The sequence below is a fragment of the Natrononativus sp. DTA114 genome, assembly GCF_059736515.1.
On sequence record NZ_JCASSN010000003.1, the window covers coordinates 757,243 to 976,215 of the forward strand.

The 218,973-nt window shown below is 64.3% G+C and carries 247 protein-coding genes, 2 tRNA genes and 1 pseudogene (2 of these 250 cut by a window edge); 129 read left to right on the plus strand and 121 right to left on the minus strand.

Translation table 11 applies throughout. The features are described from left to right. From pdhA to AC6I6S_RS14030, 4 genes are all read left to right on the plus strand, one after another. Positions 1-909, plus strand: the 3' portion of a protein-coding gene (gene pdhA / locus AC6I6S_RS14015) for a pyruvate dehydrogenase (acetyl-transferring) E1 component subunit alpha (RefSeq protein ID WP_497950951.1). It extends 156 nt beyond the left edge of the window; the window shows 909 of its 1,065 coding nt (coding positions 157-1,065); the start codon falls outside the window, past its left edge; it ends in the stop codon at positions 907-909. An 83-nt stretch (positions 910-992) separates the two neighbouring features. Then, positions 993-2,057 (plus strand): polyprenyl synthetase family protein, encoded by a 1,065-nt coding sequence (locus AC6I6S_RS14020; RefSeq protein WP_497950952.1) that lies wholly within the window; start codon positions 993-995, stop codon positions 2,055-2,057. A gap of 213 nt (positions 2,058-2,270) precedes the next feature. Next, the gene (locus AC6I6S_RS14025; protein ID WP_497950954.1) at positions 2,271-2,660 is read left to right on the plus strand and encodes a DUF7541 family protein; all 390 of its coding nucleotides are present in this window, start codon (positions 2,271-2,273) and stop codon (positions 2,658-2,660) included. Between the two features lie 92 nt (positions 2,661-2,752). Next, positions 2,753-3,001 carry a DUF6684 family protein gene (locus AC6I6S_RS14030; protein WP_497950955.1) on the plus strand — a complete coding sequence of 83 codons (249 nt, stop codon included), beginning with the start codon at positions 2,753-2,755 and terminating at the stop codon, positions 2,999-3,001. Here the strand turns inward: AC6I6S_RS14030 and AC6I6S_RS14035 are convergent. Both AC6I6S_RS14035 and AC6I6S_RS14040 read right to left on the minus strand, forming a co-directional pair. Next, entirely contained in the window at positions 2,998-3,132 is a 135-nt protein-coding gene (locus AC6I6S_RS14035) for a hypothetical protein (RefSeq protein WP_497950957.1), read from the minus strand. The genes AC6I6S_RS14030 and AC6I6S_RS14035 overlap by 4 nt on opposite strands. Before the next feature lie 64 nt (positions 3,133-3,196). Further along, a complete protein-coding gene (locus tag AC6I6S_RS14040) occupies positions 3,197-3,349 on the minus strand; it encodes a hypothetical protein (RefSeq protein ID WP_497950958.1) in 153 nt (50 codons plus the stop codon). Positions 3,350-3,465: 116 nt separating this feature from the next. Between AC6I6S_RS14040 and AC6I6S_RS14045 the strand changes: the two genes are divergently transcribed. Continuing rightward, the gene (locus AC6I6S_RS14045; RefSeq protein WP_497950959.1) at positions 3,466-3,948 is read left to right on the plus strand and encodes a DUF309 domain-containing protein; all 483 of its coding nucleotides are present in this window, start codon (positions 3,466-3,468) and stop codon (positions 3,946-3,948) included. 57 nt (positions 3,949-4,005) lie between these two features. Here the strand turns inward: AC6I6S_RS14045 and AC6I6S_RS14050 are convergent, their stop codons facing one another. Beyond that, the gene (locus tag AC6I6S_RS14050; RefSeq protein WP_497950961.1) at positions 4,006-5,097 is read right to left on the minus strand and encodes a CHRD domain-containing protein; all 1,092 of its coding nucleotides are present in this window, start codon (positions 5,095-5,097) and stop codon (positions 4,006-4,008) included. 237 nt (positions 5,098-5,334) lie between these two features. Here AC6I6S_RS14050 and AC6I6S_RS14055 point away from each other — a divergent pair, with 237 nt between their 5' ends. The 9 genes from AC6I6S_RS14055 (at position 5,335) to AC6I6S_RS14095 (ending at position 10,765) form a co-directional block, all read left to right on the plus strand. Further along, the gene (locus AC6I6S_RS14055) at positions 5,335-6,132 is read left to right on the plus strand and encodes a M14 family metallopeptidase (protein WP_497950962.1); all 798 of its coding nucleotides are present in this window, start codon (positions 5,335-5,337) and stop codon (positions 6,130-6,132) included. 94 nt (positions 6,133-6,226) lie between these two features. Then, entirely contained in the window at positions 6,227-6,718 is a 492-nt protein-coding gene (locus AC6I6S_RS14060; protein ID WP_497950963.1) for a YeeE/YedE family protein, read from the plus strand. Then, the gene (locus AC6I6S_RS14065) at positions 6,715-7,185 is read left to right on the plus strand and encodes a DUF6691 family protein (protein WP_497950965.1); all 471 of its coding nucleotides are present in this window, start codon (positions 6,715-6,717) and stop codon (positions 7,183-7,185) included. Before AC6I6S_RS14060 ends, AC6I6S_RS14065 begins: the two co-directional genes overlap by 4 nt. Positions 7,186-7,258: 73 nt before the next feature. After that, positions 7,259-7,849: an HAD family hydrolase gene (locus AC6I6S_RS14070; protein WP_497950966.1), complete on the plus strand. Its 591-nt coding sequence runs from the start codon at positions 7,259-7,261 to the stop codon at positions 7,847-7,849. Between the two features lie 58 nt (positions 7,850-7,907). Continuing rightward, entirely contained in the window at positions 7,908-8,105 is a 198-nt protein-coding gene (locus AC6I6S_RS14075) for a hypothetical protein (RefSeq protein ID WP_497950967.1), read from the plus strand. 91 nt (positions 8,106-8,196) lie between these two features. Continuing rightward, complete coding sequence (locus tag AC6I6S_RS14080; RefSeq protein WP_497950969.1) at positions 8,197-9,177, plus strand: tyrosine--tRNA ligase; 981 nt, start codon at positions 8,197-8,199, stop codon at positions 9,175-9,177. Positions 9,178-9,238: 61 nt separating this feature from the next. Further along, positions 9,239-9,802, plus strand: a complete 564-nt coding sequence (locus tag AC6I6S_RS14085; protein WP_497950970.1) for a DUF6663 family protein — start codon at positions 9,239-9,241, stop codon at positions 9,800-9,802. Between the two features lie 307 nt (positions 9,803-10,109). Continuing rightward, positions 10,110-10,460, plus strand: coding sequence for a helix-turn-helix domain-containing protein (locus AC6I6S_RS14090; protein WP_497950972.1), 351 nt, complete (start codon positions 10,110-10,112; stop codon positions 10,458-10,460). Further along, a complete protein-coding gene (locus AC6I6S_RS14095) occupies positions 10,457-10,765 on the plus strand; it encodes a DUF7521 family protein (RefSeq protein WP_497950974.1) in 309 nt (102 codons plus the stop codon). Before AC6I6S_RS14090 ends, AC6I6S_RS14095 begins: the two co-directional genes overlap by 4 nt. 215 nt (positions 10,766-10,980) lie before the next feature. On the opposite strand, the gene AC6I6S_RS14100 is transcribed toward AC6I6S_RS14095, so the two are convergent. The 5 genes from AC6I6S_RS14100 to AC6I6S_RS14120 all read right to left on the minus strand — a co-directional run bounded on the left by AC6I6S_RS14100 (position 10,981) and on the right by AC6I6S_RS14120 (position 16,568). Next, positions 10,981-11,976 carry an aldo/keto reductase gene (locus AC6I6S_RS14100; protein WP_497950976.1) on the minus strand — a complete coding sequence of 332 codons (996 nt, stop codon included), beginning with the start codon at positions 11,974-11,976 and terminating at the stop codon, positions 10,981-10,983. Between the two features lie 136 nt (positions 11,977-12,112). Further along, the gene (locus tag AC6I6S_RS14105) at positions 12,113-13,069 is read right to left on the minus strand and encodes a TIGR03557 family F420-dependent LLM class oxidoreductase (RefSeq protein ID WP_497950978.1); all 957 of its coding nucleotides are present in this window, start codon (positions 13,067-13,069) and stop codon (positions 12,113-12,115) included. An 87-nt stretch (positions 13,070-13,156) separates the two neighbouring features. Next, a complete protein-coding gene (locus tag AC6I6S_RS14110; protein WP_497950980.1) occupies positions 13,157-14,236 on the minus strand; it encodes a sugar ABC transporter permease in 1,080 nt (359 codons plus the stop codon). After that, positions 14,236-15,234: a carbohydrate ABC transporter permease gene (locus tag AC6I6S_RS14115; protein WP_497950981.1), complete on the minus strand. Its 999-nt coding sequence runs from the start codon at positions 15,232-15,234 to the stop codon at positions 14,236-14,238. Before AC6I6S_RS14115 ends, AC6I6S_RS14110 begins: the two co-directional genes overlap by 1 nt. 11 nt (positions 15,235-15,245) lie before the next feature. Next, positions 15,246-16,568 (minus strand): extracellular solute-binding protein, encoded by a 1,323-nt coding sequence (locus tag AC6I6S_RS14120; protein WP_497950982.1) that lies wholly within the window; start codon positions 16,566-16,568, stop codon positions 15,246-15,248. A gap of 214 nt (positions 16,569-16,782) precedes the next feature. Here AC6I6S_RS14120 and AC6I6S_RS14125 point away from each other — a divergent pair, with 214 nt between their 5' ends. Beyond that, on the plus strand, positions 16,783-17,913 hold the full coding sequence (locus AC6I6S_RS14125; RefSeq protein ID WP_497950984.1) for an ABC transporter ATP-binding protein: 1,131 nt from the start codon (positions 16,783-16,785) through the stop codon (positions 17,911-17,913). Between the two features lie 2 nt (positions 17,914-17,915). Here AC6I6S_RS14125 and AC6I6S_RS14130 read toward each other — a convergent pair whose 3' ends face one another. Further along, positions 17,916-18,554 (minus strand): helix-turn-helix domain-containing protein, encoded by a 639-nt coding sequence (locus tag AC6I6S_RS14130; protein WP_497950986.1) that lies wholly within the window; start codon positions 18,552-18,554, stop codon positions 17,916-17,918. A gap of 82 nt (positions 18,555-18,636) precedes the next feature. On the opposite strand from AC6I6S_RS14130, the gene paaA reads away from it, so the two are divergent. Genes paaA through AC6I6S_RS14160 form a run of 6 tightly spaced genes read left to right on the plus strand, consistent with a single transcriptional unit; the run spans position 18,637 to position 21,959 of the window. After that, positions 18,637-19,581, plus strand: a complete 945-nt coding sequence (gene paaA, locus AC6I6S_RS14135; protein WP_497950988.1) for a 1,2-phenylacetyl-CoA epoxidase subunit PaaA — start codon at positions 18,637-18,639, stop codon at positions 19,579-19,581. A 2-nt stretch (positions 19,582-19,583) separates the two neighbouring features. After that, positions 19,584-19,922: a 1,2-phenylacetyl-CoA epoxidase subunit PaaB gene (paaB, locus tag AC6I6S_RS14140; protein ID WP_497950989.1), complete on the plus strand. Its 339-nt coding sequence runs from the start codon at positions 19,584-19,586 to the stop codon at positions 19,920-19,922. Then, on the plus strand, positions 19,922-20,785 hold the full coding sequence (gene paaC, locus AC6I6S_RS14145; protein ID WP_497950990.1) for a 1,2-phenylacetyl-CoA epoxidase subunit PaaC: 864 nt from the start codon (positions 19,922-19,924) through the stop codon (positions 20,783-20,785). Before paaB ends, paaC begins: the two co-directional genes overlap by 1 nt. Next, positions 20,775-21,227: a 1,2-phenylacetyl-CoA epoxidase subunit PaaD gene (paaD, locus tag AC6I6S_RS14150; protein ID WP_497950991.1), complete on the plus strand. Its 453-nt coding sequence runs from the start codon at positions 20,775-20,777 to the stop codon at positions 21,225-21,227. The genes paaC and paaD overlap by 11 nt, the downstream gene beginning before the upstream one ends. A gap of 28 nt (positions 21,228-21,255) precedes the next feature. Further along, on the plus strand, positions 21,256-21,426 hold the full coding sequence (gene paaE / locus AC6I6S_RS14155; RefSeq protein ID WP_497950993.1) for a 1,2-phenylacetyl-CoA epoxidase subunit PaaE: 171 nt from the start codon (positions 21,256-21,258) through the stop codon (positions 21,424-21,426). Between the two features lie 41 nt (positions 21,427-21,467). Then, on the plus strand, positions 21,468-21,959 hold the full coding sequence (locus AC6I6S_RS14160; RefSeq protein WP_497950994.1) for a hypothetical protein: 492 nt from the start codon (positions 21,468-21,470) through the stop codon (positions 21,957-21,959). A gap of 9 nt (positions 21,960-21,968) precedes the next feature. Here the strand turns inward: AC6I6S_RS14160 and AC6I6S_RS14165 are convergent, their stop codons facing one another. Next, positions 21,969-22,355, minus strand: coding sequence for a PaaI family thioesterase (locus AC6I6S_RS14165; RefSeq protein WP_497950995.1), 387 nt, complete (start codon positions 22,353-22,355; stop codon positions 21,969-21,971). 69 nt (positions 22,356-22,424) lie between these two features. Continuing rightward, complete coding sequence (gene guaB / locus AC6I6S_RS14170) at positions 22,425-23,927, minus strand: IMP dehydrogenase (RefSeq protein WP_497950997.1); 1,503 nt, start codon at positions 23,925-23,927, stop codon at positions 22,425-22,427. Positions 23,928-24,399: 472 nt separating this feature from the next. Here guaB and AC6I6S_RS14175 point away from each other — a divergent pair, with 472 nt between their 5' ends. The 3 genes from AC6I6S_RS14175 (at position 24,400) to AC6I6S_RS14185 (ending at position 26,400) form a co-directional block, all read left to right on the plus strand. Next, positions 24,400-25,296: a DUF5794 domain-containing protein gene (locus AC6I6S_RS14175; protein ID WP_497950998.1), complete on the plus strand. Its 897-nt coding sequence runs from the start codon at positions 24,400-24,402 to the stop codon at positions 25,294-25,296. A 45-nt stretch (positions 25,297-25,341) separates the two neighbouring features. Beyond that, positions 25,342-25,516: transfer RNA gene (locus tag AC6I6S_RS14180), tRNA-Trp, on the plus strand. Positions 25,517-26,001: 485 nt separating this feature from the next. After that, on the plus strand, positions 26,002-26,400 hold the full coding sequence (locus AC6I6S_RS14185; protein ID WP_497951000.1) for a hypothetical protein: 399 nt from the start codon (positions 26,002-26,004) through the stop codon (positions 26,398-26,400). A gap of 97 nt (positions 26,401-26,497) precedes the next feature. Here AC6I6S_RS14185 and AC6I6S_RS14190 read toward each other — a convergent pair whose 3' ends face one another. The 3 genes from AC6I6S_RS14190 to AC6I6S_RS14200 form a co-directional block, all read right to left on the minus strand. Then, entirely contained in the window at positions 26,498-26,701 is a 204-nt protein-coding gene (locus AC6I6S_RS14190; protein WP_497951002.1) for a hypothetical protein, read from the minus strand. Between the two features lie 116 nt (positions 26,702-26,817). After that, positions 26,818-27,114 carry a DdfA family disk-determining factor gene (gene ddfA, locus AC6I6S_RS14195; protein WP_497951004.1) on the minus strand — a complete coding sequence of 99 codons (297 nt, stop codon included), beginning with the start codon at positions 27,112-27,114 and terminating at the stop codon, positions 26,818-26,820. A gap of 106 nt (positions 27,115-27,220) precedes the next feature. Continuing rightward, entirely contained in the window at positions 27,221-30,382 is a 3,162-nt protein-coding gene (locus AC6I6S_RS14200) for a PAS domain S-box protein (RefSeq protein WP_497951005.1), read from the minus strand. Positions 30,383-30,490: 108 nt separating this feature from the next. Between AC6I6S_RS14200 and AC6I6S_RS14205 the strand changes: the two genes are divergently transcribed. Then, positions 30,491-31,315 carry an aldo/keto reductase gene (locus AC6I6S_RS14205; RefSeq protein WP_497951006.1) on the plus strand — a complete coding sequence of 275 codons (825 nt, stop codon included), beginning with the start codon at positions 30,491-30,493 and terminating at the stop codon, positions 31,313-31,315. 7 nt (positions 31,316-31,322) lie between these two features. On the opposite strand, the gene AC6I6S_RS14210 is transcribed toward AC6I6S_RS14205, so the two are convergent. Continuing rightward, a complete protein-coding gene (locus AC6I6S_RS14210) occupies positions 31,323-32,984 on the minus strand; it encodes a gamma-glutamyltransferase family protein (RefSeq protein WP_497951008.1) in 1,662 nt (553 codons plus the stop codon). A gap of 57 nt (positions 32,985-33,041) precedes the next feature. Beyond that, on the minus strand, positions 33,042-34,301 hold the full coding sequence (locus AC6I6S_RS14215; RefSeq protein WP_497951009.1) for a DUF8130 domain-containing protein: 1,260 nt from the start codon (positions 34,299-34,301) through the stop codon (positions 33,042-33,044). A gap of 147 nt (positions 34,302-34,448) precedes the next feature. Here AC6I6S_RS14215 and dinB point away from each other — a divergent pair, with 147 nt between their 5' ends. After that, positions 34,449-35,720: a DNA polymerase IV gene (gene dinB / locus AC6I6S_RS14220; protein WP_497951010.1), complete on the plus strand. Its 1,272-nt coding sequence runs from the start codon at positions 34,449-34,451 to the stop codon at positions 35,718-35,720. 109 nt (positions 35,721-35,829) lie between these two features. Further along, on the plus strand, positions 35,830-37,116 hold the full coding sequence (paaK, locus tag AC6I6S_RS14225; protein ID WP_497951012.1) for a phenylacetate--CoA ligase PaaK: 1,287 nt from the start codon (positions 35,830-35,832) through the stop codon (positions 37,114-37,116). A 28-nt stretch (positions 37,117-37,144) separates the two neighbouring features. Here paaK and AC6I6S_RS14230 read toward each other — a convergent pair whose 3' ends face one another. From AC6I6S_RS14230 to AC6I6S_RS14240, 3 genes are all read right to left on the minus strand, one after another. Then, positions 37,145-37,603 (minus strand): hypothetical protein, encoded by a 459-nt coding sequence (locus tag AC6I6S_RS14230; protein ID WP_497951013.1) that lies wholly within the window; start codon positions 37,601-37,603, stop codon positions 37,145-37,147. Positions 37,604-37,665: 62 nt separating this feature from the next. After that, on the minus strand, positions 37,666-38,043 hold the full coding sequence (locus tag AC6I6S_RS14235; RefSeq protein ID WP_497951014.1) for a cupin domain-containing protein: 378 nt from the start codon (positions 38,041-38,043) through the stop codon (positions 37,666-37,668). Between the two features lie 87 nt (positions 38,044-38,130). After that, positions 38,131-38,559 carry a CopG family ribbon-helix-helix protein gene (locus AC6I6S_RS14240; RefSeq protein WP_497951015.1) on the minus strand — a complete coding sequence of 143 codons (429 nt, stop codon included), beginning with the start codon at positions 38,557-38,559 and terminating at the stop codon, positions 38,131-38,133. Between the two features lie 119 nt (positions 38,560-38,678). Here AC6I6S_RS14240 and AC6I6S_RS14245 point away from each other — a divergent pair, with 119 nt between their 5' ends. Beyond that, the gene (locus AC6I6S_RS14245) at positions 38,679-39,473 is read left to right on the plus strand and encodes a creatininase family protein (protein WP_497951017.1); all 795 of its coding nucleotides are present in this window, start codon (positions 38,679-38,681) and stop codon (positions 39,471-39,473) included. A gap of 572 nt (positions 39,474-40,045) precedes the next feature. Beyond that, a complete protein-coding gene (locus AC6I6S_RS14250; RefSeq protein WP_497951018.1) occupies positions 40,046-40,852 on the plus strand; it encodes a mechanosensitive ion channel family protein in 807 nt (268 codons plus the stop codon). Between the two features lie 13 nt (positions 40,853-40,865). On the opposite strand, the gene AC6I6S_RS14255 is transcribed toward AC6I6S_RS14250, so the two are convergent. Then, positions 40,866-41,348: a hypothetical protein gene (locus AC6I6S_RS14255; protein WP_497951019.1), complete on the minus strand. Its 483-nt coding sequence runs from the start codon at positions 41,346-41,348 to the stop codon at positions 40,866-40,868. 171 nt (positions 41,349-41,519) lie between these two features. Here AC6I6S_RS14255 and AC6I6S_RS14260 point away from each other — a divergent pair, with 171 nt between their 5' ends. Beyond that, on the plus strand, positions 41,520-41,975 hold the full coding sequence (locus tag AC6I6S_RS14260; RefSeq protein WP_497951020.1) for a DUF1467 domain-containing protein: 456 nt from the start codon (positions 41,520-41,522) through the stop codon (positions 41,973-41,975). An 83-nt stretch (positions 41,976-42,058) separates the two neighbouring features. Next, positions 42,059-42,505, plus strand: a complete 447-nt coding sequence (locus tag AC6I6S_RS14265) for a hypothetical protein (protein WP_497951022.1) — start codon at positions 42,059-42,061, stop codon at positions 42,503-42,505. Between the two features lie 36 nt (positions 42,506-42,541). Here the strand turns inward: AC6I6S_RS14265 and AC6I6S_RS14270 are convergent, their stop codons facing one another. The 3 genes from AC6I6S_RS14270 to AC6I6S_RS14280 form a co-directional block, all read right to left on the minus strand. Further along, entirely contained in the window at positions 42,542-43,207 is a 666-nt protein-coding gene (locus AC6I6S_RS14270; protein ID WP_497951024.1) for an O-methyltransferase, read from the minus strand. Positions 43,208-43,258: 51 nt separating this feature from the next. Continuing rightward, the gene (locus AC6I6S_RS14275) at positions 43,259-44,029 is read right to left on the minus strand and encodes a class I SAM-dependent methyltransferase (RefSeq protein WP_497951026.1); all 771 of its coding nucleotides are present in this window, start codon (positions 44,027-44,029) and stop codon (positions 43,259-43,261) included. A gap of 189 nt (positions 44,030-44,218) precedes the next feature. Then, the gene (locus AC6I6S_RS14280; RefSeq protein ID WP_497951028.1) at positions 44,219-45,487 is read right to left on the minus strand and encodes a M20 family metallo-hydrolase; all 1,269 of its coding nucleotides are present in this window, start codon (positions 45,485-45,487) and stop codon (positions 44,219-44,221) included. A gap of 110 nt (positions 45,488-45,597) precedes the next feature. Between AC6I6S_RS14280 and AC6I6S_RS14285 the strand changes: the two genes are divergently transcribed. Continuing rightward, complete coding sequence (locus AC6I6S_RS14285; RefSeq protein ID WP_497951029.1) at positions 45,598-46,065, plus strand: dCTP deaminase/dUTPase family protein; 468 nt, start codon at positions 45,598-45,600, stop codon at positions 46,063-46,065. Between the two features lie 28 nt (positions 46,066-46,093). Here AC6I6S_RS14285 and AC6I6S_RS14290 read toward each other — a convergent pair whose 3' ends face one another. Both AC6I6S_RS14290 and AC6I6S_RS14295 read right to left on the minus strand, forming a co-directional pair. Next, entirely contained in the window at positions 46,094-46,540 is a 447-nt protein-coding gene (locus AC6I6S_RS14290) for a methylated-DNA--[protein]-cysteine S-methyltransferase (RefSeq protein WP_497951031.1), read from the minus strand. A 67-nt stretch (positions 46,541-46,607) separates the two neighbouring features. Beyond that, a complete protein-coding gene (locus AC6I6S_RS14295; RefSeq protein ID WP_497951033.1) occupies positions 46,608-47,414 on the minus strand; it encodes a BtpA/SgcQ family protein in 807 nt (268 codons plus the stop codon). A gap of 143 nt (positions 47,415-47,557) precedes the next feature. Between AC6I6S_RS14295 and AC6I6S_RS14300 the strand changes: the two genes are divergently transcribed. Continuing rightward, positions 47,558-48,658, plus strand: a complete 1,101-nt coding sequence (locus AC6I6S_RS14300) for an NADH:flavin oxidoreductase/NADH oxidase (protein WP_497951034.1) — start codon at positions 47,558-47,560, stop codon at positions 48,656-48,658. Between the two features lie 19 nt (positions 48,659-48,677). Here AC6I6S_RS14300 and AC6I6S_RS14305 read toward each other — a convergent pair whose 3' ends face one another. The 3 genes from AC6I6S_RS14305 to AC6I6S_RS14315 form a co-directional block, all read right to left on the minus strand. Then, entirely contained in the window at positions 48,678-49,115 is a 438-nt protein-coding gene (locus AC6I6S_RS14305) for a GNAT family N-acetyltransferase (protein ID WP_497951035.1), read from the minus strand. A gap of 84 nt (positions 49,116-49,199) precedes the next feature. Then, positions 49,200-50,372: a mechanosensitive ion channel family protein gene (locus AC6I6S_RS14310; RefSeq protein WP_497951037.1), complete on the minus strand. Its 1,173-nt coding sequence runs from the start codon at positions 50,370-50,372 to the stop codon at positions 49,200-49,202. 84 nt (positions 50,373-50,456) lie between these two features. Continuing rightward, positions 50,457-51,020: a thioredoxin family protein gene (locus AC6I6S_RS14315; RefSeq protein WP_497951039.1), complete on the minus strand. Its 564-nt coding sequence runs from the start codon at positions 51,018-51,020 to the stop codon at positions 50,457-50,459. Positions 51,021-51,134: 114 nt separating this feature from the next. Here AC6I6S_RS14315 and AC6I6S_RS14320 point away from each other — a divergent pair, with 114 nt between their 5' ends. The 4 genes from AC6I6S_RS14320 (at position 51,135) to AC6I6S_RS14335 (ending at position 54,755) form a co-directional block, all read left to right on the plus strand. Beyond that, entirely contained in the window at positions 51,135-51,728 is a 594-nt protein-coding gene (locus AC6I6S_RS14320; protein WP_497951040.1) for a hypothetical protein, read from the plus strand. 111 nt (positions 51,729-51,839) lie between these two features. Then, entirely contained in the window at positions 51,840-52,325 is a 486-nt protein-coding gene (locus AC6I6S_RS14325; protein ID WP_497951041.1) for an Lrp/AsnC family transcriptional regulator, read from the plus strand. After that, the gene (locus tag AC6I6S_RS14330) at positions 52,322-53,479 is read left to right on the plus strand and encodes a pyridoxal phosphate-dependent aminotransferase (RefSeq protein WP_497951042.1); all 1,158 of its coding nucleotides are present in this window, start codon (positions 52,322-52,324) and stop codon (positions 53,477-53,479) included. Before AC6I6S_RS14325 ends, AC6I6S_RS14330 begins: the two co-directional genes overlap by 4 nt. 61 nt (positions 53,480-53,540) lie before the next feature. Beyond that, on the plus strand, positions 53,541-54,755 hold the full coding sequence (locus AC6I6S_RS14335; RefSeq protein WP_497951044.1) for a GNAT family N-acetyltransferase: 1,215 nt from the start codon (positions 53,541-53,543) through the stop codon (positions 54,753-54,755). Positions 54,756-54,857: 102 nt separating this feature from the next. Here AC6I6S_RS14335 and AC6I6S_RS14340 read toward each other — a convergent pair whose 3' ends face one another. After that, positions 54,858-55,283, minus strand: coding sequence for a hypothetical protein (locus AC6I6S_RS14340; protein WP_497951045.1), 426 nt, complete (start codon positions 55,281-55,283; stop codon positions 54,858-54,860). A gap of 381 nt (positions 55,284-55,664) precedes the next feature. On the opposite strand from AC6I6S_RS14340, the gene AC6I6S_RS14345 reads away from it, so the two are divergent. Beyond that, positions 55,665-57,059 (plus strand): PQQ-binding-like beta-propeller repeat protein, encoded by a 1,395-nt coding sequence (locus AC6I6S_RS14345; protein ID WP_497951046.1) that lies wholly within the window; start codon positions 55,665-55,667, stop codon positions 57,057-57,059. A gap of 85 nt (positions 57,060-57,144) precedes the next feature. On the opposite strand, the gene AC6I6S_RS14350 is transcribed toward AC6I6S_RS14345, so the two are convergent. Further along, positions 57,145-58,293 carry an NAD(P)/FAD-dependent oxidoreductase gene (locus tag AC6I6S_RS14350; RefSeq protein ID WP_497951047.1) on the minus strand — a complete coding sequence of 383 codons (1,149 nt, stop codon included), beginning with the start codon at positions 58,291-58,293 and terminating at the stop codon, positions 57,145-57,147. A 73-nt stretch (positions 58,294-58,366) separates the two neighbouring features. After that, positions 58,367-59,455 (minus strand): NAD(P)/FAD-dependent oxidoreductase, encoded by a 1,089-nt coding sequence (locus tag AC6I6S_RS14355; RefSeq protein ID WP_497951048.1) that lies wholly within the window; start codon positions 59,453-59,455, stop codon positions 58,367-58,369. 118 nt (positions 59,456-59,573) lie between these two features. On the opposite strand from AC6I6S_RS14355, the gene AC6I6S_RS14360 reads away from it, so the two are divergent. Both AC6I6S_RS14360 and AC6I6S_RS14365 read left to right on the plus strand, forming a co-directional pair. Next, a complete protein-coding gene (locus tag AC6I6S_RS14360) occupies positions 59,574-60,551 on the plus strand; it encodes an ornithine cyclodeaminase family protein (RefSeq protein ID WP_497951050.1) in 978 nt (325 codons plus the stop codon). 148 nt (positions 60,552-60,699) lie between these two features. Then, entirely contained in the window at positions 60,700-62,574 is a 1,875-nt protein-coding gene (locus AC6I6S_RS14365) for a sensor histidine kinase (RefSeq protein ID WP_497951052.1), read from the plus strand. 1 nt (position 62,575) lies between these two features. On the opposite strand, the gene purL is transcribed toward AC6I6S_RS14365, so the two are convergent. After that, the gene (purL, locus tag AC6I6S_RS14370; protein ID WP_497951053.1) at positions 62,576-64,735 is read right to left on the minus strand and encodes a phosphoribosylformylglycinamidine synthase subunit PurL; all 2,160 of its coding nucleotides are present in this window, start codon (positions 64,733-64,735) and stop codon (positions 62,576-62,578) included. A gap of 123 nt (positions 64,736-64,858) precedes the next feature. Between purL and AC6I6S_RS14375 the strand changes: the two genes are divergently transcribed. The 4 genes from AC6I6S_RS14375 (at position 64,859) to AC6I6S_RS14390 (ending at position 68,019) form a co-directional block, all read left to right on the plus strand. Continuing rightward, positions 64,859-65,089, plus strand: a complete 231-nt coding sequence (locus AC6I6S_RS14375; protein WP_497951054.1) for a hypothetical protein — start codon at positions 64,859-64,861, stop codon at positions 65,087-65,089. Between the two features lie 49 nt (positions 65,090-65,138). After that, the gene (locus AC6I6S_RS14380) at positions 65,139-66,365 is read left to right on the plus strand and encodes an HD domain-containing protein (protein WP_497951056.1); all 1,227 of its coding nucleotides are present in this window, start codon (positions 65,139-65,141) and stop codon (positions 66,363-66,365) included. Positions 66,366-66,436: 71 nt separating this feature from the next. Beyond that, positions 66,437-67,459 carry an amidohydrolase family protein gene (locus tag AC6I6S_RS14385; protein ID WP_497951058.1) on the plus strand — a complete coding sequence of 341 codons (1,023 nt, stop codon included), beginning with the start codon at positions 66,437-66,439 and terminating at the stop codon, positions 67,457-67,459. Positions 67,460-67,539: 80 nt separating this feature from the next. Further along, positions 67,540-68,019, plus strand: a complete 480-nt coding sequence (locus AC6I6S_RS14390; protein ID WP_497951486.1) for a universal stress protein — start codon at positions 67,540-67,542, stop codon at positions 68,017-68,019. Here AC6I6S_RS14390 and AC6I6S_RS14395 read toward each other — a convergent pair whose 3' ends face one another. The 3 genes from AC6I6S_RS14395 to AC6I6S_RS14405 all read right to left on the minus strand — a co-directional run bounded on the left by AC6I6S_RS14395 (position 68,020) and on the right by AC6I6S_RS14405 (position 70,899). Continuing rightward, entirely contained in the window at positions 68,020-68,955 is a 936-nt protein-coding gene (locus tag AC6I6S_RS14395) for a biotin--[acetyl-CoA-carboxylase] ligase (protein ID WP_497951059.1), read from the minus strand. It lies immediately after the preceding gene. Positions 68,956-69,411: 456 nt separating this feature from the next. Further along, positions 69,412-70,203, minus strand: coding sequence for an Lrp/AsnC family transcriptional regulator (locus AC6I6S_RS14400; protein ID WP_497951060.1), 792 nt, complete (start codon positions 70,201-70,203; stop codon positions 69,412-69,414). Between the two features lie 165 nt (positions 70,204-70,368). Further along, complete coding sequence (locus tag AC6I6S_RS14405) at positions 70,369-70,899, minus strand: universal stress protein (RefSeq protein WP_497951061.1); 531 nt, start codon at positions 70,897-70,899, stop codon at positions 70,369-70,371. 196 nt (positions 70,900-71,095) lie between these two features. Here AC6I6S_RS14405 and AC6I6S_RS14410 point away from each other — a divergent pair, with 196 nt between their 5' ends. The 3 genes from AC6I6S_RS14410 (at position 71,096) to AC6I6S_RS14420 (ending at position 76,300) form a co-directional block, all read left to right on the plus strand. Continuing rightward, on the plus strand, positions 71,096-73,366 hold the full coding sequence (locus tag AC6I6S_RS14410) for an amino acid permease (protein ID WP_497951063.1): 2,271 nt from the start codon (positions 71,096-71,098) through the stop codon (positions 73,364-73,366). Between the two features lie 63 nt (positions 73,367-73,429). Next, on the plus strand, positions 73,430-74,764 hold the full coding sequence (gene trkA / locus AC6I6S_RS14415) for a Trk system potassium transporter TrkA (protein ID WP_497951065.1): 1,335 nt from the start codon (positions 73,430-73,432) through the stop codon (positions 74,762-74,764). After that, positions 74,765-76,300, plus strand: coding sequence for a TrkH family potassium uptake protein (locus AC6I6S_RS14420; protein WP_497951067.1), 1,536 nt, complete (start codon positions 74,765-74,767; stop codon positions 76,298-76,300). 48 nt (positions 76,301-76,348) lie between these two features. On the opposite strand, the gene AC6I6S_RS14425 is transcribed toward AC6I6S_RS14420, so the two are convergent. Together AC6I6S_RS14425 and AC6I6S_RS14430 are read right to left on the minus strand one after the other, a co-directional pair. Next, a complete protein-coding gene (locus tag AC6I6S_RS14425) occupies positions 76,349-77,884 on the minus strand; it encodes an aldehyde dehydrogenase family protein (RefSeq protein WP_497951068.1) in 1,536 nt (511 codons plus the stop codon). Between the two features lie 157 nt (positions 77,885-78,041). Further along, positions 78,042-78,848, minus strand: a complete 807-nt coding sequence (locus AC6I6S_RS14430) for an RIO1 family regulatory kinase/ATPase domain-containing protein (protein ID WP_497951070.1) — start codon at positions 78,846-78,848, stop codon at positions 78,042-78,044. A gap of 109 nt (positions 78,849-78,957) precedes the next feature. On the opposite strand from AC6I6S_RS14430, the gene AC6I6S_RS14435 reads away from it, so the two are divergent. From AC6I6S_RS14435 to AC6I6S_RS14445, 3 genes are all read left to right on the plus strand, one after another. Next, entirely contained in the window at positions 78,958-80,145 is a 1,188-nt protein-coding gene (locus AC6I6S_RS14435; RefSeq protein ID WP_497951071.1) for a DUF7544 domain-containing protein, read from the plus strand. Positions 80,146-80,224: 79 nt separating this feature from the next. Further along, positions 80,225-81,367: an acyl-CoA dehydrogenase family protein gene (locus tag AC6I6S_RS14440; protein ID WP_497951072.1), complete on the plus strand. Its 1,143-nt coding sequence runs from the start codon at positions 80,225-80,227 to the stop codon at positions 81,365-81,367. Between the two features lies 1 nt (position 81,368). Further along, entirely contained in the window at positions 81,369-81,587 is a 219-nt protein-coding gene (locus AC6I6S_RS14445; protein ID WP_497951073.1) for a hypothetical protein, read from the plus strand. Between the two features lie 30 nt (positions 81,588-81,617). On the opposite strand, the gene AC6I6S_RS14450 is transcribed toward AC6I6S_RS14445, so the two are convergent. The 4 genes from AC6I6S_RS14450 to gdhB form a co-directional block, all read right to left on the minus strand. Further along, positions 81,618-82,127, minus strand: a complete 510-nt coding sequence (locus AC6I6S_RS14450; protein WP_497951075.1) for a DUF2062 domain-containing protein — start codon at positions 82,125-82,127, stop codon at positions 81,618-81,620. Between the two features lie 86 nt (positions 82,128-82,213). Next, positions 82,214-83,470 carry a Glu/Leu/Phe/Val family dehydrogenase gene (locus AC6I6S_RS14455; RefSeq protein WP_497951076.1) on the minus strand — a complete coding sequence of 419 codons (1,257 nt, stop codon included), beginning with the start codon at positions 83,468-83,470 and terminating at the stop codon, positions 82,214-82,216. A gap of 135 nt (positions 83,471-83,605) precedes the next feature. Next, a complete protein-coding gene (locus tag AC6I6S_RS14460) occupies positions 83,606-84,466 on the minus strand; it encodes an HpcH/HpaI aldolase/citrate lyase family protein (protein ID WP_497951078.1) in 861 nt (286 codons plus the stop codon). A 70-nt stretch (positions 84,467-84,536) separates the two neighbouring features. Next, positions 84,537-85,817 carry a glutamate dehydrogenase GdhB gene (gene gdhB / locus AC6I6S_RS14465; RefSeq protein WP_497951079.1) on the minus strand — a complete coding sequence of 427 codons (1,281 nt, stop codon included), beginning with the start codon at positions 85,815-85,817 and terminating at the stop codon, positions 84,537-84,539. Between the two features lie 207 nt (positions 85,818-86,024). Here gdhB and AC6I6S_RS14470 point away from each other — a divergent pair, with 207 nt between their 5' ends. Then, positions 86,025-86,507: a MaoC family dehydratase gene (locus AC6I6S_RS14470; protein ID WP_497951487.1), complete on the plus strand. Its 483-nt coding sequence runs from the start codon at positions 86,025-86,027 to the stop codon at positions 86,505-86,507. Between the two features lie 42 nt (positions 86,508-86,549). Here the strand turns inward: AC6I6S_RS14470 and AC6I6S_RS14475 are convergent, their stop codons facing one another. Further along, positions 86,550-87,080 carry a DUF4870 domain-containing protein gene (locus tag AC6I6S_RS14475; RefSeq protein WP_497951081.1) on the minus strand — a complete coding sequence of 177 codons (531 nt, stop codon included), beginning with the start codon at positions 87,078-87,080 and terminating at the stop codon, positions 86,550-86,552. 113 nt (positions 87,081-87,193) lie between these two features. Between AC6I6S_RS14475 and AC6I6S_RS14480 the strand changes: the two genes are divergently transcribed. Then, positions 87,194-87,814, plus strand: a complete 621-nt coding sequence (locus tag AC6I6S_RS14480) for a GNAT family N-acetyltransferase (RefSeq protein WP_497951083.1) — start codon at positions 87,194-87,196, stop codon at positions 87,812-87,814. Here the strand turns inward: AC6I6S_RS14480 and AC6I6S_RS14485 are convergent. Then, positions 87,790-88,143 (minus strand): DUF5658 family protein, encoded by a 354-nt coding sequence (locus AC6I6S_RS14485; RefSeq protein ID WP_497951085.1) that lies wholly within the window; start codon positions 88,141-88,143, stop codon positions 87,790-87,792. The genes AC6I6S_RS14480 and AC6I6S_RS14485 overlap by 25 nt on opposite strands. Before the next feature lie 233 nt (positions 88,144-88,376). Further along, a complete protein-coding gene (locus tag AC6I6S_RS14490) occupies positions 88,377-90,107 on the minus strand; it encodes an acyl-CoA carboxylase subunit beta (RefSeq protein WP_497951087.1) in 1,731 nt (576 codons plus the stop codon). 506 nt (positions 90,108-90,613) lie between these two features. On the opposite strand from AC6I6S_RS14490, the gene AC6I6S_RS14495 reads away from it, so the two are divergent. Both AC6I6S_RS14495 and AC6I6S_RS14500 read left to right on the plus strand, forming a co-directional pair. After that, positions 90,614-91,777, plus strand: a complete 1,164-nt coding sequence (locus AC6I6S_RS14495; RefSeq protein WP_497951089.1) for a hypothetical protein — start codon at positions 90,614-90,616, stop codon at positions 91,775-91,777. 12 nt (positions 91,778-91,789) lie between these two features. Further along, positions 91,790-92,044, plus strand: coding sequence for a DUF8119 family protein (locus tag AC6I6S_RS14500; protein ID WP_497951090.1), 255 nt, complete (start codon positions 91,790-91,792; stop codon positions 92,042-92,044). Between the two features lie 129 nt (positions 92,045-92,173). On the opposite strand, the gene AC6I6S_RS14505 is transcribed toward AC6I6S_RS14500, so the two are convergent. The 3 genes from AC6I6S_RS14505 to AC6I6S_RS14515 form a co-directional block, all read right to left on the minus strand. After that, positions 92,174-93,040 carry a class 1 fructose-bisphosphatase gene (locus tag AC6I6S_RS14505; RefSeq protein WP_497951092.1) on the minus strand — a complete coding sequence of 289 codons (867 nt, stop codon included), beginning with the start codon at positions 93,038-93,040 and terminating at the stop codon, positions 92,174-92,176. Next, a complete protein-coding gene (locus AC6I6S_RS14510; protein ID WP_497951094.1) occupies positions 93,040-93,825 on the minus strand; it encodes a class I fructose-bisphosphate aldolase in 786 nt (261 codons plus the stop codon). The genes AC6I6S_RS14505 and AC6I6S_RS14510 overlap by 1 nt, the downstream gene beginning before the upstream one ends. A gap of 103 nt (positions 93,826-93,928) precedes the next feature. Beyond that, a complete protein-coding gene (locus AC6I6S_RS14515) occupies positions 93,929-94,498 on the minus strand; it encodes a DUF7409 domain-containing protein (RefSeq protein WP_497951095.1) in 570 nt (189 codons plus the stop codon). A 168-nt stretch (positions 94,499-94,666) separates the two neighbouring features. On the opposite strand from AC6I6S_RS14515, the gene AC6I6S_RS14520 reads away from it, so the two are divergent. From AC6I6S_RS14520 to AC6I6S_RS14530, 3 genes are all read left to right on the plus strand, one after another. After that, complete coding sequence (locus tag AC6I6S_RS14520; RefSeq protein WP_497951096.1) at positions 94,667-95,521, plus strand: 3-hydroxyacyl-CoA dehydrogenase family protein; 855 nt, start codon at positions 94,667-94,669, stop codon at positions 95,519-95,521. Positions 95,522-95,685: 164 nt separating this feature from the next. Then, complete coding sequence (locus AC6I6S_RS14525) at positions 95,686-96,213, plus strand: hypothetical protein (RefSeq protein ID WP_497951098.1); 528 nt, start codon at positions 95,686-95,688, stop codon at positions 96,211-96,213. A gap of 204 nt (positions 96,214-96,417) precedes the next feature. Next, entirely contained in the window at positions 96,418-97,761 is a 1,344-nt protein-coding gene (locus AC6I6S_RS14530; protein WP_497951099.1) for a hypothetical protein, read from the plus strand. A gap of 14 nt (positions 97,762-97,775) precedes the next feature. Here AC6I6S_RS14530 and AC6I6S_RS14535 read toward each other — a convergent pair whose 3' ends face one another. Beyond that, on the minus strand, positions 97,776-98,825 hold the full coding sequence (locus AC6I6S_RS14535; protein WP_497951100.1) for a phytoene/squalene synthase family protein: 1,050 nt from the start codon (positions 98,823-98,825) through the stop codon (positions 97,776-97,778). 229 nt (positions 98,826-99,054) lie between these two features. Between AC6I6S_RS14535 and AC6I6S_RS14540 the strand changes: the two genes are divergently transcribed. From AC6I6S_RS14540 to AC6I6S_RS14555, 4 genes are all read left to right on the plus strand, one after another. After that, on the plus strand, positions 99,055-99,207 hold the full coding sequence (locus AC6I6S_RS14540) for a glycine zipper domain-containing protein (RefSeq protein ID WP_497951101.1): 153 nt from the start codon (positions 99,055-99,057) through the stop codon (positions 99,205-99,207). 147 nt (positions 99,208-99,354) lie between these two features. After that, the gene (locus AC6I6S_RS14545; protein WP_497951103.1) at positions 99,355-99,957 is read left to right on the plus strand and encodes a hypothetical protein; all 603 of its coding nucleotides are present in this window, start codon (positions 99,355-99,357) and stop codon (positions 99,955-99,957) included. 51 nt (positions 99,958-100,008) lie between these two features. Further along, positions 100,009-100,878, plus strand: a complete 870-nt coding sequence (locus AC6I6S_RS14550; protein ID WP_497951104.1) for a magnetosome magnetite crystal formation protein family — start codon at positions 100,009-100,011, stop codon at positions 100,876-100,878. 240 nt (positions 100,879-101,118) lie between these two features. Next, a complete protein-coding gene (locus tag AC6I6S_RS14555; protein WP_497951106.1) occupies positions 101,119-102,264 on the plus strand; it encodes an acyl-CoA dehydrogenase in 1,146 nt (381 codons plus the stop codon). 10 nt (positions 102,265-102,274) lie between these two features. Here the strand turns inward: AC6I6S_RS14555 and AC6I6S_RS14560 are convergent, their stop codons facing one another. Further along, positions 102,275-102,571 carry a PadR family transcriptional regulator gene (locus AC6I6S_RS14560; RefSeq protein ID WP_497951108.1) on the minus strand — a complete coding sequence of 99 codons (297 nt, stop codon included), beginning with the start codon at positions 102,569-102,571 and terminating at the stop codon, positions 102,275-102,277. A gap of 41 nt (positions 102,572-102,612) precedes the next feature. Then, positions 102,613-103,515 (minus strand): DUF3267 domain-containing protein, encoded by a 903-nt coding sequence (locus tag AC6I6S_RS14565; RefSeq protein ID WP_497951110.1) that lies wholly within the window; start codon positions 103,513-103,515, stop codon positions 102,613-102,615. 199 nt (positions 103,516-103,714) lie between these two features. Here AC6I6S_RS14565 and AC6I6S_RS14570 point away from each other — a divergent pair, with 199 nt between their 5' ends. Further along, the gene (locus AC6I6S_RS14570; RefSeq protein ID WP_497951112.1) at positions 103,715-104,920 is read left to right on the plus strand and encodes a polysaccharide deacetylase family protein; all 1,206 of its coding nucleotides are present in this window, start codon (positions 103,715-103,717) and stop codon (positions 104,918-104,920) included. Positions 104,921-105,049: 129 nt separating this feature from the next. Further along, positions 105,050-105,331, plus strand: a complete 282-nt coding sequence (locus AC6I6S_RS14575) for a DUF7111 family protein (protein ID WP_497951114.1) — start codon at positions 105,050-105,052, stop codon at positions 105,329-105,331. Positions 105,332-105,365: 34 nt separating this feature from the next. On the opposite strand, the gene AC6I6S_RS14580 is transcribed toward AC6I6S_RS14575, so the two are convergent. After that, positions 105,366-105,656 carry a DUF7410 domain-containing protein gene (locus AC6I6S_RS14580; protein ID WP_497951116.1) on the minus strand — a complete coding sequence of 97 codons (291 nt, stop codon included), beginning with the start codon at positions 105,654-105,656 and terminating at the stop codon, positions 105,366-105,368. Between the two features lie 121 nt (positions 105,657-105,777). Here AC6I6S_RS14580 and AC6I6S_RS14585 point away from each other — a divergent pair, with 121 nt between their 5' ends. Together AC6I6S_RS14585 and AC6I6S_RS14590 are read left to right on the plus strand one after the other, a co-directional pair. Beyond that, positions 105,778-107,211, plus strand: a complete 1,434-nt coding sequence (locus AC6I6S_RS14585) for a heme o synthase (RefSeq protein ID WP_497951117.1) — start codon at positions 105,778-105,780, stop codon at positions 107,209-107,211. A gap of 84 nt (positions 107,212-107,295) precedes the next feature. After that, positions 107,296-107,748, plus strand: coding sequence for a hypothetical protein (locus AC6I6S_RS14590; RefSeq protein ID WP_497951118.1), 453 nt, complete (start codon positions 107,296-107,298; stop codon positions 107,746-107,748). Positions 107,749-107,990: 242 nt separating this feature from the next. Here the strand turns inward: AC6I6S_RS14590 and AC6I6S_RS14595 are convergent, their stop codons facing one another. From AC6I6S_RS14595 to AC6I6S_RS14610, 4 genes are all read right to left on the minus strand, one after another. Continuing rightward, on the minus strand, positions 107,991-108,809 hold the full coding sequence (locus AC6I6S_RS14595; RefSeq protein WP_497951120.1) for a carbon-nitrogen family hydrolase: 819 nt from the start codon (positions 108,807-108,809) through the stop codon (positions 107,991-107,993). An 85-nt stretch (positions 108,810-108,894) separates the two neighbouring features. Beyond that, the gene (locus tag AC6I6S_RS14600; RefSeq protein WP_497951122.1) at positions 108,895-109,329 is read right to left on the minus strand and encodes an SRPBCC family protein; all 435 of its coding nucleotides are present in this window, start codon (positions 109,327-109,329) and stop codon (positions 108,895-108,897) included. A gap of 57 nt (positions 109,330-109,386) precedes the next feature. After that, positions 109,387-109,611, minus strand: a complete 225-nt coding sequence (locus AC6I6S_RS14605) for a DUF7123 family protein (RefSeq protein ID WP_497951123.1) — start codon at positions 109,609-109,611, stop codon at positions 109,387-109,389. Between the two features lie 72 nt (positions 109,612-109,683). Then, positions 109,684-109,872: a DUF7525 family protein gene (locus AC6I6S_RS14610; RefSeq protein WP_497951124.1), complete on the minus strand. Its 189-nt coding sequence runs from the start codon at positions 109,870-109,872 to the stop codon at positions 109,684-109,686. A gap of 100 nt (positions 109,873-109,972) precedes the next feature. On the opposite strand from AC6I6S_RS14610, the gene ddfA (AC6I6S_RS14615) reads away from it, so the two are divergent. Together ddfA (AC6I6S_RS14615) and AC6I6S_RS14620 are read left to right on the plus strand one after the other, a co-directional pair. Then, complete coding sequence (gene ddfA / locus AC6I6S_RS14615) at positions 109,973-110,263, plus strand: DdfA family disk-determining factor (RefSeq protein WP_497951126.1); 291 nt, start codon at positions 109,973-109,975, stop codon at positions 110,261-110,263. A gap of 69 nt (positions 110,264-110,332) precedes the next feature. Beyond that, positions 110,333-110,938, plus strand: coding sequence for a DUF420 domain-containing protein (locus AC6I6S_RS14620; protein ID WP_497951128.1), 606 nt, complete (start codon positions 110,333-110,335; stop codon positions 110,936-110,938). A 41-nt stretch (positions 110,939-110,979) separates the two neighbouring features. Here the strand turns inward: AC6I6S_RS14620 and AC6I6S_RS14625 are convergent, their stop codons facing one another. Then, on the minus strand, positions 110,980-111,150 hold the full coding sequence (locus tag AC6I6S_RS14625; RefSeq protein WP_497951129.1) for a hypothetical protein: 171 nt from the start codon (positions 111,148-111,150) through the stop codon (positions 110,980-110,982). Between the two features lie 147 nt (positions 111,151-111,297). Between AC6I6S_RS14625 and AC6I6S_RS14630 the strand changes: the two genes are divergently transcribed. After that, on the plus strand, positions 111,298-112,320 hold the full coding sequence (locus AC6I6S_RS14630; RefSeq protein WP_497951130.1) for a Gfo/Idh/MocA family protein: 1,023 nt from the start codon (positions 111,298-111,300) through the stop codon (positions 112,318-112,320). Between the two features lie 18 nt (positions 112,321-112,338). Here AC6I6S_RS14630 and AC6I6S_RS14635 read toward each other — a convergent pair whose 3' ends face one another. The 4 genes from AC6I6S_RS14635 to AC6I6S_RS14650 form a co-directional block, all read right to left on the minus strand. Next, positions 112,339-112,734 (minus strand): DUF7522 family protein, encoded by a 396-nt coding sequence (locus AC6I6S_RS14635; protein ID WP_497951132.1) that lies wholly within the window; start codon positions 112,732-112,734, stop codon positions 112,339-112,341. Between the two features lie 98 nt (positions 112,735-112,832). Continuing rightward, positions 112,833-113,606, minus strand: coding sequence for an ABC transporter permease (locus tag AC6I6S_RS14640; protein WP_497951133.1), 774 nt, complete (start codon positions 113,604-113,606; stop codon positions 112,833-112,835). Continuing rightward, positions 113,603-114,559, minus strand: coding sequence for an ABC transporter ATP-binding protein (locus AC6I6S_RS14645; protein ID WP_497951134.1), 957 nt, complete (start codon positions 114,557-114,559; stop codon positions 113,603-113,605). The genes AC6I6S_RS14640 and AC6I6S_RS14645 overlap by 4 nt, the downstream gene beginning before the upstream one ends. 142 nt (positions 114,560-114,701) lie before the next feature. After that, entirely contained in the window at positions 114,702-115,769 is a 1,068-nt protein-coding gene (locus AC6I6S_RS14650) for a TrmB family transcriptional regulator (RefSeq protein WP_497951136.1), read from the minus strand. A 129-nt stretch (positions 115,770-115,898) separates the two neighbouring features. Between AC6I6S_RS14650 and AC6I6S_RS14655 the strand changes: the two genes are divergently transcribed. After that, positions 115,899-116,714 carry a hypothetical protein gene (locus AC6I6S_RS14655; RefSeq protein WP_497951138.1) on the plus strand — a complete coding sequence of 272 codons (816 nt, stop codon included), beginning with the start codon at positions 115,899-115,901 and terminating at the stop codon, positions 116,712-116,714. An 18-nt stretch (positions 116,715-116,732) separates the two neighbouring features. Here AC6I6S_RS14655 and AC6I6S_RS14660 read toward each other — a convergent pair whose 3' ends face one another. Then, a complete protein-coding gene (locus AC6I6S_RS14660; RefSeq protein ID WP_497951140.1) occupies positions 116,733-118,880 on the minus strand; it encodes an alpha-amylase family glycosyl hydrolase in 2,148 nt (715 codons plus the stop codon). A 104-nt stretch (positions 118,881-118,984) separates the two neighbouring features. Here AC6I6S_RS14660 and AC6I6S_RS14665 point away from each other — a divergent pair, with 104 nt between their 5' ends. After that, the gene (locus AC6I6S_RS14665) at positions 118,985-120,997 is read left to right on the plus strand and encodes a DUF7997 domain-containing protein (RefSeq protein ID WP_497951142.1); all 2,013 of its coding nucleotides are present in this window, start codon (positions 118,985-118,987) and stop codon (positions 120,995-120,997) included. 40 nt (positions 120,998-121,037) lie between these two features. On the opposite strand, the gene AC6I6S_RS14670 is transcribed toward AC6I6S_RS14665, so the two are convergent. The 6 genes from AC6I6S_RS14670 to AC6I6S_RS14695 form a co-directional block, all read right to left on the minus strand. After that, on the minus strand, positions 121,038-122,762 hold the full coding sequence (locus tag AC6I6S_RS14670) for a YcaO-like family protein (RefSeq protein ID WP_497951143.1): 1,725 nt from the start codon (positions 122,760-122,762) through the stop codon (positions 121,038-121,040). A 32-nt stretch (positions 122,763-122,794) separates the two neighbouring features. Continuing rightward, positions 122,795-123,235, minus strand: a complete 441-nt coding sequence (locus tag AC6I6S_RS14675; RefSeq protein WP_497951145.1) for an RNA-binding protein — start codon at positions 123,233-123,235, stop codon at positions 122,795-122,797. Between the two features lie 68 nt (positions 123,236-123,303). Further along, the gene (locus AC6I6S_RS14680) at positions 123,304-123,504 is read right to left on the minus strand and encodes a DUF1918 domain-containing protein (protein WP_497951147.1); all 201 of its coding nucleotides are present in this window, start codon (positions 123,502-123,504) and stop codon (positions 123,304-123,306) included. Between the two features lie 45 nt (positions 123,505-123,549). Further along, a complete protein-coding gene (locus tag AC6I6S_RS14685; protein ID WP_497951148.1) occupies positions 123,550-124,164 on the minus strand; it encodes a hypothetical protein in 615 nt (204 codons plus the stop codon). A gap of 91 nt (positions 124,165-124,255) precedes the next feature. Continuing rightward, complete coding sequence (locus tag AC6I6S_RS14690) at positions 124,256-124,930, minus strand: type 1 glutamine amidotransferase domain-containing protein (protein WP_497951149.1); 675 nt, start codon at positions 124,928-124,930, stop codon at positions 124,256-124,258. A gap of 56 nt (positions 124,931-124,986) precedes the next feature. Further along, positions 124,987-126,126, minus strand: a complete 1,140-nt coding sequence (locus AC6I6S_RS14695; RefSeq protein WP_497951151.1) for a PAS domain-containing protein — start codon at positions 126,124-126,126, stop codon at positions 124,987-124,989. A gap of 213 nt (positions 126,127-126,339) precedes the next feature. Here AC6I6S_RS14695 and AC6I6S_RS14700 point away from each other — a divergent pair, with 213 nt between their 5' ends. Beyond that, positions 126,340-126,798: an Hsp20/alpha crystallin family protein gene (locus AC6I6S_RS14700; protein WP_497951152.1), complete on the plus strand. Its 459-nt coding sequence runs from the start codon at positions 126,340-126,342 to the stop codon at positions 126,796-126,798. Between the two features lie 107 nt (positions 126,799-126,905). Here AC6I6S_RS14700 and AC6I6S_RS14705 read toward each other — a convergent pair whose 3' ends face one another. Continuing rightward, a complete protein-coding gene (locus tag AC6I6S_RS14705) occupies positions 126,906-127,922 on the minus strand; it encodes a DHH family phosphoesterase (protein WP_497951153.1) in 1,017 nt (338 codons plus the stop codon). A 139-nt stretch (positions 127,923-128,061) separates the two neighbouring features. Continuing rightward, positions 128,062-128,526, minus strand: coding sequence for a MaoC/PaaZ C-terminal domain-containing protein (locus AC6I6S_RS14710; protein WP_497951155.1), 465 nt, complete (start codon positions 128,524-128,526; stop codon positions 128,062-128,064). A gap of 127 nt (positions 128,527-128,653) precedes the next feature. Between AC6I6S_RS14710 and AC6I6S_RS14715 the strand changes: the two genes are divergently transcribed. Both AC6I6S_RS14715 and AC6I6S_RS14720 read left to right on the plus strand, forming a co-directional pair. Then, a complete protein-coding gene (locus AC6I6S_RS14715) occupies positions 128,654-129,847 on the plus strand; it encodes a thiolase domain-containing protein (protein ID WP_497951156.1) in 1,194 nt (397 codons plus the stop codon). Beyond that, positions 129,844-131,277: a zinc ribbon domain-containing protein gene (locus AC6I6S_RS14720; RefSeq protein WP_497951158.1), complete on the plus strand. Its 1,434-nt coding sequence runs from the start codon at positions 129,844-129,846 to the stop codon at positions 131,275-131,277. Before AC6I6S_RS14715 ends, AC6I6S_RS14720 begins: the two co-directional genes overlap by 4 nt. 21 nt (positions 131,278-131,298) lie before the next feature. Here the strand turns inward: AC6I6S_RS14720 and AC6I6S_RS14725 are convergent, their stop codons facing one another. From AC6I6S_RS14725 to AC6I6S_RS14735, 3 genes are all read right to left on the minus strand, one after another. Continuing rightward, positions 131,299-132,303 carry an ornithine cyclodeaminase family protein gene (locus AC6I6S_RS14725; RefSeq protein ID WP_497951160.1) on the minus strand — a complete coding sequence of 335 codons (1,005 nt, stop codon included), beginning with the start codon at positions 132,301-132,303 and terminating at the stop codon, positions 131,299-131,301. Positions 132,304-132,343: 40 nt separating this feature from the next. Beyond that, positions 132,344-132,559, minus strand: a complete 216-nt coding sequence (locus AC6I6S_RS14730) for a DUF8015 family protein (protein ID WP_497951162.1) — start codon at positions 132,557-132,559, stop codon at positions 132,344-132,346. Positions 132,560-132,953: 394 nt separating this feature from the next. Next, positions 132,954-133,376, minus strand: coding sequence for a DUF3054 domain-containing protein (locus AC6I6S_RS14735; protein ID WP_497951163.1), 423 nt, complete (start codon positions 133,374-133,376; stop codon positions 132,954-132,956). Positions 133,377-133,485: 109 nt separating this feature from the next. Here AC6I6S_RS14735 and AC6I6S_RS14740 point away from each other — a divergent pair, with 109 nt between their 5' ends. After that, a complete protein-coding gene (locus AC6I6S_RS14740; protein WP_497951164.1) occupies positions 133,486-134,160 on the plus strand; it encodes a J domain-containing protein in 675 nt (224 codons plus the stop codon). Between the two features lie 9 nt (positions 134,161-134,169). Here the strand turns inward: AC6I6S_RS14740 and AC6I6S_RS14745 are convergent, their stop codons facing one another. From AC6I6S_RS14745 to ligA, 8 genes are all read right to left on the minus strand, one after another. Next, positions 134,170-134,781 carry a toll/interleukin-1 receptor domain-containing protein gene (locus AC6I6S_RS14745; protein ID WP_497951489.1) on the minus strand — a complete coding sequence of 204 codons (612 nt, stop codon included), beginning with the start codon at positions 134,779-134,781 and terminating at the stop codon, positions 134,170-134,172. Positions 134,782-134,820: 39 nt separating this feature from the next. After that, a complete protein-coding gene (locus AC6I6S_RS14750) occupies positions 134,821-135,186 on the minus strand; it encodes a DUF8159 domain-containing protein (RefSeq protein ID WP_497951165.1) in 366 nt (121 codons plus the stop codon). A gap of 63 nt (positions 135,187-135,249) precedes the next feature. Next, on the minus strand, positions 135,250-135,894 hold the full coding sequence (tpiA, locus tag AC6I6S_RS14755) for a triose-phosphate isomerase (RefSeq protein ID WP_497951166.1): 645 nt from the start codon (positions 135,892-135,894) through the stop codon (positions 135,250-135,252). Between the two features lie 46 nt (positions 135,895-135,940). Continuing rightward, positions 135,941-136,489 carry a multiprotein bridging factor aMBF1 gene (locus AC6I6S_RS14760; protein ID WP_497951168.1) on the minus strand — a complete coding sequence of 183 codons (549 nt, stop codon included), beginning with the start codon at positions 136,487-136,489 and terminating at the stop codon, positions 135,941-135,943. A gap of 56 nt (positions 136,490-136,545) precedes the next feature. Next, complete coding sequence (locus AC6I6S_RS14765) at positions 136,546-137,157, minus strand: CDP-alcohol phosphatidyltransferase family protein (protein WP_497951169.1); 612 nt, start codon at positions 137,155-137,157, stop codon at positions 136,546-136,548. After that, entirely contained in the window at positions 137,154-137,675 is a 522-nt protein-coding gene (locus tag AC6I6S_RS14770) for an adenylate kinase family protein (protein ID WP_497951170.1), read from the minus strand. The genes AC6I6S_RS14765 and AC6I6S_RS14770 overlap by 4 nt, the downstream gene beginning before the upstream one ends. Then, positions 137,672-138,817, minus strand: a complete 1,146-nt coding sequence (gene hisC, locus AC6I6S_RS14775; protein ID WP_497951171.1) for a histidinol-phosphate transaminase — start codon at positions 138,815-138,817, stop codon at positions 137,672-137,674. The genes AC6I6S_RS14770 and hisC overlap by 4 nt, the downstream gene beginning before the upstream one ends. A gap of 80 nt (positions 138,818-138,897) precedes the next feature. Next, positions 138,898-140,613, minus strand: a complete 1,716-nt coding sequence (gene ligA / locus AC6I6S_RS14780) for an ATP-dependent DNA ligase LigA (protein ID WP_497951173.1) — start codon at positions 140,611-140,613, stop codon at positions 138,898-138,900. A 116-nt stretch (positions 140,614-140,729) separates the two neighbouring features. Here ligA and AC6I6S_RS14785 point away from each other — a divergent pair, with 116 nt between their 5' ends. The 10 genes and pseudogenes from AC6I6S_RS14785 (at position 140,730) to asd (ending at position 150,184) form a co-directional block, all read left to right on the plus strand. Continuing rightward, positions 140,730-142,289, plus strand: a complete 1,560-nt coding sequence (locus tag AC6I6S_RS14785) for a glutamate-cysteine ligase family protein (protein WP_497951174.1) — start codon at positions 140,730-140,732, stop codon at positions 142,287-142,289. A 547-nt stretch (positions 142,290-142,836) separates the two neighbouring features. After that, positions 142,837-143,829, plus strand: coding sequence for a 2-phospho-L-lactate transferase (gene cofD, locus AC6I6S_RS14790; protein ID WP_497951175.1), 993 nt, complete (start codon positions 142,837-142,839; stop codon positions 143,827-143,829). A gap of 2 nt (positions 143,830-143,831) precedes the next feature. Beyond that, entirely contained in the window at positions 143,832-144,584 is a 753-nt protein-coding gene (locus AC6I6S_RS14795; RefSeq protein ID WP_497951177.1) for a tRNA-dihydrouridine synthase, read from the plus strand. A 164-nt stretch (positions 144,585-144,748) separates the two neighbouring features. Next, a complete protein-coding gene (gene cysE / locus AC6I6S_RS14800) occupies positions 144,749-145,258 on the plus strand; it encodes a serine O-acetyltransferase (RefSeq protein WP_497951490.1) in 510 nt (169 codons plus the stop codon). A gap of 141 nt (positions 145,259-145,399) precedes the next feature. Beyond that, on the plus strand, positions 145,400-145,666 hold the full coding sequence (locus AC6I6S_RS14805; RefSeq protein ID WP_497951178.1) for a DUF7967 family protein: 267 nt from the start codon (positions 145,400-145,402) through the stop codon (positions 145,664-145,666). Positions 145,667-145,758: 92 nt separating this feature from the next. Then, the gene (locus AC6I6S_RS14810) at positions 145,759-146,610 is read left to right on the plus strand and encodes a triphosphoribosyl-dephospho-CoA synthase (protein WP_497951179.1); all 852 of its coding nucleotides are present in this window, start codon (positions 145,759-145,761) and stop codon (positions 146,608-146,610) included. Next, entirely contained in the window at positions 146,607-147,251 is a 645-nt protein-coding gene (locus AC6I6S_RS14815; RefSeq protein WP_497951180.1) for a DUF447 domain-containing protein, read from the plus strand. Before AC6I6S_RS14810 ends, AC6I6S_RS14815 begins: the two co-directional genes overlap by 4 nt. Positions 147,252-147,393: 142 nt before the next feature. Continuing rightward, positions 147,394-148,605: pseudogene (locus tag AC6I6S_RS14820) on the plus strand (cation:proton antiporter); the annotation flags it as partial. A gap of 180 nt (positions 148,606-148,785) precedes the next feature. Beyond that, positions 148,786-148,977, plus strand: coding sequence for a 30S ribosomal protein S17e (locus AC6I6S_RS14825; protein WP_497951182.1), 192 nt, complete (start codon positions 148,786-148,788; stop codon positions 148,975-148,977). A gap of 166 nt (positions 148,978-149,143) precedes the next feature. Next, positions 149,144-150,184 carry an aspartate-semialdehyde dehydrogenase gene (asd, locus tag AC6I6S_RS14830; RefSeq protein ID WP_497951184.1) on the plus strand — a complete coding sequence of 347 codons (1,041 nt, stop codon included), beginning with the start codon at positions 149,144-149,146 and terminating at the stop codon, positions 150,182-150,184. Between the two features lie 29 nt (positions 150,185-150,213). On the opposite strand, the gene AC6I6S_RS14835 is transcribed toward asd, so the two are convergent. The 3 genes from AC6I6S_RS14835 to AC6I6S_RS14845 all read right to left on the minus strand — a co-directional run bounded on the left by AC6I6S_RS14835 (position 150,214) and on the right by AC6I6S_RS14845 (position 154,058). Further along, on the minus strand, positions 150,214-150,909 hold the full coding sequence (locus AC6I6S_RS14835) for a hypothetical protein (RefSeq protein WP_497951186.1): 696 nt from the start codon (positions 150,907-150,909) through the stop codon (positions 150,214-150,216). 230 nt (positions 150,910-151,139) lie between these two features. Next, a complete protein-coding gene (locus AC6I6S_RS14840; protein ID WP_497951188.1) occupies positions 151,140-152,717 on the minus strand; it encodes a N,N-dimethylformamidase beta subunit family domain-containing protein in 1,578 nt (525 codons plus the stop codon). Positions 152,718-152,768: 51 nt separating this feature from the next. Further along, a complete protein-coding gene (locus AC6I6S_RS14845; protein WP_497951189.1) occupies positions 152,769-154,058 on the minus strand; it encodes an MFS transporter in 1,290 nt (429 codons plus the stop codon). 159 nt (positions 154,059-154,217) lie between these two features. Between AC6I6S_RS14845 and AC6I6S_RS14850 the strand changes: the two genes are divergently transcribed. The 3 genes from AC6I6S_RS14850 to AC6I6S_RS14860 all read left to right on the plus strand — a co-directional run bounded on the left by AC6I6S_RS14850 (position 154,218) and on the right by AC6I6S_RS14860 (position 157,468). Further along, positions 154,218-155,084: a helix-turn-helix transcriptional regulator gene (locus AC6I6S_RS14850; protein ID WP_497951190.1), complete on the plus strand. Its 867-nt coding sequence runs from the start codon at positions 154,218-154,220 to the stop codon at positions 155,082-155,084. A 158-nt stretch (positions 155,085-155,242) separates the two neighbouring features. Then, on the plus strand, positions 155,243-156,244 hold the full coding sequence (locus AC6I6S_RS14855) for a DMT family transporter (protein ID WP_497951191.1): 1,002 nt from the start codon (positions 155,243-155,245) through the stop codon (positions 156,242-156,244). A gap of 243 nt (positions 156,245-156,487) precedes the next feature. After that, entirely contained in the window at positions 156,488-157,468 is a 981-nt protein-coding gene (locus AC6I6S_RS14860) for a tyrosine-type recombinase/integrase (RefSeq protein ID WP_497951193.1), read from the plus strand. Positions 157,469-157,574: 106 nt separating this feature from the next. Here the strand turns inward: AC6I6S_RS14860 and AC6I6S_RS14865 are convergent, their stop codons facing one another. The 5 genes from AC6I6S_RS14865 to AC6I6S_RS14885 form a co-directional block, all read right to left on the minus strand. After that, on the minus strand, positions 157,575-158,522 hold the full coding sequence (locus tag AC6I6S_RS14865) for a hypothetical protein (protein WP_497951194.1): 948 nt from the start codon (positions 158,520-158,522) through the stop codon (positions 157,575-157,577). After that, entirely contained in the window at positions 158,522-158,902 is a 381-nt protein-coding gene (locus AC6I6S_RS14870; protein WP_497951195.1) for a hypothetical protein, read from the minus strand. Before AC6I6S_RS14870 ends, AC6I6S_RS14865 begins: the two co-directional genes overlap by 1 nt. Beyond that, a complete protein-coding gene (locus AC6I6S_RS14875; RefSeq protein WP_497951197.1) occupies positions 158,899-159,273 on the minus strand; it encodes an ArsR family transcriptional regulator in 375 nt (124 codons plus the stop codon). The genes AC6I6S_RS14870 and AC6I6S_RS14875 overlap by 4 nt, the downstream gene beginning before the upstream one ends. Before the next feature lie 114 nt (positions 159,274-159,387). Further along, positions 159,388-161,253, minus strand: a complete 1,866-nt coding sequence (locus AC6I6S_RS14880; RefSeq protein ID WP_497951199.1) for a hypothetical protein — start codon at positions 161,251-161,253, stop codon at positions 159,388-159,390. Between the two features lie 246 nt (positions 161,254-161,499). Continuing rightward, positions 161,500-161,688, minus strand: coding sequence for a hypothetical protein (locus tag AC6I6S_RS14885; protein WP_497951200.1), 189 nt, complete (start codon positions 161,686-161,688; stop codon positions 161,500-161,502). A gap of 339 nt (positions 161,689-162,027) precedes the next feature. On the opposite strand from AC6I6S_RS14885, the gene AC6I6S_RS14890 reads away from it, so the two are divergent. From AC6I6S_RS14890 to AC6I6S_RS14905, 4 genes are all read left to right on the plus strand, one after another. Next, entirely contained in the window at positions 162,028-162,606 is a 579-nt protein-coding gene (locus AC6I6S_RS14890; protein ID WP_497951202.1) for a hypothetical protein, read from the plus strand. Continuing rightward, positions 162,599-162,796 (plus strand): hypothetical protein, encoded by a 198-nt coding sequence (locus AC6I6S_RS14895; RefSeq protein ID WP_497951204.1) that lies wholly within the window; start codon positions 162,599-162,601, stop codon positions 162,794-162,796. The genes AC6I6S_RS14890 and AC6I6S_RS14895 overlap by 8 nt, the downstream gene beginning before the upstream one ends. A gap of 261 nt (positions 162,797-163,057) precedes the next feature. Beyond that, positions 163,058-163,684 (plus strand): hypothetical protein, encoded by a 627-nt coding sequence (locus AC6I6S_RS14900; RefSeq protein ID WP_497951205.1) that lies wholly within the window; start codon positions 163,058-163,060, stop codon positions 163,682-163,684. A gap of 219 nt (positions 163,685-163,903) precedes the next feature. After that, positions 163,904-164,683 (plus strand): hypothetical protein, encoded by a 780-nt coding sequence (locus tag AC6I6S_RS14905; RefSeq protein WP_497951206.1) that lies wholly within the window; start codon positions 163,904-163,906, stop codon positions 164,681-164,683. A 183-nt stretch (positions 164,684-164,866) separates the two neighbouring features. On the opposite strand, the gene AC6I6S_RS14910 is transcribed toward AC6I6S_RS14905, so the two are convergent. Continuing rightward, on the minus strand, positions 164,867-165,634 hold the full coding sequence (locus AC6I6S_RS14910; RefSeq protein WP_497951208.1) for a hypothetical protein: 768 nt from the start codon (positions 165,632-165,634) through the stop codon (positions 164,867-164,869). A gap of 485 nt (positions 165,635-166,119) precedes the next feature. Between AC6I6S_RS14910 and AC6I6S_RS14915 the strand changes: the two genes are divergently transcribed. The 3 genes from AC6I6S_RS14915 (at position 166,120) to AC6I6S_RS14925 (ending at position 167,979) form a co-directional block, all read left to right on the plus strand. Further along, positions 166,120-166,542 (plus strand): SWIM zinc finger family protein, encoded by a 423-nt coding sequence (locus tag AC6I6S_RS14915; protein WP_497951209.1) that lies wholly within the window; start codon positions 166,120-166,122, stop codon positions 166,540-166,542. 127 nt (positions 166,543-166,669) lie between these two features. Beyond that, positions 166,670-167,122 (plus strand): ribbon-helix-helix domain-containing protein, encoded by a 453-nt coding sequence (locus tag AC6I6S_RS14920; RefSeq protein WP_497951210.1) that lies wholly within the window; start codon positions 166,670-166,672, stop codon positions 167,120-167,122. Positions 167,123-167,328: 206 nt separating this feature from the next. Then, positions 167,329-167,979, plus strand: coding sequence for a hypothetical protein (locus AC6I6S_RS14925; protein WP_497951212.1), 651 nt, complete (start codon positions 167,329-167,331; stop codon positions 167,977-167,979). A gap of 55 nt (positions 167,980-168,034) precedes the next feature. Here the strand turns inward: AC6I6S_RS14925 and AC6I6S_RS14930 are convergent, their stop codons facing one another. The 13 genes from AC6I6S_RS14930 to AC6I6S_RS14990 all read right to left on the minus strand — a co-directional run bounded on the left by AC6I6S_RS14930 (position 168,035) and on the right by AC6I6S_RS14990 (position 177,155). Next, positions 168,035-168,280 carry a hypothetical protein gene (locus AC6I6S_RS14930; protein WP_497951214.1) on the minus strand — a complete coding sequence of 82 codons (246 nt, stop codon included), beginning with the start codon at positions 168,278-168,280 and terminating at the stop codon, positions 168,035-168,037. 35 nt (positions 168,281-168,315) lie between these two features. Beyond that, positions 168,316-169,059, minus strand: coding sequence for a RodZ family helix-turn-helix domain-containing protein (locus tag AC6I6S_RS14935; protein WP_497951216.1), 744 nt, complete (start codon positions 169,057-169,059; stop codon positions 168,316-168,318). Between the two features lie 2 nt (positions 169,060-169,061). Continuing rightward, complete coding sequence (locus AC6I6S_RS14940; protein WP_497951218.1) at positions 169,062-170,690, minus strand: hypothetical protein; 1,629 nt, start codon at positions 170,688-170,690, stop codon at positions 169,062-169,064. A gap of 3 nt (positions 170,691-170,693) precedes the next feature. Then, positions 170,694-171,518 carry a hypothetical protein gene (locus AC6I6S_RS14945; protein ID WP_497951219.1) on the minus strand — a complete coding sequence of 275 codons (825 nt, stop codon included), beginning with the start codon at positions 171,516-171,518 and terminating at the stop codon, positions 170,694-170,696. Between the two features lie 208 nt (positions 171,519-171,726). Further along, positions 171,727-172,254, minus strand: coding sequence for a hypothetical protein (locus AC6I6S_RS14950; protein ID WP_497951221.1), 528 nt, complete (start codon positions 172,252-172,254; stop codon positions 171,727-171,729). Continuing rightward, positions 172,251-172,751, minus strand: a complete 501-nt coding sequence (locus AC6I6S_RS14955; protein ID WP_497951222.1) for a hypothetical protein — start codon at positions 172,749-172,751, stop codon at positions 172,251-172,253. Before AC6I6S_RS14955 ends, AC6I6S_RS14950 begins: the two co-directional genes overlap by 4 nt. Next, a complete protein-coding gene (locus AC6I6S_RS14960; protein WP_497951223.1) occupies positions 172,748-173,533 on the minus strand; it encodes a hypothetical protein in 786 nt (261 codons plus the stop codon). Before AC6I6S_RS14960 ends, AC6I6S_RS14955 begins: the two co-directional genes overlap by 4 nt. Then, a complete protein-coding gene (locus tag AC6I6S_RS14965; RefSeq protein WP_497951224.1) occupies positions 173,530-175,218 on the minus strand; it encodes a hypothetical protein in 1,689 nt (562 codons plus the stop codon). Before AC6I6S_RS14965 ends, AC6I6S_RS14960 begins: the two co-directional genes overlap by 4 nt. Then, positions 175,218-175,436 carry a hypothetical protein gene (locus tag AC6I6S_RS14970; RefSeq protein WP_497951225.1) on the minus strand — a complete coding sequence of 73 codons (219 nt, stop codon included), beginning with the start codon at positions 175,434-175,436 and terminating at the stop codon, positions 175,218-175,220. Before AC6I6S_RS14970 ends, AC6I6S_RS14965 begins: the two co-directional genes overlap by 1 nt. A gap of 8 nt (positions 175,437-175,444) precedes the next feature. Beyond that, entirely contained in the window at positions 175,445-175,627 is a 183-nt protein-coding gene (locus AC6I6S_RS14975; RefSeq protein WP_497951227.1) for a hypothetical protein, read from the minus strand. Between the two features lie 6 nt (positions 175,628-175,633). Further along, the gene (locus tag AC6I6S_RS14980) at positions 175,634-176,317 is read right to left on the minus strand and encodes a hypothetical protein (protein WP_497951228.1); all 684 of its coding nucleotides are present in this window, start codon (positions 176,315-176,317) and stop codon (positions 175,634-175,636) included. Between the two features lie 7 nt (positions 176,318-176,324). After that, positions 176,325-176,858 carry a hypothetical protein gene (locus AC6I6S_RS14985; protein WP_497951230.1) on the minus strand — a complete coding sequence of 178 codons (534 nt, stop codon included), beginning with the start codon at positions 176,856-176,858 and terminating at the stop codon, positions 176,325-176,327. 12 nt (positions 176,859-176,870) lie between these two features. Beyond that, positions 176,871-177,155, minus strand: coding sequence for a hypothetical protein (locus tag AC6I6S_RS14990; RefSeq protein ID WP_497951232.1), 285 nt, complete (start codon positions 177,153-177,155; stop codon positions 176,871-176,873). 343 nt (positions 177,156-177,498) lie between these two features. Between AC6I6S_RS14990 and AC6I6S_RS14995 the strand changes: the two genes are divergently transcribed. From AC6I6S_RS14995 to AC6I6S_RS15020, 6 genes are read left to right on the plus strand one after another with little or no spacing between them, the layout of a single operon-like run. Beyond that, the gene (locus AC6I6S_RS14995; RefSeq protein WP_497951233.1) at positions 177,499-177,879 is read left to right on the plus strand and encodes a hypothetical protein; all 381 of its coding nucleotides are present in this window, start codon (positions 177,499-177,501) and stop codon (positions 177,877-177,879) included. Beyond that, on the plus strand, positions 177,869-178,294 hold the full coding sequence (locus AC6I6S_RS15000) for a hypothetical protein (protein ID WP_497951234.1): 426 nt from the start codon (positions 177,869-177,871) through the stop codon (positions 178,292-178,294). Before AC6I6S_RS14995 ends, AC6I6S_RS15000 begins: the two co-directional genes overlap by 11 nt. Continuing rightward, positions 178,294-178,917: an acyl-CoA dehydrogenase gene (locus tag AC6I6S_RS15005; RefSeq protein WP_497951235.1), complete on the plus strand. Its 624-nt coding sequence runs from the start codon at positions 178,294-178,296 to the stop codon at positions 178,915-178,917. Before AC6I6S_RS15000 ends, AC6I6S_RS15005 begins: the two co-directional genes overlap by 1 nt. Then, a complete protein-coding gene (locus AC6I6S_RS15010) occupies positions 178,914-179,339 on the plus strand; it encodes a hypothetical protein (RefSeq protein WP_497951237.1) in 426 nt (141 codons plus the stop codon). The genes AC6I6S_RS15005 and AC6I6S_RS15010 overlap by 4 nt, the downstream gene beginning before the upstream one ends. Beyond that, positions 179,332-179,640, plus strand: a complete 309-nt coding sequence (locus AC6I6S_RS15015; protein WP_497951238.1) for a hypothetical protein — start codon at positions 179,332-179,334, stop codon at positions 179,638-179,640. The genes AC6I6S_RS15010 and AC6I6S_RS15015 overlap by 8 nt, the downstream gene beginning before the upstream one ends. A 4-nt stretch (positions 179,641-179,644) precedes the next feature. After that, positions 179,645-180,373 (plus strand): ATP-binding protein, encoded by a 729-nt coding sequence (locus AC6I6S_RS15020; RefSeq protein WP_497951239.1) that lies wholly within the window; start codon positions 179,645-179,647, stop codon positions 180,371-180,373. Between the two features lie 716 nt (positions 180,374-181,089). Here AC6I6S_RS15020 and AC6I6S_RS15025 read toward each other — a convergent pair. From AC6I6S_RS15025 to AC6I6S_RS15050, 6 genes are all read right to left on the minus strand, one after another. After that, complete coding sequence (locus AC6I6S_RS15025; protein ID WP_497951240.1) at positions 181,090-181,377, minus strand: hypothetical protein; 288 nt, start codon at positions 181,375-181,377, stop codon at positions 181,090-181,092. After that, positions 181,374-181,724, minus strand: coding sequence for a hypothetical protein (locus AC6I6S_RS15030; RefSeq protein ID WP_497951242.1), 351 nt, complete (start codon positions 181,722-181,724; stop codon positions 181,374-181,376). The genes AC6I6S_RS15025 and AC6I6S_RS15030 overlap by 4 nt, the downstream gene beginning before the upstream one ends. Position 181,725: 1 nt before the next feature. Continuing rightward, a complete protein-coding gene (locus AC6I6S_RS15035) occupies positions 181,726-183,963 on the minus strand; it encodes a hypothetical protein (protein ID WP_497951243.1) in 2,238 nt (745 codons plus the stop codon). Between the two features lie 154 nt (positions 183,964-184,117). Next, on the minus strand, positions 184,118-184,453 hold the full coding sequence (locus AC6I6S_RS15040) for a WDGH domain-containing protein (RefSeq protein ID WP_497951244.1): 336 nt from the start codon (positions 184,451-184,453) through the stop codon (positions 184,118-184,120). After that, a complete protein-coding gene (locus AC6I6S_RS15045; RefSeq protein ID WP_497951246.1) occupies positions 184,450-184,680 on the minus strand; it encodes a hypothetical protein in 231 nt (76 codons plus the stop codon). The genes AC6I6S_RS15040 and AC6I6S_RS15045 overlap by 4 nt, the downstream gene beginning before the upstream one ends. 106 nt (positions 184,681-184,786) lie before the next feature. Continuing rightward, positions 184,787-185,185: a hypothetical protein gene (locus AC6I6S_RS15050; protein WP_497951247.1), complete on the minus strand. Its 399-nt coding sequence runs from the start codon at positions 185,183-185,185 to the stop codon at positions 184,787-184,789. Positions 185,186-185,632: 447 nt separating this feature from the next. On the opposite strand from AC6I6S_RS15050, the gene AC6I6S_RS15055 reads away from it, so the two are divergent. The 5 genes from AC6I6S_RS15055 (at position 185,633) to AC6I6S_RS15075 (ending at position 188,536) form a co-directional block, all read left to right on the plus strand. After that, positions 185,633-185,830 (plus strand): DUF8053 family protein, encoded by a 198-nt coding sequence (locus AC6I6S_RS15055; protein ID WP_497951248.1) that lies wholly within the window; start codon positions 185,633-185,635, stop codon positions 185,828-185,830. Positions 185,831-185,897: 67 nt separating this feature from the next. Next, positions 185,898-186,167 (plus strand): AbrB/MazE/SpoVT family DNA-binding domain-containing protein, encoded by a 270-nt coding sequence (locus AC6I6S_RS15060; RefSeq protein ID WP_497951249.1) that lies wholly within the window; start codon positions 185,898-185,900, stop codon positions 186,165-186,167. Further along, entirely contained in the window at positions 186,167-186,574 is a 408-nt protein-coding gene (locus AC6I6S_RS15065; RefSeq protein WP_497951251.1) for a type II toxin-antitoxin system VapC family toxin, read from the plus strand. Before AC6I6S_RS15060 ends, AC6I6S_RS15065 begins: the two co-directional genes overlap by 1 nt. A gap of 406 nt (positions 186,575-186,980) precedes the next feature. After that, on the plus strand, positions 186,981-187,595 hold the full coding sequence (locus AC6I6S_RS15070; protein ID WP_497951252.1) for a C39 family peptidase: 615 nt from the start codon (positions 186,981-186,983) through the stop codon (positions 187,593-187,595). Beyond that, positions 187,592-188,536 (plus strand): hypothetical protein, encoded by a 945-nt coding sequence (locus AC6I6S_RS15075; RefSeq protein ID WP_497951254.1) that lies wholly within the window; start codon positions 187,592-187,594, stop codon positions 188,534-188,536. Before AC6I6S_RS15070 ends, AC6I6S_RS15075 begins: the two co-directional genes overlap by 4 nt. Positions 188,537-188,726: 190 nt before the next feature. Here the strand turns inward: AC6I6S_RS15075 and AC6I6S_RS15080 are convergent, their stop codons facing one another. Continuing rightward, the gene (locus tag AC6I6S_RS15080; protein WP_497951255.1) at positions 188,727-188,987 is read right to left on the minus strand and encodes a hypothetical protein; all 261 of its coding nucleotides are present in this window, start codon (positions 188,985-188,987) and stop codon (positions 188,727-188,729) included. A 98-nt stretch (positions 188,988-189,085) separates the two neighbouring features. Between AC6I6S_RS15080 and AC6I6S_RS15085 the strand changes: the two genes are divergently transcribed. After that, positions 189,086-189,823 carry a hypothetical protein gene (locus AC6I6S_RS15085; RefSeq protein ID WP_497951257.1) on the plus strand — a complete coding sequence of 246 codons (738 nt, stop codon included), beginning with the start codon at positions 189,086-189,088 and terminating at the stop codon, positions 189,821-189,823. A 151-nt stretch (positions 189,824-189,974) separates the two neighbouring features. Then, positions 189,975-190,562 carry a tyrosine-type recombinase/integrase gene (locus AC6I6S_RS15090; RefSeq protein WP_497951258.1) on the plus strand — a complete coding sequence of 196 codons (588 nt, stop codon included), beginning with the start codon at positions 189,975-189,977 and terminating at the stop codon, positions 190,560-190,562. 4 nt (positions 190,563-190,566) lie between these two features. On the opposite strand, the gene AC6I6S_RS15095 is transcribed toward AC6I6S_RS15090, so the two are convergent. The 3 genes from AC6I6S_RS15095 to AC6I6S_RS15105 all read right to left on the minus strand — a co-directional run bounded on the left by AC6I6S_RS15095 (position 190,567) and on the right by AC6I6S_RS15105 (position 192,305). Beyond that, complete coding sequence (locus tag AC6I6S_RS15095) at positions 190,567-191,409, minus strand: hypothetical protein (protein WP_497951259.1); 843 nt, start codon at positions 191,407-191,409, stop codon at positions 190,567-190,569. 212 nt (positions 191,410-191,621) lie between these two features. After that, positions 191,622-191,909, minus strand: coding sequence for a winged helix-turn-helix domain-containing protein (locus AC6I6S_RS15100; RefSeq protein WP_497951261.1), 288 nt, complete (start codon positions 191,907-191,909; stop codon positions 191,622-191,624). Between the two features lie 9 nt (positions 191,910-191,918). Further along, positions 191,919-192,305 carry a winged helix-turn-helix domain-containing protein gene (locus tag AC6I6S_RS15105; protein WP_497951262.1) on the minus strand — a complete coding sequence of 129 codons (387 nt, stop codon included), beginning with the start codon at positions 192,303-192,305 and terminating at the stop codon, positions 191,919-191,921. Between the two features lie 308 nt (positions 192,306-192,613). On the opposite strand from AC6I6S_RS15105, the gene AC6I6S_RS15110 reads away from it, so the two are divergent. Genes AC6I6S_RS15110 through AC6I6S_RS15130 form a run of 5 tightly spaced genes read left to right on the plus strand, consistent with a single transcriptional unit; the run spans position 192,614 to position 195,158 of the window. After that, the gene (locus AC6I6S_RS15110; protein ID WP_497951263.1) at positions 192,614-193,138 is read left to right on the plus strand and encodes a hypothetical protein; all 525 of its coding nucleotides are present in this window, start codon (positions 192,614-192,616) and stop codon (positions 193,136-193,138) included. Beyond that, positions 193,135-193,605: a helix-turn-helix transcriptional regulator gene (locus AC6I6S_RS15115; RefSeq protein ID WP_497951264.1), complete on the plus strand. Its 471-nt coding sequence runs from the start codon at positions 193,135-193,137 to the stop codon at positions 193,603-193,605. The genes AC6I6S_RS15110 and AC6I6S_RS15115 overlap by 4 nt, the downstream gene beginning before the upstream one ends. Then, complete coding sequence (locus AC6I6S_RS15120) at positions 193,602-193,922, plus strand: hypothetical protein (protein ID WP_497951265.1); 321 nt, start codon at positions 193,602-193,604, stop codon at positions 193,920-193,922. Before AC6I6S_RS15115 ends, AC6I6S_RS15120 begins: the two co-directional genes overlap by 4 nt. Further along, positions 193,915-194,157, plus strand: coding sequence for a DUF7389 domain-containing protein (locus tag AC6I6S_RS15125; RefSeq protein WP_497951267.1), 243 nt, complete (start codon positions 193,915-193,917; stop codon positions 194,155-194,157). Before AC6I6S_RS15120 ends, AC6I6S_RS15125 begins: the two co-directional genes overlap by 8 nt. Next, a complete protein-coding gene (locus AC6I6S_RS15130; RefSeq protein WP_497951268.1) occupies positions 194,154-195,158 on the plus strand; it encodes a tyrosine-type recombinase/integrase in 1,005 nt (334 codons plus the stop codon). Before AC6I6S_RS15125 ends, AC6I6S_RS15130 begins: the two co-directional genes overlap by 4 nt. 114 nt (positions 195,159-195,272) lie before the next feature. Here AC6I6S_RS15130 and AC6I6S_RS15135 read toward each other — a convergent pair. Next, positions 195,273-195,344: transfer RNA gene (locus AC6I6S_RS15135), tRNA-Ala, on the minus strand. Positions 195,345-195,587: 243 nt separating this feature from the next. On the opposite strand from AC6I6S_RS15135, the gene AC6I6S_RS15140 reads away from it, so the two are divergent. The 4 genes from AC6I6S_RS15140 to AC6I6S_RS15155 are packed head-to-tail and all read left to right on the plus strand — an operon-like array spanning position 195,588 to position 198,205. After that, positions 195,588-196,055 carry a 30S ribosomal protein S15 gene (locus AC6I6S_RS15140; RefSeq protein WP_497951269.1) on the plus strand — a complete coding sequence of 156 codons (468 nt, stop codon included), beginning with the start codon at positions 195,588-195,590 and terminating at the stop codon, positions 196,053-196,055. Between the two features lie 14 nt (positions 196,056-196,069). Continuing rightward, a complete protein-coding gene (locus tag AC6I6S_RS15145; RefSeq protein WP_497951271.1) occupies positions 196,070-197,248 on the plus strand; it encodes an exonuclease in 1,179 nt (392 codons plus the stop codon). Next, a complete protein-coding gene (locus AC6I6S_RS15150) occupies positions 197,245-197,571 on the plus strand; it encodes a KEOPS complex subunit Pcc1 (protein ID WP_497951272.1) in 327 nt (108 codons plus the stop codon). Before AC6I6S_RS15145 ends, AC6I6S_RS15150 begins: the two co-directional genes overlap by 4 nt. Continuing rightward, positions 197,564-198,205 (plus strand): 30S ribosomal protein S3ae, encoded by a 642-nt coding sequence (locus tag AC6I6S_RS15155; protein ID WP_497951273.1) that lies wholly within the window; start codon positions 197,564-197,566, stop codon positions 198,203-198,205. The genes AC6I6S_RS15150 and AC6I6S_RS15155 overlap by 8 nt, the downstream gene beginning before the upstream one ends. Before the next feature lie 83 nt (positions 198,206-198,288). Here AC6I6S_RS15155 and AC6I6S_RS15160 read toward each other — a convergent pair whose 3' ends face one another. Next, a complete protein-coding gene (locus tag AC6I6S_RS15160; RefSeq protein WP_497951274.1) occupies positions 198,289-198,723 on the minus strand; it encodes a cupredoxin domain-containing protein in 435 nt (144 codons plus the stop codon). A 149-nt stretch (positions 198,724-198,872) separates the two neighbouring features. On the opposite strand from AC6I6S_RS15160, the gene AC6I6S_RS15165 reads away from it, so the two are divergent. The 3 genes from AC6I6S_RS15165 to AC6I6S_RS15175 all read left to right on the plus strand — a co-directional run bounded on the left by AC6I6S_RS15165 (position 198,873) and on the right by AC6I6S_RS15175 (position 202,889). Beyond that, complete coding sequence (locus AC6I6S_RS15165) at positions 198,873-199,604, plus strand: protein sorting system archaetidylserine synthase (RefSeq protein ID WP_497951276.1); 732 nt, start codon at positions 198,873-198,875, stop codon at positions 199,602-199,604. Between the two features lie 99 nt (positions 199,605-199,703). Then, positions 199,704-200,987, plus strand: coding sequence for a HEAT repeat domain-containing protein (locus tag AC6I6S_RS15170; protein ID WP_497951277.1), 1,284 nt, complete (start codon positions 199,704-199,706; stop codon positions 200,985-200,987). A 57-nt stretch (positions 200,988-201,044) separates the two neighbouring features. Beyond that, positions 201,045-202,889 carry a phospholipase D-like domain-containing protein gene (locus AC6I6S_RS15175; protein ID WP_497951279.1) on the plus strand — a complete coding sequence of 615 codons (1,845 nt, stop codon included), beginning with the start codon at positions 201,045-201,047 and terminating at the stop codon, positions 202,887-202,889. Here AC6I6S_RS15175 and han read toward each other — a convergent pair. Further along, a complete protein-coding gene (gene han, locus AC6I6S_RS15180; protein WP_497951280.1) occupies positions 202,789-204,693 on the minus strand; it encodes a Hef-associated nuclease in 1,905 nt (634 codons plus the stop codon). The two genes, AC6I6S_RS15175 and han, sit on opposite strands and share 101 nt — an antisense overlap. Positions 204,694-204,793: 100 nt before the next feature. Between han and AC6I6S_RS15185 the strand changes: the two genes are divergently transcribed. Next, positions 204,794-205,300 (plus strand): Mov34/MPN/PAD-1 family protein, encoded by a 507-nt coding sequence (locus tag AC6I6S_RS15185; RefSeq protein ID WP_497951281.1) that lies wholly within the window; start codon positions 204,794-204,796, stop codon positions 205,298-205,300. Between the two features lie 88 nt (positions 205,301-205,388). After that, positions 205,389-205,817: an FAD synthase family protein gene (locus AC6I6S_RS15190; RefSeq protein ID WP_497951283.1), complete on the plus strand. Its 429-nt coding sequence runs from the start codon at positions 205,389-205,391 to the stop codon at positions 205,815-205,817. 5 nt (positions 205,818-205,822) lie between these two features. On the opposite strand, the gene AC6I6S_RS15195 is transcribed toward AC6I6S_RS15190, so the two are convergent. From AC6I6S_RS15195 to ribH, 4 genes are all read right to left on the minus strand, one after another. After that, the gene (locus AC6I6S_RS15195) at positions 205,823-206,038 is read right to left on the minus strand and encodes a hypothetical protein (RefSeq protein ID WP_497951284.1); all 216 of its coding nucleotides are present in this window, start codon (positions 206,036-206,038) and stop codon (positions 205,823-205,825) included. Between the two features lie 49 nt (positions 206,039-206,087). Beyond that, a complete protein-coding gene (locus tag AC6I6S_RS15200; RefSeq protein WP_497951285.1) occupies positions 206,088-207,323 on the minus strand; it encodes an MFS transporter in 1,236 nt (411 codons plus the stop codon). A 92-nt stretch (positions 207,324-207,415) separates the two neighbouring features. Further along, entirely contained in the window at positions 207,416-208,606 is a 1,191-nt protein-coding gene (locus tag AC6I6S_RS15205; RefSeq protein ID WP_497951286.1) for a pyridoxal phosphate-dependent aminotransferase, read from the minus strand. Between the two features lie 17 nt (positions 208,607-208,623). Then, entirely contained in the window at positions 208,624-209,034 is a 411-nt protein-coding gene (gene ribH / locus AC6I6S_RS15210) for a 6,7-dimethyl-8-ribityllumazine synthase (RefSeq protein ID WP_497951288.1), read from the minus strand. Between the two features lie 429 nt (positions 209,035-209,463). On the opposite strand from ribH, the gene AC6I6S_RS15215 reads away from it, so the two are divergent. After that, positions 209,464-210,282 (plus strand): helix-turn-helix transcriptional regulator, encoded by an 819-nt coding sequence (locus tag AC6I6S_RS15215; protein ID WP_497951289.1) that lies wholly within the window; start codon positions 209,464-209,466, stop codon positions 210,280-210,282. A 111-nt stretch (positions 210,283-210,393) separates the two neighbouring features. Continuing rightward, a complete protein-coding gene (locus tag AC6I6S_RS15220; RefSeq protein ID WP_497951290.1) occupies positions 210,394-211,221 on the plus strand; it encodes a methyltransferase domain-containing protein in 828 nt (275 codons plus the stop codon). 92 nt (positions 211,222-211,313) lie between these two features. Here AC6I6S_RS15220 and AC6I6S_RS15225 read toward each other — a convergent pair whose 3' ends face one another. Together AC6I6S_RS15225 and AC6I6S_RS15230 are read right to left on the minus strand one after the other, a co-directional pair. Further along, on the minus strand, positions 211,314-211,676 hold the full coding sequence (locus AC6I6S_RS15225) for a 2Fe-2S iron-sulfur cluster-binding protein (protein ID WP_497951292.1): 363 nt from the start codon (positions 211,674-211,676) through the stop codon (positions 211,314-211,316). Between the two features lie 4 nt (positions 211,677-211,680). Continuing rightward, positions 211,681-213,102 carry a selenium-binding protein SBP56-related protein gene (locus tag AC6I6S_RS15230; RefSeq protein ID WP_497951294.1) on the minus strand — a complete coding sequence of 474 codons (1,422 nt, stop codon included), beginning with the start codon at positions 213,100-213,102 and terminating at the stop codon, positions 211,681-211,683. Between the two features lie 200 nt (positions 213,103-213,302). Here AC6I6S_RS15230 and AC6I6S_RS15235 point away from each other — a divergent pair, with 200 nt between their 5' ends. From AC6I6S_RS15235 to AC6I6S_RS15260, 6 genes are all read left to right on the plus strand, one after another. After that, complete coding sequence (locus tag AC6I6S_RS15235; protein WP_497951296.1) at positions 213,303-214,511, plus strand: 5-(carboxyamino)imidazole ribonucleotide synthase; 1,209 nt, start codon at positions 213,303-213,305, stop codon at positions 214,509-214,511. A gap of 58 nt (positions 214,512-214,569) precedes the next feature. Next, on the plus strand, positions 214,570-216,159 hold the full coding sequence (locus tag AC6I6S_RS15240; protein ID WP_497951298.1) for an ATP-binding protein: 1,590 nt from the start codon (positions 214,570-214,572) through the stop codon (positions 216,157-216,159). Between the two features lie 50 nt (positions 216,160-216,209). After that, a complete protein-coding gene (locus AC6I6S_RS15245) occupies positions 216,210-216,845 on the plus strand; it encodes an AIR carboxylase family protein (RefSeq protein WP_497951300.1) in 636 nt (211 codons plus the stop codon). Positions 216,846-217,162: 317 nt separating this feature from the next. Further along, positions 217,163-217,582, plus strand: a complete 420-nt coding sequence (locus tag AC6I6S_RS15250; protein ID WP_497951301.1) for an NADH-quinone oxidoreductase subunit A — start codon at positions 217,163-217,165, stop codon at positions 217,580-217,582. Further along, entirely contained in the window at positions 217,579-218,286 is a 708-nt protein-coding gene (locus AC6I6S_RS15255) for an NADH-quinone oxidoreductase subunit B (RefSeq protein ID WP_497951303.1), read from the plus strand. The genes AC6I6S_RS15250 and AC6I6S_RS15255 overlap by 4 nt, the downstream gene beginning before the upstream one ends. After that, positions 218,283-218,973, plus strand: the beginning of a protein-coding gene (locus AC6I6S_RS15260; RefSeq protein ID WP_497951305.1) for an NADH-quinone oxidoreductase subunit D. Its footprint extends 962 nt past the window's final position; only the first 691 of its 1,653 coding nucleotides appear in the window; its start codon is at positions 218,283-218,285; its stop codon lies off the right edge, out of view. The genes AC6I6S_RS15255 and AC6I6S_RS15260 overlap by 4 nt, the downstream gene beginning before the upstream one ends.

The following is a 218,973-nucleotide window of genomic DNA, read 5'->3' on the forward strand; positions in this document are numbered from 1 at the left end:
CGACAGGGCCGTATCGGGACCTACGCCCCGATGCAGGGCCAGGAGGCCGCACAGGTGGGTTCGGCGATGGCGCTTCGGGAGTCGGACTACCTGTTCCCGACCTACCGAGATCACGCGATGTACCTCTCGCGCGATATCCCGCTGTCCGAGGTTCTCCGGCACCTGATGGGCCGTGGAAACTACGTCGACCGGCAGGATCCCGAGGGACTGCGGACGTTCCCGATCACGATTCCGATCGCAACACAGCTTCCACACGCCGTCGGCGTCGGCATGGCCGCCGACTACAAGGGCGAGGAGGTCGCGGCGATGGCCAGCCTCGGCGACGGCGCGACCAGCGAGGGCGACTTCCACGAGGCGCTGAACTTCGCCGGCGTCTTCGAGGCGCCCGCGGTCTTCTTCTGTCAGAACAACGGTTACGCCATCTCCGTTCCCCGGGAGCGCCAGACCGCGAGCGCGACGATCGCCCAGAAGGCCGACGCCTACGGCATCGAGGGGGTCCGGGTCGACGGCAACGACGTGCTCGCGGTGTACGACGTCGTCGAGGACGCCCTGGAGCGCGCACGGCGGGGCGACGGCCCGACGCTAATCGAGGCCGTCACCTTCCGCCAGGGGCCACACACCACGACCGACGATCCGAACGTCTACCGCGACGAGTCGGAGTGCGAGGAGTGGGGCTGTCCGCTCGAGCGAACCCGCGACTACCTCGAGACGACCGTCGGCTGGACCGAGGAGGACGACGAGGCGGTGTACGAGGCCGCCCGCGAGACGGTTCAGGACGCCGTCGATACCGCCGAAGCGGAGGAGGACCCCGATCCCGAAACCATGTTCGACCACGTCACGGCCGCCGACCACCCCCGCTACGCCCGCCAGCGCCAACAGCTTCCAAACGAGCCACAGGTCGAGCGCTAGCGCGACGCCCATCGAGAGCCCCGCGCCAGTCCAGCGCGGTCGGAACTGAATCTTTTTCACGCCGCTCTGTGAGGGTGAGATATATGCGGGAGACGCTTGCCGAGTGGCGGCCGGTGATCGACGAGACGATCGCTGACCTCCTCCCACGAGAAGTCGACGACGAGTACCTCGAGTCGTTCTTCGGCGAGGCCACCTACAGCTACGACTCGGAGGGTGTCCAGTGTGCACTTTCCGACCCGGTCTGGGACCTCCTCGACCGGGGCGGGAAGCGGTGGCGGGCCGTCCTCTTTCTGGTCTTTCTCGAGGCGTTCGGGGAGGAGCCCGAGCCGTACCTCCCCTACGCCTGCATCCCGGAGATCCTTCACAACGGGACGATCATCGTCGACGACGTCGAAGACGGGGCGGCGATCCGTCGGGGTGAACCCGCGCTCCACCACATTTACGGCGAGGACGTCGCGCTCAACGCGGGCAACGCGATGTACTTCCTGCCGCTGAAGATCCTGACGAACGACCCCGCGGGGCTTCCCGCGGAGCGCAGGCTCGCCGCCTACGAGATGCTGATGCACGAACTCAACCGGACCCACCTCGGCCAGGGGATGGACATCTGCTGGCACAACGAGCGCGATGTCCGCATCAGTCGCGAGCAGTACCTCGAGATGTGCGCCTGTAAGACCGGCTGTCTGGGCCGGATCGTCGCCCAACTCGCGGCGATCGTCGCCGACCAGTCACCCGAGGTGACGGCCGCCGTCGCCGACTACACCGAACTCACCTCGATCGCGTTCCAGATCGGCGACGACATCCTGGACGTCGAGAACTCGCTGGGACGAGCCGGCGAGTTCGGCAAGGAGTTCGGCAACGACGTCCGGGAGGGTAAGAAGACGCTGCTCGTTATCCACGCCATCGAGGAAAGCGACCCCGCCGAGGCCGAGCGCCTCCAGGAGATCCTCGGGGCCGAAACGAACACCGACGAGGAGGTGCTCGATGCGCTGTCGATCATCGAGGACGCCGGCAGCATCGACTACGCCCGCGAGCGCGCGCTCGAACTCGCCGCCGAAGCCAGGGCGAACGTTCGCGGACTCGATCTCGAGCCCGAGCCGACCGAGAAGCTGCTCTCGTTCACCGAGTTCGTCGTCGAGCGCGACGTCTGAGCGGTTTGGTTCCGGACACCCACCCGCACCGATACTCACGGAACCTGAATCGTTCCGGCTATAGTAACAACTGAAACGGGTTACACACTGCTCACGATCCAGCGGCCAATACTGACGAAATTTCGCCAGTCTTGGCCGCCTCGCTGTGAGCAGGTGTGCAATGGCTTTCAGTGGCTACTATAGTTCTAACTGGGTTGCGACCGTATCCGGCCCATGGCCGACCACTCGACGCGGACCGACTCCCCGCCCGCGACGAGCCCCTGGCCGATCCTCGTCGCCGTGGGGCTCGTCGCCGCGGAGATCGGGATTATTCTCGACCTGTTTCCCGTCGCCGTCGGCGGACTGCTGCTTCTCGCCCGCAGCCTCGTCAGCATCCTCGCCGAATCGGGCCACCTCTCGCGACCCCGGCTCGCCGCCGCCTGCCTCGGCGTCGCCTTCGTCATCGTCGGGCTGGCGCTGTATGCCCTCGGCACGGGTCTCCTCGCGGCCGGCTCCGGATTCGAAACCGTAACCGGCCTGGCGAGTCGCGGGGTCGCCATCGTCGTCGCCGGCGTGCTCACGGGTTTCGGGGCGGCCGTCGCGCCTCGAGTCCGGCGGCTCTGAACCCGGTCTCTCGAGCCGGATCCGACGGGGGACGCGGGCGACTCGAGCCGTTTCCCCCACAGGAACTTGTGTCTCCGAGCCGTACACCGCACATGAGCCGGAGCGCGTTCGATACGGAGATGGCACTCGACCTCGCGGTTAACCTGATTCCGCTCGGGATCCTGCTCTTTTTCATCGGCCTGTACGCGCTCGTCAACCCGTGGGGAGTCGATCCGCTCAGAACCACCCTCCAGTTCGCGATCATCGGACTCACGGCCGTCGGTCTCGCGATCGTGACCTACGTCGCGGCGCGGGCGATCGAGGGCGATCCCCGTACGCAGGCCGAGTCGAATCGGCGCTAGGGGCCGCCGAGAACGAGAACGAAACCGGTGAGCGCCATAAGAACGACGATCCCCACCAGCACGAGGCCGAACAGTTCCTTCTCGGAGAGGCGATCGTCGGTCGCCGACTCGTCGGATGGACTCGAGGACACGAAACCCGCTTCGACGCCGACAGACAAAGTCTTTCGTCGCTCGCCCCGCACGGAGTTTCGTTCGTTACCTGACGACGAGCAGTTTCGACTGGTTGCCGCCGTCGTCGAACTCGTCGTCAGCAACCCGGATTCCGCAGTTCACACACTGGTACCCGCCATCGATGTGCCCATACAGACGCTCGCCACAGTCGCCACATCGCCCATGTGGATAGTACATCTATCTGTACCTGAGCCACCATCCCCGATAAACCCACTGCCCCCACAGTACACGTATTAAGAACGTCTCGGTACGTGACCGACGGAGTTACCCGACGACCGGACGAACGAACGCGTATGGACGACCACACCCGCGACCCGTCCGTCGGCGCTCCCGAGGGGAACCCGGCGGGGTGGCTCGAGTCGGCGGGTCGCTGGGAACACGGGACACTCCGCCGGGCGACGATCCACGGCGTTCGACTGTTCAACAGCGGGGCCTACCACGAGAGCCACGACTGTTTCGAGGACGAGTGGTACAACTACGGCCGCGGAACCCGCGAGAGCATGTTTCTTCACGGAATGGTTCAGGTCGCCGCGGGGGCGTACAAGTGCGTCGACTTCGAGAACAACGACGGGATGCGGTCGCTGTTTCGGACCGCTCTCCAGTACTTCCAGGGCGTCCCACGGGACTTCTACGGCGTCGACGTCCTCGAGGTACGGACGACGCTCACAAACGCCCTCGAGGAGCCGACGCGGATCGACGGCTGGCAGATCCCCCTCGACGGGCGGCTCCCGACCGCTCGGGAGATCGATTTCGAGTACGCTGCCGGCCTCGAGTGAGCGGCCAAAGAAGTGGAACGGCGCGGCGACCGTGCGCGAACGGGTGAACGGCTTCCGTTACCCGAAAAGCGAACCGATTCTCGAGAGCAAAAAGCTGAGTGAAGACGGCGGATCGCCGTACTCGTGCTCGAGAACGGTTTCGCCGTCCCCGTCGAGAACGATGATCACGTCGCCGTCCTCGTTCCAGACGTGCTGGTTATAGCCCCAGTGCACCCGCTCGTCGGTGTTCTCACCGGGTGCGGTTACGAGCCGAACGCTCTGGCCCGGCGCGAGGGTGAATCCCTGCGGGAACGCCGCCGGGCTGAACCCGCGCCCGTCGACGACGCCGTGGTCGTATCGGTCGCGAACGGACCAGTTCCCCATCTCGAGTGTCACGTCGCCGGTGTTCGTGAACTCGATCCACTCCTCTTCGGCGTCGCTGCCCTCGACCTGCATGGCAGTGACCTCGAGCAGCCCCTGTGCGTCGGCCGCCGAGCTGACGGCGTCGTCTTCGTCCTCCTCCGGCTCGTCGGTTTCTTCGTCCTCCTCTTCAGAGTCCTCTTCCGGTTCGTCTTCTTCGTCGGTCTCGTCGTCATCTTCAGGCTCGTCGTCCGGTTCCTCTTCGGCCGGCGCCTCGCCGGGCAGTCGCTCCGGAACGATCTGTCCCCGGATCTCTCCCTCCGGGTTCTCCTCGGTGTGGACGTTGACGTACGCGCCCTCTTCCGCGAGGATCTCCACGACTGCGTCGAGGTCCTCCCCCTCGAGCGGGCCGACGAGGTCGTCGACCGTCAGCGTCCCCTCCGCGAGAACGCCGTCGAACCGTCCCTCGATTAGCGCCGACCCCGTCCCGCCCTCCGGGTAGAGCCAGGCGACGACCGGTCCGTCCTCGTCCGGGCCACCCAGGTGGACGTGAGCCTCGGTGACGTCACAGATGTGATCGACGTGAACCTGGTAGTCGACCGTCTCCGCGCCCTGATCGGCCTCGAAGAGAGCCTGGCCGCTGGCGTTCGTCTCCACCTCGTGGGTCGCCTCCTCCGCCGTAAGCGCCGCGGAAAACGTCGCTTCGCCGTGGTCGCCGTCCGCGCTCACCGTTCCGATCGCGATACTACTTCCAACTGCGACGCCGACGGTCTGTAAGAGCCGCCGGCGCGTGCGAGTGTTGCTACTCATGGTGACTGTCCAGTCACGTGACGTGTGCTGAACACAGACACGTCCACGCTGACCGTGTTAAGGTTAATTACGGAATATTCGTATCGAACGCATGTACTCGTGTCGTGGACGGTTCGATCGTTCGTGACGGCGACGGCGTCCGCTACGGTCGGTAGGTTCGGGTGCGGAGTGATCGCCCGGTGACGCGTTTCGATCGAGACCGAATCGCCTTTGAGGCGGACGTACCTATAACGAGCAATGAAAGTTGCCCAGCTAGGGTCGGGGACGCCCGAAATCGCGGTCGTCGCCGGCGTCCACGGCGACGAACCCTGCGGGGTTCGCGCCGTCGAGCGACTGCTCGAGGAGCGTCCGACGGTCGAGCGCCCCGTCAAACTCGTCATCGCGAACGAGGAGGCGCTCGAGCGGCAGGTCCGATTCCTCGACGAAGATCTGAATCGGGCGTTTCCCGGATCGCCCGACGCCGACACGCACGAGGGCCGCCTGGCCTACGAACTCGCGGCTGAGCTCGGGGACTGCCTCTCTTTCTCGATGCACTCCACGCAGAGCCACGCGGAGCCGTTCGCCATCGTCAACGGCGTGACCGAGACTGCAAAGGAGCTGTGTCCCCAGCTTCCCGTCAACGCGGTCGTCGAAACCGGCCCCTTCGCGGAGGGGCGACTGTTCACCCAGATCGAGACGATCGAGGTCGAGTGTGGTCTCCAGGGAACCGACACCGCGGCGGAGAACGCGGACCGACTGACGCGGGCGTTTCTCACCGCCGTCGGGGCGCTCCCCGGCGATACCGTCGCTCGAGATCTCCCGGTGTTTCGACTCACCGACAGCATCCGGAAGCAGCGGGCCGAGAGCTACGAGGTGTTCGTCGAGAACTTCCAGCGCGTCGAGGCCGGCGAGGCGTTCGCCGCCGCCGACGGCGAGTCACAGGTGGCCGACGAGTCGTTCTATCCCATCCTGATGTCGCCGTACGGCTACAGCGATGTCTTCGGCTACACTGCGGAGAAACTCGAGGTGCTCACCTCGGGGACGATCGCGGACTGAGTAGGGTTTAGCCGGTTACGACGGGTGCTCCGAGATACGGGCACATTTCACCGCGTCGCAGGATTGATACGCGGCGACTGCTTTTACCGGAGCAATGATTCCACCGGAACTCGTCGTTGCACTCCTCGCAGAGCCGTTCCCCAACGGGATCACACACTACGCGCTGGGGGGGCTACTGGTCGGCCTCGGCGTCGCCGTGATCTACCTCGGCACGGGCATCCCCGCCGGGGCGAGTACGTTCCTCGAGTCGACGCTCTCCTACGGCTCGAAGCTCCCGCGATTCCAGCGGTACGTCCCCTCGAGGGACTGGCGGGTCGTCTTCACGTTGGGGATCGTGGCGGGCGCCGCCGTCTACGCCCTCGCGCTCGGCGAGGGCGTCTGGACCACGGAGGTCCAGTGGTGGCGGCTGCTCCTCGGCGGCGTCCTCATCGGGATCGGGACCCGCGTCGGGAAGGGCTGTACCTCTGGCCACGGGGTCTGCGGCGTCGGCTCGATCTCGAGCGCGTCGTTCGTCGGCGTCATCAGTTTTCTGCTGATCGCAATCGTCACGGCCCACCTCGTCGGCGCCGCGGGGGTGGCGCCATGAGCGCCGACCACGACCAGCATCCGCTGTTTCTCCCGCTCGTCTTCGCCGGCGGGCTGATCTTCGGGTTCGGCCTCGCACTGAGCGAGATGGCGAAACCGGAGGTCGTCCTTTCGTTCCTCCAGTTCGAGGACTTCGGACTCCTGTTCGTGATGTTCGGCGCCGCCGCGGTCACGGGGGTCGTCTTCTTCACCGCACCCCGATTCCTGGGCCGGGCGCCGATGACCGGGGCAGTCTACGGCCGGCGGCTCAAGACCCTCGACAAAAACGTCGTCCTCGGCGGCGGCATCTTCGGCGTCGGCTGGGGGCTCTCGGGGATCTGCCCCGGTGCGGCCTACGCCAGCCTCGGCATCGGCAACTACGCGATCCTCTGGGGGATCGCCGGCATGTTCGTCGGCGCCTACGTCCAGGGCTTCTGGCGCTCACAGAGCGCGGAAACGGGCGCCTCGAGTCCGACCGGCGCCGACTGATCGGCCCGCCTCCTCGAGACGCACTCACAGACCGCCACAACGGCTATCGGTCTCGAGCGCCGTCGATTGCGATATGCGCGCAATCGTGTTCGACCTCGACGGCACGCTCGTCCAGTTCGACCGGCCGTACGAGGCGCTTCTGACCGACGCGATCTCGACGGTTGCCGACGAACCGAGCGACGAGCAGCTCCGGGCCTACAGCGAGTCGTTCCGGACGCACTTCGGTTCCTGCGAGCCGAATCCGATCCGGAACGCGTTCGCCGACACCCTCCCCGATTCGGATCCGGAGGCTCTCGCCGACGCCCTCCACCGGGCGGAAATCGAGGCCTCCCGCTCGCCCCCGAACGCGGAGGCCGACCTCGAGCGACTCGCGAAAACGCACCGGATCGGTGTGCTCACGAACGGCATGCCGTCGTGGCAGTGGGCCAAACTCGAGGCGGTGGGGCTCGAGAAGCATATCGATGCGTTCGTCGCCTCGTACGACGCCGGTGCGCACAAACCGGATCCCGAGCCGTTCGACCTGCTCGAGCGCCGGCTTCCGGCCGAGGCGTACGCGATGGTCGGGGACAGCGATGCCGATATCGACGGCGCAAATGCCGCCGGCTGGCGGGCACACCGGTACGACGGCGGTGGCTTCGGCGATCTTCCTGCTGGACTGGGCTGAACGTGAGGACCTGTCTCGAGGTCAACTATTATGCCGACCGCGTTCGATAGTTCGCCCAATGGTACGACTCGAACCTCCCTGTCTGCGATCGAAACACGCCTCCCGCGGGGCGGCCCGCGGTGCGAAAGTCGGCGGTAAGGTCGGCGGCCTGGGCGGCCCCGCGACCGGTGCGGTGGGCGCCGGCGTCGGCGCAGCGACCGGCTACCTCGCGGGGACGGCCCGCGATCAGGTCGAGTCGGTGCTCAAGCCCTGGTAGCTCGCGTGTCGACCGATTAGATCCTCTGCAGCATGAGGGTACACAACGCCGTTCACAAAGTGATAAATCCCTCCTCCGGTACCCTCTTCGTATGGACGTCTACGAGCTGATCACGCGAAACGCCGACGAGGTGGTGACCGACGAGGAAGTGCGCGAACTCGCCACAGATCCCGACGGGAAACGCGCCTACGTCGGCTACGAGCCCTCCGGGGTGCTTCATCTCGGGCACCTGCTGACTGCGAACAAACTCATCGATCTTCAAGAGGCGGGGATGGAGGTCGTCGTCCTGCTGGCCGACGTCCACGCCTACCTCAACGGGAAGGGCACCTTCGAGGAGATCCGCGAGACCGCAGAGCAAATGCGCGCCCAGTTCCTCGCCTACGGTCTCGAGGAAGAGAAGACGGAGTTCGTCTACGGTTCTACCTACCAGCTCGACGAGGAGTACGTCCTCGATCTGCACGCACTGGAACTCGAGACCACCCTGAAGCGCGCCCAGCGCGCGATGGCCGAGATCCAGGGTGGGGACACCGCGAAGGTGAGCCACGTCGTCTACCCGTTGATGCAGGCGCTGGACATCGAGTACCTCGACCTCGATCTGGCCGTCGGCGGGATGGACCAGCGCAAGGTCCACATGCTCGCCCGCGAGGAGCTACCCAGCGTGGGATACGAGGTCCGGCCGTGTCTCCACACCCCGATCGTCGCCGACCTCACGAGCGGCGAGGGGAAGATGTCCTCGAGTCAGGGCGTCACCATCTCGATGGAGGATTCCACCGAGGAGCTCGAGGAGAAGGTCAACTCGGCGTTCTGTCCGCCGACCCGCGATCCCGAGGGCGACCTCGAGAACCCGGTCCTCGAACTGTTCGAGTACCACGTCTTCCCTCGCTTCGAGGCCGTTACCGTCGCACGCCCCGAGAAGTACGGCGGCGATCTCACCTACGAGGCCTACGAGGACCTCGCGGCGGACCTCGAGTCCGGCGAACTCCATCCCGCCGACGCGAAGGGCACGCTCGCGAGCTACCTCGACGAACTGATCGCGCCCGGCCGGGCGAAACTGCGCCAACTGCGGGCCTGAGCGGCGGCCGGAACGCGACGCTGTCGCGGGCGTTATCAGGGACGGGGACCAACCGACGGACATGAATCCCAGCACGGCGGGAACCTTTCGGGTCTATCCGGGACGGCGGGACGACGAACTGCTCCTTCTCGACGTCGACTCCGCGGATCCAACCTACGTGCCGGCGACGCTGGCGCCCGACCTCGAGGCGGGGAACCGGATCGAGGCGACCCTCGAGTGGGACGACGGCGAGCCGGTGACCGCCGAGTACGAACTGCTCGAATCGACCCGATTCCGCTTTCTGCGCACCGACGAACCGGTGTTCCAGGCGGCCCAGGGCTGTTTCGAGGAGGCCAGACGGGCGGGCGAGGCGATGAACGCCCGCGTCACCTACAGCACCGACAGCGAGCCCAACGGGGTCGTCTACACCTTCGCCGACCAGGCGGGCCAGCGGGACCTCTTCGCGGAGTTTCGTGACGGCGGGAAACCCCTCGAGCCGTTGCTCGCCCGTGCGGCCGACTCCGAGACGGCCGACCCCCCGTTTTCGGTGTGGGTGCTCGATCCACAGGAGCCGTTCGTACTCGTCTACATCGTGCTCGATCCGGCGGGGGTACTCGAGGAGACGATGGCGGAGACGTACGAGTAAGCGTTCCGGGAGGAACGTTCGGGGTAAACAGGCTGATAACAATGCTCAGATCGCGCGAAGGACGGAGCACGACGGGTAGTGACCCCAATCTCTCTGTCAGAATCTGCCTGCTGAATAGAGAGGATTAGTGTAACACGACGGCTCCGTCTGTTTCACGCCGAAATAGGTAAACCAGCTGCTCACTGCACGTGCGAACTGATCCACTCCACTTCTACAGGAGATAGGAAGTCCCGGAGAGTTTTGGGTATTTCGTGAGTCACGAACTCCTCATCAGGTTATATAGTCGTGCCAAAACAAATCAGTGACTGTGAGTGAGGAACCGCTGCCCCACGAGGTGTTCAAGCTGCTCGCCGACGAGTACGTGCGGGCGATTCTCACCGCGACTACGGAAGACAGAAAATCAGCACCCATGCTCGCCGAAACCCTCGATGCCGCCCCTTCAACCGTGTACGACCGTCTCGACCGATTGATCGAGGCAGGCTTCCTCGACGAACGAACCGAGATCGACGAAAACGGTAATCACTACGCAACCTACCATGCCCAGATAGAACGGTTCGACGTCGAGGTGACCCCCGCCGGATTTACCGTCGCAACAGAATTGACTGATCGTGACGCCGCAGCGGACCAGCTGACCGATCTCTGGAGTGAAATGGAATGATCGACTTCAGTAACCCTGTCTGGTGGCGAACCGTTCTCCCAGCACTGTCTCTAATTGGATTGCTGTTGGCGCTGGTGATCGTTGGGAAGGCGATTCGAGGTTACCGTCAGAACAATGATCGCGGAATGTTCTTGCTCGCGGTCGGACTGTGTCTGCTTCTCTTAGGGCCGATCCCTGTTGAACTGTTGGCGGTCATGTTCTTCGACGAGACGATCGAAGGCGGAGTTGCGGTGAGCATCATCCAGCAGTTGTTCAGAGTCGCTGGGATGCTGGTGATCCTCGCCTCAATGTATGTGCGTCGATGACGACACTTCACTTTTGTATGGTAAGTCGTTTACCTGTACCGAGCATTTGACTCTTCGCTCAGACCGCGCCCTACCAAGTGCCATATTCGCGCCCTGTATTCAGCACGACGTTACTAACCCCATCGTGTTTGAGATAACTCGCGGAGTCGATAAGCGGATGGTGATTGTTCAACTACCACACCGTTTGCATCTGGTTCCGGAGCGATCGGCCGCTGTTAGCTCCCGTTTCGCGCCGCGTCGATCCGCTCGAACTGCTCGTCGCTTAACTCGAGGTCGACGGCGACGACGTTCTCCTCGAGTTGCGCGGGCGATCGAGCCCCGACAATGGGGATACACGAGAAGCGGTCCTGGTCCATCAGCCAGCGCAGCGATACCTGGGCAGGGGAGGCGTCGACTTCCTCGCTCACTTCCTCGATCGACTCGAGGACGTCCCACGCCTGCTCAGTCGCGTAGCGGTCGCCGAAGGCGTCCTGGAGGCTGCCCCGCGAGTCGTCGGGCGCTTCGACGCCGCCGTCGTCGGTGCGCTCGTACTTGCCGGTGAGGAAGCCGCCGGCGAGCGGGGAGTACGGACAGACTGCGAGATCCTGGTCGGCGCAGACGTCGAGGTAGTCGCCGACCGCGTCGTAGTGGGCAGCGTTGACCATCGGCTGGGTAACGTCGAAGCGCTCGATACCTTCGGTATCGCTGGTCCACAGTGCCTTCGTCAGTTTCCAGGCAGCCATCGAGGACGCTCCGAGGTAGTGGACCTTGCCCTCGCGGACGAGTTCCGTCAGCACTTGCATCGTCTCCCGGATGGGCGTCTCGTCGTCCCAGCGGTGGATGTAGTAGAGATCGATGTAGTCGGTACCCAGCCGCTCTAAGGTGCCCTCGATCTGTGCGCGGATGTGCTTGCGACCGAGGCCGGAGTCGTTCGGTCCCGGCTCGCCCCAGCCGTCGAAGGGGAAGTACACTTTCGAGGCGATGACGAACTCCTCGCGGTCGTGATTCTCCAGCCAGTCGCCGATGTACTCCTCAGCGGTGCCATCGGGGTCGCCGTAGACGTTCGCGGTGTCGATGAAGTTGATCCCGTGCTCGTGGCAGGCGTCGAGCAGTTCGTGGGCCTCCTCGCGGTCGGTTTCGACGGTGCCGCCGGACTGCTTGGCGAAGCGCCAGGTGCCGTAGCACAGCTTCGAGACTTTCGTCCCGGTGTTTCCGAGAGTGGTATACTCCATACGAGCGGCTTCACCGGCGGCGGTGAAAACGGATTGGGATGCGGCGAAGGTGGTGCCGACACCGGGAGCGTGACGAACGTCCTCGAGGACGGGTCATCGGAGTTACCCCCCGAATCGTCCAACTACTTCGGAGTCGCTACTCGAGTCGCGGCTGTAACTCCTCCTCGAAGAACTCGAGGAACGCCTCCTGGTCGGGGCCGATCTGGTGGAAGTAGACGTGGTCGTAACCCGCGTCGACGGCCTCCTCGTAGCTGTCGACGTATTCGTCGGGGTCGGGCGTGGTGATCGTGCTCCCCTCTTCGATATCCTCGCGTTCGACCAGCTGGGCGGCCTGTTCGAAGTGGGCGGGGCTCTCGAGTTGCTGGGATAACTCGCCAGGCATCGAGCCGTTGGGCCAGTACTCGTGGACGGTGTCGACCGCCTCCTCCTCGGTCTCGGCGTAGCAGACGTCGAGCTGGGTGTACCGTGGCCCCTCGCCGCCTGCGTCTTCGTACTCGCTCGCGACCTCCTCGTCGGTCCCCGTCGACCAGAGGCCATCGCCGTGTTCGGCCGCCCACCGGGCCGTTTTGGGACCGAACGCCGAGGCGATCACCGACGGCCGCTCTTCGGGGAGGGTGAACAGTTTCGCGTTCTGGACGGTGTAGTGCTCGCCGCGGTGGTTGACGTTACCGCCCTCCCAGAGTTTGTCCATGACGTCCATCGCCTCCTCGAGTTTCTCGAGGCGGACGTCGTGTTCGGGCCACCCCTCGCCGGTGACGTGTTCGTTCAGGTTCTCGCCGGTGCCGACGCCGAAGGTGAACCGTCCGTCGAACATCGAGGCCACCGTCGCGACGGCGTGGGCGACGTTCGCCGGGTGGATTCGGTAGGTCGGGCAGGTGACGCCGACGCCGACCTCGATCTCGTCGGTCGCGGTCGCGATCCCGCCGAGGGTGCTCCAGACGAATCCGGATTCGCCCTGGGCGGACACCCAGGGGTGGAAGTGGTCCGAGATCGAGACGAAGTCGAAGCCGATCTCCTCGGCGCGCCGGGCGTTTTCGACGAGTTCCGTGGGGGTGTGCTCCTCGCTCGAGAGCGTGTAACCGATCTGGGTCATCGTGGGCGTTCTATACCGAACCCCGGCGTAGCCGTTGGCCTTGCAATCGCTACGTGGCTGTGGACTCGAGAGGAAGGCGAGGATGAGTTATCCTTTCGCGCCGCCGAAGGACATCCCCTCTTCGATGTACCGCTGGACGAACATGTAGACGAAGACGATGGGGGAGGCGTAAACGAGCGCGAACGCCGAGAAGTACCCCCACGGGACGGAGTAGGTGTCGATCAGCATGAACAGCCCGATCGGCAGGGTGTAGTTCTCGGGTCTCAGCACGAGCTGGGCGATAACGAACTCCATCCAGCCGACGAGGAAGATGAAGATGAAGATGGTCGCCAGCCCCGGCTTCGCGAGCGGCAGGACGACTTCCCAGGCGACACGGAACGGGGAGGCCCCGTCCATGATCGCCGCCTCCTCGTAGGAGACGGGAATCGAATCCATGTAGGTCTTGAGCAGCCAGGTGTTGAACGGGACGGCCATCGCCGCGTAGTACACTGACAGCACCAGCCGGTTGTTCGTCACGCCGAAGTTCGAGAAGATCGCGTACAGCGCGATGACGGTGGCGATACCGAGGCCGGCGCCGACCTGCGTGAACAGCACGTAGCCGTACAGCAGCTTCATCCGGCCGACGAACTGCCGCCGAGAGAGCGCGTACGACGCCGGGACGACGAGCGCCATCGCGATGATCACGGTGGTTACGCCGATCACCAGGCTGTTCCAGAAGTACCGCGGGAAGTCCGAGGTCGTCTCGACGTAGTTGCTGGCGTCGAGAAAGACGATCCGCGGCCAGGAGACGTAGAACTCGATGTCGGTAAACGGGATCGAAATCCCCACGATCGCACCGGGGATCGCGATGTCACCGATAACCCAGACGAAGGCGGCGGGGTCGATCTCCGTCGGGATCAGTCCGGCGCTGTCCGTCGAGTACAGCGTGGCTCCCTCGCCCTGCAGGGCGATGATGAGGATCCAGTAGACCGGTAGCAGGAGGACGAACACGAATACGATCGCCGCCAGCGTCGAGAACACCGTCTTCGCGACGTCCATCGGATCGACGGTCCCCTCTCTGATCCCCTCGAGCGTGTACGCGACGTCCGCCCGAAGCTCAGCCGGTTTCTCGAGGGCCGCTTTGACATCGTTTCGGGCTTTCCGGGCGATGTTTCTGAGTATCTGCATTACTCGTTCACCCCCTCAGCGAGACGCCCCTTCCAGACCGCAAACAGCATGAACAGCCCGATGAAGACGATGGCGGTGATCATGATCGCTGCCCCCGCGCCGTAGTCGTTGTGACTGAACGCTTCGTAGTAGCCATAGAGGACGATGAGTTCGTTCGAGCGGCCGGGACCGCCCTCGTTGAACACGAACGGGATGAGAAACTGGGTGAACGAGGCCGCGGCAGTCAGAATTGCGGCGAACATCACGGGGCGTTTGATCGCGGGCACCGTCACGTTCCAGAATCGGTGAAAGTAGCCCGCGCCGTCGACTTTCGCCGCGTCCATCAGTTCGTCCGGCACCGCCTGCAACGCGCTCACGGTGATGATGACCATGAACGGGTAAGCGAGCCACATCTCGGTCAACAGGTAGGTGCCGAACGCGAGCCACCGGCTCGAGCGAAGCCAGATCACGGGTTCGAAGCCCAGTGCGAGCATCGCCTGGTTGGCGAGGCCGAACCGAGCGGAACTGAAGACGCCGCTCCAGATCGTGATGGTGAAAATCGGCGGCAGCGCCCACGGGATGATCGCGATCGAGCGGAGGTATCGTCTTCCGCGCACCCGATCGCTCGTCAGTATCATCGCCACGAAGACGCCGAAGGCGACCTTCAGCGCGACGCTGCAGGCGACGAACAGCCAGGTCGTTCCCAGCGAGTTCCAGAAGGTGACGTCAGTGAGGACGGCGACGTAGTTCTCGAGGCCGACGAACGCCTCCTCCCCCCGGAGACCGAAAAAACCGGTGATGCCGCCGGGACCGTCCTGGAACACGGTTGCCGGCTCCGCGTCGGTAAACGAGAGGTAAATCGTGTACAGCAGGGGGAAAAACATGAACAGCGAGAACAGAAACAGACCCGGCAACACGAGAAGGGCTGCGCTGTTCTCGCTGATACGCTCCCGAACGTGCTCCGGAACGATCGCTCGGTACTGCTCGCGCGAACGGTCACCGACTGACGAAAGACTCATAGATCAGCTCCCTAGTCCCAGGCGTCGCGGATACGGCTTTCGGCGGTTTCCATCGCCTCCTCGACCGACTGGCCCCCCTCGAGCGCTGCCCACCACTCCTCCTCGAGCGGCTCCCAGACGTCGCCGAAGTCGGGGTCGGTCGCCATCGGCTGGCCCTGATCGACGGCGGCCGAGAATCCCTGGAGGTCCTCCGTGAGCTCGCCTTCTTCCTCGCCGTCGTCGGCGAAGGCGGCGTGCACCGGGATGAAGCCGTGCTCTTCGGCGTTCTGTGAGATGATCGCGGTGTTCGTCGTATACCACTCTGCGAAGGCGACGGCGGCGTCGGCGCGCTCGTCGTCCTCGTCCATCTCGGAGGTGAAGTAAAAGAGTTGCACCCCCGTGAACGGGCTCGGCTCGTTGCCGTCGGCCTCCGGCCACGGCGCGACGCCCCACTCGAAGTTGTCCTCGTCCAGGTCGCCGAGCAGCCACGGGCCGCTGATGATGAACGGGGAGTTCCCTTCGAGGAACACCGACTGCTGGACCTCGCCGTCGGGGTCCTGTGCCATGTACTCCCAGACGTTGTCCTGGATGTACTCGAGGCCGGCGATCGTCCCGTCCTCGGTCAGGCCGAGTTCGCCCGACTCGTCATCGTAGTAGTAGCCGCCGAACCCGTACGGCATCCCGCTGATGTGGTAGGCGTCCATCGGCCACGAAAAGCCGTACGTGCTCTCTTCCGGATTGTGGTGCTCTTCGGCGATCTCGAGTACTTCCTCGAACGTTTCGGGCGCCTCGTCGACGTACTCTTTGTTGTAGATCAACCCGACCGTTTCGGCGGCGAACGGCAGACCGAGCGTTTCGCCGTCGAATCGAGCGGAGTCGGCGTTGTCGCCGAAGTACTCGTCGGGGTCGATCGAGAGCCTGTCGCTCTGGTCGCTCAGGAACCCGTTCTGGTGGTAGTCGCCGATCCAGTCGTGAGCCCACATGAACATCTCAGCGCCGTCGCCGGCCGGAATCGATGCCGTCGTCTGATCCTGGATGTCACCCTGCTCGTTGCCGGCGATCGTGGCCTCGTACTGGTCGTTGAAGTCCTCGATATGACCCTCGAGTGCGGCCTGCTCACCCTCCGACAGCTCGTACCAGAGTTCGGCCTCCCCGGTGACGTCGTCGTCCGGTTCGACCGTCGGCCAGTCCTCGTCTTCCTCGTAGTCGGAACCGGTGTCGTCGCCCCCGTTTCCGTTCCCGTCGTCGCTGTCGTCACCCTCCCCCGGGTCTTCCGTGCTTACACAGCCTGCGAGTGCTCCCGTCGCCGTCGCACCCGCCATGACCTTCACCAGCGTTCGCCGATCCATAGGCATGAATAGGTGATGAATTATGACTTCAGATATTTAGTTCTTCGGATGTGGGTGTCTGTCACCCGCCCCGCAGTAGCGGTGGGCGAGGGCTTTCGGCTCACTCGAGCAGCACGTCCCTCCCGCTAGCGTTCCGGCCATGGAAATTATACGAAATAATGCATCACACGTTCGCAGATCAGGAAAAGAGTTATATGGATAATCACCCCACACAGAACAAATGGCACGTCTGCAAGTCGAGAACCTCCGAAAGGAGTTCGACAGGGGGACCATCGTGGCCGTCGACGATCTCACGCTCGACATTCCGGACGGGGATTTCGTCACAGTCGTCGGCCCGTCGGGCTGTGGCAAGACGACAACGCTGCGGATGATCGCGGGCCTCGAGTCGCCGACGTCAGGCTCGATCTATCTCGGCGACGAGGACGTCACCGCCCAGAGCGCACGGGACCGGGACATCGCGATGGTGTTCCAGAACTACGCGCTGTACCCACACAAGACGGTGTACCAGAACATGGCCTTCGGCCTCCGGATGAGCACCGATCTCTCGAAGGCCGAACGGACGGAGAAGGTTCAGTGGGCCGCCGAGATGATGGACATCGAGGACCTTCTCGAAAAGAAACCCGACGAACTCTCCGGGGGCCAGCAACAGCGGGTCGCGCTGGGACGGGCGATCGTCCGCGAGCCCAAACTGTTCCTGTTCGACGAGCCGCTGAGCAACCTCGACGCGAAGCTTCGGACGACGATGCGCGCGGAGATCCAGCGACTGCAGGACGAACTCGGGATCACCTCCGTCTACGTCACCCACGATCAGGAGGAGGCGATGACGATGGGCGATACGATCGTGATCTTAGAGGACGGCGAACTCCAGCAGACGGGTGCGCCGAAGGACGTCTACGACCGACCGACCAACCGGTTCGTCGGCGGCTTCATCGGCTCGCCCAGCATGAATTTCGTCGACGTCACGGCCCGCGCCTCCGGGAACGATCTGGTGCTCACCGGCGAGGACGACCGGTTCCGGTATCCGCTGAGCCCGGAGTACAGCAGCGATCTCACAGTCGAGGATGGACACGAGATCACCCTCGGCATCCGGCCCGAGGACGTCTACCCCGCTGGACCGTCCGAGGACGGCATCGGAGCGACCGTCGAGGTCGTCGAACCGATCGGGAGCGACAACTACCTCTATCTGGACGTCGACGACGACTTCATCGCCCGCGTCGCCGCCGATGTCGAACCCTCGATGGACGAGCGAATCGAGATCAGCTTCGAGGAGTCGAAGCTCCGCCTGTTCGATCGCCAGACCGGAGAGTCACTGCTCCACGACGTCGAAACGCCGCCGACGCCGGAACCCTGATCTCAGTCGAAAATCTGGCGAAAGACGGCCGCCTGTCCCCGGCGCAGCCGCTCGAGAAACGCCGACTTGCTGACACCGAGTTCGTCCGCCACTTCCGTAGCGGTCGCTTCTTTCGGCACCGAAAAGTAACCCAGCTCGTAGGCGGTGCGGGTCGCGGCTTCCTGTGCGGGAGTGATGTCCCAGCGCTGAGCGACCGCCTCCTCGTCTTCGCCACCGAGCGGGTACACTCGCTCGAGGGTGACGCCCACGGTTTCCCCCGCGGCCTCGAGCACCCCCTCGAGGACGTCGTAACCGACGACGGCACCCGTATAGCGCTCCTCGCCCTGCCGATACTGGATCGCGTCGACGAGAAATCCGGCGTCGACGAGTTCGTGGACGACACAGGGGTGACGTGAGAGACAGCGGTAGTTCGTCCGCCCGTCCGTGCGCGATGCATGGAGATACCGAATGCGGTCGTCCGCGTCGAGCGCGGCCGTCAGATCGGTCCCGGCGGGCGCGCTGAACCGCAGGAGGGCGTTACCGTCGCTACGGCGCTGTGGCGGCTGTGCGTCGACCGTCGAGGCCGTCTGGCGCGTCGCGGCCGCCAGGGGGCAGTCGTCGCCGGTGACGGCGAACTCGACGACGAGACACTCCTCGATCATGGGATGAGTACCGACCAATAGCATATAAATGCAGTCCATGGACGGGCCAACAGGTACACAGGTCGAACCCCAATAAACGATCATGGACCTCGAGACAGTCAAACAGCGGGCGGAGCCGCGGGCGTTCAGTCCGAAGGACGACATGCCCGAGGAGTACCGCAAGGCGGCGACGCGAATGATCCAGTTCCACGCGAACAGCGAGATCATGGGCGCGTACTTAGAGCGCCCCTTTATCCGCCAGGCGCCGTCGCTCGACCGCAAGCTCGCGTTCTCGGCGAAGGTGCAAGACGAGATCGGCCACGGACAGCTGCTCTACCGCGCGGCGGAGTCGCTCGGAATCAAGACGCGTGACGAGATGTTAGACGAGCTTGCAAACGGTGAGGGCAAGTTCCTCAACTGCTTCCACTATCCCATGAAAAAGTGGACGGAGACGCCGATGATCGGCTTCTTCGTCGACGGCGCGGCGATGCGCCGGCAGGCGACACTGAAGCGCTCGAGCTGGGAGCCCTACGCCCACGCGATGGACAAGGTCTGCTTCGAGGAGGGATTCCACGTCAAACACGGCGAGGACATCCTCCGGGAGCTGGCGACGGGCTCGAGGAAAGAACAGGAGATGGTCCAGGAGGCCTTCGACGAGTGGTGGCCCCGCATCATCCAGTTCTTCGGTCCCACCGACGACAAGTCGACCCACCACGACTTCGCCGCCGAAGTCGGCCTGAAGCTCAACACCAACGACGAGCTTCGCAACGCCTTCCTCACCGCCTACATCCCGAAGGCGAAGAAGTACGGCCTCAAGATCCCCGACGAGCCACGGATCGAGAAGTTAGACGACGGCACCTACAAGGTTCGCGAGGACGACCTCGACTGGGACGAGTTCTTCACCGTCGCGAAAAACAGCTACGAGGGGAGCCACGAACAGATCGGCAAGCGCCACGACACCCAGGAAGCGGTCGAGTGGGTGCGCGACGTCATGGCCGAGAACGAACGAACTGCGATGGGCGCGAACGCCCCGCAGGCGGCCGACTGATCATGATCTGGGAAGTCTTCAGGCAAGAGAAACCGGGCGGCTACCACACCCACTGCGGCAACGTCCACGCGCCGGACGCCGAGATGGCGAAACTGTTCGCGGAGATCCAGCACGGCCGGCGCAAGCCGACCAACAGCCTCTGGGTCGTCCCCCAGCCGGAGGTGTCGGAAGTCGACGCCGAGGACACCAACTTCGGCGGCACCACTGACAAGTCCTACCGCTGGGCGATGACGTACAACCGCGTCGACGAGAGCTTCGCGAAGGAGGTCGCCGACTCCCAGCGCGAACAGGAGTCAGCCGACCGCGAACGCGACGACGCCCCTGCGCGAGGTGACGACTGATGGCGGCCGTCGACTCGCTTGCCGGTCCCGCCGACCTCTCAGACGAGGAGCGAGAGGCCGTCGAGACGCTGCTCTACCGGCTGGCCGACGACGAGTTCGTCGTCGCCGACCGCTACACGGAGTGGCAGGTTCGTTCGCCCACCCTCGAGTCGGACCTCGCGCTCGCGAACATCGCCCAGGACGAACTGGGCCACGCCCGGCTCTGGTACGACCTGCTCGAGGACTTCGGTTACGAGGAGTCGGAACTGCTCTGGGAGCGCGACCCCGCCGACTTCCGCCACGCCTCGCTGGTCGAACTCCCCTTCGAGGGCGGCGACTGGGCCGATCCGATCGTCCGCTCGTACCTCTACGACGAGGCCGAACACCTCCGCCTCGAGGCCATCGCGGACTCGAGTTATCCCCGCCTCGCCGACCGCGTCGGCAAGGTCCAGGGCGAGGAGGACTACCACCGCGAGCACGCCAAAAGCTGGCTCGAGCGGCTGACCCAGACCGACGACGGCCGCGAGCACGTGCAGGACGCCGTCGACCGGCTGTTCCCCCACGCGCTAACGCTGTTCGAACCCGTCGACGCTGACGTCGAGACCACCATCGACGAACTCGGTATCCGCACCCGGTCGCTCGACGAGATGGGCGAGGAGTGGCTCGAGACGGTCGTCCCGTTCCTCGAGTCGCTGGGCCTCGAGACGCCGGTGTCGGAGAGCCACGAGGTAACGGAGGACGACCTCCCCGAGGTGCGCGGGCGCGACGGCAGCCACACCGACGACTGGTTCGACCTCTACGACGACTTCACGCACACCTATCGCGAACTCGGGCGCAACCGCGCGGACCGTATCATGGAGGACCCCGACGACTATGAGCAGTAACCACGCCGACCGTCACGACGTCGAAATCGACTTCGACGCCGAGAAAACGCCCTGTGCGTACACCCAGTACGTCGAGGGCGAGGACCTCGAGGCGCTGCCCGCCACCGGCGAGGGGGCGACGGGTCTCGAGGCCGAGATCTGGGACGCCCTGTACGCGGTCGAGGACCCCGAGATGCCGATCTCGGTCGTCGACCTCGGGCTGATCTACGGCGTTGAACTCGCTCGAGAGGGCGACGAGACCCAGGCCACGGTGATCATGACCCTGACCTACACCGGCTGTCCGGCCCGGAAGATGCTCACCGACGACATCCGCGAGGCCGCCGCCTCACCCGAGGGCGTCGATGCCGCCGCGGTCGATCTCGTCTGGAGTCCCGAGTGGTCCCTCGAGATGGTCACCGAACAGGGGAAAGACGACCTGCGGGAGTTCGGACTCAGCGTCTAAGACGCCAACGTACCACGATTCAACACGCATGCGACGAAACATCGATCCCAGCGTCGACACCTCCGGCGAGGACAGCGGCGCCGAATGCCCGTACTGTGGCTCGACCGAAACCGAGCGCGAACACCCGAAGGGGCCGTCGCTCTGCCGGTCGATGCACTTCTGTAACGGGTGTCAACAGCCCTTCGAGAAGTTCGAGTGAAAACGATAACGCCTACGGTCGTCCGGCCCCGACCGTCGACCGTGAACCGTCGTACACTGCTCGGCTCCGTCGCCACGCTGGGAGTCGCTGGACTCGCGGGCTGTCTGGGGGACGACGATTCTGACAGTCTCTTCCAGAACCCGTTCAGCGGCCGGAGCCTCAGTACACCGGTCCAGGTCGAGATTTCGAGCGAGGCCGACACCCACTACAACGTCCAACTCGAGGCGTACGACCCCGATGCCGACCGCGAGACCTACGACGGGGCGTTCGCCGTTACTCCGGGCCAGCAGGTCGGTGCTCCGCCGCTCGAGGGCATCGACCAGCAGCTTCGGGTCACCAGATTCGGCGGTGACGAGGGCGAGGACCTCGTCGAACGGGTGTCGATCACCCCCGATACGCAGTTCGTGAGCGTCCGCATCCTCGACGACGACCTCGAGGTCGAGGTGTACGAGGGCGAGCGCGCCGCTCCCGAGGACGACCTCCCGGACGCCGAGCAGGCCGACGAGGCAAACGAGTCACAGGCAACCGACTGAGCTGTTCGGTTATCCCGTTTTGTAGACGCCGCGAGCGTCGGCGATCAGCGTGTCGTCGTCGCTCGCGTAGACCTCGACGTCGACGACGCCCACGTCGCCGCCGACGCGTACGACGTCGGCTTCGGCGTAGAGGTCGCCGGTGCCCGCCGAGAGGTAGTCGATGCGCATATCGATCGTCGGCACCGGCTGATCGACGACCGAGACGAGCGCCGCTCCGCCGACCGTATCCGCGAGCGTGAACGTGACGCCGCCGTGGGCCATCACCCGGTCGGCGTTCCAGGAGAGTTCCTCGCGCATCTCGAGGCGGCCCTCGGCGTGGCCGTCGGCCGCGTCGGTGATCTCGACGCCCAGCAGGTCGGCGAACGGCATCTCCTCGAAGAATGACTCGATGTCCATGCGGTCGTCTGCACCGCACACGACCTTAATCGGTGCGGAACCCGTTTCGTCCGGCTTCGAGACCGAAGCTCACTCGTCCGCGGGCGAGTAGTTCGGGGCCTCGTCGGTGATGACGACGTCGTGGGCGTGTCCCTCGGCCTGGCCGGCAGAGGAAACCCGGACGAACTCGCTGCGCTCCTTGAACTCGGGAACCGTCTCCGCGCCGACGTATCCCATCCCCGACTGCATACCGCCGGCGAGCTGGTGGAGTTCGGACTCGAGCGTCCCCTTGTACGGCGTTGCGGCTTCGACACCCTCGGGAACGTACTCCTCGTCGTCCTCGGGGTCGTCCTTCAGATAGCGGTCGGCGTCGCCCGATTTCATCGCGCCGACGGAGCCCATACCCCGGTACTGCTTGTAGCGCTTGCCGTTCATCGTGACGACGCGACCGGGCGCCTCGTCGGTGCCGGCGAAGTACGAGCCGAGCATCACCGCGTCCGCACCCGCGGCGACCGCCTTGATCGCGTCGCCGGAGTAGCGGATGCCGCCGTCTGCGATCACGGGAACGTCGTGTTCGCGGGCGACGTCCGCGACCTGGGCGACGGCCGTGATCTGGGGCATTCCCGCGCCCGAGACGACGCGAGTCGTACAGATCGAACCGGGGCCGATCCCGACCTTGATCCCGTCAGCGAAGTCGACCAGATCCTCGGCAGCCTCCTGGGTGCCGACGTTGCCGACGACGACGTCCGCCTCGACGCTCTCTTTGATCTCTCGAGCGCCGTCGATGACGTTCAGGTTGTGCGCGTGGGCGCAGTCGATGAAGAGCACGTCCGCGCCGGCCTCGTCGGCGGCGACCGCGCGGTCGGTCTCGAAGGGGCCGACGGCGACGCCACAGCGGAGTTGGTCGCGCTCGTCGCGCGCGGCGTGTTTGTACTCGCGGCGCTGGAGGATCCCCTGCATCGTCACGAGTCCGACGAGCAGGTTCTCGTCGTCGACCACGGGAACGCGCTCGATCTTGTGCTCGTACATTAGCTCGAACGCCTCGCGAGCGTCGACGTCCTCGGGAGCCGTGATGACCTCGTCGGTCATCGCCTCGGTAACCGGATCGTTCTCGCCGACCTCGAGGTGCGGGCGGATGTCCGTACTCGAGATGATTCCCAGCACCTCGCCGCCCGTGTTGACGACGGGCGCGCCGCCGACACCCTCGCGGATCATCATCTCGTCGACTTCCGTGACGGTCATTTCGGGATCGGCCGTGACGACGTCGTCAAAGGGGATGATGAGTTCGTCGGCGCGTTTCACCCGCGAGACTTCCTCGACCATCTGGTCGATGTTCAGATTCCGGTGGATAACGCCCATCCCGCCGTGGCGGGCCATCGCGATCGCCATCTCGCTCTCAGTGACGGTGTCCATCGCCGCCGAGAGGATCGGGATCGAAACCTCGACGGATCGGGAGACCCTCGAGGTGAGGTCCGCCTGATCGGGTTCGACTCGGCTCTCCTTCGGTCGAAGGAGCACGTCGTCGAACGTCAGTGCCTCCGGTACCTGTAGCTTCGTAGAATAGTGCCCGTGCCCGGGAGCGTCGTTCGCCATGTAAACTGTCCGGAATCGTCGGCAAAAAACGTTGCGAGTGAGCGTTCTCGAGCGTGGCATTCACTCTCAGTCGGCGGCGAACCGGTCGTCGATCGTCCGACACTCTCCCCTCCCCGCCCATGGGAAACCAAGACATGATGGTACATGCCTGGATTCGGCACGGTTCTCTAACCGAACGAGTGGATCTACCGATAATCCATCGGAACGTGCGCCCGTTTCCCACACAACGTTTATTGCCAGCGCCGTGTTCAATCGAAGTATGTACGCTGTGAGTACTGCCGAGACCCGTACCGCTGGCCGGACGAGTTCCGACTCCGTCGCCGCGTTTTTCCTCGGGAAACTCGGATTTACAGTACCACTCACAGCACGAGGGATTCGACGGCCGATGGACTGGCTCGCTACCCGCCAGACCGTCCGTGACCGTGCTTCTCATCACCCCTCGGCCTCGGGTCATGGCCATCGATCGTAATCGATGAGCACGTCACAACACCCGGTTGCCCTCCGCCTCGAGCGGCTGGTCGGCGGCGACGCGAGGCTGCTGGCCCTCGTGATGGGGCTGCCGCTCATCGACGGCATCTTCGTTGCGTTGATCCTCGCCGGCGGACTCGCCGACCCGATGAGTGCAATTCAGGTCGGCATCCTGATCTTCGGCGGGAGCGCGACCCTCGCGGTCATCCTCGCGGAGATGCAGGGGACGCCCCGCCAGCAGGCCGGCGTCGTGTTGCTCGTCGGGATACCGCTGATCGCGCTCGCGGCCCTGCAGGCGGCGCTCGCACCCGCGATCGGGAGCGTTATCGACACCGTCATCTTCGAGCGCTTCGCCGCACTCGTAATCCTCGCGATCGCCGCGAAAACAGCGAGCGCCACCGTCGGCGAGTACCTCCCGAGTTCGGGCGTGATCATCGGGCTGGGCTTGATCGCCAGCCTGGACCCCTCGGGCGCCGAGTTCGTCCTGATGGACGACCCCGCGCTGGTCGCCAACGCGACCCTCGCCGCGGTGGTCGGCGTCGGGTTCGCCCTGGGGGTCGCCCTCGGCGGGCCGTACCTGCGCGAGTACATGGACCTGGATCGGTTCCGGTTCGGGAGCGCCGTCGCCCTCGGTATCCTCCCGCTGTCGATCATGGGGATGGCGTTCGGCCAGGCCCCCCTCGCCGTGCTCGTCGTCGCCGCGTTGTTCGCGTTCGACCCGGGCACTGACGGAACGGTCGCGGCCGAGAGCACCACCGCGGACGGAACGCTCACCGACGGCGGTCAGGAATCCGTCGATGGCCCGCTCGAGTCGCCGGTGGACGTCGACTCCGATAGCTCGAGCGAGGCGTACCCCGGCGACGATACGACGACGACCGAGGGGCGGGCGCCGTGGCTGTGAGCGAATCGAAACCACTTTAGGGCGGATCGACCAACGAACTGTCGAGGGGTCGTGGCCAAGCCAGGCATGGCGACTGACTCCAGAGGCACCGCGCCCGGGACGACACTCCAGACTGATATACTGATCGGACACCTGATCAGTGTCCGTGTGATGACCCTCTGGAGTTCCGAGGCGCACCGGAGATATCAGTCGATCGGGGGTTCAAATCCCTCCGACCCCATTTCCTCACCGCGAACATTTTCGTGAGCGGTGAGTAATGAACGAGGAGGGATTTGAATCAGGGAGCAGCTTCGCTGCGACCGTGGTTCAAATCCCCTCAATTTCTCACTTCTGTCCTCGAAACAGCCGTAGCTCTGTTTGGACCTCGCAGAACTCCACTCTGCTTAGCCGCGAGCACATTCGCGAGCGGCAGGTATGTGATTCGGTGGATTTGTACGATGCCCGAGAACTTGCTCACCGCGTTCGCAGAACCTCGACCTCGTTCAACTCCTACCGACTCATTCTGACCTTAATCATTCCGTAATGCTGTATCGGGAACTCTCTCTGCAGGCAATGCTCGAGGTGGGGTCTGCGAACCGCAACTTCGAGACGACGTCGCCGAGAAACGTGACGGAAAAGCGGCGTTTCGGTACGGATGGACGGTGTTTCCACGAAGACATACCTTAACAGCCGGGTAGCAAAGCACCTCGAGCGAGACGAGTGACCGTGAACCGGGTCAACCAGTATCTGGTCGGAGCGGGCCTGGCGCTGTTAGCGATCGGTGTGCTGGTGGCTCTCGCTGGGTCGCTGCTCGGCGTCGGCTCCGATCCTGGTCCGTCCGGTCCCGGCGTGCAGACCGATCAGTCGGACGACGACGGAGCCACCACCGGTGACGGAACGGGGTCTGCGGAGACGGACAGCGACGACGCGGAACCGTCGGAAACAGACGATAGCGAGGCTACTGACGGAGACTCGGGGTCCGGAGATGATCCTGGGTCAGGTGACGATCCCGGTTCAGACGACGATACTGGCCCACCAGACGACGATACAGGGCCCCCCGACGACGCCGGACCGCCCGACGACGCCGGACCGCCCGACGACGCCGGACCGCCCGACGACGCCTGAGCGCGATGGTTCGGGCGGTGACTGGCAGTTCTGCCCCTCTTTGTACGCGAACGCCGATCACGTTCTCCAGGCGGCGGATCATCTCCAGGCGACGGACTCAGACCGACTCCGTTCGCCGAATCTCGAGCAGAAAGCCGACGAACGTCCCCAGAAAGACCAGGAGGAGGACGAGAAACACCGCGGCCTCAGCCCGCGTGACGCGGGTCGCATCGACGAGTCCGATGGTCCAGCCGATGAGGAACCCCGCGAACACGACGGTGCTTCCGCCACGGAGCAGCAGGCGACGTGTCGACTGGCTCATACGAACGGCTTGTCCCCTCCCGGGGATAAGCAACTGGCCTGAACTGGCCGACAGCCGGTGTCCACGAGCGGGCGTCCGACTGCCGCGGCGTCGCTCGTGGAGCCGATCGACGGGCGTTATGCGTCTCGAACGGTGATCTCGCCGGAAGCGGTGACGGTAATGAGACAGTCGGTGTACTCGAACGTGACGGAGCCGTCGGATCGGAGTCCCTCCGCTCGCGGTTCGAACAGTCGCTCGAGCGCGTCGGCGTTGATCGTATAGTGGAGCGGTTCGAGGTCGGTGATGTTGGTGCCGGTGAACGCAGCAACGGCGTCCACGATCGCGACGCTGAGCGGTTCGTCGTCGAGTCGATCGTACTGGACGGCGTATCGGTCGCTGGTCACCTGTGATGGGTGTGGTGCGGTGTCGGTCATTGGTGGACGGAACCCCCCTCTATCGGGAAGACGAGGATAGCTTCTCGAGGGTGGATAAAGAGCCTGATCGTTAACTGTGTAAGGGGTACTACCGAGGGGGGGTTAATCAGTTAACCCGCTTCGTGGTATCGAACAGCGCCTGGAAGAGTTTTCGCTCGACGGTCCGGACGTGATTGTGGAACGCGGGCGGGGAGATGTCGAGTGACGCGGCGATCTCCTCGCCCGTCGTCGGTCGCGGCCACTCGAAGAACCCACCGTGGTACGCCGTCTGGACGACCTCGCGCTGTCGGTCCGTGAGTTCGTCCAGCAGCGACGGCTCGAACGGCCGTCCGATCGCGTCGTCACCGGTGCCGTCCCGTGAGTACTCGCGTTTGGCGAGCAGCGATACCGATAGCCCCCGACGGGTAATTCCTGAGAGCAGTTCGCGGATCTCGACGGCACGTGGAACGTCGATTACGGCTCGCGCCTTGGCGTCCGTGACGACGAACTCCCGGAGGATCCCACCGTGGCTGTCGACGACCGCTCCGAGGAACGGTCGTTCCTCCTGCAGTTGTACGATCGTTCGATCCTCGCCTACGGCGATCACCGTTGCCTGCACGTTACCGTCGATGCCGGTGATATCGTCGTCTTCGAGCGTGCCGTCGACGCTCGCGAAGACGACCGTCGCCTCGTCGGTTCGGGGAATTACTCCTTCGAGCGTCACCGTCGCTTCGAGATGAGTCGCGAGCGCGGCGAGTCCGGAGTCGTCGTCGACCGCGAGTTCGATTTCCGTTCGTTCGTCGCTGCGGAGCGTGTTCTTTCGTTGCACCGCCTGAATCGTGTAGGCGATCGTTTCGCCCAGTTCTGCGAGCATCGATCGGAACTCCTCGTCGAACCCGTGACGGCGATTCAAGTAGACGGTGAGAACGCCGTAGAGGAATCCGCCGTGGACGAGCGGCACCGCGTACACCGACTGGAAGTCACGCGAGAGCGCCTCACCGCGCCAGCTTCCCTTTCGAAGCGAACTGGCGACGTTCCGCTCGCTCGTCGGCTGGCCCGTTCGAGCACTCCGTCCGGCGGGTTCGGCCTCCGGGTCGTCGACGATCGTCGCCGTCACGGTCTCGAGATAGCCGTGGCCGGCACCCGCGGTCGCCCGCGGGAGCACCTGATTGCCACCGGGGTCGGGTTCGCCTACCCAGGCGAAGGCACACTCCTCGAGTTCGGACAGCTGATCGCAGATACCCTGTTCGATCTCACTGCGGGAGTCCGCGCGCAACAGGAGCGCCTCGATCTCCTCCCTGAAGCGACTCGCCCGGTTGAGTGACTCGAGGCGTTCGTTCTGTCGTCTGAGTTCGCGCTCGCGGTCGGAGAGCCGCTGGCTCCGCCCGATCCGGTCGAGGGCGGCCTCGGCCGTCGTTGCGAACAGCTGTGCGAGTTCGAACGTCGTCTCGTCGTATCGTCCGACCTCCGTCGAGATGGCGGCGAGAACTCCATGTTCTCCGAACGGGACGTATAGCCCTCCCCTGATATCGGTGTCCCGATTGTACACGTGCTCCGCCTCTCTGACGTCCGCGAACAGCGCAGGCTCCTCGTCGACGAAGACCTGCCACGTGATGCTCTCGTTCGGTTGGAACCGGGGCGGCGGACCCACGGTCTCGGGGAGGTCCGCTGAGTACGCCGCCGGCACGAGTTCGTTTTCCTGCTCGTCGAACCGATACACCACGGCGCCGGTGAGATCGAGCACGTCGGCGCAGACGTCGACGATGTACTCACAGGCGGCCTGTTTCGAGTCGACCGACAGCAGGTGGCGAGTCGCTTCGTGAAGGGCGTTCAGCGTCTGTTCGTACTGGACTCTGTCGGTGACGTCGACCGAGACGCCGATCACCCGCTCGAGGGCCCCTTCCCGGGTGATCGGCCGGAACCAGGTTTCGAAAACGCGGCCACCGACGTGGCGCGTCGAGTGAACCGGGTCACCGTCGAGCGCCTGTCTGGCATCGGCAGCGATGGCCGACTGGTCGTCGAACACGTCGAACACCGACTGGCCGACCACCTCTCCACCGTCCTGGCCGATGGCCTCGAGGCCGCGCCCCTCCGAGAGCGTAAACGTTCCGTCGCGATCCAGCGCGAACAGTATCATCGGGACGTTCTCGACCAGCGTCTGGAGGCGCTCGGTGCGTTCGGCGAACCGCTGTTCGCGCTCGACGCGTTCGGAGACGTCCCTGAAGTACACCGACATCCCCGACTCCGACGGAAAGATTCGTGCCCCGATCCACGTATCGTACGGTTCGTAGTAGGCCTCCATCGTCCGGGGCTCCTGACTCTTCATCGCGGCGATCGACTCCGCCTCGAACGGGGTGTCGGCAGCCTCGGGGAACACCTCGAGGAACGTGCGTCCGAGCAGGGCCGACTCGTCGTGGCCGAGGATCTCCTCCGCACGGTCGTTGACGTACGAAAAGCGCCACTCGCTGTCGAGAGAGACGAACGCGTCGGTGACGCGCTCGAACGCCTCGTTCAGTTCCCGCTCGACCCGGTGGTAGTCGGTCACGTCCCGGATCGAGGCCACGATCCCGTCGACGGTCGGGTCCGAGCGCCGATCGGTAACGACCGCCTCGTGAACGCGCCAGGAGTCGTCCGCGTGTCGAAACCGGTACTCGCAGGTTGCCGTTGCACCGCCCCCTTCCGCTCGGACGCGCTCGAGGACCGTTCGAACTGACCCGCGATCGTCCGGATGAACACCGCTCGTGGCCGCTTCGCCGACCAGGTCGGCAGGATCGTAGCCGACGACCCCTTCGGCGGCCGGACTCACGTACCGCCGCCGGTCGCGCTCGTCGAGGACGACGAGTACGGTCGAGGAGTGCCCGAGGAGCGACCGGTACCACGCATCGCTGTCTGCGGCCGACCGACGCTCCTCAGCACAGCGGACCGCTCGATCGAGACGGTTTCGAAGGAGAGAGGTTCGGCCACAGTCCGAACGAGTGACCACCTCCGCGGCTCCCGATTCGAGGGCGTCCTCGAGGGCCGTCTCGGAGAGCTGTTCGACCGCGAAGACGACCGGGTAGTCGTCACTCAGGTCGGTGACCACCTCGAGGTCGTCGGTGAGCACGCAGTCGATCGCGTCACCCCGCCTCCCGTTCGCCTCCGAGGAGTCGTCCGCCGACGCCGGTCTGACGGCGAGTCGTCGCTCGACGATCGTCCCGTCGCTCTCGAGTCCCGTCGTCGACGCGTGCACCCACGCAGATCCCGCCGTCAACACCCGTAACGGCGCCGTTCCGGAGGAATCCCCAGTCATAGGAGTGTTCGGGCCGCGAACGGCAAAAAACCGCCGCCCGGTCGGACGGCTGTGTCGGATGAATAATCGGGCGGGCGGTACTTGGCGGTGACCGACGAAACAACACCCATGACCGTCCCGTCCGTTTCGATCGGTGACACGGCGGTTCCAGCCGTCGGTCTTGGCACGTGGCGCCTCACCGGTGGACCCTGCCGACGAGCCGTCGAGACCGCACTCGAGGTGGGGTATCGACACGTCGATACGGCCGAACAGTACGGCAACGAACGCGATATCGGAATCGCCCTGAGCGCGTCGGACGTTCCGCGGGAAGAGGTGTTCCTGACGACGAAGGTGTACGGCCGGAACGCCCGGTACGACGACGTTATCCGGTCCGCGACCGACAGCCTCGACAGACTGGGCGTCGAGTACGTCGATCTCCTCCTGCTTCACTGGCCGAACCCGCTGGTCGACATCGAGGAGACGATGGCCGCGTTGAACCGCCTGCGAGATGCGGGGGTGACTCGCCACATCGGCGTGAGCAACTTCTCCGTCCCGCGGCTCGAGGCCGCTCGAGCGGCCGCCGAGGGACCGATCCTCACGAACCAGGTGCAGTTTCACCCCTTCGAACCACAGCGCGAACTGCTCCGGTACTGCCAGACCGAAGACGTCCTCCTCACCGGCTACAGCCCGCTGGCCCACGGCGGCATCGTTCGTGACCAGACGGCCACCGAGATCGGCGACCGGTACGGGAAGACGCCCGCACAGGTCGCCCTCAGGTGGGCGATCCAGCACAAGAACGTCGTTACGATCCCCAAGGCGACGGGCCGGGACCACCTCGTCGAAAACATCGACATCTTCGACTTCGAGCTGACTCGAGGCGAGATCGACGAACTCACCCGTAAATCGGCGCTGAAAAGCGGCGTGGCCTGGGTGCGAGGGCAGCTGGGCCGCTGACTCGCGATCAGTAGCCGACGACGTCGCCGTCCTTTCGCGGTTCGGTCGCGCCCGACAGCGTCTCCCCCCGCCGGCGAACGAGCTGTGCGCCGCCGAACAGCGGCGCCGGCAGGATCCGCACGTCGTGGCCCGTTCGGACGAGGCCCGTCTGGTTCGGCAAGCGCTCCTCGACCGCCAGGGTTCCCTCCTCGCGGTAGCGCCAGCGGGGCGCGTCGAGGGCTTCCTGTTCGCCCATTCCGTAGTCGACCAGGTTCGAGATCACTTGCAGGTGACCCTGGGGTTGCATGTAGCCGCCCATCACGCCAAAGGCGGCCCAGTCGTCCTCGTCGAACTTCGCGATGGCGGGGACGAGCGTGTGGAACGGGCGCTTGCCCGCCTCGAGGCTGTTCGGATGCTCGGGGTCGAGCGAGAACGACGCCCCGCGGTTCTGTAGCGCGATTCCCGTGTCGCCCGCCACGAGGCCGCTGCCGAAGCCGGCGAACCGGGAGTTGATGTACGACACCAGATTCCCCTCTTCGTCGCCCACCGTCAGGAGCACGGTGTCGGCGTCCTCGGCTGCCTTCGTCGGCACGCCCACTTCGGGGTTCTGGATCGGCGAGTCGCCGATCGCTTCGGCGCGTTCTTTCGCATAGTCTTTCGAGGCCAGCGGCGGCACCTCCTCGTACTCGGGGTCGGTGATGTAGTGGTGGCCGTCGACGAACGCGAGTTTCATCGCTTCGGCGAACGCGTGGACCCGCTCGGGCGAGTCGTAGTCGTGCTCGCCCGCGCCGATCTCCTCGGCGATGTTGAGCGCCTCGAGGGCGATCAGTCCCTGGTTGTTCGGCGGTAGTTCGAAGATCTCCGCGCCGTTGTACGTCGTGCTCACCGGGTCGAGGAACTCCGGCTCGAACGCCGACAGATCGTCGACCGTCATGAAGCCGCCCTTCGACTGGATCTCGTCTGCGATCTGTTCGGCGATCTCCCCCTCGTAGACGACGTCCGCGCCCTCCTCGGCGATCTTCCGCATCGACTCGCCCAGCCGCGGCAGCGTCGCGATCTCGCCGGGGTCGGGACTCTCGCCGTCGAACAGGTACGCCTCGCGGGCGTTCTCGTCCGTGAAGAGCTGCTTTGCACCCTGCCAGTAGTACGAAATCACTTCCGAGACGGGGTAGCCCTCGGTCGCGTAGTGGATCGCCGGCTCGAGCACCTCCCCCAGCTCTTTGCGCCCGAGTTCCTCGACGGTGGCCTCCCAGCCGCGGGCGGTGCCGGGCACCGTGACGGCGTGCGGTCCCAAGAAGGGCATCTCGAGTTCCGCGTCGTCCTCGCCGTCGTCGACGGCGTACCCGCGGGATTCGGGGTACCACGCCGAGAGATCGTCCTGCTCGCGGATGGACGCTTTCACCTTCTCGATCGTCGCATCCGCGGGCGCGCCGCCACAGGAGCGCATCGCGCCGACCTCGCCGTCCGCCGTTCTGTAGAGCGCGAACACGTCGCCGCCGAGCCCCGTCGAGGTGGGCTCGACGACGTTCAGCGCCGCGGCGGTCGCCACGGCGGCGTCGAAGGCGTTCCCTCCGTCCTGCAGGATCGATAGCCCCGCCTGGGCGGCGAGTGGCTGGCTGGTCGCGACCATCCCGCGACTCGCGTGGACGGTCGAGCGTCTCGAGGTGAACCGATCGATGTCGTACTCCATACGCGCCGTTTCGAAGACGACCGTCTAAAACGCGGCCCTCCCGGCAGGAAAGGTGTGTTAGTCGTCTGCAGTGTCCGTCGACACCGCCCCTTCCGTCGAATTGAAATGGACTCGAGTCTCCGTGCCGACGGTGAGGCTCGCGCGGGCTACCTCGAGGGTGCCGTCGTTGGGTCGGTCGACCGCCAGCGTCGAGACGCGGGAGGTGTAGTCGGCGGTCCGTTCGACCGGCTGCGTGTAGTAGCCGTGGCAGTGGAGTCCGTCCTCCGCCCCTTCGATGCGGTTCCACCGGTGGCCCACAGAGCCGGAACCGAACCCGGATTCGACGACAACGAGCACCTGTTCGTCGAAGTCGATGCTCTCGAGCGGCTCCCGGTCAGCCGCGTCCATTGCGTCGAGATCGATTCGCTCGTCGCGCTCGGCCTCGTTCTCGAGCAGGTGGATCGCGTACCGATCGCCGTCGTCGTCCCTCACAGACAACGCGAGCGTCTCGAGTCGAACCCGCTCGAGCACCTCGAACTCGAGCGACGGCTCCGTAGGCATGTGTTCGCCCAGATAGTGGTCGTTCCAGTCGTCCTCGTCTTCGGAGTCGCCCGGGATCTCCGGCTCTTCGATCTCGTACGGCGGCTCGTCGATCCGGGGCTCTTCTGGAACGACGGCCTCGTCTTCATCCCCGTTCTCGCCGCCCGGTTCGACGTCACCTTCCCCGGCGGTAAGCACGAGGTCGACAGCGAGCCCCTCGCTCTCGCCTTCGCCTTCGGGTTCAATCCTACAAGTGATCGACGCCTCGTAGGTTCCCGCCGCGAGATTGCGCGTCTCCTCGTGGATCTCGTAGGTTTCGGTTACCGACCCGCCGCCCTCGAGTTCCTCGACCAGCCCGATGTCCTGGACGCCCCGGACGTGCTTGCCGTCGGTGCCGACGTGGCCGCTCTCCTCGTAGGCGTCGGTCCAGAGCGTAATCGGCTCGCCGCCGTCGGCCGGCTCCGCCCAGAGAACGCCGAACGGCCACGGCGCGCCCGAGGAGGCCGAAACCGCTGCGTCGGTGGTGTTCGTAAGCGTCGCCTCGAGCACCGCCGGCGAGTCGGGTTCGACGTGCGGGTCGACGAGCTCGACTTCGAGGGTTGCGAACTCGCCGATATCTTCGAGAGAGTCGTCCTCGAGCGAAATGGCGTACACGAGGTCGTCGGACTCGTCGGAACTGTCGTTCTCGTCGTCATCGGACGGATCGGAGCCGCTGCTCGGGTTGGCGTCGCTCACGCATCCGGCCACCGTCGCGGTCATGCCGACCCCGGCCGCCGCGACGAACGTTCGTCGGTTCATACTCGTGAGAGTTCGTCTGCGGATAAGTGCCTTCAGCAAGCTCAAAGAACGATTTCACCGACGCCGATCCGAGGGCGCGGCGGACCCGAGACCGGGACACAACGTTCACGTCCCCTACGCGCGTACGTTCCACCCAAACACGAACCCATGCAGGACGAACCGCGACTTCCGGGTGTCGACGAACGCGAGGGCGAGGATCGGATCGTCCTCCACGTCGACGCTGACTGCTTCTACGCCTCCTGCGAGCGGCTGCGGGAGCCCGGCCTGGAGGGCGAACCGGTCGTCGTCGGCATGGGCTACGAACCCGGTGAAACCGTCGGCGCGGTCGCCACCGCGAGCTACGAGGCCCGGGCGTTCGGCGTCGAGAGCGCACAGGCGATTTCGACGGCGCTCGAGCGCCTGCCCAGACGTGTCGACGCGGAAGACGACCCCGAGATCGACCTCGAGGAGAGCGGCCATTACCGCCCCGTCGACATGGAGTACTACCAGTCCGTCGCCGGGGAGGTCCGGGAGATCCTGCACGACTGCGCCGACGTCGTCCGGGAGGTGAGCATCGACGAGGCCTACCTCGACGTCACGGATCGAACCGGCTGGGAGGTCGCCGACGGCTTCGCCCGCCACGTGAAAAATCGCATCGGGCGGGAGGTGGGCGTCACCGTCAGCATCGGCGTCGCGCCGACGATGAGCGCCGCCAAAATCGCGAGCGACTTCGAGAAGCCCGACGGGCTCACAGTGGTCGAACCCGGCTCAGTCCGGGCGTTTCTGGCCCCGCTTTCGGTCGACCTCCTCCACGGCGTCGGCCCCGTGACGGCTCGCGAACTGCGGTCGATGGGCCTCGAGACCGCCGCCGACGTCGCCAGCGCCGACGCGAGAGCCCTCGAGGATCGCTTCGGCGAGCGGGGCCGAGAGCTGTACGACCGCGCCCGCGGCGACGACGACCGGCGGGTCGAGCCGAAGGGGCTGCCCAAGAGCTTCTCGCGGGAGTCGGCGTTCGCCGAGGCCGTCGAGACGCCGGAGCCGAAGTACGACCGGGTCGAAACCCTCGCGGCGGCCGTCGCCGAGCGGGCCACCCGCGAGGGTGCGCTGTACCGAACCGTCGGCGTGAAGGCGGTGACGCCGCCGTTCGACGTGAACACCCGCGAGCGGTCGCTGCCGGGACCCGTCGACGACCCCGACCTCGTCGACGAAATCGCCCGCGACCTGTTCGCCGAGTTCGAAGACGTCCCGGTTCGCAAACTCGGCGTTCGGGTGGCGAACCTCGAGTTCGCCGAGAGCGATCAGGCGAGTCTCGAAGGGTGGGGGTCGGCAGGAGACCTCGAGGAGGCCGGCGCCGACTCGGCTCCGTCGACCCGCGAGCGGACCGGGTCCGAGCGAGACGAGGGATCCGCCGGACAGTCGGCACTCGGTGATTTCTCGTAGCCCGCCCGTGGAACCTCGTAACCCGCCCGTGGAACCGGTGTAACTCGAGGCGCCGTCGACCGAACGCCCGCATGACTTTTTACGATGGGTGGTACTCACTCACGTGAGAATGGTCTACACCGACATCGAACGCGCGGACCGGGAATCACTTCGGGCGCTGCAAGGGGACCGGCTCCGCGAAACGGTCGAGCGGGCCTACGAGAACGTCGACTTCTACCGCGAGGCGATGGACGAGGCAGGGGTGTCGCCGGCCAACATCGACTCCCCGGACGACGTCTCGAGGCTTCCCTTCACCACGAAAGAGGACTTTCGCGACCAGTACCCGAACGGTCTGTTCGCGATCCCCGACGAAGAGGTGTTGCGAATCCACGCCTCATCCGGAACCACTGGGAAACCGAAAATCGTCGCCTACACGGAGGCCGACCTCGAGGTCTGGTCTACGGTGATGGCCCGGTCGCTGTACGCCGCCGGCGTCCGGCCGGGGCAGACGTTCCAGAACGCCTACGGCTACGGGCTCTTCACGGGTGGTCTCGGCTTTCACGACGGGGTCGAGGAACTGGGCGCGACCGTGATCCCGACCGGCGGCGGCAACACCGCCCGCCAGATCGAGCTGCTCGAGGACCTGGGAAGCGACGCGATGGGCTGTACACCCTCCTACTGTCTGTATCTCGCCGAACGGGCCGACGAGGCGGGGGTCGACGTCCGCGATCTCCCCCTCTCGACGGTGGTGATCGGCGCCGAGCCGTTCACCGATCCGATGCGCGAGGAGATCGAGAACGCGCTCGGGGTGACGGCGGTCGACATCTACGGGCTCTCCGAACTCATCGGACCGGGCGTCTCCGTCGAGTGCGCCGAGGCCCAGGACGGGCTGCACGTCTGGGAGGATCACTTCCTCCCCGAGGTCGTCGACCCCGAAACCGGCGAACCGCTCGAGGAGGGCGAGCGCGGCGAACTCGTCCTGACCTCGCTCACGAAGGAAGCCCTCCCCGTACTCAGGTACCGCACCGGCGACGTGACCAGCCTGACGTACGAGACGTGTGATTGCGGGCGCACCATGGTTCGCATGGACAACGTTCGCGGCCGCGTCGACGACCTGCTGATCGTCCGCGGGGTGAACGTCTACGCGAGCAGCATCGAGGCGGTGATGCTCGACCTCGAGGACGTCGCCCCCCACTACCGGATCGACCTCTACCGCGAGGGGAGCCTCGACACGATGGAGATCACCGTCGAGCACCACGAGTCGTTCGACGGCGACCCCGACGAGTTGCGCGAGCGCATCGAGCGCCGACTCGACGAGGTGTTAGACGTCACCGTCGACGAACTCGAGGTCGTGCCGTTCGGCGGCCTCGAGCGGACGGAAGTCGGGAAGGTCACGCGCGTGTTCGATCACCGGTGAGGCGTCGGTCGGGTGATGCACCTGGCCGTTACTCGAGGGCGTCGTGGACGAGGACCACCTCCTCCCCCCGTCGATGGCGACGGATGTCCCACCAGACGTCGCTGACGATGTGGGCGTAGAGAACCGCGCCGGTGAGAACCGCGAGGGGAACACTGAGGAGGGCCAGGAGCGGAAGTGCCACCCCGGTGAGCACCAGGTGGCTCAGCAGCCTCGAGAGCGCGCCGACGTCTCCCCGGTCGAAAATACGATCCTGATCGGTGAACGCGCGAATCGGATGGCGAAGACAGAACCGAAGCGAGTCCCAGTTACCGGTTCGAAACCGGGCGATGAGGAAGTGGTCGAGATCGATGAACACGCCGACTGCAACGGCATATCCCGCAAGCAGTACCGGATGGACCGCGTAGCCAGTGGCGGTGATCGGCGCCAGCGCGATTGCGCCCGCGCCGCCGATCGCGAGCGAGAGGATGGCGTGGTGTTTCGAGTACATGTGACAGTCGGTTCGGGCGGCGGCCCGATGCGCTCGAGTCGGGTGCCTCGAGGATCGGGCTGTCAGCCAGCGAAGCCGTTGAGCAGCCACTCGCCGTCGTCGCCGTTGCTATCTGCGATACTCGGCGCGCTCACGAGGACGAACGCGCTCTCCTCGTCGCCGTTTCTGATCTGGCGTGTCGACTCCGGCGAGATCCACACCGCGTCGCCAGCTTCCATCTCCACCGGTTCGTCGTCGATGACGACGGTCGCGCCGCCCTCGATGAGCACGTAGATCTCCTCGTGTTCGTTGTCGGTGTGATCGTGGGGCTGGCTGTTCCAGTGGGGATCACAGCGGGCGAACGTCACTCCGACCTGCTCGGTTTCGAGCGGGTCCGACAGAAAGTGCATCGCGCTCGAGACCTGCTCGACCTCCTCGTAGTTGACCTTCCTGTAAGACATCGTCTCTCGTGTAGGGCCTTCGAGCCCAAAATAGTAAAGCTAGGCGCTCTGGTAACGATTGGTCGAGCCGAGATCGACGACGGGTCGTTACTCGTGCTGGGAGAGCGGGTCGAAGCTATCGACCGGCGTCACCGAGTAGTCGACGGTGAGCGCGTCCTTCGTCGCACGCACTTTCCCGACGAACGTCGAGATCTCCTCGAGGCTTCCCTCGAGGACGAACAGCTCCATGCAGTAGTGGTCGCCGACGTGACTGTGGAAGTTCGAGGCGACCAGCGACTCGTGCTCGTGGCGCAGGTGCATCATCCGCTCTTCGACGCTGGTGGTCTCGTAGTCGAACAGAACCGTGACGATGCCCATGAGTTCGCGGTCCTCGAGGCGGGTGTCCTCGAACTCGCCGAGGAGGTTGCGCGAGGCCTCCCGAACGACCTCGCTACGTCCGGTGTAACCGTGCTCGTTCGCGAACTGGTCGAGACGCTCGAGGAGTTCGTCCGGCATGGAGACGCTGACGACTGCCATGTAATAACTCGGTGCCAGTAGAATATTAAGCCTTATCATCGAGCCGACTTCGGCGCCGGATCGATCCCTCGAGCGGTGAGATCCACAGGGTTTTGCCGCCGTGGGCGAAGGAGTTCCGTATGTACCTCCCCCACCAGACGTGGCCCGATCTCTCGGAGTACGTCGGCTCCGAGTCGGTCGCCGTCGTTCCGCTCGGCTCGACCGAACAGCACGGTCCGCACCTCCCGGAGGGAACCGATTACATGATCGCCCGGGCGCTCGCCCGCGCGGCGACCGACCGAACCGGTCACCTCTGTACGCCGCCGATCACGATCGGCGTGAGCCCCCACCACCGGCAGTTCCACGGCACGATGTGGGTCGATCCGCCGGTGTTTCGCGACTTCGTCGAGAACCTCTCGCGCAACCTCACCTACCACGGTATCGACCGGATCGTCTACGTCAACGCCCACGGCGGGAACATCGTCCACCTCCGAGAGGTGGGGCGGCGACTGCGCGACGACGGCGTCGCCTTCGCGTGTGAGTGGATGTGGGACGAGTCGATCCCCGAACTCATCGCCGAGAGCTTCGAGACCCCCGGTCCCCACGGCGGCCCGAAGGAGACGGCAATGATCATGCACATCGCCCGTGAACTGGTCCGGGAGGACCGACTCGAGGACGCTCGCGACGGAGGGCTCACGGAGTTCCACGCGGACGTGATGAGCGTCCACGGCGCGCGAGTACGCTACGACGCGATCGAGAACACCGACAACGGCGTGCTCGGCGACCAGACCCAGGCTACCCCCGAGATCGGCGAGCGGCTGTTCGACGCCGCGACCGATCAGCTCGTCGCGCTGCTCGAGTGGCTCGACGACCAGCCCTTCGAGGCGCTGTTGCCGACCCCGCACGTCGATCCGCAGCCGCGAAGCGGCCGGTAGGCCGACGAAACAGCGCGACCGGAACGGCGGCGCCCGTTCGAGCAATCGCCCATTACCCGCGAGCGCGAGTTCGGGCCGAAACGAACCCGCCGGGAGCGTCCGAACGGCGGGAACGGGAGGCGTGATCCGGCGCCAACGATTCGCCGGCGAGTCGACGCGCACAACCGCGACGACCGCTCATTCGGCCACTTTGTGTCCGCTTCGGGAGCGGTCGCGCCGCAGCGGAGGTGAAACGGGTCGTCGCGACGGACAGTCGGGCGGACAGAGAGGTGAGCCGACCTTCCGGCGACCTCGAGAGTTCGAGCCGTCGGCGCGTACGACAGTCACATGATATATTGGCGGGAAATATTTTTTAACGGCCACCGGAACCGCGGTCTCGGCGGAACCGAGCCACCGCTCGAGTTAGTATGTCGGCGAACACGTAGACCGATCAGCTAGAGTTCGCCGATCCTGCAATTCCTCGTAATAGAGAGTTCAACGACGGGCCGACTTCGGAAAAGCCGTTGATATATTTCTGATATTTGGATAGCCACAGCATTACGAAGGCCGGCGACAGCCCACGAGTGAGCCGTATGGTACGACAGTATCCTCTCCAGCAAGTACAGGTTCCAGAATGGTTGCAAGACCCCGTCGCGGATATGGTCGTCTTCCTCCCGCGGTTGGTCGGCGCGCTGGTTATCCTCCTCATCGGCTGGATAATCGGCCGGCTCGCCGGCCGCGTCGTTCGGCGGATCGCCGACGGCGTCGAACTCGACCGGATGGTCCTCGAGACCCCGATCGGGCGGATTCTGGGCGGGACGGAACGAGCCGTCTCGAGCGCGTTCGGCAAACTCGCGAAGTGGTTCGTCTACGCGCTCGCCATTCTCGCGGCGGCGAACGCGTTGGCGATACCAACCCTCTCGGAGTGGATCGCGACGGCGGTTTCCTACCTGCCGGCGTTCATCGCGGGCCTGCTCGTCATCGTGCTTGGGTTCGTCGTCGCCGACTTCATCGGTGACATCATCGAGCGAACGCGAGCGGCGACCCAGACCGCGTACACGGGCTGGTTCGCAAACGGTGCCAGGATCTTCCTCTACTTCACTGCGCTCGTCATCGGTCTCGACACGATGGGGATCGACGTCGGCATCCTGTACGTCTTCGCGCAGGCGCTCGCGTGGGGACTGGCCGCCGCCGTGGCGATCGGCGTCGGCGTCGCCTTCGGCTGGGGCGGCAAGGACTACGTCGCGGACAACATCGACCGCTGGATGGGACGAACGGCGGCGGTCACGCCGAACGAGGAGGGGCGACGCGGGAGCCGCGGAAGCAGGGACACGGGCACCGACCGCCGGAGCGGAAGCGAACCCGGCTCCGAACCCGGACCGGGGGCGGAGGACGACTGAGCGAGATTGCCGCTCAGTCGGCCGGTGACTCGAGCGGCTTCGACCGGTCCGTCTCGGCGCGTGGAAACAGCGGCTTGACCGGGACGACGACGTAGGATTTGACGAGGCGACCGTCGATCGTGCGCCACTTTTCGAGACGTGCGAGCGAGTGGGTGTCGGCGTAACAGCTTTCGATTCGGTCGAGTGCGCTTTCGAACGCCGTCACGTCGAACTGCTCCGACGGGACGCGGTCGGTGACGACCGCCAGGCTCGAGACGCGCGCGTACACGTCGAGTTTACCCTCGAAGACGCGCTCCAGTTCGTCGATACGGTCGTGAACGCTGCCGGCGGACGGTCCCTTTCGATCTGCCGGAAAGGCGACGTACGCCTGGTACCGGTCCGGACGCTTCGCGACGTAGCGCTTCCAGAGGGTCGCTAGCATGGGTCCCTCCGGGGCCGTCCGTAACGCGGCGTTCTGGCCGCGGCTCCGGTCGTCCGGCGGACGGTCGGTCGGCACCAGGTCGAAACTCGCTCGGTCGCGTTCCGCATCCTTCTCAGGTTCGTCTTGTCGTAGCCGGTAATACGTTCTTTGTTGTTCGGCGGCGCCGGCCAACCAACGCATTCCTTCCCGACGGCCGAGCGCAAGTCGCGAGAGCTTTGTAGGGTTGCGGCCTATCCCGTTTCATCGATGAATCGAACGCTCGCTCGCGTATCACCGCCGACGCTCGTCGTTTCCGTCGCGACCGTCGCCGCCGGCGTCGCAGTTAATGACGGATTTGTGTTCTCCCCTCGAACGGCACCTGCAATCCTCCTGATGGCTGCGGGACTCGCTGGAATAGCGAGCCACCTCAGTGAGCGAAGTCTCGAGTCCCTCCAACTGGCCACGAAGCGATGGTGGCTGCTCGCGGTCGCGGCGTTCATCCCGTACGCAGTGGTGACGGCGCCCGCGACCGAGTCCGCAACGGCGGTCAGCGAGGCCATCGACGGGCCGGTGCTCACTACGACGGTCGAGGCGGTCGCCGGTGCGCTGGTTCTCTGTGCGGTCACGATTACGGTGCTGTGCGGGCTCGCCAGCTACGGTATCCACCCCGGCGGACCGTCGCCGGAGGAGCGCATTTTAAAAGATGACGAACGGCGCGTGTGACCAAATGGCACGGAAACCGCCCGATAGAACGCCGACTACCCAGTAAGTATTTGTGCACTCGTGTGAACGTGCCACCAATAGTAGTGCACGACGTGATTTCGACCATCACGCGGTCAGAACGGTTCCTGCTCGCAGCCTCGCTCGCGCTCTTTGCCGTCGCTGGCGTAGCAAACACCTCCATCGGTACCGATTTCGAAGGCGTTGCGGCCGCCACGTTTGCCGTCGCTGGCGTCTACGGCCTGGCCCGGTACGCACGGAACGTCTCGCGCAAGCGGCTAGCAATACTCTCGCTGGGGCTCTGGCTCCCGTTTCTCGTGATCGCGGCTGCCCACATCGTCGGGCTCGGGACGGTTTCGTCCGCCGCCCCCGTGGCCAGCGGCGCCGTTCACACCGGTCTCACGGGACTGACGTGGACGTTCCTCCTGGGCGCGTGTGCGGCGACGACCTTTCTCGGCTTTCGCGAGTACGCCGCCAGTTCGACCGCCGAGGCGCCCGAAGAGCAGGTTCTCGAGCAAGATCTCGAACTCTGATCGGCACCGACGGCGATTCAGGGCGGCGCGCCTCTCTCAGCCGATCCGGTAGCTCACCGCGATTCCCTCCCCGAGCGGCAGTACCACCGTCTCGAAGTCGGGATCGGCGCGAACGGCTTCGAGGTAGTCCGCGACCCCCCGCGTGTGTTCGTTGACGTCGGCGGGCACCCCGCCTTCGGCGATCTCGAGTAACTTCTCGAACTGAATGATCCCCGCCTTCATGGCATTGTCCGCGACGATGACGCCACCGACCGGAACCTTCGGCTTTACCGCCTCGAGTGCGTCCCGATAACGGTGTTTCTGGTGGTCGATCAGAACGACGTCGAACGGGCCGTCGTAGCGTTCGATCGTCTCCATCGCGTCGCCGAGTTCGTACCGAGCGCGGTCGTCGTAGCCGCCCCCGGTCATGTACTCGCGGGCCATCTCGAGTTCGTCCTCGTCGACCTCTGTCAGGACGACCTCGCCGCCCTCGGGCAGCGCCTCGGCGAACCAGTAGGCGGAGTAGCCGTAGCCGGAGCCGAACTCGAAGATCCGCTCGGCGTCGGTCATCCGGGCCAGTAGCCGGAGGAATCCCCCGACCTCCGGACCGACGTGGGGAAACCCCTGTTCCTCGGCGTAGGCGTCCATCTCCCGCAGGATTTCGTCGGGTTCCGGTCCCGCCGCACGAACGAATCGACCGATATCGTCTGTCAGTACCGACATGGCCGACTGTACGCGCCTCGGAGCATAGTAGTCGGGGTCGCGGCGACAGCGTCAGCGGTCGAGGCGCGCCGCCCTGATCAGCACCTTTCGCGGGGCGAACGACCGGACCGAATCGTCGTCGACCCGAATGCGGAACGTCGACGTCGCCTCGGGGGACGCCTCGAGTAGCAGCCGCTCGACGCGCTCTCGGTCGGCGCCCTCGAGCGACTGCGCGTCGGCCCAGTTATCGAACTCGAGCGGTTTGTGGAGATGGTCGACTGCCTCGACGGCGAAGCCGTAGCGCTCGAGCCACTCCCGCCACCGACTCGTCGGGTGGGCCTCGGCGTGGGTCGGATCGCGAAGCCCCTCGACGCGGTTGATAAACGCCGCCAGCGCCTCGTCTTCGGGGGCGACGTTGTCCTCGAGCGCGAGCGTCCCGCCCGGTCGGAGCACGCGGGCGACCTCGGCGACGAACGCCTCGGGGTCGGGAAAGTGGTGGGCGGCGATCCGGCAGCTCACGGCGTCGAACGTGCTCTCGGCGAAGGGGAGCCGCTCCGCGTCCGCGACCGCGCCGCGGAGGCCGTCGAACGCCTCCACCGCGGTGGCGACCATCTCGGGTGCGGCGTCGGCCGCTACGACGGTCGGAACCCCAGCAGCGGCGACCGCACCGGCCGTGTGACCCGCACCCGTCGCGACGTCCAGCGCGACGTCGGCCTCCCGACACCACGCCGCCAAGCGCTCGAGGTCGGCGCCCTCGCGGTGGACGTCGCTCTCCAGGTAGGCATCGGTCGCCGCCCCGAAGGCGTCGGCGCTCTCGCGTTTCCGGTCGGCGTCGTCGGTCATCACCGGCGGTTCGGTCCGGAACTCGTAAACGGTACCGCTTCAGGGCGTGATGACAACCCGGTCCTCGATCTCACCGTGCTCGAGAGTGCGGCAATTTCGTCGATCCCCTCGATCTCGAGCGCGTCGCCCGTCTCGTCGGTCACTCGTGGAGTCGTGTGGTTTCAATGGACCCGACGACCACGACCCGCCTCAGCTGGTTTCGGCGCCGCCGTCGGTCGCGAGTCGCGCCAGCGCGTTCGCGAGGGTTTCGACGGCGGTTGAACAGTCCTCCCAGTCGGTCCACTCTCTGGGCGTATGCGACAGCCCGTCTCGCGACGGGGCGAACAGCATCCCGGCGTCGGTGACCCGCGAGACGTTCAACGCGTCGTGGGCGGCCCCCGAGTGCATCGAGAGCGCGTCGGCACCCGCCGTCTTCGCGCCGGCGTGCAGGGCGTCCTGGCAGCGGTCGCTCATCGGTGCCGGTTCGACGTCGAGTTCGCGCGAAACGGACGTCACGACGCCGCGCTCCTCGCGGATCCGCTCGAGGCTTCGGGAGGCGCACTCGAGAATGCGGTTCATCGTCTCGTAGTCGACGTCCCGGACGTCGACGCCGAGTTCGACCTCGCCGGGGACGACGTTCGTCGCGTTCGGCGTGACCACACATTTTCCGACGGTGGCGACGGCGGTCCCGGAGTCGGACCGTGCGTACTCCCGACCGCTCCGCTCGAGATCCAGGACAAACTCGCTGGCCGCCGCGAGCGCGTCGGTGCGGTCGTCCATCGCCGTCGTCCCCGCGTGGTCTGCCTCGCCGACGAATCGGGCGGTCGCGTGTGCGATTCCGGTGATCGTCGTCACGACGCCCACCGGGACCTCGGTTTCTTCGAGGCGGCTGTCCTGTTCGATGTGGAGCTCGACGAACGCGTCCCACTGACTGGCGTCGAGGCGGCCCGTTCCGCGGTAGCCGATATCGGTGAGCACCCGCTCGAGGGCCATCCCCTCGTCGTCGGTCAGCGCGAGCGCGTCGTCGACGTCGCGGCGGCCCGTCGCCACTGACGATCCCAGGAGGCCGCCGCCGAAGCGGGCCCCTTCCTCCTCGGTGAAACAGACGACCGCGATCGGGCGGTCGGGTTCGACGTCCGACTCCTGGATCATCCGAACCGCCTCGAGCGCGCCGTAAACGCCCAGTGGACCGTCGAAGATGCCGCCCTCCGGGACCGAATCCAGGTGGCTCCCCGAGGCGACGGGCGCGGCGTCGGGGCCGGCGCTCTCGGGAGTCCAGGTGCCGGTGATGTTGCCGACCGCATCGACTGCGACCGCGAGGCCGGCGTCCTCGAGTCGGTCGACGAGGGCGTCCCGCGCTTGCCGGTTGGCCTCCGTCCCCGCGAGGACGGTCCGGCCACGACCGTTCCGCGCATCGATATCTCCGAAGGTGGCGTTCGCCTCCAGGTCGGCTCGGAGGCGGTCCGTGGTGACGTTCATAGGCGCCGTTTCTCGCCGAGGACAATCACCGTTGTGCAACGCGAATCCTCGCGGAAATCCGCCACTCGAGTGAGACGTTTTTTGTCGTTCGCTCACGTTCCCCCATCCAGATGTCCGCAGATACCCCTCTCTCCGAGCACGTCGACAACTTGGTGTACGAGCCCACGCAGGTCCACGAGGGCGGCGTCGATCTTACGGTGAGTGCGATCTACCGCGTCGTCGGCCCCGGGAGTATCGACTTCGGCGGCGACGAACTCGCGGACGCCGATCTCGAACCGGTGGCGACCGACCCGCGCGACCCCGACGACGAGTACGAGTGGTGGGAACTCGAGGGCGGCCGGTACGTCTGTCAGTACAACGAGTTTCTCACCGCAGACGAGCCGCTGTACGTCCAGCCCCGAAACGAACTGCTCGCTCGCGGCTGTTCGCACCCGTCGCTGCGAGTGCGCTCGCACCTCCCGCTGATGCCGCTCTCGGTCGCCGACGGCGGGATTCACATCAAGGAGAACGCCCGAATTTCGACGCTGTCGACGCTCGAGGCCGGTGAGAGCGCCGGCGACGACCCCGACCCGCGATAACGGTAACGGCGTTTTCGCCGGAGTACGCTCACGGCTCGATAACCCTAATCGTCGCTCCGCGCTCGTCGGTTCGCCCCTCCTGGAGGACTCGAGTCTCGTGCTCGAGCAACCGCCGTTTGAATCCCAATGCGTCGTCGCCGCCCGCCGAAAAGCCGCCGAGGGAATCCGCACCGACGACCCGGTGACACGGGACGACGATCGGAACCGGGTTGCGCCCGCAGGCCGATCCCACGGCAACGGGCGCGGTCTCGAGGCCCGCCGCCAGGTCGCCGTAGGTCCGAGTTTCGCCGTACGGAATTTCGGCCATCGCCGCCATCACGCGGCCGGTAAACGAGTCCGGATAGGAGACGGCGAGATCGAACGTGCACCGCTCCCCACGCTCGTACTCGCGTAGCTGTTCGCGGATCGCATCGGGGTCGGCCTCGAGTCGCGAGCCCTCGAGTTCGATCGCCGTGCCGAGAATCTCGACCTTCATCGATCGTCTCGACGCGCCCAGCGCCGATAGCCGGCCGGTATGGGGTGAAAGTGAACTCGCCGAACGATTACCGATCGGCGGCCGCCTCGACGACCGCGCGCACTGCCTCGAGCGAAACCGGATTCGTCGTCTCCTCGCCCTCCTTGAGCGCCGTGCCGACGATGGCGCCGTCGGCCCCCGCCTCGAGCCAGTCCCCGATCGTCCCTGCCGTGACGCCACTGCCGACGAACGTCGGTGTCCCGAGTCCCTCGAGCGAGTTCGAAACCCGTTCGACGTCCTCGAGCGCGGCCTCCGCGCCGGTTCCGGTGCCCGAAACGATGACGCCGTCGGCACGACCGCGTTCTGCGGTTTCGACGGCGGTCCCCTCGAGGCTCGTCTCGCCGACCGGCGTGGCGTGTTTGACGTGGACGTCCGCCAGAATCGCGACCTCGGGGGCGATCCGTTCGCGCAGACGGACCGTCTCGTGGGCGCGGCCCTCGAGTACGCCCTGGTCGGTCGCCGCGGCGCCGGCGTGGACGTTGACCCGGACGAAGTCGGCGTCGGCAGCCCCGGCGACGGAGAGCGCGGCTTCGGCGTCGTTTCGCAGGACGTTGATCCCGACCGGGACATCGACCGCCGACCGGACCGCGGTCGCCAGCGCCGCCATATCGGCGACGACGTGTTTCGGGACGTCCTCGGGATAGAACGGCGAATCGCCGAAGTTCTCGAGGATCAGGCCATCGACGCCGCCGGTTTCGAGGGTGGCGGCGTCCTCGAGCGCACGGGTGCGGATCGCGCCCCGGTCTCCCTCGGAGCCCGGAGAGCCGGGCAGCGCCGGCAGGTGGACCATTCCGATCACGACGGGCGTCTCGTCGAACGGATCGATGGGTGTCATACTCGGCGTTCGCCGGCAAGGGCTAAAGCGGCGGCGACCGGCGTCCGTCGTGGATTACCGGGTCGGTGGCAGTCGACTCACATCCCCGGCAAGGGCGTCGCCGTTCGAGGCGGTTTTTGATCGGCGGGCACGATACTCGTGCGATGACCCATCTGTTCTCGCCGTACACCATTCGGGACCTGGAGATTCCGAACCGGATCGCCGTCTCGCCGATGTGCCAGTACTCCTGTGAGCCCGACGGGTTGCCGACGGAGTGGCACCGCGTCCACCTCGGCAGCCGCGCCGTCGGGGGCGCGGGTATCGTGATGACCGAAGCGACCGCCGTGGAGGCACGCGGGCGGATCACGCCCCACGACCTGGGAATCTGGACCGACGAACAGGCCGCGGCGCTCGAGCCGATCACCGAGTTCATCCGCGAGCAGGGGTCGGTGCCGGCGATCCAGCTCGCCCACGCGGGCCACAAGGCGAGCAAGACGAAACCGTGGGAGGGCAACGAGCCGATCGCCCCCGACGCGGGCGGCTGGGAGGTGCTCTCGCCCTCGCCCGAGGCCTACCCCTACGACGCCGAGCCGCCGGCGATCCGCGAGATGGATCCGGAGGATATCGAGGCCGTGATCGACGCCTTCCGGGCGGCAGCCGAGCGAAGCCTCGAGGCGGGCTTCGAAATCGCCGAGGTCCACGCGGCCCACGGCTACCTGCTCCACGAGTTCCTCTCGCCGGTGACCAATCGTCGGGAGGACGACTACGGCGGGAGCTTCGAGAACCGCACCCGACTCGTTCGCGAGGTGACGGCGGCGGTCCGAGCGGTCTGGCCCGACGACCTCCCCGTGTTTGTCCGCATCTCGGGCACCGACTGGCTCGAGGGCGTCGACGGGTTCGACGACTCGTGGACGCTCGAGGAGTCGGTGGCGCTCTCTCAGAAACTCGCTGACCTGGGCGCGGACCTCATCGACGTCAGCTCCGGCGGTATCCACCCGGCCCAGCAGGCCAAACCGGGTCCGAACAACCAGGTTCCCCTTGCCGAAGAGATCCGCGAGCGGACCGACGTCGCCGTCGGTGCCGTCGGCGGCATCACCCAGCCCGAACAGGCCGACGCCCTGGTGCGAAACGGTCGGGCGGACCTGGTTCTCGTCGGTCGCGAGTTCCTCCGGGATCCGTACTTCGGACTCCACGCGGCCGAGGCGCTGGGCCGCGAGGACGCGAACCGGGAGTGGCCGATTCAGTACCGCCGCGGGGTACAGTGAGCGCCGTCCTCGAGGAATTTCACTGCCCCTGGCTGTACGTCATTCGAACGAGCTCCTCTGTGCCACCTTCCGGGATTTCCATCTCGGGATCGAACAGGTCGAAGCCGACCGATTCGTAGTACGGAACCAGCCCGCGTCGACACAGTAGCGAGAGGCCGGTCACTGTCTCGAGGTCCGAATGGTCGATCACCGCGTTCATCAGCGTCGCACCGACCCCCTCGCCGCGGCGGTCGGCCGCGACGATCACGTCGAAGACGGTTGCGTAGTACGTGTAGTCGGTCAGGACTCGAGCCGACGCCACCAGCGAACCCGCCTCGAAGAGGCCGACGACGACCTCGGTGTCGGCGAGCGCCCGTCGAACGTCTTCGACCTCCCGATCCTCCCACCACTCGTACTCCTCGTAGAGGGTGGTCAGTGCCGGTGCGTCCTCTGGCGTGAGATCGCGGACTCGAGCCATCGTCTGTCTCGACTCGTCGACGCCCATAAACGCTGGCGACGGTGTGAAAACGGGTGACACTGCCGGGAAACGTCGCGGGTGTCGTCAGTCGTCGGTCGAGACGGATCGCTCCTCGAGCGAGCGGGCGCCCCGAACCGCGAACCCGTCGTCTCCTCGCGGCGAGTGAACCCGCTGCGGGAAGGGGATCTCGATCCCCTTGCGCTCGAGCGCCCGTTTGACCGCCCCCACCGCCGCCGTCTGGGCGTCGAGTTTCCGGCGCATCGTGGGGTCGGCGATCCAGACGTGCAACTCGAGGAGGATCGCGGAGTCGCCGAAGCCGGTAGCGACGACTTCGGGCGATGGCGTCGTTTTGATTTCCTCGAGGTCGGAAACGGCGTCGACGATCACGGTCCGTGCTCGCTCGAGGTCGGTGTCGTAGTCGACGCCGATCTCGAGTTCGACGCGAAGCTGGTCGTTCTTCGAGTAGTTGGTCAGGTGGCTGCTGGTCACCTCGTCGTTGGGGATCAGGATGTGTTCGTCGCGGAACGTCTGGATTTTGGTGTTGAAGATCGTCACGTCCGTAACGATACCGGACTGATCCTGCTCGCCCGAACTCACGCTGATGGCGACCCAGTCGCCGACGCGGAACGGTCGGGAGAACAACAGGACGAAGCCGGCGATCATCGCCGCGAGCGTCTCTCTGGCGGTGAGCGCGATGATCACCGTAATCGCGCCGGCGCTGATGAAGATGCTCTCGAAGGGCACCCCCCAGAGGGTCAGGATGACCGCGCCGGCGACGACGATGATCCCGACGTCTGAAACGTGGTAGGCGACCTCGCTCTGGTGGTTCGTGATCGCCCCCGTCTCCGCCAGTTTGTCGATCGAGCGGTTGACGAAACGAACCGCGAGGTAGGCGATCAGTACGACCGTCACGGTGATGAGGTGCTGAGCGACGTCGAACCGGTCGATCATCACCGTCTCGAGGACCAGTCCGAGCACGTACGTCACGTGCCAGATGACGCTGAACGCGTAGACGGCGGCGAAGACGACGCTCATTAGCCCGACGATGGCGCTCGCCTCGGCGACGTTCGCGCCGTATCGCGTTCGAACCGCCGACTGGAATCGGCGTGTTGCGGCGACTGCAAGCGCGAACGTTACGACCAGGACGACTGTCGCGGCGAGTTGGGCTTCGATCGAGGAGAGATACGTCTGCTGCAATCGAGGGATCGGCTCCGGACGGAGGTGAGACGTGAGAACGATCAGCGAGCGTGAAGGCACTGGTCTGTCTGGTGTATCAGCAGGATTCGGTTCGATAGTACGTCGACATCTGTCCCCTCTTACTCCGGCGGTCGGACCCGTTGGTTACTCGTCTACCCACTTGATCGAACAGCCCTGCGAAGGCTGCCACTCGAGGTCGACGTCTTCCCCCGCCAGCACGCTGTCGATCGCCTCACGGATGTGGAATCGAGTCGGCTCGTCGTCGGGGTTGAGTGCGTCGTCGAGGCGTCCCTGGTAGACGAGTCTGAAGGTGCCGTCGTCGTTCGCAAAGAGGAACGGGTCGGGCGTACACTCCGCGCCGTAGGCTGCGGCGACCGCCTGGGAGCGATCTCGAAGATAGGCGTCGTAGTCGATCGTGCCGTCGTCCGCGAGCTCCTGCATCCGTTCGAAGGAGTCGTCGGGGTACTCCTCGGCGTCGTTCGGGTTGACCCCGACGACGGCAACGTCGTCGTACTCCTCGCTCAACTCGTTCAGCAGATCGAACTTCGCCTTCGCGTACGGGCAGTGATTGCAGGTAAAGACGACCAGCAGCGCCTCGCGGTCGGCGAACGACTCGAGGCTGTACGTCTCCTCGTCCACCCCTTCGAGTTCGAACTCGGGGGCGGGGTCGCCGGCTTCGAGTTCGGTCTCGGATTCTCTCAGGACCATACAGATCGGTTTCGCACGTTCAGCCTTAAGCGTCCGGGTGGCGGAAGCGGACCGCGTTCTCAGGTTCGAGACTCTGGATCCAACTATTATGTACTCCCCGTGAGACGGTTGCGTATGCAATCACTCGAGATCACCGACGAACAGCACGCGTTCATCCAGCGTCTTCGTGCCGAACTCTCGGAACAGGTGGTCGGCAAGTACGGCCACGTCCGCGAGCGGGATGCGGTCCAGTTTCTTATCGACAACCTCGACGGTGACCTCGACGTGGACCCGGAGGTCGCCTTCACCACCGCCGCTGAACTCGCCGAAGAGTCGGCCGAGGGTAATCTCGAGGAGATCACCTACGAGGAGTCCGAGATGGCCGAAACGGACGGCGATTCGGCGAACGACGAGACACCGGATACCGACGACGGCACCGAGGCGGACGACTCGGGGGTCGACGACGGTGAGGACGGGACGGGCGGCGACGCGGCAGCTGAGGGGGTGGACGAAGACGACGACGCCAGCGAAGGCGACGACTCCGCAGGCGGGGCGGCCGACGACGACGACATGCTGAACCAGATGATGAACTTACTCGACACCCACGACGACAAGTGGGAGGAATCCTCCTCGGCGGACTACCGCTACAGCGTGACCTTGCCCGACGGCAACGTCGAGCACGTCCAGACGAAAGACGACGTCCGGGCGCTGCTGTTCAAGAACTACTGACGACCCGCGCCGGAGCGGCCACCGAGGCTCGAGCCCTGGGCCGGTGGTGGACAACATCGCCAGTGTTGACCCGGTAACAACCCTTTTGACGGCGCTCGAACTGGAGGTAGTATGAGCGAACGCGAGGTGCTCGCGGCCCTTCGCGAGAACGCCAGGTACGACACCGCGGATATCGCGCGTATGACCGGCTTCGAGGACGGGGAGGTCGAAGCGGCAATCGAGGAACTCGAGGCGAGCGGCGTGATTCGGGGCTACCGGGCGGTCGTCGACTGGGATCGCCTCGAGGACGAACGGGTCCGCGCGGCGGTCGAACTCAACGTCACCCTGGACCGGGAGACGGGTTACGACGACATCGCGGAGCGACTGGTCGGGTTCCCCCAGGTAACCGCGCTGCGGCTCGTCAGCGGCGACTACGATTTCGATATGGTGGTCGAGGGCGATTCGATGCGCGAGGTGTCTCAGTTCATCAGCGAGAAGGTCGCACCGGTGCCCGAGATCACCCAGACGGTCACCCACTACCTGATGAACTCCTACAAGGAACAGGGGATCGAACTCGGCGACGGCGAGGACGACGACCGACTCTCCTACTCCCCATGACGTTCGAGCCCGCCGACCGGGTTCGGGCCGTCGGCCCGTCGGGCATCCGCCGCTTTTTCGAGATCGCCGAGGAGCGCGACGACGTGATCTCCCTCGGCGTGGGCGAACCCGATTTCTCGACGCCGTGGGCCGCCCGCGACGCCGCGATCCACTCCTTGGAGCGGGGACGAACCTCCTACACCGCCAACCGGGGGATGCGAGAGCTCCGGGAGGCGATTTCAGGGTACGTCGCCGACCGCTTCGCCCTCGAGTACGATCCCGGCGAGGAGATCCTCGTCACCGCGGGCGCGAGCGAGGCCGTCGACCTCGCCTTTCGGGCGTTCGTCGATCCCGGCGACACGGTCGCGGTCGCCCAGCCGGCCTACATCTCCTACGAGCCGGGGGTGCGCTTCGCCGGCGGCGAGGTGCTTCCGGTGCCGACGCGAGAGGCCGAGGAGTTTCGTCTCACCGTCGACGCCCTCGAGGCGGCCGGCGCGGCCGAGGCAGAGATGCTCGTCCTGTGTTACCCCAACAACCCCACCGGGGCCGTGATGAGCGAGTCGGACCTCAAACCGGTCGCCGAGTTCGCCCGCGAGCACGACCTCGCGGTTCTCTCGGACGAGATCTACGCCGAGTTGACCTACGCGGGCGACCACGCCTCGATCGCCGCACTCGAGGGGATGGTCGAGCGAACGATCGTCGTCAACGGCTTCTCGAAGGCCCACGCGATGACCGGCCTGCGGCTGGGCTACGCCATGGGGCCGGCCGATGCGATCGGGGCGATGAACCGCGTCCACCAGTACACGATGCTTTCGGCGCCGACGACAGCCCAGCACGCGGCGCTCGAGGCGCTCGAATCGTGCGAACCCGACGTCAGGGAGATGATCGACCAATACGACCGGCGACGGCGGTTCGTCCTCTCGCGGTTTCGGGAGATCGACATGCCCTGTTTCGAGGCGCAGGGCGCGTTCTACGTCTTCCCGGAAGTTCCCGGAGGGTGGACCAGCGAGGCGTTCGCCGAGGAACTGCTGCGCGAGCAGGGCGTCGCGGTCGTCCCGGGCGACGTCTTCGGCGCCGGCGGTACGGGCCACCTCCGGGTGTCCTATGCGACGGGACTCGAGGACCTGCGAGAGGCGCTCGCGCGGGTCGAAGCGTTCGTCTCGGATCACGGCTAAGCAACGAGGTGTGCCAACTCGGGTCACGAACGGTTTTTGAGGCGGCGAGTGACTCCCCAATATGGTCGACTATCGTCCCATTCCCGACGATCTGCGGGACGTCTTCTACGAGTACACGAGCTACGCGTTCAGCCCGACGGACGGGCCGCCGATGTACGACCCCGACGAGCACGACACGCCGCGGACCAGGATGGGCGCCGAACGAGGGCTGTACGACGACGGGGCACCGGCAGACGCCGACCCACTGTGTGTCTGCCAGCACTACTGGTTCGACGCCCGCGTCCGCGGTGAGGTGCATTCGACACCCGGTCTCTCGGCGGTCGCTTCGCCTCCCGAGAACCGCCGCGGCGGCTACGTCCGGGACCTGCTCGCGGCCTCACTCGAGGAGTACCGCGATCGCGACGCCCGGTTTTCGGTTCTGTGGCCCTTCCGATACCGCTTCTATCGGCAGTACGGCTGGGACACCTGCAACCGCTACGCCGCCTACGAGTGCGAGCCGGCGGCGCTCGCCTTCGCGAGCGAGGCAGTCGACGAGGCGACGAGCTATCGCCCCGTCGAGGCCGACGAGTACGAGGACCTGGTCCCCGCCTACGAGGTCCACGCGGAGCGGTACGACCTGTCGCTCGAGCGCGACGGGGAGTGGTGGCGTCACCGCATCTTCGAGCGGTGGGACACCGACCCGTTCGTCTACGCGCTCGAGCGCGGCGGCGCGGTCCGGGGCTATCTCGTCTACACCGTCACCGGCGACTGGGGCGATCGAACGATGCGAGTCCGAGAACTCGCCTACGCGGACCGCGAGGCGTATCTCGGACTGCTCGCGTTCTGTCACTCCCACGATTCGCAGGTGGGAACCGTCCGCATCCGTGACGCTCCCGACAGTCGCCTGCTCGACCTCGCCGACGACCCCGACGAAATTGACTGCGAACTCGAGGACGGCCCGATGATCCGAATCGTCGACGTCGCCGAGACGCTGCCGGCGCTGTCGTACCCCGCTATCGACGCCAGCGTGACACTCGCCGTCTCGGACCCGCTGGTCGAGTGGAACGACGGGACGTTCGCACTCGAAGTCGCGGACTGCGAGTCGACCTGCGAACCGACGCCTGTCGACGACCCGGGTGTGACGATCGATATCGCCGCGCTCTCACAGCTCGCTGTCGGTTTCCGCTCGGCGGCGGCTCTCGAGTGGGCGGGCCGACTCGAGGGGAGTGCGGAGAGCCTCGAGGCGCTCGGCACCCTGTTCCCGGAGACGGACGTGTTCCTGCGGGACGGGTTTTAGCGGCTGCGAAGACGCAGCGGTAGCCTCGTTCGGTGCGACGATCGACACCGACGGCGACATGGTGACGGTTGGTCACTCCTGGGCGAGGACCGCCACGTCAGTTTAACTCGAGGACGCCTCCGCCTCGAATCGATCGTATGGGCCGACCTCGTGTACCGTGATAGTGGCCGGCACACCGCTCGAAAATGTGAGCTTCGCCCGGTATCCTTCCTCAACGAGATCTGCATGACAGTCCTGGTCCGTGTTTACTTCTGTAACCTGAATAGAGACGGTGGCTGTACTCTCTTCGGTGTCGAGATCGGAGTCCGTCAGTCGAATCTCGTTACAGTTGCCACCACTGTACGATATTCTGCCGCGGATCGTGATCTCGTTCTGGGATTCGACGATCGTTATGGTGGGTGGTTCATCGACGGCTGGTAGTGTGTCCTCCCACTCCGCTCTGTCTATGAGTTCCAGTTCTTGATTCGTAATCCCGGACGGTGAGGCGTCTTCAGCGCCGTCAGTTGAACCGGATGTGTCGCCTCGCATACCCTCGGACAAACACCCTGCGGACCAAATCGTACAGGCGGTGGTTGCGAGTGTGAGTACGCTTCGGCGTCGCATAAAAGGCCAGTCTCCTGACGTAAGTATATGCTTTTGGGAGGGCGAAATACGCATTTTACCGCGGTGCGTGTGGGGCAGCCCCGATCCTGAGCTCCGGCGCCGAGAGGATGTCACGGTTGGGGATGCGACAGTGTGGCGGCTACCGTCTGGTTTCGCAGTCGACACTGGTAAAATAGAATAGAGCATGTAGAAAGTACGTATAAATAACTAAATACTGGCATAATTGATTTTTGATGGGTTCGGATCATTTTTGAGCGGTGATAAGAAGATGATAAGTATAGCACAGTTTCCGGTACCACGAACTGCATGTCTGACGACAACAGACGCGATTTCCTGAAGAAGAGTGCTGGCGCGGCGTTCGTCGCAGGTGGGTTGCTGACTACGGGTGGAGCCGTCACTGGTGACGACGGCTCCGAGTCAGAGCTGCCCGACGAGTTGCCGGAACTACTGCCCGAAGCGGACGCGACGGAGGACTGGGCCTCCTATCGCGCCGACGCCGGCAATACACGTTTTGTCGATGCCGACTACGAGGGTGATCCCGGCGTGCTCGAGGTCGATTGGTCGTTCGAAGACGCGTACGGTGTCCCCACTGCGAATGCGACGAACGTCGCGGTCGCGGACGGTACCGTCTACGTTACCGGCGCCGACGGCGATAACCGAAATACCATCCACGCGCTCGACGCCGACACCGGCGACGAGAGGTGGGCTGCCGACCCTGACGGTCTCGGAGCGCATCCGACGGTAGCGTACGACACCGTTTTCCTCGACGGCGACGAGCTCACGACGTTCGAACCGGACGGTTCGGTTCGGTGGCGAACGGCGTTCGACGCCGAGGAACCGATTCCGGCGCCCGCAGTCGCCTACGGCGCTGCGTTCACCGTCGTTGACGGGACGTTGTACGCTCTCGAGGTCGAGGACGGCTCGATACGCTGGGAGATCGACACCGTGGACGTCGATCACCCGACGCGAGGGGATATTACGCTCGAGGAGTTCGTGGACGTGCCGGTTGCGGCGGCGAACGGACTCGTCTATGCCGGTGTGGGAGAGTCCATCGACGACTTCGTCGTTGCAATCGAACCGCTAACGGGAGAGGTCGTGTGGGACGAGCGAGCGCTGTACGATATCAGAGGGCCGATCGTCGCGAACGAACAGACGGTTGCCGTACGGGTACCCAGCGAAGAGTCGCTCATACTGCACGATCCGTTTACCGGCGAGAGCTCCCCCGGACCGATGAACACCGGCGGATACGCGCTCGGAGAGGACGTCATCGTTTCCACTTGGCGGTACCGGCTCACGGTAACTGATCTCGAGTCGGGAGATGTGCTGTGGTCGTGGTCACCCGACGGCTACTACGACCGCTACCCCAGCGGATCGCCGACGATCGTCGGCGATACCGTCTTCTTCTCATTCAGCGGAGAGTTCGACGAGTTCGAGAGAGAGATCGTCGCGTTCGACAAGTACGACGGGAGCGTCGAGTGGACGTACGAACTTGACGGCTCGTCAGACATCGCCGTGAGCGGTGACACCCTCTACGTCGATCCGGGCGAGTTGCTGGCCCTTCGCGCTACAGATCAGGACGAGGAAGAAGACCAAGACGGAGACGAAGACCAGGATCAGGATCAAGGCGGAGATGAAGACCAGAACGAGGACGGAGACGAAGATCGAGAAGCGGACGACGGCACAGATCTGGACGAATGTTAGAACCGTGATATAAACAGGTCCGATCTCAGTCATCCACTCCCCGCTGTAGCACGTCCTGGTGAGAATTTTGGCGACGATTGTGGCGCTACACCACGTTCCGCTCCGTCCGCTTACTCCCGTCGGCGAACCGATCGCTCGAGAGCGACCCGATATCGACCAGCGACGCCTCGCCCTCGAGGATCAACTCGGCGACGATTTCGGCGGTCGCGGGGGCGTGCTGGAAACCGTGACCCGAGAAACCAGCGGCGGTGATCAACCCCGGCACCGTCTCCTCGAGGATCGCGTGGTGATCGGGCGTCACCGCGTAGAGCCCCGCCCAGCCGCGCTTGATTCCGGAGTCGGGGCCGAAGTAGGTCGTCCAGTCGGCCGCGGCCTCGAGGGCGTCGGCCGCCCAGTCGAAGTCGATATTTCGGTCGTAGCCGTCGGGATCGCGGTCGGGGTCGGCGTCGTGGAAGTGGCCGCCGACCAGCGCCTCGCCGTCGCGCTCGGGGCGGAAGTACGAGCCCGTGTCGAGGTCGATGGTCAGCGGATCGGATTCGGGTACCGGCTCCTCGGGGTCGACGACCACCATCTGGCGGCGTTTGGGTGCGATGGGCAGCGAAACGCCAGCCATCTCGCTGACGCGACCGGCCCACGGCCCGGCCGCGTTGACCACGTACGCTGCCTTGAGCGAACCCTCATCGGTCTCCACCCCGACCACGCGTCCGTCCTCTCGGCGAACGGCCGTTACCGCGGTTTTCGTCCGAATTTCCGCCCCGGCTTCCTGTGCGGCCTGAGCGTAGGCCGCCAGCGCGGAGTGGGGATCGGCGAAGCCGTCAGTGGGGGAGTAGGTGGCTGCGACGAATTTCTCGGGGAGGACGCCGGGACAGTGCTCGCGGGCTGCCTCGGGGTCGAGCAGTTCGCTCGGCACTCCCCGCTCTCGCTGCATCGCGACGGTTTCCTCGAAGGCGGCCGCCGTGTCGGGCTCTCGAGCGAGAAACAGGTAGCCGTTGCGCCGGTAGTCGATGTCGGTCTCGAACGTCTCCTCGAAGCGATCCCAGACGCGCATGCTCGCCACCGAGAGCTCGGTGTTCACCGGCGTCGAGAACTGCGCCCGGATGCCGCCCGCGGCGCGCTCGGTGCTGCCGGCGCCGATCGACCCCTTCTCGCAGACGATCACCTCGACGTCACGGGACGCCAGTTCGTAGGCGCTCGCACAACCGACGATTCCGCCCCCGACGACGACTACGGTCATGTCTCACCGGTCGGTCGCCGAGAGGATAAGCGTTCGCGGCGGCGGAACTCGAGGGAGCGACGATGCGGAGCGGTCAGAAACGGGTCGGAGAGAGCGCGGCGACGAGGTCGGTTTCGCGGCCAGCCAGCGAATCGGCGAACACGTCCGCGACCGCGGGCGCGAGCGTGATTCCCAGCCCGGTGAGCCCGCAGGCGACGGCGAACCCCGACACGTCGGTTTCGCCGACGAGCGGCCGTCCGTCGGGCGTCACGGTCCGGAGGCCGACCCACTCCCGGGAGACCGCGGCGCTCGAGAGCGCCGGCACCACAGCCGCCATAGATCGGGCGGCCCCGCGAAACGAGTCGGGGATGCGAACCTCGTGGGGCTCGTAACGCTGCCCCTCGACGTACTCCGTCAGAAACTCGCCGACGTACGCCCGATCGCCTCCGACGGGCCTGACGTATCGGTTCGACTCGAGGATCGTAAACGGCGTTTCGATTCGCCGCTCGGCCTCGAGTTCGAGCATCGGCCCCACGGTGTGACACAGCGGAAGCGAGAGCCCGGCGAGATCGTTGAGTTCGAGCGCCCACGGTCCGGCGGCGTTGACGACGAGGTCCGCCTCGAGTCGGCCGGCGGTTGTCTCGAGGCCCCGAACGGCACCGTTCTCGAGGACGACGTCGGCGACGGCCGTCTCCGTCCGCAGGTCGGCCCCGCGCTCGCGCGCGGTGGATGCGAAATAGTCGACGATGTCGGCCGGCTCGAAGCCGTAGTCGGTCGTCGTATGAAGTCCGCCGAGGAACCCCTCGGGATCGATCCCGAGGATCGAGAGGGCGTCGGCTCGGCGGTAGCGTGCGTCGACGCCGGCCGCCCGCAGGTCGGTGGCGGCCGCCTCGAGCCTCGCCGCGTACGCCTCGCTCTCGGCGAGGTACAGGGTGCCGAGCCGGGCCGCCTCGAGCGTGCCGTCCTCGAGCAGCGGACCGTAGGTTTCCCACGCCTGCGCTTTGAGCGCGAGGTCGAGAGGTCGGGGGCTGGTCGTCGCCCGCATCACCATCCCCGCCGAGGCGGCGGTGGTTTCGGCGCCTAGCGACGACCGCTCGAGGAGCGTGACCTCGTGGGTCGTCTCGGCCAGGCAGGCGGCGAGCGCGGTGCCGATGATCCCACCCCCGACGATCGTGACGTGCATACCCTCGAGTCGGCCGCGAGGGAGATAAGCGGCCCCACGGATCACGACGTTTGACCGTCGGTTCTCGAGGTGGCTCGTCGCGCTCTACACTGAAGTGGCCGTTCGCCCATACTCCACCATGGTCAGAATCCTCTCCGCGGAAGACATCGACTCGCTGCTGGACATCGACGAACTCCTCCCGGTCGTCGCCGAGGCCTTCGAAAAGCAGGGCGAGGGGGCCGTCGAACGGCCCGAGCGACCGCACTACCCGATCGGGGTCGGGCGGGACGAGGAGCAACCGGACGAGCCGCTGGGGACCGGGCTCTGCATGCCCGCGTACATCCACGGCGCCGACTACGCGGTGACGAAACTCGCCGGCGTCTTCGAGGGAAACGAGGCTCGCGGGCTCCCGACCGTTACCGCACAGATTGCCCTCATCGACGCCGACTGCGGGATTCCGGTGGGATATCTCGAGGGAACCCTGATCACGAACGCCCGGACCGGCTGTATCGGCGGGCTGGCCGCCCGCGACCTCGCCGCCGACGGGCCGGTCCGGCTGGCGGTGTTCGGCGCTGGCACGCAGGCGCGCTGGCAGACGCGGGCGATCGCGGCCGCGACCGACCTCGAGTCGGTGCGGGTCTACTCCCCCAGCGACTCCCGCGAGCGGTTTGCCGACGATCTCGACGACGAACTCGAGGCGACCGTCACCGCCGTCGAAAATCCGGAAGCAGCACTCGATGGGGCGACCGTCGTCGTGACGGCGACGACGAGCACCGAGCCGGTGTTTCCCGGCGAGGCGCTCGAGCCCGGCACGCTCGTGGTTGCGGTCGGCGCCTACACCCCGGAGATGCGCGAACTGGACGCGGAGACGATCGACCGGGCTGCGCGCGTGTTCGCCGACGTGCCCGCCGAGGCGGTCGAAACGGGCGACCTTCGGAGCCACTCGGTCGAGCCGATTCCGTTTGCAAACGCGGTATCCGGGAGCGTCGACCGAGGGTCGAACGACGACATCGTGGTGCTCTCGAGTGTCGGTTCGGCCGTCCTCGACGCGGCGGCCGCGGCGTTTCTGTTCGATCGGGCGGAGTCGGCAGGGAAGGGAACGGAGTGTTCGCTGTAGGCTACGACCAGGACACTGAAGTACCGGGTTTGCGAACGATGCCGTAGCTGACCGTGTCGATCAGAGGACAGACGGACGAGGACCGAGCGTCGGGCGACAACCTCCTGCCGGTCGAACCGCGACGGCGACCACAGCGAGGGTCCTCGCCGTGGTAAGACGCTCGTCACCGCTTCTCGATCGGATCGGCGACCCTTTCTTCGCGCTCGACACGGATTTCCGGTTCACCTATCTCAACGAGCCAGCGGAGGCGCTGTTGAAGCGTTCACGCGAGGACCTCGTCGGTCGCGTCATGTGGGACGAGTTCCCCGAAACCGTCGAAACGCAGTTTCCCGACGGGTTCTACCGCGCGGTGGACGAGCAGGTGCCCGTCTCCTTCGAGGTGTACCACACCCCGCTCGAGACCTGGTTCGAAGCGCGGGCGTTCCCCGCGGACGGCGGCCTCTCGGTGTACCTGCGCGACGTCACCAACCGCAAGACGCGGGAAACCGACCTCGCAAGATACGCCGCCGTCGTCGAGTCCGTCCACGAGGGTGTCGTCACGCTCGACCGGCACACGCGGATCGCGTCGGTCAATCAGGCGCTCGAAGACGTCCTCGCCGTCGACCGGGAGGAGCTGATCGGCGAACACGTCGAGACGCTGCTCGACCGGGCCGGCGTGCCGGCGGCGGAAACCGTTCGGGTGGGAGAGGCGATCAGTGCCGTCGACGTCGGCGCCGCCGCCTCGCGAACCGTCGAGATCAGTTTCGTCAACGGGGCCGGCGACCAACGCGTCGGGGAAATTCGGGCCGTTCCGATCAAACGGGGGAACGCGAGCCTCGCCGCCGTCATCCGCGACGTCACCGACCGTCACGAGTACGAACACGTCGTCACGTCGTTGCACGAACTCACCCGCTGGCTGGTCCAGGCCGACGACCCCGAGGAGATCTGTGCGATCGCCGTCCACGCGGGTAGCGACCTCCTCGAGTTACCGATCAGCGGCATCTGGCTGCTCGAAGAGGAACGCGGCACCCTCGATCCGGTCGCCGGCACCGCCGGCGCCCACGACGAGTTCGGCGGACTCCCCCGATTTTCGATGGGTGAGGGGCTCGTCTGGGACGCCTTCGAGTCGGGGTCGATCGAACGCTTCGACGACCTCCGGGAGCGAGACGACCTGTACAATCCGGAGACGCCGCTTCGCTCGGAGATCATCGCCCCCGTGGGAACCCACGGCGTCCTGATGACGGGATCGCTCGAGCCCGGGGCGTTCGACGACACCGACGTCGAACTCGTCTCGATGCTCGTCGAGAACATCCAGGCCGCACTCGAGCGGGCCGCCCGCGAACGTCTCCTTCGCGAACGAACGGAACACCTCGAGCGCCAGACCGAGCGCCTCGAGGCCGTCGCTGACGTGCTCTCGACGGAACTTCGCCAGGAGCTCGAGGCGGTCGCCGACGCGATCGAAGCGGACGAGACGGGCGACTGGGAGTTTCCGATGGCCGACCGGTCGGTCGCCCATACGCTCGACCGAGCCGAGCACCTCGTCGACGACGTTCGCGAGTTCGCCCGCAACGCCCGAGCGGTCGGCCAGCGCACGCGTATCGACCTCGAAGCGGCCGTTACCGCGGCCGCGACGAGTTCGCGCCTCGAGGACCCGACGGTCGATATCGAGGAACGCGCACGACTCCGGGCCGACCCCGATCGGTTCGGTCACCTGCTCGAGGCGGCCCTCGACGACGTCGCGGTGCGAGCGGACGGAACCAGCGGGGTTACCGTTCGCCTCGAGTTGCTCGGAATTCCTGGCTCCGAGACGAACTCTCGCGGCTTCGTTCTGGTCGACGATGCGCCCAGTGATCCGGAATCGACCGGGGGTCGGCTCCCGGAGGCCACCGACGGCGTCGGGACGACCGCCTACACTCGAGGTATGGGACTCGCACTCGTGCGAGCGATCGCCGACGCTCACGACTGGTCGGTTAGCGTCCACACGGACGAGACGGGTGAGACGAGCGTCGAAATCAGGGACGTGACGACGCTCGAGCGGCTGTAACTCAGTCGAGTTCGCGCTCGAGAATCGATCGCCGGTCGCGGATCTCGGCTGCCGGCGCGGTGAGCCGTTCGTCGCCGACCTCGAGCGTGAGCGCGCCGTCGTCGGTCGCCTGTCCGATCGACGCGACCGGCGCGACGCCGTCGAACGCGTCGTGGACGCCGGCGGAATCGGTCGTCTGGATCAGCGCTCGGCCCGGTCCCTCGGCAAACAGCGCCCCCGCAGGGTCGGCGCCGGAGAGGGAAGCCTCGAGGCCCACCTCCTCGCTCACCAGTTCGGCGAGGGAGACGGCGAGACCGCCGTGGCTGACGTCGTGGGTGGCGAGCGTCTCCGGCGCGTCGGCGACCGTCGCCAGCGTCTCGACGAACTCGAGCGGGTTCTCCGGAAGCGCGGGGAACCGGTCGCTGCCGCCGAATCGAGCGAGGTACTCGGAGCCGCCGAGGGCGAACTGCCCGGTCTCGAGGCCGCGGCCCCCGACGAGCAGGAGTTCGGTGTCGGGGTCGGCCACGAGCGAGAGCGGTGGGGCGTCGTAACCCGCTTTCGTGCCGACCATCGCCAGCGTCGGCGTCGGCGGGATCGGCCCCGTCACCGAATCGTTGTACAGCGAGACGTTGCCGCCGACGACGGGCGTCGACAGGGCAGCACACATCGCCGCGAGACCGTCGACGATCGCTTTGAACCCGCCGTAGACGTCGGGTTTCTCGGGATTGCCGCCGTTCAGACAGTCCACCGCCGCGAGCGGGGTCGCTCCCTTCACGGCGAGGTTCGTCGCGTTCTCGAGGGCGACCGCCCGTGCGCCCTCGTAGGGGGCCGCGCTCGTCCAGTTGGGCGCGGCGCCGGCGGAGACGGCCAGTCCGGTTTCGGCTTCTCTGACCGCCACGACCGCCGCGTCGTCGCCCGGACCCATACTGGTTCGGACGCCGACCTCGTGGTCGTACTGGCGGTAGACCCACCGCTTGGAGGCCGTGTTGGGGCTGCCGATGACGGTTTCGAACGCCGTCTCGAGATCGACATCCGGGAGGTCGGTGTCGGGCTCCGTCGGCTCTTCGGCGGGCAGATCGTTCATCGGTGCGCCCTCGCCGAGGAAGTGGGCGTCGACGTCGACGACCGTCTCACCGTTGAACTCGCACGTGTAGTTCCCGTCCGTAACCTCGCCGATGACCGAACAGCCCAGGTCGAACCGCGCTGCGATCTCGCGGACGCGGTCGACGTTCTCGGGTGCGACCTCGTAACACATCCGCTCCTGGCTCTCGGCGAGCAGGATCTCGAGGGCGTTCATGTTCGGCTCGCGCTGGTGGACGCGGTCGAGTTCGATGTACGCGCCGAGGCCGCCCTTGGCGACGAGTTCGCTCGAGGCGCCGCCCAGTCCGGCGGCGCCGAGGTCGCGGGCGGACTCGATCAGGCCCTCTTCGACGAGCACCTCGTTGGCCTCGATGAGCAGCTTTTCGGCGTAGGGGTCGCCGACCTGAACCGCGGGGCGGTCCTCCGTCTCGGCGTCCTCCGCCAGATCCTCGCTCGCGAAGGAGGCCCCGCCGAGGCCGTCCCGGCCCGTCGCGTTGCCGACGAGGACGAGTTTGTTTCCGGGCTGCTGGGCGACGGCGGTGACGAGGCGATCCGCGTCGGTGAGGCCGACGCAGGCGACGTTCACCAGCGGGTTCCCCTCGTAATCGGGGTGGAAGTCGACGCTGCCGCCCACCGTGGGAACGCCGATGCAGTTGCCGTAGTGGCTGATACCCTCGACGACGCCCTCGAGCAGGTAGCGGGAGTGTTCGGCCTCGAACTCCCCGAAGTACAGCGAGTCCGTCAGCGCGATCGGATAGGCGCCCATCGACAGGGTGTCCCGGACGATACCGCCGACGCCGGTCGCCGCCCCGTCGAAGGGGTCGACGTAGGAGGGGTGGTTGTGGCTCTCGATGCCGAGGGTGACGTAGGTCTCGCTGTTTTCGCCCGACTCCGGCTCCGGCAGCGCGACGACCGCCGCGTCGTCTCCCGGGCCGATGACGACCTGCTCGCCCTCGCTTTCGAAGGCCGACAGCAGCGGCCTCGAGGAGCGGTAGGCGCAGTGTTCGCTCCAGAGGTTCTCGAACAGCGCCGCCTCGGCCGGGGTGGGCTCGCGCCCCAGTTCCTCGACGACCAGTTCGCGGTCCGAATCGGCAAGACTCATTCGTATCGCTGTTGAAAGCGCCGCGGTAAATGGGTTTCCATATCCACGTTCGTGTATTACATCGCCGCAAACGCGAGTTTCTTCTTTGGAAACATTTTTGACAGACAATTCCCACGGAGACACATGGATACGACCAGCGCCACGGAGAACCAGACCAGTTCGGCACAGAAACACCCGTTCGAAAACCCGCTCGTCCGCCACATGATCGGGTTCTCTGGGGCGGTCGTGATCGCGTTCATCGCCGTCTTCTTCCTCGAGGGAATCGCGATGTACCTGGCGCTCGGCCTCGCCGTCGTCGACGCGGTGGCCGTTCCGAAGCTCCTCGAGCGCGCCATCGACGACGAGAGCGCCTGAGCCGTCGGCTGTCCGACCGTTTTTGTACCAGAGCGGCCAAACTTCCGGCATGAAAATCATCAAGGACAGCGTCCACGACCACATCGAGGTCTCGGGCGTCGCCCGGGACCTGCTCGATACGCCCGCAGTCCAGCGACTTCGCGGGATCAAACAGCTCGGCACCGTCTCTGTCGTCTATCCCTCCGCGAACCACACCCGCTTCGAGCACAGCCTCGGCGTTTATCACCTCGCGTGTGAGGCTCTCGAGGGACTCGGCGTCGAGGGACTCGAGGCCGAACGGGTTCAGGCTGCGGCGCTGCTTCACGACGTCGGCCACGGGCCGTTCAGCCACAACTTAGAGGAGCTGACCCACCGCGAAACCGGCCGCTACCACGACGACGTCCACGAGCTACTCACGACCGGCCAGGTCGGCGACGTGCTTCGGAGACACGGTCTCGAGCCGGACGGGGTCGCGGACCTCGTCGCCGGCGAGGGCCGGTTCGGCCAGCTCGTCTCGGGCGAACTCGACGTCGACCGGATGGACTACCTCGTCCGCGACGCCCATCACACGGGCGTCCCCTACGGCACTATCGACCACGGGCGACTGGTTCGCGAACTCACGTTCGCCGACGGCGAACTCGTCCTCGGGGAGGGCAACGTCCAGACCGCCGAAAGTCTGCTCGTCGCCCGCGCGCTGATGAACCCGACGGTGTACAGCCACAGCGTCGCCCGGATCAGCAAGGCGATGCTCCGGCGGGCCGGCGAGCAGTTACTGGAGTCGGGGGCGACCGACGCCGAAACCCTCCAGCGGATGGACGACCACGACCTGATCGTCGCGCTCCGCTCGACGGCGGCGACCGAGGAGTTCTCCCGCCGACTCGACCACCGCGATCTCTACAAGCGAGCCGTCTGGGCCGAGATCGACGACGTGCCGGGCGGCATCATCGAGGCCGATCACGAGTCGATCCGGGAGTTCGAGCGCGAGATCGCCGACGAGGCTGGTGTCGACCGAGAGGTGGTGATCCTCGACGTTCCCGGACGCCCCTCAATGACGGAGTCGACGACGCGCGTGATGGTCAACGGCGACATCCGACAGCTCGGCCACCAGTCGCCGCTCGTCGACGCGCTCCGGGCGGCCCAGTACTCCCAGTGGCGTCTCGGCGTCTACTCGCCGGCTGACGTCCGCGAACCGGTGGGACGGGCGGCCGTGAACGTTCTCGGACTCGACATCGACGGCCCGCTGGTCAGCGAGGTGCGCGACGGGTTGTACACGACCCTGGACCAGTTCGCCGAGTAATCGGGTCGAGGCGAGGATCGCGCGACCGCCACCTCGAACGCTTGAAGTCCCCGACGGCGAAAAACGAACGTATGGAACGCTCGGGAACGATCGTTCGAGGACCGGAGCTCGAGCCCGTCGAGGGTCGCATCGTCGTCGACGACGCCGGCCGAATCAGCCACATCGAAGAGGATCCCGTCGACAGCACCGACATCATCCTGCCGGCGTTCGTCAACGCCCACACGCACGTCGGGGATTCGATCGCAAAGGAGGCCGGCGGCGGACTCACACTCGAGGAACTCGTCGCACCGCCGGACGGGCTGAAACACCGACTGCTCCGGGAGGCCTCTCACGGGGAGATGGTCGCAGCGGTACGGCGGTCGCTGCGGTACATGATCCGGGGCGGAACTGCAGCCTGTCTCGACTTCCGCGAAGGCGGGGTCGAGGGGGTCAAGGTGCTTCGGGACGCGGCCGCCGACCTGGAGATCGACGCGCTGGCGTTCGCCCGCGGCTCGATCGCGGCGATGGAGGCGGGCGACGGCTTCGGCGCGAGCGGTGCGAACGACGCGAACTTCGACGAGGAGCGGGCGGCCGCTCGAGCGGCCGGGAAACCGTTCGGCATCCACGCCGGCGAGGGTGATCCGAGTGATCTGACGCCCGCGCTCGATCTCGAGCCGGCGTTTCTGGTCCACGTCGTCCACCCGGAGCCCGCCCACCTCGAGCGCATCGAGCGCGAGGAGGTTCCTGTCGTTCTCTGCCCGCGCTCGAACCTCGTCACCGGCGTCGGCCTCCCGCCGGCCGCCGAACTCGCTGAGCGCACGACGGTCGCGCTCGGCACCGACAACGTGATGCTCAACTCGCCGTCGATGTTTCGGGAGATGGAGTTTCTCGCGAAGCTCACCGACCTCTCCGCACAGCAGGTCCTGCGGATGGCGACGACCAACGGCGCCGAGATCGCCGGCCTCGAGTACGGCCCGCTCGAGGTCGGTCGGCCGGCCCGGTTCCAGATTCTCGACGGCGACTCGGACAACCTGTCGGGGGCTCGAGATCCGATCCGGGCCGTCGTCAGGCGGGCGGGTGTCGACGACGTGCGCGAAGTCGTGTTCGGCGGGTAGTGCCACCGCAGCGCCGTCGTATTCTTCACGTATACGACAACGTTATTACCGCTCGGCGTAGTATGCCAGCACATACCACGATGTACAACTGCATCCTCGTTCCCACGGACGGCTCGGCGGAGGGTGAACGCGCCGTCACGTACGCCATCGAACTCGCGCGGGTCCACGACGCCACGATCCGCGCAGTGTACGTCGTCAACGCCGCGAGCTACGGGGGGCTGCCGATGGAAACCAGCTGGGACGGCATCAGCGACGCGCTCCGAGAGGAGGGACAGGTCGCCGTCGAGCGGGTCAGAGAGCTCGCGTCGCCCGACATCGAGGTCGAAACCGCGGTTCTCGAGGGATCGCCGAGCCGCACCATCATCGAACAGGCGTCGCCGGATCGCTGTGATCTCGTCGTGATGGGAACACACGGTCGCGGGGGGATCGACCGGCTGTTGCTCGGCAGCGTCACCGAGCGGGTCGTCCGCAGTTCGCCGGTCCCGGTCCTCACCGTTCGCGTCGGTGACGACGAGGATGCGATCGAAATCCCGCAGGACGCTCGAGCCGCCGTCGAGTGATTACGCCGGTCGCAGGTGCTCGCAGTCGCCCGCAGCGATACGTTTTCTCCCGTCTTCGGTTTCGACGACGAGCGCACCCGATTCGGTGACGTCGCTCGCGTTGCCGACGATTCGTTCAGTTCCGGTGTCGATCCGGACCCGCTGACCGATCGTGACCGCGTGTTCGCGCCAGGCCGGAACGACGGCGTCGAGATCCGAGCGTAGCTCGTCGAAACGCTCGAGCAGTCGCTGGACGAACAGTCGCCGGTCGACGTTGCCGACCGCCGCGCGGAGGCTCGTCGACCCCTTCGGGAGCGCCTCGACGTCGACGTTGGCGTTGAGGCCGATGCCCACCACGAGCCAGCCGACGCGCCCCGTCTCGCCTTCCATCTCGGTGAGGATCCCCGCGAGCTTTCGGTAGGCGCCGTCCTCGAGCGGGACGATCACGTCGTTGGGCCACTTGATTCCGGCGTCGACGCCGGCCTCCCGCGCCGCTTGCGCCGTCGCGACCGCGGCGGCGAGCGTGTACAGCGGCGCCTTCGCGGGCGGGATCGACGGCCGAGAGAGGATGCTGAGCCAGATCCCGCCGGACGGGGCGGTCCACGCCCGCTCGAGACGACCACGTCCACCGACCTGCTCGTCGGCGACCACGACCAGGTCCGCCTCCCCATCGGCGGCGAGTTCCCGCGCTCGGTCGTTGGTGCTCCCGATCGAGTCGTGATACTCGATCGAGAACGGCGCCTCGAGTCCGAACCCGATCGCGTCGGCGCCGTAGGCGGAGATTCCGTCGAGTTCGTAGCCGTCGGGGCCGCTCTCGATTTCGAATCCCCCCTCTCGGAGCGCCTCGATCTGCTTCCAGACCGCGGCCCGAGACACCCCGAGTTCCGCGGCGAGATCGGGACCGGTCACGGGGCCGTCGGCGAGTTTCTCGAGGACGGCCCGGCGTGTCTCGTTCATACTCTCGAGAGGAGCGTGCTCGTACTTCAATCGGCCGACCTGCATTCTCGAGCGGTGATACTCTCTCGTCTCGGCGACCCCCGGAAGTTTCGAGTGGACTCTGACCCGACGGAACGCCGGGAAACGCTCGTGAGACGCGACGGATATATAGTAGCCACTGAAAGTCAGTGCGCACCTGCTCACGATCCGCGGGCCAGGACTGGCGACAATCCGCCAGTCCTGGCCGCTCCGCCGTGAGCAGTGTGTAACCCGTTTCAGTTGTTACTATAGCGCCTTCAGTTCTCTGGGGTTGATCCGCCGTCGCTCGGGTCGTCTCTCGCGATTTTCGGTCCACCGACGCTCACGGGCCGGCCCCTCGAACGTCGAGCCACGGTGTCGACGCTCGTACGCACGTCGTCGCTGTCCGGAACCGGTGTCCGTTTGCGAACGCCGGACAGGAACTCTCGCAACGAAATGTTACTCGGATCGCGTCGTTGGTCCGGTCGACCCCTCCGATTCGCGGAACCCCTCGAGCGCCGGTTTTTCGGTTTCGCCCGGTGAAAAGACCGTCACGACGTCGTTGGGTTGGATTTCGGTTTCCCCATGGGGGGTGAGTACGGTGTCGTCGCGCTCGATCGCGATGACCAGCGTCTGGCTGTCGATGATCTCCTCCTGTGCGGCCCGTTCGAGCGTGACACCGGCGATGGGCGCGTCCTCCTCGACTGTTACTTCGACGATTTCGGCACCGCCCGTCAGACTGATGTAATCCGCGAGGGGCTCCCGGCGGCTGCCCTCCGCCGGGCCGTACGGCGTGTACGGGAAATCGTGTTCCTGTTGCATGAGGAACTCGTCTTCAATCTCGACGAGTTTCTCGAGTTCCCGTCCGATTCGGCGCAGGTCCGCCGTGTTGGTCCCGACGGCGAGCACGTGGAGATTCATTCGGCCGCCCATCAGCTCTCGAACGTTGATCACGCCCGGTATCGTTCCGATCTTCCGGGCGGCCCCTTCGACGTCGCCGAACGGGGCGTGACAGAGAAACAGATTCATCAGCGACCCCTCCGCGTGCTCGAAGTCGACCGTCGCGTGATAGCCCTCGATGACGCCGTGTTCTTCCAGTTGTGCGATCCGGTTTCGGATCGTCGCTCCCGAGACGCCCACCTCCTCGGCGATCGCCGGCGCCGACGTGTTCCGGGCGTCGGCCATCAGCGAATAGACGATCCGCCGGTCGATTTCGTCGAGGCGATAGGTGCTCGCGTTCCGTTCTCCCATACGCGCTGTTATTCGTACCGCAATAAATACCTGCGCCAGTTTCGTTCTCGAACGTTCGGTACTGGATGCGGTTCGACGGACGACGGTGACGCGGACCGCCACGCCAGTCGCGGTGTCCGGCGTGCCCGAACACGGGGACCTCGATCGAACGCCGACTCCCGGACGTCACCGATCCGGATGCGGGAGGACGATAACCGGACGTCGATCGGTGTCGATGAGGTTCCTGGTTTTCCGCCCGGTGAGCAGTTTCGTAAGCCGGCTTCCCTCCCGGGGAACGAACGCGATCGCCGCCGCATCGGTTTCGGCGGCAGCGGCCCGGATCTCCTCGATGACGTCCGTTCCGTATCGGGTCTCGGTCTCGACCTCGAACCCCGTCCCTTCGAGGGACCCGACGACGAGAGCGAAGATAGCCTGTGCCTGTTCGCGTCGGGCCTCGATCGGGGCTTTGTCGGGAGCGCCACCGCCCTTCTCGATCACGTGGACGAAGTGGGGGGCGGTTCCCGCGTCGAAGTACCGCTCGAGCGCGGCACACGTGATCTCCGCATCTCGCTCGTTCGCGACGGGGACGAGTATTCGCGGGGACGGTCCGAGAGCGATGGTGTGTCCATCCTGTGAGAGTTCCTCTCTTCGTTCCGGATCCGTGGTGTCATCAGCCGATTCGGCAGTTCCACCGGGGTTCGTGTGAGGGGCTCCCATACCCCTCGTTCACCATGTGGGAATAAATCGCTTGTTGATTTCTAGGATCGAAATCTGGTGTTCGGATATTTTCGATATGAAAATTCGGTTCGGTGGATTTATAGTATCGAGGGAGGTACGGAGCCGATATGAACCGCCTCGCCGCTGCAGGGTCTGCCTGCCGTCATCTGACGGGGTTCGCGGAGGCCGGTCGGTCGTGACCGGCCGGGACGCAGAGCTCGCCCGGGATCTGGGCTTCCTCGAGGCGTACACGCTCGGACTGGGAACGATGATCGGGGCGGGGATCTTCGTCCTCCCCGGTATCGTCGCCGAGAGCGCCGGACCCGCGAGTATGATCTCGTTCGTGATCGGCGGGGTCGTCGCGCTCCTCGCGGCGCTGTCCCTTTCGGAACTGGCGACGGGAATGCCGAAAGCCGGCGGGAGTTACTACTACGTCAATCACGCGCTCGGTAGTTTCTTCGGGACGATCGTCGGCTGGGGGATGTGGGCCGGGCTAATGTTCGCGACGGCGTTCTACATGCTCGGGTTCGGTCAGTACCTCACGAACCAGCCGTCCGACGCGCTCGTCGTAATTCTAGCCGGGCTGGCTATGGCCTCGCTTCTCGTGGCAGTCAACTACCGCGGCGTCAAGGAGACGGGATCACTCCAGAACGTCATCGTCATCCTCCTCGTCGGCTTGATCTTTGTCTTCATCGCCGTCGGGTTACTGAACCTCGACTCGGCGCTTCTCGATCCGTTCGCACCGCGGGGGTGGGGCGCCGTCGGCGCGACCGCGGGGACGGTGTTCGTCACCTTCATCGGCTTCGAGGTGATCGCCACCAGCGCGGAGGAGATCAAACAGCCGGGTCGAAACCTCCCGTTGTCGATGATCGCCGCCGTCGTGACGCCGACGATCCTCTACGTGCTGGTCATGCTCGTAAGCACGGGCATCCTCCCGGTCCCGGTGCTCGCGGACTCGGAGGTACCGGTCGCCGACGTCGCCGCCGCTGCGGTCGAGCAGTTCGGGGCGCTGTCGGTCGGCGGATTCGCCGTCGAACTCTCCGTCGTGGGCTCGCTCGTGATGATCACGGGGGCGATTCTGGCGACGGTTTCCTCGGCGAACGCGTCGATCCTCTCGGCCGCCCGCGTCAATTACGCGATGGGGCGTGACCGGATCCTCACCAACTGGCTCAACGAAATCCACGAGCGGTATCGAACCCCCTACCGGGCCATTATCGCGACCGGGGCGGTCATCCTCGTTCTTATCGCGAGTCCGTTACCCATCGCGACGCTCGCCGACGTGGCGAGTTTCATGTTCCTGATCACGTACGCGCTCGTTCACGTCGCCGTCGTCGTGTTGCGGCGTGCGGAGCCGGCCGATTACGATCCCGATTTCGAAATTCCGACCGGGCTCTATCCAGCCGTACCGATCCTGGGATGTCTCTCCTGTCTCGCAGTGATGGTTCAGATGAGCACGGTGGTGCAGGTGATCGGCTCCGGGGTCGTCGTCGTCGGCATCGCGTGGTACGCCCTCTACGCGAAAGAGAAGGCGCTCTCGACGACGCTCATCGGCGAAGCCGTCGCCCCGAGCGACGCCGAACCAGCTGAAAACGACGTCTATCGGGTCGTCGTGCCCGTCGCGAACCCGGCAACGGAGCAACCGCTCATCAGGTACGCCGCGGCGAGCGCCGCAAACAGCGACCGTCAGGGAGAACTGGTCGCGGTCAACGTGATCGAGGTGCCGCCACAGATGTCGCCGTCGCAGATCGAGTTCGAGGAGGAACGGGTCGAGAACCAGCGAGCACTCCTCGAGAACGCGCGCGACATCGCGGCGGATCTCGACGTTTCGGTTCGAACGCGTGCGATCGTCGGTCGAAACGCGGGCACCGCACTCCTCTCGACCATCGAAGACGAAGCGGCGGATCACGTTCTGCTCGGATGGGCGGGCGAGCGGCGGCGGCGGGACGTACTCTTCGGGTCGACGATCGATCCGGTCCTCGAACGCGCCCCGTGTGAGGTGACGTTAGTCAGGGAGCCGAGCGAGACGCCGGGATCCGTCGTCACGCTCGCCGGTGGCGGGCCGCACGCACCCGTCTCGGCCCGCCGCGCCGGCGAACTGCGCCAGGCGTTCCCCGGGAGTACGCTGACGCTGCTCAACGTCCAGCCCGCGGACGGCGAGGGCGATCCGAACGAGCGCGGGGCCGAGGTCATCGCTTCCGTCGCGACGACGGCCGGCCTCGAGGAGGACGAGTACGACCCGCGTGTCATCGTCACCGAGGACGTCCGTGAGACCCTCGTCGACGAAGTAACCGAATACGACACGATCTGTGTCGGCGCGACCGGGACGAGCACCGTTGCACAGGCACTCTACGGGTCGATCCCCCAGCAATTGGTATCCGAACATGATGGTACGGTTATAATGGCGCGCGGCGAGAATAGGACGCCACGAACGTTCCGGCAGGCGATCGTACAGCGGTTAGAGCGGTGAGTAGTCGATGTGTGTCACAAACTCTTCGATGCGTACCGACGAATCGACCGGGAGGTGGACCCGATGCGCGTAGTCATCGTCGGGGCAGGAAAGGTCGGACAGGCGATCGCTGCCAACCTCCAGGAGTCACACGACGTGGTCGTCATCGATCGAGACGACGAGGTCGTCGAGGAGCTGACGTACTCCCTCGACGTGCTCGCGGTTCACGGCGACGGGACCGACGTCGAAACGCTCTCCGATGCGGGCATCCACGACGCGGATCTCGTTATCGCCTGTACGGACAGCGACGAGTCGAACGTCGTCGTCTGCGGCGCGGCGAAGGCGATGGGCGACGTGTTCACCATCGCCCGCGTCAGACACCGCACGCTGCTCGAGACCTGGGAGCAGTCCGAAGGCGCCTTCGGGGTCGATTTCATGGTCTGTACGGACCTGCTGACCGCCAGAACGATTTTCCGCGTGGCGGGCTACCCGGCGGCGAGGGACGTCGATATCTTCGCCGGCGGGCTGGTACGCATGGCCGAGTTCGAGATCGGGGCCGAGAGCGCGGTCGCCGGGATGACGGTACAGGAGGCCGACAGATACGACTCGCTCACCTTCGCGGGGGTGTTCCGCGGAGAGGAGATGATCGTCGCGGCGGGCGATACGGTTCTTCGGTCCGGAGACCGCGTCGTCGTCATCGGGAGTCCCGACTCGGTCAGGTCGTTCGCCGACGATATCGTTACGCCCGACCGCGAGAGCGGTGACGACGTCGTGATCGTGGGCGCCAGCGAGATCGGCTACCAGGCCGCTCGCGAGTTCGAGGAGCACGGCTACCGGCCGCGACTGATCGAGAAGGATCCCGATCGCGCTCGCGAGGTGGCCGAGGCGTTGCCGAAGACGATGGTGATGGAAAGCGACGCAACCGATATCGAGTTCCTCGAGCGCGAGTACATCGACGAAGCCGATATCGTCATCGCGGCGCTCGGAACTGACGAGGAGAACCTGCTGGTTTCGCTGATCGCGCGTCGACTCGGCGTCGACAGAACGGTCGCTGTCATCGAGAACCTCGAGTTCGCCAGCCTCTTCGAGACGGTGGGAATCAACGTCGCGATCAACCCTCGCGAGGAGACTGCCGAGGAGATCGTTCGGTTCACACGCGCCGACCGCGCCGAAAAGATCGCGATGCTCGAGCACGACCGCGCGGAGGTGATCGAGATCGAAGTCGACGAGGGCGGCTCGCTGGCCGGGCGGGAAATCGTCGACGTAATGACAACGCTTCCGGACGGCGTCGTCATCGGTTCGATCACCCGCGACGGCGCCCTCGTTACCCCCCGCGGCACGACGGGTATCGAGGCGGGCGACCACGTCATCCTCTTCGTCGATTCGACCGTCCTGGACGACGTCATCGAGGCGATCTGAATGCACCACTACCTCCGAGTGGACTGGCGGGCCGGCTCGAGCCTCGTCGGAACGCTGCTGACCCTGCTCTCGCTCGCATTCGTCGTCCCCATCGTCGTCGCGCTGCTGTACGGCGGCGAAGACCTCTGGGTGTTCGTCGTCTCGCTCGTGCTCACGGCCGGGGTCGGACTGGCACTTCGGCAACTCGATCCGAATCCGGATCCCGGCGCTCGTGAAGCGTTCTTCGTCGTCGCGTTCACGTGGCTCCTCGCGGCGGTTTTCGGGGCGCTTCCGTACGTTCTCGCCGGTAACGGGACGGTCGCCCACCCAGTGAACGCGCTCTTCGAGAGTATGAGCGGGTTCACGACGACGGGGGCGACGGTGATGGGAGACATTTCGTTCGACACCCACTCGCGCGCGATGTTGATGTGGCGCCAGCTCACCCAGTGGCTCGGCGGCATGGGGATCATCGTTCTCGCCGTCGCGATTCTCTCGCAGATGGCCGTTGGCGGAGCGCAGTTGATGGAAGCCGAGACGCCGGGACCTGGCGTTTCGAAGCTCACGCCGCACATCGCCGAGACCGCGCGCGTACTCTGGCTCGCGTACATCGGGTTCACCGCCCTCCTGATCTCGCTTCTGTACGGGCTGCATCTGGTCGGGTACGCCCCGAACATGGACCTCTACAACGCCTTCGCCCACGGGTTCACCACGCTCCCGACGGGCGGATTCTCCCCGGAAGCGAGGAGCATCGAAGCCTTTTCCCCGGCAGTTCAGTGGCTCATCGTTCCGTTTATGTTCATCGCGGGCGTGAACTTCGTGCTCTGGTGGCACCTCTTTACCGGTGATCCGTGGGTGTTGTTGCGTGACTCCGAATTTCGGCTGTACCTCGGGGCAGTCACCACGCTGTCGCTCATTGGGACGCTCATGCTGTTTCTGGATGCCGGACTGCAGACGACGCAAACGGGACAGATCGGCGGCAATGTAGAACGGTCGGCGCGATATGCCGTGTTCCAGATCGCCTCGCTGACCAATTCGACGGGGTACGCGAACATGGACTTCGACATCTGGGGAACGCCTGCGAAGGCACTCCTGTTTTTCGCCATGTTCATCGGCGGGAGCACCGGGTCGACCGGCGGGGGAATCAAGGTCCTTCGCTGGCTGGTGATCCTCAAAACGCTGCGACGCGAGGTGTTTACGACGATTCACCCCGAAGCGGTTCGTCCGGTTCGAATGAACGGGCGAGCCCTCGACGAGGATGCCGTCCGTGGCATCTACGCCTTCACGATCCTCTACTTCGTCCTGTTCTTCGTCGGAATCCTGCTGCTGGCGATCGACACTTCCATCGTCGGTTTCGAGGTCGGGACGTTCGACCTGATTTCCGCGGTGATCGCGACGCTCGGAAACATCGGCCCCGGGTTCGGCGTCGTCGGCCCCATGGGCGGCTACGCGGAGTTTCCGACGAGTTCGAAGCTCCTCATGGTGCTGTACATGTGGATCGGTCGCCTCGAGATCTTCCCCGTGCTCGTCCTACTGACGGCCGCCTACTGGCGGTCGTAACCGGCCGGCCGCTCGAGGCCTCCATAAAATCCGAAAACGGCGCTCCGATCAGTCGTCGCTCGTCTTGATGTCCGCCGAGAGGCCCTGGGCCATCTCGATCTCCTCGGAGTTGTTGAGCGTCCAGGCGGTGCGCTCGGTGACCGCCTCGATGGCCTCGCGGGCGCTCGGGTAGCCGTTACCCGATTTCTTCACGCCACCGAACGGAAGCTGGACCTCGGCGCCGATACACGGCAGGTTGCCGTAGGCAAGCCCGATCTCGGCGTTGTCGCGGAAGTAGTTGATCTGGCGGTAGTCCTCCGAGATGATCGCACCGGCCAGTCCGTAAGGGGTGTCGTTGTGGATCTCGACGGCCTCCTCGATGTCACCCGAGTATTCGAGGAGGGCGACGTGCGGGCCGAAACACTCCTCCTTGAGACAGCGCAGATCGGTGTCGTACTCGATCTCGTAGACGAACGGGCCGACCCAGTTGCCCTCTTCGTGACCCTCGGGAATCTCGCTCTCCTCGAGTTCGAAGCGGTCGACGAGCACCTCGGCGCCCTCCTGTTCGGCGAGTTCGTTGTGCTTCTGAATCTTCTCGACGTGTTCGGGCTCGATCGCCGGCCCCATGAACGTGTCCGACTCGAGCGGATCGCCGACGGAGACGTTCTTCGCGGTTTCGACGTAGCGCTCTTTGAACTCGTCGTAGACGTCCTCGTGGACGATCAGGCGCTCGGAGGAGACGCAGCGCTGGCCGGTCGTCTTGAAGCTCGACATGATCGCCGAGTGGACGGCGGTGTCGAGGTCGGCCTCTTCGGTGATCACGATGCCGTTCTTGCCGCCCATCTCGCAGGCCGCGAGCTTGCCAGGTTCGCCGCCGACCTTGCCCGCGATCTCGTGGCCTACTTCGGCCGATCCGGTGAAGAGGACGGTGTCGACGCGCGAATCGTCGGTGATCGCCGCGCCGGCGTCGCCGAAGCCCTGCACCATGTTGAAGACGCCCTCGGGGACGCCCGCGTCCTCGAGCATCTCGGCGATGATCTGGCCGCACCACGGCGTCTGTTCGGCGGGCTTCCAGACGACGGTGTTGCCCTCGACCAGCGCGATGGCCATGTGCCAGAACGGGATGGCGACCGGGAAGTTCCACGGGGTGATGCAACCGATAACGCCGCGGGGTTTCCGGCGCATGTAGGCGTCCTTGCTGCCGACCTCGCTGGGGACGACGTCGCCGTGGGGGTGGCGGGCGTTGCCCGCGGCCCACTCGACCATGTGGTAGGCCTCGACGACGTCCGCCCGGCCCTCGCTGATCTCCTTTCCGCACTCCCTGGTAACGATCTCGGCGAGTTCGTCGGTGCGCTCGCGCAGTTCGTGGTAGACGTCCCAGAGGTACTCCGCGCGGTCGATGTAGGAGAGATTCCGCCACTCGTCGAAGGCGTTCTCTGCCGCCTCGAGGGCGGCGTCGATGTCGCTCTCGGTACCGCGCTGGAAGGTCGCGAGCGAGTCCCCGGTCGCCGGATTCTGGCTGTCGAACGTCTCGCTCCCGTCGCCGTCGGTCCACTCGCCGCCGATGTAGTGGCCGTACACCTGCTCAGAGGCTTGCTGGCTCATGTTCGGCAATATTTTCGCCGAGCGTGGTGAAAAAGCCTGCTACTCGAGGGTCACTCGTTCGGTCTGCGGTGACGATTTGCCAGCATGAGCGCTACCGCGCTGCGGTAGTGCCGGAGCCGACGTGCAGTGGTCCGCGTGCGCCCACAGCAGGCGGATACTACTGCCCGAGGTCGGCCATCTTCTCGACTTCGCTGCGAAGAGCGGTCGAATCGAACTCGTGATCCGGGCGAAGCCGGACGAAATCGAGGAACTCGCGGGCCGACAGCAGGTCGGCCGCGTCGTAGATGCCCGCGGCGGTACGGACGGTCTCCCTGGCGCCCAGCCGCGGCTCGAGAACCGCCATCGCACAGGCGAGATCGTAGGCCGTCGTCTCGTCGGCGCGGTCGGCGTGGACGCCCGTCGCGTCGATGAAGTAGAGTTCGCCGTCACAGACCAGGATGTTCTCCGCCCGCAGGTCGCCGTGGGCGAGTCCGTGCGTGTGCAACGCCGCGAGCATCTCGAACAGTTCGGGGGCGCGTTCGCCGATCTCCCGATTCGAGAGGTCGTCGAACGTCCGGAAGTCGGGCAGATACTCGAGGACGAGCACGCCCAGCCCGTTGACCTCGAAGGCCTCGAGCGGGCGCGGGGCGTTCAGCCCGATCTCGCGCATCTTCCGGGTCGCCTCGTACTCGTGTTCGACCATCTGCAAGGGAGTATCGAAGCGGTCGAAAAAGCCCTCGGTGCCCGAGGAGAACGCCCCGACGTTCCGACCGGTTGTCAACAGCGCGTGGACCAGGGCGTTCTGGCGGGTGACGATCTTGACGAACCACTCGTCGTCGATCACGCAGGGGGTCGACAGCCAGTTGTCGGCCTCGAGGAACTCGACGCGGACGACCTCGCGGTCGTAGCGCTCCGCCAGCGTTCGCACCACTCGCTCGATGCGACTCCACTCGACGGTCCCGCGTGCGAGCTGGCGGATGTCCATACGTCGGCTAACGATCACTCGGCATTAAAGGGTTCCCGAAATGGCACCGACAACGTCCGACGGAAGAACAGTATTATTTTCGTCATCGAGAATCTATCGCCGAGTGACAATGTACGCCGTCGACAATCTGAGTGACGCGATCGACGTGACGCGGGACTTTCTGACGCCAGTACGCGCCTGGGTGTGGTTCAAACTCGCGCTCGTCCTCGTGTTCGTCGGCGGTGGGGGGTTCGGTAGCCCCGGCGGGTTCGGCGGCGATTTCAGCGGCGTTACGGAGGAGCCGACGACGGAGACGGGACTCGAGGCGGCCCCACCAGCCGACGAACTCCTCGTGGGACTGATCGTTATCGGGGCGATCGCCGTCGTCCTCTGGCTGCTGTGGAGCGCGCTCGCGGCCCTGATGGAGTTCGTCTTCGTCGAGTCGCTCAGCGCCGACGAGGTGCGGGTCAGACGGTACGTGGGTCGGAACGTCGGCCGGGCGATACACCTGCTCTTCTTCCGAATCGTCCTCGGACTCGGTGCGTTGACGCTGATCGGGATCCCCGTCGGACTCACGATCGCGGCCGTCGGATTCGACGGTATTACCGCAGGGCTGGTGCTGTTGCTCGTGCTGATCGCACTCCTGGTGGGCCTCCTCTACGCAACTGCGAGTCGGTTTACGACCGTCTTCGTGACTGCCGTGATGCTCAAAGAAGACCGCGGCGTCATCAGCGCGTGGCGCCGGTTCTGGCCGACGCTCACGACCAACTGGAAAGAGTACACCGTGTACCTCGTGCTGATCTGGATCATCCAGCTCGCGATCGGTTTCGCCGTCGCGTTTCTCGGAATCATCGGCACGGTGCTCCTCGGACTGGTGTTCGGCGTTCCCGCCTTCGCCCTGGCCTCCCTCGCCGGCGACATCGGTTTAATTCTCGCCGTACTCACCGGAATCGTCGGGGTCGTGGCGATCGTCCTCCTCTGGCTGTTGATCGACGTCCCCGTTCAGTCGTACTACCGGTACTACGGACTGTTGATCCTCGGCGACACTGAGACGGACCTCGACCTCGTCGCCGACCAGCGCGCTCGCGTCCGCGGCGACGGCGGCGAGGCGGACGACGGGAGCCGCTGGGATCGCGACCCCGACCGCAACGATGCGGGTCCCGACGGATGGGACGAGGAATCTGCCAACTCGTGGGACGGCGATTCCACGAGTTCGTGGGACGACGACGCCTCGAGTTCGTGGGACGACGAGTGGGTTACCGGCGACGACCGGAAGGACGACCCGGCGGACGACCCCGACGAGGACGATCGGCGATAGTCGGCTCGAGAGGTCGCTTCGAGGGCCGCCGTCCGAACCCCTTCGGTGCGTTTATTTCGTGGGTCGGCAAGTATTGCATATGGACTTCGACCTGCCCGACGAGCACCGGATGATCCGGGACACCGTCAGGGAGTTCTGTGAGGAGGAGATCGAGCCGATCGCCCAGGAGATCGAAGACGAGCACCGCTTCCCCGCGGAGATATTCGACCAGCTCGCGGAACTGGACGTGATGGGCGTCCCCATCTCCGAGGAGTACGGTGGACTGGGCGGCGACACGCTCATGTACGCCATCGTCGGCGAGGAGCTCGGGCGGGTGTCCGGCTCGGTCGCGCTCTCCTATGTCGCCCACACCTCGCTCGCCTCGAAGCCGATCGAGCTGTTCGGCACCGAGGCACAGAAAGAGCAGTGGCTGCGCCCGCTCGCGGAGGGCGCCTACCTCGGCGGCTGGGCGCTCACCGAACCCGGCAGCGGTTCCGACGCCTCCGACATGGATACGATCGCCGAGAAAGACGGCGACGAGTACGTCCTGAACGGCACGAAGCAGTTCATCACGAACGCCTCCGAGGCCGGCTCGGTGCTCGTCAAGGCCGTCACCGACCCCGGCGCGGGCTACGACGGCATCTCGACGTTCATCGTCGACCCGCGTGACGACGACGGATTCGAGGTGACCACGATCTGGGACAAGATGGGGCTGAACGCCTCGCCGACGTGTGAGATCGTTCTCGACGACGTCCGCATCCCCGAGGACCGCCTGCTCGGCGAGGAAGGCGAGGGCTGGGAGCAGACGAAAAAGACCCTCGACGGTGGCCGGATCTCGATCGCCGCCATCTCGACGGGACTCGCCCAGGGGGCCTACGAGCACGCGAAGACCTACAGCGGAGAGCGCGAGCAGTTCGGCCAGCCCATCTCGAAGTTCGACGCGATCCGGGACAAGGTCGTCGACATGTACCGCAAGACCGAGCGCGCGCGGTTGCTCACCCACAAGGCCGCCATCAAGTACGATCAGGGCGAACCCGTCGGCAAGGAGTCCGCGCTCGCCAAACTCGACGCCAGCGAGGCCGCTCGAGAGGTCGCCGAGGACGCCGTGCAGGTACTCGGCGGCTACGGCTACACGACCGACTTCGCGCCCCAGCGGTTCTACCGCGACGCCAAGCTGATGGAGATCGGTGAGGGGACGAGCGAGATCCAGCACCTGGTCATCGGTCGCGAACTCGGCCTGTAAGATGAGCCTGCTCGTCATCGCCGGAGTCGTCCTGATAGTCACCGGGCTGATCGGCGTTCGCTACGCGCCACGGGTCGTCGCTGCCCAGCACAGCCAGCGGATGACGCCGTACGAAGACACGTCAGAGATCGACGACGACGACCGGATACAGGTGACGAAGGGTGTCGGCGTCCTGTTCACGATCGTCGGTTTTGGGCTCGTCGCCTACGGCGTGCTCTGAGGCACGGGAATCTGAGACAATCGAACGCGATCACTTCTGTCGCCACTGGAGCAACGATACCGAAAGCGACAGCGACGAGGTGTCTGAGCGGCGAGCCACGTGGTGGCGATATGACCGGGTTAACTGCAACACGATCAGGTAGCTGAGCCCGGCGAGAAGCAAGGCGATGAGGACGTTTCCGACCACCAACAGCTGAACGATCGTCAGCACAGAATCGGCGGTCGGCTGACCGACGAGGACCACCGGTTCCGAGCCGATAAGCATTCCGCCGAGCTGATAACTAGCGAGGTAGATCGCCGGCTTGACGATCGGGTTGAGAACGACGACGGAGGCGAACATGGCGGTCTTGCTCACCCAGGACCACCAGTACGCCAGGACGAAGAACAGCCCGATGCCGAGTCCGCCGGTCGGCATGGCCGTGACGAAGATCCCGATCGCAAAGCTCGCAGCCACCTCGTGGGGCGTATGCTGCTCGTCGAACGCAGCCGTTAGCTCGCGACGAACGCGGGCGCGATAGAGAGAGAGTCGATCCCTGAGCATCGAGAGTCGCCTGTCCCGGAATTTTCACCGATCAGCAAAAAGCTGTCGGCGTTGGCGAGTTCCTGTCACGGGGAGAGAGTTTACGGTCAGGGGAACGTGCCGGCGTCCTCGAAGGCGTCAACGACCCGTCTGACGGCGACGACGTAGGCGGCCGTCCGGAAGTTATCGAGGTCGTACTCCTCGTAGGTGTCGGTCAGCGCGTCGAAGGCGTCGACGATGATCTCCTCGAGTTCGTCGTTGACCCGCCCTTCGGTCCAGTAGAAGCGCTGGCGGTTCTGGACCCACTCGAAGTAGGAGACGGTGACGCCGCCGGCGTTGGCGAGAATGTCGGGGAAGACGTGGACCGAACGGTCCGTGAGTACCTCGTCAGCACCGGGGGTGAGCGGGCCGTTTGCGGCCTCGACGATCACGTCGGCGTCGACGTCTTCTGCCAGGGTGCGGTCGATCGCGTTCTCGAGAGCCGCGGGGACGAGCAGGTCGACGTCGAGCGTGAGGAGGTCGTCGTTCGAGAACTCCTCGGCAGCCTCGCTGTAGTCCGACACCGACCCGGTCTCGTTCTTGAACGAGCGGACGTCGCGGGCGTCGAACCCGTTTTCGTTGTAGATCGCTCCCGAAGAGTCGGAGACGGCGACGATGTCAGCGCCGAGATCTTCGAGGAGTTTCGCGGCGATCCAGCCGGCGTTGCCGTACCCCTGGACGGCGACGGAGGCCCCCTCCATCTCGATGTCGAGGTAGTCGAACGCTTCGCGTGCGACGAGCATCGTCGACCGTCCCGTCGCCTCGACGCGGCCCGCGCTCCCACCGGAGTCGGGCGCTTTTCCGGTGATGACCCCCGGCTCGGTGGTGTTCTCCAAGGTCTCGTAGGTGTCTTTGATCCAGTTCATCTCCCGCTGGCCGGTGTTGACGTCCGGGGCCGGAATGTCGCGGTTGACGCCGATCAACGGCCGCAACTCCGTTGCGAACGCCCGCGTCACGCGCTCGAGTTCCGATTCGGAGTACTGGCTCGGGTCGATGACGATCCCCCCTTTCCCACCCCCGTACGGGATGTCCACGACGGCACACTTGTACACCATCCAGCCCGAGAGCGCCTTCACCTCGTCTCGAGAGACGTTCGGGTGGTACCGAATTCCGCCCTTGTAGGGCCCTCGGTCGCCGTTGAACTGCGACCGGAAGGCTTTGAACCGCTCGAGGGAGCCGTCATCTCGCTCGACCGAGAGGTTCGTCTCGAGGACGCGCTCAGGGTGTTTGAGCCGCTCGAGGACGTCCTCACCGACATCGAGATGGGCGGCCGCGTCGTCGATCTGCGACTGCAGACTTTCGAACGGGTTTGCTTCTTCGGGCATTACGGCCTCCTACCTCGGTATCAGGGATAAGCGTGGCGAATACTGGCATGGAGAACGGTGACAAATGCGACGGCAGGGATTCGGACAGGTCTCGACGCGCCCGACCCGCGCCCATCCGTCGATCCCGCCGGGTGGTCAGTTCTGGCCGTCGTCAACGCCCGCTCGCTCGAGGATCCGTTCGGCCTGAGAGATCAGCGGCGCGTCGATCATCTCGCCGTCGACCTCGAAGACTCCCCGCCCAGCGGCGTCTGCCTCGCGCTTCCCCGCCATGACCGCCTCGGCCCACTCGACGTCGTCGGGGTCGGGGGAGAACGCCTCGTTGATCGGGTCCACCTGGGCAGGGTGAATCGCCATCTTCCCGTCGTAGCCGAGCTGGACGGCGAACGCCGCCTCCGCTCGAAGACCCGATTCGTCCCCGAAGTCGGTGTAGACGGTGTCGACCGCGTCACAATCGGTCGCTGCCGCAGCGATCACGACTCGCTCACGTGCGTAGAGCACTTCCGTTCCCTCGTCGGTTCGGCTCGCGCCGATGTCAGCTGCGAGATCCTCCGCGCCGAACACCAGCGCATCGGTCGCGGAAACCGCGCCGATCTCGTCGGCTGCGAGCACGCCGCGGGCGCTCTCGACTAGCGCGAGCACCGGCACCGACGCACCGTAACCCTCGAGCAAGCCCGCGAGCGATTCGACGTCGCTCTGCGACTCCGCTTTCGGTAGCATGACTGCGTCGAGACGAATCGCCTCGTCGCCGCCGAGCACTCCCTCGAGATCCGCCGGGGTGCCCTGGCCGATCGGATTCACCCGCACGCAGACCTCGCAGTCGGGATCGAAGGCGGGATCGGAGAGGACCTCGCGAACGATCTCGCGGGCCTCGTCCTTTCGGGCGGGCGAGACGGCGTCCTCGAGATCGAAGACGAGCACGTCCGCGCCGCTTTCGGGTGCTTTCCGGAGCAACTCGGCTCGATCGCCCGGCGAGAACAGGACGCTTTTGCGAACCATACGAACGCGCTCGACGCCGGACGGTTTGAACGCTGTGGAACGACGGCGGGAACGCGGTGTCCGTCGAGGACTACGGCCAGAGGCCGCGAACCTCGTGAGCCTCGGCGATCCGCTTGAGGGCGACGACGTAGGCCGCGTCCCGCCAGGTGACATCGCGGGCCTCGTACTCGGTACAGATCGCTTCCCAGGCGGCCAGCATCTCCGTCTCGAGCTCCTCGTGAACCCGCTCTAAACTCCACGAGCGACGATTGATGTCCTGGAGCCACTCGAAGTAGCTCACGGTGACGCCGCCGGCGTTGGCGAGGAAGTCGGGGATCACCGGAATCCCACGCTCTTCGAAGATCTGGTCGGCTGTCGAGGTTGTCGGTCCGTTCGCGCCCTCGATGATCATGTCCGCCTGCACGTCGCGGGCGTTCTCGGCCGTGAGGACGTTGCCGATCGCACCGGGGATGAGGATGTCGACGTCCAGTTCGAGCAGGTCGTCGTTCGAGAGCGTCTCGGGAGCGTCGTAGCCCGACACCATGCCGGGCGTTTCGTCGTGGTCTTCGACGTCGTTCGTGTCGAGCCCGTCGGGGTCGTAGATCGCGCCGTCAACGTCGCTGACGGCGACGACGGTCGCGCCGAGGTCGTCGAGATAGCGCGCGGCGTTGGCGCCGACGCTGCCGAAGCCCTGCACCGCAACGGTCGTGCCATCCACCTCCCAATCGTAGTAGTCGATCGCCTCGCGGGCGATGATGCCGACGCTACGGCCGGGAGCCTCCTCGCGGCCGTAGGAGCCGCCGATGACTGGCGGTTTCCCGGTAACGACGCCGGGGGTCGTCTCGCCCTCTTGCATCGAGTAGGCGTCCATAAACCAGGCCATCGTCTGCGGGTCCGTGCCCATATCCGGCGCGGGGATGTCCGTCATCGGTCCGATCACCGGCCGGAGCTCCTGGGCGAACCGGCGGGTCAGTCGCTCCTTCTCGCCTTTGCTCAACTCCTTGGGGTCGACGACGATCCCGCCCTTGCCGCCGCCGAACGGGATCCCCATCACGGCGCACTTCCAGGTCATCCACATCGAGAGGCCGACACACTCTTCCTCGGAGACGTCCGGGTGATACCGGATACCTCCCTTGTACGGGCCACGGACGCTGTCGTGGTGTGCCCGATACCCGGTGAACACTTCGGTCCTCCCGTCGTCGCGCTCGAGCGGGATCGTCACCTTGTAGACGGAGGTCGCCTGGCGGAGCCGCTCGATCGTTCCGTCGGCGACGTCCAGGTGGGTCGCTGCGCGCTCGAGTTGGCGGCGGGCGGTTTCGACGGCTGACTCTGCTTCGGGTTCGGATTCGGGTTCTGTGGTGGGTGTTGACATAGTCGTTCGAGGCGTGGCGTCTGGACGCGGACGGTGGGCGCGGACGGTGGTCGCCGCCGCCGACCGACGGTTCGATCCTCGCGTCTCGAAGAGACGCCGGGTCGTCTGGTCGCCCGTACCAAACCACGACGCTTAACGCTTGCTACTGCGCTCCAATTCGTGCAAGTATTGCACCTGCCGACGCGGTGTCCCGATCCGTTTTTGCCGCTGGCCCGAGTCGCCACGGGTATGACGGGGCTGTACTACGAGGAGTTCACGGTCGGCGAGGCGATCGAACACGAGCGGCGTCGGACGATCTCGGAGAGCGACAACCAGCGATTCTGTGATATGACGATGAACCAGCAGCCGCTCCACCTGGACGAGGAGTTCGCCGCCGACACCCAGTTCGGCGAGCGACTGGTCAACGGCATCTATACGATGGCGCTCGCGGTCGGCATCTCGATCCCGGAGACCACGGACGGCACCATCGTCGCCAACCTCTCCTACGACGACGTCGAACACCCTCACCCAGTGTTTCACGGCGACACGATCCGGGTCCAGTCGACGGTGACCGACAAACGCGAGACGAGCGACGGCGAGCGCGGTATCGTCACGATGGCCGTCGAGGTCTTCAATCAGGACGACGAGATCGTCTGCTCGTTCGAGCGGACCGTGCTCTCGTTGAAACGCGAGCACGCAGAAGAGAGCTAACGTTGCGGCCCTTACGGGTGACGACCGACGGGATTCGATCTCCTAGACGATATTCGGCGTGAGCGGGTACTGCCACGTTTCGCCTTCGTTTGCCTTCACCGCCGCGATAATACAGAAGACGATATCGAGCAACGGGATGAGCATCAGGAAGATGAAGCCGACCAGGAAGAACAGCAGGACGAACGAGACGAGCATGTAGACCGTGAACATGAGCTGCCAGTTCAACGCGTTGCGCGCGTTCTGTTCGACGAACTCGTCGTCGGTCGCGACGAGAACGATGAGCGGACCGATCACCCACGTGAGCAGGGCCAGGATGTGCGTGACCGCCGCGAACGTCCGATCGCCGTCAGGAGCCGCCTGCCGACCGGCGGCCGAATCGGCGCCGTCCCAGCGACTCGAGTCGTCTCCGCGCTCGCCCCAATGATCCGTGGAGTCATCGCGGTCACCCCACTGTGCCGAGTCGCCGTCATTCGAGGCAGCGGCCTCGTCGGCCACCTCCGCCCCACAGGACCCGCAGTACCTGTCTCGAGGGTCCAGCTTGGCACCACAGCCTGAACAGTACGTTTCGTCCATACTGTCGATGTCTGCCGCAGGATTGTAAATGATGCTGACATCGGCGTTCCGCCACCGTCACACCGTGACACACCCTCGTCAGTACTTTTATACGGCGTCCCGTCGCTCGAGCCATGAGCGAGCTGTTCCCCGAGACGATCGAAACCGACCGGCTCACCCTCGAGCACCTGTCGACGGCGACGGTCGATCCGCTCGCCTACTACGAGCGGTGCTCGAGCGATCCGGCTATCGAGGCCGTCACCGCGTACGCGCCGTGGGACCCCCACGACACGCCGGCGGAGACGGTCGCGTTTCTCGAATCTTGCGAGGGGGCCTGGCGGAAGGGGACGGCCGCCGACTACGCGCTCCGGCCGGCGGACGGCGAGGACGCTGGCGAGATAGCCGGCGCCTGTGGCCTCGGTGTCGATTGGGACCGACGGACCGGCGACCTGGGGATCTGGCTCCGGAGGCGCTTCTGGGGTCGCGGTTACGCTGGGGAGCGGGCCGACGCGCTGCTCGCGCTCGCGTTCGAACGACTCGGCCTCGCGGTCGTCGCGGTGCTCGTGCGGGCGGACAACGACCGGTCGCTGCGGGCGGTCGAAAAGTACGTCGAGCGGTTCGGCGGGAGCCGGGACTGTCTGCTCCGAAACGAGTGGACGATGGCGGTCGACGACCCCGTCGACGCGATTCGGTTCACGATCACCCGGGAAGCGTACGACCCCGCGGCGGCTCAGACCACCGTCGAGATCATGTAGAGGTTGATGAAGACGGCGATCACCCACGGCAGTGCGAGGGCGGCCGGAACGATCGCCCGGTACTCCCGTGGTAACAACGGTCGACAGCAGAGCCCGACGCCGACCGCGAACGCCTTCAGACCGAGCATACCGAGCAGTCCCCAGCTCTCGATCGCGTGCCAGGCGATCGGGTTCGACTCGGCCAGCCCCATGTTGAGGCCGACGAACGTCGTCACGATATCCCCGACAAGCGAGAGCGCGACGACGACCCAGAGCACCTGCTCGAGGTCGTTCATCTCGTATCCGGTGCGCTGCAGCTGGTGGCGCCAGTGAGCGCCGTCTGAACTCATAGGGCTCCCGACCGGAGTCGAACCGATCCGTCGCCTCGAGGAGCCGTCGGGGACCGTACGCGAGGGCTCCACGGTCGGTGGTATTGTTATGGACTCATGAGACCGCGTGACTATCTCAGTAAGCAGAACATAACTCGGCGGCAGGCGCCGAAATGGGCGCGGAGAAACGAGGCAATGACGGCTAACAGGTTCTTAATAGACGCTCGGAGGACGCCGGGGAACCGACCCCCCGCTCAGATGATGGTGCCGTGTTTCTTGCTCGGGAGGGATTTCTCGACGTCCTCGTAGAACGAAAAGCGATTGGCGAGTTCGGTCCGGAGCGTGCTCGGCGGCACGATCTCGTCGACGATGACCTCGCTCGCCATCCGGTGGATGTCGATGTCCTCGCGGTACTCCTCGCGGAGTTCCGCCTCGCGTTCGGCCCGTTCCTCCTCGTCGTCGATCTCCGAGAGTTTGCGGGCGTACACCGCGTTGATCGCAGCTTCGGGACCCATAATCGCGATCTCGCCGGAGGGGAGGCCGATAATGCTCTCGGGGTCGTAGGCCGGGCCGCCCATCGCGTAGATTCCCGCGCCGTAGGCCTTGCGGACGACGACTGTCTGCTTGGGAACCGTCGCCGAGGAGGTGGCGTAGATGAACTTCTTGCCCTTCTCTAAGATGCCGTCCTTCTCGACCTGCGAACCGGCCATGAAGCCGGGGGTGTCACACAGGTACAACAGCGGAATATTGAACGCGTCGGACTTCCAGATGAACTCGGCTGCCTTCTCGGCGGCGTCGGGAAAGATCGCCCCCGCACGGTGGGCGGGCTGGTTGGCGACGATGCCGACGGGCCGACCGTCGATACGGGCGTAGGCCGTGATGATCTCCTGGCCGTAGTCGGGCCGAAGCTCGAAGTAGGAGCCGGCGTCGACGATCCGGTCGATGACGTCGACCATGTCGTAGCCGCGGTTCGGGTGCTGCGGGACGATCGAATCGATTCCCTCGGGGGTCTGTGCGGGCGCCGCCGGCTCGCTCCGGGGCGGCTTCTCGTCGGAATTGTCGGGCAGGTAGGTGACCAGTTGGGCGACGAGTTCGCGGGCGTGTTCCTCGTCTCTGGCCACGAGATCTGCAGACCCCGATTCGCTCGCGTGTACGTGGGCGCCACCCAGATCCTGCATATCGATATCCTCGCCGGTGACCATCTGGACCATCCGCGGGGAGGCGATGGCCATCGCCGACATCCCCTCGACCATGATCGTGAAGTCCGCGAAGACAGGCGTGTAGGCTGCCCCTGCGATACACGGTCCGTAGAGCACACAGATCTGGGGGACGCGCCCGGAGAGCATCGAGTGGTTGTAGTAGTACTTGCCGATCCCCTCTCGGTTGGCGAAAAAGCCCGTCTGCTGGTCGATCCGACCGCCCGAGGAGTCCATCAGGTACAGTACCGGCTGGCCGGATTTGAGCGCGCGCTGTTGCATCCGCAGGAACTTCTCGACGCCGCGTTCGGCCATCGACCCCGCTTTCACGGTGAAGTCGTTGGCCATGAAGTGTAGCTCGCGATCCTCGAACGCCGCGGCACCCGTCAGCAGTCCGTCGCCGGGAAGTTTCCCCCCCGCGTCGAAGTTGGCGAACTTGCCGTCCTCGAACAACATCCCGTCCTCGCCGAACCAGAGGTCCAGTCGATCGCGGACGAACAGCTTCCCCTGCTCGGAGAGCCGCTCTTTGTACTTTTCGGGGCCGCCCTCGAGGATCTCCTCGATCTCCTCCCACAGTAACTCCTCGCGTTCGGTCGGGCCGAGATCGTCGGCGAGCGGTGCGTCGTCGCCGCTCGTCGGTTCCTGTCCCTCGGGAGCGTCGTGGGTCGCGGCCGGTTCGTCGTTCTCGCCGACGTACACTTCGACGTCGTCACCGGCGTGTTCAGCCAGCGCAGCCGCGATAGCCGACGCCTCCTCCTGTGAGGCTCCTGCCGCGATACGGACTTTCATGGCAAATGCTGCGAGGGGGGTCCAAAAACCGTTTTCCCTTTGCGGGCGCGTCTACGTGAGGGCCGAAGGCGGGATCGTACCGTTCTCGAGGCAGCCAACGAGTCGGCTCTCGAGGAGGGAGGGCGTATATCGTCGGGAGGGTCGCCGCGGCCGAGTCACCGAGGTCGCACGTTGCCTGTCGTGGCGGGGATGAGGAGGACAGCGCATCGTAGCACGCGGCGGGGAGTCAATCGGACGCTGTCATCTGCCTCCGTGGTCACCAACACGGAGACATAGATTACTCTCGGTCGGATACTCACGAACGCTCGTATTAACCCGTCCACTCATTAAGTCGGGGTGACCGCTCGTTATCACTGCTGCCGTGAACATCCGGGCGGACACTGCAGGCAGAACCATCTTACCCGTCGTTGTGGTTGTCGGTGTGTAGGCACCGATGTCCACCTGTACGAGAGAAATAGCAATGTAATCAGCCATCCCACCTCGAATAGCAACCTCTCTCGACCCTAATGTCACCCGACGCCACGGAGCGTTTCGCACGCGAACTCGCGACGGTTCGCGAGCGAGTACACGCCGGTATGAGTCGCCGCGACTTCGTTCGTACTCTTGCCAGCGCCGGCTACGCCGTTGGCATGGCCCAGCTACTGGGCGTCGAGGACTTCCTCTCGGTCGGCGACGGTGAGGTACCGGTCGTGACGGCCCTGGTTCACGACGATCCCTCCGATCCGTGGGCCGTCGAAGAGCGGACGAAAGCGGTTCCCGCCGACTGGTACGCCGCCGTCACGAAGGCGTTCGAACTGAACGACCGACTCGCTCGCTCTGAGATCGCGGGCTATCTAGGCAGCGCCGTCGTTCCCGGCAGCTACCGCAGCGGCACCGCCTCGCTCACCGTCGAGGTGTCGGCAAACCCGCAGACGATCCGTAACGCGCTCGAGGATCTCGTCGACGACATCAGTCTCAACGTCCAGGCGATCGGTGACATCGAGTCCATGGAAGACGATCCGCGCTCGCCCGAGCCCCGGTTTCTCGATCGCATCACGGGCGATCGGGTCCCTGGCGGTATCGGGTGTGAGACGCGAACGAGCATCGCGACCCTCGGTCCCGCGCTCTACCGCCGGGAGTCCGAGGGGCCGTTTTTCGTCACGGCCGAACACGCGTTTCGCGAGGGCGGGTACCGAGTGCTTTCCCTCCCGACCCGACGCGACGGGGTCGTCGAACTCGGTTCGGTCCGGTTCGACCACCCCGTCGAGGACGTCGTCGCCGTCGAGCCGAGCGGGTTCGCGCGACCGGATAGCCAGATCGCCGCGCCGGTTCGGGCCGACGTTCGCGGACAGTTCACCCGGTTCGGAGTGGCGGACCTCGTCGCCAGAGAGGAGCCGCTCGAGAAGATGGGAGCACTCACCGGCCACACGAGCGGCCAGATCCAGGGGATCGACGCCGTCACCTGCGTGACCGACGACTTCTGTCGGCGCGGACAGCTCCGGTGGGGTGACGAGTCGGATCTGACCGATGGAGATAGCGGCTCCGTGAGCTACCATCCCGACCCCCAAGCGCCGGACGACGGCGTGCTGGTAGCCAGTTTCAACAACGCCCGGACCTGGTGGCCGGGTCAGAGCTACGTCTGGGGCGTCGCCGCCTACCGGCTCACTGAGCAGTACGGTTATCACTTCTAACCCGACTCACAGATGTCATCCAACTCACCTCGGTCGCGACTGCAAACGGGCTTCAAAGCGGCAGTAATTGCGATAACGCGGGTGCTGGCCGACCTGCTCATACTCGGACTGTGGGTCGTCTTTCTGGTGCTCGTGTTCCTCGGAACTGGCTGGCCTCGCGTGTGGTTCTACCTGTTCCTGCTCGCCGGCGTGGTTCTGTACGTACAGCTAACGGCCGACTGGCTCGGTACCGACGACGAGCGGACTGACGACGCAGGGGCGGAGTAGCCCGGGACCGTGCCCTGGTGGTCGACAGCCAGATCTCGCCCGAGCACGACGCTCGCCGACGTCGCGGCCGAAACGCCCGTGACTGCCACGGGACTCGAGCCCCGAAAAGGGGAGTCGGCGGTCAAGAGACTACTCGAGGGCGTCCTCGAGGCGGTCGATCAGTTCCCGGTTGCCGACGTGGAGCGGCACTCGATCGTGGAGGTCGTCCGGGTCGACCTCGAGGATCGACTGGGTTCCGTCCGAGGAGCCACCACCCGCCGTCTCGACGAGGTGGGCGATCGGGTTCCCCTCGAACTGCAGGCGGAGTTTGCCTCGGGGGCTGTCCTCGAGTGCGGGGTAGGCGAAGATCCCACCGTAGGTAAGCACCTGATTGACGTCGCCGATCATCGCGCCGCCGTAGCGCAGTTTGTGGGACCGGTCGGACTCGATCTCTCGCACGTAGGCCTCGAAGTCGGCGGGCCAGTCGGGGACGCGACCGCCGAAGCCGTAGACGAGGGGGTCGTCGGGGATGGCGACGTCGGCGTCGACGACGGTGCGCTCCCCGTCGGTGAGTTCGTACTTCCTGACGGCCCCGTCCCGGGCGTACGCCATCGTCGTGATGGGGCCGTAGAGGACCCACCCGGAGGCGATCAGCGACGTTCCGGGGGCCGGCAGGGGTTCGTCGTAGATTCCGAACACCGTCCCCATCGTGTTGTTCGACTTGAGGTTCGAGGAGCCGTCGAGCGGATCGACGGCGACCGAGAGACCGTCCTCGCCGCAGTCGATCGTCTCGAGGCGCTCCTCGCTTGCGTACTCGCAGACGCCGTCGATTTCGGCGAGGCGTTCGGCCAGGAGGTCGTCGGCCCAGACGTCGGCCTCGGCCTGGGTTTCGCCGCTCGGGTTCTCCGCGTCGGCGTCCCCGCGGCGACCGACGAGCCCGCGCCTGATCTCCGCTGCCGACCCCGCGATCGTCTTGACGACCGCCTCGACGGCGTCGTGATCCTGACGTTCGGGCATCACTCGAGGGCGGCGTCTGCCGTCTCACCCTCGTAGATGACTTTCTCGAGGGCGTCGAGCAGGCGGGTCGGGTCCTCGCGCTGCCAGACGTTGCGGCCGACGGCGAGTCCCTTCGCACCGGCGTCCATCACGGCCTCGACGGTCGAGAGGAACTCGTAGTCGGAGGTCTTCGAGCCGCCGGACATGACGACCTTCATGTCGCCGGCGCAGTCGACGGCGTGGGCCATCGCCTCCTTGCTTCCGGGATACTTGACCTTCGCGATGTCGGCCCCCAGCTCGAGCGCGAGGCGAGTCGCGTAGGAGATCGTCGAGGGCTTGGTGTCGTTTTTGAGGCCCTGCCCGCGCGGGTACGACCACATGACCATCGGAAGGTCGTACTCGCGGCCTTTCTCCTGGGCGTCGCGGAACTCCTCGACCATCTCGATCTCGTGGTTCGAGCCGCCGTAAACGGTGAAACCGAGCGCGTCCGCGCCGATCTCCGCGGCGTAGTCGACCGAGCAGTTGACCGCCGAATCGGGTTCGCCCATCCAGAGGTTCGAGGTGCCGTTGAGTTTGAGCAGGAGGTTGACGTCGTCCTCGTAGCTCGGGTAGTAGCCCTCGGCGATCCCCTTCTGGACGGCCATCGCGGTGACAGCGGGGTGAGTCGCCGTCTCGAACACCGTCGACGGATCGAGTTTTTCCGGAACGTCTTCGAAGTCGACCGGCCCGTGCTCTAACCCGTGGTCCATCGCCAGAATCAGTGACTTCCCGTCGCGAACGATCGGTGAATCGTCGATCGGAATCATCCGGTAGATGGTCCAACAGGGCGCTATAAATCTTTGATGGTACTGTCGGGTGAAATATACCTCGGTCGGTAGTAAATCTGTGCGAGCACAGCCGCGACGTCCCTCAGGACCGGCTAACGAGTTCGCGCGCGTTGTGTCGCCAGGTCCGGACGTGGAGGACGTTCAACTCGAGGAGTTTCGCGATCTCGCCGGCCCGGATCGTCGCCAGCCGCTCCGCAGAGATGATGCCGGCGTCTGCGAGCGTGTTCGCGTTGTCGGAACTGACGCCGGTAACGGCCGTCACCGGCGTCGGGCGGGGGTAGGGCCGCGCAGCGTTCTCGTTCGATCTACTCGAGTCCGCAGCCGCTCGCTCGCGGGCGGCCTCGAACGCCTGCCAGTCTTCGTCGGAACTCGCCGCGACCCACTCGCGTTCGGCCTCACCGAGTCCGCGGACCTCCGCCGACCGGCGGTCGAGATCGCTGTCGGTTTCGAACGACCACGGAAGGGAGAACCGCCGTCGAAGCGCGTCGGCCACGGTTTCGTCGACGCCCGAATCGAGGAGCGCCCGATAGGAACAGTCCTTTTTCGAGACGGCCGCTGGATCGATACCCGCGGCCTCGAGCGCTTCGCGCTCTGTCGGGTCGAACGACCCGGTGCACCCGTCCGTTTCGTAGACGACCCCGTTTTTACTCACACGAATCACCGATACTATTCGTATCTCTGACCCGACCCTCTTGAACGTTTCCCTCTCGTAGAATGTCTGTCGAAAAAACGTCTGACGCTCAACATCTATCTGCGGAGTCCGGAGCGGTGGATCCGGAACATCGGCAACCTTACCATCCGAACACAAGAACTGCCAGCTATGGTTCGCGAGCAAGTCGACCGGATCGGCGTCGTCGGCGCGGGAACGATGGGCAGCGGCATCGCACAGGTCGTCGCGACGAACGGGTACGAGGTCGTCATGCGCGACATCGAATCCGAGTTCGTCGAGAACGGGTTCGAGACGATCGACCACAGCCTCGAGCGCCTCGAGACCAAGGACGCCCTTCCCGAGGACGCGGAGACGATTCGCGGCCGGATCGAGGGGACGACCGCGCTGGGCGAACTTGCCGACTGCGATCTCGTCATCGAGGCGGCCGTCGAGAACATGGATATCAAGCGGGACATCTTCGGGGACCTCGAGGGCGTCTGCGACGACGATATCGTGCTCGCGACGAACACGAGCACCCTCTCGATCACCTCGATCGCGTCCGCTATCGACTCCCCGGAGCGCGTGATCGGCCTCCACTTCATGAATCCGGTGCCGATCATGGAGGGCGTCGAAATCGTCGTCGGCGAGAAGACGACCGACGACGTCACCGAACTGGCCCACGACCTCGCCGAGGACCTCGGGAAGACGACCTGGGAGTCCGACGACAAGCCCGGCTTCGTCACCAACCGCATCCTGATGCCCTGGATCAACGAGGGCATCCGCGCCTACGACGAGGGCGTCGCGACGAAGGAGGACATCGACGCGGGGATGGAACTCGGCACCAACGTCCCGATGGGTCCACTCACGCTGGCCGACCACATCGGGCTGGACATCTGTCTGCACGCCTCCGAAACCATGTACGAGGAACTCGGCGACCGCTACAAGCCGGCCTACCTCCTCAAGCGCAAGGTGGAGGCTGGCGATCTCGGCAAGAAGACCGGCATGGGATTCTACGAGTACGACTGACGTCCGTTTACGGACCAGAACCCGTTACGGGATAGACGCGGGTCAGTTCAAAAATTTTGATAGTCTACGCGGGGAAAGAGTGACGCATGTCACCCGATCGGCCGGTCGCTCGTCACTCGTCGCCGCAGGTTGACGGGAACGATCGAATTCGGCGGGCGCGACGAATGTCCGAACGATACGGACTCGCACTCGAGGTGCTCGTTGCGGCCGTCGTAACGGTCGGGTTCGTGATCGGAGCGTTCACGCTGTTGCTGGGATTCGGTGCACACGCAGGGGACGGCCCGTTCCCCGTGTGGGATTCGATGTTATTCAGCACCTGGTTTTCCGTACTCATGGGACTTACCGCCCTCGGTGCGTTCGTCGTCGTCAACACGGTTGTTCCGCTGATACGAGTCGAAGCAGGTGCGATCATGGTCGAGTCGAGCCGGTTCCGGGACCGTCCTCGCTGGTACCAGATCGGACGGGCGACGAAACTGGGTTGTGGCGTCGTCGTGGTGCTGTTCGGCGGACCGCTTTCGTTGCTGGCAGCCACTCTCACCGTCGACCCGGCCGTGGTTCCGGAAGCAGTCGTCGACGTTCGCCGCTCCTGGGCGTTCGCGTCAATGCTCGTCTTGCCCCTGGCAGGGGCTGGTCTCCTTGCGAGCGTCTTCGTCCACGCGCTCGGCAGGGCAGTTCGCGTCGTCTCGATCTAGCACGTCGTCGATCGCCTCCAGGCCTGTCCGGCTTTCCGTGATGGAACCCCGCTACCCGTGGTCTCGTCCCAGGGGACGGATCGACAGTGTGGTCGCCTCACCTGTTCACCGGTGTGCCAGCACCCTCCGCATGTCCCGCCTCTTCGAGTCACCACCCATCAGTCACCGAAAGATAATTATCACCTTATTGTCTTTCTCGCGGTAATGCGTTCGTCACTCGGCTCCGCCGTTTTCGTGAGTGCGCTCGTTTTCCTCCTCGTTGCCGGCGCGGCTGCCGCTGCACCGCCACCCACGCAGCTCTGTGCGACCTGCGACGGCGGCCTCCAGGGTGCGACCGACCGGGGCACCCTCGACATCTACCTCGAGGAAGACGGCGACTCCCGCTGGGTCGAGCGGACCCCCGTCGAGTCGGCCGCCGCCGAGCGCTACGCGGACGATCCGGACGAACTCGAGCGGGAGGTAAAGCGGTCGTGGGCTCACTACCAACACGTGGCCGACGACGATCTGGAGGATCGGTCGGTCGGCGTCGAGGACGAGACGGTCGTCGTTAGCTACCGCGTCGAGGATATCGCGACGGCCGGCGTCGGCGACGCCTGGATCGTCGACTACTTCTACGCCGGCGGAACGGCGACCCGCTATCACATCAGCGCCGATCGGCTGACCCTTCATCCGCCTGACGGCACCGCAGTGCGGACCCATCCCTCCGACGCCGCACTCGAGCACGGAGCGCTGGCCTGGGAGGGCGGCGACCCCGGCGTTCGGGGGAGCGATTTCGATCGCCGCACGATCGTCACCTACGGCCCGGACGGGGTCTCGACAACGGCGGCCGCCCACGCGACCGTTGCGACGACGCTCGGTCCGCAGGTCGGCAACCACGCGGCGTGGGGCGGCCTCCTCCCGGCGTTCGTCGTCGGCGCGGCCGCCCTCGCGACCGCGCTCACCGGTCGAACGATCGGCACCGAACGGGTTCGTCGCCGCGCATCCCGCTTCGGGAGCGAGTATATCGGTGTCGACCGCCTCGAGGACGCGGTCGTCGCGGTCGGACTCGCCGGCATCGCCCTCGCGATCCTCGGAACCGGACTCGGAATCGTACTGGACGACTGGCTGCTGATCGCGAATTCGGTTCTGCTCGGCGTTGGAGCGGGGATCTACGCCGCCATCGTCGTGCAGTCTCGACGGCTCGACGGCCCCACGACTCGAGCCCTCTCCGGGATCGCACTCGTGGGCGGACTCGTCTGTGCGATGATCCTGTTGGCGCTCTCTCGCTCGCTGGCTGCCCTCGCGCCGGCGGCCCTTGCGCTCTCCGCGTTCGCGTTCCTCCCGCTGGGGTACGCCCTCGAGCGACGGGCGACCGGCTGGGTCGTCGCGAGCGCCGTCGTCGTTCTCGCCGGACCGTTCCTGGCGATGGCCGCCCTGGCGCCGCTGTACGTGTTCGGGCTTCCGCCGGTATTTCACGGGTTCGTCCTGCTTCCGTCGGCGCTGCTCGTCGCGGTGGCAGGCTACCCGCTGGCGGTTGTCGGTCGACGGCTGACGGAGCCAGCCCGGTAGAAAGCGAGTCGCTCTTACCGCTCGTGGAGCGGTCGGGTCGCCATCTCCTGGCGCAGTTCCTCGAGCGCCGTCCGGGAGACGTCCTGTTCGAACTGCTGGATCACCGCGAACACCTCCGCCCGCGAGATCTTGACGTTCCCCTCGCGGACGACGTCCTCGGGACGCTCCTGGAGCTCTCTGAGCGTGCCGACGGCGAGCAGGTAGGGGATCGCCCACGCGGAAAGGGTGTTGCCGTGGTCCTCGGGGACGACCTCGAGGTAGCGCTGTGCACCGTCGAGGTAGCCCTCGGCCCGGCCGATGACCCGCTTGACGACCGAGGTGACGCCGCTGTGGTTGGTTTCGTCGACGACGGCGTCGACGTCGACGTTCTCCTCTGCGAGCCACTCGGCGGGGAGGTAGACGTTGTTCTCCTCGCGGTAGTCGGACTCGACGTCCTTGGCGATGTTGACTAGCTGTAAGAGAAGGGCGAACGAGCGGGCGTTCTGGCGCATCTCCTGGGCGCGCTCGGGGGAGGCTCCGCGGGCGACTAGCCCGGTAATGAGCGTGCCGACGGTGCCGGCGGCGTACCAGCAGTACTCCTCGAGTTCCTCGACGGTCTGGAGGCGCAGCCCCCCTTCCTCGGCGTACCGGGCGGTGAACATCGCCATTCCGTCGACGAGCTCGCGAACCGGCTCGCGCATGATCTCGCGGGGTTCCTCTTCGAGGGCTTCGAACGTCGCCAGCACGCGTGGCGTCTGGGCGACGACCTCCCAGTCCTCGTTGCGTTCGGCGGGAATCCAGGGCTCGACGTCGACCATGAACGCCGACACCGCGTACTCGTCGTCGGGGTCGAGCAGGCGGTCGTACGCCGAGAGAAGGGCGGTCTGTTCTTCCGGAGGAATGTGTCCGGCGTCCTCGATCGTGTCTGCAATCCGACAGAGGAGGTAGCCCAGACAGATGTGTCTCGCCATCGGCTCCTCGAGTCGGTCGACCGTGATCGAGAACGTCCGAGACACGCCGTGTACCGCCTCATAGCACCACTCCAGGTCGGGGTCTGCGCGGATATCTGACTGGCCTGTGGTCATCTACTTGACCACCATTGTACCGCGTCCCGGAAAAACACCGCGGTCGCGGTGAGCCTCTCCTCGCGTCCTGTTGCCGGGAAATCGACAGAATTAGTCGCAGCGCTTACCAGTCTGTTCGGCGACGAGTCCAAACGGAGAACGAGACGGCGTGAGTGAGGTCGTTGTCGGTCAGCCAGCAGACACTTTCCGGGAGCGATACAGTGAACACGGATCAGAATGGTGGCTTCCTATGGCTGATGAGACGACGGTCGGTCTCGGTATCGCTACCGGCCTCGGAATTGGGATTACATTCGGCGTCGCGATGGACAATATCGGCGCAGGAATCGCTATCGGCGTCGGAATCGGCGTTGCGCTAGGGCTCGGGTGGGACGAGGCGGAATAGCGCCCCAGACTCGCGGAGTCCGCACGATACCTCACTCGCAGCGAGAACCGGTCGAATCGCCTCGTTCGGTCCTGATCTCCGATTTGGCGTCCACCAAATCCGAGTAGGGCTTTAACTCCCCGGATCGAAAAGCGAGGGTCAGAGACAATGGCGACGATCCCTCCATGGATTGAAAATCGGCTCGAGGACGGTCTTCACAGGAAGTTGACGCAGCGACACGTCGTCGAAACGATGATCGACGCGGATCGGCCGTACTTTTCGGCCGAGCAGATCCGCGCTCGAGTGCGGCCGGACGTGAGCAAGGAGACGGTCCGGCTTCGACTGACCGAACTCCGTGAGATCGACGTCGTCACCGCAGAGACGTACCCGGAATCGATCACGCTGTACTACATCAACCACCCGGAGTCGCAGTGGCCGCTGTCTCCCGAAGGGAAGGCCTCTCTCTCCTACGAGACGCCGCTCGAGACCCTGTCTGTGGGCGAGTTCGTCCGGCTACAGAACCCGGCCGGGATCAGAACGCTGGTGCTCGCGGGGTTTCAGTTGAGTCTGGTACTGTTCGCCGTGGGGATCTTCGCCCCGCTTCTCTCGAGCGATCCGATCGTTCAGAGCACGAACGGCTACTGGGAGGTGGCCGGAAACCTCTTCGTCGTCTGTTTCGGTCTGTTGCTCGCCGAACGAGGGGTTCGAGCGCTCAGAAGCGGCGGTGTGGGAGGGACCGGTATCGTCCCCGACCGAGTGAGATCGAACTGAGAGGAGACCGCTATCGCATCGACGTATTCGACGACCTGACTGACAGCTCCTATGTCCAACGAACGCGAACCCACGGCTGAGGCATCGACGGCACAACCAGGACCGACTCTGCTGACAGAGCGCACCCTCTCGGGCATTTTCGTCCACCTGCTTGGGGTGGGAACCGGATTCGTCCTCCCCGCCCTCGTGTATCTGGTAGTCGACCACGAGTTCTCCCGCGAGAACGCCCGAAATGCGTTCAACTGGCAGGTGTTGTACACCGGCGCGTTCGCTACGCTCTTCGGCTTTTTCGCAATCGGTGTTGCCGTCGACTCGCTGTTTCCCGACAGCATGGCCTTTCAACTGCTCGCAATGGGATTCGTACTCGTGTTCGCCGTGGGATTTTTCGGCTTCACGTTCGCGTTCCTGGGGAATCTCGCCTTTGCGCTGATCGCGACGGTCAAAGCGATCTTCGGCAGCGCGTGGGCCTATCCGCTCGCTCCGGACGTTATCGGCTGGCTCTCCGCCAGGGTCTCCGGGGGCGTCGACTGGTGGAAACTTCTCTTCGCCCACGCGCTCGTCGCACCGGTGACGGGGAGTTATCTGCTCTGGGAGGCGGTGGGCAGCGTCCCGGAGAGCGACGCGGCGTTTTTCATCGGCTTCGCGTTCGTGGTCGCTCTCCTGCTTACTTCGCTTCTCACGCCGGGCGTACTGGTTCGAGATATGCGGGTCGTGGCGTCGTCGGCTGATACGTGGTCCCCGAACTGGATAGTGTATCTCGCGGGGCCGGTGGCCGCCGGGTTCCTGACGTACGTCGTGACGGGGATGGGGTTGCAGTCGGAAAACCCGGCCGGGGACGCGATTTTCGGTTTCGCGGGCGCGCTCTGGGTCGCGACGCTGATCTACCTGTTCAGGCGGCACCGGCGGGCCGAATCGCCGTGACTTGCGTTCGGATCGCCGTCGCTCGGGTTTGAACCGTCGCGCTCGCGATCGGACTCGAGTCAGAGCCTATCGAGGACGAGAGCGGTGCCGGAAACGGTTTCGATCCAACGGGAACGAGCGGACACTGAGAGCGGTACGCTACCGGCGAGGTCCGTTCGCGACGGCGCCGTGTCGTCCGGCAGACTCGCCGCCCGACCGCCAGCCGACAGGATAAAGGACGGACCCGCCGATAGCTCGCGCATGGACTTTACCCGCTCCCCCGAGCAGGAGCAGATTCGGGAGATGGTCGCGGAGTTCGTCGACGAGGAGATCGTCCCCGTCGCGAGCGAGATCGACCACGAAGACGAGTTCCCGGCCGATCTCGTGAGCGAGATGGCCGACCTCGGCCTGCTGGGAATGCCGTTTCCCGAGGAGTACGGCGGTGCCGGACTGGACTATCACTCATACGCGATCGGGCTCGAGGAGATCTCCCGTGGCTCCGGCGGACTCGGGACCGTCGTCGCCGCTCACATCTCACTGGCGTGTAACATGGTCTACGAGTTCGGCGACGATTCCCAGAAGGAGGAGTACCTGACACCGCTTGCCGAAGGGACGGATATCGGCGCGTTTGCACTGTCGGAGGCGGGGGCCGGAAGCGACGTCCCCTCGATGGAGACGACAGCCGAGCGGGACGGTGAGGAGTATGTGATAAATGGGGGCAAGCTCTGGATCTCGAACGGCTCCGTCGCCGACACGGTCATCCTCTTCGCGAAAACCGATCCCGACGCGGGGAACAAGGGGATCTCGTCGTTCATCGTGCGTCCCGAGGTGGACGACGGCTTCTACGTGGAGGGCACCGAGGAGAAACTCGGCGACAAGGGCTGTCCCACGGCCGAACTCCGCTTCGACGACCTCCGGATCCCCGCCGAGCGCCGCCTCGGGGAGGAGGGACGCGGCTTCGTCCACGCCCTGAAGACGCTGAACGGCGGTCGGATCACGATCGCCGCCCGAAGCGTCGGCATCGCCCAGGCCGCCCTCGACGAGGCGGTTTCCTACGCGAACGAGCGCGAACAGTTCGGCCAGCCCATCGGCGAGTTCCAGGCGATCAAACACAAACTCGCGGACATGGACACGAAGGTCCAGGCCGCCCGCCTGCTCATGCACAAGGCCGCAGACAACAAGATCCGCGGCGAGGACTACATCAAGGAGGCCGCCCAGGCGAAGCTCTACGCCAGCGAGATCAGCCGCGAGGTCGCAAACGAGGGCATCCAGATCCACGGCGGCTACGGCTACACCAAGGACTTCCCGGCAGAGCGGTTCTACCGCGACGCCAAACTCAACGAGATCTACGAGGGAACGAGCGAAATTCTGCGCAACACCATCGGCGACCAGGTCCTCGACGGATAGCGACGGTCCGCTACCCCGAGTCAGTCTCGTCCGCCGACTCCAGACACCCTTCTAGCCACGCGGTGTGCTCCCGAAGCCGCCGCTCGCCGTCTTCGGTAAGCGCGTAGACGTCGTGGAGCCCCTCGGTTCGCTTCTCGACCAGTCCGGCGTCGACCAGCGCCGACAGTGAGCCGTAGAACGATTTCGGCTCGAGCCGACTGTCGTAGTGAGACTCGAGCGCCGACTTCAGTTCCTGGCCGCGCAGTTCCTCCGCTGCCAGCAACGCGCACATGTCTCGCCGCCGCCCGCTCTGGAGCCACTTCGCCATGGCGCTCACTCGAGTCGCCTCGAGTGTGGGCGTTTCGATCGTCAGCCGAGACGCCTGCCGGCGGTCGAGAGAATCGCCCAGACGAGGCCGCCGGCGACCGAGAGGCCGACGAGCGCGGGGTATCCGACCTCGAGGAGTGCCCCGTCGCCGCCGACGAGTTCGTGTCTGAACAGGAACCAGTGCCCGTCCGGATTGCCGAGGACGACGGTTCCCGACGCGAACGCGAGCGAACCCACCACGAGTACGAACAGTCCCACGAGAATCGCGGCGAAGGTCCCGATCGTCCCCTTCCAGAACGGAATCAGCAGTCGGTCGCTCGAACGGCGGGGGCCGTGTGTCCGCTCGCCGTAGATTCCGATCCCGTTCTCCGCCGGGTCGGGGAGTTCGCCGACGCGAACGCTTTCCGGGTAGCGAGAGAGCAGGGCGGCCATCCAGAGATCCCCGACCGATCCCGCGACGTTGGCGGCGAGCGCGAAGACGAGCAGCGGCGAGGGAACGGCGACCAGCGCCACCATCCCGACCGCCGAAAGCGCGACCAGCGGGGCGAGCAGAATCACGAGCATCTGGTTTCGGGTGTACGTCGCCCCGTCGGTTCTGGCGTACGCGTACGGCAACACGAAGTACGCGACGCCGACGCCGTACTCGGGGCGGCCGCCGTAGCGGCGCATGAACAGCCCGTGAACGAGTTCGTGGGGCACGACGACCGCGACGAGAACGACGGCGACGACGGCGAACCAGACGAGCAGATCCACCGGCGAGACCACGGAGACGGCGACCGGTTCGAGTGACTCGCCGTGGATCGCCTCGAGGACGAACCCGAACAGAGACAGTGAGAGAACGAACCCAACGGTGGAGACGATGAGCCACTGAACGGCGACCGGTCGCGTGAGTCGAAACTCCGCGAGTAGCCGCGAGGAGGAATCTGCTGTCGGGTGGTCGCTCACAGCGTGGATGTTCGTGACAGCATCGGGATATCGGTATCGATCCGGACGCCAGCTTAGTCGACTCCTAATCCGCCGGAGCCGACTGCTGTCGGTTCGACCGGGTGCTTTCGTGGTGAATTCGACCGGCCGCATCGGGAGCAGGTCACTGTGACCTGATCACGTGGATAAGTAAGTACGGGCGGCGGATACGACGGGCACAATGACCCACACGACGCGGCGGCGCGTTCTCGCGACGACCGGGGCGCTTGCGGCTGGCGGTACGGCTCTCGTTTCGGGAGCGAGCGCCGCCAACGAAGAGGGGGACGGGATGCTCGTTTTCGTCTACGACGACAGTCCGATGGAGGATTACACGATGACGTTCCCGATTCACCAGGAGTACGACGCTCCCGGCTGTGTTGGTGCCTGTCCCGGCCTAATGGACGAGTCGGACGCGTTCATGGACCCCGAACACCTCGAGGAAATGCACGAGGCAGGCTGGGAGGTCATGTCCCACACGCTCGACCACCGGGCGCTCGGCCACACCCCCCTCCAGCGCGACGCCGAGAGCGGCGACGACCGCATCTGGGTTCAGTCGAACCTCCACGGCGACCATCCCGGCGATCCGCTCGTCGTCCTCGACGGCGACGAAGAGATCGAGGCGACCGCCGCCGGAGCCGGGATCGATGACGGCGATCACTACATCGAACTCGAGTCGGGTCTCGATCAGGGAGTCGAGGCGACCGATCAGACGTTCGTCCGCTACACCGAGGAGTTTACCCGCGAGATCTTAGAGGAGTCGAAGAATCGAATCGAGGAGTGGGGAATCCCGGTCACGGGCTTCGTTTACACCTACGATCGGTACCACGGGCTGGTCGAGGAGCTCGTTCCCGAGTACTACGACGCCTCGCCGAACTACCGGAGCCAGGGCGGACACAACGCGATCTCCGCCCTCGAGCCGACGCAGCTCGTTCGGCAGTACCTCGAGACCGATCGGATCGACGAGGAGGGAATCGACCAGTTCGTCGGCACGATCGCCGAAGACGACGTCCTCGGGATCTTCGGCGGCCACAGCCAGTTCGAGGAGATGACCGAAGACCAGATCGCCTACGCGCTCGAGTCGGCCGACGAACAGGGTGTCAGGGTCGTTACCCTCCAGGAAGCACTCGAGGAACTCGGCCACCTGGACGTGCACACCGTCGAGGCCGACGACGGGGAAACGGATGATGGGAACGGCGGAGACAACGAGAGCGACGACGCCGCGGGCGGGAACGAATCCAGCGACACCGTGGAAACGACCTCGACCGACGAAGACGACGCAAGCGACGACGGCATGCCCGGCTTCGGTGTGGCGGCCGGCACCGCCGGTGTCGTCGGTGGTGCCGCGTACGCCGCTCGTCGCCTCGCTTCGAGCGACGACGAGCACTGACTCCCCCTGCGGGCCCCCTGGCGTCCGTGCTCGATCCAGCGATACGACTCGTGACCGATCGCTTCTGTGGCTCCGTTCGGCCGCGTACCGAACCGACAGCTTCCCGTTGTCTGCCGAGGACTGTTTCGTATGGGCAGTGACGACCGGATCGCCGAAGCCGGTAGTATCACCGCGACGTACACCGAAACCGACCGCGAGCGACGCCTCGAGTTCGTCGCCGAAACCGGAACCGCCGCGATCGCACAGAACCGCGAGGGGTACGCGATGTTGAAGGTGCGGCCGACGGCCGACGGCGACGAACTCGAGCGCTACTACGGCTTCGACATGGCGCTCGACCACGTCGCGGAGCGACTCGGAACGTCGCCACACGACTTGCCAGTCCCGGAAGCGGCAACTGACATGGGGATGTGACGGGCGGGCCTGGCTGACGCTACCGGCCCCTCGCTCAGGTGACGGCGGCGTAGACGAACAGCAGACAGAAGTACAGGAGAATCAGCGCCGCGAGCGCTCGCAGTCGGAACCGGCGGAGTTCCGCCTCCTCGGCGAGATACGCCGACTCGAACGCGGCTCGTTGGGGCTCGGTGAGTCGTTCGTCGTGCTCGAGTCCGAGGTGAAGCGTCCGCAACCGCTCGCTCGGGAACGGACGCGAACAGTAGGGACACGACCGGGGTCCCTCGTCGCGGGCGGCCGACGGCAACACAGATATTGACTCGGCGGACGGTTCGATTCGCTCCACAGCGGGTCTCACGTCGCCGAGCAGTATCCACCTTGGGGGTGGTTTCCGGCCGCGGACACGGCCTCCCGAGGAGCGAAAACGGGAACCCTAAATACGCGGAGACGAACCTCCAGATAGAGTCGTGGCAACCGACCCGTTTCCCCGTCCGATCGGCACGCACCGGCGGTTCTCGACGCTGCTGGCAGCGACCGCCCTCGGGGTCTATCTCCTGTTGATCATCGGTGCCACAACGTCGATCACCGACGCGGCCGCGACGTGTACGACCTGGCCGACCTGTCACGCGCCGACGGACCCGCTGAGCCAGACCGAACTCGCCATCGCCTGGGGCCACCGGCTGGCAGCCGTCGTCGTCGGCCTGCTCGTGGCTGCGAGCGCGCTCGCCGCTACCCTCGGTGCGGCCTCCAGTCGCGTCCGTATCGCACTCGCGCTCGCCGCCGCCCTCTACGTCGTTCAGATCGGCGTCGGCGCAATCACTGCAACCGCCGGTGCCGTCGCCGTCGTCCCCGGCCTCCACCTGGGGCTCGGACTGGTCATCTTCACCGCGGCGATTCTCGCACTCGCGTGGGACCTCGAACTCGCAACCGGACAGCGGGAGGACGCTCCGGTTACCCAGCCGGACCCGATCGCCGAGCCCGGAGAGCCGGCCGCTCGAGCGCTTCCCACTGGCAGGCTCGCTCGAGCCCGTCTCACCGCTTTCGCGTACTTCAAGATGATGAAACCGCGGCTGATGTGGCTGCTCTGTCTCGTCGCCGCCGCCGGAATGGCGCTGGCCGCCGGTCCCACACTCGATCGCTACACCATCGTCGCCACGCTCGGCGGCGGCGTCCTCGCCATCGGCGCGTCGGGGACGTTCAACCACGTCCTCGAGCGCGACGTCGACCAGCGGATGTCCCGGACCGCTGACCGCCCGCTGGCGACGGAACTGATCCCCCTGCGGAACGCGATTCTGTTCGGGCTCTTTCTCACCGCCGCCTCGCTGACGGCGTTCCTGACGATCAACGCCCTCGCGGCCGCCCTCGGCCTCGCCGCGATCCTGTTTTACAGCGTCGTCTACACACTGCTGTTGAAACCGAACACCGTTCAGAACACGGTGCTGGGCGGTGCCGCGGGCGCACTCCCCGCGCTGATCGGCTGGGCCGCCGTCACGAACGAAATCGGCCTCCCGGCGCTCGCGCTCGCGGGCGTCATCTTCCTCTGGACGCCGGCGCACTTCTACAACCTCGCGCTGGCGTACCAGGACGACTACGCCCGCGGCGGGTTCCCGATGCTCCCGGTCGTTCGCGGGGAAACCGTCACCCGAAAACACATCGTTCTCTACATCGGTGCCACCCTCGTCGGAACGATCGGCCTCGCCTGGTTCACGCCGCTCGGCGCGCTGTACGCGGGTTCAGTCGTCGTCTTCGGCGGGATCTTCCTCTGGTACGCCGTCGACCTCCACTTCGAGCAGACCGAGGCCGCCGCGTTCCGGGCGTTTCACGCCTCGAACGCCTTCCTCGGGGCCGTCCTCGTCGCGATCCTCGTCGACGCGCTGGTTCTCTCCGGCGCGGCCGCCTGAGACCGGCGGCGAGCGGCGAACGGTCGTCGTCTCGAGGAGTGCGCGGAACAGAAAACACTTACCGCCGGTGCCGAACGCGTCTGTATGGAACCGACGAGACGTGCGTTGGTAGTGGCGGCCGCCGGGGCCGCTGCGGGACTTGCCGGCTGCGTCGCGGAATCCGAAACGGCGACAGAGCGCGACGACAGAACGACGGAGATCGTAGACGTAACACTCGAGACGAACGCGGACGTCGACAGGTCGCTCGAGGACGACCCGACGGTGAGCTACGACGGGGACCGGGGAGAGGTCGAGGTACAGGGACGGTACTCGATCGGCAACGCCTGCTACGACGTGGCGTTTCCCGACCCGGTGTACGACGAGGCGGAAGACGAACTCCGAATACGGCTTTCCCGATCACACGACGGCAGCGACGAGTGCGAGGATATCGATCAGGTGATCCCCTACCGGGTCGTCGTGATGATCGACGGGGGGCCGCCGGGTGTGGTGATCGCAACCGAAGCGAGAGGCGGCGAAGCCGTCGTCGAGATCACGTGACGCCCCGCGATAGCTGAGATTCTACCGGTACCGTCGTCTGACCCGTATCGAGTCGTAGAAAGGCGATGTGGCGAAAGGTGGCCGAGGTGTGCGGAGTGGCTCGTTTCCCGGGAACGAGCGTAGCGCGGGCCGAGCGACGCGCAGTTGTGCCGGTGTCGACGTGAAAAGCGTCTTCGACCGGCATCACTCAATTCGTCGGGGTAGTTAAAAAGCCAGCGGCTTCGGCACGCCGTGCCCGATGCTCACAGCCGTCGGTCCGCAAGCGCGGGAAACTCGTCTCGAACCGTCGTGACCGTCTCGGGGCTAATTTCGGTCGTGACCAGCGCCGGATCGTCGCCGCTCGAGGCCAGGACGGTTCCCCAGGGGTCGTAGATCGTCGACCTGCCGAGCAAGGTGGCGTCCTCGAAGGAGCCGGCGCCGTTGATCGTGGCGACGTAACACTGGTTCTCGACGGCGCGCGCTCGAGAGAGTGTCTCCCAGTGTTCGATCCGGGGGTAGGGCCACGCGCTCGGCACGAGCAGGAGGTCGGCGCCGGCGTCGACCAGCCGGCGGTAGAGTTCGGGAAATCGCAGGTCGTAGCAGGTCGTCACGCCGACGGTGAACCCGCCGAGTTCGGCGACGTCGACGCGCTCGCCGGGAACGAGCAGGTCGGTTTCGGCGGATTCGTAGCCGAAGAGGTGGTGTTTCCGGAAGACCAGCCGGCGTTCGCCGTCGGAATCGAACAGGACGGCGGTGTTCGCGTACCCCTCGTCGGCGGGCGTCTCGGCCGTCTCTGTGGCGGCGAGATCCTCGACGATGCTCCCCGCGAGCAACGCGACGTCGTGGTCTGCCGCCGCCGCCGAGAGCCGGGAGAGCGTCTCGCCCTCGAGCCCCTCGGCGTACCGGTCGTACAACTCGAACGCGAAGTAGCCGACGGTGAACAGTTCGGGCAGGGCGACGAGATCCGCCCCGCGGTCGGCGGCCCGGGAGATCGCCTCGAGGGCGCGGTCGACGTTGCCGTCTACGTCGCCCGATTCGACCCGAAGCTGTGCGAGCGCGAGTGTCGTGGCATCGGTCGTCATCGTCGGTCTCTCGGAGCGCCAGCGAGTTGTACGTTGCCGTGGGGACAGGACGAGCACTGCCACCGGGGTTCGGTCCCACCGGCGCTCACGGCTCCGACGCGAGATCTCGCTCGAGTTCCCGGCGCAGGTTCTCGAGTTCGCCGTCTAGGTTTCGCTTGAAGAACTTCTCGACGCCGGGGACGCGGCCGTCGACGATAAAGCGGTTCTCGAGGCGACAGCCCGCTTCGGTTTCGACGATCTCGTGTTCGCCCGTGACGCGCATCACCTTCGATTTGCCGACGAACTTGACGAACTCCGGCGGTCGGCGGGTGACGTCTTCGGTCTCGACGGGGACGGTCTTGCTGATAAAGGGGATCGGCAGTTCGACGTGCCAGGTCGCTCTGCGGCCCGTGGGGTCGTCGGTCGTGAACTCTTTGACCACGCTGATCGCTCGAGCGCGGTTTTCCGGGTCGGAGATAAACGACCAGACCCGTTCCGGTGGCGCCGCCAGCTCGAACGATCGCTCGACCCGCACAGTCATACCAGTACGTCAGGGGCGCTGTCGTAAAAAGACGGTGAAATCGGCGACAGTGTCGGGTTAGCTGATGGTGACTTTCCAGGTGGTCGAGCGGGCACGTCCCCACTTTTCGATGTCGATCTCGTCGGTCTTCTCTGCGAGGTGGGGGAGGCGGGCGCCGACTTGCTTCGAGGAGAGTCCGATAGCGCTGGCAATGTTTTTCGCCCGGAAGTACTGCTCCCCTCGGGTGACACTCTCGCGAAGGTGCGAGAGAATCCGTTGCTCTTCGTCGGAGTAGTCCGTCATCGTCCGTAACGCGGGTAGGTTGTCTGTGGCCTTAACTGTTCGTAGCAGTTTCGTCCTCAGCAGAACCTGCCGTCAGCCCCAGTAGAGGTGGATGGCGACGACGGCCAACGAGCCGAAGAGAAGCGCGCCGGCGAAGCCCCAGGCAGCCCCGATGTCGGGTGCACCGGCGAACATTGCCAGCGCACCGAGTATCGTTAGCGTCCCGAGTACCATCGCGAGCCCGACACCTCGATCGGTCGTCGTTTCCGTTGGTGCAGCCATGACGCGAGATTGTGGGGCGGCGTTCTTAATTGCACCCATTATCGACGGGCCACACCAGAGGGACAGATCTATTTCTCCGCGGTGGTAATGTCTCACTACGATGGCACATGGGGGAGATGGGACCGACGTGCCTTCTCAGGCAGTACCGAGTCAACGGGTGCTCGAGGCGGTCGCCGACGCGGAGGGTGTTCCGGTCGCGGAACTCGTTCCGCCGGAGTACGAGCCGCTGCACGCGGCGATCGACGCCCAGGCGCTCGACTCGCTGTTCGAACCGACCCGGACCGGTACAGATCGCTCTGATGGCACCGTCACGTTCCGATACTGTGGCTACGACGTAACCGTCGACAGCGACGGGACCGTGTCGCTGGACCGAGAGTTACTGGAGGAGTGAGCCGCCACCGTCGGATCGGTGAACCGAGAAGAGCAACACAAATACGGCGGCTCCACTAACCTCCGGCCGATGGCAACCGCAAACGCGAGACGCCAACTTCGGGAGAACCCGATCGCCGTCACGATCTTTCTGACGGTCGTCGGCTACGCCCTCGTTATCGGAACGTTTCTCCTGGACCTCCCGATCTATCCCGATCTCACGAACGCGCAGGTGAACTACCTTACACACGCCATCGCAGTGATCAACGCCGCGACGACGGCGTTGCTGGTGGCTGGCTGGTACTGGATCCGGGCGGGTGCCGTCGAGCGCCACCGGTGGGCGATGATCGGCGCGTTCTCGCTGATCCTCCTGTTTCTGGTCGTCTATCTGCTCAGGGTCGGTGGCGGCGGCGAGAAGGTTATCACCGGCGTCTCCGACGGCGTCTGGTACGCCTATATCAGCATGCTCGCGATCCACATCGTCCTCTCGATCGTCGCCGTTCCCGTGGTGCTGTACGCGTTGATCCTCGGCCTCACGCACACGCCGGCGGAGTTACGGAACACCGCTCACGCCCGCGTCGGCCGTATCGCTGCCGCCTCGTGGATTCTGAGCCTGGTTCTGGGGGTCGTCACCTACCTGATGCTCAACCACATCTACGAGTACGAGTTCCAGTCGCTGCTGGTACCGGTGTTGTAGGTCTCGCCGACGAACTGGGCGGAACCATTTTCCGACGACGATTATCGACGCGAACCGGCGTCGTGTAACTGCTCGCGGACCTGTATCGCGAGCTGTTCGCTCCACCGGGACTCGAGTGCGGGCTGACTGCTCCAGACCCACTTGCAGTACCGCAGGTGGACGATCAGCTCCTCGTGGGATAGCTGGTGCTTACAGCCCGGACACGTTGGCATACACGCCCTCACGCGATGCGCCAGTGTGTAGCTTCTGGTGGGACTCACGGCCGAACGGATCCGCAAAAAGAGGGTTCGGCTCGGAACACTCTCGCACACACGGAGAACTCGAGAAGCGCTTTTCGTGTCGGAAACCGGAGGGAACGTATGGCACTCCGCGTCGCCGCGATCGGTTTGGGCGGGCTCGGACAGCTCGAACTCGAGGTGCTGGCGACGCTCGAGGGCGCCGAGATCGTCGCCGGAACCGACGTGCTGGCCGAGGCCAGGCGGGTGTTCAGCCGCGAGTTCGACGCCCCCGCCTACGAGGAGTCCGAGGCGATGCTCGCAGCCCACGGCGAGTCGATCGACGCGGTGTTGATCGTCACCCCGCACACGCTTCACTTCGAACAGGCGACGGCGTGTCTCGAGGCGGACTGTCACGTCTACCTCGAGAAGCCGATGGTGACCGACGTCGGCGACGCCGTTTCCCTGCTCGAACTGGCGGACGACCGGGGACTCGTCCTGCAGGTCGGCTACCAGCGGCGGTTCAACCCGGGGTTCGCCGAGGTAAAACGCCTCGTCGACAGCGGTCGAGTCGGCGAAATCCACGCCGTCAACGCCTTCCTGGGTCAGAACTGGATCGAGATGCACCGCGGCACCTGGCGGGTCGATCCGGCGTTCTCCGGCGGCGGACAGCTGTACGACACCGGCTCGCACCTGCTCGACGCCCTCCTCTGGATGACCGGAACCGAGCCGCAAACGGTGTCGGCCACCCTCGAGTACGAGGCCCCCCGGATCGACGTCAACAGCACGCTCGCGATGGCGCTCGAGCGCGAAGGACAGTCGGTGATCGGCGGCGTGACGATCAGCGGCGACGGCGTCGAACTCTCCCCGACCGAGGGGTATGCTATCTGGGGAACGAAGGGGTTCATCTTCTTCGACGGGGAGACGATCCGGCTGGCCGAACGCGGGGCCACCGTCTACGAGAGCACCATCGGTGCGCGCACCGACTTCACTACGCTCACGACGGCCAAGCTCACGAACTTCCTCGAGTCCATCGAGGGACGGGTTCCGCCGGCGGTACCCGGCGAGGACGGCCTGCGAGTGACGGCGCTGACGGAGGCCGCCTACGAGGCGGACGAACGAGGGGAGCGGGTCGACGTGCAGGCGATGATTCGAGACGCCAGCTGACGGCACAGGGCGGTCGTCTCAGACGAGTTCGTACGCCCGTAGTGTCTCGACGACCGGCGAGATGATCTCCGCGTCGGGAGCGGTCCCGATGAAGACGCCGGTCTCGGCCCGGTCGTCCCACGCCAGGATCTGTGTGGACGCCTCGAAGCATCGGACGGTCGTCGACAGTTCACCGAGGATGTGCTCGGGCGATTCCGTGCCGTGACAGCCGATCTGTTCCTCGGCCAGCGACGTCGCCAGGCGCCGGATCTGGCCGGGATCGAACGTCGAGGTAACCTCGTCGTGAAGGTAAATCACGCTGTAATCGTCCTCCAGGAACTGACCGAAGAAGATGCCCCGAAGGTCGTTCCCGAGCCGTTGCTGGAGTTCCTCCGAGAGATCGTAGAGGGTGTCGTGGGTGAACGCAGTGGTCATTACCGCCGGATTCGGCGGTCCGAAGTAAAAAACGTTCTCGTTCTCAGTCACCCCCTCGGACGGCAGTGAGGCGGCCCGTTTCGTACGAACCGGCCGGCTCAGTCGGTTCTGGGTATCGAGCGTGCACCGAGGCTGAACGCGACCGCAGCGAGTCCGGTGAGGACCGCGAGGTTCGCGATGACGGGATCGACGCCGGCGACCGTCGCTGCCTCGGCACTCGGCATGGTCGCCGCTCGCACCCCACGAGCGAAGTACGTGAGCGGCGAGAGGTTGACCAGCGGGGCGAACCAGTCGGGGAGTTGCTCGAGGGAGACGAACGTCTCCGAGAGGAACAACAGCGGCAGGCCGATCGCGTTGCTCGCGGCGACCGCCCCGTCCTGGGAGTCGCTGTAACTACCGAGCATCGCGCCGACGCCACAGAAACAGACGACGCCGGCGACGATGTACGGGACGAGCAGCGCCGAGAACGTGATCTCGGCACCCGTCAGGACCACCACGAGGACGAGGATCAGCAGACTCGCCAGCCCGATGATGGCGGCGTTGACGATCGTCTGGGCGAGCAGCCACTCCCCTCGCGAAAGCGGCGTCGTCGCGAGTTTCTCGAAGCGGTTGCCCTCGCGGTGGCGGGCGACCTCGCTGCCGAGTCTCGACAGGGGGGTGAAGAGGACGACGACGGCGAGGTAGCCGGGGACGTAGAACGCCGGTGACTCGGCGAACAGCCCCCCGCCGCCGGGATCGGTGCGGACGAGCGCGCCGAAGATGACGATCAGGATCACCGGGAAGAAGAAGGTGAAAAAGACCGCCGTCCGTCGGCGGGCGAACGAGCGCCAGTCGGCGCTCACCTCGGCTCGAATCCGGCCGACCGCGCTCATCGGTCACCCCCGGCGCCGTCCGCAGCGGGCGTCTCGAGCGCTCGGGTCGTCCGCTCGCGTTCGCCACTCTCGGCCAGCGCGAGGTAGACGTCCTCGAGATCCGGCTCGGCCCACGCCAACCCCGTGTATGGAACCGATGCGGTCTCGAGACAATCGACCACCGACCCGATCGCGACGGGGTCGACCCCCGAGACGACGACGGCGTCGGACCGGTCGTCGACGGCGAACTCGAGGTCGGCGAGCGCCGCCGTCACCGCTTCCGGAGTCGTCGTCTCGACGGTGAGCCGGCTCGTGCCGCCGTGTTCGGCGACGAGGGCGGCGGGGGACCCCTCCGCGACGAGTTCACCGGCCGCGAGCAGCCCCACGCGGTCGGCGAGCCGGTCGGCTTCGGCCATGTCGTGGGTCGTGAGAAAGATCGTCGTCCCGCCGTCTGCGAGCGCTTCGAGGAGTCGCCAGACGGTCCGCCGGCCAGCGGGATCGATTCCGGTCGTCGGCTCGTCGAGAAAGAGCACGTCCGGGTCGTTGACCAGCGCCGCGCCGACGCAAACCCGGCGCTGCTGGCCACCCGAGAGCTTCTCGTACCAGGTGTCACCCGCGTCGGCGAGGCCGACATCGGTGAGAACGGCCTCGGGCTCCCGCGCGTCCTCGTAGAGACCGGCGTAGTAGGTGAGGAGTTCGCGGGCGGTGAGCCGGGCCGGCGGCGAGAACTCCTGTGGGAGTACTCCCAGGCGGTCGCGGTCGACCGCTGTTGGATCGGCGCCGAGAACGCTCGTCGTTCCCGAATCCGGTTCGGTCGTTCCGGTCAGTGCGCGGACGAGCGTCGTCTTGCCCGCGCCGTTGGGGCCGATGAGCGCGAACACCTCCCCGCGGGCGACCGACAGCGAAACGCCGTCGACGGCGACGGTGTCCCCGTAGCTCCGGCGGACGTCCGTTGCGGCGACTACGGCTTCCATGGTCGGCGCTATCCGCCGGCCGGGGGTAAGCCGTTCGATTCGTGGCGTCGACGGCGTCTCCCGCTAGCGGGTGCTGTTCGCGCGGTTTTCGTACTCGACAGGCGGGCTCGAGCGGGTCGGCCGCAAACACGCGACCGGCCGTTCACTGATCCCCGTCGGACAACGTCACCTTGCGTGTCTCGTAGTCCTCGACGAACGCCCCCTTCCCGCCGAGGGTTACCCGCTCCCCGTTCTCGTCTGCGCCTTCGACCTCGACGATGAGCGCGTTCTCGACGGCGAAGGTGTCCCGCGTGGGCTCGAGTAACCCCTGGCGGACCCCGACGAGCGTGCCCTCGACGGTGTCGTAGTCGTCGGTTCGCACCGGACGGGCCTCGGCGGTGACGCGAACGTCGGTTCCGGCCTCGAGGTGGAGCGTCGCCTGGAGGACGGCGTGTCTGAAGTCGGTGTACGACCGCGTCAGGTCCGCGGGGTCGGTGACGTACGCCTGGCTCGCCATCGGCCAGTAGTTCCCGAAGAAGGAGCCGACGATGATCGGGACGAGTTGGGCCTGGGCGATCGCGATCCCCTGAAGACCGGCGTTGGTTCGGACCAGCATCTCGTTTGGCGCGAACAGCCCGAACCGCTGGTCGGCGGTGACGATCAGCGGTGCGTTCTCCCCCCAGAGGCGAACGACGCTCGCGATGCCGTCGAACCGCGATTCGGGCAACTCCTCGTCGCCGCTGACCAGCAGGATCACGAGCACGCCCCGATCGACGGTCCGCCGGAGGTCGTCCTCGAGTTCGTCGAGCAGCGATGCGGGTACCGAAAGCGTCACCTCCTCGGCCGCCCGCTCGAGCAGCTCCCGGATGCGCTTGACGACCGTCGTCCGGGTCTTGATCACCTCGAACTCGCGTTCGGGCTCGGTCACGTTGCCGTACCGGTCGGTGAGCGCGGGCTCGAGGCTCTGGAGTTCGTCCGTGAGCTTCGCGACGACCTCCTCGGGCGGGTTCGCCCGGATGGTCGTCGGCACGACGTGGTCGATCACGTCGACGAACCCCCGCTCGTCGAGCTTCTCGCTGACGCTGTAGACGTAGCGCTTCGAGACGCCGGCGTCGTCGGCGACCGTGCTGGCTTTCGCCTCGCCGTGCTCGAGAATAGTGAGATAGGTGTCGATCTCCTTCTCCGACAGTCCCAGCTGTCGGAGCCGATCCGCGAGCGTAGCCTCGTCCATGACTTTTTCTCTCGTTTCGGGTGCAATGAGTGTTCTGACTGTGGAAACGGCGCGGCGACACCGCCGGACGACCGGACGGGACGGCGGGCGTCCGGAAAGTATTTTCCGCTGACCGATCACCATCGTGTAATGCCCTCCAGCGACTCGGACTCGAGGCGAATCGGTCGACGGGCCGTCCTCGCCGGCGCCGGAGCGGTCGGGTTCGTCGGCGTCGGAACCGCCGCGGGCTACCGCCGCTACGTCGGCGAGCGGGACCACACCTCGCGAACGCGCCCGCTCTCGATCGACGAGGAGTTCGACGTCGACAACGTTGACCTCGAGCCGGCCGACGAGGACGAGCGACGGAGCGGGACGGTCTCCCAGCGGTGCGATCCGGAGCCGGAGCGGTGGCGCAGCGCCAGCCACCACGCGAACCTCACGATGATTGGCGCCTGGAACGAGCGCTACTCCCTCCTCGGCGACCCGGACGCCGAGAGCGGCGTCTCCGTGCAGAACTCCGTCGTGATCGAGAAGGCGCCCGAGCGCGTCGACGGCTCGCTGCTGTACGGCGTTCGGCTCCACTCGGACTGCGAGCCGGTCGACGGCCGCCTCGCGCGGGTCGAACTCGAATCCCTGACGAACGAGCTCGCCGTCGACCCGGCGATCGAGATCCGCTCGGTGCTCCCCTCGGAGCCGATCACGGCCGAGGACGGAAACTGCAGACTCGAGCTCACGACCGAACTGCCGAGCGGGTGGGTGGCCGGCTACGAGTACTACCGGCGCGTCAACGACGGGCGGTTCGACGCCGAGCGAACCGACGATGGGGCGGTGGCGTCGCTCACGGGTGTCGAAGTCAGATCGAGCGTAGAGAGCCTCCTCGAGCTACGAGCGGAGCGCCCGCTGTCAACGTTTTCGGAGCCGTTCGCGTGGACGGTCCGCGGCGAAGCGATCCGACGGGGCTGGTGATCCCGCTGGTCGGCGCAGTTACTCGAGCGACGCCGCGAACCGAAGAACCGCGACGTCCTCGACGACGAGTTCCGTTCCGTCTCCGGTCGCCTCGAGTTCCCGCTCCTCGCCGGTCACGAGATCCGTCGACTCGAGGGCCATCGGCAGCGTCACTGTCGCCAGCTCCTCCCCGAAGTTGAGCGCGACGGCGACCGTTTCGTCGCCGGTTCGCCGGGCGAACGCGACCGCCGCCTCGCTGTCGGCTTCGTACTCGTGTTCCACGAGGTCGCCCCGGCTGAGCGCTGCACTCTCGTTCCGGGCGGCGACGAGTCGGCGGTGGAACGTCGCCAGTTCGTTGTCGCCCTCCCAGGGCATCGGCTGGCGGTAGCCCGTCGCGCCCCGCTCCTGGCCGTAGTAGATCATCGGCACGCCCGGCAGCGTCAGCACCGCCGCGGCCGCGGCCCGAAGGGCCTCGGAGCCGCAGCTCTCGAGGTAGCGCGGCTCGTCGTGGTTCTCGACGTAGCGCATGTGTAGCGAGGAGTCGGGAAAGCCCTCGCGAGCGGGGGCCGTCGCCGCCTCGAGCAGGTCCGCCGCCGGTCGTTCTCCGGTTCCGATCTCGCGAAGCCGGCCGTACAGCGTGGTGTCGTAGTGGACGTCGAACTGGAGCGGGGCGAACTCCGGATCTCGGGGAATCGTCTCGTCGAGCAGCAGGAACTCGGAATCCCGGTCTCTGAGGCGGTCGCGGACCTCCATCCAGAACTCGTTGGAGATCCCCCAGGCGACGTCGCAGCGGTAGCCGTCGACGACGTCGACCCACTCCTCGACGACCGCGAGCAGGAACCGCCGTACCGCGAGCGAGTCGTAGTTCAGGTTGGGGATGTTCGTCCAGTTGAAGTAGTACTGGGCCACCTCCGTCGTTCCATCTGGTCGCGTGCGAACCGGCGGGCCGACCTCCTCGGGATCGGCGAGCCGACCCGGCGAGTCCTCGAGGTCCGCCGCCGTGACGCCGGAGTCCTCGATCGACTCCCAGACGTACCAGTCGCGGTAGGCCGGCACGTCGGCCGCGCTCAGATCGAACGTGTGGTGGGTGCGCGCGGCGTGGTTGATCACCAGATCGAAGACGACCCTGATGCCGGCCTCGTGACAGCGGTCGACGAACGATTCGAACGCCGCCCGCGAGCCGAGGTCACTCGCGGTGTCGAAGTAATCCGTGGTGTGGTAGCCGTGTTTCGTCGGGCTTTCCAGGACCGGCGTGAGCCAGACGCAGTCGATTCCCAGGTGCTCGAGGTACGGCACTCGCCCCTCGAAGGACTCGAAGCTGGCGTCGTCGGTGAACGACCGGACGAAAATTTCGTAGACGACGGCGTCCTCGGCCCACTCCGGCGGATCATTCGGACGGCTCACGGTGACGGCGCTGGCGCTCGCGGTTCCATCCTGGTCCGCGACGGCGATCTCGAGGCAGTCCGCGACGCTGTGGCGCTCGCCGACGGCGACGGCGTGGAGTCGGCCCGAGCCGTCGATCTCGGCGGGGTCGATCCGAGCGCCGCCGTCGGCGGTCGCGCTGACCGCGGCTTCGGGGAACCCCTGCGGATAGTACTCGATCTCGAGGTCGTCGCGGTCGTCGCTGCTGTCGGTCCCCGCCACCGAATGGGGGGTGACGACGACCGTTCCGTCCTCAACGTCGCCCTCGAGCTGTAGCCGCGGTCGGCCGGGACCGGGTACCGTGACTTCCTCCCAGACGGCGTTCTCGAAGTCGTCGCCGGCGACGTAGCCGAAACTGTGCGTTCCAGGGGGAAGGCGGGTTTCGTAGACGTAGGTTCCGTCCTCGAGCCGGGGGCGCAGGCGGCCGACGAGCTGGTCGTTGAACGGCCCCATCACGAACACGTCTTCGGGGTCGTGGTCGGGAAGGTCGTCGCGGGCGGCCTCGAACGTAGTCGGTCGCCGCGGGTCGGGGAACGCGCGAACCAGCCGTTCACAGCCGCCGTCCGGCCCCTCGAGTTCGACCCGATAGACGCCGGGGACATCGGGTTCGACGTGCCAGACCGGGTCGTCGGGCGCTTCGAGCGTGCTACCCTCGGGCGTCTCGAGAATCGTCCACTCGTACGTCGCGTCGGGATCGGGCGCTCGCGGTGCGAGCTCGACCGCCTCGCCGACGGCGCAGAATCGGGGTGGTCCGGACCGGGTCATGGATGGGACCACGAAACCCGAGAGCTTACCGGTTCCGGCTTCGACAGCATCTGTGAACTAATATTACAACACATTTTTGTAGCCCCTCTTCGTGGACTGAGATAATGACGCTTCGCTCCGCGCTGGACGATTTCAAACGCCATCGGGGGGATCCCACGGCGTTCCCCGGCGAGCGCCGAACCACGGCGGGGTTCTTCTCCGGCGTCGACGACCGGCTCGTCCACGTCGGCTCCGACGGCTCGCTTCGTGACTTCTCCTATCCGCTCTCCGGCCTCTACGGCATCGACCGCTCCCGGTTCGGTTTTCGGCGAGAAGGAGAGACCCGCTGGTTCGACGGGACCGAACCCGCCTCACAGGGGTACGTCGATGACACGGCTCTCATCGAGACGCGCTACGAGACGGACGGAATCACGCTCGAGCGATCCGATCTGACCCTCGGACGCACCCACGTGACGCAGTTCGAGGTGCTCGAGGGACGAGAAGAGATCGACGCCATCGCGGCATTCGTCGCTTTCGCTCCAGGCGGCCGGGAGGACCGGATCGGCCAGCTGGTGTTCGAGGAGCGAGGGGTCGTCGAGGTCTACCACCGCCGGGAGCACGACTTCCTCGCGAGTGCGACCGGCTTCGACACCGTCGTCGGACAGCTTCCCGAACGCCTCCCCGACGTGCTCGAGGACGAGCCAGCGGAGTACCCCAACGGCGACGACACCGGTCAGTACGAGGACGGTCGCCTCGGCGGCTACGTGTTCAGCGTCGTCCCCCTCGAGGACGGGCGTGCGACGGTCGTCACCGCGCTCCGCGAGGAACCCGAGCGCGAGGACACCCTGTCGGAACTCGGCGCGACAGCCCGCGAGTTCGCCGCCGACGGCGCCCTGCGAGCGGCCGCGGAGCGCCAGCGGACACCCGGTAGGGACGTCTCCGAAACGGTCGCGGCCGATCTGCGGGTGCTCGAGTTGCTCTCCGCGCCGGACGGCGGCAGAATCGCCGGTCCCGACTTCGACCCGCACTACGAGTACTCCGGCGGCTACGGCTACACGTGGTTTCGCGACGACGGCGAGATTTCGCGATTCCTCCTCGAGAGCGAGCGCCACCTCGGCCTCACTGAGGAACTCGCGGGCGTCCACGACGACACCGTCGCGTTCTACGAGGCGACCCAGCGCCCCGACGGCACCTGGCCCCACCGGGTCTGGCCCGACGACGGCAGCCTCGCACCCGGCTGGGCGAACGACCGGATGACCGACAGCGGCGTCGACTACCAGGCCGACCAGACCGCGAGCGCGTGCTCGTTCCTCGCGGCCGCCGTCGACGCCGATCCGTCCCGGCGCGAACGCGTCGAACCGATCGTGGCCCGCGGCCTCGAGGGCCTCGACGACACCCTGGCGGCCGACGGCCTGCCGAGCACCTGCCAGAACGCCTGGGAGAACATGGCCGGCCGGTTCGCCCACACGGCAGCGACCTACCTCCACGCCTATGCAGCGATCGCTGACGCACCGTTTTCGACCGATCTCCGGGATCGCAGTGTCGACCGTGCTCGCGAAGTCTCCGACGCACTCGACGACCTCTGGGTCGCGGAACGGGGCGTCTACGCGCTTCGCGAATGCGAGGGTGAACTCGACGACCGCCTCGACTCGAGCACCCTCGCGCTGGTCGACGCCCACCGCGCCTACGCCGAGGTAGTCGACCTCGACGAGGAACGACTCGAGCGCCTGACGAGTCACGTCGAAACCACGCTCGAGGGGCTTCGCCACACCACCGACGCCGTCGACGGCCTCTACCGGTTCGAGGGGGACGACTGGCGGACTCGCGAGCAGGGATCGGAGAAAATCTGGACGGTGTCGACGGCCTGGGGGGCCAACGCCGCGGCGCTGTTCGCCACCCTGACCGGCGAGGACCGGTTCTACGAGTACGCCCGCGATTTGCTGGGCGAACTCGTGCCCGGCGGCAGCCTCTGTATCGAGTCGGGCTACCTGCCCGAACAGGTGTTCGACGACGGCACGCCCGACAGCGCGACGCCGCTTGGCTGGCCCCACGCGATCCGGCTGGCGACGGTGGCGCACCTCTCGAGCGTCGGCGAACTCGAGGCGGTCGCGGACGGGGTAGAGCCAACGGACGACTGACGCAGTACCGGTTTTTCCGAGAACCCGTCGAGAACGACGGTCAGGGATACGGATGGAACTCCCGCTCGAGTCTCGCCTTCTCACCCAGTTCCTCGGGCACAGTCCGTGCGCGCTCGCCGAAAAAGGGCTCGCCGGTGAACAGCGGCTGTGCGCCGGGGACGACGACCCGGACGCCCTCGAAGCCGAGGCCCGCTACGTCCCGCGTCGTCAGTCTGGTCGCGTACGGCGTCAGGCCGGCGTCACCGACCCGCGAGACGAGTTCCTTGAGGCTCGCCGCCCCCGTCGGAACCGTCTCGGTGCCGACGTCGCTGGCCGAAACCGTCTCAGCGGGTTCGAGGAATTCCCGGACCACCTCCGGGAAAGAGGCGTACTCGCCGATCGCACCGCTGGCGCTCTCGGCATCCTCGGGGCCGATCCCTCGCAGTTCCATCCAGTTCTGGACGGCCTCCGCGAGCGCCGAGGAGGCGGCCTCGGCGGGGTCGAGATCGCAGGCGGAACCAACCGCAAAGCGCGGCCACTCGCCCTCGCGGTGGACGGCGACGGCGACGACCGGAACGTCGATATCCTGGGTGACCAGCAGCGGGGTTACCGACAGCCCCTCACTCGCCGCCCGTTTCGAGAGCGCCTCGAACCCCTCGTGATCGACCTTGAGTTCCGGCGGCTCGAACGTCGAGTACCAGGCGAGCATCGTCGCGTCGCGTTCGACTACCTCCGTCAGCCCGGAGACGAGGGCGTCGACCGTCGAGGAGCCGAGCCCGAGGCCGGTCGTGATCGCCGGGAGTAGCCGTTCGCCGGGCTGGGGGAACTGCACCGCGGCGGCGGGAAGGTGGACGGCGTCGCCGCTCTCGAGGTTCTGGCCCTCGACCCAGTAGCACTCGGTGTCGCCCTCGATCTCGGGGGCGTCGTCGGGTCGAACGAGCGAGTCGGGGGAGATCGGGGACTCGAGGTCGTCGATCGTCGCCAGAACGAAGTCGCCCTCGCGGTAGACCGCCGCACAGTAGCGCTCGAGGGCCTCGCCCGTCGCCTTCATCAACGCGGCGTTCCAGTCGGGATCGACGCCCGCAGCCTGTTTCGGGGCGCTCGCGTCGCTGAACCCCCCTGTTTCGGCGGTTTCCGCGAGGTAGTACGGTGCCGGGTAGGAGTCGGCCTCGGCGATACCGGTCAGCAGGCCGACGCGGTCGTCGATGGCCCCCTCGACGTGCCTCACGGCCGTCTCGAGGTCGAACGACTCGTCGTCGCCGGTGTCGAGCGCTCGAGATCGGTCGCCCGAATCGCAGACACAGCCGGGAACGGGATTGAGCTGCCGGCGGGCGTGCGGGAACTCGAGCACCTGCCCGATCACCGGCCCCTCGTCGCCCGAGAGCACTCGAACGCACTCCCGACCGGCGACGGCGCCGGCGAGGCGGGCTGTCGATCGGTCTGCCTGTGGGCGATCGGCGGTTTCCTCGAGCGCGGCGTTGGCCCGGCTTCGGAGACACTCGAAACAGCCGGTCGCGGGGGCGAACCCCGAAACTGCGGCTTCGACCTCGGAAAGCGGCTGTCCGCCGACCCCGCCGATCTCGACGGCGAGCCACGGCGTCGATCCCGCGAGCGCTGCCTCGTTCGCGCTCGCGAAGGCGTTCGATCCGGCGACGCCGCTGACGAGTGCGAAGCGAGCCTCCTCGAGGTCGGCCGGCTCCGCGTCGACGACGTCGAGGTCAACATCTCCGAGCGCGTTGACGATCGACTCACGAACCGGGTCTTCGGCAACGACGTGAACGTCCATACGCGGGAGTCACGCGCCGGGGAGAAAAAGTCTTAGACGTCCTCGTCGGCCAGGCGCTCGAGCACGTCCTCGGCGTTCTCGACGGCCCCCGCTTTCGTGGCGGGGTAGGCTTCGACCTTCGCCCGGAAGGTGATTCCCGGACCCAGGCGGACGTCGCCCCCGAAGGCGGCCTGTTTGTCGAGGCGGAGAAACAGCTCCGTGTTCTCCGTGACGCGGTCGTCGAGTTCCGACAGGAGGCTGTCGAACTCCTCGAGGTCCGTCAACCGCGTGAGGACGTGGCGAACGTCGTCGGCGTTCTCGACACGCGCGGAGAGGACGAGGATGCGGTCGCCGTAGTGGCCCTCGCTCTCGGCGCGTTCGATCTCGAACTCCTCGGGGAGGAGCGTCCGTAGCGCCGCCTCGACGCGTTTTTCGTCCTCGGTGGCGTAACAGAACGTCCGTAAATCGACGTAGTGCAGCGGGATTTTGGGCATCGGATCGGGAACGGGTGGCGGCTGCCACCTCTCGACGGGTGGCTGGTCGTTCGGGGTCGGCTGTCGCGTTACTCTTCGGTCTCGTCTTCGTTCGCGGCCGCCTCGAGGGAATCCTCGGGAACGCCGGTTTCCTGGCCGTCCTCGAAGCTCACGGTGTAGGTGACGTCGCCGAACATCGATTCGATCGTCTGGGTGACGGTGCCGGTTTCGCCGTCGAACTCGCTGTGCTTGTCGTCCAGGACGACCTGGTCGTCTTCCTCGAAGCTCATACTCGCAGTACCCCGTGCCGTCGTAAAAAGGGACTGATTCGCCGGCTACTCCTCGCCGTCTTCCGTCGCGCGCTCGTCGTCTGCGGCCGACTGCTCACCGTCACCGCCGTTCGCGTCGTTCTCGCGGCTGTCGTCGGCGTCGCCCGCCATCGAGACGTCGTCGGCCGGCGGTTCGTCAGGAACGATCGTTTTGTCGGTTTCGGGGGCGGCGTCTCCCTCGGTGGGACCCGTTATCTCGGCGGGTTCCGCTGCCGTCTCGACCGGATCGGTTTCACCCGTCTCGTGGCCCTCGGGTTCGCCGACGTCGCTCGGCGGGAGCGTGTTCGCGGCGGCCATGTCGTCGTCCGTCTCGCCGGGAGTCACGTCCTCGACGTCCTCCTCCTCGCCGATCGGTTCCTCGAACCCCTCGGGCTCGTCGTAACCCTCCGCCGAACCGGCCGACCGCCGACGCTGGACGAGGCCGACGGCGATCCAGCCGGCGCCGAGCAACAGCTTCGCGATCGCCCGCTTGCGGTTCGTCCGCAGAAGCTGAACGCCGCGAGCCACCGAAATCGTCCCGCTAACGATCGAGAGCGTTCCGTTCTCGCCGTACTCGCCGATGAGTTCTCGAATCGGTTCGGGCACGGAATCGAGGTCGCCACCCGCCAGTTGCGTCATCATCTGGATCATGCGTGTCTACGAAACAGTACTAGCGGCTCTCGGAAAGGCGTGTACCCGGCAGTGGCGTGGCTCGTCGTTATAGCAGACCGTATCACCCCTCGAGTTCGGAGAGCAGCGTCTCCGCCGCGGCGCTCGAGGACTCCGGGCCGCGGGCGGTGATGAGGTCGCCGTCGACGGTGACGCTCGTGTCGGAATCGAGTTCGGCGTCCCAGTTACCCCCTGCCGTCTCGACCTCGTCTTCGACCCAGTAGGGCAGCTTTCGACCGTTCGGCATGCAGTCGTTCTCGTCGACGATATCTTCCTCCCAGGCGTTGGGGAAGCCGGTCACGTCGCGGCCGTTGACGACGAACGCGCCGTGGCGGTCGCGGGCGAACGCGAGGATACCGACGGCGTGACAGACCACGAGCGCCTTGTCGCCGTTCTCGAGGGTGTCCCGAAGCAGTCGACGGGCGTCGCTGTCCTGGTTGACGTCCCACTCGGTGCCGTGCCCGCCGGGGAAGACGACGGCGTCGTACTCGGCCTCGGCGCTCGCGGTCGGAATCGGGTCGTTCAGCCGCTCGTCGGTTTCGTGCACCTCGCGGACGTGCTCGGCGGTGTCTTCGCCGACCTGCTCGGGGTCGAGCGACCGCTCGTCGATCTCCGGCGGGCCGCCGGAGGGGGTCGCGACCGTGATATCGACCCCAGCATCCGACAGCGTCTCGAGCGGCTCGATACACTCCTCTCCCCAGTAGCCTTCCTCGCTGACGACGAACAGTGCAGACGTCATAGTTGAAGCAACAGCGGTCAGCGACAAAACCCCCTGGCAGTGAACTGCAAGCCGGGTCAGGACGAGTCCTCGACGTCGACGATACCACAGACGCCGACGGTTCTGTCCCCGGTTTCGAACGGCACGCCGGTGAACGTCGTCGCCGCGACCCGCCCGTCGTCGGTGCGCAGCGAGAACTCGACCGAGCGCGGCCGCTCCTGGTCGACGATCGTCTCGAACCCGTCGAGCAACCGCTCGACGTCGTCGACGAACGCGGAGACGTGCTCCGTCTCGAGATCGGTCGGATCGTCGCCCGTGAGCGCAGCGACTCGGTCCGCACCGCGGATGAGTCGACCGTCGGTGTCGAACGCACAGACGACGTCGTCGATCGCCTGCGAGACGCCGTCGACGAAGGCTCGCTCCCGCTCGATCGCCGACCGAAGCGTGTGCTGGTCGCTCACGTCGGTAATATACCCCTCGAGGAACTCCTCGCCCGTGTGTTCGTCGACGACGGTACAGCCCTGTTCGAGCACCCACTTGATCTCGCCGCTACCGTCGACGATCCGGTAGGTGTGCTCGAAGCGTCCGCTGTCGTCGACCGCGTTCTCGATCGCCGTCTCGAGGCCCTCGAGATCGTCGGGGTGGACGACGTCGGACCCCCAGATAGCGTCGCCGTCGACGAACTGTGCGGGTTCGTAGCCGGTGAGGTCGTAACAGCCCTGGCTCGCGAAGTCGAACGGCCAGTCGGGTTCGTCTCGAGCGCGGTACACCATCCCGGGGAGGTTGTTCATGAGCGTGTCGAGTCTGCGTTTTCGCTCCCTGAGTCGCGTTTCCGTCCGATGCTCGTTTACTGCGTGTTCGATGCGGTTTGCGAGAACGGCGAACTGGTCGACGCCACCTTTCTGGATGTAGTCGGTGACGCCCGCGGTGATCGCCTCGCTGGCGATTTCCTCGCTTCCCTTTCCCGTGAAGAGAATAAACGGAAGCTCCAGACCCTGATTTCTGACCGCAGTAAGCAACTCTAGACCGTCGAGTGCGGGCATGTTGTAGTCGCTAACGACGCAATCGACGTGACCCGTCTCGAGCGCCTCGAGTGCAGCACGCGGTTCGGTCGCCGTTTCGGTTGTCCAGCTCTCGCCGCGACTACCGAGATAGGACGCGACAGCGCCTGCAAAGCTCGCATCGTCGTCCACGCAGAGTACGTGGATACGTCCCATATCGGCCGTAATACGCAAGGTATCAAAATTGCTTCGCAACTTGTTATTGATGGTAAACAAAACGTTTTCGAGAGAGGGCGGCGCGGATCGGCCGGTTTCGGTCGGCAGCAGTGACGATCTGCGTGTCCGATCTGTCCCGGGGTCGACCCGTCATCCCCGCGGAGAGAGGCTTTAACACCGTTCACGGGGAAAGGTAGACGACCGGTGAGAATCATGTCAGGGAGATCCAATCCGTTCCGTGGCCTCGAGGAACTGTTCGAACGACTGAACCGGGAGTTCGAGGACGCCGCACGGTCCTGGGAGTACGACGTCGACGCCCGCGGCGGGTTCGGCTGGTCCGCTGGCGACTCCGCACACGGCGTCGATATCGCCGAGGACGACGACGAGTTCGTCGTCACGGTCGACGTCCCGGGCTACGAGAAAGCGGATATCGAGGTGCGACTCTCGGGAGAGACCCTCTACATCGCCGGCGAACGCGAGGAGGAAACCGACGAGGAGTCGGACAGCTATCTCCGTCGCGAACGCACGGCGCGGTCGTTTAGCCGCCGCGTTCGGCTGCCCGAACCGGTCGACGCCGACGACGTCTCCGCTCGAGTCAACAACGGCGTGCTGACGATCACCCTCGCAAAACTCGAGCCGATGTCGGAGTCGCACTCGATCGACATCGAGTGATACGGTCGAACGAACGTCATTGCACCTTCGACCGCGAGACGGTGCAGCGGTCGATCGGTAAATCGTTTCGCTCGACCGTATGAGCCACGCATCGCCCCACGCAGTTCTCAGCCGTCGTCGTTCCCGTCGAGGTTGAGCACGTCGAAGAACCGGTTGGTGACGCGCCGGCCGACGAACTCGAGGAGCGCCTCGTCGTCGCCGTCGTCGACCGCGTCGGCGAACAGCCCGAGTTCGATGCGGCCGCCGGCCATGTCGTGGTGGCCGCCGACGGAGCCGAGCGAGCCGTAGGCGGCGGTCAGCGTCTCGCCCATGTTGACCCGCGGGTCGATCGAGCGACCGCTTATCCTGATCGCCCCGCCGACGACGCCGTACACCACCACCGTATCGACGCCCTCGAGGTTGAGCAGATAGTCGGCCGCCTGCGGCAGTGCGTCCGTCTCCGCGGTGCGTCCGACGCCCGTAACCAGCGAGGCGCCCCGTCGCTCGCGCGACCTGATCGCCCGGCCGATGGCGTCGATCGTGGCGGGGGAGAACGCCGAGCCGTACAGCTGCTCGAGAAGCTCGAGATCCGCGTGAGGATACACTGCCAGCGCGGCCTCGTACTCGCGTTCGGTCGGCTCGCGAACGAAGTCAAGCCGTTCGCGGTGAAGCGCGAACAGCAGCGCCGAGGCCAGTCGAGTCGAAAGCGAGACGTCGAGGTCGAGCAGGTACTCGACGAAGATCGTCGAGGTCGCGCCGTAGTCGGTGCGGATGTCACGAAACCGGGCGTCGATCTCCGGACCGGGGTGGTGGTCGACGACGACGTCCGGCTCGCTGGACGCCGGGACCGTCGTGTTCGCTCCCGGCTGGGAGTGGTCGACGAACGCGAGACAGTCGTAGTCGTCGAGCGAAACCGAATCGACCGGCTCGACGTCGATCTCGAGCATGTTGACGAACGCTCGATTCTGCTGGTGAGAGATCTCGCCGCCGTAGACGATCGAGACGTCGTCGACGCCGACCTCCGCTGCGATCGTCTCGAGGGCGAGCGCACTCGAGAGACAGTCGGGATCGGGGTTGTCGTGACAGACGATCGCGAGCGAGTCGGCCTCGGTGAGAACGGCAGCCAACTCCGCTGCACGGGACATGGATCGAGGTACGGAGAGGGGATGCTTCAACGTCTCGCCCATTTTCGTCCGCGACGCGGCGGAAACGATCGATTGACCGCGGTAGGATCAGGATACGGGTCTCCGTCCGATCGGAACCTGTCAGAACCGGATGCGTTCGTTACTCGGAGCGGGTTTTGATCATGAATTTCATGTCGCCCTCGAAGACGACCTCGTCGTCCTGGGTGGTCATCGTGGTGTCGATGACGACGAGTCCGGCGTCGTCCCGGCTCGAGAACTCCTTCGTCTCGACGACCTCCATTGCCAGCGAGATGGTATCGCCCATTCTGACGGGCGCGGGGATGTCCATGTAGTTCATCCCGAGGAAGGCGAGGACGGTTCGCTCTAAGAAGCCACAGCGGTAGACGAAGCCGGTCGCCAGGATGAACGTCATCGGCCCGTGGGCGACGCGCTCGCCGAAGTACTCGTCGTCGGCGTAGTGACGGTTGGTGTGCAGTTCGGTCCAGTCGGCCGAGACCATCGAGTGAACGACGAAGTCCGTCTCCGTCACCGTTCGCCCGACGCTCTGGAACTCCTGGCCCTCCTCGAAGTCCTCGAAGTAGTGCGGTTCGTAGCTGTACGGCATACCCGCGGATTCTCCGGATGCGACCTTTAATTGTGATGGTTCGACGGTGACTCGGTCCATCGGGCCTCCTCCCGCATAGTCCACCGCCTCCAGCACGTATTTCCTGGTTGGCCCCTCAGAGGGGAGTATGCGCGAGGTCTACCTGGCCGGAGCCGGACAGTCGCCCTACGGGGCGTTTCCCGAGGAGAGCTATCGCTCGCTGTTTCGAACCGCCTTCGAGGCGACCGTAGAGAGCGTTCCGAAGGGGCTCGAGCCCGCCGCCATCGACGAGGCCGTTATCGGGACCCTCGGCGTCGGCGGTCGCCAGCTCGGGCTCTCCGGACCCGCAGTCACGGAACACGTCGGACTCCACGGCGTCCCCTGCACGCGCGTCGAGAACGCCTGTGCGGCGAGCGGGTTCGCCGTTCGCCAGGCCGTCCAGGCGATCCGGTCGGGGATGGCCGACGTCGTGCTCGCCGGGGGCTTCGAGGTGATGTCCGACATGAGCGCCGACACGACGAAGTACTGGCTCGGCGTCTCCGGCGAAACCGAGTGGGAGCGACTCTCCGGCACCACGTTCTCGGGGACCTACGCCCAGATGGCGAGCGTCCACATGGAGACCTACGGGACGACCCGCGAACAGCTCTCCCACGTCGCGGTGAAGAATCACGCGAACGGGGCGAAGAACCCCCATGCCCAGCTCGGATTCGAGTGCTCGCTCGAGGACGCCGAATCCGCCCCGGTCGTCGCGGATCCGCTCACCCTCTATCACTGCTGTCCGACCTCCGACGGCGCGGCCTGTGCGCTGCTCGTGAGCGAGGACGTCGTCGAGGAGTACACGGACGACCCGATCAGGGTCGCCGGCGTCGGCGCCGGCAGCGACCGCGTGGGGCTGTTCCAGCGCGAGGACTACGCATCGGTCCCCGCGAGCGAGCGGGCCGCCGACGCGGCCTACGAGATGGCCGGCGTCGGCCCCGACGAGATCGACTTCGCGGAGGTCCACGACTGCTTCTCGATCGCGGAACTGCTCGCCTACGAGGACCTCGGCTTCTGCGAGCGCGGCGAGGCCGGCGACCTCGTCGAATCCGGCGCGACGACACTCGACGGTGACCTTCCCGTAAACACCTCCGGCGGCCTCAAGTCGAAGGGCCACCCGATCGGCGCGACGGGCGCTGGCCAGGTCGTCGAGGCGTTCAAACAGCTCTCGGGAACGGCGGGCGAGCGCCAGGTCGAGGACGCCCAGCGAGGGCTCACCCACAACGTCGGCGGCAGCGGCGGGGCGGCCGTGGTCCACGTCTTCGAGAAGGACGGTGCGGGCTCGAGTACGGGGGTGGACGCATGAGCCCCGGAATCACCGCAATCGGCGCCTACGCGCCGCGGTTCCGGATCAGCGCCGAGGCGTTTCGAGAGGCGTGGGGGCAGTTCCAGGCAGCCGGCATCTCGGAGAAGGCGGTCCCCGCGGCCGACGAGGACTCGCTGACGATGGCCTCCGAGGCAGGCCGGCGGGCGCTCGAGGCAGCCGACCTCGCGGGAGACGACGTCGACTGGCTCGCGTTCGCCACGTCGAGACCGCCGCTGGCCGAGGAGGACCTCTCGGCGCGACTCCGCGCGATGCTCGCGATTCCGGAGACGGCGACTGGCCACGTCTTCTCTGGGAGCACCCGCGCCGGGACGCGCGCGCTCTGGGCGGGGATGGACGCCCTCGAGGCCGGCAGCGCCGATACCGTCCTCGTCGTCGCCGCCGACGCCCCGCGGGGGGAACCCGACGACGGGATCGATCACGCCGCCGGCGCGGGAGCCGCGGGAATCGTCCTCGAGCGCGACGGCCCCACTGCGATCACGGACCGCGCCGAGTACAGCGCGCCGTATCCCGGAACCCGATTCCGCGAAGCCGGGAGCGAGACGACCGAAGGCCTCGGCGTCACTGGCTACGACCGGGCCGCGTTCACCGAAACGATCGGCGGCGCAGTAGCAGGCCTCGAGGACGACGTCGATCCCGACGTGGCTGCGATCCAGGCCCCCGACGGGAAACTCCCCTACCGGGCCGCGGGCGCCGCCGGCGTCTCGACGGACGCGATCCAGGCAGCCGCGACGGTCCACGACCTCGGGGACCTCGGGGCTGCGAGCGTCCCCGTCACGCTGGCGCGGGCGCTCGCGGACGGTCACGACTCGGTGCTCGCCGTTTCCCAAGGAAGCGGCGCGGGGGCGGACGCGTTCGTCGTCGAGCGATCGGGTGAGGTTCCCGCGAACGTCGCTCTCGAGGACGGTGACTCGCTCTCCTATGCCGAATACCTCCGTCAGCGCGGCGTCGTCACCTCGGGCCCGCCGACCGGCGGTGGCGCCTACGTCAGCGTCCCCTCCTGGCGGCAGTCGCTCCCCCAGCGGTACCGGCTCGAGGGGGGTCGCTGCCCTGACTGCGACTCGCTCGCGTTCCCGCCGGAGGGTGCCTGCCCGGACTGCGGCTCACTCGCCGAGTACGAGCCGACCGCGCTCTCCGGGACGGGAACGCTCGAGGCGGCGACGACCATCTCCCAGGGCGGGGCGCCGCCGGAGTTCGCGCCGCTGCAGTCGCGAGCGGGCGACTACGCGGCGGTGATCGTGGCGCTCGAGGCGGCGGAGGGCGAGGGGACCGTTCGGCTCCCGGCGATGGGAACCGACGTCGATCCCGACGCGCTCTCGATGGGCGACCGCGTCGAGACGACGATCCGGCGGCTCTACACCCAGGAAGAGGTGACCCGCTACGGATTCAAGGTTCGACCGGCCGCGGAGTGACGCCAGCGAGCGAAACCGGCGTTACGGCAGTTCGCCGGTCAGCGCCTCGCTCGCCGGAGCAAACGAAATCTCGGTGCCGAGTTCCTCCTCGAGTGCCCGCTCGTAGAGCATGTGGGCCGCAGCCACGGTTTCGATCCCGGTTCCACCGCTGTCGAAGACCGTGATCTCATCGTCGCTCGTCCGACCGGGCGCCTCGCCCGCGACGATCTCGCCTAACTCGGCGTGGACGTGATCTTCGTCGATCATCCCCGACTCGAGCGCCGCGATGAACGAGCCGGCGTCCTGTTGAACCCGCTCGCGCAGGTCAGGGACGTACGTCGCTCGCTCGATCGTGGTCGTATCGAGCTCCCGCTTGTTCGGATGGTACTGCCCCATCGCCGTCACGTGAGTACCGGACTCGAGGTCGTCGCCGTCGAAGACGGGCTCGGACGCCGTCGTCGCGGTGATCACGACGTCCGCACCCTCCAGGGCGGCCGTACTCGACTCGACCGCGCTCACGTCAGCCGCGAGTTGGTCGTCGAAGTCGGTGGCGAACGCCTCGCGGTTGTCGGGAGTCGGAGAAAAGACTCGGACGGCCTCGAACTCGCGGACGGTCGCCGTGGTGTGTAGCTGTCCTCGAGCCTGCGGCCCGCTGCCGATGACCGCGAGCGAGGTGGCGTTCTCTCGTGCGAGCGCGTCGACGGCGACGGCGCCCGCCGCGCCGGTCTTGAACGGGTTCATGCTCGCGCCGTCGACGAGCGCCAGCGGTTGGCCGCTGTCGGCGTCGAACAGGGGAGTCATAAACCAGGCGTCGCCCGCACCGAACCCCGCTGAGTACATGTAGCCGCCCATCGCACCAGTGTCGGGGAGCAACGCGGCGTAGCTCGTGAACATCCCGCCGGGATCGGATCGGTGGAGCGTCTGGCGCGGCTTCGCCGGTGCACCCTCGCCACGCTGGCGGTAGCCGTCGCGGACAGCCTTGACGTACTCCGCTGGCGTTGCAAGTCCAGTAACGTCGTCGCTGGTGAGGAATCGCGAACGAGTCATGCGCGAGAAGAGACGGGCCGGATAGAAAAAGATCGGGAGCCTACTCGGTGTTGACCGGCGGGCGGGGAGCCGGCGACTCGTCGGCCGGCTGGCTGGGTCCGTTGACGAACATCGCGTGTCCCATGAGGCCGATCGCGAACAGTGCGCTGATCGGCACCGCAGTCGTCATGGAAATGCCGACGACAGTGAGCGCAGCGGTGATTCCGAGCAGTGCGACCGGGATAAGCCCAAGAACAATGTCGTAATATCCAGCCATAATCTAACCTATACTATGAGGAATAGGCATATAAGCGTTTCCCATAATCGGCTGGTACTGGATTCATTTCTAATCCGTATTTTGGGCAGTGGATTCTCATAACTTACGAGTTGATTATTGGTATTTGAACTACCATGATTTTACACCGATGCTCGAGAGATTATAATGCGACGGCATTGATAAACTCAGTTATCAGGTTGTTAACCGACGTACTGCGGCGACCTCGAGCGGTCCAGCTCCCTGAGAATCAACCCATCGTCCATAATTATAAATCACCATAGTGGCTCCCGTCGAAAAAAGTCCACGAGAGAAGTGAGCCCCGTTTTCGCGCACCCCTCGGCAGACTGATACGAAACGGCCCACTGATCGAAGGGGACGCACCCGGCGCGAGACGTTACCGTGATCGGGTGATCGCCACGTAGCCGACCCGCCAGCCGACCAGTACGAGCAGTCCCAGGCCGGTCATGACGAGGTTGAACGGCCAGGCGCTGCCGCCGTGAAACAGGGGCGACGACCGCAAGATCAGCCCCACGTTCGTCGCTGCGATCCAGGCGATCGCCGTCACGCGCGCCGTCCGAGCGGTGTCGTGCGTGATCTCGCTGCCGTACGCTCCCGCGAGCGGCGAGATAACGAGCCAGCCAAGCACGAACGGGAGCATCGTCTCGAGGGTGGAGACTGGTGCGCTCAGCGGATCGCCGCCGTGGTCGACGACGCCGACGAGCACGAGCAGCGCGATCAGTCCGAGATCGACGACGGCCAGAAACAGCGTCTCGCGGTCAGCTGTCGGCCAGAACTGACGTGACACGGTCGTGTCCATAGACGAAGTACGCGGCGCCATCCCATGGTTCTCTCGGTTTACGAGCCGGGGGAGCCGGTGTCGGAGACAGGACAGAACTAATATACCACGAATACATACTCGATACCTGATGGCTGTGGCCGACGAGCGCCGGGAGAGGTGCGACGGCTGCGGACGCACCGCCTCTCTCGAGGAGCTAACGGTGGTTTCGATGCCGGGCGGGGAGCACGTCGCCTGCTGCCCAGCCTGTGAGCCCCACGCTCGAGCGGCCGCACAGAAATCGGGATCCCTCGACCAGCAGCGCAGCCCCTGCGACGGCTGTTCCGCTGACGTCCTTCGCCACTCCCTCGAAGACGCCGTGCTCCCGGATGGCACCGTCGTCACCTGCTGTGCGTCGTGTCTCGAGGAGGTTCCTGGCCACGGCGAACCGAGCGACAGCAGCGGCAGTTCGAGCGACCGACGTGCGGACGACTGCCGAGAGACGGGAACGAAGCGGCTGTGCAGTCAGTGTCGCGAGTGGGTCTTCGAGGAGCGTTTTCACGTACGGCTGGTCGACGGCCGTACCGAGAAGCTCTGTCCGGACTGCAAAACGTCCGCCGAAGACGACGGTCTGATCACTGACGTCAAAATGCGAACCGCGGAGGCGCGGTCGGTCCTCAGCGTCGACGCGGACGCAAATCCCGAGGAGATCCGAAGGGCCTTCCACCGCGAGGTGAAACACGCCCACCCGGACCGCAAAAGCGGGAGCCAGTCCGCGTTTTCGCTCGTGACCGAGGCGTACAACCGGTTGACCGAGGAGCGGTAGCGATCCCCGTTAGGCGGGTCCACCGGTCCGGGTGACGAATCCGATCGTCGCCGGATTGAACGCGTACGTCGAGTCGCAGACCTCACAGTCCGTCTCGAGCAACTGGCCGTGTTCTGCCCGCTTCCAGAGTTTCCTCTGGGATTCTTCGAGCGTGAGCGTGACCGGATGGCCGCAGTCCGGAATCGTACACGGGAACCGGATGTACCAGTCGGGCACCGAGAGCGCACCCAGCGGGGCGAGTTCGCGCCGTAGCTGACCCAGCAGGTCGAAGATCGTTTTCGAGAGGTCGGCCCGCTCCAGCGTGACGCCCTCGACGGTTTCGATGAAGCCCCCGCGGAGCGCCTCGGACTCGTACAGCGGGATCACCGGGATTCCCTTCGCCAGCGCGTAGCCAATCTCCTGGTTGATCCAGGGGTCCGTTGCCGACTCGTCCGTGAGCACGGCTACCAGCACGTCGCTGTTCGCGATCCGTCCTTCGAGTCGTCCGCGCGATCGTTCGGCCTCGACCTCCTCGAGGGCGATGTTGACGCTGAACGGGAAGTTCTTGACCGTCGAGAACAGCTCCTGGGTAAGCTCGAGGTCGCGTCCGCCGTGGGAGACGAAGACGTGTTCGCCGGTCATGTCTGTTCCCATGCAGGTGGTAATTAGTTATTACTGTACCTATCTCCCGCTGCCCGCCTGCTCGACCGTCGACAACACGCGCTCGGAGAAGTCGACCTCCGAAAGGTCGTCGTGGAGCCGTCCGAACCAGGCCGCCTCGACGTGCCAGGTTCCCCGGACGTCGCCGTCGGTCGTCGTCGAAACCGCCTCGAGATCCGCTGGGAGCAGGTCCTCGCGTTCGTCAGCGAGGTCGAGGAGCGTTCTGAGGACCGCTCCGACCTCTCGGCTGGTTACGGCGGGCGTCTCGGTGACGACCTCGTACTCGAGGCTGAGGTCGTCGTCCGATCGCTCGAAGTCCGTGACGTAGAGTCCCTCGCCCATGAGGCGGTTCTCGAAGACGACGCCCACCGGTCGCTGGTCGCTCATGGGAACGGGTTCGTCGGCGGGACCGAAAAGCTGTCGGGCTCTCCGAGACGGACGGTGTCCCGGCTACAGCGCGGCGACGAGGTCCTCGAGCGCCGCCGCCGGATCGTCGGCCTTCGCGACGCCGCTGGCCAGCAGGACGCCCTCGCTGCCCAGTTCTCGGGCGGCGGTGACGTCGTCGCCGGTGGAGATTCCCGCGCCACAGAGAACGGACACGTCTTCGTCGACACCCTGAGCGGCCGATACGGCGTCCTCGACGACGTCGGGATCGGCCTGGCTGACCGGGGTGCCGGTGCCGATCAGTTCTGGCGGCTCGACGGCCACGGAGTCGGGGCCGAGCGCCGCGGCGGCGCCGATCTGGGCGGGGTTGTTCGCACAGACGACCGTCTCGAGACCGGCCCGTTCCGCGGCGTCGACCGCCCCGTCGATATTCGCGAGCTTCAGCCGGTGCTCGGAGTGGTTGACGAGCGTGCCGACTGCGCCCGCCTCGGCCATCGACTCGGCGAGCGCGTGGCCGGTGTTGCTGCCGGAGTCGATCGGATCGACGTGCTGGGCCCAGGTTTCGACCCCGGTGTCGGCGACGGCCTCGAGGTGGACCGCCTGCGGGGCGACCGCGATCCGAGCGTCGGTCGTCTCGTTGACGTCGCGCGCGGCCTCGGCGACGGCGATCGGATCACACGGGTACGTCTTCAGGTTGACGAGAACGAACATACCGCCACCGGCGCTCGCCCGAAAGAAATAGGTTTCGTGTTTCGAATTAGTCCTTGCGCTTGACGACGTCGCCGAGCGTGTAACTCCCTGTCGAGGAACCTCCCTCCCACTCGGTGTCGCCGCTCGAGCCCCCGCCGCCGGTGAGACTGATCTCGAGGAACCGCTCGAGTTTCGACTGAAGCCGGTCGCTGGGGAGGGTGTCGCCGCGCTCGAGTTTGCGGATCAGACTCGCCTTCTCGTTGAGTTCGTTCGCGAGGTCGGATTGGCTGAGGTTTCGCTCCTCGCGGGCGTGTCGGATCCGGTCGTCGTAGTCGGTGACGATTTCGTCCATGTCGTCGAACATGTCCGAGCGACGACTCGAGCCGCCGGAACTCGAGGACCCCCGCGAACTCGTCGCCGAACTCGAGGAGCCGCCCGATCCGGAGTCGGAACTCGACGATCCCGTCGAGTACTTCGTGGAGGTGCTAGAGCCCGAGGACTGTGTGACTTCGGTGCCGAAGTCGGTACAGTTCGAACAGACATCCAGTTGCGCGCCCTCGACCTTGATGGTCTTCGGGGACGACGTCTCGGCGCCACACATCTCGCACTGAACCATGGTCGATCCTATATCCCGGCGAGTCATAAAGGATGCGGCGCAGTCGCAAAGCGCGGTCAGTCGAGGGCGGCCCAGGCGTAGAAAAACCGCTGGGCGGCGGTGACGTGGCCGATCACCGCGAGGAAGACGAGCAGCCAGCCGATCAGCGTGAGCCCCGCGTAGACACCCGAGAGTGGGAACGCCAGAAAGCCGACGACGCCGATGATCGCCAGCCGGTCGGCTCGCCCGACGAGGCCGCCGTAGACGCGGTCGAGACCGACAGCCTGGGCCTGGGTGCCGAGGTAGGAGGTCATCACGACGCCCGTGACGGCGAGAAAGCCGAGGAGATAGTCGCCGACCCCGGCCGCCAGCCCCGCGATGACGACGATGTCGGCGTACCGGTCGAGAACGTGATCGAGCAGGTCGCCGCCCGCGGAAGCCACGCCCTGTTCGCGGGCGAGCGCGCCGTCGATGACGTCGAGCCAGCCGTTGAGAAAGACCAGCGCCGCGCCGACGGCGAACCAGACCGGGTCCGCCCACCCGCCGAGAGCGAACGCCGCCGCCGCGGCGATCGCCATCCCGAACGCGAGCACGCTCACCCCGTTCGGCGTCATCCCGACGCGGTCGAAGCCCGCCACGAACGGATCGAGAAAGTCCGAGACGTAGGGTCTGAGCTTGTCCAGCGTCATTGGAGATACCCCACGAAGTCGACCTCGCCTGCAGACGGTTCGCGCTCGCCTGCGACGACAGCCGCGAGTTCCGCGGCGACCGCAGCCGGCTCGAGGTCCGTGGTGTCGATCTCGTACACCGACTCGAGGCCGTGGCGGTCGACCGCTTCGGCGAGGATGACGTCGAGCGCCTCGCTCTCCGAATTTTCACGCGCCTTGGCCTCGCTCTCGCCGCGCTCGAGCAATCGTCTCTCGAGCGTGCTGGGTGCACACCGGAGGACGGCCACCCGATCCGCCGCGAGGTGATGCGAGAGGTGGGAGTCGATCAGCACGTCCTCGCGTCCCTCGAGTCGCGCCGCCAGGGCCTCGAGATCCGCCACCTTGCTGTCGCGGTCCGGGTCGATCTCGGTGTAGAGTTCCTCGGCCTCGAGCACCTCGTTCAGGTGGATCACCTCGAGATCGACTTCGGATGACGACTCGAGTTCGCTCGTCGCGGTGGTCTTCCCGGTGCCGGGCGTGCCGGTGACGGCGACTCTCACGTGTCGGACACCCCCTGTGTGGAGCCGGCGTCCGACGTCGCGGAGCCGATCCCGTCGGACAGCACCCGGTTGAGGGTGTCGACGGCCCGTTCGGTTTCGGCCTCGGTACCACAGGTAATGCGGATACAGCCGGGGAGGCCGAAGCTCGTGCAGTCGCGAACGATCACGCCGCGCTCTTGCATCGCCTCGGCGACGGCGGCGGCGTCGCCGACGGCGACGAGAACGAAGTTCCCCTCGCTGGGCCAGACGCGGCTCTCGATCTCCTCGCGCATGTAGTGCCTCGATTCCGTCGCGGTGTCGACCGTTTTCTCGACGTGCTCGTGATCGCCGAGCGCCGCCAGCCCCGCCCGGCAGGCGAGTTCGCTCGCCGCGAAGGGCGTGTTCACCCGCGCGTAGGCGTCGGCCCAGGCGTCGGGAACGACGGCGTATCCCAGCCTGAGGCCGGCGAGGCCGTAGGCCTTCGAGAACGTCCGGACGACGGTGATGTCGTCGCGGGGGTCAAAGCCACCTCTGCCCTCGATCAGCGAAACGGCGCTGTCGACGTCCGCGAACTCGCCGTAGGCCTCGTCGACGACGACGAGGGTTTCCTCGTTGGTTTCACGGGCGATCCGTTCGACCTCCGGCAGAGCGACGGTCGACCCCGAGGGGTTGTGCGGACTCGTGAGGTAGACGATCCGCTCGCCGTCGTAGGCCGAGAGCACCGACCCGGCGGTCTGTGCGAAGTCGTCCTCGCGCTCGAGTTCATACTCGGCGACTTCGCCGTGGTGAAAGCGGGCGCTCATCCCGTAGTAGGCGAAGCCGGGCGTGGGGACGAGCACCGATTCACCGGGCTCGAGCATCGCCCGCGAGAGGTAATCGAGGACGCCGTCGCCGCCGTTTGCGAGCCACACCTGCGCGGGGTCGACGGCCCAGCGGTCGGCGATGGCGGCCGTAAGGTCGGCGTGGGTCGACTTCGGATACGAGCTGACACCGGGAGCGGCCTCGCGGAGTTCGGTCACCGCCGCCGGTGCCGGCCCGTGCGGGTTCTCGTTCGAGGCGAGTTTCACGAACTCCGAGGGATCGCGACCGAGCTCTCGAGCGACTTCCTCGATCCCCCGACCCGCCTGGTAGGCGACGTGGTCGGACAGGTCACGCGGTTGCATGTCCCACAGGTTCTCGCCGCGGCTCTTAAGGGTAGTCACCTCCGGTCGGGAGCCAGCGGCGCGTCGGTCGGCACTCGTCGTCAGGTCCGAAGCTCGCGGACCCGCTCGAGGCTGTCGGCGTCCGCCAGCTCCTTGTCGTCGCGAACCGTGACGAATCGGGGGAATCGCAGCGCGAAACCCGAACTGTAGGTCGGCGAGCGCTGGATCTCCTCGTAGCCGACCTCGAAGACGACCGCGGGCTCGAGGTCGACCTCCTGGCCGTCCTGGGCCAGAATGTGGGGCTCGAGCAGTTCCGTTAGCTCCGCCAGCGTCTCGTCGGTGATCCCGGTGGCGACCTTCCCAATTGGATCGAACCCGTCGTCGGTGCGCACCGAGAGTTCGAAGGTGCCGAGGAACGTCGCTCGGCGACCCTCGCCCCACTCCGCGCCCGTGACGACGCAGTCGAGGGTTTCGACGTCGGGTTTGCGCTTGCGCCAGTGCTTGCCCCGTCGGCCCGGTGAGTACGTCGAGTCGGGATCCTTGAGCATGATCCCTTCGTGACCGCCCTCGAGCGCGTCGGCGTCGATTTCCTCGATTTCGTCGGGGTCGTCGCTGCGCCAGAGAAGCGAGAGACCCTCGACCGCCTCCGGAGCCGTCTGATCGTCGGCAAGCAGTTTCTCGAGGCGGTCGTGGCGCTCGGTCAGCGGTCGCTCGAGCACGTCCTCGCCGTTGGCGTGCAGGCAGTCGAAGAACACGGGGCGGACGGTGACGTCCTCGCGGGCCTTCGCGACGTCGTGTTTTCGGCGGAAACGCCGCAGCACGTTCTGGAACGGGAGTGGCTCGCCGTCGTCGTCGATCGCGACGACCTCGCCGTCGAGGATAGCGGGCGTCTCGAGGGCCTCTGCGGCGAACTCGACGACCTCCGGCAGAGCGTCGGTGACGTCCTCCATGTTCCGCGAGAAGACCCGCGTCTCGCCGTCAGGGTCGTAGTGTAATTGGACGCGGGCCCCGTCGTACTTCCACTCTACCGCAGCGACCTCCCAGTCGGAGAGCGCGCCGGTGACGGTCCCAGCCTGGGCGAGCATCGCCTGGACGGGGCGGCCGACCTCGAGCCCCATCTCGGCGAGCCCTTCGACCTCCTCGTCTCCGGCGACGCGGGCGACCCGGCCGTAGTCGTTCGACACCTGCAGGGCGTACTCGACGTCCTCGGCGGGCACCGCGAAAGCGTCGGCGATCGCGTCTCGAACCGTCCCCTCGCCGACGCCGATGCGCATCTCCGAGAGGACGAGCCGGGCGAGGTAGCGGGCCTCCTCGCTCGCACAGCGGTTGAACAGCCCGAAGAGGAGGTCGATCTTGCGGTCCTGGCTGCCCGACCCCCCGGCGGCCGCGAGTTCCGCGAGGGTGTCGTACACCTCGACGACGGTGAGTCCGTCGCTCCCGCCATTACCACCGGCCCCGAACGCCGCGAGTCCCTGCTGGCCGCCGAACTCGTAGCTCGCGGCGACCGCGCCGATCTCACCGATCTCGGCCAGTTTGCTCTCGACGTCGTCGGGGCCGACGTTCGTCCCGGCCGCTCGCGCGATCGCTTCGTAGCAGGCGCTGGGGCCGATGTCGAGTTTCGTCGGGTCCCAGGCGGGGAACACCCGCCCCTGAACGAAGCGGGCGACGATCTCGAGCTCCGTCGGCCCCCCGTCCGGGCGGTTTTCGGCGGTCTCGTCCGCCTCGGCGAACAGCTCGCCGACCAGCGCGGTGATCTCGAGGTCGGCGGCTTCGGCGTCGATCGCTCCGGCCCGCTCGGCGAACGTGGCGAACTCCATCGCCTCCCAGTAGGCTCCGACTCTCGTTTAAGGGTTTGCGTTGACACCCGGGGCCGACCGACGACCCTCCGGCCCGAGAACAGATCATTCAAGGCGTTCCGTGTGGCAGTGCCGCCATGGCAGACGAACAACTCGCGGCGCGGGTCGGGGAGATTCTGTCGGTGGACCCCGAAGAGTTTCGCGAGCGGGCGGACGCCGACGCCGAGGTGATCGTCGACGCCGTCGAGGACGGCGTCTTCGACAATCCGCAGGCGATCGTCGGCTTCGAGTACGAGTTCTACGCGGTCGACGCCGACAACAGCGCGCTGATGCGGGTTCCCCGGCGGCTGCTCGAGTTGATCGGCTTCGAGAAGGAACTCGGGCTCCACAACGCGGAGATGACCACGAGCCCACAGCCGTTGAACGCCTACGGTCTCCAGGCCCAGGAGTCGGAGATCAAAGCGCGGCTGCAGACCGCCCTGGACGTGACGAACACCGAAGGGATGCGCCTGGTCAGCGACGGCCTCTGGACGATCCCTCCCGAGGGCGAACGCGCCCGCGAGTACCTTACGGACAGCGTCGAACAGCGGATTTCGATCGGCGACGCCGGCAAGGACGAGCGCACCGTCCGCATCGCGACGAACATGAGCGATTCCGCGCGCTATCACGCGATGGCCAACACCGACCGCGCCGACGCCGCGGGGATGCGAATCGACGCCCCTCACGTCTCGCTCGCAGCCGACACGGTGATGCCCGAGAGCCTCATCACCTCGATTCAGCCCCACTACCAGGTTCCTCACGCGCCGGATCTCCCGGTGTACTTCAACTACGCGCTGCGGATTGCGGGGCCGCTTCTCGCCCTCGGCGTCAACTCGCCGTTTTTCCCGCCGGATCTGTACGACGAGGAGGCCACTGCCGAAGACGTTCTCCGGGACGCCTGGATGGAACACCGGATCAGCGTCTTCGAAACCGTACTCAACGCCCCCTCCACCGGTGCCGGAAAAGTTCGGTTCCCCCGCGACCTCGAGTCGGTCGAAGACGCCGTCAGGCGAATCGCCACCGACGACACGCTCGTACCGATGCCCGTCGGCGAGGGCGAGCGCTTCGACGACGGGTTCCGTCACTTTCGGCGCAAACACGGTACCTACTGGCGGTGGGTTCGGCCGGTGTTCGGCGGCCCGACCCGTTCAGCCGCGAACGCCCGCATCGAGTTCCGGCCCGTGGCCGCCCAGCCCACCGTGCGGGACTCGGTCGCCTTCCAGGCCGCCTTCGCCGGCCTGCTCGAGAGCCTCACCCGCCTCGAGCACCCTGTCGTGGAACTCGACTGGGAACTGGCCCAGGAGAACTTCTACGCGGCCATGCGCGACGGGCTAACCGCGAACCTGACCTGGATCACGAACGACGGCCAGGAGACGACCGACCGCGAGCGGCTGTACGAAGATCTGCTCGCCCACGCCGAGGACGGGCTGACGAACCGTGGGCTCTCCGAGGAGGAGGCCGCCAGATACCTCTCCCCCCTCCGCCAACGGGTCCACCAGGGTCTGACCCCCGCCCGCTGGAAGTACCGGGAGGTGGCCACTCGAGTCGAGGCGGGCTCGAGCCTCGAAGACGCCGTCTCGGCGATGCAGCGGCGGTACGTCGACCGCCAGCGGGAGACGCTTCTCGAGGGGAGTTTCGCCGACTGGATCGACGAGTAGGGTAGACCCGCGCTCGTCGACAGTACTCACCCCCGTCGACTCGACTTCCGGCCTGCCATGTCAGCGTACCGGCTGGCACAGTAGGAAGTGGAGCCCCCGACCGCCCCCGGCTGGCTCGAGTCAACGGACGACGCTTCGCGTCGTCCGGGCGTCGCGGAAGCGAGCGTCCGTTCAGGGCCTGGCCGCGCGTTCTCTTCGATCACCTGAGGTCCCCCAGTTCCCAACCGTCTCGAGCTACGAAAAGCGCTTTGCGCCCTTCGAACGTCGAGAACGCGAGCGTTCGCTCGACCAGCCGGCCCCTCTCAACCCACCCGATCTGCCTCCCCCTCCCCAGCCGAGCGGCTCGCTTCGCTCGCCGCCCCCTCGCGCAGTTTCGGCGGACGGCCCCGCCGCGGGGCCGTCCGCCAGCGCGCGCCGCGTGAGCGGACCCAGTGAAGTTTACGACGAGCGGCTCTCTCGGACCGGAGTGGAGAGCCGCTCGAGTACCATTTGCGACAGTGCAACGCAGGTCACAACTGATTAAGCCTCCCCGCCGATACTGGGGCACATGGTTACGTTTCTCTCCGGGGGAACCGGGACGCCGAAGCTGTTAGACGGCGCTGGGGCCGCCTTCTCTCCGGAGGAGACCACGGTCGTCGCGAACACTGGTGACGACCTCGAGTTAGGCGGGCTGTTCGTCTCGCCCGATGTCGACACGCTGCTCTTTCAGGGCGGCGGGGTGCTCGACCGCGAGAAGTGGTGGGGAATCACCGGCGACAGCCACCGGACGAACGCGGCGCTGATGGAGCTCGCCGAGCGGGCCGATCTCCCCGGGGGACCACAGTACCTCCCCGACGAACGGCAGACGACGGGCCGAGAGATAGCGCGCTGGCGCCGCTTTTCGGGAATCGCGGAGTTCATGACGATCGGTGATCAGGATCGAGCGGTCCACATCACGCGCACCAGTCTGCTCGACCAGGGCCATAGCCTCTCGGAGGCGACCCGCCGGCTCGCGGACGCGTTCGGGCTCTCGGTCGATCTGCTCCCGATGAGCGACGACCCCGTCGCCAGCCTCATCCACACCCCCGAGGGCGTGATGCACTTCCAGGAGTACTGGGTCGGCCACCGGGGCGAACCAACCGTCGAGAACGTCGAGTTCCGCGGTTCCTCGAGCGCCGATCCCGCGCCAGGGGTGCTCGACGCCCTCTCTGACGCCGTCGTCATCGGCCCCTCGAACCCCGTCACGAGCATCGGCCCGATGCTGTCGATGCCCGAATTCGCTGCCGCGCTCGAGGAGACCACCGTCGTCGCCGTCTCGCCCTTTCTCGGCGATGACCCGTTCTCGGGCCCCGTCGCCGACCTGATGGGGGCCGTCGGCGCCGACCCCAGCACGGCGGGACTCGCCACCGCCTACCCGTTCGCCGACGCGTTCGTCATCGACGACGACGACGACACCGAATTCGACCGGCCGACGGTACGCACCGACATCAGAATCAACGACGGCGAAGACGCGACACGCGTCGTCGGCGCCGTGACCGACGCGATCGATCTCGTCACCTAACGATGTTCGAACCCCCACTGCTTCTGGCGAGTCTCAGCGGACAGTCCGATGCCGAGTGGGCGCAAGCGGGGAGCGAGTACGCCGGCGGTGCGATCCTCGGCGGCATCGCCCTCGACGCGGCTGCCCGCGAGGCTGCCCGCGACCTCGTCGCCCGCGGGCGCGACGAGTTTCTTCCGGACGACCCGCTCGCGTTCGTGGATCGGGAGCTTGCGGTCCTCGAGGACGCACCCCTCCAGGCGGGGTTCAACGTCCGCAGCGCCACCCTCGACCCGATCCCCGAGGCGGCGCGGATCTGCCGCGATCGGGGGGCGGTGCTCGAGATCAACGCCCACTGTCGCCAGGACGAACTCTGTGCCGTCGGCTGCGGCGAGCGCCTGCTCCGGGATAGGGAACGACTGTGCCGGTACGTCGAGGCTGCCAGCGAAACGGGTGTCACCACCGGCGTGAAGGTCCGCACGGAGGTGCCGGGGGTCGACCTCCCGGCGCTCTGTGCCCGTCTCGAGGCCGCGGGGGCGTCGTACGTCCACGTCGACGCGATGGACTCCGAGCCCGTCGTCGCGGCGGTGGTCGCGGCGACCGACCTGTTCGTGATCGCCAACAACGGCGTTCGCGACGCGGAAACGGTCCGGGAGTACCTCGAGTACGGCGCCGACGCGGTCAGCGTGGGGCGGCCGAGCGACGATCCGGTCGTCCTCGAGCGGGTGCGGCGAGCGGTCGATCGGCTGTCCGAGCGACAGAGCGCGGCAGAACCGTAGCGCAGACGCTGCTGGACGATAAGACAGACGCCGATTTTTGTCCCCTCGACGCGTTATCTCCGTATGGCGCGGTATCTCCGCACGACGATTCGCGACGAGCGCTGTCGAACCGAGAGCGATTCCCCAGCGGCGGAACGCACCGCTCGAGGCGTCGACCGATGACGGTGATCCGACGCGTTCGCGAGGACGTTCGGGCGATGCGCGAGCGCGATCCGGCGGCAAGAGGGGGACTCGAGGTGCTGCTGTGCTATCCGGGTCTGCACGCGGTGTGGGCGCACCTGCTGGCCCATCGGCTCTGGGAGCGCGACCGCCGGCTCGCCGCCCGGCTGCTGTCCCACGTCGTTCGCGCGCTCACGGGCGTGGAGATCCACCCGGCCGCCTCGATCGGACGGCGGGTGACGATCGATCACGGGATGGGCGTCGTCATCGGCGAGACGGCGGTCGTCGGCGACGACGTCCACGTGTACCACGGGGTGACCCTCGGCGGGATGAACGAGCGGCGCGTCAAGCGCCATCCTACGATCGAAGACGGCGTCCGAATCGGGGCGAACGCGACGCTGCTCGGGGACGTTACCGTCGGCGAGGAGGCGGTCGTTGGCGCGGGGGCCGTGGTCCGCTCCCCGGTCGATCCAGGGGCGACCGTGGTCGGGGTTCCGGCTCGCCCGCTCGAGTAAGGGAGGGCGATAGCACGGTTGTTCCGGGTCGCAAGCTCCGCTTGCAACCTCTGGTCGTACGTTTCGACTCCGCTGTGAGCGGTGGTGGAGACGCGTTCAGAAGGCCAAATGACTACACTCGCGGCCCTCGTTCGTGTGGCCATGCCAGCGGAATCAGACGACGTTCGCGTGTGGCTCGTCGAACGCGGCTACACCAGTCGCAATCTTATCGTTCTCAAGTACGCGACACCCGACGGCGGTCGGGTCTACCGGCGGGAGGTCGCATCACAGGCGCTGGAGACGGTGAGCGCCGCCAAGGACGTCTCTCCCCACAATCTCGAGACCGTTTCCGAGACCGCGGTACAGGAACGGTACGCCGACGAAGTCACGCGAATGTCGGCCAACCACGACCCCGACGATCCGGTTTGAGAGCCACCTGCGACAGCCGTGGTCCGCTGTCGAGCCCTCGACAGACTGCGGTGGCTACTGCTAAGTCCGTTCGGCACGCACGACTCGACAGCATGCGAACGCCCGACCAGAACGCGGAACTCGCGCTCTTACTCGAGGTCGCCGGCACCCCGAAGCCGGGGAACGTCGACCGCCACCGCGACCTGCCCGACCTCCGGTTCGAGCACTTTCTCGCGGGCGCGGTCGGCGCCCGCCCGGGTCTCGAGGCGGCCGCAAACGGCGCCGCGGTCGGCCCCGCCTTCGAACGGGGCGTTGCGGGGATGGCCGAGCAGGGCGGGGGGAACACCCAGTTCGGCGCGCTCCTGTTGCTCGTGCCGCTGGTCCGCGCCGCGAGCGAGGACCTCGCCCAGCCCGTTCTCGAGTCAGTGCTCGAGGAGACCACCGTCGCCGACGCCGCCGCGTTTTACCGCGCGTTCGAGCACGTCGACGTCTTCGTGAGCGAGCCGCCCGAGGATCTCGAGGCGCTCGACGTTCGCCGGGGAAGCGAGGCGATTCCGGTCCTCGAGGAGCGCGGGCTCACCCTGCTCGACGTGATGGACCGGTCGGTTCCCGGCGACGACGTCGCCCGCGAGTGGGTCACCGGCTTCGAGCGGTCGTTTACCGCGGCCGAACGGCTCGCGGCGGGCGAGGGTCCGCTGACCGATCGCGCCGCCGCGGCGTTCCTCTCCCTGCTCGCCGAGCGCCCGGACACGCTGGTCGTCAAGCGCCACGGGGAGGCGGTCGCCCGCGAGGTGACCGACCGAGCCGCGGAACTCCACGAGGACGGGGCACCGACCGCGGACCGCGACCGCGTCGAGTCGTTCGCGGACGAACTCGTCGAACGCGGTGTTAACCCCGGGACCACGGCGGATCTCACCGCCGCCGGGCTGTTCGTCGCCCTCGAGCGCGAGGCGGTCGAGCTATGACGGGCGGCGACGGTCCGGCTGCGGAACCCGGAAACGGGGATGAACTTGTGAACTGGCCGGTCGCGCTGGATCGAGTCACCGAGTCGATCGTCACCACGCTCGGTCCGAACGGGCTGTGGAACGCCGCCGCCCTCGGGCTGTTCCCCGGCGAACCGGTCACCGCGCGAACCTGGGGGAACACCCGGACCCGCCGAAACTTCCACCGGCAGGGCGAGGGGTGCGTCCAGTTCTCGAGCGACCCCGTCGACTTCGTCGACGCCGCGCTGTCGATCGTCGAGTTCGAGGAACCGGTGCTCGAGTCCGCGGACGCCTGGGCCCGAGTGCGTGCCGAGCGGGTCGATTCGGGAACCGACGGGGAAACGCGGTGGGAAGCCTGGACGCTCGAGCCCGTCGAGTCCGCCGTCGAGCGGAAGACGGTGCCGACGATCAACCGCGGCTTCGGAGCCGTGATCGAGGCGACCGTCGCCGCGTCGCGCCTCGAGGTAGCGGGGTACGACGAGGGGGCGCTCACCGACCGTCTCGTACACTGCGTCTCGGTGGTCGGCCGGACGGGTGGGCCGCGCGAACGAGAGGCGCTGTCGCGGGTCCGCAGGTACTCGAGCTGGGAACCGGAGGCCGCGGACGACCACGGCTGGCTGTAACTCGAGGGGGAGTACGGCCGTCGCGGAGTCCCCACGATGCGGGTAGAGGATTTTACCGCTGGAAGTAGTAGGTCGTGTTTCATGTTGGCAGTGGTACCCGACAGGGACGCTTCCGGGTGGCTCCGGGGAGGTCGATGAGCCGGTGTCCGTACACGTCGACCTCGACCTCATCGCGCTCGTCGCGGCGATCGTCGGCCTCGGCGTCGTCGCTCAGTTCCTCGCGGCGAAGTATCGCGTGCCGAGCGTACTGTTTCTCATCGTCGCTGGTATCGCAATCGGCCCGGAGGGGATCGGCGTCGTCTCGGCCGACACCTACGGAGACGCCCTCTCGACCATCGTCGGCGTCAGCGTCGCGATCATCGTCTTCGAGGGCGCGTTCCGCCTCGAGGTCGACGCCCTCCGGGGCGCGACGAAAGCGGTCGGTCGGCTGGTCACGATCGGCGCGGCGATGGCGTTCGTCGGAACCGCGGTGACGGTCCGGCTCCTGCTCGGGGCGAACTGGGACGTCGCCCTGCTCGTCGGCGCGTTACTGGTCGCGACCGGGCCGACGGTGATCACGCCGATTCTGGCGGTGGTTCGGGTCCGCGAAGCGGTCGCGACGACCCTCGAGACCGAGGGGATCGTCAACGACGTCACCGCGGCGATCCTCGCGATCGTCCTCTTCAAGGGGATGACGGCTCGCGAACTGTCGCCGGAGGGCTACCTCCTCCTGTTCGGCCAGCGCCTCGGGATGGGGATTTTTGTGGGCCTCGTGATCGCGGGCGTCGTCTGGCTCCTCCTCACGCGGGTCGAACTCCCCCCGGATTCGGCGCCCCAGGTGGCCCGATTGCTCGCCCTCGCTGCCGCGGTCGCTGCCTTCGCGATGGCCGACTCGGTGTTCTCGGAGGCCGGTATCGCGGCAGCGGCGACCGCGGGGTTCGTTCTCGGCAACCTCGAGTTACCCTACGAGGAGGGGATCCGTCAGTTCAAACGAGACGTGACAGTCCTCGTCCTCTCGTTCGTCTTCATCACGCTCGCGGCGCTGCTCGAGTTCTCGGAACTGGCTGCACTCGGAATCGCCGGACTCGCAGTCGTCGCAGTGCTGATGTTCGTGCTCCGCCCGCTGCTCGTCTTCGTCTCGACGATCGGTTGCGGGTTCACGACCCGCGAGCGCCTGTTCATCAGCGCGATCGGCCCCCGCGGGATCATCCCCGCTTCGGTCGCTACGCTGTTCGCTATCCGGCTCGAGACGGCTCCCGCGCCGACGGACCCCGCGGGTGCTGACATCTTGCTCGGGACGGTGTTTCTCGTTATCCTCGTGACCGTCGTCCTCGAGGCGGGATTCGCAAGGCGGATCGCCGCCGCACTCGGCGTGGCGGAGCCAGAGCGCGCCCCCGAGTCGGACGCGATTCGCGACGCCTAACCGGGTCGGCGACCGCCCCCGGTGATCGGTTTCCGCGGCGGCGCCGTCGCCTCGAGCGCCAGTCATCTGGCGCGGCGGATCGATTCGGGAGAAATGGTGTCTATTAAGGCCCTCTGGAAGATAGCTTCCGCCATGGCAATCAAACCGGCCTACGTCAAGAAGACCGGGAACCTCCTCCTGGAGCGGTACCCGGACGCGTTCACGACCGACTTCGAGCAGAACAAAGACAGCGTCACGAAGCTCACCAACATCGAGTCGAAGGGCGTGCGCAACCGGATCGCGGGCTACGTCACCCGCAAGAAGGGCGCGCAGGTCCCGGCCTGAACCGACGAATTCTCGAGTCTCGCAGCTCTCGCGAGCCGCGGCTATTTTCCGCAGTCTGGAGACCCGCGCGGACGCCGCGTTCGCGGAAACGTTCCAACGGCGAAGAACCGCCGCAAACCGTGACGTCACCCAAACGGTTTTGCGCTCCCGGTTCCGAGGCCCGCTAATGGCAGTACGAGTTGGCGTTCTCGGCGCGACCGGCGCCGTCGGACAGCGACTGATCGAACTTCTCGACCCGCATCCAGACTTCGAAATCGCAGCCCTCACCGCGAGCGACGACAGCGCGGGCAAACCGTACCGCGAAGCGGCGAAGTGGCGCGTCAGCAGCCCGATCCCCGACGACGTCGCGACGATGACCGTCGGCGCGACCGAACCGGACTCGATCCCCGACGACGTGGAGCTGCTGTTCTCCTCGCTTCCCTCGAGCGTCGGCGCGCAGGTCGAGCCCGCCTTCTGCGAGGCTGGCTACGTCGTCTCCTCGAACTCCTCGAACGCGCGGATGGCAGCCGACGTCCCCCTCGTGATCCCCGAGGTCAACGCCGACCACCTCGACCTGCTCGAGGTCCAGCGAGACGAGCGGGGCTGGGACGGCGCCCTCGTGAAGAATCCGAACTGCTCGACGATCACGTTCGTTCCCACACTCGCCGCGCTCGCCGAGGCAGGGTACGGACTCGAGCGGGTCCACGTCGCGACCCTGCAGGCGGTGTCGGGAGCGGGCTACGACGGCGTCAGTTCGATGGAGATAATCGACAACGCCATCCCCCACATCGGCAGCGAGGAGGAGAAACTCGAGACCGAGTCCCGCCGACTCCTCGGCGAGTTCGACGGCGCGGAGATCCACGACGACGACGTAGCGGTCGGGGCTTCGTGTAACCGGATTCCGACCATCGACGGCCACCTCGAGAACGTCTGGGTCGAGACCGCAGACGACCTCTCGCCCGAGGACGCGGCGGCTGCGATGCGAGAGTACCCCTCGCTGGACCTCCGGTCGTCACCCGACCCGCTGATCCACGTCTTCGACGACCCGGACCGGCCACAGCCACGACTGGATCGCGATCTTGGTGACGGGATGGCGATCGCCGCGGGCGGGCTGCGAGAGTCGACGTTCGGATTGCAGTACAACTGTCTGGCCCACAACACCGTCCGGGGCGCGGCGGGCGCGAGCGTCCTGAACGGGGAGCTGTTGCTCGAGAACGGGTATCTCTGAGCCCAGGATCGGCCCGACAAAACGTCGTTCTACGCTTCCGCGCCGCCTACGGAAGGGGTCGTCGTTATCCCATCCGGCGTTTCTGTCCGGAGGTAGTTCCCCAGGAGGACCACTGACGCGACGAACGGAAGGATCGCCAACAGGCCCACCACGATACCGACGCCGAGGGCCGTTCCGACGGGGCCAGCCAGCAGGTTCGCCGGAAGGACGAGCACCAGCAACGCTGCGAGCGCGCCGGACATCGCTTCCGTCCGGAACAGCGAGACGCCCATAAGGAGCGCCCCAACGTTGACGAATACCATCAGTCCGATCCCGATGAACAGATTCCCGGGGTTCACCACTCCTGCGGCACCGATCGCCGGCCCGAAGGTCACGACGAGGAATCCGAGCGCGGCCATCGCGGTTCCGATCACGGCGGCGGTAACGCCGACGCGCCAGAGACGGGCCTCGAGATCCGCCGTTCGAGCGCGCAGCGCCGCGAAGCCGACGAACATCCCGGCCCACGCGAGGATCAGGCTCCCCTCGCCCGCGTAGTAGGGGAGCGTCCCGACTTCGTGCCAGGCCGGGACGATACCCTGCGCCTGAACGATGGACGTGACGGTAATGTACGTGAACAGCGCGAGCGCACCGAGGATCGCCGCGATCCCGGCGAGGCGGACGCGGTGGGGGGTCCACCGGCCCGCCGGAAGCGAGTAGAGCTGTGATTCTGTCGAGTATTGTACCACTGTTCTCACCGACTCTCCGAAAAGAGAATCACGTATACGTACGCCAGCGATCGATCTAACGCCGGAACCTGATGTATCATGGTTCCACCGATTCCACTGCATGGAGGTGCAATCGAGACCTGCTGGCGCCGGCTTCGGCGCGTATCGTTCGCAGCGGTCGCTCGCTCGTATCCGGTCGTTGGTCACCGGACGTCAATGCCTCGCGTCGAGAACTCGAGACGGCGCCTCGGCTACGGCGATTCGCGTCGCGCCTCGAGCACGTTCGCCTGGAACGCCTGCAGCCGCGGGTCGGGCTCGAGCAGCTCCGGTCCCGGCCGGCCGCGGCCCATCGGCTGACCGGGGTGTTGTGGGTCCCAGCTCGAGTCGGGGTCCAGCCGCCAGGTCCAGGCGAGGGTTCCGCAGTGAAACACGGTCGCGCCGGAATCGGCCTCGAAGGCGATCACGTCGCAGGGCTGGATTCCGCCCAGTTCCGGCTCCCTGTCTTCGTCACCCTCGAAGTGGAAGAACCGGACGTAGTCGTCCGGTTTCTCGTTCTCCTGGAGCCACGACCACTCGTGGCCGACGACGCCCGTGACCGGCGCGGTATCCTCCCGGAATCCGGTCCCGTCGAACCAGGGGTGCTCGAGACCCTCGTCGTCGACCTGCAAGTCCGGAAACTCGCCCTCGACGTAGCCGAAACTCGCCATCCCTTTAAGTTCGGACTCGGGTCGCCCGATGTTCCGAAACAGATCCCTCTCTTCGTTCTTCTCGCAGACGAAGTAGCGCCCGTCGTCGGCGTACTCGATTCGCCAGAACGCGATGTTGGCGCCCAGAAAGGCGAGGTCGATACCCGCGTCGCGGGCGTTCGCGAACGCGTCGTACTGGGAGACGGACCAGTACTCGTCGTGCCCCGCGCTGACGGCAAGCTCGTACTCCTGTAGTCGTTCTGGCTCCCGGTGGACATCCAGATCGCAGAGATACTCGAGGCTGTACCGCTCCCGCTCGAGCCACCGGACGAGATGCGTCGCGTAGTTCAGGTGCCGAGAGAACGGAATCCGGTAGGGTCGATCGTGGGAGACGGCGATTCCGATGTTCCCGCGGGGGCGGGTGACGTGGCCGTACAGCGACCAGTTCCCCCAGCCGTTGTACGCCTGCTGGGTGGCGAGCGGGAACTGGACCGCGACGTCGGCGGTCGGTTTCGAGTTCCGGACGACGAACGGATGGGCGTACACCCCCGCGTCGCTCTTGACCCAGGCGTAGTAGAGGCCGGTCGGCCAGTCGTCGGTCGCCGAGATCCGGTCGGTCACCGACCAGTCGCAGCGAACCATGGCGTACTCCTCGTCGATCCCGAACGCCGGCTGCTCGCGGCCGTCGCTCGAGACGGTCGCCAGAAGGCGGCCACCGTCCCCGTCGTACCAGCCAAGTCGGTAAATTTCCACGTCGTAAGCATCCTCGGCGTGGACGCAAAGTTCGAGCGTCTCCCCTGGCTCGATGGAGACGGATGTCGTGTACGCCGATACGGGATGGTCGTCCGGAATGTGAATGTCTTCAGCGAGTTGACGGGGTTCCCAGCCGCCGTTTCCGGGCCGTTCGTTTTCCGCCGCCACCGGTCGGTCGCCCCGTGCGGCCCGCTCGGGATCGCCTTCGGGCGACCGATCGGTGGCGGCCAGCGCCCCAAGACGATTGGGCTCCGTTCCGCTCAGCAGATCGAACAGCGAGAGCGATCCGAGCGACCCGGCGAACGTGCGGCGGTTCACATCCACGACCTGATCGTTCGCCCCCTCGTCGTCCGGGTGCCTGTCGGGACGACGACGGCCGTCATCAGCCATACACGGGAGAACGCCCTGAGTCGTATAAGCGTCTCGGCCCGATTCTCGTCCTCACGCCGGGGCGTGTCGACCGGCGGCTCGAGCGAGTCGCACCGGCCCGGCGACCACGGCGACGCTGGCCGCCGCGACGGCCACGAGACCCGAGGCCAACAGGAGCGGTTGGTAGCCGACCCCGACGGAGATCGCCAGTCCGGCGAACGCGATCGGGCCGGTGGTCCGCCCGAGGAAGGTGGTGCTGTTCCGGAGGCTCATCGCGCCGGCGAGATACTCGGTAGACACCCGATCGCTCACCGCGGCGTCGACGACCGGCATCAGCAGGCCGACGCCGACGCCGACGACCACGAGCGCGGCGGTCGTCGCGACCAGTCCGTCGGCGACCCACGCGCCGGCGAAGCCGACCGCGTAGCAGGCGAAGCCGATCGCGATCAGCCACTCGTTCGAGAGCGAACGCGCCAGCCGACCGCTCGCGGCGGCGGCGACCATCGATGTGGCTCCGGCGGCCAGAATCACGCCCCCGATCACGACCGGTGCGAACGCCGCCGTGAGGACGAACGGCATCGCCGTGAACACCACCCCGAACAGCAGGAACTCGGTGAGGAAGGCGACGGCGAACAGCGCCACCAGCGGCGGCGTCAGGATCGTCCGGGTCGCGCCCGCCAGGTAGCCGATGCCGCGACCGGCCGCGGGACGGGTCGGCTCCTCGAGTGTTACCTGCGCGAAGACGGCGATCGGGATCGCCGCGAGGTAGGCGAGAAACGGCGCGTTCCAGGCGAGCCCCGCGAGCGCACCACCGAGCACCGGGAAGAGGGCGGCGGTGGCGGAGAGGACGGCGACGTTCGCCCCCAGAACCGCCGTTCGCTGGACGCCGTCGAACGCGTCGCCGACGATCGTCACGGTGGTGATGAAGATCGCCGCGGCGGCGGTCCCCTGGGCGATTCGCAGCGCGAGCAGGGCTTCGAACGACGGCGCGACGGCCATCGCACCGCCCAGGACGCCGAAGGCGAGCAGCCCCGCGACGAGCACCCGTTTGCGGCCGATCCGGTCGGCGAGGATGCCGATGAACGGCGACAGCACGATTCCGACGAGGAAGTAGGTGCTCACGAGGAGGCTCGCCTGGGCGTCGGTGATTCCGAACACGTCGCGAAACACCGGCAGTGCGGGGCTGATCAGCGGCACGCCCAGCGGCGCGAGCGCCGTGCTCGTCAGCACGATCTGGACGGTTCGGGAGCGCCACGGGACGGTCGCAGTCTGTTCGTCGCTCGATGCCACGTCGGGTGTGCGGTCGAGTTGCTGGTCCGTGGCGGCGGTTTGTCGGTCCGTATCGGCGGTTTGCTGGTCCATGTTGGTACGGAAGCGGCCGAGAGTCGTGTAGTCATTTCCCGGCAACGATCACGCCATTCGAGCGTGCGTCCACCACCCTGGAGGCGTCTCACCGCCTGCGACAGGGATACGACCGTGAGAATCCTACGGTACTGTAGCGATCGGCATCGGGTGAGTACAATGACACAGTCCGTTCTCGACGAAATTCTAGAAACGACCCTCGAGGTGGATTCGAACCCGGTTTCGGCCCACGAACTCGGGTCGCGGCTGTCCACCGACGACCTCCTCGACGTGATCCGTCACCGCGAGGTCCTCGAGGCGCTGGCGACCGAACCGCTCGACCGGATCGACCTCGAGGCTCGACTCGACGTCTCGCGGGCGACGAGCCACCGATTCACGCGCTGGCTCGACGATCACGACCTCGCGACCCGCGTCGACAACCGGTTTACGCTCACCGGAAAGGGCGCGGCGTACGCCGACGCGGTTCTGCACCTCGAGCGCGACCTGCGGGCGGCGACGGTGCTCGCCCCGCTGCTCGAGTCGATCTGTAAAGCCCACCGTGAGTTCGTCGTCGCCCCGTTCGCCGACGGGACGGTCACGACGGCGACGCCCGACGACCCCTACGCCCCGATGGCGCGCTTTGCTCAGTTGCTGGGCGAGAGCGACACCCTCTGCGGGTTCAACACGACCCACATGCTCCCACTCGAGCTCGGGGCGGGCTCCGGGGACCCGTTCGAGGGGCTCGAGACCGACCTCATCTACCTGCCCGACGTCGTCGAGCGGCTGTTCGAAACCCACCCCGAGCAGGTCCGCGACGCCATCGAGGCGGGTCATCTGACGCTCCGAACCCGCGAGGCGCTCCCGTACGGGCTCGCCATCTTCGACGACCGCGTCGGGGTCGCCGGCTACGACGAGGGGACGGGCACGATGCGGGTGTTCGTCGACTCTGACTCCGCGATCGCCCGCGGCTGGGCCGAACGCGTCTTCGAGACCTACCGGGAGCGTTCGGAGCCGATCGACGACCACGACGACCTCGAGACGGACTGAGCGGGTTCTCGAACTCTCTCGCGGGGCGATGACGGCCGATTCCTCCTCTGAGACACCTCTCGATCGGTGAGACCGGGGTCGGCGACCGCTCTTCGTTTCACTTCTCGTCATCTATCTCTCGAGTGAATTATAGCGGGCTTCCCGTCCTCTACTGATACATGATGTGGAGCCGTTGGTCGGAACCGGCGATCGAAGTGGGATCTCGACTCGCGAACGTCCGTGTCGTCGCGGATCGTTACCGCGGCGGCCTCCTATTTGCGATCGTGGCGCTCGTGATGGGGATCGGGTACGTCGCGATCGGCGTGGGCACGGAAACCGTGCCGCCGACGCTGCTGGCCGCGTTTCGATTCGACGCCTCCGCGGCGGTGTTGCTGACGTACGCGTTCGCTACGGGGCGCTGGCGTCCGCGGACGACCGCCGACGTCCTCGCGATCGTCGTCCTCGGCGAACTCGTGCTCGCCGGCACCGTCGGCTTTCTCTTCGTCGGACAGCGGTACACCACGGCGTCGATCGCCGCCGTCGTTATGGGGCTGGGGCCGATCGTCACCGTCCCGCTCGCGTACCTGCTCGTCCCCGGCGAGCGCCTCTCTCGAGCGGATCTCGTCGGCGTCACCCTCGGCTTTTGCGGCGTCGCAATCGTCGCCAACCCGTCGCCGGCGGCGGCGACCACCGGTGGCGGGGTGGGAGTCGCGCTCGTCTGCTGTGCCGTACTCAGTTCGAGTCTCGGTGGCGTCCTGCTCAGCCGACTCGAGACCGATCTGTCGCCGCTGTCGCTGGTCGGTTGGGGTGCGTTACTCGCTGGCGCAACGGTACACCTCCTCAGCGTCGGACTCGGCGAGGCTGGCGAACCGATCGCCTGGACGCCCGCGTCGATCGCGGCGCTCGTCTATCTGGGACTCGTCGTCGGAATCGGCGGCTACGCGGCCCTGCTCGCACTCCTTGCCGAAGTCGGCCCCGCTCGAAGCAGCCTCACGTCGTTCGCGAGCCCGGTGGTCGCGATCGGAGCGGGGTGGCTGCTGGTCGGCGAGGTCGCGACGCTCTCGACGGTCGCGGGACTGATCGTGGTCGCCGGCGGGTTCGCCGCGCTGAACTGGTCGGCGGTCGTTGGCGTTCTCGAGCGAGTCGGTCGGCGAGCGGCGTCGTTACCGGGAGACTGGTGACCAAATCGTCTCGCACGGCTCACGAACGTGTGAGCCGCACAAGAGTTATAGACTCGTCGGGACTGAGCAAACCCGAAGGGTTTGCGAGGGACGGCGAGGACACTGACTGGAGCGAGTGAAACGAGCGAAAGGAAGTGGACTCGCCGGGATTTGAACCCGGGGCCTCTCCCATGCCTCGGTCGTTCACTCGCCTCAGACGCTCTTCCGTCGGTTTTCTGCAAACCCATGAGTCAGCTAGAACCGATGCATCCGACGGAAGCCGTACAAACCTACCTCGATGGTAGAACCGATCTCTCCCGATCATCTAAGCAAAACCATGGCTATAGACTGGAACGATTTCTCGAGTGGTGTGATGAAGAAGAGATAGATGAGATGAATGATCTCACTGGTCGTAAGCTCCACCAATACAAGATCTGGAGATCTCAGGATGTGAACAACGTTACGCTGAAGAATCAGCTAGGGACCGTCCGACAGTTCTTAGCCTTCTGTGAGCACATAGATGCCGTCTCTCCCGGTCTGAGTGAGAAACTGGAGCTACCTGACCTTGGTCTGAAAGAGGACGTGAGCGATACGATGCTTTCTCCTGAAGAAGCTGAGAAGATACTCCCCTATCTCGAGAAGTACGAGTATGCTTCTCTTCGCCATGTGATCTTCCTCCTATTCTGGCACACAGGAATCCGTACAAGCACGCTCAGAGCGTTTGACGTAGATGACTTCAATGGGTCAGAGGCATATATCGAAGCCGTTCACAGGCCGGAGACGCCCTTGAAGAACAGAGGAGAGGGAGAGCGAGAGATCAACCTTAGTGATGAAGTCGTAGAGGTGATCGAGGACTATATCCAGATGAACCACCCCGAAGTGGAAGATGACGATGGTCGGATGCCACTGATCGGGACTAAGAAAGGGAGAGCACATCAAACGACTATTCGAGATCACATCTATCGGATCACTCGACCCTGCCACTACCTCAATGAGTGTCCTCACGATAGAGATCTCGAGGAGTGTGATGGAGCGAGCAGTCGATTCGCCTCGAAGTGTCCTTCTTCTGTCTCTCCTCACGCTATTCGGAAGGGATCGATCACCTACCATCGGAACAACGGATGGCCTGCAAAAGCTGTGAGTGATCGGGCCAACGTCAGTCAAGAAGTCCTCGATCGGCACTACGATAAGGGAACCAAGTCGGAGAAGCGAGAACGACGGAAAGAGTTTCTGAATAACCTGTAGCTCTTTTTCCCATTATTTCAGGACACGCGACTGATTGTTATGATCAATTCTAAGGCTTCTGGCTTCTGTCCTCAGCTGCTTGCCCGGATGAGCAGCAGATAACAGTCTATGTTTGTTCTAAATCGGATAACTGAGGCCCACAAGCGAGATACTCATATGGCTTGTGAGGGTTCTCTAATGATCCATCTACCTCTTTCTTAATTTCTTCTGGTAGTCGAGTTTGACTCCATCCCTCTTCTTTCCTATTAAATGTCTCAAAATCTTCAAAAGACTCAAAATCCCCATCTGTCCTTATATTTCGAGCCCCCCGGATGAAGAAACAAAACTCATCCTCCTTCTGATCATTACAAACTAATGTTAGATAGATGGAGACAGACGTTACACCAGAATTATAAAGTTGGTTCAAAGCTTCAGGAAGCGGCTTTCCTGTATTATGTCCAGAACTCCGAAGTTCTGCTACTTGAGGAACCCCTTTGAAGTGTACTACTGCATTGTCAGAGTCTAAGTACCCTCCTTGAACCGTCTCAATAGTATCTCGGTACCTAATACCTTCTACAGGGGTGTTTCTGTGCCTTCTCAGACCAGATGGAGCAGGCGCTAATCCATAATCATAATCATCCAATTCATATTTGTGTTGCTCCATCCGAGCATATTTTGGATCATCGAAATCATTAAAATTGACGAGTAGATCGCATCTTATGCAAATATTCTCAGCGGAACCGTTTCCTCCGTTTGATAACGCCAACGAAATCTCATTTTCTGTGAACGTAGCACCATGAATTCGTATCTGTGGTTCATACTGCACTTGCATTATCTCTTTCTGTGACTTTTGCAGATCCGTCTGCTTGTTTTGAGTAGAATACTGCTCAAAGTACAGAACGACGAGAGCGAGAGTGAGAAGTCCCGTAGTAATAACTGAAGCAGCTTGAAGACCTGAATCACCATACTCTTGATGAGCCCAAATTGTTCCAGTTATAATCCCGACTGCTGCTCCAAGGATCAAAATCCACTTGACGGCTGGTACTACAGCCGAACGATCAGGACAGCTTATCATTACCACTTACAGTCTGAAGCCCTGTTATGAAGTGGTTCCGATGAAACACTCTTGTCACTCGGCCCCCATACAGCCTTCACAGGCTTCTCAGGCTCATCTGGCCCCCTTGAGGAGTATCGATCTACTTCATCCGAAGAATCGTTCTCAGACGAATCTAAGCCGATCTGAATGATCTCAAGATCATCATCAAGTTCGAGACCTGTGTGAGCATCATCCGACGACTGGATAACGTGATGCCTGAGTGCTGCTCGATCTCCGATTACCATCCGAGAGCATTCTTCAATGGGACACCGATAGATCTCAGGAGCCTCGGAATCATCATCTCCCTCTCTCGCTGATCGGATTCGATCAAGGTCATCACTGGGATCGCTGAGACTCATTGATGATCACCCGAGTAATCCATGTTCAGACAGTTGATCGAGCAGTAGTATTCTCCTCGATCCCCCTCCACCGGATCGAAGTCTCTCGAGTAAGACGAGAGTTCACAAGCAGGACACTGAGAGGGAGGAATCGGATCAGCATGGAGTCCTCTCTCTGAGGAATCACTCCGGTCCGGAGCGTTAATCTTCCAAACATACTCAGTAGGGAAGCTATCGGAGTTCTTTGACTGGATGAGATCGAACTCTGAGAGATATCTGAGATGCTCTCGAATCACCTTCCTCTCGAGGTTGAGACTTTCGGATATGTCCTTGACTGTAGCTCCACTCTCCCCTTGATCCTGCAGATAGGAGACGATGACTTCTCTATTCATCACCGACCACTCCTTGAGAGGAGTATGAGAAATACCTACACGAAAGCCACCCGAAAACTCCATTAATGTCTATATGGGGATCTCGGGTGGCTTTCATGAGACTCACTCTCATACTCATGCTGACCACCTGTAGAGTGTTGGGTATGGTCCGGGCCGAGCTTCATCTTCTACGAGATACTGATCACGAAACTCATAGAGATTCTCTTCGATGGTCGTTTTAGAGATCCCAGTCTCATCGATCAGATCACTCTTAGTAACTCCTCCTTCTCCAGCATCTCGAAGGACATCAGCGATAGTTCTCTTATTCTCAGTACTGAAGATCTTAGGCTCTACTCTCGAATCGATGGAGATTTTCTCGGGTATCGCTGCAGTGTTCACGTAGACTGTAGCCTCTACTTCCTCGTTTCGACCGAATCGGAGAATCGCTTGAAGAACCTTATCATGGACGAAATGATGGTAGAACTGATCTCCGAACTCCCCGAAGGTCTTCTTCATCCCCTCTCCCTCGGGAACAGCCGGGACTGCGAAGTATGCAGCCCACTTTCTTATTTCATCATGACCGGGGAAGGGACACCCGAGGAGTGCTCCGACTTCTTCCTCCCCAAAGTCGTTCGAACTCAAGACTTCAGCGTAGTTCATCGAGTCCTTCGCCCGATCAGCGATTCCGCAATCTCGATATTTTTCCAGAGCCTTCTTAGGAGCGATTAGAGCGGGTTTCTGACCTTCTTTGACATCTATCCCGTAGAGGATACTTTCGTCCATTTGAGGGGAAATGTGGCCGCCTGAGTATGCTTTGAGACTATCGTTAGTCTGTTTAATCGTTACCCCAAGGATATTGTGGATGTAGTAGTCGATTCCGATTTGGTTTATCGGAGACTCGATCTCAAAGTCTTCCCCGGTAGCTCGCTCCCACATGATCCGGGTAGGAGTGCCATCGAGACCAACCACGTTCTCAGCTCCACTGAGATCGGGGGGAGTCAAAACGTGGATCTTCTGATCATCGGTATCGAACACTGCGTATCGGTCTTTCTCGAGTCCGCTGAACATCGGACTGTTCTCGAATCCGTTCTCTATAGCAGTGAGGTTGAACCAAGGAACCTCGAATTTCACTCCTTCATTTCCATCTACATCATCGATTTCATTGCTATTCAGGACCACATAGGTCAAGAACGGAGCTATTGTGCTGTATCTCTCGTTCTGATCAACTTCGATGATATCTCGATCATCAGCAATCACTCCGTTCTGTCTGAACCAAGCTTGAGCAGTACGGAATTTATCGAGTTCCCTCGGGGAACAACCTCGGTTTTCTTTGAGATCACTGAAGTTCTTGAACGGGAGATCATCAGTAGCTTTCAGGAACGGAGTGATCACTTCATTAGCATCGTATTTTTTCTCGAATCCACTAATCGGCATTTCATCGATGATGACCACTCGATCCTCTACGACAGATTCGATGTATCCATGCTGATAATGACCGATAAGCAGCTTCGGTGAATCAGGATCGAATAGTTCCCTTTTTGTGACGTACTCACAGCCCGGAGAGCAGCCTAAATCGAGTTCTGAGTGGATTTTTAGAGCACTGATTCCGTAGCCATACAGATCTACGGCTTTAGAATTGTAGTGGGGACTGTCCTCCTGAAATGCCTCACAGTCTCGATGGGGAGCCGGATAGACTACGTAATTCTCAATTCCTAACTCCTCGCACCGTCTTACGGCTTCTTCATAGAGATCCTCTCGAGCAGTGAGATATGTGAACTGCTTCTCTGACTCCCAGATCTGCTGGAGAGCACTCGTAGATTTTCCACTCCCGGGTGGTCCGGTTACAAGGGTCGAGTTCCCGGATCTAAATGCTCGACTGAGAATCTGCTCCGTTTCCTCGTAAATGTCGTTGATACCCCTCTCAACGCCAATACCGTTATACGACTGGCTGTGTGATTCACTCATGTCTAAGGATGACCTCCTTGGATCCGCTGATCCCATCAGCATACACCTCATCCCCCATCGTTCGGAGCATCCCATTGCTCCGGTTCTGATCCTTATTCATCGCTTAGCTCGTAGCTTGCTCTCTAAACTGCTCAGCTTCCTTCAGAACCGATTCGACACTCATCAGGAGGAATACGATTACCAGTACTCCGAAGACCGCCTGAGCGACTACAAAGGACTCTGAGAGGATCAGGAGACACATGGCTCCCGTACTCAGTAGACCGTACCGAGTTGAGGATCTCATTACTGATCATCCCTGCTGTCTATGTCACTGAGTTCCTCTACGGCTACTTCGAGAAACTGAGCATACGTCATGTCGAGTTCATCTTTTGCGGATCGAACTCGCTCTCTGGTCTCCTCGGGGATCGCCAGAACGACCTCGCTCTTATATGGCATTGACCTATTTTCAACAATGGCCCTGTGCCACTTCATTCTATTGGTGGAGTTTGATGCATTATGTATCCCGACATGGGATACATTCCTCGAAATCCGGACTCATAATCTCAGAAAATGCCGATACTCTCTTACTAGTCGGTTTCGTACTTGTTTCTGTCTGAGGGATCACCTCAGGCCGACTCAATCGTCGTCAACCATCCGCTCAAGAGAGTCCAAATGTTTGGATTCTCGTCGTTTTTGAAATTCACTGAACGAGATATGTGCTCTATTAATTGATCTCGGATATCGACTCTTGGGGCCATAGAGTTCCTACAATCGCTTGATTCGGATACTATCGCCGGTATATTGATAGGTCCGTTTGCCGTTAAATGATCCATGTCCGAATTGGTAGACAAAGCTCTGGAAGTTGGAGGGCCTGAGCTAGCAAAACAGATCTCGATTCTGGAAAGTAAGATCAATCATATGGCTGAGGATGATGACTCTGATCTCGACCAGAAGCTCAGAGAACAGTCTGTTCTCCCAAATTCAGTGATCGATAAGCTGGATGCCAGTGAGAAGCAAGAAGTCCTCGACAGTGCTGATGGAACCGTGAACGTCGAGATCCCTGTGGCAGGCAGTCGAACCAATACAGAAACCACAGAGATCACTCGAGGAGGCTCTAATACTTACACTCGAGAAGTCGAGATTCCGGCTCCCGGGCAAAAAGGAGAACCGGAGACGATGATCATGGAGTACGAGAGTGGCCCCAGTTGGGAAGAAGAGGTAGGCCGTTTCAATCGGGAGATGGCTAAGATCGAGGAAGAGAAAAAGCAGCGAAGGGAAGCCCGGGAAAATCAGCGGGATCAAAGCAGTGATCCGATCTTCACCGGATATACGAACGTCGATGAGATCGATACTGACGATATAGACTCAGACATCCCAGTAGCGGGTAGTGGAGGGCAGGACGATGACTGATGAGAGACTCGTTGAGAGAGCCAGACGCTTCGTAAAGCACGAGACTAATAGCAGATACGAACCGGTCGTGTTTGCCTCTGAGATTGCTGAGCATCTCGGAGTCTCAGAACAGGAGGCAATCAAGGCTCTCGAGGAGTCTTCGACTGTGAAGGAGAAAGGCGACGGAACGGGTAATCGGGTGTTCTGGTAGAACCTTACTCTCCACTCCTATCCTTAGCTCCCTACAGGTGTTCTGAGGAGTCTTTTCGAATTAGGAGGGGAGAAAGGCAATGATCAACCAGTACAACTCTAAGACCCTCTCAGGAGCTGCAGACTGATGCCAATAGAGACTACAATCCATGATCAGTACATCACTCAGTTATCACCGTAGAATCGAACGGAGTACCCACTCTTTGTATCCGTCAGTCACCCAATCTCCGATATCTACAATCAACTGCATAGGGGTGATGAGATGAGTCTCGAGAAAGAGGATGACCTGATCGGAGAGGTGTCTTCTAAAGCTCCTACAGTCGATTCAGGAGAGTACTGTAACGGGAAGAAGATCAGTCGAGATGAGAGGGGGAAAGCAGTCTTCGTCGGATACTGCAATCAGATAGCTGGTCATGGAACTGATCACGTCGGGGAAGGTCGATGTAAGTTCCATGGCGGGTGTTCAACCGGAGCACCTGAAAGTAATCAGAACGCTCAGACTCACGCTCTCCGATCAGATCCATCTCACTACTATGAGTCCCTCGATTCAGAAGAAAAAGCGGAGATTGAGAGAACGTTTGAGGCCATTCTGAGTCGTCTTCAGGATCAATATGACCATGACGACCGAGTTGATCGAGAACTCGCTCACAGAGTCGCTGTGAAGCTGCATACAGTCGAGAGAGCCTCGAAGTACATCGAGGAGAACGGGCTAACTCAGATCATCAAAACGAGACACTTGAACCGGGAGGAGAAGGCACCACTGCTTGATGAATTGAGGAGGTACGATAAGTCGATCATCACTGATCTCGAGAAGTTCGGTGTACTGAGTGATCCTCAGTCTCGACAAGCAGATCTCGTTAACGAGTGGAGAGAATTTATTGAGGAATAACTGAATCAGTGACTCTGTTGAAATCCTTGATTGATGATGGGTTTCAGTAGTTGGTTGAATACATACCGCGACTGTAGTACGAGCCGAAGTCAGTCTGCGAGGGGTGATGAACGGTCAATCAAAAGACTAACTGAACTATTAGCCAACTGCTCTACCTACAAAATTTCTATCAAAACCGCTAATAAGAAATACTAGCAGTCAATACTCTTCTCTATCAGAATGGGTGCCGAAAAAGAAGATTCTTCCGGTACAGATCCTGAGAGCAACTCTAACGTTGACCGGATCACATTGAACAACTATGTAAGTGACAATTCAAATCTGTTTCTGGTGATGGGTGTTTTTGCTGCCCTTTCTGTATATATCTCAAGTGTCCCATCAGATGGCGTTGATGAGCAATTCATCCAATTGGGCCTTGTCACATCATTGCTAATCACTGGACTACTGGCAGTGATCATCTTGTTATCCCTCACAGACCAAGTGTCAGACAAAGCAGATGTGATCTCTTCCCTTTTACACATCAAAAATATTGATACAATTGTGTTCCTAACCTTATTTGCCACATTATTCTACTCTCTTCTTCAAGTTGTGACTGAAGATACAGAAGTATTAGCAGTAATTTCGGTTGTAGTTTTACTTATCGGGACATTTGCCTTCATATTGACTACAATAATGTATACCTCTTCGAAATTGAGTCCATATATTGCTCATTCTGACTTACGTTCTACTACAACAGCAACACTTGTATTCACAATCTCTTATCGGATAATGAACGACGTGAGTGAACATCTATACGAGGAGTATCAACTTCACCAATTCCAGTTTGAAAATGATGTAACATTCATAGAAGCTTTCCCCCTAATAATTTATTTTGCATTCTCACTTCTGATGGAAATTCTCCCAATTGTCGCGCTTATAATGGGGTGTTTTGCTTTTATTTTTGTTTTATCTATAATTGGAGACAAATATCAGCGTGTAAAGGATCTCATGTTGGACCATTAATTCCTGCTCAATACTATTGAGAACGTAGAATGTTGATGGACTCATTGAACAATGAGTAGGTCTATCCAATAGTACACCTATTTCACACTAATAGGAATAATGGGGAGATCAAACCGACCTCTTTCTCTACATTCAGCAGGCAACGCTTTCGTACGCTGAGGATTGAACAGAGGCGTCTCTGAGTTAATCGGTAGTCTTGGATTCGATACGATCCGGTTCTTCAGTTAAATCCTGACTTGTATTATCGTCAAATTCTTCTATGCCAGTTTGCTCATCAGATCTATTCAATTGGTTCTCCAGATAGGGTACCATACGTTTCAGAGCCTCTGTTTTACTCATCTTCTCTGAATTATCATCCATCGATCGTAGTAACGCCGGGTGGTAGACCCGATTGAGCCAAAGCTCATAGAACTCTTCATCGTAATCGTTCATGAGCCGCATACTCAACATTTCTACAGTCAGGGTTGGTCTGGTCAACATCCCGTTCCACGCTGTTTTTGCCATCAACTGCTCTTCCGATTCATCAGGATCGGGATTAGAATAGGCGAGAAATTCGACTGCTGTCAGTCTTACTGAGACTGAAACGACTAGTAATACAGCGAGAACCGCAGAAACCCAAGGAGGCATCAAAATTGCAGCGATGGCGATTACAACAGCAAGGACAGACTCTCCGTTGGAGATGCTATTTTCAGTTCGACGGAGCCTGATATTCACTTCCTTGTGGATATCCTCCTCTGAGATCTCTGTTAGTAGACCCATCTCTCCAATCGATTGAGCCATCCGATCCACATGGTCATCTCTCCATTGACGGGCGTCATCTATTCCAATAAGCCAATTAAGCAACCAACTGCAAAATCGATGAACCGGAATTCGTCTCCCTGCCCAACTCATGACACCGACCATAATTGACAACGGGATAAGGAGAAAAATAGCGATAAACCTCTTGATCATGCCAGAATATTCTACTTAACAAGTATTCAATCTATTGACCATCAAGATCACACAGACCAGTGTAATAGATGAGATTTCACTTCCAGTCTGGAACCAAGCTATTTCTCTGACGGGAGAATCATCCAATATGGAAAACCGACGGACTCGAGCGCACGGCGAGTGAAGGAACAATCAAATCCAGACCGAAACCCTCTCCGGAAACCCCCTTCGAATCACCGAACTCCCTGCATCAGGGTATAAGTCGGAAACACCGAAATCCGGTGCTATCGCTCGAATACGGGGAAATTCGGAAGGAAGTGGACTCGCCGGGCGGGCAGTTGGCGAACGCCGCCATGGTCAATCGTGCGACGGCGGAGGTGTCGTCGCATGACTCGGTACTGTCCTCACTGTGGCGGTCGGATGAAAGCAGAGACGTCGCCTGGAGGACTCCCTCGACAGGTCTGTGAAAACGGCCCTCACCCGGTTACAGAGGTGCCTCGAGGAGCATGAGCGCATTTCCACAGCCGACTGACGGTGAATCGCTCGACTTCCTCGAGCAACGCGACGAGAGAACCGAATCGTGGGATCGAGCAGATCCACGTGACGCCCTAATCGAACCCTTCGGACGGTTCGGCTACAAAGTCACGCTTCGCGACGGCAAAGACGTCCACTACTGTGCGCTCGGCCTCGAGGAGGGCGAGTACATCGGTCGGTGTGATTGCAAGGGCTGGAAGTACCACGACGGCCCGTGCGCTCATCTCTGTACGCTCAGGAAAGCGGACTTCATCGGGGAGATCGTCGTCGACGAAACTGACGGCAGCCCGGATGACGAACACGAGATGCACCATGCGACGGGAGAACACTTCGACGGCGAACACCACGACGCCACCATCGAACACGCTCGAGCAGCCGAAGAGGTGCGCCCATGACGCGCATGCACACCCGCACACGAGACCGCCGCGGAGCAGTGCATACCCCCCTTGCATCCGAACTGCATTCCTCGACGCCGTCTGCGTATTCACCGATTATGCAAATCGAGGTGAGAGCATGAGCCGAATGGATCACAACCCGACGAGTCGCACCTCGTTCGGATGTCCGAAGTCGCTGCTCGAGCAGCTGGACGAAATCGCCGATCGTGAGGATGTGAGCCGGAGCGAGAAACTCCGCGAACTCGTTCGTCGGGAAGTCGATGCTAAGGGCGACCTCGACGGCCCGCAGCCTGTTCTCCCAGATGACGAGCGACTCGCGGATGCATACCGGACTCTTCACGATCGCGCTCATGCCCCTCACAAGAGCAGAGCACGGGTGACGCTCGAGAGCGCAGAGAACAAGCTCTACACGAACGACATTCCGAAGAATGCGGTTCTCGAGGAGATCATCAAACCATTAGAACAGCTTGGATACGTCTCTGTTTGGCCGGGGAATCAGAACGTCTGGGTCGTCGTTCCGCCGATGCGCTACACTGATGGAGAGGATGTTATAGAGTCGGCTAAGAGCGTAGTTGCCTAAACTGGGATTCCTGTGACGGACTAACCCTTTTTGTCTGTGGGAACAGCCATCGAACGAAGTCGGTCATTTGCTATGTGCGCCTGCGAATGTAGCATTTGGTGGAATTGATTACAAGGATCCGCGATTAATCAGTACAGAACAGATGATTAACCATCAGCGAGATATGGCCACGCATAAGTTTACCAAGCAGAACAGTTTAAAGCGATATGCACTTGAAAATTTATGGGACTGTACATGGAGGAAATGAGGATGACATGCGAGCAAAATTAGATCAATACATTTCTAATACAGACGCAATTTTTGTTGAAGCAGCAGCAGATGAGAGGTCATGGAGTGATGTTATTCGCACACTTATTTTCAATCCATCATATATATTCGGATTGATCGTATATAGAATTAATCTAATGCTCGATGATTATCGCAATAACAGATCATGGACTGGTGCACATGAAGCACGTGTTCTACACTCGTACAGTGAAGGGCATGATTTTGATATCCACTGTATTGATGAGAATAGATTCGAGTTGAGTGGAAAACCATCTATCAGAGAACAGGTCCTAAGCTGGCTAGCATTTATATCATCAGCATATATACTCTACTTTTCATATCAAAATGCCCATCTCATATTCCACTATATTTTGACTATTATGGTGGTTTCAATTGTATTGTCCATACCCATAGTATATAATAGTCTCAGTAATATGAATCACCGAAACACCAAGATGGCAGAGAGAACACAAGTAATAGCAAATGAACAAGGGTATGACCGAATGATATTAATTGTCGGAAAAGCCCATGTTGATGAAATGAAAGACGAGATGAAGAAGAGAGGATTTCAAAAAGTTGACGTGATATGATATGGTCTGTACTGACCGTGACCACTCACGGTAACGCGGGCTGAAAGAAACTGCCTCAGAGTACCGATGTCACCGCTGCCGTGACGATTCCTGACCCGACGAGCAGCGCCGTCACCCACTTTGTTCCCTGATAAACCGTCCAGAGGTGGGCGTTCCGTGGCTTGACCGTCGCGACTTCTTCCTCCACGTCTTCGAGGTCATCGACGAGATCGCCCTCAATCCGCTCAAGGACGTCGACAGTGTGGTCCACCTTTTCCTCTATCCGCGTCATGCGTTCAGAGAGTTCGTGATTCGAGGGCACACCGTCACTCGGCTCGTCAGGTCGGACACTCATCGTTATCTCAAATGCCCGCTGATCGTTGCGGTGCCGGTGCTCTCACTCGTGTTTCTTACGACGATGTCGACCGCCGGTGCGACGGCGACCTCGTCGACGACGGTTGTCTCGTCCGCGACGATCGCCTCGGCGACCACCTGCTCGAACAGGACGTCCCCGTCGGCGTCGGTCCACTCGAGGACGACATCGTGCTCGACGTCAGCGGTTACACGCGATGCGAGAGCGTCGGCTCCCGGTGCCTCGAGGGAGACACGAGCGTCGGCACTCGCGTCGATCGTCGCGCCGTTGAGCGCGGCGTGATCGTGTGTCGCGAGCGAGTCGTGCAGCTGGGCGATCGACTCGTCGGTCGCCGGGTTCACCTGGTCGCCGTCGACGTCCTCGAGGAGCGCAGCGACGGTGTCATTCTGTGTAACTCGAACAACATCGCCTTGGGAGACGGTCACGGTATCGTCCTGCCTGACCGTGAGGACGTTGTCGCGGTCGATCGCGACATCGATTGGATCGTCCGTCGAAACGAGAACGGCATCGTCACCGTTGCTCTCCAGGGCGGTCGATAGCTCTGTCTCGATCTCGTCAGGGAGCGACTCGACTCGCACGCGACCCAGGTAGCGGGTGGGATCGTCTTCGATGTTGATCTCACCCTCGTCGACGACGACGATGATCCGATCGGATTCGCGTCGCGCTCCGGGGAAGTCCGCGAGGTAGTCGATTGCGCTCGTTGCTTTGTATTTGGGGGACTGAGGCATGATTAGTGATTCACCACCGGGGTACTCGGCTCGAGGTACGCCTCGAAATTCAAGGTGTCAGCGGTGCCATCGAGCACGAACTCTTCGGCCTTGTAGCGAGGATCGCCCCGACCGACGACCAGCGTCAGCTGCTCCGGCGAGGCGTTGTCGGTCAAGACCGAGACGCGACCGTTCTTTGTCGATTCCGATCGGACGCCGATCTCGGGGACCTCGGCGACGATCCCGACGATCGGGCGTCCGGTCGTCTCGTCGAACACCTGGACGGATGCCCCGCCGACCTCGAAATCGTCTTCCTTGAGGCCGTCGGAGTCACCCAGGGTCCGCTCGTAGAGATGGCCTTCGCGAGTGACCGCCGCTGCGAAATCGAAGTACCCCATCACGCTCACGGGGTACTCCATGATCGCGGCTTCCGAGAGCAGCACTTCGCCCATGCTGTCGGTTTCGTAGAGATCATTTCCGATCTGGACGGGTGCGCCGTCGATCGGCTCACCTGTCTCGGGGTCTTCGACACGGATTTTCACCCCGCCGTACTGCCAGTTGACCGGGCCGTCACGTCCGACAACGGCCTCCTTGAAGATCGACCGATCGAGGCCGAGCATTTCGATCTCAGTCCCTTCGGGAGCGATGATCTGGTAGTGGCCGTCGACGTTGGTTTGCACCTGTGTCGAGCCGACGATAATCGTCTCGCCGTGCAGCGGTTCGCCGTGGACGTCCTCGACGACTCCGGTGAGTGCCGAGTAGGAGAACTCGTACACAGAGTGACTGTTGACGTCCTCTTCTTCGGCGAACGTGCCGCCGCCGTCGGGTTCGAACGCGAGATCGTACTCTCTCGTGCCGGAGACGGCTGCCCCGCTTGAGACACCTTCCGGCGGTGGTGCTGTCAGGACGAAAGCGCCGATCACGTCGTTCGCCGTGAGCACTTCGTCGTCTGATATGAGGTAGGCGACACCAGCGAGCGGGTTGTTGTTCTCGTCGGTGGCAGACCCCTCGACCGCGAACCCCAGGTTTTGCTCGTTATCGCGGTAGTCGTCGAACTCGCTGGCGTCGATTATGCCGCCGGGGAGCGGGTTTGTCGCCTCGTTGCTGTACTCGGCAGTCAAGAGAGCCGCCAGCTGAGTCTGCCGGTCTGCTGTCCAAATGAGCATATTCCCGCCGCCGTGGCCGTCTTCGGCAGAGTCCTCGAGCTCGTCGGCGAGGCGTTCATTGTACCTGGCGGGGTCGAAGTCGTTTTCCCGGCTGATACACTCCGAGATTCCAGTCGGAAGAACGTGCGACGACTCGTTACTGAAGGGGTGGCGGACCAGAAACCGGAGTTTCGTCTCACGGACCCGTGACCAGATGAACATCTCGCCGCCACCGATCCCGTCCTCGGTGGACTCGTCGGGCACCCCGGCCATTCGTTCGTTCTCGTCGAACGGGTCGAAATGGAACCGCTCGACGACGCCCGACGGGATAATGTATGACGATTCGTTTGTCAGGGACGCGGTAACGAGGTTTCGCAGCTGGCGCTCTCGGCTGGCGTTCCAGACGAACATCTCATCCCCTCCATCCCCGTCCTCGACAGGGTCAGACTGCTCGAGCGGGTCGTGCTCGCTTTTTTCACTGAATCCTGACTCGATTTCCAGAGTCATGAATCAGCTCCAGATTGCTAGGACGTGCATCGAGTAACCACGTCCGTCGTCGTCCAGTTCTCCCGAGTATTCGGTTTCCGGCTCCGGGATCAAGCCGCGAGCGATAAGGTCGATCGCCCCGTACTCGACTTCCCCATCGACGAAGGTGACACCCTCGAACGACATATGAGGATCGGCAAAAGAGGTGACAGAGCAGCCGAACGCGGCGGCATACTCGATTTCCGTGTTGGACGTGTACGTGAACGATGGACTCATTGTTCCGTCTTCGTAGTACGCCGAGAGTAGTGTCGAGCCCTGGGCATTATCGTATTCGTAGTTATATTGGCCGATGTCGTTGCTGTTGAACGACATTTCGCTCGAGTTGTCCAGGTGGGTGTGAAGTTCATGGATCGCACGACCCAGATGGCTTCGGTTGATCGTTGCAGTCTCGCCGTAATAGGAGTCGAGCCAGTCGTTCGCAATCTCCCAGTACCCCCGTGGCGGGGTTTCTGAACGCTGCTGGAAGTCGTTGGTTCGGTCGGTGTAAGCGATAAACCACCCGTCGTTTTTGACGCGGACAGTGACCTCGCGGGGCGTCGAATTGAACTCGTCGCGGTCTTCGTAAGTGTTGTCGGTCTCGAGCTGGTAACGCCCCTCCCAGCCGTTATCATAGAGTGTGTACTCCACGAGCCGGTCGGACTGGAGAGCCTCGTCCGGGTTGATCGTCGTAACGCCGCCGTCGTCGATCGCGTTCCAGTATTCGATGAACCCGATGTTTCCCGTGTCGAGGTCGGGGAGTTCTGGGCCGGTGCTTCCGCCGGTTCCGCCGTCGTGGTCGTCGTCTGACATTGTTAGAGTGCTCCGTGATTTTTGAGCGTTTCAGCGGCACGCTCACGCCGTTCTGCGTCGTTTAGCTGGCTGTACGCTGGATGGGCCTTCATCGCTGCTGCGAGTTCGTTGATCCGGCTCTCAGCGATCTCATCCAATTCGTTCTCTCGAGGGACCGATTCGCCAGCTATCACGCCCTCTGGCGGCTTTCGGTGGGGACTCGCGCCGATCATAGTGCCTCCGTGTGGAGTCGAGCCACCAGGTCGATCGAGCCGGTCGCGTCAGGTGCGTACCGGGCGAGATACTCGACTCGATTCTCCGCGGGGATCACCCCACCGAGATTCTTGATCGTCGAATACTCGTTGTTGAGCGTCCCAAGTGGCGAGTTCGTCCCACCGCCGACGACGTGGCCGTCAACGGCCAGGCGGTACTCGACGTCGTTTGCGTCGATCGCCCCGATCGCGAGCAGCGCGAGGCCACCCTCGGTCCGGTCGGTCTTGACGATCGCCCGCTCCTCGCCGGGTTGGAGCGTAATCGAGCCGTCGGCATTCGCATCGTCAAGATCGTCCGTCTCCCAGATCCGGTACTTCGCCGGGTTGATGACGCCAGCGCGGGCCGGCGCACCTTCGCCCTGGAAGACGTTGATCGTCTCTTCGCTGTCGGCTCCGTCGCTGCCCTCGAGCGCCCCTGTGTTCATGGCGATCTGCTCGAGGAGCGCGACCATCCGATCGACGTTATCGCTGGTGCCGAAGTTCATCGGCCACCTCCGTAGACCGGCGATGGTCCAGCTGACGTCTGTGCCAGTGCGTGGTTCACGACCGCGCCGACGATGATGACGACCACCAGGAGGACGACGACATCGTCCATTAGCCCCTTGAGGAGGCCGGAAAACGGCGAGTCGCTGCCGTCGTCGGAATCGGTCGCGAGGAGATCGTCTGCGAGATCCTTCTTCGCATCGTCGGGCAGGTCCGAGTCCATGATCGCGGCGATGGCTTCGGCGAGCGTCTTGTCTTCCTCGGCCATCGCCTCGGCTTTGCGGACGTCCTGTTCGCGCCAGTAGTACGCGCCGCCACCGATCGCGCCGATACCGACCGCTGGTTTCCACCACTGGCGGGCGCTACTTCCAGCGCGTTTGGCCGCCTCGAGGGTTTCGCGGGCCTTCCGGGGACCAACCTCGCGGATGTACTTCAGGGCGTCTGTGACAGTGCGCCCGGTCAATTCCGCGAGTTCCTTCGCGAGTGTGATGCGGCTCATAGGTATCCCTCGTGATGGGCGTAGACGCCGGCGGCGACGATCGCGCCGGCAACAGCGATGTGTTTCGCGCCGAGTCCACTCTCACCAGGAGCGGCCTCAGTGCCGTCCTGCTGGACCTGGTCGATCGGCGGAGTGTCCCCGGTCGGTTGCAGCTCTTCGGGAACGTCGCCGTCAGCGACGGCCTGGAAGTACGCCTCGAGGGCGGCCTCGACGTCCTCCCAGGAGGTGAAGACGTGGGCGCTCTCGCCGACGTCGCCGCCGGGATGGAGGTAGACCGTGCGATCGTCCTCGAGCACACCGGCGGCCATGAACTGGACGCGCTCGCCGTCTGTGTGTTCGCGAGCGTGGATGTGCCAGGGATCGATCTCGTTGAGGTGCTGCCACTCGCTCCAGCCGTCGCCTTCGCCGTCGACGGCGTCGGGGTTCTCCTCGAGCCAGGCCTGGTGGGCCTTCCGAGCCTCTGACTCCGTCGGGAACGAGGGGACGTCGTCGAGCGGGGTCTGCCCGCCGACGTGTTCGGTTTCGCCGCCCGGTTTCATGGCGTCGAAGTTGCCGTCTCCGGTGTCGTGGGTGAGGAAAAACCGACGATCGGTGTTGTCGATCTTCTCCTGCTTGAACAGCATCCACTCGCCGGCGAGCAATTCGATCGGCTCGAGTTCCTGCCAGCCCTCACCGGGATCGCCGCCCGGTTCCGATCCGTCGGGGTCGTCCCAGTCGTCGGGATCGCCCCAGTAAGCGGAGTCGGCTTCGGCGACGTTCGCGAACGGCGTTTCAATCGTCACGCGCTCTCACCTCGAGCGGCTGCACGGGCTTCCTGGCCGCGCTGCGAGGCCTGATCGAACGTCGACGACTGCACGGTCGAACGCATCTCGTCACCGTCACCGTCGAGCAGGTAGACCGTCTCGCCGTCGACGCGGGTGACGATCGTGTAGCCCTGGCTGGTGCCGTCCTCGTCGACCAGCCACAGCGTTCCGCCCTCTTCGTGTTCGTCGGTTTCAGGATACTCCTTTTCGGGAGTGAGCGTCAGCGTCGTGCCGTCCTCGGTTTCGACGATCATCTGATGGACCATCGCCCCACCGGCGAGCACCGCGCCAGCGCCGACAGCATATCCGGCAGGAGTAGCGGCGCGGCGGGCACCCGATCGCGCCCGGCGGCCAGCCGACCGAGAACCGCGAGCGGCGCGTCGACCGGCGTCAGCAGCGCGTCGGCCGGCTCGAGCACCAGCGGAGCCTGCACTCCGCCCGGCGGCTCTCGCAGCGTCAGCAGCGCGACTCGCGGACGTTCCCCGGCTCGAGGCACGGGCGGCGGTCGTCGCGTCATCAGCCGATCGAGCGCCGGCACTCGCGACATCGTCCGCCGAACGGGTTGCCGTCCGACCGCTGTCGGTCGCACGGGTCGCCGTCGCGCCAACATCGTCGCTCGAGCGGGCAGCTGCACTCCCGGCGTCGTCAGCAGACCGACCGAAGCGATTACCCGATCGCGTGAACGGATCGCTCTGGTCGCCGCTGCGGATCGCCGGGAGCAACGAGTCACTCTCGTCGACGGCGCGGGCAGCGTCGTCAGTCGATCGAGTCGCCGTCGAACCGGCGTCGTCGACGCCACGAGAGGCCGCTGGGAGCGCGAGCGGGTCATCATCCGCGGATCGACTCGCTCTCGTGCTGCTCGCGGCGTCGTCGCTGCTGCGGGCAGTGGCGCTGCCAGCATCGTCACCGGAGCGACCGAATCGCGAACTCAATCCGCGAGCGACGTCGTCGCTTCCACGGGCGGCACCCGTGACTGCGCGGCCAGCGCCGGCAGTCCCGAGCGTGATCCCGATGTCTGCGACCTCAGCCAGCCCGGTGCGGGCGTCGGTCGTCCCTTCGCGGGTATCGATTCCGGTCGTCGCGCCGATCCCGACGCGGGCACCCTCCGTGAGCACCATGTCGGTGCCACGGCGGCCCCAGTCGACGGCGGTTGAGTCCTCGAGGCCGGCGGCTTCGACGGTTCGATCGACCCGTTCGGTGATGCCGTCGTCGACGGCCTGGAACTGCTCGGCGAGTTCGTCGCCGTCCTCGGCTCCGGTAGCCTGGCGGATCGCGGTGCGCGTCCCGCCCTGGAGGGACGCCCGCTCGTTGTCGAGCAGGAAATCGGTGCCGCGAGCGGTGGCGTCGTCCATCTCGCCGAGAACGTTGCGAACGCCGCCGGAGTCCTCGGTGCTTGTGAAGTCGTCCGAGAGGCCGACACGTCCGTCACTGGCGTCTCGCATTCGGCTGTCGACACCACTCCGCAGGTTCGAAGGCGCGTCTCGAACACCCGAACCGACATCGGAGGCGGTATCACTGACGCCTGAGCGGAAACTCGACGCCTGGCTGCGGGCGCTCGAGAGCAGCCCGCCGCTGCCGTCGTCCTCTTCGTCTTCGTCGTCGAAACTGACGTCGACGTCTCCACCCGCGCCACTGCCGGCAGAGAGAAGCGCACGCTGCACCATCAGGCTCCACCTCGTTTCTGTTCGCGGTAGATCAGCACCAGCAGGAACAGAATCGCGAGCTGCGTCAGAAAGTGCAGATCGGTCTTCTCGAGCGAAACGACGGGTTCGACTGCCTGTGGAAGGGGCGTCGAGCGCGTCCGCTCTTGCTGCTGTTGCTGTTCACCGACGATTGACTGATACTCCTCGGTTTCGTGGATTCTATCTTGGATTCGTCCCATAGTGAGGGTCACAGCACCCTCGAGGCGAGCACGAGCAGGCCGCCGATCTCCTCAGCTGCTCGAGCGTCTAACTCGAGCTTGGACGTATCGTAGTCCATCAAAAAGGGATCAGCACGGGTCCGATCGCGCTCCTCGGAGGGGCGGGCGTCGTCCTGGTCGCCGTCGCCGGCGCTGAGAGTGCGGACGCCCATTGTCGATTACAGCCCGATCTGGACGTCGATCTCGAGCGTCGAGACGTATGCGCCGGGGTAGTGTTCGTCCTCCCAGACGATCTGCTGGGGCGCGTCGAGCTTGAACGCGACCGTCTCGTGACGGGTCCAGTCAACCTGACCGTCGAGGTTGATCTCGCGACCGGCGCGGTCCTGCTCCATGTCGTGGAAGCGGAACAGCGGGAAGCCCCACGGGAACAGCACGCCCTGGGACTGGTCGAACGAGTTGAAGCCCTCGATCTTGAGGTAGCCGTCGCTCATGATCGGATAGAGCTTGAACGTCTCGCCGTCCGCCGGCTCCTCGGCCAGCGTAACGGTGTCAGTCGCGTAGTCGACGTCCTCGATCGCGACCTCGTCGCCGGTTTCGGTGTTGACCACGACGACGACCGGGTAGGTCTGGTCCTCGATCTTCTCCTCGCCGACGATCGGCATGATGTTCGCGTCGACATCGACGACGCCGTCGGTGACGTCTTCGGTGGTGACCTCCTGCAGGGTCCGGGGAACGAACCGAAGCGGGTCCTGATCCGCGTGGAAGGAGACGAACTCGAGGTCGTCCGGGCAGGTGAAGTCGATGACGCGCGTCGATCGCTGCGGGTCAAGTTGGTTGCCGTTGAGTTCGACGTCGACGTCGTCGCTGGCCTGCGTGAGCGTCTCGTGAATGACTTGTGCCATCGGTGAATCACCGGGTAGACGCCAGGTTCATGGCCTGGGCTTCTGCTTCGGTGAGGTTGTCCGTGTCGAGGATCGAGACGGGGTAGCCGAAATCACTCGTGTCGTCGCCGATGTGCAGCCGGGACTGCTCTGCGGAGAAGTCCTCACGGCCCTCGGGGATGTCGACGAAGACTTTGACGATCTCACGGGGTGCGATCATCAGGTAGTCGTCGGTGTACCGGAAGTAGTCGGGTTCAACCCGCATCTTCGGGTAGTGAAACCGCGAGAGCGACTCGCTGAACGCCTGGCCGCCGGGGAGCTTGTCGCCCTGCTTCGTACACTTGTGGAGGCTGACTTTCGTCGAACCGTCGAGCTTCTCGCCGTCAGCATCGCGGAACTCCGGGGCGATGTTGGTGCCGGCGTCGATCAGGATGAGGTAGCCGTCCTCGCCGGTGATCGTGTAGGCGGCGGTACCGTCGTCGCCCGCTGCGACGTCCTGTGCCTCGACGAACGGGAGGCCTTCGTGCAGGGTCGTCTCCTGCTCGGCCTGGATTTGATTCATGTTCATGGCTGTTCAGATGACGTCGTAGTCGGCGAGAACGACGCGAACGGACGTTGCGCCCATCCCGAGAGCGAGCGGTCGGGAGTACGTCGCTGGCACCACCGCGAGCACGAGGAACGCGGTGGTGAGGGCGTACAGGGCATCTCCACCGCGGAACTCGACGTTGTACACGTTGTCTCGGAGATAATCGGTTGCGAGCTGTGCAGCGAGACCGCCCCCGACGACGAGGACAGCCGACTTTGCGAAGGCCGGCGACGAGAGCGTTCGCGTCGCACGACTGGCGTTTACTACTGCCATACGACCCTACCCAAAATTTCCACCTACAAGTACTGTCCAATTAATTGGGGATTGGGGAAATTGGGCTTAGATACTTAACGAAACGCTCTACATATCTGATAGGCGGCGGCCCCGATCGCCGCCCAATTCCCCTTAGCCCTCCCCGAATGATCCACGTAGCTGTGCGACTCGAGAATTGGCCACCTGCCGGTGTCGCCCTGTGAGCGGGCCACCGCAGCGACGGGAGTGCCACCTCTGCTCGAGTCTCCGAACCGTCCCTGTACTGCAAAAACGCATCGAGCGGTCTCCAAAGCCCGGAAACAAGTACCGAACGTACTGTTGGGGCTGTAACTCCTGGGGGCCGATGACGTCGGGGCAGCACTTTCGCGAGTCGCTGCACCCGCACGTCCTGCCAGCTGATGGCGACCCAGACGATCCCGACGACATCCTGCCGCTCGAGCACTACGATTACGACGCTGAGTTAGCCGACCTCGCCGCTGACGCTCGCGACCGACGCACCGAGCAGGCACGCGCCGACGGCGGTCGCGACGTCGACGACTCTGCCGCCGACCAGGACGACGTCGACGAGCAGGCCGAGAACGAAACGCCGGCGATCGACGAGAGCGAACAGACAGACGACCACCCCGAGACAGCTGACAACGAGTTCGACTGTCCCGACTGTGGGCACCGCGTCGAGGGCTTCCCCGACGAGTGCCCCCACTGCAACGCACCCTATGACTGGTAAGTCCCTCCAAGAACTCGAACGCGAACAGGAACAGCAAGACGAACAGCAGCACGACGAGAACGAGCAATCCGCTCCGACGCCCGTCGACGACGGGCCGCCTACAGACAACGTGAGCGGCTCCGGGTTGCCGGTGTCCAATCGAACGCTCGCGCTCCTGGGAGTCGCCATCGCGGTAGCTGTGACCCTCTATTGGGTTCGCAAGCAGCACGCCGGCGACGACTCCGACGACGACCCCGAGGAAGCATTCGAGACGAGCGCGAGCGAGGAGATCGACGCGGCGCTCGAGGCCGGCGAACCCGATCAAACTGCCGGCGAGATCATCGTCCCGCAGGATCCACAGCAGCCACTCAAAGGTGACGGCGCGGTCATTGAGGCGATGAAAGAGCGCGGGAAGATCCGTGGGGCCGATCACTGATGGTGACGCCCGAGATCGCCGACCACGAGCAGGAAGCGGCTGAGGCGCTCGACGAGACGGTGCAAGAACTCGAAGACGAGCAGGCCGAGATCGACGACGGCCAGGTCGAGGACGTCGACGAACTCGACCCGGACGTTAACGAACCTGACGAGGACGACGTCGAACTCGATCGGATCGAACTCAGCGACGACGAACTGTTCTCCGGCGTCGACGACGTCGATCGCGACGAACCCGACGACTCGGACGACTCCAGCGGTGAGACCGAGACAGGTGGAAGCGACCCCAATCCGTCGAGTGCTCCGATGGGCGACCCCGCAGCCCTGCAAACGACGATCGAGGAAGGGGCCGCGACGCTCGCGACGATCGGCCTCGAGGACGACGAGCAGGAAGCTCTTCAATCCGACCTCGAGGACGTCTTTTCGGCGTTCCGCCTCGGTCACTACGGCGCGGAGTTCGCTGACGAGTACGTCTTCGTCGACGGCGACGATGACATCGATCCGGCATGGGCGCTGCTCGGCTCGACACTCGCCTGTGCCGCCGTCGCCCTCGTGATGCGGCCCGACTCGGACGCGCAGATCGCGAAACTAAAAGACGTCGCAGGAGTCGGAGGTGCCGCGGCATGAGGGGGAATCGCCTTACGGACTCCCTCGGTGTCGACCTTTCTTCGGGCGGGATCGACGGCCTGATGGGGTCGATGACGTCGCCGGAGAAGATCGCACAGATGTTGCTCAAAGAGGGCGAAACTGGCGATTCGCCGGCGGACATCATGGCCGATCTCATCAATATGCAGCGAGCGGACCTGCGGAAGATCGGTGCCGAGGAGGGTGTCGAGATCGACCTCCAGATGGTGACGCCGGAGAAGATGGCGCGGACGATCGCCGGAATCGTCGCCGGCGAGTGGGACCCGCTCATCACACTGTTCAACGAGCAGGCCATCGAACGCGAGAAACTGCTGACCGAACTCCTCGAGGACGACGAGTTCGATCGGTTCTCGCAAGCGAAACACGGCTACATGAACACCGCACCGGAGGACGACGATGGATAGGCTCATTCCGCCAGCGGTGCTCCCGCTGACGGACACCTCCGACGTCGACGCGAGTCCGATCGATGCAGCTGCGTTCACGGCTGATCCGTCGATCCCCCGCGGCCAGGTGCTCGTCATCAAGCAGGAGTCGGAGTTCGTCGGCGAGTATCTGCTCATCAGCGAGGTCGAAGACCGCTTCTGGGCGACTGTCGTACGGGTTCACCCAATTCTCGGCGTCGATCGACGCCAGCCCCGACAGACGACCGTCGACGCGATCGAGGAGTGGCTCACCGAGCACCGGGCCTACCGCTACCAGCTCTAGACCGATGGCCCGAATGAGCATTATCGGGGCGTCCGGCAGCGGCAAGAGCTATTGGGCCGGCGCTGTCCTCGAGCAGCGAGCGAGGGAGTTCTCGCGAGCGATTCACTTCGATCTCGAGGACGAAGAGCAAGGCCTGAGCGTCAAAGAGGACCCGCTGTACAGCACGCTCGAGATCGACCAGGACGACTACGAGCGGGCGAACTGGCGGGAGATCATCTTCCAGCGCCCCCGGATCCGCGTCGTCCCCGACAGCCTGGACGACGAGGAGATCGAGGAACTCTACGGGCGGATCTGCGAGGCCGCGATGTACCTCTGCAAGGACGTCGACGTCGAGGAGGCACCGGACTCGGCACTCGTTTCGTGTGACGAGGCCCACCAGGTGCTCAACAAAAACGCCCTCGACAGCCGCGTGAACCGGATGCAGACCGGTGGACGAAAACACGGCGTCGAGACGATCCACCTCACGCAGCGCCCGGCGCTGATGCCGCTGACGATTCTTTCACAGTCCGACCGGCGGGTGTACTTCCACGTCTCCGAGCAGCGCGACATCGACAAGATCAACAAGGCGTCGACGTTCGATGCCACTCGACTGAAGCAGCTGAAGGCTCGGGAGGCGATCGTCGAGAACAAACACACCGGCGAGCACGAGAAGATCAACACGAACAACTGGGAACGTGAGCGGCCCCACTTCAGCGGCGATGACGGTCTGCTCGACGACGCTCTCCCGGTTTAGCCGTCGTAGATCAGATAATTTTTTCAGGCCCATCTGTTGTGAGCAGTCACGGTCAGTACAGGCTAATCAGTGACCAGCGAATCAGTTATTTGACAGAGAGACTGAGTGAGCGATTTCCTCCTTATCTTTCCAATACTCGACAACTCCGAGAGCGATGAAAAGTGCAAATCCACCGATTAACAGAAATGCGATTAGCCACACGAATCGTGGAAATGAAACTGCATACCCATCATCCAGACTAATTAAGAGTTGGACAACAAACTGACAGAAGAAGCCCGCAGTGAGGTAATGTAAGAATCTCCATGAACTATTTCGAAGTGTTGCAAATGTGCAGAAGGCGAAGATGAGCAATGACAATAAAAGGGTGATGAAATTCATCGTCCCTCCAAACAATTCGAACATTGAATAAACTAATCATCATATCATACATGAATTCAAGGGTAGTGACAGACCACCACTACTAGAGCGTGTTCAGTACGCAGCCAGACTTTGCAAATTGACTCACTCATTTTCACTTCGATTTACAAAGAAGAAATCGCGTTATCGCTACTGCTAACGGATCTGTTTTCGGCTGATCCAACTCCCTGGTGCCGCCCGAATCTCGGACGTTTCCGGGTCGGTGCGGTCGTAGATCGAGACCTCAATTCCGTCACTGCACCGGTGCTTCGTCGAGACGATGTCGCGGTCCCACTCCGAATCGGGTGGGGTGTGTTCACTCACAGGCCCTCCCGTTCGAGGATGTCGTGGACGTCACAGTCGCAGAGGACGTCCTCGGGGTCCGCTTTCGCACGGGCTTCCGCGACGACGTCGTCATCGGTTGCGGCCTCGAGCGCAGCTGATCGACGGAGCGATTCGTCGACCTGACTGCCGAGTCGCGCCATCACACTGTCGCCGATCGGGCCGGGACCGTGATACAGCCCCAGTTCCTTCCGAAGCCGCTGCTTCGCGAGGACGGCCTCAAAGTCGTCGTCGCCATCGTCGCAACACGGGTCATAGACCGTCATCTTTGGGCTTCCTGAATCGCTAAGATCGCCTTCGTATGGCCGGCTTTACGACCTTCTTCGGTATCCTCCGTGGCACGCTCGGCCTTCTTTCGGAGTTGAGTTGCGGAGATTCCATCGCGAGCTTGTTCGAGATAGGAGTCGAGAACCTCGACAGTCGCCGTCTCGTGGGCAACGATTTGCGGGTTCTCGGCCTTGTCGACCCATGACTGACTCGACTCGCGTTGGCTTTCGAGCGCCGTGATGAGTTCGCCCTGGGTGATCTCTCCTCGGGAGAGCCATCCGAAGCCGCGATACACCTGTTCCGATGGTTCGACAGCGAACTCTTTCAGAGGGTCGTACACAGCCATTTTAGAACCCCTCAATTGGGTCGTAGGCGTCCTCAGCCTCTGCGACCGCCTCGGCGACGTCCGCGTCGCTGGCTCCCTCCTTCATTGGATCGTAGCAGGCCCCACCGGGGCAGTCCGCGTTTCCTGTGTAGGAGTTGAATGTTGCTTGCAGCGACCCACCGAGTCGACCGAGTACGCCCGCCTCTTCCATCGTCATTTCGCCGTCCTCGGTCGGGTACGTCTCGGTGGGATCGTCGGGCATGATCGCGCCGCCCCCGAAACCCTCGAGATCGTCGAACTCGAGCGGCTCCTGGCCGTGGACGGCCCTGATACCGTTGATGACGCTGGCGTAGTGTTCGGCGTCGTCGCGGGCTTCTCGCGCCTCCTGACGGCTGAGTTTGTAGCCGGACCACGCCTTCTTGAGCGCCGACAGTGCCGGCCCTGGCAGGGTGTCGCGACCGGCGTCGGTCGGTGCGGGCGTCGGGGCGAGCAGCGCGAGTTCCTCGTCCGTCGGTTCCTCGGGCGGTTCGGGCATGGCCGATCGCGCCCACTCGAGGAAGGATTCGGACTCGGCCTCGAGATCGTGCTCGTCGACGTCTTCGGGATTGGGGACGGCGAAGACGGCCTCGGGGTCTTCGTCCAGGTCGTCGACGGCGGCGATCAGCTGCTCGACGTCGGGCTGATCGTAGCCACAGTCCTCGAGGAGTGCCTCACACGCCGGCTCTTCGCCGTCCGCACAGGCGTCCTCGGCGGATTTACACATCTCACCGTGGACCTTCTCGGCCTGCGTGGCGACGTCGCCGAGTCGCTCTTCGTCGTCGACATCGGCGTGCCCGCCGGAGTCCTGAAGGGCGTTCTCGAGCACCTGGCCGCTGTGCTCACCAGCGCCGCCGATGGTGTGGTCGTAGTGGCTCATCCAGTCATCGACGCCCTCAGCCTGGAACATCGCCTTGACGCCCATCGCCTGGAAGCCGTGGCGGCCCCACCTCCAACCGTCGCGGTCCTCGAGCCGATCGCGTTCGTGGTCGGTGAGTTTTGCCTGGCCGTAGGATCTCGTCTCGTCGGCCCGCGATTTGAGGGCTTCTTCTTCGGCCTGCTCGGCGGCCAGTGGCCGGACTAAGACGGTTTTCGTCCGCCGACTGTCGTCATCGTGAAGGGCGTTCTCGACGGAGTCGTCACGGAAGGCGTTTGCAGCGGCCAGCGTGCCGAACTCGACAGCAACGGCGTTGTCCGGGTCATCGTCTTGTTCTTCGTCGGTACTTTCGTCGGTCGGGTCGTCGATGTCGCTCATAGCGGTTTCAAATTCCTCTCGTTCGAGGTCTGTCTCGACGATCGCGGGATCGTCGTAGATCGCGGGGTCGGTTTCGAAGTCGGTCGCCGCCAGCCCAGAGTCGGGGAGTGATCGTTCGTCGACGTCGCCGGGGAGCGTCGTCAGTTCGTCCTCGGGAGTTGGTCGTCGCGACGTCGGTCCCTGGAACTCGATCAACGGATCGTAGGGCGCTGCGTCGACGCTAGAGCTGGCATCGCCGACAGGGTTCTCCTCCATCCATTCGAGGGCCGTCTCGAGGGCTTTGTCGCGGTTCTTCGCGAAGCCGTCGTCCGGGTCCGAGAGAGTGAGCCGGCGACTCGAGATGTTCTGTTGCTCGCGCTGCTCGCCGTCGTCGAAATAGATCGTCGCGTACCAGCGGTGACCGTGGCGTTTGGTCCCGTCGGAGCGGACGCGCATCGTCGTCGTCCACCCATCGCGATCGATCTGGATCGGGGGTGTGCCGCCGTTCTCGCCGGTGTATTCGATTGTCGTTTCGTCGTGCTCGGTCAACGAGTAGCCCGCGACCGAGTCGGGGACGTCGGGAAGGTCGGTGGTTGAACTCATGGATGAAGCAGCGCTCTCGGGAAATGCTGGCTTCCCGGCGTCGAGTCGGTGAGCAGCGTCACGAGCGAGGTCGACAGCGTCGTCGATGTCGGAAACGCGGCGCTGGTGATCGTGCAGTTTGGTGTGCGTGACGTGCCATTTACTCGAAACGGAGTTGAGCGTGATCGAGAGCGTCTCACGCCCGCTGCCGCCGGTTTCGAGAGTCAAGAGCAGTTGCGGGACCGTCGGGTGAATGTAGCCGTCGCGAACGCCGGGCCACGACTCCCACTGCACGCCCTCGAGGGCGGCGATGAGACGATCACGAGGCGTCGGGTCGTCGACGCCGGAGACGTCCTCGAGGACCGGGTGAGAGAGCCGTCGCTCACGGGGATTGCTTTCAGCACTCATCTACAACAGTACTTGTCGGGTTGTCTCAAAATAGATTAGAGAAACTTCAGAAACCGCCAGCAGGGAGGGCCGAATTGGGTGGGTGAATTGGCCGACCGACGACGTCGTCGACCCGACTCAGAAGGACGTCTTCGAGCGGGACACCTGGAGTCGGTCAGAGAGCGATCCCAGCGAACGTTCGAACCCGGTCGTTCTTCTCCGGTCGCGAGTGGCCGTCCCAACACGGGACGATCTCGGGAAGGTTCGACCGACGAGCGAGGTCGATCGGGACGTGCCAAGTCGCCTGACCTTCGGGCGTCTCGAGGACGACGACAGCCCACTCGTCGGCGTCAGCGTCGTCCTCGTCGGGTGGCTGGTAGTAGCCGCCCAGGAACTCACTCGAGAGCGCGGGTGGGACCGACAGTCGATGGCGGTTCGCAAGACTGGCTGCACCGACTGCAAGGACGTTTCGGTCGGTGTAGACCTGCTGTAACGTCTTATCCTCGCTCATCGGTACACCCCATCGTCGTCCCGCTCGAGGACGATCTCGTCGTTGACGTCGTCGGTCGGTTCGTCCTGGTCGTCTGCGTCGGGGTCAGCTGGCATCTCACGTCGGTGAGCGTCGACTCTCGACTGCGACGGATCGTATCGCCGGCGACCGACCTCAAGGGCGACCGCCGACGCCAGGCCGAGTACCGCGGCGAGGCCGTCGACGACCGGATCGCGATCGTCTCTCACAGCATCACCTGCCACACGACCAGCGCGACCAGGTAGGTGAGGAACCCGGCGAGAAACCAGGCCAGAAACTCGAGCGGGCCGATCGAGGGTCGCCACGATAGCGGGATCATGCGAGCACCCCGAGCAGCGAGGCCAGCCATCCGACCGGCAATGCGACCAGGAACCCGAGGACAGTTCCGCCGATGCAGTAGTGCGGTTCCCGCACGCAGTAGCGGAGCCGGTCGTTCTCGAACTTCTTGAGTCCCATCCCGCCGAGGACGACGAGTGCCGTCAGCGACCACCAGAGTTCGGAGCCGACGATCAGGGCAAAGAACGCCGGGACGAACCCGATGGTGAAGGCGTGGACTTCGTCGTACTCGAGGTGTTTCGCCCATTGGATTGGGTTGACGTAGTCGGTTCCCTCGAGGCCGTCGCGATCGACACTCGAGCAGCTGCACGAAGCGACATCGTCCTGGTCACGATCGTCGATGTCGTCGACGCCGGTGAATAGGTCGGATTCGCTCACGCCGTTCCACCCTTGTAGCCGTCTGAGAGCGTGACTGACATCCCGATCGGGGCGACGTCAACACCGTCGACGGGGAGAGTAGGTGGGTCTTCGAGGGCGAGCGGTCGCGGGCCAGCACCGCCGAAGTGGTTAGCACAGGTTCCGCAAAGGCGGACCGGGCTGTCTGTCCGTTCGATTACGGTCCAATTGTCGGACTCGAGGCCGCACGCACTCGCGACGACTTCTCCGTCATCAACGGCAACAACGTGAGCAGCCAAGCCATCAGGGGTTCGTGCGAGGGCATTCGGATTTTGGGACCAATTGATTGGCGACTTTCGATTCATTTGTCGTATTGGAGGACCTCACCTCGAGCAGTGACCGCGAGATGAAAACTGTCTGGAAAATCATAGTCTCGTACTGGTGAGACCAATGTTTAAACAGAACCAGTACTACTCATAAACGAACGCTATGCCCATCCACAAGTTGGTGCAAGTTGGTCGAACGTCGGGCGGTGTCGTGCTTCCGAAGAGTGAGCTTCGGGCGATTGGATGTGTAGATGAAGAGGGTAAGGTAGAAAATCAGCCAGTTCGAGTAACGCAGACAGATGATCGAACGTGGGAAATCTCGTTAATTGATCCGGACGATTATCCTCGGTCAGGGAAATGAACTGTACTGTGAACGTCCTACCAATGGCGGCACAATTTCTAAGGTAATACGCACTGTATTACCCACTATGAGCCAAACGACTCGTATTACTGAAAAAGGGCAGGCGACGATCCCGCACGAGCTTCGAGAGAAGTACAACCTCGAGCCCGGCGACGAGATCGTCTGGCTTGACGCTGATGATGGAATCCTCGTGAAAAAGCGGACGCGGATGGAAGCCCGTGGGATGTTGGTTCCCGACGACGTCGACGAGGAGGAACGCGAGGAGATCGCCCAGGAACTCGAGGAGACGCTCCGCGAGAAACGTGAAACCGAGTGGAACGCTGGGATCGACCACTGATGGAGCGCTATACAGTCGACGCCGTCGCAGCGCTCCGGTATCTCGTCGACGCACTTCCAGAGCGGGCCGACGAGCTGTTCGATCGTGCTGAAGCGGGTGACGTCCTCTTACAGATTCCGCCTGTCGCACTCGCTGAAACGCTGTACATCGTCGCTCACAAAGACGGAATCAAGGGCCGAACATTGAATCACGATCCAACCGATGCCCGTGAGAAACTCGTAACGACTGGACCGCTTACCGTCGTCGAGTTGGGAAACGCTGATTTTCCTGCTTTCATCGACGCACTCGAGTCGTTGACACTGCACGATGCAATGATCGTCGCCAGCCACCAGACACAAGAGACGACCGCGATCATCACCACTGACGGAGAGATGTCGGATCTCGATATCACAACTGTCTGGGAGTGAACAGCGCCTGATACGCAGCTGGGGAGGGGTATTTCCTAATTCGGGGTGTCCGCGAAGCCTGTCCTCGAGGACAATTTGACCCGAAATCGGTAGAAATTCTTCCACTGATTCCCCATTGTTCATAGTTCGTTGGGTTAATTACGGAGATCGAGGACATTAATGAGGTGCAAATCGCACCTCCGATGCGATCGCGCTCGATCACAACGCTGACGCTTCGGGTGCCATTGCCAAAGACTCCTCGCGGTTTTTCGTATTCCATAGCAATGAAATGTACGCTATTAGTTGGGAAAGAAAAGGGGATTAGAACATATAGAAACACTGAAGCCGAAGGTTCAAGTCACAGTAATTTAGCTAATATGATAATGGGCTCTAAAGAATACCAGCATCCATTCCAAGGAGGATCGATATGTCATCAACTCCTTGGATAAACCACCCAACTGACAGCATTGAAACATTGGATGTCCCAATGTATTCTGAAAGCCAAAGAGAGGGCCAGTGCATGGTTTATTCTTTAGCAATGGTATTAGATTATCTCTCGAAGTCATATCCGGATGAGTGGGTAAGGAAGAATATAGATTTCCTTCCACCCTCAGAAATCAGAAGGGAAATCACCATAGGCGACCAATCTGGCTGGATACCAAAGCAAAAAGAATTAGATACTATATCAGAGATTGCTGGATCAGTCCAGTTCACTCATATTCTTCGTGACCAATCACCTACGGAAGAGATCTTTGCACAAATTATCGAGAACCATCTAAAAAAAGACATACCAGTTATACCGATAATCAACGCGAAATTACTGAGAAAAGATGAAAAGGCAGGTGTCCACGCGGTGGTGGCGATAGGAATGGATGACTCAAAGATCGCGTTCCAGGACCCATGGGGATATCCCAAGGATATTAAGGCAAAGGACGAATTTATAAGGGCTTGGGACGACGTTCTAAACCAGGTAGTAACAATAAGTGTCGGCGGACAACAAACACTAGAAAGGGATTCAGCCCTCGGAGGTGCTTCCATATGAGTCTTGGAGACGCAAAACTCCCAGAAAAGAAAGCGCGGAAAAACGCTGAGAAGCGTCTTCGACTCAAAATCGGGAATCTCCCTCATTTAGGCGAAGCAGAGCTTGAAGAGAATGAATACACTTTCCCGATCCTCATCAGTCTCCCCCGCGTTATCTTTGATGAGACTCCAGAAGGTTCTAAGCCAGTAGACGTAAAATTCTTAGATGATGCTAAAGTAGGCGAAATTTGTGTTGATGCACGATCGGGAGAGGTAAACCAACAAACGAAGCGAAGTACTGTTGAGGAGAATATCCGGGAAAAGAAGCAGGAATTAGAGGAAGAGGTTCAGAAGGCGCTGGTCAAGTCAGCTGCCAACAAGCTTTGTCTGCTGTCCTACGGACGGCACAAGAATATGCCAGCGATCGAAATCCTCTCCGAAGTCATCATCTCTGGTGAACTTGAGTTTGACAAGCTTGAATCACTGAAGAAGGACTACCCGACTCACTTAGAGCGGTTAGTGGAAGCCAATCTTGTAAAAACAAGTAATGGCTCTGTCGTTCCAGACGACAAATTGAAAGGGATTATCAACGATGGAGGTACCCCTTCGGAGAGACTGAATGATGCACTCGCTCATCTATTCGAAGAAAATGCAGATAACCTAGGCTACATGAATGGCTGGCTCGGGCCTGCCTTAGACATTGCTGGATACTACTATCGGAGAGCAATCGACTCTAATTCGCTTCCAAAAGTGACGATAGAAGAGTTCCGTCGGACAATGGCTCAGAAAGGCGAGGACAAGGCATTCCAGACCTCAAGAGTAGTTATGCAATTGGAGAATGTTGGCATCCTTCACATCGATAACAAGCACGGTGAACGTGCTTGGAGCGGTGATAAAAATATCCAGGAAGACGTACTGGAACAGGCAAGGGATTTCAATACAATCGCAACTGCTTGGGCCTAAACTACAACAGCGGATAATTACAGTTTGCGAGGATCAACAATCCTATAGAGTTTATAGCAACAAGCAAATATCGAAGATCCTCGAATGACCAATCAGATTCTTCATCATTGATTCGCGAAAGTGTAGCAGTCGCTAACGCTGAGAGAGGGCCGAAGTAGGCCAAAAAAACTGTTAATTCTTCCCAACACATTCAGATCACCTGAAAGTATAGAAGCACTCCAATAATTTCAATTACAAATGATATTAGATATCCGGCCATAAAGGTAGTTTGAGAGATTTTTAGATCTTCACCGCCACCTCCAACTGGCGGCAAATCTTCACGAGAAAAATCAGGACTTCGTTCAAGATTCATCTCAAGTCGATTGTCCCGAAGTTTGTTGACATAGAAATCCCCAATTCCAGTGAGTAGCATAATAGCGCCACCCACTAACATCAATTGTAATCCTAACATCAAACCTATTTTGAAGGTCAGGTATTTGAATGTATCTCCAGTTCAGTTCACTAGTTAGAAAAATGGTTTTATACCGTTCTACTCAATGGATTACAAGAATGAATATCACAACAACTGTGGGCGTGTTAAGGCAGTCACTAGGCCCGGTTGATGCTATTGCTGATTCTTGTAAGATTCGGTTCAATCAGGACGGGATTAACATCCCCGCGACAGATCCCATGAAAATATCGATGGTGAACATCTCAGTGCCAAAGGATGCATTTAACGTCTATAACGGGGACGGACTGGTTATTGGAATCCATTTGGATCGGATCACAAAATTGCTTTCTGAGATTGACTCTAAGGAAACAGCACACTTAGAATATGATCCTAGTGGAAATCGGTTAGAGCTTAATGTAAATCGGAAAAACTTCATTCTAGGTCTTGTGCAGCTAGATGCTATAGACCAACCGCCAACAGTACCTCAAATACAATACCCTGCGGAGTTCACATGTGAGTATTCTGTTTTAGAAGACGTGGTCAACACAGCAGATATATTTGATGACAAAATAACATTTGAGTTTTCCACTGCTGAGTCTTGTGTATTCGCTCATGCATCTGGAGATATAGACAAGACGACTGTAACGATAACTCGGGATGAATTAAAGGCGCTTGAGACAGTAAATATCGAGAATAGTTTTAGTGTAGATATTCTATCAAGAATCGTTTCTGTAATTCCATCAGGTTCAGAAGTACAAGTTCGGATTGACGGTGTTAAACCTGCGGAAATAGCCTACAGCATTGTTGACGGGGAAGGTGAAGTTACATTCCAATTAGCCCCTTGGCGAGGAAATTAGATAGAACGACCAAGATGGTATACTACGCAATAACGCTTGTCCGAGATCTTCCGTAAAGTCGGACAAAATCACCCCAATCTCGCCCTCGAGCACCACCGAAAAGACTAGATTCCTGGCCGTTCTTGTCCGACATACGCGCTAAGCGGACACCATGAATCTGCAACAGCACGAGAAGCGAGACGACATGAAGGTGTGGCTCAGTCTGGACGAAGTGACGGCACTTCTCGAGGCAACAGATGGAACCCAGCAGCGGATTGCGTTCGAACTCGGCGCTCGTTGCGGGCTCCGCTCTCACGAGGTGCTCGACGTTGCTCCAGAAGACGTGGTCGACACAGACGCGGGCCAAATGCTGCGAGTGTGGCACGGGAAGGGTGACAAGTTCCGAGAAACGCCCGTTCCTCGAGATCTGGCGACTACTATCCGCACGATCGACGACTACCGTGATGCACCAGCGAGTGCATCGCTCGTCGAGATCTCGAGCACGCGGTCACTTCGCCGGTGGGTGAGGTCGACTGCTGGCCAGCTGTACGATGAGACAGAAGACGCTGGTTGGTCGTATCTCGGATTCCACGATCTTCGACGAACGTGGGCAACCGCTCTTGCGTCAGCTGACGTCGATCCGCTCCTGGTTTGTGATTGGGGAGGATGGAACGATCTCGAGACCTTCCTTGAGCACTACCGTGGAAGTTACAGCCCTGAAGCTCAGCAGAGAGAACGGAAAAAAGTAGATTGGTTATGAATTTTTAGACGCCTAATGATTTCTCTGGGAAAATTATGTTGCTATTTTCTCCAGCAGGGGTAATTTCTATCTCATTATTTGATATGATTTCCTCTAAATTAGAGTCGATGAAGCCATCCCCTCTTGCACATAATAATATATCCCTATGATTGATATTGTTCACATCGTCATATGCGATACAAATAACCAAAGTACCATTTCCAAATTTTACGTTAGAATTGTCTATTGCGTCTGATGTAGACTTGTTCCATACTTCTCCAGGATGGATGTGTTTTGGTCGAATCATTGCAGTAGGTACGACATCAAACTCTCGTCGATCACCGCTCAAGAGGTAGTCAATACTGTAGTCTGTTTCTAGGCTTGTGGACTCCGAATACATCTCATTAAGATCTATAGCACTAAGATCGATAGTGTCGCCTTGTGGGAAGTTATGAATGTATATCCCACATCTTAAATTTTTGGCAAGATCACTCCCCACATTTTCTATATCGATCGTCATACGATCATCATCAAAATCTAGCCAATCTACAAGTAGAGTAGGTTGATGGTTTGCCTCTGCCAAATTAACCTGACTCTCGATCAGTTTTGTTTGCAATTTTTGTGTTTTGTGCTGCTCCCTGTATAATAACACTAAAGATGCAGTCAATAAAACACCCACAAAGGCATCATTATTTGTCGAAAATTCAACTATCATTAGAAGATATTGTTGGTCTACGAGGAAGTAGTCAATTAGAACAAACACCAATCCCCAGACAAGGGCTTTACCCGCCATATCTTCGGGATATAAACCTATGACCCAACGTATAGAGTCAGATACCCACCTACGATAGTTTGTTGCCAGTAACATGATTATTTGAGGAAGGAGATATAAAAGAAGGAACAATAGTACGAGTGGCAAGGTTATTATAAATCCAACTGATCTCTTGAATTTGTTCCAAAAGTTGGCTAATTTGTATATCACGATAGCTAATCAGATTGTGACAGCACATCAGTTTAAATATTGCTAACCAAATAATGACTTAGAAATTACCACCTCTTCCCTGTATTTGAATGGTCTCCTCATCCCCGAAGAACTCGAGGTGATGGCCTTGGTCGTAAATCAACGTCAATCTCCCCATCCAGATATAACATCCCACAAGTCGTTATCTCATACATCTCGTGATGGATCGGCGCTACCAACTCGACATGAGCGAGCATCTGACAGCGCTCTCGTATTCGAGCCTCGGAAGCTCTAAACTCTGGCCTCGAGGCCATCACCTCCACTGATGACCACGACTCTTCATCCAGGTGCTCGAGTATGCGATCGTCGATCTGTTCCATCCAGCTTGCCGATTGTCGCAGGGACATGGTGATAGCCTACGTAGAGTTAGACGCACTGCTGGCTGACGGACCGTTCCCATTTCCATTCCCGTTGATTTTGGTCCATGTCTCGGTGTCGAGTTTTCCGTCGAGGTACGCCTCTCCCTCATCTGTGATGACATAGACACCGTTTCCGAGGTGAGTGAGTAGCCCCTCATCAGCTAGTTTCCGGCAACGCCGAGCAATATGCTGACGCGAATACCGAATACGACCCTCCTCCTTCATCTTTTTTGGAGATCCTGAATCGTACTCGTGGATATACTCTAAGATACGATCGTCCACGAGTGACATCCAGTCTCCCGAGTAGCGCATACTCCCATGTACGTACCATGGGAATCTAAAGATCCGCAATATCGTATTCATGGTCTTATGGGACTCTTGCATTTCTCCGTAACATTGATGTTCCGAGAGAATAGAGGTGGTGGCACGGAGCTACCAACTCGGCTGAAGATGACTCTTGTTGGTATGTGAGACCGGGCGGCGCTGCCACGCCGCCCAGAAGGTGGCTCCGACGTACAAGCATGAACTACGGAACCACTGTGGGGCCTATTCCCCACGCACGACAAGAGGCATTGGTCACGAATAGTTCTGACGCTACCTGCGCCTGTGGCGCTCGAGCCGACGGCTTCGACGCCGATCGCGGCGAGCCAGTCTGCGCGGACTGCGCCCGACTTCGGTGTGACGGTGGACAAGTGAAGCAGCTGCCCGACCACATCCGAGAGGCGACCCCTAAGCACGTTCTCGAGAACGCCAGCCCCGTGATGGCTGTCTACGAGTACGAGGAGAAGTACATCGACATCGAGCACGAGGAGCGCAGGTGCGGCACCTGTGACTACGAAACATACCACCGGATCGAGACGGACAACTATCGATCTCGCACAGCGGCGGTGTGCAACACCTGCGGGACGACCTCTATCGCGGCCACCGACGGCGGCGTTCCCGAGGACGTCTCGAGCACCCCGCGACGTATTCGAACCCTCGCCGATGCTTTCGACGAGCGGGGCGACGAACCGGTCGGCGACGGCGGCTCAACTCCCGAGGAACGACAAGCGGACGCGCTCGAGCAGATCGCCGAAGAGATGCGGTACCAGAACGCCGTTCTTACCGAGGTTATCAGCACTCTCGACGTGATCCACGGCGAAGGAATGCGGTCGAGAGCGGCGGTCAACACCGCGATCGACGATCACGAAGTGACCCGCCAGGTGAACGAACAATGAGTGGACACGGCGTCTACTCGTGTGATACCAAGGGATGCACCAACCTGAAGGAAGTCGTCACGCCCGATGGCTACCTCTGCCGAGGCTGTGCGACCGAGCGGGCAAGCGTCTCCGAAGCCGGTCCGAGACTGATGGCTGACGGCGGCGTTCAGTGGACGGACCTCACTGGCTTCCAGCGTGACGTCCTGGTCGCCATCGCACAACTCGAGTCCAAAGACGTCGAATCCTACGGGCTCGCGATCAAGGAGCAACTCGAGGAGACTCACGGCGAGGTTCTACACGGGCGTCTGTACCAGAATCTCGATTCGATCATCGAGTACGGACTGCTCGAGCGAACCGAGATCGATGGTCGGACGAATCGGTATACGCTCACGACCAGTGCGCGTACGCTGCTCGAGCAGCGCCTGGAGCAGCTGACCCAGGCGTGCGAAGCCACGGTAGCGACACCAGGAGGACCAGAAGCATGATCGAGGTTTCAGAACTCTCCGACGAGGAGATCGAGGCCGTCGTCAACACGCGCGGGTTCCAGAAGATGCTCGCCTATCGACGGCTCTCGGACGGCATCGAAGTCCTCGAGGACGAGGACCAGATCTTCGAGTCGATGGTTTCCTCGATCACGAAACAGCACTCGCAGGTACGTTCGGAATCGAGCACCCGCGAGTTCTTTCGGTTGTTTCGTGATGAAGTCGAAACGTTCACCGAAGGACTCGCGATCGAGGAACACAGCGCCGACCAGGACGACCTCGAGGATCTGATCATCGATAACGGTGAGCGGCATGAGTGACGAAGACACAATCTCCATCACAACTGAACTGACCCGGGGTACATCAACTGATGACCGCGACAAGATCCGGGCACAAGTTAGCGCCGACAACGTCGACGAACTTGACTATAAACTTGAGCACGTTAAGCGCCGTCTTGAGGAATGGGCTGAAGACTGTCGGAATATCCAACCGAAGAACACTCAACAGCGAAATCTTGCTAGCGATCAGAGTGAACTTGGGGAGGTCGAAGGGTGAGCGACCTCGAGCCGATCAGTCCGCGCGAGGCCGTCGACCTCTACGTCGCGCACCGCGAACTCGAGGTGAGCGCGAAGACGCTCCAGAACCACGAGTACCGACTCAACGCCTTCGTCGACTGGTGCAACGAGGTCGGACTCGAGAACCTGAACGACCTCACCGGGCGCGATCTCCACCGCTACCGCGTGTGGCGACAAAAGGACGTCAACGTCGTCACCTTACGCGGCCAGCTGGCAACACTGCGCGTGTTCCTCGAGTTCTGCGCGTCGATCGACGCCGTCGAACCGGGGATGCGCGAGCGGGTGAAGCTTCCCGACGTCGACCGCGGCGACGAAGCGCGCGACGAGATGCTCGACGAAGAGCGGGCACAGGCGCTGCTCAGCTACCTCGAGCGGTACAAGCGGGCGAGCCGTGAGCACGTTATCGTCGCCGTGCTCTGGCACACTGGCATTCGGCTCGGAAGCCTTCGGGCGATCGACCTCGAGGACTACGAACCCGACGACCAGTGTGTCTGGCTTCGACATCGGCCCGAGACGGATACTCCACTGAAGAATCAAGGGCCTGCCGAGCGACCGCTCGCGCTCGACGACTACTACTGCGACGTCGTCGACGAGTACATCCGGTTCCACCGGCACGACGTCGCCGACAAGTACGGGCGCGAGCCGCTCGTCACGAGCGATCAAGGGCGGTTGAGTTCCGGCCAAATCCGGTCGGAGGTCTACCGACTGACTCAGCCCTGCCTCTACGGCGAGTGCCCGCACGATCGGGACCCGCGCAGTTGCGAGGCTCGAGTATACGACCACTACTCGCAGTGTCCGAGTAGCCTCTCGCCGCACACGATCCGGCGCGGCTCGATCACCTTCCAGCTGCGCGAGGACGTGCCCGAGGAGATCGTCAGCGATCGGTGCGACGTCTCCTCCGACATCCTCGAACGCCACTATGACCGACGTACAGACCGCGAGAAGATGGAACAGCGGCGCGACTTCATCACCGACTTATAACAGGAACATGACCCACAACGATTGCGGAGACAGCCTCGACTCGAGTAGTGAAATCCAAAACCGCCGAGGGAAGAGAATTCAGAGGGTAGAGGGCCTGAAACCCTTTTTTGCACATGGACTCGCCGGGATTTGAACCCGGGGCCTCTCCCATGCCAAGGGAGTGATCTACCACTGATCTACGAGCCCGCGTTCGCAGTCAGGAGTTTCCGTCGGGAATAGATAAACCCCTCGAATTCCGCGAGTCCGCGCTATCGGGGCACACGCCTCGAGGTAGAAACCCTTTAGTCTCGAAGCGAATAAAGCCGGGTGGGAAGCGCACGGCCGCAAATCTGACTCGCCGTCCGGTTGGACGGCTTGGGATTGCGGAAGTGCAACCCGGCGAGAGCCGGATTCACGCGTCGCGGTCAGTGCGATTCCTATCCTCGACAAATGGCACGAATGCATACCCGCCGCCGCGGCACGTCCGGTTCGGACAAACCGGCGGCAGACGAACCACCGGAGTGGAGCGACGTCGACGCCGAGAAGATAGAAGAGCGCGTCGTCGAACTGGCAGAGCAGGGCCACGATCCCAGCCAGATCGGGATCAAGCTGCGTGACGAGGGAGTCACCGGCACGCCCGTCCCGGACGTCAAGCTGGCGACCGGCAAGAAAGTGACCCAGATCCTCGAAGAGAACGACGCGAAATCGGAGATCCCCGAGGACCTGTGGAACCTGATGGAGCGCGCCGTGCGCCTGCGCGAGCACGTCCAGGAGAACGGCCAGGACTTCCAGAACAAACGCGCCCTGCAGAACACCGAGTCGAAGGTGCGCCGCCTGGTCAACTACTACCGCGGCGACGAACTCGACCCCGAGTTCACCTACTCCTACGACGTCGCGAAACAGCTCCTCGAGGAGTAACCACTACCCTCTCGATGTCCACGACGAGCCGCTCTCCCGACGCCGAACTCGCCCGCGCGGTCGAGAGCGCCGGCTTCGTCCGCCTCGTCACGCGGGCGGACGCCGACGCCCTCGCAGCCGGCGGGATCCTCGCGAGAGCGCTCACGGACCGCGAAACGCCGTTCCAGCTCAGCGTCGCCAGAACGATCGCTGAGCGAACCGCTCGCGCGACAGCGGACGAGGGCGGGCCGGACGAGCCGACCGTCGTGGTCGGCGCGGTCGACGCCGACGTGCCCACGCTCGAGGGGCGGGACCGACCCGCGACCCTCGAGGCCTGTGACCTCGCGAGCGAACTCGACACCGCCCCGGACCCGGTGCTCGCACTGGCCGGGGCGGTCGCAGCGGGCGTCGAACCCGGCGCCGGCGAAACCGAGTGGCTCGTCGACCGCGCCCGCGAGCGCGGACTGCTCGAGCGCCGACCCGGTGTCGCCGTCCCAACGGCTGACCAGGCGGACGGCCTCGCCCATTCGACGCGGTGTCTCGCGCCGTGGTCGGGCGACCCGGACGCGGTACAGGAGGTGCTGTCGACCGTTCTAACCGGAGCCGACGCCCTCGACGACGACGCGTTCCGAACGATCGGATCAATCGTCGCACTCGACGTCGTCGGTGCGGACGGGGCGACCGAGCGGGCAGCCGAGTCCGTCGGTCGGTTTCTCCGACCGTACGCCGCGCCCGAGGCGCCGTTCGAAACCCTCGGCGGCTTCGCCGACGTGCTCGCGGCGACCGCGCGCACCGATCCGGCGACCGGCGTCGCCCTGGCGATGGGCCACGACACCCGTGAGACTGCGCTCGAGGCCTGGCGGACGCACGGACGACGCGCTCACGGCGCGCTGGCCGGTGCGACGACGGCACGACACGACGGGCTGTACGTCGTCGGCATCGACGACGGCCCCGTCGAAACCGTCGGCGCGCTCGCCGGCGCCTACCGGTCACCGGAGCCGTTCGTCCTCGCGATCGGCGAGGGCGAGGCGGCGCTCGTCTCGCTCGAGGCTCAGTCGATGGACTCGCGTCTCGAGACGATCGCGAGAGCGCTCGCGGAGACCAGTTCGGCCGACGACGTCGAGTACGACGCCGCCGGCAGGATCGGCTACCTGCGGTACGGCCCGGAACTGGACGAGTCGACGATCATCGAGGAGGTGCGCGCCCAGCGATGAGTCGACGCGCGACGATCCGGACGACCCACGCCGACCCCGCGACGGTCGCGGCGGCGATCGCGCCGGACAACACCGACGAGATGGAGACGACGGTCGAGGAGGGGACGGTCGTGACGCGGATCGACCGCGAGACGACCGGCGGCCTCCACTCGACGGTCGACGACTACGTGGTGAACCTCGAGGTAGCAGCGACAGTGGTACAGCAGACGACCAACGCGACGGACGCAGGCAACGAGACCGCGGACACGTGCGAGAGCACGAGTCAGACGCGCGACCGCTCGAGTGCCGAGGCGTCCACGACAGATCAACCCAACAATGAGTGAACGATCAGTTTCACGTGCGAAACAGGAGAAGCGGTGGTACACCGTCCTTGCACCGGAGCAGTTCGACCGGCAGGAACTCGGTGAGACCCCCGCTGACGAACCGGAGAAAGTCTACGATCGAACGATCGAGACCACGCTCGGCGAACTCACGAACAACGCCAGCGAGAACAACACCAAACTCACCTTCAAGGTGACCGACGTCGGCAGCGACGCCGCGTACACGGAGTTCAAGGAACACTCCCTGACCCGTGACTACCTGCGCTCGCTCGTCCGCCGCGGCGCCTCGAAGATCGAGGCCTACGTCACCGTCCTCACGACGGACGACTACCGCGTCCAGATCCAGCCCGTCGCCTTCACCACGAAGAAGGCCGACGCGAGCCAGGAGAAGGCCATCCGCGAGACGATGGTCCGGATGATCGAGGAGGCCGCCGAGGACCGTACCTTCGAGGAACTCATCGACGGCGTCGTCGAGGGCCGACTCTCCTCGGCGATCTACGGCGAGGCCAAGACTATCTACCCGCTGCGCCGCGTCGAGATCCAGAAGACGACCCTCGAGGCCCACCCCGAGGAGGTCGCCGAAGAGGAGGCGACCGCCGTCGACGTCGACGAAGGCGACGTCGCAACCGACGACTAATCGCGGTTCGAGCGACTCGAGATTCGATTTTTATCCGCGGTCGAAAACGAGTATTCGTTACTCGTGAGTCGGTGACGTTCCGATCATTCGGTGACGAGGACCCGACCGACCATCCCGCCCCCGACGTGGGGTTCGCAGATGTAGTCGTAACTGCCGGCAACCTCGAAGGTGTGTTCGTAGCGCTCGCGGGGACGGATCTGTCCGCCAAAGGAGTCGTGCCACGCCTGACGGGCGGTCTGTTCGTCGTCGAAGTCCCCGCTCGCAAAGTAGTCCGCGCCGTCGGGGAGGGTTCGTTCGAGGGCGGTGACGGTGTGATCGGCCTCGCTCGTGTTCTTCCAGACGACGGTCTCTCCGACGCGGGCCTCGTACTCGTCGGGGAGAAACGCGTTGCGGCTCATCCCGATGTCGTACTCCGGGCCGTCGAAGAGCCGGTCGCCGGCGTCACCCAGCGCGACACAGCCCGCGATACCCGCACAGACGGCGCTTCCGGCAGTCGCGAGGTAGAGGCGCCGGTTCATACGCGAGCGTTGGGACGGGCGAAATATAACGCCCGCGGTTCGCTCGAGCACGGTCCACCGGTCACGCGAGTCGATCGCGCTCCCGGGCCGCTCGTTTCCGCCCGCCGAAACGAAAACACGTAAGGTCGCCCCCCGTCGATTCGGCGAGTATGCTCCCCCGGTTCGTGGGCCGCCTCGGCGTCGCCGACGCGGTGACGATCGCCAACGCCGCCCTCGGGTTCGTCGCCGTCGTCGTCGCCTTTGTCGACATCGATCTGGCGGCGCGGCTTATCCTGCTGGCGGCGATCGCCGACGGACTCGACGGGATTCTGGCCCGCCGGTACGGCGGCACGCCGGCGGGGCCGTACCTCGACTCGCTCGCGGACGTCGCCTCCTTCGCAATCGCACCCGCCGTGCTCGCCTTCGTCGTCGTCTCCGACGGTCTCGGCGTCTCCCTCGAGACCGTGACCCTCGAACTGGGCCTCGTCGTCGCGGTCTGCGGCCTGTTCGTCGCGATGGCCGTCGCTCGACTGGGAATGTACACCGCCTACGACACCGCCGACGACTACACCGAAGGGATCCAGACGACCCTCGCCGCGACCATTATCGGCGCGACGATCCTCGCCGGGGACCCCGTCTCGAGCCCGTGGCTGATTCTCGCGGTCACCGCGGCGTTCTGTTACCTGATGGTGTCACGGATCCAGTACCCCGACCTGCTCGCCCGGGACGCGCTCATCATGGGCGTCGTCCACGCGCTCGCGATCCTCGTTCCCTCATTTGCGGGGCGAACCTTCCCGTACGCGCTTTTGACTCTGGGAATCGCGTACATGACGCTGAGCCCCTGGCTCTACTGGCGAGAGCCGGCTGAGCCGGTCGACGCCGACGTGTATGGAAACGCTTAGGAGCGTCCTGGCACGACCTGTTCGTATGAACACGGCTACGGCGACGGCCACGGTTGCGGTCGCGGCCGCGAGAACGGCGGCTCTCCGCCGGGTGACGCCATGAGCGACGAGGACGCCCCGGAGACGTCCAAGGACGAATCGGGGGTCGAGGGGTCCGAAGAGGTTACCATCGACGGACTCAACGAACGCCTCGAGAGCATTGGCACCAACCTCGAGGGCGCCGAAACCGAGTCCGATCTCGACGCGATCGAGGCCGAACTCGGCGCGCTCAGAACCGACTTCGAGGGCGCGGCGTTCCCCGAACCCGAAGACGATGACGACGAGGATCCAGCCGGCGACTTCGAGGCAGAACTCGAGGACCTCGAGACGACGCTCGAGGACTCGCGCGGCCCCTACGCCGAGGACGTCGTGAGCGAGATCGACGACGCGATCGACGAGATCGCCGACACCCGCTGGACCGAGCAGGGCGAAACCGAACTGCTCGCGGCCGTCGAGACGTTCGTCGAGGACGTCAACGAGGTTCTCGACGCATCGATCACACTCGCCGACCAGGGCGAGGACGTCCAGGCACGGCTTACGGCGACCCTCGAGAACGCCGGCGCGGAGATCGAGAAGGCGGGTCTCGATCCCGACGACGATGCCGAGACGATCGCCGCGCTGCTCGAGGCCGCCGGAACGCTGACCGACGCGGTCGACGACGCCCAGACCTGGGACGACCTCTCCGTGCGCGAACAGCTCCGCGCGCAGGGCTACTACGACGTGCTGGATCACGTCAAGGATTACCCGCCGGAGTGGCACGCGCTCAAGGTCCACGAGAAGCGCGGCAACGTCGAGATGGTGTTGCTCGCCCTCGAGACGTTCGATTCGGACTTCATGGAGGAACACGCCCTCGAGGCGCTCACCCGGATGGGTGCCGTCGAGGCCACCGAACCGATGCTCGGGCGGGCGGGCAAGCGCGACAAGGACGCCATCGCGATCCTCGGCAAGATCGGCGAGCCGAACGAGGACGCGATCGAAACCTTACTCGACTACGTCGACGCCGACAAGGATCCCCTGCTCCAGAAGGCGACGTTCAAGGCCCTCGGCGAGATGGGCGCGACGGACGCCGTTCAGCCCATCGCGAACAAACTCGTCACGGAGAACGCGGAAGTCCGCAGCGCGGCCGCCCGCGCCCTCGGTCTGATCGGCGACACCCGCGCGATCGATCCGCTCGCGGACGTGCTGGCCGACGACGACGAGAACACCGTCCGGGCGAGCGCCGCCTGGGCGCTCAACCAGATCGGTACCGAAGACGCCCTCGGCTCCCTCAGCGAGTACGCCGACGACCGGGCGTACCTCGTCCAGGCCGAAGCCGAGAAGGCGGACTTCGAACACGCCGTCTGAATCCGCTGACCACCGACAACCCACTTTTTAAATACCATCGCGCGGCCAGGCCCGGGCATGCGCGTCGGGGTCGTCCTCGCTCTCTGCTGTCTGCTCTGTACTCCCCTCTCTCCGGCGGTCGCAGGCCACGGCACGAGTCCGGTCGACGGCACCGACGAACTCCCCCCACTGACAGAGCCAGTGGCGGCAGTCGACGGCGGTCTCGAGCACGGCGAACCGACTCCCAACTGTCCGGCAGGGGCAGCAGCCGACTCTACCGACCGCTCCATCGACGAAGCGCGGATCGTCGAACTCTACCCGAACCCCACGATTCCCGGAAACACCGGCGAGTTCTTCGTTCTCGAGACTCCGCCGAACACGACCGTCGGAGACTGGACCGTTACGGACGGTCACACGACGGCTGCGTTTCCGAACGAGACGGTGTCGGGCCGGACGGCGGTGAGCATGGATCCGACGTACACGGCGACGTTAACGGACGATCCGATCCTCGAACTCGAGGGACATCTCCGGCTGTCGGCGGACGGGGACCGCCTCGAGATCACCGACGGGGGCGAGCGGGTCGACGCGGTCGGCTACGGCAGGGCGCCGCTGGCCGACGTCTGGTACCGGGGCGAGGAGACCGACGGCGGCGATGCGACGGGCGAGTGGTGGCCCGACGGGGCGACCTGTCTTCCGGTTTCGACGGGGAGCGCCAACACTGCCGACGTGTTCGTCCAGCCCGACAGTCCCGACGTACCGCTCGAGATGCTCCGAGAGGCGGACGACCGGATCCTGCTTGCCGGGTACACATTCACCTCCGAAACGGTGGCTGCGGAACTCGAAGCGGCGGCCGACCGCGGCGTCGAGGTCCGGGTTTTGCTCGAGGCCGGGCCGGTCGGCGGCACGCCCGCGGAGACGAAACACCGCCTCGACGACCTTCGCGAGGCGGGCGTCGATGTTCGTGTGCTCGGCGGCGAAGGTGCGCGGTATCGCTACCACCATCCGAAGTACGCCGTCGCCGACGACGGCCTGCTCGTAACCACCGAGAACTGGAGCCCGTCGGGCGTCGGCGGGGCCTCGAGTCGGGGCTGGGGCGTCAGGCTCGAGGACCCCGACCTCGCGGCCGATCTCGCGGCGGTGTTCGAGGCCGACTTCGGCGGATGGGACACCCGCTCCTGGACCGATCACCGGGCGGAGGCGACGTTCGTCGAGGACGAGCCGTCGGAGGGGGCGTTTCCGACCGAACACGAACCGGAAACCGTCGCCGTCGACCGGACCGAACTACTGCTCGCGCCGGACCACGCCGAGGGTCGACTGGGCGAGTTGATCGAGGACGCCGAGGCGTCGATCCTGGTCAAACAGCCCCGGATCGCGACCGACGTCTCGGTGCTCGAGAAGTCTGTGGCCGCCGCCCGCCGCGGCGTCGAGGTACGGATTTTGCTGGATTCGACGTGGTACGTCGAAGACGAGAACGAGGCGCTGGCGGCCGACCTCGAGGCGGTCGCCGACGAGGAGAACCTCCCACTCGAGGTCGAACTCGCCGAATCGAACGCCCGGTTCGAGAAGATCCACGCGAAGGGGCTGGTCGTCGACGACGAACTCGCAGTCGTCGGTAGCGCAAACTGGAACGACAACTCGCTGGGGAACAACCGCGAGGTCCTCCTCGCACTCTACGGGGAAGAGCCTGCAGCGTACTACACGGCGGTGTTCGAGGACGACTGGGACGGCGGGTCGTGGTGGGTTCCGATCGAACTACTCGGGTTCGTGGTACTCGCGTTGCTCGGGGCGGGCTACGTCGGACGAAAACACGTTCGCTTCGGCGTCAGTTCTCGAGCGGGGTCGCACTCGACAGTTCCTCGTCGAGATCGGCCGCCGCCATCTTCTCGACTAAGGCGTCGATTACCTCTTCGCGCTTTCCTTTGACGAACTTGATCGAGCCGACGACGAGGTGACCGCCGCCGGAGACGCCGCCGCCGGGGATCTCTTCCTCGAGTTCCGAGACCATTCGCGGGATGTCGAGTCGAACCCCGTCGCTCCGGAGCACGGCGAAGTCAGGGCCGTAGCCCACGGTGATCACGGGGTCGCCGGTTTCCTGGATCTTGCGGTCGTGGATCTCGCCTGTGGTCTTCCCCGGTGCGGGGTAGGTGAATCGGTGGGCGTGATTCTCGACGTCGATCCGGTAGAGGTGGGCGTCGCTGTCGAGGCGTTCGTGTTCGACGTGGGCCATCGCCGCCTCGAGCTGGTCGTCGACGTCCGCGCGGGCGCGGTCCGCGAAGAACGAAACCAGCTCTCGGTGGTGGTCCTCGTCGACGTCGCCGAGTTCGAGGAGGTCCTGGATCAGCTGGTCGCCGGAGTTGTAGCGCAGCCAGTGGGCCGCGTAGTCCAGCGCCTCGCTGACGTTCTGGAGGCGCTCCTCGTCGTAGCCCTCCTCGGCGGCGAGCTCGAGGTACTGGCTCATCGCGTCGGCCTTCGAGCGGTCTGCGAGGCCGGCGACGGCGGGAATGTGCCGGAGCTCCTCGCCGAGGTCGGGGTAAATCATCCGCGCGAGTTCCACACAGAGCATCCCCGTGGTGATCCGGTAGTCCTCGTCGTGGAGGTACGGGTTGACGTGGGCGTCGAGCAGGTCCTCGACGGCGTCGGGGTCGGGGTGGTGGTGGTCGACGGCGACGATGGGGATGTCGTAGTGAGCCAGCGTCTCGTAGGCGGGGACGTCCTCCGCAGTCGAGCCGTTGTCGAGCATGAGCAAGAGCGGGAGCTGCTGGCCGTGTTTCTCCCGGTCCTCGAGCGCGAAGTTCAGGTCCCGCGTGGCGTCTTCCATCTCGTAGAACGGCGCCTTCGCGGGCAGGCGCTTGATGAGGTGGCGGGGGGCGTTGTCGTCCTCGTGGACCTCGGCGGTGAAGCGCTCGAGGGCCAGCTGGACCGGCACCGCGGCGCACATCCCGTCGCCGTCGGCGTGGTGGCGGACGCGAATTGGACGCCCCTCGAGAACGGTTCGCCGGAGGAGGGTAGCGACCTCCTCTAAGTTCGGTCGGAGCTTTTCGAAGGCGGGCCAGTCGATCAGCGGCTCGACGTCGTGGGGCTGGGCGCGCTCCTCGAGGGCGGCCTCGAGCCGCTCGCGGGCCTCGGTCTCCGTCTCGCCGTCGAGTTCCGAGAGGCCGTCGACTTCGATCTGGACGGTGCCCTCGCGGCGCTCGGGTGTGCCGGTGACGCGGACGATGTCGCCGACCTCGACGGCGGGATAGGCGCGGACGCCCGCCTCCTCGAACGCCGCACAGGGGACGACGCCGTCCTCGTCTGCGACGTGGAATATCGTCGGACCGCCGGTCTGTTTGACCTGGACGACCTCGCCCTCGAGGTGGATCTGCTCGCCCACGTTGGCCTCGAGACGGTCGGTGCCGGTCAGGGCGTACTCGTGGGTGACGTCCTCGAGTTCGTACTCCTCGACGTCGACGGGTTCGAACGCCAGGTCGCCATTGTCGCGGACGGCCTCGAGTTCGACGACGAGTTCCTCGCCGACGCGGAACGTACCCTCGAGAACGGACTCGTGGACGAGACCGGAAACGTCGTCGGAGAGGTCGACGAACACGCCGTACTCGACGATCCCGTTGATCTCGGCGAGATAGGGGCGGTCGGTTTCGAGGTCGTCTGCCGTACAGTCGGAAGCAAGATCGTAGACGACGGAATCCCCGTCGTCCGCGCCGGCGTCGCCGGCGGGCTCACGTGTCATCTCGAACCGTTCTTTGGGGTGGTGGCCTATAACCCTTGTCAAGACGTGATCACCGCGCCCTTCCGGAACGTTTAGCAACGGCAAGCCCGCACGGGAGGGTATGGGGCTGTTCGACTCGCTGTTTCGCTCGAGCGAGATCCTCGGTATCGCCGGGGACACCCTCGAGTTCGCCCTCGAGTCCTCCGAGGCGAGCCACCCGAACGAGTATATGGGATTCCTCCGTGGCACCGAGGCCCACGAGTTGGGCCTCGAGCGCGACGGGCTCGTCATCACGGACGTGCTCGTGGTCCCCGGGACCGAGGCGAACAGCGTGAGCGCGACGGTACGAACGAGCCAAATTCCGAACGACGTGCGGGCGCTGGGGAGCGTCCACTCGCACCCGAACGGCGTGATCAGCCCGAGCGCCGCCGACCTGGGAACCTTCGGCCGCGGGAGCGTTCACATCATCATCGGCGCGCCCTACGGCTGGAACGACTGGAAAGCGTTCGACTCCGAGGGACACCTGACGAGTCTTGACGTTCTCGACGTCGACCTCCCCGACACCGAGGAGTTCTTCGATTTTACGCAAGCCGACATCGACGACGACCTGCGACGGGGGCGGCGATGACGAGGCGAGCAACGATGACGACACGGGACGGAGACGGCCGCGGCTGCGAGACGTTCGAAACCACCATGAGCGCGACGAGGCAGACCGTATGACGACGGTAATCGCACAGGGAACGTTCGACATCCTCCACCCGGGCCACGTCCACTACCTCGAGGAGGCTGCGGCGATGGGCGACGAACTGTACGTCATCGTCGCCCGGCGAACCAATGTCGATCACAAGGCGGCCCCGATCTGCTGTGGCGAACAGCGCCGGGACGTCGTCGCCGCCCTCGAGTGCGTCGACGAGGCGATGCTGGGCCACGAGGAGGATATCTTCGTCCCGATCGAGGAGATCGATCCCGACGTGATCGCGCTGGGCCACGACCAGCACCACGACGATTCGGCGATCGAGGCCGAACTCGCCCGGCGCGGCGTCGACTGCGAGGTCAAGCGGGCGTCGGGCCGAGAGCCCCGTTACGAGGACGAACTGCTTTCTACGAGGCTGATCGTGGAGCGGATCCTCGAGCGGCGCTGCTGAGTTTCTCACCGATCGACGTACGTTTCGTGTCGCGTTTCTCGAGGGTGAGCGAAGTGGAACATAGCCAGCAGCGGAACGATCACCAGTGGTCCGAAGGCGACGATCAGCCAGTACAGCGAGGTGGTGTCGGCCAGGTTCGCGCCTGCGACCGAAAACACGACCACTGAGAGCTGGAAGACGCTCACGATCAGCAGACAGTTCGTCAGCGTCTGTGCGTTCATCGACGCGTTCTTTCAGCCAGTGTGACATGTTCCTATCGGTCCATACCCGCTACCGCCCGGACCGAACCGCCAGATACCCCGCTAACAGGATCGCCGCCGCGGGGAACGCCGCGAGAACGACGAAGACGTGTTCGATGTTGCCATAGGTGAGGACGATCCCAGCAACGGATGCGCCCGCGGCACCGACGCCGAACACGCCCAGGTAGACGTAGCCGAAGGAGAGACCGTGAACGTCCGCCGGGGCGGTTTTGCCGACGAGCGCCTGGACGATGGGTGCGTAGAGGAAGACCGAAAATCCGAGAGCGGCGCAGGCGAGCAGGAACGGGCCGGTACCGAGCGCCGCCGCCGGGACGAACGACAGCGAGACGGCCACCAGCACGGCGAACGCCCCGATGATCGCGTACTCCGGACTGGTGCGGTCGCTGAGTTTTCCGCCGATGAGCTGGCCGACCGCGCCGATCATCAACAGGCCGGCGTAGAGGTACTGGCTCGAGTCGAACGACTCGCCGCCGAGTTCGACGGTGCCGAAGACGCTGAGTTGGGCGAGCACGTCGGGTAGGAAGGTGAAGATCCCCCGGTAGTAGATCCCGCCGAACATCGCAACGGCGAAGACGACGGCGAAGCCGCTCGCGAACAGCAGTTTGGACCGGGAGAGAAACTCGAGTGCGGACAGTCCGCCGTCGGCAGCGATCGTTCCCTCGCCGTCGCCCGCGGCGTCGCTGTCGACGCCCGCGGTCTCATCGAAGGAGGCGACCCAGGCGTAAGCGGCCGCGGCGACCGCCGGAATCGCGAGGAGGGCGGCGACGAGGCGCCACTCGAGGACGGTGAGCATGATCGCGGCGACGAACGGGCCGAGCGCGGTACCGACGTTGCCGGCGGCGCCGTGGTAGGCGAGGGCCGTTCCGGTGCGGTCGGTGCCGCGGGTGAGCAAGGAGAGCGCCGCCGGGTGGTAGACGCTGGCGGCCGCGCCCCAGACGATCAGCGCGGCAGCCACCAGCCAGACGGTCGTCGCGAGACTCAGAAGGAGGAAGCCGCCGCCCATCCCCAGGATCGAACCGGTGACGAGCGTCCGCGAGCCGTAGCTATCGGAGAGGATGCCACTCGGCACCGCCCCGACGCCGATCAGGCCGTAGCCGACGGCCACGACCGTCCCGATGAGCGCGGGGGAGACCCCGAAGGTCGCGAGCCAGACGACGACGAACAGCGGAATCGTCATCTCGTAGCCGTGGAACGTCGCGTGACCGACCATCGTAAAGCGCGTGATGGCCCGGTCGTTCCCGTCCATAGCTCCCCCTCTCTCGGGCGAGGGTTAAACTCATCCGTCGAAGCTCAGAACTGCCGGTTTCGACTGGCAGAGAACTCGAGGCTACTGGCCGACTACAGGTAGCCTTCGCCGGCCAGCCGCTCGATCCCCTCTCGTAACCGCTCCTCGCTCGCAGCGTAGGAGATCCGCGCGTAGCCGGGGGTACCGAAGGCGCTTCCCGGTACCGTGGCGACGTGGGCGTCCTCGAGCGCTCCTTCGCACCACTCCTGGTCGTCTACTCGCGGCTCGTCGCCGCCCGTCTCCGAGGCGCGTGGCGCCTCGCTCGTCGGAAGCATCATGTAGAACGCGCCGTCGGGAACCGCGACGTCGACGCCCTCCTCGGCGAGCAGGTCGACGACGAGGTCGCGCCGCTCTTCGAACGCAGAGACCATCTCCGCGACCGCGTCGTCGGTGTTCTCGAGCGCCTCGATTCCGGCGTGCTGGACGAAGTTTACGGCAGAAGAGACCGAGTGACTGTGGAGTTTGCCGGCCTGCTCGACCAGCGCCTCGGGGCCGGCGACGTAGCCGAGCCGCCAGCCGGTCATCGAGTAGGCCTTCGAGAAGCCGTTGACGGTAACGGTGCGCTCTGCCATCCCCTCGAGCGTTCCGAGGCTCGTCGGCTCGACGTCGTAGGTGATCTCGTTGTAAATCTCGTCGGAGATCACGGTGAAGTCGTGCTCGACGGCCAGGTCGCGGACGCCCTCGAGCGCCGCGTCGGAGTACACCGCACCCGTCGGGTTCGACGGAGAGTTGACGATCAGCAGCGTCGTCTCGTCGGAAACGGCGTCGGCGAGGTCGTCGAGGGCGGGCTCGAGCCGGAAGTCGTGCGGCGAGAGGTCGACACGAGAGAGCGAGCCCCCGGCCATCTTCACCATCGCCTCGTAGGACACCCAGGCGGGGTCGAGCAGCGCTACTTCGTCTCCTTCCTGCACGAGGGCCTGGACGATCTCGTACAGTGCCTGCTTCGCGCCGGGCGTGACGATGATCTCTTCGGGACCGTGGTCGAGGCCGTCAGCCGCGAGTTTTTTCGAGATTGCCTCGCGAAGCTCGAGAATTCCCGCGGAGGTCGTGTAGCCGGTGTGGCCGGCGTCCATCGCGTCCTTGCCGGCCCGGACGACGTTCTCCGGCGTCGGGAAGTCGGGCTCGCCGACGGAGAGGTCGACGACGTCGGCGCCGTCGTTCTCGAGTTCGGTCGCGAGCGCCGAAATCGCGAGCGTTGCGGACGGTTCGACTCGGGTCAGCCGATCGGTGAATTCCATAGTCATTGTCTGGTAGGTTTCGATCAGGGCTCAGGGAGCGACTCGACGAGACTCAGCGCGCCCTCGACCGCCTTGCCGGCGTTGTCGACGCGTTCTCGGGCCTCCGCGACGGACATTCCCGGGCCGGTGACGCCGAGGGTCACCGGGGTATCGCGCTCGATACTCACGTCCGACAGCCGCCCGGCGGCGGCGTCGGTGATCACCTGGTCGTGGTCGGTGTCGCCGGTGATCACCGCGCCGAGGGCGGCGACGGCGTCGACTTCCTCGCGGCGGGCCAGTCGGTCGGCGGCCAGCGGCGCGTCGTAGACGCCGGGGACGCGAACGGTTTCGTGGACCTCTGCGCCGGCGTTTTCGGCGACCTCGAGGGCGGCCTCTTCCATCTGCTCGGTGATCGGGCGGTTGAACTCCGCGACCACCAGTCCGAGCGTGGGCATGCTCGAGCGGTGGTGTGGCTGGGTCAAAGAGGTACCGTTCCGTGCGAGATTTATCGAGCACGGAACATGCGAGAACCTGTTCTCGCATCTGCTATGTGCGAACATTTGTGAGCACATCGCTCGAAGTGGGAGCGGCAGCGAGCACTTCGTAGTTCTGGGCGAGTTTATCGAGCCCAGAACATGTGAGAGTTCGCTCTCGCACCTGTTATCTGCGAACTTTGGTGAGCAGATTGCTCGCCCCGCTCATACGAGCGAGTCATCGCTATGGGCGAGGGTCGCGGGCCGTAGCGTTCTAGAGGTCACATCGCACCCACCGGAGGGCTATTTCAACCGGCCGAAACGTCCGGCGCGGTAATCGTTTTCCGGAGGGTGACTCTTCGGCGAAAGTCTCGCCCGTACGATTAATGCATGTCAACACATACCAATACCATGGATACGATACCCGACGATATCGAATTTCTCGTCGCGTCGGACCACCGCGTCGCCGTGCTTACTGCACTGGCCAACGGCCCGGGTGACCGTCACGAGTTGCGTTCCGCGACGGGGGCGTCCTCCCCGACCATGGGCCGAATCCTCGCCGACTTCCAGGACCGCCACTGGATCGAACGGGAGGGACAGACGTACCGGCTGACCGGGCTGGGTGAGTTCGTCGTCGATCAGTTTACGAAGTTTCGCGAAGCGATGGCCTCTCAGCGGCGACTCCGCGAGGTCTGGCCGTGGCTGCCACACGAGATCGGCGACTTCGGCCTCGAGTCGATCACCGACGTGGTGGTTTCCAAACCAGGGTCCGGCTATCCCTACAGGCCCGTCGAACGTCTTACTCAACTCATCACGACGACGAGAACGATGCGCGGATTCGGCATGGCTCTGCTCAAGTCGGGGAACCTGGAACCGTTTTTCGCCCGTGCCCTGGATGGCCTGGAGTGTGAATACATCTATCCGCCCGTCGTTTTCGAGGAACTGCTCTCGTGGGACGAAGAAACAGTCCTCGAGGCGGCGACACGAGCTAACTACGCCGTCTTGCTACACGATGAGCTTCCACTCGACGACCGGTGTGGGATTTGTCTGTTCGACGACCGGGTTAGCATCTGCTGTTACGATCCGGAGGTGGGAACCTTACAGTCGCTCGTTGACACCGGAAGCGACGAGGTGCGTACGTGGGCGGAGTCCTCCTACGAACGGTTCCGAGAGGAGGCCCGACCGCTCGAGGACGGCGACGACCTCCTGTCGGTCGAATCGCTTCGGTAATCTACGCCTCGGGCTGGCATCTTCCTCGACGGGCACGCTTTCACGGCGTGAAATATTTCACTGGACATTTATACGTTTGCTCGCGGCGTAGCTGCCTTCGTGGTAAGACCCATGAGTGATCATGCACGTCGATCGACCGGCTGGCAGGTCGAACAGAACGCTTCCGAGGCCTACGAACGGTATCTGGTACCCCCGATTTTCGAGTCGTGGGCTGACCGACTCGTCGAGACGAGTAACGTCCAGGAGGGAGATCGAGTCCTGGACGTTGCCTGCGGGACCGGTATCGTGGCGCGGCGTGCTGCGACCCGGAGCGGTACCGGTGGCTCCGTCGTAGGGCTCGACATCAACGAGGGAATGCTTGCGGTGGCGGAGGAAACCGCTGTCGACATCCACCCCTCGATCGAGTGGCGACAGGGCGACGCGACCGATCTCCCGTTCGCCGAAGAGCAGTTCGACGTCGTCTACTGTCAACAAGCTCTCCAGTTCTTCGACGATCCTGTCGCGGCAGTCGGAGAGATGCGCCGGGTTCTCACACCGGGTGGACGCCTGGCGCTGAGCGTCTGGCGCCCGCTCGACTACCAGCCCGGGTACGTCGTGTTGGCCGACGCCGTAGAGCAGCATATTGGTGACGATGCCGGGGAAACGATGCGCTCACCGTTCCCCGCATGGGATGCAGATACCCTTCGAACGTTCGTCGAGGATGCGGGGTTCGACGACGTCTCGGTCACCATCGAAATCGGTTCCGTGCGCTATCCGTCGGTCGAGGAGTTCGTTCGCCGCGAGGCCGCCAGCTCGCCGCTAGCCGAATCAGTCGCAGCCGTCGAGCGAGCGGTGCGGGACGAACTGGTTCGGGACGTCGAAGATGCGTTGCACGCCTACACTGACGCCGAGGGAGTCGTCTCGCCGATGGAATCCTACGTCGTCGTCGCAGAGAGGTAGCGAACAACGGGCGGTTCGCTCCATGGTGCGCGCAGTGTCTCGATTACGACCGTTCTCTCGCTTTACGACTGTTTCAACACCGTCGGATCGACCTACTGCCAGGGCGTCCCGACGACTTCGGCCTGGAGTTCGTGGCCGACGCGGAGTCGGCAGTCCGACACCGGCGTGGCGATACAGGCGAGGACGTACCCCTCGTCGCGGGCCGCCGCTTTCAGCGCTCGAGGGGGCTCGAGGTACGCTAGCTCCCCCTCGAGCACCATCGCCGTACACGTCCCACAGGCACCGTAAAGACAGCCGTACGGGAGGTCGACGCCCGCGGCGGTCGCGGCGTCGACGACCGAATCGCCAGGCTCGACGTGAACGGTTTCCTCGCAGCCATCACTGCGGACGAGTTCGACGCGGTGGCCGACTCGAGCGCGGCGTCTCGAGTCGCCGTCGGCGTCCGGATTCACCATCGGCTCACTGCCAGACGTCGCTGGTGCAGTCCCCGCCGGGCCAGCGGATCTCGTGGGCGCGGGCGGCGCCGCCGGGAGCGTCGCCGAAGTCGATCAGGAACTCCTCGTCCAGTTCCATCCGGCCCTCGTCGGGATAGACGTCGGCTTTCAGCATCAGCGAGCCCTCCGCGGCGATCTCGGGGTAGAACTGGTTGTCCCAGGAGGAAAACAGCGACGTCGTCCAGTAGAGCCGGCGGCCGTCCCGGGAGAGCTGAATCATCTGCGGCGCCCCGCGAATCGGCGTCCCCTGGATGTCCTGGCGGTCGCCGAAGAGGCCGCCGGCCCACACCTGGTCGACGAGACGGGGGTTCGCCGCGTCGCTGACGTCGTACATGCGGACGTCGCCGTGGAGCCAGTTCGAGAAGAACAGGTACTGGTCGTCGAGCGAGAGCAGGGTGTCGGTGATCAACGGCGGGACCGGCATATCCCAGTCCTCGTGCTCCCGGGGCTCCTCGTCGATGACGACGTCCCAGTCCCAGGTGCCGTCGCTTTCCTCGTAGAACCGGATGATGTTCGAGGCGAGCGCCGCGCCGACGTACCCCTGGGGTTCCTCGGGGTTATGACTCATTCGGACCTCGAGGGGGATCAGTCCGGCCTCGCCGAGTTCGAGCGTCTGGACGTGCTCGCGGCTCTCCCAGTCCCAGATGTGGATCGCGCTGCCGTACTTGCCGGCCTCGACGTCCTCGAGGTCGAAGCCGGGGTAGTAGGTGGAGGGAGCGGCCCACTCGCTCGAGACCATGACGTCGTGTCGCGGCTGGTACCAGTAGTCGTAGTTCATCTCCATCTCGCCGCGGTCGTGCTCCCAGCGGCCGTCGATGCTGAAGTCGTCCTGGTCGATCTGGAGGAACCCCCCGGGGAGTTCGCCGTCGGCGTTGCCGAGCATGCTCACGACGATCTTGCCGCCGGGGACGCAGTGGACCGTGTGCGGCGCGGAGAGGTCGTGGGCGAAGACCTCCTCGGGTTCGATGACCCGAACCAGTTCGGGTTCCCGGGGCTCTTCGGCGTCGATGATGTGGATGCGCGAGGAGCGCTGGCCGGGGACGACGAGGTACTGCCGGGAGAGCGCCTCGTCGTGACACGACGACGAACAGGCGTTCCAGCCGAAGTGGTGGAGTTCGTCGCCCCGATTGGGCATCTCGACGCTGTCGATAAACTCGCAGTAGGTGTCCGAATCGGGATCGACGTCGACGACAGCGACGAAGTCGTTGCCCTCAGTCTCCATCCCGACTCGAGGCCCCATCACGTAGGCGATGCGCTCGCGGTCGGACTCCGTTCGCATGGCCGCCGGCGTCGGATAGCCGGGTCCGCCGACGTCCGGGTGGTCGTGTCCGTGGTGATGGTCGTGGCTGTGCTCGGTTCCGTGGCTACGCTCGGTGGAATCGCCCATACCGCCGACTCCCACCCGACAAATGATGTAGTTTCTCGCGGGTGACGCTGTATGTCTGCACGTGGGGAGACTCGCCGACGAGCGAGCAGTACGCGGACCGGTAATTCAGCGGCAGAGACCGCTCGGACCGCCGACCGTCCGGCACCCACTCGGAACCCGATCCGGCGATTTTAAGCGCGGCCGATGAGAACCACGATCCAATGACGACGCTACGGACGCCGGGGCCGACGCTCGGCGTCGTCGGCGGGGGACAGCTCGGACGAATGCTCTCAGAGGCGGCCGCGCCGCTGGGGGTCGAGGTCGTGGTTCTCGATCCGACGCCCGACTGCCCGGCCGCGCCGGTCGCCCGCGATCAGATCGTCGGCGACTTCGACGACGAGGCGGGTATCCGCGAACTCGCCGCGCGGGCTGACGTGCTCACCTTCGAGATCGAACTTGCGGACCAGGACTTACTCGAGCGGGTGAGCGAGCGCTCCGGGACGCCGGTTCACCCCAGGCCGGAGACGCTGCGGCTGATCCACGACAAGCTGGTTCAGAAGGAAGCCCTCGAGGACGCGGGGATTCCGGTTCCCCCCTTCAGGGCGGTCGAGGACGCCGACGACGTCCGCGAGGCGATCGACGACTACGGGGCGCCGGTGATGCTCAAGGCCCGGACCGGCGGCTACGACGGGCGGGGGAACGTCCCCGTCGAGTCGAAGTCGGATGCAACGGAGGCCCTCGAGGCAGTCGCCGGCCCCGCGATGGTCGAGGCGTTCGTCGAGTTCGAGCGCGAGGTGTCGGTGATCGCGGTCAAGGGCGAGGGCGAGACGGCGACGTTCCCGGTGGGGGAGAACGTCCACGAAGCGGAGATCCTGCGGGAGACGATCGTTCCGGCGCGCTCGAGTCCCGCCGTCGAGGAACGCGCTCGCGAGGTCGCGACCGACGTCCTCGAGTTGATGAAGGGACGGGGAGTCTACGGGATCGAGCTGTTCGAAACGCGCGAGGCGCGTAGTGCCTCGGAACGCTCGAGCGGGCAGCGCCCGCGAGAGGACAGGGAGCGGATCCTCGTCAACGAGATCGCCCCGCGCCCGCACAACTCGGGTCACTGGACGATCGAGGGCGCGCAGTGTTCGCAGTTCGAACAGCACGCTCGCGCCGTCCTCGGGTGGCCACTCGGCTCGACCGCGTTGCGGGGGCCGACGGTGTCGACGAACCTGCTCGGCGACGTCGAGGAGAACCGGCCCGCGGCGCTTCGGGGAGTCGACCGAATTCTCGAGACCGACGGCGCGCACCTCCACTGGTACGGCAAGCGCGAGGCGCGGCCGCTCCGGAAGCTAGGACACGTGACGGTTTCGAGCGACGGGGTAACCGAGGGGGACGAGCTCCTCGAGAAGGCGCGGAACCTCCGGAAGGCGGTGACGTTCGAGTAGCGGTGGCAGCTGCCAATACAACAACTATTTTGGCTCGTCGGTTCGGGGTGTGAAACGAGTGAGTGGATCATACAGGGAGCGTGCCGGCGACGTGCCTGTTCGCGCGCTCTGTCTCGCGCCGGGCGGTGCGCTCGCCGGGAAAGACGCGACCGCGTTCGATTCCCGCGAGCTTTCGATTTTCGTGACGAGAGATCTCGAGGCCGCACTCGAGCGCGTGAGCGATGTCGACTGCGTCGTCTGCTCCGGCGAGGGGACGACCGACGAGCCGCTCGAGGCGATCGACGCGATTCGGCGGGTCGCTCCGACGGTTCCCACCATCGTCGTCGGGGCGGCCGGGGACCACGATCTCGAGGCGCGAGCGCTCGAGGCGGGGGTGACGGAGTATCTCGGGACGGAGACGATCCGGCGCCGCCCAGACCTCCTTGCGACGCGGGTGAACAGGGCCGTTGAAGCCTTCCGACAGGCCGATAGCGAGTCGCAACCGAGCAGGCGGGGCAGCCGTTCGTGGGCCGAGTTCTACGGCTCGCTGTACGAGGTGAGCTCCGACACCGACCTCGCCTTCGAAGAGAAGCTCGAGCGGCTGCTCTCGCTGGGCACCGAGTACCTTGGCGTCGATCTGGGTTTTCTAACCCGGATCGCGGACGGCGTCCAGACGGTTGACGTGGCCGTCGGTGACCACGACCTGCTGCAGAACGGGTCTCGGTGCCCCCTCTCAGAGGCCTACTGTCGGAAGACGATCGAAACTGACGGACTCCTCGGCGTCCACGATGCCCTCGGGGCCGGCTGGGAAGGGGACCCTGCCTACGAGACGTTCGACCTCGGGTGCTACATCGGCGGTCGGGTGACCGCCGACGGGGAGCTGTACGGCACTCTCTGTTTCGCCGACACCGACCCGCAAACGGAGCCGTTCACCGGAGCCGAGCGGACCGCCGTCGAACTGCTCACCCGCTGGGCGAGTTACGAACTCGAGGAGCGGCGCGCCAGAGAGCGGCTTCGTCGCAAGACTGAGCGCCTCGAGCGGCTCACCGGCGTCGTCAGCCACGATCTCCGGAACCCGCTGACGGTGGCCCAGCTCCAGCTGAACTTGGTACGCGACGCCGCGGAGTCGGCGGTCGACGACGACGTTGATCTCGAGGGGTTCGAGCACGTTGCCGACGCTCACGACCGCATGCAGACGATCATCGACGACCTGCTGTGGCTCGCCCAGGAGGGACGAGACGTCGGCGCGCTCGAGCAAACGTCCCTCGAGTCCGTCGCCCGCAGCGCCTGGAGCACCGTCGACACCGGCGGGGCGACGCTCGAGGTAACCGACCGGCCGCTCGTCGCAGACCCCGACCGACTGCGACAGGCGCTCGAGAACTTGTTTCGTAACGCCGTCGATCACGCGGGCGAAGCGCCCGTGATCCGCATCGCTCCAATCGACAACGCCGACGTCTCCGGGTTCTACGTCGAAGACGACGGTCCCGGCGTGCCCCGAGAGCTGCGCGAGTCGGCGTTCGAGCCCGGAACGACATCGAACGAGCAGGGAACCGGCCTCGGTCTTTCGATCGTCGAGGGAATCGCGACGGCCCACGGCTGGACGGTTTCGCTCGCCGAAAGTGACGCTGGCGGCGCGCGCTTTGAGTTCACCGGCGTCGAGCGGGAGTGAGGATCGGTGAACCCGACCCATTCTTTGCGCTCGCCGCGCAAGCCGGCGGTATGACCGCGGATTCGGTAACCGACCTGATCGAACGGCTTCGCGCGGAAGCCGAGCGCGACCTGCCGGCGGCCGAAACGCCCGACGTGGGTATCGTCATGGGGAGCGACTCGGACCTCGAGACCATGATGACCGGCGGCTCCCGCCCCGGCGCCTACGACGCGTTCGTCGACGAACTCGGCTTCGAAGAACAGACGGACTTCGAGACTCCGCCCGAGTCGCGGTTTACCTTCGAGACGTACGTCACATCCGCCCACCGGACGCCGGCGCTGATGACCGCCTACGCCGAGACGGCCGAGGAGCGCGGCCTCGAGGTCATCATCGCCGGCGCCGGCGGGAAATCGGCCGACCTGCCGAACATGACCGCCTCGATCGCCTATCCCCTGCCCGTGATCGGCGTTCCCGTCCAGGAAAAATCCGTCGACAGCGTCATCGGGATGCCCGCCGGCGCGCCACTCGTGGCCGTCGACGCCGGGAAGTCGTTCAACGCGGCGCTCTCTGCGGCCCAGATTCTCGCGCGCCAGCACGACGAACTGCGCGAGCGGCTGCTCGCGTACCACGAGTCGCTGCAGGAAGCCGTGGGAACCGCCTCCAGGGAGCTTCACGACGGCGGGACCCCGGCGTACCGTTCCCGGTAAGAGGCCCCTGTCGCTGGGGCGAAACGGTACGTCGCTGCGACAGTTTCGTCGCGTTCCCCTCGTCGAACCTGACTGTCGGGTTCGCGTGAACGCTCCTTCCAGTTCGCGTGAGTTCGAGACATCGCCGGCGGTTCGGAGTAACGAGTTGGTACCCTCAGCCGGGAGAGCGATCAGTCCCGAGACCGGTCACAGCAGAGACCTGACGCGGACCAGTCCGGAGTATCGGTTCCGACGAGGGCGCAGTCTATCGGAATCGGACGAAAAACAAAGAATCAACCCTTATATGGGTGCGTTTCCAAGCCCCGAACGTTACGGAGATGAACCAATGGATAGCCATCGGGGCGCTGGCGCTCGTGGGGCTACTGATACCGCTGAGTATGATGGCGGCGTCGTACCTCCTACGGCCGAGTGTACCTGAAACGAGCAAACGTGCCACCTACGAGAGTGGCGAGGTGCCGACCGGCGGGACGCGCATCCGGTTTAACATCCAGTACTACATGGTTGCGCTTCTTTTCCTGGTCTTCGACATCGAAACCGTCCTGCTGTTCCCGTGGGCGATCGTGTACACCGACGCGCTCGCAGCCGAGGAGTACGGACTCCTCGAGGCGCTCGGACCGATGTTGTTGTTCGTCGCCATCCTCCTCGTCGGACTCGCGTGGGCGTGGCGCAACGGCGCAGTACAGTGGGCTCGTAGCCCCCGTCAGGTCGAAGCGAGATCCGAGGTCGAACGACCATGAGTAGCGACAAACCACGCCAAGACATCTACGACAGCACCGCACCGGTGACCGACACGCGCGACGCGCGGATGGGTGAGGGCGTCGACGACCGGTTCAACTCGAAGCTCCGGGAGGCGTTCGGCTCCTCGCCGTTCATCCTCACGAAGTTCGACCAGTTCATGAACTGGGTCCGCGGTTCGTCGATGTTCATGCTGCAGTTCGGGATCGCCTGCTGCAGCATCGAGATGATCCACACCTACGCGATCAAACACGACCTGGACCGCTTCGGTGCGGGCGTGCCGCGCGCCTCGCCCCGGCAGGCCGACGTGATCATCGTTCCCGGAACCATCGTCTCGAAGTTCGGGCCGCGGATGAAGCGGGTCTACGACCAGATGCCCGAACCCAAGTTCGTCATCGGCATGGGGTCGTGTACGATCTCCGGCGGTCCGTTCCAGGAGGGGTACAACGTCGTCAAGGGCGCAGAGGAAATCATTCCCGTCGACATCCACGTTCCCGGCTGCCCACCACGGCCCGAGGCGCTCATCTACGGGGTCGCCAAACTCCAGGAGCGCGTCGCCAACGGCGAAACCTCGCCAGTCGTCGTCAAGCCGTACGAACTCGAGCAGTTCGGCGATCTCTCGCGGGACGAGCTCGTCCAGAAGCTCGCCGACGATATCGACGAGGACGACCTCGTCATGCGGTACAACTGGGCTGATTCGCCATGAGCACGGAACTCGAACCGATAGCCGAGGAGGTCACCGAGGACGAACTCGAGGCGCTGATCGGCGACCGCGCGCTCTCGCGAGACGATCACCTGAACGCTCCCGGCTTCGTCATCCGTCCCGACGCCGTCCAGGACGTCCTCTTCGATCTGCGAGACGAGGCCGGCTTCGACCATCTCTCCTGTCTCACGGCTCAGCAGTATCCGGACCGCTACGAGTCGATCTACCACCTGAAGAAGTACGACGACCCCACCCAGGAAGTGAGCGTCGTCGTCCCGACGAGTTCCGACGACCCCGTCAGCGAGTCCGCCGAGCCGGTGTACCGGACCGCGGACTGGCACGAACGCGAGGCGTTCGACCTCGTCGGCGTCGACTACGAGGGCCACCCCGACCCGCGTCGCATTCTGCTGCCCGAGACGTGGCAGGGCCACCCCCTCTCGCTGGACTACGACCAGAGCAAACCACAGATCGTCACGCTCTCAGAACACGCGAACCCGCTGCAGGCAGACCACAAGGACGCCGAGTCGGACACGATGTTCCTGAACATCGGCCCGCACCACCCGGCGACCCACGGGGTGCTCCACGTCAAAACCGTTCTCGACGGCGAGACGGTCGCTGACGTCGAACCCGACATCGGCTACCTCCACCGCTGTGAGGAGCAGATGTGCCAGCAGGGAACCTACCGTCACC

Coding starts and splice junctions, on each gene's coding strand:
- AC6I6S_RS14270 (WP_497951024.1), bottom strand. CDS start 43,207: ATGTCGGTACTGACAGACGATATCGGTCGATTCGTTCGTGCGGCGGGA.
- AC6I6S_RS14100 (WP_497950976.1), bottom strand. CDS start 11,976: ATGGAGTATACCACTCTCGGAAACACCGGGACGAAAGTCTCGAAGCTG.
- AC6I6S_RS14865 (WP_497951194.1), bottom strand. CDS start 158,522: ATGATAAGCTGTCCTGATCGTTCGGCTGTAGTACCAGCCGTCAAGTGG.
- AC6I6S_RS14535 (WP_497951100.1), bottom strand. CDS start 98,825: ATGACCACAGGCCAGTCAGATATCCGCGCAGACCCCGACCTGGAGTGG.
- AC6I6S_RS14475 (WP_497951081.1), bottom strand. CDS start 87,080: ATGGACGAAACGTACTGTTCAGGCTGTGGTGCCAAGCTGGACCCTCGA.
- AC6I6S_RS14290 (WP_497951031.1), bottom strand. CDS start 46,540: ATGAAGGTCGAGATTCTCGGCACGGCGATCGAACTCGAGGGCTCGCGA.
- AC6I6S_RS14660 (WP_497951140.1), bottom strand. CDS start 118,880: ATGACCCGGTCCGGACCACCCCGATTCTGCGCCGTCGGCGAGGCGGTC.
- AC6I6S_RS14675 (WP_497951145.1), bottom strand. CDS start 123,235: ATGCCCAAAATCCCGCTGCACTACGTCGATTTACGGACGTTCTGTTAC.
- ribH (WP_497951288.1), bottom strand. CDS start 209,034: ATGCCCACGCTCGGACTGGTGGTCGCGGAGTTCAACCGCCCGATCACC.
- AC6I6S_RS14680 (WP_497951147.1), bottom strand. CDS start 123,504: ATGAGCTTCGAGGAAGACGACCAGGTCGTCCTGGACGACAAGCACAGC.
- AC6I6S_RS15205 (WP_497951286.1), bottom strand. CDS start 208,606: ATGACTATGGAATTCACCGATCGGCTGACCCGAGTCGAACCGTCCGCA.
- ligA (WP_497951173.1), bottom strand. CDS start 140,613: ATGGAGTTCGCCACGTTCGCCGAGCGGGCCGGAGCGATCGACGCCGAA.
- AC6I6S_RS14030 (WP_497950955.1), top strand. CDS start 2,753: ATGAGCCGGAGCGCGTTCGATACGGAGATGGCACTCGACCTCGCGGTT.
- AC6I6S_RS14380 (WP_497951056.1), top strand. CDS start 65,139: ATGAAAATCATCAAGGACAGCGTCCACGACCACATCGAGGTCTCGGGC.
- AC6I6S_RS14690 (WP_497951149.1), bottom strand. CDS start 124,930: ATGACGTCTGCACTGTTCGTCGTCAGCGAGGAAGGCTACTGGGGAGAG.
- AC6I6S_RS14205 (WP_497951006.1), top strand. CDS start 30,491: ATGACCGTCCCGTCCGTTTCGATCGGTGACACGGCGGTTCCAGCCGTC.
- AC6I6S_RS14115 (WP_497950981.1), bottom strand. CDS start 15,234: ATGAGTCTTTCGTCAGTCGGTGACCGTTCGCGCGAGCAGTACCGAGCG.
- AC6I6S_RS14355 (WP_497951048.1), bottom strand. CDS start 59,455: ATGCACGTCACGATCGTCGGGGGTGGGATCATCGGCACCGCGCTCGCC.
- AC6I6S_RS14765 (WP_497951169.1), bottom strand. CDS start 137,157: ATGACGCTGGACAAGCTCAGACCCTACGTCTCGGACTTTCTCGATCCG.
- AC6I6S_RS14250 (WP_497951018.1), top strand. CDS start 40,046: ATGGTACGACAGTATCCTCTCCAGCAAGTACAGGTTCCAGAATGGTTG.
- AC6I6S_RS14905 (WP_497951206.1), top strand. CDS start 163,904: ATGGGTGCCGAAAAAGAAGATTCTTCCGGTACAGATCCTGAGAGCAAC.
- AC6I6S_RS15255 (WP_497951303.1), top strand. CDS start 217,579: ATGAGTAGCGACAAACCACGCCAAGACATCTACGACAGCACCGCACCG.
- AC6I6S_RS14735 (WP_497951163.1), bottom strand. CDS start 133,376: ATGGACACGACCGTGTCACGTCAGTTCTGGCCGACAGCTGACCGCGAG.
- AC6I6S_RS14490 (WP_497951087.1), bottom strand. CDS start 90,107: ATGAAAGTCCGTATCGCGGCAGGAGCCTCACAGGAGGAGGCGTCGGCT.
- AC6I6S_RS14345 (WP_497951046.1), top strand. CDS start 55,665: ATGTCTGACGACAACAGACGCGATTTCCTGAAGAAGAGTGCTGGCGCG.
- AC6I6S_RS14080 (WP_497950969.1), top strand. CDS start 8,197: ATGGACGTCTACGAGCTGATCACGCGAAACGCCGACGAGGTGGTGACC.
- AC6I6S_RS14965 (WP_497951224.1), bottom strand. CDS start 175,218: ATGGTGCAGCGTGCGCTTCTCTCTGCCGGCAGTGGCGCGGGTGGAGAC.
- paaA (WP_497950988.1), top strand. CDS start 18,637: ATGGACCTCGAGACAGTCAAACAGCGGGCGGAGCCGCGGGCGTTCAGT.
- AC6I6S_RS14040 (WP_497950958.1), bottom strand. CDS start 3,349: ATGTACTATCCACATGGGCGATGTGGCGACTGTGGCGAGCGTCTGTAT.
- AC6I6S_RS14610 (WP_497951124.1), bottom strand. CDS start 109,872: ATGGCTGCACCAACGGAAACGACGACCGATCGAGGTGTCGGGCTCGCG.
- AC6I6S_RS14445 (WP_497951073.1), top strand. CDS start 81,369: ATGAGCCTGCTCGTCATCGCCGGAGTCGTCCTGATAGTCACCGGGCTG.
- AC6I6S_RS14700 (WP_497951152.1), top strand. CDS start 126,340: ATGTCAGGGAGATCCAATCCGTTCCGTGGCCTCGAGGAACTGTTCGAA.
- AC6I6S_RS14510 (WP_497951094.1), bottom strand. CDS start 93,825: ATGATTCCGATCGACGATTCACCGATCGTTCGCGACGGGAAGTCACTG.
- AC6I6S_RS15230 (WP_497951294.1), bottom strand. CDS start 213,102: ATGGGCGATTCCACCGAGCGTAGCCACGGAACCGAGCACAGCCACGAC.
- AC6I6S_RS15245 (WP_497951300.1), top strand. CDS start 216,210: ATGACCGCGGATTCGGTAACCGACCTGATCGAACGGCTTCGCGCGGAA.
- AC6I6S_RS14485 (WP_497951085.1), bottom strand. CDS start 88,143: ATGAGTTCAGACGGCGCTCACTGGCGCCACCAGCTGCAGCGCACCGGA.
- ddfA (WP_497951004.1), bottom strand. CDS start 27,114: ATGACCGACACCGCACCACACCCATCACAGGTGACCAGCGACCGATAC.
- AC6I6S_RS14280 (WP_497951028.1), bottom strand. CDS start 45,487: ATGAACGTCACCACGGACCGCCTCCGAGCCGACCTGGAGGCGAACGCC.
- AC6I6S_RS14525 (WP_497951098.1), top strand. CDS start 95,686: ATGTCCGAACGATACGGACTCGCACTCGAGGTGCTCGTTGCGGCCGTC.
- AC6I6S_RS14545 (WP_497951103.1), top strand. CDS start 99,355: ATGGCGACGATCCCTCCATGGATTGAAAATCGGCTCGAGGACGGTCTT.
- AC6I6S_RS14165 (WP_497950995.1), bottom strand. CDS start 22,355: ATGGACATCGAGTCATTCTTCGAGGAGATGCCGTTCGCCGACCTGCTG.
- AC6I6S_RS14555 (WP_497951106.1), top strand. CDS start 101,119: ATGGACTTTACCCGCTCCCCCGAGCAGGAGCAGATTCGGGAGATGGTC.
- AC6I6S_RS14230 (WP_497951013.1), bottom strand. CDS start 37,603: ATGTACTCGAAACACCACGCCATCCTCTCGCTCGCGATCGGCGGCGCG.
- gdhB (WP_497951079.1), bottom strand. CDS start 85,817: ATGTCAACACCCACCACAGAACCCGAATCCGAACCCGAAGCAGAGTCA.
- AC6I6S_RS14950 (WP_497951221.1), bottom strand. CDS start 172,254: ATGAACTTCGGCACCAGCGATAACGTCGATCGGATGGTCGCGCTCCTC.
- AC6I6S_RS14085 (WP_497950970.1), top strand. CDS start 9,239: ATGAATCCCAGCACGGCGGGAACCTTTCGGGTCTATCCGGGACGGCGG.
- AC6I6S_RS14405 (WP_497951061.1), bottom strand. CDS start 70,899: ATGGGAGCCCCTCACACGAACCCCGGTGGAACTGCCGAATCGGCTGAT.
- AC6I6S_RS14600 (WP_497951122.1), bottom strand. CDS start 109,329: ATGACTGTGCGGGTCGAGCGATCGTTCGAGCTGGCGGCGCCACCGGAA.
- AC6I6S_RS14395 (WP_497951059.1), bottom strand. CDS start 68,955: ATGAACGAGACACGCCGGGCCGTCCTCGAGAAACTCGCCGACGGCCCC.
- AC6I6S_RS15120 (WP_497951265.1), top strand. CDS start 193,602: ATGATCGAGGTTTCAGAACTCTCCGACGAGGAGATCGAGGCCGTCGTC.
- AC6I6S_RS15090 (WP_497951258.1), top strand. CDS start 189,975: ATGAATCTGCAACAGCACGAGAAGCGAGACGACATGAAGGTGTGGCTC.
- AC6I6S_RS14605 (WP_497951123.1), bottom strand. CDS start 109,611: ATGACGGACTACTCCGACGAAGAGCAACGGATTCTCTCGCACCTTCGC.
- AC6I6S_RS14215 (WP_497951009.1), bottom strand. CDS start 34,301: ATGAACCGACGAACGTTCGTCGCGGCGGCCGGGGTCGGCATGACCGCG.
- AC6I6S_RS14505 (WP_497951092.1), bottom strand. CDS start 93,040: ATGCCCGAACGTCAGGATCACGACGCCGTCGAGGCGGTCGTCAAGACG.
- AC6I6S_RS14175 (WP_497950998.1), top strand. CDS start 24,400: ATGAGCACGTCACAACACCCGGTTGCCCTCCGCCTCGAGCGGCTGGTC.
- paaC (WP_497950990.1), top strand. CDS start 19,922: ATGGCGGCCGTCGACTCGCTTGCCGGTCCCGCCGACCTCTCAGACGAG.
- AC6I6S_RS15005 (WP_497951235.1), top strand. CDS start 178,294: ATGGTGACGCCCGAGATCGCCGACCACGAGCAGGAAGCGGCTGAGGCG.
- AC6I6S_RS14375 (WP_497951054.1), top strand. CDS start 64,859: ATGGATACGACCAGCGCCACGGAGAACCAGACCAGTTCGGCACAGAAA.
- AC6I6S_RS14995 (WP_497951233.1), top strand. CDS start 177,499: ATGACGTCGGGGCAGCACTTTCGCGAGTCGCTGCACCCGCACGTCCTG.
- AC6I6S_RS14885 (WP_497951200.1), bottom strand. CDS start 161,688: ATGAAGTGGCACAGGGCCATTGTTGAAAATAGGTCAATGCCATATAAG.
- AC6I6S_RS15040 (WP_497951244.1), bottom strand. CDS start 184,453: ATGAGCGAGGATAAGACGTTACAGCAGGTCTACACCGACCGAAACGTC.
- AC6I6S_RS14620 (WP_497951128.1), top strand. CDS start 110,333: ATGGCAACCGCAAACGCGAGACGCCAACTTCGGGAGAACCCGATCGCC.
- AC6I6S_RS14670 (WP_497951143.1), bottom strand. CDS start 122,762: ATGGACGTTCACGTCGTTGCCGAAGACCCGGTTCGTGAGTCGATCGTC.
- AC6I6S_RS14285 (WP_497951029.1), top strand. CDS start 45,598: ATGTCCGCAGATACCCCTCTCTCCGAGCACGTCGACAACTTGGTGTAC.
- AC6I6S_RS14945 (WP_497951219.1), bottom strand. CDS start 171,518: ATGTCAGACGACGACCACGACGGCGGAACCGGCGGAAGCACCGGCCCA.
- AC6I6S_RS14420 (WP_497951067.1), top strand. CDS start 74,765: ATGCACCACTACCTCCGAGTGGACTGGCGGGCCGGCTCGAGCCTCGTC.
- AC6I6S_RS14665 (WP_497951142.1), top strand. CDS start 118,985: ATGACGCTTCGCTCCGCGCTGGACGATTTCAAACGCCATCGGGGGGAT.
- AC6I6S_RS14630 (WP_497951130.1), top strand. CDS start 111,298: ATGGCACTCCGCGTCGCCGCGATCGGTTTGGGCGGGCTCGGACAGCTC.
- AC6I6S_RS14925 (WP_497951212.1), top strand. CDS start 167,329: ATGCACTTGAAAATTTATGGGACTGTACATGGAGGAAATGAGGATGAC.
- AC6I6S_RS14970 (WP_497951225.1), bottom strand. CDS start 175,436: ATGGGACGAATCCAAGATAGAATCCACGAAACCGAGGAGTATCAGTCA.
- AC6I6S_RS15160 (WP_497951274.1), bottom strand. CDS start 198,723: ATGAACCGGCGCCTCTACCTCGCGACTGCCGGAAGCGCCGTCTGTGCG.
- AC6I6S_RS14300 (WP_497951034.1), top strand. CDS start 47,558: ATGACCCATCTGTTCTCGCCGTACACCATTCGGGACCTGGAGATTCCG.
- AC6I6S_RS15100 (WP_497951261.1), bottom strand. CDS start 191,909: ATGTCCCTGCGACAATCGGCAAGCTGGATGGAACAGATCGACGATCGC.
- ddfA (WP_497951126.1), top strand. CDS start 109,973: ATGGCACATGGGGGAGATGGGACCGACGTGCCTTCTCAGGCAGTACCG.
- AC6I6S_RS15055 (WP_497951248.1), top strand. CDS start 185,633: ATGCCCATCCACAAGTTGGTGCAAGTTGGTCGAACGTCGGGCGGTGTC.
- AC6I6S_RS14440 (WP_497951072.1), top strand. CDS start 80,225: ATGGACTTCGACCTGCCCGACGAGCACCGGATGATCCGGGACACCGTC.
- AC6I6S_RS14895 (WP_497951204.1), top strand. CDS start 162,599: ATGACTGATGAGAGACTCGTTGAGAGAGCCAGACGCTTCGTAAAGCAC.
- AC6I6S_RS14650 (WP_497951136.1), bottom strand. CDS start 115,769: ATGGACGAGGCTACGCTCGCGGATCGGCTCCGACAGCTGGGACTGTCG.
- AC6I6S_RS15170 (WP_497951277.1), top strand. CDS start 199,704: ATGAGCGACGAGGACGCCCCGGAGACGTCCAAGGACGAATCGGGGGTC.
- AC6I6S_RS14275 (WP_497951026.1), bottom strand. CDS start 44,029: ATGACCGACGACGCCGACCGGAAACGCGAGAGCGCCGACGCCTTCGGG.
- AC6I6S_RS15140 (WP_497951269.1), top strand. CDS start 195,588: ATGGCACGAATGCATACCCGCCGCCGCGGCACGTCCGGTTCGGACAAA.
- AC6I6S_RS14980 (WP_497951228.1), bottom strand. CDS start 176,317: ATGGCACAAGTCATTCACGAGACGCTCACGCAGGCCAGCGACGACGTC.
- AC6I6S_RS14305 (WP_497951035.1), bottom strand. CDS start 49,115: ATGGCTCGAGTCCGCGATCTCACGCCAGAGGACGCACCGGCACTGACC.
- asd (WP_497951184.1), top strand. CDS start 149,144: ATGGCAGTACGAGTTGGCGTTCTCGGCGCGACCGGCGCCGTCGGACAG.
- AC6I6S_RS14050 (WP_497950961.1), bottom strand. CDS start 5,097: ATGAGTAGCAACACTCGCACGCGCCGGCGGCTCTTACAGACCGTCGGC.
- AC6I6S_RS14795 (WP_497951177.1), top strand. CDS start 143,832: ATGTTCGAACCCCCACTGCTTCTGGCGAGTCTCAGCGGACAGTCCGAT.
- AC6I6S_RS14500 (WP_497951090.1), top strand. CDS start 91,790: ATGTCATCCAACTCACCTCGGTCGCGACTGCAAACGGGCTTCAAAGCG.
- AC6I6S_RS14590 (WP_497951118.1), top strand. CDS start 107,296: ATGGAACCGACGAGACGTGCGTTGGTAGTGGCGGCCGCCGGGGCCGCT.
- AC6I6S_RS14020 (WP_497950952.1), top strand. CDS start 993: ATGCGGGAGACGCTTGCCGAGTGGCGGCCGGTGATCGACGAGACGATC.
- AC6I6S_RS14625 (WP_497951129.1), bottom strand. CDS start 111,150: ATGCCAACGTGTCCGGGCTGTAAGCACCAGCTATCCCACGAGGAGCTG.
- AC6I6S_RS14320 (WP_497951040.1), top strand. CDS start 51,135: ATGCAATCACTCGAGATCACCGACGAACAGCACGCGTTCATCCAGCGT.
- AC6I6S_RS15235 (WP_497951296.1), top strand. CDS start 213,303: ATGACGACGCTACGGACGCCGGGGCCGACGCTCGGCGTCGTCGGCGGG.
- AC6I6S_RS15200 (WP_497951285.1), bottom strand. CDS start 207,323: ATGGACGGGAACGACCGGGCCATCACGCGCTTTACGATGGTCGGTCAC.
- AC6I6S_RS14130 (WP_497950986.1), bottom strand. CDS start 18,554: ATGATCGAGGAGTGTCTCGTCGTCGAGTTCGCCGTCACCGGCGACGAC.
- AC6I6S_RS14060 (WP_497950963.1), top strand. CDS start 6,227: ATGATTCCACCGGAACTCGTCGTTGCACTCCTCGCAGAGCCGTTCCCC.
- AC6I6S_RS15215 (WP_497951289.1), top strand. CDS start 209,464: ATGGATACGATACCCGACGATATCGAATTTCTCGTCGCGTCGGACCAC.
- AC6I6S_RS15010 (WP_497951237.1), top strand. CDS start 178,914: ATGAGGGGGAATCGCCTTACGGACTCCCTCGGTGTCGACCTTTCTTCG.
- AC6I6S_RS15065 (WP_497951251.1), top strand. CDS start 186,167: ATGGAGCGCTATACAGTCGACGCCGTCGCAGCGCTCCGGTATCTCGTC.
- AC6I6S_RS14760 (WP_497951168.1), bottom strand. CDS start 136,489: ATGGTTCAGTGCGAGATGTGTGGCGCCGAGACGTCGTCCCCGAAGACC.
- AC6I6S_RS15015 (WP_497951238.1), top strand. CDS start 179,332: ATGGATAGGCTCATTCCGCCAGCGGTGCTCCCGCTGACGGACACCTCC.
- AC6I6S_RS14595 (WP_497951120.1), bottom strand. CDS start 108,809: ATGACGACCGATGCCACGACACTCGCGCTCGCACAGCTTCGGGTCGAA.
- AC6I6S_RS14640 (WP_497951133.1), bottom strand. CDS start 113,606: ATGAGCGCGGTCGGCCGGATTCGAGCCGAGGTGAGCGCCGACTGGCGC.
- AC6I6S_RS14875 (WP_497951197.1), bottom strand. CDS start 159,273: ATGAATAGAGAAGTCATCGTCTCCTATCTGCAGGATCAAGGGGAGAGT.
- AC6I6S_RS15075 (WP_497951254.1), top strand. CDS start 187,592: ATGAGTCTTGGAGACGCAAAACTCCCAGAAAAGAAAGCGCGGAAAAAC.
- AC6I6S_RS14870 (WP_497951195.1), bottom strand. CDS start 158,902: ATGAGTCTCAGCGATCCCAGTGATGACCTTGATCGAATCCGATCAGCG.
- AC6I6S_RS15105 (WP_497951262.1), bottom strand. CDS start 192,305: ATGCAAGAGTCCCATAAGACCATGAATACGATATTGCGGATCTTTAGA.
- AC6I6S_RS14450 (WP_497951075.1), bottom strand. CDS start 82,127: ATGCTCAGGGATCGACTCTCTCTCTATCGCGCCCGCGTTCGTCGCGAG.
- AC6I6S_RS14845 (WP_497951189.1), bottom strand. CDS start 154,058: ATGGACCAGCAAACCGCCGATACGGACCGACAAACCGCCGCCACGGAC.
- AC6I6S_RS14095 (WP_497950974.1), top strand. CDS start 10,457: ATGATCGACTTCAGTAACCCTGTCTGGTGGCGAACCGTTCTCCCAGCA.
- AC6I6S_RS15220 (WP_497951290.1), top strand. CDS start 210,394: ATGAGTGATCATGCACGTCGATCGACCGGCTGGCAGGTCGAACAGAAC.
- AC6I6S_RS15190 (WP_497951283.1), top strand. CDS start 205,389: ATGACGACGGTAATCGCACAGGGAACGTTCGACATCCTCCACCCGGGC.
- AC6I6S_RS14900 (WP_497951205.1), top strand. CDS start 163,058: ATGAGTCTCGAGAAAGAGGATGACCTGATCGGAGAGGTGTCTTCTAAA.
- AC6I6S_RS15060 (WP_497951249.1), top strand. CDS start 185,898: ATGAGCCAAACGACTCGTATTACTGAAAAAGGGCAGGCGACGATCCCG.
- trkA (WP_497951065.1), top strand. CDS start 73,430: ATGCGCGTAGTCATCGTCGGGGCAGGAAAGGTCGGACAGGCGATCGCT.
- AC6I6S_RS14550 (WP_497951104.1), top strand. CDS start 100,009: ATGTCCAACGAACGCGAACCCACGGCTGAGGCATCGACGGCACAACCA.
- AC6I6S_RS14745 (WP_497951489.1), bottom strand. CDS start 134,781: ATGACCGGCGAACACGTCTTCGTCTCCCACGGCGGACGCGACCTCGAG.
- AC6I6S_RS14045 (WP_497950959.1), top strand. CDS start 3,466: ATGGACGACCACACCCGCGACCCGTCCGTCGGCGCTCCCGAGGGGAAC.
- AC6I6S_RS15035 (WP_497951243.1), bottom strand. CDS start 183,963: ATGAGTGCTGAAAGCAATCCCCGTGAGCGACGGCTCTCTCACCCGGTC.
- AC6I6S_RS14360 (WP_497951050.1), top strand. CDS start 59,574: ATGGTCAGAATCCTCTCCGCGGAAGACATCGACTCGCTGCTGGACATC.
- AC6I6S_RS14025 (WP_497950954.1), top strand. CDS start 2,271: ATGGCCGACCACTCGACGCGGACCGACTCCCCGCCCGCGACGAGCCCC.
- AC6I6S_RS14990 (WP_497951232.1), bottom strand. CDS start 177,155: ATGGCAGTAGTAAACGCCAGTCGTGCGACGCGAACGCTCTCGTCGCCG.
- AC6I6S_RS14570 (WP_497951112.1), top strand. CDS start 103,715: ATGACCCACACGACGCGGCGGCGCGTTCTCGCGACGACCGGGGCGCTT.
- AC6I6S_RS14330 (WP_497951042.1), top strand. CDS start 52,322: ATGACGTTCGAGCCCGCCGACCGGGTTCGGGCCGTCGGCCCGTCGGGC.
- AC6I6S_RS14635 (WP_497951132.1), bottom strand. CDS start 112,734: ATGACCACTGCGTTCACCCACGACACCCTCTACGATCTCTCGGAGGAA.
- AC6I6S_RS14720 (WP_497951158.1), top strand. CDS start 129,844: ATGAGCCCCGGAATCACCGCAATCGGCGCCTACGCGCCGCGGTTCCGG.
- AC6I6S_RS14725 (WP_497951160.1), bottom strand. CDS start 132,303: ATGACTCGTTCGCGATTCCTCACCAGCGACGACGTTACTGGACTTGCA.
- AC6I6S_RS14260 (WP_497951020.1), top strand. CDS start 41,520: ATGAATCGAACGCTCGCTCGCGTATCACCGCCGACGCTCGTCGTTTCC.
- purL (WP_497951053.1), bottom strand. CDS start 64,735: ATGAGTCTTGCCGATTCGGACCGCGAACTGGTCGTCGAGGAACTGGGG.
- AC6I6S_RS15165 (WP_497951276.1), top strand. CDS start 198,873: ATGCTCCCCCGGTTCGTGGGCCGCCTCGGCGTCGCCGACGCGGTGACG.
- AC6I6S_RS14325 (WP_497951041.1), top strand. CDS start 51,840: ATGAGCGAACGCGAGGTGCTCGCGGCCCTTCGCGAGAACGCCAGGTAC.
- AC6I6S_RS15000 (WP_497951234.1), top strand. CDS start 177,869: ATGACTGGTAAGTCCCTCCAAGAACTCGAACGCGAACAGGAACAGCAA.
- AC6I6S_RS15225 (WP_497951292.1), bottom strand. CDS start 211,676: ATGGTGAATCCGGACGCCGACGGCGACTCGAGACGCCGCGCTCGAGTC.
- AC6I6S_RS14710 (WP_497951155.1), bottom strand. CDS start 128,526: ATGCCGTACAGCTACGAACCGCACTACTTCGAGGACTTCGAGGAGGGC.
- AC6I6S_RS14200 (WP_497951005.1), bottom strand. CDS start 30,382: ATGACTGGGGATTCCTCCGGAACGGCGCCGTTACGGGTGTTGACGGCG.
- AC6I6S_RS15030 (WP_497951242.1), bottom strand. CDS start 181,724: ATGGCTGTGTACGACCCTCTGAAAGAGTTCGCTGTCGAACCATCGGAA.
- AC6I6S_RS15175 (WP_497951279.1), top strand. CDS start 201,045: ATGCGCGTCGGGGTCGTCCTCGCTCTCTGCTGTCTGCTCTGTACTCCC.
- AC6I6S_RS15070 (WP_497951252.1), top strand. CDS start 186,981: ATGTCATCAACTCCTTGGATAAACCACCCAACTGACAGCATTGAAACA.
- AC6I6S_RS15085 (WP_497951257.1), top strand. CDS start 189,086: ATGAATATCACAACAACTGTGGGCGTGTTAAGGCAGTCACTAGGCCCG.
- AC6I6S_RS15145 (WP_497951271.1), top strand. CDS start 196,070: ATGTCCACGACGAGCCGCTCTCCCGACGCCGAACTCGCCCGCGCGGTC.
- AC6I6S_RS14575 (WP_497951114.1), top strand. CDS start 105,050: ATGGGCAGTGACGACCGGATCGCCGAAGCCGGTAGTATCACCGCGACG.
- AC6I6S_RS14740 (WP_497951164.1), top strand. CDS start 133,486: ATGGCTGTGGCCGACGAGCGCCGGGAGAGGTGCGACGGCTGCGGACGC.
- AC6I6S_RS14785 (WP_497951174.1), top strand. CDS start 140,730: ATGGCAGACGAACAACTCGCGGCGCGGGTCGGGGAGATTCTGTCGGTG.
- han (WP_497951280.1), bottom strand. CDS start 204,693: ATGACACGTGAGCCCGCCGGCGACGCCGGCGCGGACGACGGGGATTCC.
- paaK (WP_497951012.1), top strand. CDS start 35,830: ATGGTCTACACCGACATCGAACGCGCGGACCGGGAATCACTTCGGGCG.
- AC6I6S_RS14685 (WP_497951148.1), bottom strand. CDS start 124,164: ATGATGACGCAACTGGCGGGTGGCGACCTCGATTCCGTGCCCGAACCG.
- AC6I6S_RS14730 (WP_497951162.1), bottom strand. CDS start 132,559: ATGGCTGGATATTACGACATTGTTCTTGGGCTTATCCCGGTCGCACTG.
- AC6I6S_RS14985 (WP_497951230.1), bottom strand. CDS start 176,858: ATGAATCAAATCCAGGCCGAGCAGGAGACGACCCTGCACGAAGGCCTC.
- AC6I6S_RS14295 (WP_497951033.1), bottom strand. CDS start 47,414: ATGACACCCATCGATCCGTTCGACGAGACGCCCGTCGTGATCGGAATG.
- AC6I6S_RS14955 (WP_497951222.1), bottom strand. CDS start 172,751: ATGAGCCGCATCACACTCGCGAAGGAACTCGCGGAATTGACCGGGCGC.
- AC6I6S_RS14920 (WP_497951210.1), top strand. CDS start 166,670: ATGGATCACAACCCGACGAGTCGCACCTCGTTCGGATGTCCGAAGTCG.
- paaD (WP_497950991.1), top strand. CDS start 20,775: ATGAGCAGTAACCACGCCGACCGTCACGACGTCGAAATCGACTTCGAC.
- AC6I6S_RS14055 (WP_497950962.1), top strand. CDS start 5,335: ATGAAAGTTGCCCAGCTAGGGTCGGGGACGCCCGAAATCGCGGTCGTC.
- AC6I6S_RS14495 (WP_497951089.1), top strand. CDS start 90,614: ATGTCACCCGACGCCACGGAGCGTTTCGCACGCGAACTCGCGACGGTT.
- AC6I6S_RS14425 (WP_497951068.1), bottom strand. CDS start 77,884: ATGAGCCAGCAAGCCTCTGAGCAGGTGTACGGCCACTACATCGGCGGC.
- AC6I6S_RS15155 (WP_497951273.1), top strand. CDS start 197,564: ATGAGTGAACGATCAGTTTCACGTGCGAAACAGGAGAAGCGGTGGTAC.
- dinB (WP_497951010.1), top strand. CDS start 34,449: ATGCAGGACGAACCGCGACTTCCGGGTGTCGACGAACGCGAGGGCGAG.
- AC6I6S_RS15125 (WP_497951267.1), top strand. CDS start 193,915: ATGAGTGACGAAGACACAATCTCCATCACAACTGAACTGACCCGGGGT.
- AC6I6S_RS14825 (WP_497951182.1), top strand. CDS start 148,786: ATGGCAATCAAACCGGCCTACGTCAAGAAGACCGGGAACCTCCTCCTG.
- hisC (WP_497951171.1), bottom strand. CDS start 138,817: ATGCAACCGCGTGACCTGTCCGACCACGTCGCCTACCAGGCGGGTCGG.
- AC6I6S_RS14715 (WP_497951156.1), top strand. CDS start 128,654: ATGCGCGAGGTCTACCTGGCCGGAGCCGGACAGTCGCCCTACGGGGCG.
- AC6I6S_RS14190 (WP_497951002.1), bottom strand. CDS start 26,701: ATGAGCCAGTCGACACGTCGCCTGCTGCTCCGTGGCGGAAGCACCGTC.
- AC6I6S_RS14880 (WP_497951199.1), bottom strand. CDS start 161,253: ATGGGATCAGCGGATCCAAGGAGGTCATCCTTAGACATGAGTGAATCA.
- AC6I6S_RS14815 (WP_497951180.1), top strand. CDS start 146,607: ATGACGGGCGGCGACGGTCCGGCTGCGGAACCCGGAAACGGGGATGAA.
- AC6I6S_RS14390 (WP_497951486.1), top strand. CDS start 67,540: ATGTACAACTGCATCCTCGTTCCCACGGACGGCTCGGCGGAGGGTGAA.
- AC6I6S_RS15185 (WP_497951281.1), top strand. CDS start 204,794: ATGGGGCTGTTCGACTCGCTGTTTCGCTCGAGCGAGATCCTCGGTATC.
- AC6I6S_RS14940 (WP_497951218.1), bottom strand. CDS start 170,690: ATGACTCTGGAAATCGAGTCAGGATTCAGTGAAAAAAGCGAGCACGAC.
- AC6I6S_RS14400 (WP_497951060.1), bottom strand. CDS start 70,203: ATGGGAGAACGGAACGCGAGCACCTATCGCCTCGACGAAATCGACCGG.
- AC6I6S_RS14315 (WP_497951039.1), bottom strand. CDS start 51,020: ATGGTCCTGAGAGAATCCGAGACCGAACTCGAAGCCGGCGACCCCGCC.
- AC6I6S_RS14455 (WP_497951076.1), bottom strand. CDS start 83,470: ATGCCCGAAGAAGCAAACCCGTTCGAAAGTCTGCAGTCGCAGATCGAC.
- AC6I6S_RS15250 (WP_497951301.1), top strand. CDS start 217,163: ATGAACCAATGGATAGCCATCGGGGCGCTGGCGCTCGTGGGGCTACTG.
- guaB (WP_497950997.1), bottom strand. CDS start 23,927: ATGGCGAACGACGCTCCCGGGCACGGGCACTATTCTACGAAGCTACAG.
- AC6I6S_RS14855 (WP_497951191.1), top strand. CDS start 155,243: ATGATGTGGAGCCGTTGGTCGGAACCGGCGATCGAAGTGGGATCTCGA.
- AC6I6S_RS14810 (WP_497951179.1), top strand. CDS start 145,759: ATGCGAACGCCCGACCAGAACGCGGAACTCGCGCTCTTACTCGAGGTC.
- AC6I6S_RS14695 (WP_497951151.1), bottom strand. CDS start 126,126: ATGGGACGTATCCACGTACTCTGCGTGGACGACGATGCGAGCTTTGCA.
- AC6I6S_RS15020 (WP_497951239.1), top strand. CDS start 179,645: ATGGCCCGAATGAGCATTATCGGGGCGTCCGGCAGCGGCAAGAGCTAT.
- AC6I6S_RS14935 (WP_497951216.1), bottom strand. CDS start 169,059: ATGCCTCAGTCCCCCAAATACAAAGCAACGAGCGCAATCGACTACCTC.
- AC6I6S_RS14435 (WP_497951071.1), top strand. CDS start 78,958: ATGTACGCCGTCGACAATCTGAGTGACGCGATCGACGTGACGCGGGAC.
- AC6I6S_RS14120 (WP_497950982.1), bottom strand. CDS start 16,568: ATGCCTATGGATCGGCGAACGCTGGTGAAGGTCATGGCGGGTGCGACG.
- AC6I6S_RS14520 (WP_497951096.1), top strand. CDS start 94,667: ATGGTTCGCGAGCAAGTCGACCGGATCGGCGTCGTCGGCGCGGGAACG.
- AC6I6S_RS14335 (WP_497951044.1), top strand. CDS start 53,541: ATGGTCGACTATCGTCCCATTCCCGACGATCTGCGGGACGTCTTCTAC.
- AC6I6S_RS14540 (WP_497951101.1), top strand. CDS start 99,055: ATGGCTGATGAGACGACGGTCGGTCTCGGTATCGCTACCGGCCTCGGA.
- tpiA (WP_497951166.1), bottom strand. CDS start 135,894: ATGTTCGTTCTCGTCAACCTGAAGACGTACCCGTGTGATCCGATCGCC.
- cofD (WP_497951175.1), top strand. CDS start 142,837: ATGGTTACGTTTCTCTCCGGGGGAACCGGGACGCCGAAGCTGTTAGAC.
- AC6I6S_RS14070 (WP_497950966.1), top strand. CDS start 7,259: ATGCGCGCAATCGTGTTCGACCTCGACGGCACGCTCGTCCAGTTCGAC.
- AC6I6S_RS14850 (WP_497951190.1), top strand. CDS start 154,218: ATGACACAGTCCGTTCTCGACGAAATTCTAGAAACGACCCTCGAGGTG.
- AC6I6S_RS14240 (WP_497951015.1), bottom strand. CDS start 38,559: ATGGCAGTCGTCAGCGTCTCCATGCCGGACGAACTCCTCGAGCGTCTC.
- AC6I6S_RS14860 (WP_497951193.1), top strand. CDS start 156,488: ATGCATCCGACGGAAGCCGTACAAACCTACCTCGATGGTAGAACCGAT.
- AC6I6S_RS14705 (WP_497951153.1), bottom strand. CDS start 127,922: ATGTCCCGTGCAGCGGAGTTGGCTGCCGTTCTCACCGAGGCCGACTCG.
- AC6I6S_RS15195 (WP_497951284.1), bottom strand. CDS start 206,038: ATGAACGCACAGACGCTGACGAACTGTCTGCTGATCGTGAGCGTCTTC.
- AC6I6S_RS14910 (WP_497951208.1), bottom strand. CDS start 165,634: ATGATCAAGAGGTTTATCGCTATTTTTCTCCTTATCCCGTTGTCAATT.
- AC6I6S_RS14075 (WP_497950967.1), top strand. CDS start 7,908: ATGGTACGACTCGAACCTCCCTGTCTGCGATCGAAACACGCCTCCCGC.
- AC6I6S_RS14460 (WP_497951078.1), bottom strand. CDS start 84,466: ATGGTTCGCAAAAGCGTCCTGTTCTCGCCGGGCGATCGAGCCGAGTTG.
- AC6I6S_RS14840 (WP_497951188.1), bottom strand. CDS start 152,717: ATGGCTGATGACGGCCGTCGTCGTCCCGACAGGCACCCGGACGACGAG.
- AC6I6S_RS14385 (WP_497951058.1), top strand. CDS start 66,437: ATGGAACGCTCGGGAACGATCGTTCGAGGACCGGAGCTCGAGCCCGTC.
- AC6I6S_RS15025 (WP_497951240.1), bottom strand. CDS start 181,377: ATGACGGTCTATGACCCGTGTTGCGACGATGGCGACGACGACTTTGAG.
- AC6I6S_RS14105 (WP_497950978.1), bottom strand. CDS start 13,069: ATGACCCAGATCGGTTACACGCTCTCGAGCGAGGAGCACACCCCCACG.
- AC6I6S_RS15080 (WP_497951255.1), bottom strand. CDS start 188,987: ATGTTAGGATTACAATTGATGTTAGTGGGTGGCGCTATTATGCTACTC.
- AC6I6S_RS14350 (WP_497951047.1), bottom strand. CDS start 58,293: ATGACCGTAGTCGTCGTCGGGGGCGGAATCGTCGGTTGTGCGAGCGCC.
- AC6I6S_RS14975 (WP_497951227.1), bottom strand. CDS start 175,627: ATGGGCGTCCGCACTCTCAGCGCCGGCGACGGCGACCAGGACGACGCC.
- AC6I6S_RS14805 (WP_497951178.1), top strand. CDS start 145,400: ATGCCAGCGGAATCAGACGACGTTCGCGTGTGGCTCGTCGAACGCGGC.
- AC6I6S_RS14890 (WP_497951202.1), top strand. CDS start 162,028: ATGTCCGAATTGGTAGACAAAGCTCTGGAAGTTGGAGGGCCTGAGCTA.
- AC6I6S_RS14915 (WP_497951209.1), top strand. CDS start 166,120: ATGAGCGCATTTCCACAGCCGACTGACGGTGAATCGCTCGACTTCCTC.
- AC6I6S_RS15095 (WP_497951259.1), bottom strand. CDS start 191,409: ATGTTACTGGCAACAAACTATCGTAGGTGGGTATCTGACTCTATACGT.
- AC6I6S_RS14480 (WP_497951083.1), top strand. CDS start 87,194: ATGAGCGAGCTGTTCCCCGAGACGATCGAAACCGACCGGCTCACCCTC.
- AC6I6S_RS14560 (WP_497951108.1), bottom strand. CDS start 102,571: ATGGCGAAGTGGCTCCAGAGCGGGCGGCGGCGAGACATGTGCGCGTTG.
- AC6I6S_RS14125 (WP_497950984.1), top strand. CDS start 16,783: ATGGCACGTCTGCAAGTCGAGAACCTCCGAAAGGAGTTCGACAGGGGG.
- paaE (WP_497950993.1), top strand. CDS start 21,256: ATGCGACGAAACATCGATCCCAGCGTCGACACCTCCGGCGAGGACAGC.
- AC6I6S_RS14430 (WP_497951070.1), bottom strand. CDS start 78,848: ATGGACATCCGCCAGCTCGCACGCGGGACCGTCGAGTGGAGTCGCATC.
- AC6I6S_RS14645 (WP_497951134.1), bottom strand. CDS start 114,559: ATGGAAGCCGTAGTCGCCGCAACGGACGTCCGCCGGAGCTACGGGGAC.
- AC6I6S_RS14340 (WP_497951045.1), bottom strand. CDS start 55,283: ATGCGAGGCGACACATCCGGTTCAACTGACGGCGCTGAAGACGCCTCA.
- AC6I6S_RS14530 (WP_497951099.1), top strand. CDS start 96,418: ATGCGTTCGTCACTCGGCTCCGCCGTTTTCGTGAGTGCGCTCGTTTTC.
- AC6I6S_RS14110 (WP_497950980.1), bottom strand. CDS start 14,236: ATGCAGATACTCAGAAACATCGCCCGGAAAGCCCGAAACGATGTCAAA.
- AC6I6S_RS15150 (WP_497951272.1), top strand. CDS start 197,245: ATGAGTCGACGCGCGACGATCCGGACGACCCACGCCGACCCCGCGACG.
- AC6I6S_RS14210 (WP_497951008.1), bottom strand. CDS start 32,984: ATGGAGTACGACATCGATCGGTTCACCTCGAGACGCTCGACCGTCCAC.
- AC6I6S_RS14245 (WP_497951017.1), top strand. CDS start 38,679: ATGTACCTCCCCCACCAGACGTGGCCCGATCTCTCGGAGTACGTCGGC.
- AC6I6S_RS14065 (WP_497950965.1), top strand. CDS start 6,715: ATGAGCGCCGACCACGACCAGCATCCGCTGTTTCTCCCGCTCGTCTTC.
- AC6I6S_RS14235 (WP_497951014.1), bottom strand. CDS start 38,043: ATGTCTTACAGGAAGGTCAACTACGAGGAGGTCGAGCAGGTCTCGAGC.
- paaB (WP_497950989.1), top strand. CDS start 19,584: ATGATCTGGGAAGTCTTCAGGCAAGAGAAACCGGGCGGCTACCACACC.
- AC6I6S_RS14655 (WP_497951138.1), top strand. CDS start 115,899: ATGCCCTCCAGCGACTCGGACTCGAGGCGAATCGGTCGACGGGCCGTC.
- AC6I6S_RS15115 (WP_497951264.1), top strand. CDS start 193,135: ATGAGTGGACACGGCGTCTACTCGTGTGATACCAAGGGATGCACCAAC.
- AC6I6S_RS14750 (WP_497951165.1), bottom strand. CDS start 135,186: ATGAGCGACCAGCGACCGGTGGGCGTCGTCTTCGAGAACCGCCTCATG.